The sequence below is a fragment of the Pseudoduganella guangdongensis genome (assembly GCF_009857475.1).
Taxonomy (GTDB): Bacteria; Pseudomonadota; Gammaproteobacteria; order Burkholderiales; family Burkholderiaceae_D; genus Rugamonas; species Rugamonas guangdongensis.
Genome location: NZ_WWCJ01000012.1, coordinates 1 through 165,627 on the forward strand (window position 1 = coordinate 1; position 165,627 = coordinate 165,627).

135 protein-coding genes, 1 pseudogene and 1 riboswitch are annotated in these 165,627 nt (G+C 64.8%); of the genes and pseudogenes, 82 read left to right on the plus strand and 54 right to left on the minus strand.

Annotated elements, in window-relative coordinates; translation table 11 throughout:
• A partial coding sequence (locus tag GTP41_RS17210) for a hypothetical protein (RefSeq protein ID WP_229502930.1) occupies positions 1 to 460 on the plus strand: 460 nt, incomplete at its 5' end.
• Positions 457 to 2,910, plus strand: a complete 2,454-nt coding sequence (lnt, locus tag GTP41_RS17215) for an apolipoprotein N-acyltransferase (RefSeq protein WP_202419777.1) — start codon at positions 457 to 459, stop codon at positions 2,908 to 2,910. The genes GTP41_RS17210 and lnt, both read left to right, overlap by 4 nt.
• A gap of 33 nt (positions 2,911 to 2,943) precedes the next feature.
• Here lnt and GTP41_RS17220 read toward each other — a convergent pair whose 3' ends face one another.
• Genes GTP41_RS17220 through GTP41_RS17245 form a run of 6 tightly spaced genes read right to left on the minus strand, consistent with a single transcriptional unit; the run spans position 2,944 to position 11,975 of the window.
• Entirely contained in the window at positions 2,944 to 3,225 is a 282-nt protein-coding gene (locus tag GTP41_RS17220; RefSeq protein WP_161026813.1) for an acylphosphatase, read from the minus strand.
• Positions 3,204 to 4,130: a diguanylate cyclase gene (locus GTP41_RS17225; RefSeq protein WP_161026814.1), complete on the minus strand. Its 927-nt coding sequence runs from the start codon at positions 4,128 to 4,130 to the stop codon at positions 3,204 to 3,206. The genes GTP41_RS17220 and GTP41_RS17225 overlap by 22 nt, the downstream gene beginning before the upstream one ends.
• Positions 4,127 to 7,600, minus strand: coding sequence for a hybrid sensor histidine kinase/response regulator (locus tag GTP41_RS17230; RefSeq protein WP_229502931.1), 3,474 nt, complete (start codon positions 7,598 to 7,600; stop codon positions 4,127 to 4,129). Before GTP41_RS17230 ends, GTP41_RS17225 begins: the two co-directional genes overlap by 4 nt.
• Positions 7,594 to 8,931: an oxygenase MpaB family protein gene (locus tag GTP41_RS17235; protein WP_161026815.1), complete on the minus strand. Its 1,338-nt coding sequence runs from the start codon at positions 8,929 to 8,931 to the stop codon at positions 7,594 to 7,596. Before GTP41_RS17235 ends, GTP41_RS17230 begins: the two co-directional genes overlap by 7 nt.
• On the minus strand, positions 8,928 to 9,728 hold the full coding sequence (locus GTP41_RS17240) for a carotenoid biosynthesis protein (RefSeq protein ID WP_161026816.1): 801 nt from the start codon (positions 9,726 to 9,728) through the stop codon (positions 8,928 to 8,930). The genes GTP41_RS17235 and GTP41_RS17240 overlap by 4 nt, the downstream gene beginning before the upstream one ends.
• Positions 9,729 to 9,737: 9 nt before the next feature.
• Entirely contained in the window at positions 9,738 to 11,975 is a 2,238-nt protein-coding gene (locus GTP41_RS17245; RefSeq protein WP_161026817.1) for a TonB-dependent receptor, read from the minus strand.
• A 182-nt stretch (positions 11,976 to 12,157) separates the two neighbouring features.
• Between GTP41_RS17245 and GTP41_RS17250 the strand changes: the two genes are divergently transcribed.
• A complete protein-coding gene (locus tag GTP41_RS17250; RefSeq protein WP_161026818.1) occupies positions 12,158 to 12,562 on the plus strand; it encodes a flagellar hook assembly protein FlgD in 405 nt (134 codons plus the stop codon).
• Here the strand turns inward: GTP41_RS17250 and GTP41_RS17255 are convergent.
• Positions 12,546 to 13,346: an isocitrate lyase/PEP mutase family protein gene (locus GTP41_RS17255; protein ID WP_161026819.1), complete on the minus strand. Its 801-nt coding sequence runs from the start codon at positions 13,344 to 13,346 to the stop codon at positions 12,546 to 12,548. The genes GTP41_RS17250 and GTP41_RS17255 overlap by 17 nt on opposite strands.
• Positions 13,347 to 13,446: 100 nt before the next feature.
• Here GTP41_RS17255 and msbA point away from each other — a divergent pair, with 100 nt between their 5' ends.
• Positions 13,447 to 15,267: a lipid A export permease/ATP-binding protein MsbA gene (gene msbA, locus GTP41_RS17260; protein ID WP_161026820.1), complete on the plus strand. Its 1,821-nt coding sequence runs from the start codon at positions 13,447 to 13,449 to the stop codon at positions 15,265 to 15,267.
• A 54-nt stretch (positions 15,268 to 15,321) separates the two neighbouring features.
• Here msbA and GTP41_RS17265 read toward each other — a convergent pair whose 3' ends face one another.
• On the minus strand, positions 15,322 to 15,789 hold the full coding sequence (locus tag GTP41_RS17265; RefSeq protein WP_161026821.1) for a hypothetical protein: 468 nt from the start codon (positions 15,787 to 15,789) through the stop codon (positions 15,322 to 15,324).
• A gap of 127 nt (positions 15,790 to 15,916) precedes the next feature.
• A complete protein-coding gene (locus tag GTP41_RS17270; RefSeq protein WP_229502932.1) occupies positions 15,917 to 16,711 on the minus strand; it encodes a c-type cytochrome in 795 nt (264 codons plus the stop codon).
• 129 nt (positions 16,712 to 16,840) lie between these two features.
• On the opposite strand from GTP41_RS17270, the gene GTP41_RS17275 reads away from it, so the two are divergent.
• From GTP41_RS17275 to GTP41_RS17285, 3 genes are read left to right on the plus strand one after another with little or no spacing between them, the layout of a single operon-like run.
• Entirely contained in the window at positions 16,841 to 17,221 is a 381-nt protein-coding gene (locus GTP41_RS17275) for a c-type cytochrome (protein ID WP_161026822.1), read from the plus strand.
• Positions 17,218 to 18,159, plus strand: coding sequence for a cytochrome c oxidase subunit II (locus GTP41_RS17280; protein ID WP_161026823.1), 942 nt, complete (start codon positions 17,218 to 17,220; stop codon positions 18,157 to 18,159). The genes GTP41_RS17275 and GTP41_RS17280 overlap by 4 nt, the downstream gene beginning before the upstream one ends.
• Entirely contained in the window at positions 18,156 to 20,627 is a 2,472-nt protein-coding gene (locus tag GTP41_RS17285) for a cbb3-type cytochrome c oxidase subunit I (RefSeq protein WP_161026824.1), read from the plus strand. Before GTP41_RS17280 ends, GTP41_RS17285 begins: the two co-directional genes overlap by 4 nt.
• Here the strand turns inward: GTP41_RS17285 and GTP41_RS17290 are convergent.
• Both GTP41_RS17290 and GTP41_RS17295 read right to left on the minus strand, forming a co-directional pair.
• Positions 20,624 to 21,370 carry a DUF481 domain-containing protein gene (locus GTP41_RS17290; protein ID WP_161026825.1) on the minus strand — a complete coding sequence of 249 codons (747 nt, stop codon included), beginning with the start codon at positions 21,368 to 21,370 and terminating at the stop codon, positions 20,624 to 20,626. The two genes, GTP41_RS17285 and GTP41_RS17290, sit on opposite strands and share 4 nt — an antisense overlap.
• Positions 21,371 to 21,382: 12 nt before the next feature.
• A complete protein-coding gene (locus tag GTP41_RS17295; protein WP_161026826.1) occupies positions 21,383 to 21,844 on the minus strand; it encodes an Lrp/AsnC family transcriptional regulator in 462 nt (153 codons plus the stop codon).
• A 96-nt stretch (positions 21,845 to 21,940) separates the two neighbouring features.
• Between GTP41_RS17295 and GTP41_RS17300 the strand changes: the two genes are divergently transcribed.
• Positions 21,941 to 22,192: an ACT domain-containing protein gene (locus GTP41_RS17300; RefSeq protein WP_161026827.1), complete on the plus strand. Its 252-nt coding sequence runs from the start codon at positions 21,941 to 21,943 to the stop codon at positions 22,190 to 22,192.
• Here the strand turns inward: GTP41_RS17300 and GTP41_RS17305 are convergent.
• Genes GTP41_RS17305 through GTP41_RS17315 form a run of 3 tightly spaced genes read right to left on the minus strand, consistent with a single transcriptional unit; the run spans position 22,177 to position 27,660 of the window.
• A complete protein-coding gene (locus tag GTP41_RS17305; RefSeq protein WP_161026828.1) occupies positions 22,177 to 23,508 on the minus strand; it encodes an NCS2 family permease in 1,332 nt (443 codons plus the stop codon). The two genes, GTP41_RS17300 and GTP41_RS17305, sit on opposite strands and share 16 nt — an antisense overlap.
• 4 nt (positions 23,509 to 23,512) lie before the next feature.
• Entirely contained in the window at positions 23,513 to 25,159 is a 1,647-nt protein-coding gene (locus GTP41_RS17310) for a phytase (protein WP_229502933.1), read from the minus strand.
• The gene (locus GTP41_RS17315) at positions 25,159 to 27,660 is read right to left on the minus strand and encodes a TonB-dependent receptor (protein WP_161026829.1); all 2,502 of its coding nucleotides are present in this window, start codon (positions 27,658 to 27,660) and stop codon (positions 25,159 to 25,161) included. The genes GTP41_RS17310 and GTP41_RS17315 overlap by 1 nt, the downstream gene beginning before the upstream one ends.
• Before the next feature lie 168 nt (positions 27,661 to 27,828).
• Here GTP41_RS17315 and GTP41_RS17320 point away from each other — a divergent pair, with 168 nt between their 5' ends.
• Positions 27,829 to 28,740 carry a GGDEF domain-containing protein gene (locus GTP41_RS17320; protein WP_161026830.1) on the plus strand — a complete coding sequence of 304 codons (912 nt, stop codon included), beginning with the start codon at positions 27,829 to 27,831 and terminating at the stop codon, positions 28,738 to 28,740.
• Positions 28,740 to 29,753: a helix-turn-helix domain-containing protein gene (locus GTP41_RS17325; protein WP_161026831.1), complete on the plus strand. Its 1,014-nt coding sequence runs from the start codon at positions 28,740 to 28,742 to the stop codon at positions 29,751 to 29,753. The genes GTP41_RS17320 and GTP41_RS17325 overlap by 1 nt, the downstream gene beginning before the upstream one ends.
• On the opposite strand, the gene GTP41_RS17330 is transcribed toward GTP41_RS17325, so the two are convergent.
• Together GTP41_RS17330 and GTP41_RS17335 are read right to left on the minus strand one after the other, a co-directional pair.
• Entirely contained in the window at positions 29,750 to 30,892 is a 1,143-nt protein-coding gene (locus tag GTP41_RS17330; protein ID WP_161026832.1) for a hypothetical protein, read from the minus strand. The genes GTP41_RS17325 and GTP41_RS17330 overlap by 4 nt on opposite strands.
• Before the next feature lie 160 nt (positions 30,893 to 31,052).
• The gene (locus GTP41_RS17335) at positions 31,053 to 33,428 is read right to left on the minus strand and encodes a sensor domain-containing diguanylate cyclase (protein WP_229502934.1); all 2,376 of its coding nucleotides are present in this window, start codon (positions 33,426 to 33,428) and stop codon (positions 31,053 to 31,055) included.
• A 108-nt stretch (positions 33,429 to 33,536) separates the two neighbouring features.
• On the opposite strand from GTP41_RS17335, the gene GTP41_RS17340 reads away from it, so the two are divergent.
• Positions 33,537 to 34,730, plus strand: coding sequence for a glycosyltransferase family 1 protein (locus tag GTP41_RS17340; RefSeq protein ID WP_161026833.1), 1,194 nt, complete (start codon positions 33,537 to 33,539; stop codon positions 34,728 to 34,730).
• Here the strand turns inward: GTP41_RS17340 and GTP41_RS17345 are convergent.
• A complete protein-coding gene (locus GTP41_RS17345; RefSeq protein WP_161026834.1) occupies positions 34,727 to 34,912 on the minus strand; it encodes a hypothetical protein in 186 nt (61 codons plus the stop codon). The genes GTP41_RS17340 and GTP41_RS17345 overlap by 4 nt on opposite strands.
• Before the next feature lie 184 nt (positions 34,913 to 35,096).
• Here GTP41_RS17345 and GTP41_RS17350 point away from each other — a divergent pair, with 184 nt between their 5' ends.
• The 7 genes from GTP41_RS17350 (at position 35,097) to GTP41_RS17380 (ending at position 47,119) form a co-directional block, all read left to right on the plus strand.
• Positions 35,097 to 36,485: a class I SAM-dependent methyltransferase gene (locus GTP41_RS17350; RefSeq protein ID WP_161026835.1), complete on the plus strand. Its 1,389-nt coding sequence runs from the start codon at positions 35,097 to 35,099 to the stop codon at positions 36,483 to 36,485.
• Positions 36,482 to 37,843, plus strand: coding sequence for a sensor histidine kinase (locus GTP41_RS17355; RefSeq protein ID WP_161026836.1), 1,362 nt, complete (start codon positions 36,482 to 36,484; stop codon positions 37,841 to 37,843). Before GTP41_RS17350 ends, GTP41_RS17355 begins: the two co-directional genes overlap by 4 nt.
• Positions 37,840 to 38,949, plus strand: a complete 1,110-nt coding sequence (locus GTP41_RS17360; RefSeq protein WP_161026837.1) for a hybrid sensor histidine kinase/response regulator — start codon at positions 37,840 to 37,842, stop codon at positions 38,947 to 38,949. Before GTP41_RS17355 ends, GTP41_RS17360 begins: the two co-directional genes overlap by 4 nt.
• A complete protein-coding gene (locus GTP41_RS17365) occupies positions 38,946 to 39,938 on the plus strand; it encodes a response regulator (protein WP_161026838.1) in 993 nt (330 codons plus the stop codon). Before GTP41_RS17360 ends, GTP41_RS17365 begins: the two co-directional genes overlap by 4 nt.
• A 135-nt stretch (positions 39,939 to 40,073) precedes the next feature.
• The gene (locus GTP41_RS17370; protein WP_161026839.1) at positions 40,074 to 44,480 is read left to right on the plus strand and encodes a PAS domain S-box protein; all 4,407 of its coding nucleotides are present in this window, start codon (positions 40,074 to 40,076) and stop codon (positions 44,478 to 44,480) included.
• Positions 44,462 to 45,367, plus strand: a complete 906-nt coding sequence (locus tag GTP41_RS17375; protein ID WP_161026840.1) for a diguanylate cyclase domain-containing protein — start codon at positions 44,462 to 44,464, stop codon at positions 45,365 to 45,367. The genes GTP41_RS17370 and GTP41_RS17375 overlap by 19 nt, the downstream gene beginning before the upstream one ends.
• A gap of 33 nt (positions 45,368 to 45,400) precedes the next feature.
• Complete coding sequence (locus GTP41_RS17380; protein ID WP_161026841.1) at positions 45,401 to 47,119, plus strand: DUF4214 domain-containing protein; 1,719 nt, start codon at positions 45,401 to 45,403, stop codon at positions 47,117 to 47,119.
• On the opposite strand, the gene GTP41_RS17385 is transcribed toward GTP41_RS17380, so the two are convergent.
• Positions 47,097 to 48,059, minus strand: a complete 963-nt coding sequence (locus GTP41_RS17385) for a sensor domain-containing diguanylate cyclase (protein WP_229502943.1) — start codon at positions 48,057 to 48,059, stop codon at positions 47,097 to 47,099. The genes GTP41_RS17380 and GTP41_RS17385 overlap by 23 nt on opposite strands.
• Before the next feature lie 171 nt (positions 48,060 to 48,230).
• Between GTP41_RS17385 and queE the strand changes: the two genes are divergently transcribed.
• From queE to GTP41_RS17415, 6 genes are read left to right on the plus strand one after another with little or no spacing between them, the layout of a single operon-like run.
• Positions 48,231 to 48,863, plus strand: a complete 633-nt coding sequence (queE, locus tag GTP41_RS17390) for a 7-carboxy-7-deazaguanine synthase (RefSeq protein WP_161026843.1) — start codon at positions 48,231 to 48,233, stop codon at positions 48,861 to 48,863.
• A 3-nt stretch (positions 48,864 to 48,866) separates the two neighbouring features.
• The gene (gene queD, locus GTP41_RS17395; protein WP_130312395.1) at positions 48,867 to 49,310 is read left to right on the plus strand and encodes a 6-carboxytetrahydropterin synthase QueD; all 444 of its coding nucleotides are present in this window, start codon (positions 48,867 to 48,869) and stop codon (positions 49,308 to 49,310) included.
• Positions 49,311 to 49,317: 7 nt separating this feature from the next.
• A complete protein-coding gene (gene tadA, locus GTP41_RS17400) occupies positions 49,318 to 49,770 on the plus strand; it encodes a tRNA adenosine(34) deaminase TadA (RefSeq protein ID WP_229502935.1) in 453 nt (150 codons plus the stop codon).
• A 51-nt stretch (positions 49,771 to 49,821) separates the two neighbouring features.
• Positions 49,822 to 50,718 carry an alpha/beta fold hydrolase gene (locus GTP41_RS17405; protein WP_161026845.1) on the plus strand — a complete coding sequence of 299 codons (897 nt, stop codon included), beginning with the start codon at positions 49,822 to 49,824 and terminating at the stop codon, positions 50,716 to 50,718.
• Positions 50,715 to 51,620, plus strand: a complete 906-nt coding sequence (gene ldcA, locus GTP41_RS17410; RefSeq protein WP_161026846.1) for a muramoyltetrapeptide carboxypeptidase — start codon at positions 50,715 to 50,717, stop codon at positions 51,618 to 51,620. The genes GTP41_RS17405 and ldcA overlap by 4 nt, the downstream gene beginning before the upstream one ends.
• Positions 51,617 to 52,966 (plus strand): NAD(P)/FAD-dependent oxidoreductase, encoded by a 1,350-nt coding sequence (locus GTP41_RS17415; RefSeq protein ID WP_161026847.1) that lies wholly within the window; start codon positions 51,617 to 51,619, stop codon positions 52,964 to 52,966. Before ldcA ends, GTP41_RS17415 begins: the two co-directional genes overlap by 4 nt.
• On the opposite strand, the gene GTP41_RS17420 is transcribed toward GTP41_RS17415, so the two are convergent.
• Positions 52,875 to 53,714 (minus strand): sterol desaturase family protein, encoded by an 840-nt coding sequence (locus tag GTP41_RS17420; protein ID WP_161026848.1) that lies wholly within the window; start codon positions 53,712 to 53,714, stop codon positions 52,875 to 52,877. The genes GTP41_RS17415 and GTP41_RS17420 overlap by 92 nt on opposite strands.
• Positions 53,715 to 53,803: 89 nt before the next feature.
• On the opposite strand from GTP41_RS17420, the gene GTP41_RS17425 reads away from it, so the two are divergent.
• From GTP41_RS17425 to GTP41_RS17455, 7 genes are all read left to right on the plus strand, one after another.
• A complete protein-coding gene (locus GTP41_RS17425) occupies positions 53,804 to 55,405 on the plus strand; it encodes an ABC-F family ATPase (RefSeq protein ID WP_161026849.1) in 1,602 nt (533 codons plus the stop codon).
• On the plus strand, positions 55,405 to 56,538 hold the full coding sequence (gene nadA, locus GTP41_RS17430) for a quinolinate synthase NadA (protein WP_161026850.1): 1,134 nt from the start codon (positions 55,405 to 55,407) through the stop codon (positions 56,536 to 56,538). The genes GTP41_RS17425 and nadA overlap by 1 nt, the downstream gene beginning before the upstream one ends.
• Positions 56,535 to 57,401: a carboxylating nicotinate-nucleotide diphosphorylase gene (gene nadC / locus GTP41_RS17435; RefSeq protein WP_161026851.1), complete on the plus strand. Its 867-nt coding sequence runs from the start codon at positions 56,535 to 56,537 to the stop codon at positions 57,399 to 57,401. The genes nadA and nadC overlap by 4 nt, the downstream gene beginning before the upstream one ends.
• A 134-nt stretch (positions 57,402 to 57,535) precedes the next feature.
• A complete protein-coding gene (locus tag GTP41_RS17440; RefSeq protein WP_161026852.1) occupies positions 57,536 to 60,262 on the plus strand; it encodes a DUF4214 domain-containing protein in 2,727 nt (908 codons plus the stop codon).
• A 53-nt stretch (positions 60,263 to 60,315) separates the two neighbouring features.
• Complete coding sequence (locus GTP41_RS27825; protein WP_161026853.1) at positions 60,316 to 63,051, plus strand: DUF4214 domain-containing protein; 2,736 nt, start codon at positions 60,316 to 60,318, stop codon at positions 63,049 to 63,051.
• A gap of 121 nt (positions 63,052 to 63,172) precedes the next feature.
• On the plus strand, positions 63,173 to 63,709 hold the full coding sequence (locus tag GTP41_RS17450; RefSeq protein ID WP_161026854.1) for a hypothetical protein: 537 nt from the start codon (positions 63,173 to 63,175) through the stop codon (positions 63,707 to 63,709).
• Between the two features lie 82 nt (positions 63,710 to 63,791).
• On the plus strand, positions 63,792 to 64,190 hold the full coding sequence (locus tag GTP41_RS17455) for a hypothetical protein (protein WP_161026855.1): 399 nt from the start codon (positions 63,792 to 63,794) through the stop codon (positions 64,188 to 64,190).
• Between the two features lie 217 nt (positions 64,191 to 64,407).
• Here GTP41_RS17455 and GTP41_RS17460 read toward each other — a convergent pair whose 3' ends face one another.
• Positions 64,408 to 66,111, minus strand: coding sequence for an MFS transporter (locus tag GTP41_RS17460; protein ID WP_161026856.1), 1,704 nt, complete (start codon positions 66,109 to 66,111; stop codon positions 64,408 to 64,410).
• Between the two features lie 192 nt (positions 66,112 to 66,303).
• On the opposite strand from GTP41_RS17460, the gene GTP41_RS17465 reads away from it, so the two are divergent.
• From GTP41_RS17465 to GTP41_RS17495, 7 genes are read left to right on the plus strand one after another with little or no spacing between them, the layout of a single operon-like run.
• A complete protein-coding gene (locus GTP41_RS17465; protein ID WP_161026857.1) occupies positions 66,304 to 68,106 on the plus strand; it encodes an acyl-CoA dehydrogenase in 1,803 nt (600 codons plus the stop codon).
• A 10-nt stretch (positions 68,107 to 68,116) separates the two neighbouring features.
• On the plus strand, positions 68,117 to 68,419 hold the full coding sequence (locus tag GTP41_RS17470) for a Dabb family protein (protein WP_161026858.1): 303 nt from the start codon (positions 68,117 to 68,119) through the stop codon (positions 68,417 to 68,419).
• Positions 68,420 to 68,433: 14 nt separating this feature from the next.
• Positions 68,434 to 69,219: an SDR family oxidoreductase gene (locus GTP41_RS17475; protein ID WP_161026859.1), complete on the plus strand. Its 786-nt coding sequence runs from the start codon at positions 68,434 to 68,436 to the stop codon at positions 69,217 to 69,219.
• Positions 69,220 to 69,228: 9 nt separating this feature from the next.
• Positions 69,229 to 70,227: an NADP-dependent oxidoreductase gene (locus tag GTP41_RS17480; RefSeq protein ID WP_161026860.1), complete on the plus strand. Its 999-nt coding sequence runs from the start codon at positions 69,229 to 69,231 to the stop codon at positions 70,225 to 70,227.
• A complete protein-coding gene (locus GTP41_RS17485; RefSeq protein ID WP_161026861.1) occupies positions 70,224 to 71,120 on the plus strand; it encodes an SDR family oxidoreductase in 897 nt (298 codons plus the stop codon). Before GTP41_RS17480 ends, GTP41_RS17485 begins: the two co-directional genes overlap by 4 nt.
• Positions 71,121 to 71,133: 13 nt before the next feature.
• Positions 71,134 to 71,562 (plus strand): GNAT family N-acetyltransferase, encoded by a 429-nt coding sequence (locus tag GTP41_RS17490; protein ID WP_161026862.1) that lies wholly within the window; start codon positions 71,134 to 71,136, stop codon positions 71,560 to 71,562.
• A gap of 3 nt (positions 71,563 to 71,565) precedes the next feature.
• A complete protein-coding gene (locus tag GTP41_RS17495) occupies positions 71,566 to 71,820 on the plus strand; it encodes a hypothetical protein (RefSeq protein ID WP_161026863.1) in 255 nt (84 codons plus the stop codon).
• Positions 71,821 to 71,826: 6 nt separating this feature from the next.
• Here the strand turns inward: GTP41_RS17495 and GTP41_RS17500 are convergent, their stop codons facing one another.
• Genes GTP41_RS17500 through ygfZ form a run of 3 tightly spaced genes read right to left on the minus strand, consistent with a single transcriptional unit; the run spans position 71,827 to position 73,849 of the window.
• Positions 71,827 to 72,558 (minus strand): NRDE family protein, encoded by a 732-nt coding sequence (locus GTP41_RS17500; protein WP_161026864.1) that lies wholly within the window; start codon positions 72,556 to 72,558, stop codon positions 71,827 to 71,829.
• A complete protein-coding gene (locus GTP41_RS17505; RefSeq protein ID WP_161026865.1) occupies positions 72,549 to 72,839 on the minus strand; it encodes a DUF4936 family protein in 291 nt (96 codons plus the stop codon). The genes GTP41_RS17500 and GTP41_RS17505 overlap by 10 nt, the downstream gene beginning before the upstream one ends.
• A gap of 2 nt (positions 72,840 to 72,841) precedes the next feature.
• Positions 72,842 to 73,849, minus strand: a complete 1,008-nt coding sequence (ygfZ, locus tag GTP41_RS17510) for a CAF17-like 4Fe-4S cluster assembly/insertion protein YgfZ (RefSeq protein WP_161026866.1) — start codon at positions 73,847 to 73,849, stop codon at positions 72,842 to 72,844.
• 143 nt (positions 73,850 to 73,992) lie between these two features.
• Between ygfZ and mltG the strand changes: the two genes are divergently transcribed.
• The 11 genes from mltG (at position 73,993) to fusA (ending at position 83,346) form a co-directional block, all read left to right on the plus strand.
• Positions 73,993 to 74,982 (plus strand): endolytic transglycosylase MltG, encoded by a 990-nt coding sequence (mltG, locus tag GTP41_RS17515; protein ID WP_161026867.1) that lies wholly within the window; start codon positions 73,993 to 73,995, stop codon positions 74,980 to 74,982.
• A 2-nt stretch (positions 74,983 to 74,984) separates the two neighbouring features.
• Positions 74,985 to 75,599 (plus strand): dTMP kinase, encoded by a 615-nt coding sequence (gene tmk / locus GTP41_RS17520; protein WP_161026868.1) that lies wholly within the window; start codon positions 74,985 to 74,987, stop codon positions 75,597 to 75,599.
• Positions 75,596 to 76,615 (plus strand): DNA polymerase III subunit delta', encoded by a 1,020-nt coding sequence (locus GTP41_RS17525; protein WP_161026869.1) that lies wholly within the window; start codon positions 75,596 to 75,598, stop codon positions 76,613 to 76,615. The genes tmk and GTP41_RS17525 overlap by 4 nt, the downstream gene beginning before the upstream one ends.
• Positions 76,616 to 76,628: 13 nt before the next feature.
• Positions 76,629 to 77,006: a PilZ domain-containing protein gene (locus tag GTP41_RS17530; protein WP_161026870.1), complete on the plus strand. Its 378-nt coding sequence runs from the start codon at positions 76,629 to 76,631 to the stop codon at positions 77,004 to 77,006.
• Between the two features lie 3 nt (positions 77,007 to 77,009).
• A complete protein-coding gene (locus GTP41_RS17535; RefSeq protein WP_161026871.1) occupies positions 77,010 to 77,516 on the plus strand; it encodes a GNAT family N-acetyltransferase in 507 nt (168 codons plus the stop codon).
• 234 nt (positions 77,517 to 77,750) lie between these two features.
• Positions 77,751 to 78,530 (plus strand): TatD family hydrolase, encoded by a 780-nt coding sequence (locus GTP41_RS17540; protein WP_161026872.1) that lies wholly within the window; start codon positions 77,751 to 77,753, stop codon positions 78,528 to 78,530.
• Positions 78,530 to 79,216, plus strand: a complete 687-nt coding sequence (locus GTP41_RS17545) for an ankyrin repeat domain-containing protein (protein WP_161026873.1) — start codon at positions 78,530 to 78,532, stop codon at positions 79,214 to 79,216. Before GTP41_RS17540 ends, GTP41_RS17545 begins: the two co-directional genes overlap by 1 nt.
• A 98-nt stretch (positions 79,217 to 79,314) precedes the next feature.
• Positions 79,315 to 80,226 (plus strand): class I SAM-dependent methyltransferase, encoded by a 912-nt coding sequence (locus tag GTP41_RS17550; protein WP_161026874.1) that lies wholly within the window; start codon positions 79,315 to 79,317, stop codon positions 80,224 to 80,226.
• A gap of 105 nt (positions 80,227 to 80,331) precedes the next feature.
• Complete coding sequence (locus GTP41_RS17555) at positions 80,332 to 80,529, plus strand: hypothetical protein (protein ID WP_161026875.1); 198 nt, start codon at positions 80,332 to 80,334, stop codon at positions 80,527 to 80,529.
• A 28-nt stretch (positions 80,530 to 80,557) separates the two neighbouring features.
• The gene (locus tag GTP41_RS17560; RefSeq protein WP_161026876.1) at positions 80,558 to 81,148 is read left to right on the plus strand and encodes a flavin reductase family protein; all 591 of its coding nucleotides are present in this window, start codon (positions 80,558 to 80,560) and stop codon (positions 81,146 to 81,148) included.
• A gap of 83 nt (positions 81,149 to 81,231) precedes the next feature.
• Complete coding sequence (gene fusA, locus GTP41_RS17565; protein ID WP_161026877.1) at positions 81,232 to 83,346, plus strand: elongation factor G; 2,115 nt, start codon at positions 81,232 to 81,234, stop codon at positions 83,344 to 83,346.
• Between the two features lie 9 nt (positions 83,347 to 83,355).
• On the opposite strand, the gene GTP41_RS17570 is transcribed toward fusA, so the two are convergent.
• The 3 genes from GTP41_RS17570 to GTP41_RS17580 form a co-directional block, all read right to left on the minus strand.
• On the minus strand, positions 83,356 to 85,605 hold the full coding sequence (locus GTP41_RS17570; protein WP_161026878.1) for a bifunctional diguanylate cyclase/phosphodiesterase: 2,250 nt from the start codon (positions 85,603 to 85,605) through the stop codon (positions 83,356 to 83,358).
• A 4-nt stretch (positions 85,606 to 85,609) separates the two neighbouring features.
• Positions 85,610 to 86,089: a hypothetical protein gene (locus GTP41_RS17575; protein WP_161026879.1), complete on the minus strand. Its 480-nt coding sequence runs from the start codon at positions 86,087 to 86,089 to the stop codon at positions 85,610 to 85,612.
• A 61-nt stretch (positions 86,090 to 86,150) separates the two neighbouring features.
• Complete coding sequence (locus GTP41_RS17580; protein WP_161026880.1) at positions 86,151 to 89,951, minus strand: CHASE domain-containing protein; 3,801 nt, start codon at positions 89,949 to 89,951, stop codon at positions 86,151 to 86,153.
• A 93-nt stretch (positions 89,952 to 90,044) separates the two neighbouring features.
• On the opposite strand from GTP41_RS17580, the gene GTP41_RS17585 reads away from it, so the two are divergent.
• Entirely contained in the window at positions 90,045 to 90,584 is a 540-nt protein-coding gene (locus GTP41_RS17585; protein WP_161026881.1) for a hypothetical protein, read from the plus strand.
• On the opposite strand, the gene GTP41_RS17590 is transcribed toward GTP41_RS17585, so the two are convergent.
• Positions 90,581 to 92,551 (minus strand): peptidase U32 family protein, encoded by a 1,971-nt coding sequence (locus GTP41_RS17590; protein WP_161026882.1) that lies wholly within the window; start codon positions 92,549 to 92,551, stop codon positions 90,581 to 90,583. The genes GTP41_RS17585 and GTP41_RS17590 overlap by 4 nt on opposite strands.
• Before the next feature lie 32 nt (positions 92,552 to 92,583).
• Complete coding sequence (locus GTP41_RS17595; protein ID WP_161026883.1) at positions 92,584 to 93,492, minus strand: LysR substrate-binding domain-containing protein; 909 nt, start codon at positions 93,490 to 93,492, stop codon at positions 92,584 to 92,586.
• Positions 93,493 to 93,592: 100 nt separating this feature from the next.
• Between GTP41_RS17595 and GTP41_RS17600 the strand changes: the two genes are divergently transcribed.
• The 8 genes from GTP41_RS17600 (at position 93,593) to GTP41_RS17635 (ending at position 103,532) form a co-directional block, all read left to right on the plus strand.
• Positions 93,593 to 94,792, plus strand: coding sequence for an MFS transporter (locus GTP41_RS17600; protein WP_161026884.1), 1,200 nt, complete (start codon positions 93,593 to 93,595; stop codon positions 94,790 to 94,792).
• Positions 94,793 to 94,803: 11 nt separating this feature from the next.
• On the plus strand, positions 94,804 to 95,601 hold the full coding sequence (gene dkgB, locus GTP41_RS17605) for a 2,5-didehydrogluconate reductase DkgB (RefSeq protein ID WP_161026885.1): 798 nt from the start codon (positions 94,804 to 94,806) through the stop codon (positions 95,599 to 95,601).
• Between the two features lie 14 nt (positions 95,602 to 95,615).
• A complete protein-coding gene (locus tag GTP41_RS17610) occupies positions 95,616 to 96,716 on the plus strand; it encodes an alkene reductase (protein ID WP_161026886.1) in 1,101 nt (366 codons plus the stop codon).
• Positions 96,717 to 96,774: 58 nt separating this feature from the next.
• Positions 96,775 to 97,113 carry a TFIIB-type zinc ribbon-containing protein gene (locus GTP41_RS17615; protein WP_161026887.1) on the plus strand — a complete coding sequence of 113 codons (339 nt, stop codon included), beginning with the start codon at positions 96,775 to 96,777 and terminating at the stop codon, positions 97,111 to 97,113.
• A gap of 66 nt (positions 97,114 to 97,179) precedes the next feature.
• Positions 97,180 to 97,746, plus strand: coding sequence for a TetR/AcrR family transcriptional regulator (locus GTP41_RS17620; RefSeq protein WP_161026888.1), 567 nt, complete (start codon positions 97,180 to 97,182; stop codon positions 97,744 to 97,746).
• A gap of 74 nt (positions 97,747 to 97,820) precedes the next feature.
• Positions 97,821 to 98,975 carry an efflux RND transporter periplasmic adaptor subunit gene (locus GTP41_RS17625; RefSeq protein WP_161026889.1) on the plus strand — a complete coding sequence of 385 codons (1,155 nt, stop codon included), beginning with the start codon at positions 97,821 to 97,823 and terminating at the stop codon, positions 98,973 to 98,975.
• A gap of 11 nt (positions 98,976 to 98,986) precedes the next feature.
• Positions 98,987 to 102,124: an efflux RND transporter permease subunit gene (locus GTP41_RS17630; RefSeq protein WP_161026890.1), complete on the plus strand. Its 3,138-nt coding sequence runs from the start codon at positions 98,987 to 98,989 to the stop codon at positions 102,122 to 102,124.
• Between the two features lies 1 nt (position 102,125).
• Positions 102,126 to 103,532, plus strand: a complete 1,407-nt coding sequence (locus tag GTP41_RS17635; RefSeq protein ID WP_161026891.1) for an efflux transporter outer membrane subunit — start codon at positions 102,126 to 102,128, stop codon at positions 103,530 to 103,532.
• A gap of 6 nt (positions 103,533 to 103,538) precedes the next feature.
• On the opposite strand, the gene GTP41_RS17640 is transcribed toward GTP41_RS17635, so the two are convergent.
• Positions 103,539 to 105,710 carry a TonB-dependent receptor gene (locus GTP41_RS17640; RefSeq protein ID WP_371867372.1) on the minus strand — a complete coding sequence of 724 codons (2,172 nt, stop codon included), beginning with the start codon at positions 105,708 to 105,710 and terminating at the stop codon, positions 103,539 to 103,541.
• Between the two features lie 103 nt (positions 105,711 to 105,813).
• Entirely contained in the window at positions 105,814 to 106,638 is an 825-nt protein-coding gene (locus GTP41_RS17645) for a substrate-binding periplasmic protein (protein WP_229502937.1), read from the minus strand.
• Between the two features lie 135 nt (positions 106,639 to 106,773).
• On the opposite strand from GTP41_RS17645, the gene GTP41_RS17650 reads away from it, so the two are divergent.
• Positions 106,774 to 108,978, plus strand: a complete 2,205-nt coding sequence (locus GTP41_RS17650) for an OsmC domain/YcaO domain-containing protein (protein WP_161026893.1) — start codon at positions 106,774 to 106,776, stop codon at positions 108,976 to 108,978.
• A 43-nt stretch (positions 108,979 to 109,021) separates the two neighbouring features.
• Here the strand turns inward: GTP41_RS17650 and GTP41_RS17655 are convergent, their stop codons facing one another.
• From GTP41_RS17655 to GTP41_RS17665, 3 genes are all read right to left on the minus strand, one after another.
• Positions 109,022 to 109,960: a hypothetical protein gene (locus GTP41_RS17655; protein WP_161026894.1), complete on the minus strand. Its 939-nt coding sequence runs from the start codon at positions 109,958 to 109,960 to the stop codon at positions 109,022 to 109,024.
• 364 nt (positions 109,961 to 110,324) lie between these two features.
• Positions 110,325 to 110,759, minus strand: a complete 435-nt coding sequence (locus tag GTP41_RS17660; RefSeq protein ID WP_161026895.1) for a nuclear transport factor 2-like protein — start codon at positions 110,757 to 110,759, stop codon at positions 110,325 to 110,327.
• Positions 110,760 to 111,177: 418 nt separating this feature from the next.
• Positions 111,178 to 111,390 carry a cold-shock protein gene (locus tag GTP41_RS17665; RefSeq protein WP_161026896.1) on the minus strand — a complete coding sequence of 71 codons (213 nt, stop codon included), beginning with the start codon at positions 111,388 to 111,390 and terminating at the stop codon, positions 111,178 to 111,180.
• 371 nt (positions 111,391 to 111,761) lie between these two features.
• On the opposite strand from GTP41_RS17665, the pseudogene GTP41_RS27445 reads away from it, so the two are divergent.
• Positions 111,762 to 111,902: pseudogene (locus GTP41_RS27445) on the plus strand (transposase); the annotation flags it as partial.
• A gap of 568 nt (positions 111,903 to 112,470) precedes the next feature.
• Here GTP41_RS27445 and GTP41_RS17675 read toward each other — a convergent pair.
• The gene (locus GTP41_RS17675; RefSeq protein ID WP_161026898.1) at positions 112,471 to 112,899 is read right to left on the minus strand and encodes a hypothetical protein; all 429 of its coding nucleotides are present in this window, start codon (positions 112,897 to 112,899) and stop codon (positions 112,471 to 112,473) included.
• A 407-nt stretch (positions 112,900 to 113,306) separates the two neighbouring features.
• Between GTP41_RS17675 and GTP41_RS17680 the strand changes: the two genes are divergently transcribed.
• Positions 113,307 to 116,474, plus strand: coding sequence for a di-heme oxidoredictase family protein (locus GTP41_RS17680; protein WP_202419780.1), 3,168 nt, complete (start codon positions 113,307 to 113,309; stop codon positions 116,472 to 116,474).
• Between the two features lie 275 nt (positions 116,475 to 116,749).
• Positions 116,750 to 117,256: a hypothetical protein gene (locus GTP41_RS17685; RefSeq protein ID WP_161026899.1), complete on the plus strand. Its 507-nt coding sequence runs from the start codon at positions 116,750 to 116,752 to the stop codon at positions 117,254 to 117,256.
• A gap of 46 nt (positions 117,257 to 117,302) precedes the next feature.
• Here the strand turns inward: GTP41_RS17685 and GTP41_RS17690 are convergent, their stop codons facing one another.
• On the minus strand, positions 117,303 to 118,148 hold the full coding sequence (locus GTP41_RS17690; RefSeq protein ID WP_161026900.1) for a hypothetical protein: 846 nt from the start codon (positions 118,146 to 118,148) through the stop codon (positions 117,303 to 117,305).
• 9 nt (positions 118,149 to 118,157) lie between these two features.
• Positions 118,158 to 118,826: a DUF6345 domain-containing protein gene (locus tag GTP41_RS17695; protein WP_161026901.1), complete on the minus strand. Its 669-nt coding sequence runs from the start codon at positions 118,824 to 118,826 to the stop codon at positions 118,158 to 118,160.
• Positions 118,827 to 119,067: 241 nt separating this feature from the next.
• Between GTP41_RS17695 and GTP41_RS17700 the strand changes: the two genes are divergently transcribed.
• On the plus strand, positions 119,068 to 119,982 hold the full coding sequence (locus GTP41_RS17700; RefSeq protein WP_161026902.1) for an alpha/beta hydrolase: 915 nt from the start codon (positions 119,068 to 119,070) through the stop codon (positions 119,980 to 119,982).
• Positions 119,983 to 120,262: 280 nt separating this feature from the next.
• Here the strand turns inward: GTP41_RS17700 and GTP41_RS17705 are convergent, their stop codons facing one another.
• From GTP41_RS17705 to GTP41_RS17720, 4 genes are all read right to left on the minus strand, one after another.
• On the minus strand, positions 120,263 to 120,472 hold the full coding sequence (locus tag GTP41_RS17705) for a hypothetical protein (RefSeq protein ID WP_161026903.1): 210 nt from the start codon (positions 120,470 to 120,472) through the stop codon (positions 120,263 to 120,265).
• A 17-nt stretch (positions 120,473 to 120,489) separates the two neighbouring features.
• The gene (locus GTP41_RS17710; protein ID WP_161026904.1) at positions 120,490 to 120,993 is read right to left on the minus strand and encodes a hypothetical protein; all 504 of its coding nucleotides are present in this window, start codon (positions 120,991 to 120,993) and stop codon (positions 120,490 to 120,492) included.
• Positions 120,994 to 121,155: 162 nt separating this feature from the next.
• The gene (locus GTP41_RS17715; RefSeq protein WP_161026905.1) at positions 121,156 to 122,394 is read right to left on the minus strand and encodes a PepSY-associated TM helix domain-containing protein; all 1,239 of its coding nucleotides are present in this window, start codon (positions 122,392 to 122,394) and stop codon (positions 121,156 to 121,158) included.
• A gap of 12 nt (positions 122,395 to 122,406) precedes the next feature.
• A complete protein-coding gene (locus GTP41_RS17720) occupies positions 122,407 to 124,539 on the minus strand; it encodes a TonB-dependent siderophore receptor (protein ID WP_229502938.1) in 2,133 nt (710 codons plus the stop codon).
• A gap of 205 nt (positions 124,540 to 124,744) precedes the next feature.
• Between GTP41_RS17720 and GTP41_RS17725 the strand changes: the two genes are divergently transcribed.
• The 4 genes from GTP41_RS17725 to GTP41_RS17740 all read left to right on the plus strand — a co-directional run bounded on the left by GTP41_RS17725 (position 124,745) and on the right by GTP41_RS17740 (position 129,676).
• Complete coding sequence (locus GTP41_RS17725) at positions 124,745 to 125,584, plus strand: universal stress protein (protein ID WP_161026907.1); 840 nt, start codon at positions 124,745 to 124,747, stop codon at positions 125,582 to 125,584.
• A 16-nt stretch (positions 125,585 to 125,600) separates the two neighbouring features.
• Positions 125,601 to 127,211: a PHA/PHB synthase family protein gene (locus GTP41_RS17730; protein ID WP_161026908.1), complete on the plus strand. Its 1,611-nt coding sequence runs from the start codon at positions 125,601 to 125,603 to the stop codon at positions 127,209 to 127,211.
• 131 nt (positions 127,212 to 127,342) lie between these two features.
• Positions 127,343 to 128,443: a rod shape-determining protein RodA gene (gene rodA, locus GTP41_RS17735; RefSeq protein ID WP_161026909.1), complete on the plus strand. Its 1,101-nt coding sequence runs from the start codon at positions 127,343 to 127,345 to the stop codon at positions 128,441 to 128,443.
• 168 nt (positions 128,444 to 128,611) lie between these two features.
• Positions 128,612 to 129,676 carry a M35 family metalloendopeptidase gene (locus tag GTP41_RS17740; RefSeq protein ID WP_161026910.1) on the plus strand — a complete coding sequence of 355 codons (1,065 nt, stop codon included), beginning with the start codon at positions 128,612 to 128,614 and terminating at the stop codon, positions 129,674 to 129,676.
• A 15-nt stretch (positions 129,677 to 129,691) separates the two neighbouring features.
• On the opposite strand, the gene GTP41_RS17745 is transcribed toward GTP41_RS17740, so the two are convergent.
• From GTP41_RS17745 to GTP41_RS17755, 3 genes are all read right to left on the minus strand, one after another.
• Positions 129,692 to 130,147, minus strand: coding sequence for a hypothetical protein (locus GTP41_RS17745; RefSeq protein ID WP_161026911.1), 456 nt, complete (start codon positions 130,145 to 130,147; stop codon positions 129,692 to 129,694).
• Positions 130,144 to 132,399: a PAS domain S-box protein gene (locus GTP41_RS17750; RefSeq protein WP_161026912.1), complete on the minus strand. Its 2,256-nt coding sequence runs from the start codon at positions 132,397 to 132,399 to the stop codon at positions 130,144 to 130,146. The genes GTP41_RS17745 and GTP41_RS17750 overlap by 4 nt, the downstream gene beginning before the upstream one ends.
• A gap of 112 nt (positions 132,400 to 132,511) precedes the next feature.
• Positions 132,512 to 134,668: a hypothetical protein gene (locus tag GTP41_RS17755; protein WP_161026913.1), complete on the minus strand. Its 2,157-nt coding sequence runs from the start codon at positions 134,666 to 134,668 to the stop codon at positions 132,512 to 132,514.
• Positions 134,669 to 134,870: 202 nt separating this feature from the next.
• Between GTP41_RS17755 and GTP41_RS17760 the strand changes: the two genes are divergently transcribed.
• The 6 genes from GTP41_RS17760 to GTP41_RS17785 all read left to right on the plus strand — a co-directional run bounded on the left by GTP41_RS17760 (position 134,871) and on the right by GTP41_RS17785 (position 141,429).
• Complete coding sequence (locus GTP41_RS17760) at positions 134,871 to 135,236, plus strand: hypothetical protein (RefSeq protein ID WP_161026914.1); 366 nt, start codon at positions 134,871 to 134,873, stop codon at positions 135,234 to 135,236.
• Between the two features lie 68 nt (positions 135,237 to 135,304).
• Positions 135,305 to 136,582 carry an alpha/beta hydrolase gene (locus tag GTP41_RS17765; RefSeq protein WP_229502939.1) on the plus strand — a complete coding sequence of 426 codons (1,278 nt, stop codon included), beginning with the start codon at positions 135,305 to 135,307 and terminating at the stop codon, positions 136,580 to 136,582.
• A gap of 18 nt (positions 136,583 to 136,600) precedes the next feature.
• The gene (locus GTP41_RS17770) at positions 136,601 to 136,996 is read left to right on the plus strand and encodes an Hpt domain-containing protein (RefSeq protein ID WP_161026915.1); all 396 of its coding nucleotides are present in this window, start codon (positions 136,601 to 136,603) and stop codon (positions 136,994 to 136,996) included.
• 203 nt (positions 136,997 to 137,199) lie between these two features.
• The gene (locus GTP41_RS17775; RefSeq protein WP_202419781.1) at positions 137,200 to 137,610 is read left to right on the plus strand and encodes an SEL1-like repeat protein; all 411 of its coding nucleotides are present in this window, start codon (positions 137,200 to 137,202) and stop codon (positions 137,608 to 137,610) included.
• Positions 137,611 to 137,705: 95 nt separating this feature from the next.
• Positions 137,706 to 140,447 (plus strand): XrtA/PEP-CTERM system TPR-repeat protein PrsT, encoded by a 2,742-nt coding sequence (gene prsT / locus GTP41_RS17780; protein ID WP_161026916.1) that lies wholly within the window; start codon positions 137,706 to 137,708, stop codon positions 140,445 to 140,447.
• A 97-nt stretch (positions 140,448 to 140,544) separates the two neighbouring features.
• Complete coding sequence (locus GTP41_RS17785; protein WP_161026917.1) at positions 140,545 to 141,429, plus strand: hypothetical protein; 885 nt, start codon at positions 140,545 to 140,547, stop codon at positions 141,427 to 141,429.
• On the opposite strand, the gene GTP41_RS17790 is transcribed toward GTP41_RS17785, so the two are convergent.
• Both GTP41_RS17790 and GTP41_RS17795 read right to left on the minus strand, forming a co-directional pair.
• Positions 141,414 to 143,027 (minus strand): FAD-binding oxidoreductase, encoded by a 1,614-nt coding sequence (locus GTP41_RS17790; protein ID WP_161026918.1) that lies wholly within the window; start codon positions 143,025 to 143,027, stop codon positions 141,414 to 141,416. The genes GTP41_RS17785 and GTP41_RS17790 overlap by 16 nt on opposite strands.
• Before the next feature lie 2 nt (positions 143,028 to 143,029).
• Positions 143,030 to 143,740: an N-acyl amino acid synthase FeeM domain-containing protein gene (locus tag GTP41_RS17795; protein WP_202419782.1), complete on the minus strand. Its 711-nt coding sequence runs from the start codon at positions 143,738 to 143,740 to the stop codon at positions 143,030 to 143,032.
• Between the two features lie 168 nt (positions 143,741 to 143,908).
• On the opposite strand from GTP41_RS17795, the gene GTP41_RS17800 reads away from it, so the two are divergent.
• From GTP41_RS17800 to GTP41_RS17815, 4 genes are all read left to right on the plus strand, one after another.
• Entirely contained in the window at positions 143,909 to 144,841 is a 933-nt protein-coding gene (locus GTP41_RS17800) for an EDSAP-1 family PEP-CTERM protein (protein WP_161026919.1), read from the plus strand.
• A gap of 90 nt (positions 144,842 to 144,931) precedes the next feature.
• Positions 144,932 to 146,470, plus strand: a complete 1,539-nt coding sequence (locus GTP41_RS17805) for an XrtA system polysaccharide chain length determinant (protein WP_229502940.1) — start codon at positions 144,932 to 144,934, stop codon at positions 146,468 to 146,470.
• A gap of 12 nt (positions 146,471 to 146,482) precedes the next feature.
• Complete coding sequence (locus GTP41_RS17810) at positions 146,483 to 147,247, plus strand: XrtA-associated tyrosine autokinase (protein ID WP_161026920.1); 765 nt, start codon at positions 146,483 to 146,485, stop codon at positions 147,245 to 147,247.
• Positions 147,244 to 147,993: a class I SAM-dependent methyltransferase gene (locus GTP41_RS17815; RefSeq protein ID WP_161026921.1), complete on the plus strand. Its 750-nt coding sequence runs from the start codon at positions 147,244 to 147,246 to the stop codon at positions 147,991 to 147,993. Before GTP41_RS17810 ends, GTP41_RS17815 begins: the two co-directional genes overlap by 4 nt.
• Here the strand turns inward: GTP41_RS17815 and GTP41_RS17820 are convergent.
• From GTP41_RS17820 to GTP41_RS17840, 5 genes are read right to left on the minus strand one after another with little or no spacing between them, the layout of a single operon-like run.
• The gene (locus GTP41_RS17820) at positions 147,975 to 149,135 is read right to left on the minus strand and encodes a hypothetical protein (protein WP_161026922.1); all 1,161 of its coding nucleotides are present in this window, start codon (positions 149,133 to 149,135) and stop codon (positions 147,975 to 147,977) included. The genes GTP41_RS17815 and GTP41_RS17820 overlap by 19 nt on opposite strands.
• A 1-nt stretch (position 149,136) precedes the next feature.
• Positions 149,137 to 150,492, minus strand: coding sequence for an MBOAT family O-acyltransferase (locus GTP41_RS17825; RefSeq protein ID WP_161026923.1), 1,356 nt, complete (start codon positions 150,490 to 150,492; stop codon positions 149,137 to 149,139).
• The gene (locus GTP41_RS17830) at positions 150,482 to 151,534 is read right to left on the minus strand and encodes a glycosyltransferase family 4 protein (RefSeq protein WP_161026924.1); all 1,053 of its coding nucleotides are present in this window, start codon (positions 151,532 to 151,534) and stop codon (positions 150,482 to 150,484) included. Before GTP41_RS17830 ends, GTP41_RS17825 begins: the two co-directional genes overlap by 11 nt.
• A gap of 10 nt (positions 151,535 to 151,544) precedes the next feature.
• Entirely contained in the window at positions 151,545 to 152,972 is a 1,428-nt protein-coding gene (locus GTP41_RS17835) for an oligosaccharide flippase family protein (protein WP_161026925.1), read from the minus strand.
• 1 nt (position 152,973) lies between these two features.
• Positions 152,974 to 155,052, minus strand: a complete 2,079-nt coding sequence (locus tag GTP41_RS17840; RefSeq protein ID WP_229502941.1) for a glycosyltransferase — start codon at positions 155,050 to 155,052, stop codon at positions 152,974 to 152,976.
• A 97-nt stretch (positions 155,053 to 155,149) separates the two neighbouring features.
• Here GTP41_RS17840 and GTP41_RS17845 point away from each other — a divergent pair, with 97 nt between their 5' ends.
• The gene (locus GTP41_RS17845; protein ID WP_161026926.1) at positions 155,150 to 155,827 is read left to right on the plus strand and encodes a GNAT family N-acetyltransferase; all 678 of its coding nucleotides are present in this window, start codon (positions 155,150 to 155,152) and stop codon (positions 155,825 to 155,827) included.
• A gap of 13 nt (positions 155,828 to 155,840) precedes the next feature.
• Positions 155,841 to 156,461 (plus strand): tetratricopeptide repeat protein, encoded by a 621-nt coding sequence (locus tag GTP41_RS17850; protein ID WP_161026927.1) that lies wholly within the window; start codon positions 155,841 to 155,843, stop codon positions 156,459 to 156,461.
• On the opposite strand, the gene prsR is transcribed toward GTP41_RS17850, so the two are convergent.
• Positions 156,435 to 157,781: a PEP-CTERM-box response regulator transcription factor gene (gene prsR, locus GTP41_RS17855; RefSeq protein ID WP_161026928.1), complete on the minus strand. Its 1,347-nt coding sequence runs from the start codon at positions 157,779 to 157,781 to the stop codon at positions 156,435 to 156,437. The two genes, GTP41_RS17850 and prsR, sit on opposite strands and share 27 nt — an antisense overlap.
• 102 nt (positions 157,782 to 157,883) lie before the next feature.
• Between prsR and nadB the strand changes: the two genes are divergently transcribed.
• Positions 157,884 to 159,491: an L-aspartate oxidase gene (gene nadB / locus GTP41_RS17860; RefSeq protein ID WP_161026929.1), complete on the plus strand. Its 1,608-nt coding sequence runs from the start codon at positions 157,884 to 157,886 to the stop codon at positions 159,489 to 159,491.
• Positions 159,492 to 159,497: 6 nt separating this feature from the next.
• Here the strand turns inward: nadB and GTP41_RS17865 are convergent, their stop codons facing one another.
• Complete coding sequence (locus GTP41_RS17865) at positions 159,498 to 160,247, minus strand: substrate-binding periplasmic protein (protein ID WP_161026930.1); 750 nt, start codon at positions 160,245 to 160,247, stop codon at positions 159,498 to 159,500.
• Positions 160,248 to 160,336: 89 nt separating this feature from the next.
• Here GTP41_RS17865 and GTP41_RS17870 point away from each other — a divergent pair, with 89 nt between their 5' ends.
• Positions 160,337 to 160,828, plus strand: a complete 492-nt coding sequence (locus GTP41_RS17870) for a GNAT family N-acetyltransferase (RefSeq protein ID WP_308700861.1) — start codon at positions 160,337 to 160,339, stop codon at positions 160,826 to 160,828.
• Here GTP41_RS17870 and GTP41_RS17875 read toward each other — a convergent pair whose 3' ends face one another.
• Together GTP41_RS17875 and GTP41_RS17880 are read right to left on the minus strand one after the other, a co-directional pair.
• Entirely contained in the window at positions 160,829 to 161,086 is a 258-nt protein-coding gene (locus tag GTP41_RS17875) for a hypothetical protein (RefSeq protein WP_161026932.1), read from the minus strand.
• A gap of 81 nt (positions 161,087 to 161,167) precedes the next feature.
• Entirely contained in the window at positions 161,168 to 163,255 is a 2,088-nt protein-coding gene (locus tag GTP41_RS17880; protein ID WP_161026933.1) for a 3-hydroxyacyl-CoA dehydrogenase NAD-binding domain-containing protein, read from the minus strand.
• Between the two features lie 255 nt (positions 163,256 to 163,510).
• Between GTP41_RS17880 and GTP41_RS17885 the strand changes: the two genes are divergently transcribed.
• Positions 163,511 to 165,253 carry a S8 family serine peptidase gene (locus tag GTP41_RS17885; RefSeq protein WP_161026934.1) on the plus strand — a complete coding sequence of 581 codons (1,743 nt, stop codon included), beginning with the start codon at positions 163,511 to 163,513 and terminating at the stop codon, positions 165,251 to 165,253.
• A 218-nt stretch (positions 165,254 to 165,471) separates the two neighbouring features.
• A riboswitch (cyclic di-GMP riboswitch) is annotated at positions 165,472 to 165,558 on the plus strand.
• Positions 165,559 to 165,627: the final 69 nt, after the last annotated feature.

The following is a 165,627-nucleotide window of genomic DNA, read 5'->3' on the forward strand; positions in this document are numbered from 1 at the left end:
GGTGGCCGGCGTGCCGGGCAGCGCTCCGGCGGGCGCTTCCACGCCGCGCGCGGCTCCGCCTGCCGAGGGCGACGCCGACCCCACGCGCGACCTGAGCCACTACGTCATGCGCGGTGAAAAGCCCACCATGGCCGAGGTGATCAAGCGCCTGCACGAAAACGGCGTGCACACCGGCCTGGGCGCCTTCAATCCGCCCGGCACCCGCCCGCCGCTGGTGGGTCTGGCAGTGCCGAAGGATTTTCCGCTGCCGGAAGGCTATGTGCGCCACCACCAGGTCACCGACGATGGCCAGGTGATCGAGCCTGTGCTCATGTTCGCGCCCGGCTTCCAGCTGTATGACGGCGCGCGCCAGGCCATCCCCATGCCGGCCGACCGCGTGGTGCCGCCGGAACTGGCGCCGCCCGGCTTGCCGCTGCGGCGTATCGTCATTCCCCCTCCTGTGGAATCCTCCGGACGATGAAAATACTTGCCTGTATCCTGGCCAGCGCCATCATGGCGGCGGCCTATGCGCGCGGTGGCGCGGGTTGGGTGTTCGGCTTTGTGCTGCTGGCACCCTGGCTGGTGGCGCTGGACGCGCTGCAGCAGCGCCGTTCGCCGCTTGGCACGCTCTTGTGCGCCTGGGCCATGTCGGTGGCGTTCAGCGCCGCCGCCTTTGCCTGGTTCGGCGGCGCACTCGGGCGCTACACGCAGCTGGGCGAGGCGGCGGGCATCGCATTGCTGCTGCTGGCGGCGCCGCTGTTCCAGCCGCAGTTCCTGGCGTACGCGCTGGCGCGCTATTACACGCGGCGCGCGGCGGGCGTGCTGCCGGCGCTGGCGGCGGCGGCGTCCTGGGTGGCGTGCGAGCACTTTGTGCCGCGCATCCTGGGCGACACGCTCGGCTACGGGCTGTATCCATCACCCTTGCTGCGCCAGGCGGCGGACCTGGGCGGCGCGGCCGGATTGACCCTGCTGCTCTTGCTGGCCAATGAAGGCGTGGCGGGCGCGTTCGCGCGCTACCGCAGCGGCTGGCGCGCCATGGCCAGGCCGTTGGCGCTGGCAGCGCTGGTGCCGCTTGGGCTGGCGGCCTACGGCTGGCACGCCTTGTCCGGCGCTGGAAACGGCTCCGGCCCCGGCGCGGCTGCCGCCGGCAAGCCTTTGCGCATGGCCCTGATCCAGGCCAACATCGTCGACTACGAGGCGCAGCGGCAGCAGAAGGGCGCATACGCCTTTGTGCGCGAGCTGCTCGACCAGCATTTTGCGATGAGCCACGACGCCGTCACGCGCCAGCGCGCCGAGGCTTTGCTGTGGACCGAGACCGCCTACCCGACCACCTTCGGCCATCCGAAAAGCGAGGCCGGGGCCGAGTTCGACGCCGAGATCCGGGCCTTTGCCGACGCGGCCGGGGTGCCCCTGGTGTTTGGCACCTATGCGCGCGACGGCGCGGGTGAGTACAATGCGGCGGCCTTCCTGGAGCCCGGACGCGGCCTGGCGGGCTTCTACCGCAAGACGCATCTTTTCCCCCTGACCGAGTACCTGCCGACCTGGCTCGACGGGGCGATGGCGCGCCGCTGGCTGCCGTGGGCCGGCCATTGGCTGCCGGGCAATGGCGCGCGCGTCATGCCGCTGCGCCTGGCCGATGGCCGCGAGATTCCGGTGCTGCCCCTGATTTGCCGCGACGATGTCGATACGGAGCTGGCGATTGCCGGCGCGCGGCAGGGCGCGCAAGTGATCCTGGCCATGTCGAATGATTCCTGGTTCGGCGCCGGCGGGCAGGGGGCCCGGCTGCACCAGGCCGCGGCGGCATTCCGCAGCATCGAGACGCGCTTGCCGCAGTTCCGCGTCACCACCAATGGCTATAGCGCGGCTTACGATGCGTATGGCGAAGTACTGGCGGGGGCGGGGCTTGGCAGCGCCGGGCTGGTGGTGGCCGACCTGCCGCTGCGCCAGCCTGCACCCACGCTCATGGTGCGCTGGGGCGACTGGGTCGGGCTGGCGGCAGCGGCCTTCCTGCTGGTGCTGGCGGCACGCGCGCTGGCGGCAGCCTGGCAGGGGCGGCGCGGCGCGGGTGGGGTGCGCGGCGCCGCGTCGGCGGCGCAGTTCCCGCTGCGCGTCTTTGTGCTGCCGCCGGCGGCCCGCATCGCGGCGGGCACGGCGCGCCTGGTCGCGCGGGCCGGCCTGCTGGCCATGTGCCTGGCCATGCTGCTGAACGACACCCTGCGCAACAACACGCTGGCGCAGCTGCGCCTGATCGCTGTGCTGTTTGTGCTGCCGGAGGCGATTGCCTGGTGCCTGCTGATGGCGTTCTCGGCCCAGGCCTCGCTGGCGAACGGGCGCCTGCTGCTGGCGCGCGGAGCGCAGCGGCTGGAAATCGACCTGGCGCACCTGGCGGCGCTCACGCCGTGGCGCTTGCCGCTGCCCGGGCCGGGCGTGGACCTGCAACTGGCGGGGCAAGGCCGCTGGCGCTACGGCCTGGCCGTGCCGGACGCGGCACGCTTTGCCGCCGCGCTGGGGCAGCGTGCGGCCGTGCGCGGCGCCGATTTGCTCGACGTGTACACGCAGGCGCGCCTGGCGCTGGGCCGCTGGCGCCTGGACCATCCGTTGGCGAAATTCGTGCTGCTGCCGCTGGTGCTCGCGCTGCCGGCCTTCCACCTGCACCAGCGCATCGCCTACGGCAGCGCGTTCGGCGAGTACTACAGCTTTGGACTGCAAGCCTACCTGATGGCGTTTGGCCTGTGGTGGGCCGCGTGGGCGATTGGCGTCATTCTCGGCGCCACGCTGCTGCGCACCGTGATCGAAGGCGGCTCGCTGCTGGCGGCGGCGCTGCGTCCGGGCCAGGCCAGCCAGGTGCGCGGCGGCCTGCAGAATGCGGCCCATGCGGCGCTGTACCTTGGGCTGCCGGCCTGGCTGCTGTGGCGCATACTGGGGGCGTGAGGCGTTGAGCGCGCTGAATGCGCGAAAGGTGCCTTAGGCGGTGGGCCGGATTGCGAATGGCCCGGTGGCCGGCGCCGGCTCCGTCTCGTCCAGCACAGCGACTTGCTTAACACGCGCCGCCGGCGGCCCCTGGTGCGCCCAGGCGATGATGGCCTCAAGGGCGTCGTCGGGGCCGTGCACGCTGGCCTCCACCGCGCCATTGGCGCGGTTGCGCACCCAGCCCGCCAGGCCCAGCGCCGTTGCCCGTTCAGAAAAAGCGTAGCGGTAGCCCACGCCCTGCACCCGGCCTTCGATCAGGAGTCGCTTGGCGCGCATTCCAGCCTCCAGTTCACGCGGTTGCGGCCCGACTCCTTGGCGCGGTACAGCGCCTCGTCGGCCGCGTCGAACAGCGCGGGGGCGTCCTCGGCGCCGCCGGCCGCCATGGTGGCGCCGCCGATGCTCACCGTCAGCACCGGGCTGACGGTTGAACGCTCGTGCGGCACCAGCAGCTGCGCCACCGCCTCGCGCAAGGCCTCGGCCACGAACAGCGCTTGCGCGGCGTCGGTTTCCGGCATCAGCAGCACCAGCTCCTCGCCGCCGTAGCGCGCCGCCAGGTCGCTCGGGCGGCGCATGGCGCTGCGGGCTTCGCGCGCCACGGCCCGCAGCACGCGGTCGCCGGCCGGGTGGCCGTAATGGTCGTTGTACTGCTTGAAGGCGTCGATATCCAGGATGGCGACCGACAGCGCATGCTGGTGGCGCCGCGCGCGCTCCCATTCCACGGCGTAGATGTCGTCGAAACGGCGCCGGTTGGCCAGCTCCGTCAGGCCGTCCATATGGGCCAGGTGCTCCAGCAGGCGGCGCTGGCGCACTACTTGCAGGTGAGTGGCGACGCGCGCCATGACCACGGTGCTGTTGAATGGCTTGGTGATGTAGTCGGCCGCGCCCAGTTTCAGGCCGCGCGCCTCGTCCTCCGGGCGTCCCATGCCGGTGATGAAAATGACTTCGATATGGGCGGTGGCGGGGTCGGCGCGCAGGCGGCGCAGCACTTCGTAGCCGTCCATGTCGGGCAGCATCACGTCCAGCATCACCAGGTCCGGCAGGTGGCGCTGGGCGCGCTCCAGCGCCTGTTCGCCGGATTTGGCCAGCAGCACGACGTGGTCGGGCTTGAGCAGGGTCGCCAGGACCTGGCGGTTGATGCCGTCGTCGTCCGCGATCAGGACCTTTTGCGCTTCCCCGTTCATCGGTCGGTTTCCGTTTCCACCTGCAGCCGGCGCGCCAGCTCGGCCAGCGGCGCCAAAGCCTCATGATATTCGATTTCATCCACCGCGCGCTGCATGCGCGCCACCAGGCCGCCGTGCGGCGAGGCGGCCAGCAGGGCCGCCAGTTCGGTCAGCACATCCTCGGCGCGCGCGTCGTCGGCGCGCAAATGCGATTCCAGCGCGCGCAGCAGGCTGGCCAGGTCCGCCGCGCCGCTGGCGTCGCCGGCGTCGGCGTTGCTGGCGGCAGGCTGCAGGGCGTTGGCGAAGCCGGCCAGGATGTGGGCCAGCACCTGCGCCATCTCGCGCGCCTCGGCCAGGCAGCGCTCGGGACGGCCGTCGCGCACGCCGGCCTCCACGATGTCGGCCAACTGCGCCAGGCCTGGCGCGCCCAGGTAGGTGGCGCTGGACTTCAGGTTATGCGCCAGGCGCTCGACCGGGCCCCAGCTGCCGCCGGCCAGCGCGGCCTCCAGCTGGGCCGGGCCGTCGCCGTACTCGTTGCAGAAGCTGCGCATGCGGCGCGCCAGCACGGACGGCTGGCGGTCGGCGCGCGCCAGGGCGTAGTGCCAGTCGACGCCGGCCAGTGGCGGGTAGGCCAGCGCCGGCGGCGCGCCGGCTGCGCCCGGGGCGGCCGGCGGCGCTTCGGGCAGGGTGCGCCCGACCAGGCGCGCCGGGTCGATCCAGTGCAGCAGGGCGCGGAACAGCAGGTCGGGGTCGATCGGCTTGGTGATATGGCCGTTCATGCCGGCCGCCAGGCTCTTGGCCTCGTCCTCCGGCATGGCGTGCGCGGTCATGGCCAGGATCGGCGGCTGGCGCAGGCCGGGCAGGGCGCGGATCTGGCGCGCGGCAGTCAGGCCGTCCATCTCGTGCATCTGCACGTCCATCAGCACCAGGTCGTAGTCGCCCTGCTGCACCATGCGCAGCGCCTCGCCGCCGTGCAGCGCGACATCGACCTGGATGCGGGCCGTGGCCAGGAAGTCGAGCGCCACTTCGCGGTTGTTGGCGTTGTCCTCCACCAGCAGGACGCGGGCCCCGGCCAGGCGCGCCAGTTCCTCGGCGGCCACGCCGCGCGCGCCTGGCGCGCCGACGGCGGCCGGGCGCGCCAGCTCGGGGCGCAGCACCTGCAGCAGGCTGTGATAGAGCAGGGCCGGGCCGACCGGCTTGGTCAGGAAGCCTTGCAGCGGCAGCTCGCCTTCCTGCTGCAGCACGGTTTCGCGGGTGCAGGCGGTGACCATCAGGATGGCCGGCGGGGCGCTGAAGCGCGGGTCGGCGTGGATGCGGTGGATGGTTTCCACCCCGTCCCAGCCCGGCATCATATAGTCCATCAGCACCACCTGGTAAGGGGCGCCGGCATCGACCGCGCGCGCCAGCATGTTCAGCGACTGCTCGCCGGAACTGGCGCTGTGCGCCGCCACGCCGAAGGAGCCCAGCATCTCGACCAGGGCTTCGCGCGCGCTGGCGCTGTCGTCCACCACCAGCACGCGCGCCTGCTGCAGCGCGCTCGCGGGCAGGGCCACGGTGGCGGCGGCGGCGTCGCCCACGCCCAGCTTGACGGTGAAGCTGAAGCGGCTGCCGACGCCGGGCGTGCTGGTGACCTTGATGCTGCCGCCCATCAGCTCGACCAGCTGGCGCGAAATGCTCAGGCCCAGGCCGGTGCCGCCGTACTTGCGGGTGATCGAGCTGTCGGCCTGGCTGAAGGACTGGAACAGGCGCGCCAGCTGGTCCTCGTCCATGCCGATGCCGGTATCGCTGACGCTGAAGGTGAGCAGCGCGCCGTCGGCGCTGTGCTCGACCAGCTTGACCGCCACCACGATCTCGCCGCGCTCGGTGAACTTGACGGCGTTGCCGGCCAGGTTGATCAAGACCTGGCCCAGGCGCAGCGGGTCGCCCACCAGTTTGTGCGGCACGCCGCGTTCCACGCGGAACACCAGCTCCACCTTGCGCGCGTCGGTCTTGACCGCGGTCAGGGTGGACAGGTGGTCCAGCATTTCGTCCAGGTCGAACGGCACTTTTTCCAGCGCCAGCTTGCCCGCCTCGATCTTGGAAAAATCGAGGATGTCGTTGATCACGCCCAGCAAATGCTCGCCCGCGCCGAGGATCTTGGACAGGTAGTTGCGCTGCTTGGGCGACGGGTCGCTCATCAGGGCGAGGCGGCTCATGCCGATGATGGCGTTCATCGGGGTGCGGATTTCGTGGCTCATATTGGCCAGGAAGTCGGACTTGAGGCGGGTCGCCGCCTCGGCGCGCAGCATGGCGTTCTGCATGGCCTTGGTGCGCAGGCCGAGGATGCGCATGAACACCAGCATGTCGAAGGCATTGCCGAACTGCAGGGCGTGCATGGTCCAGAAATTGGCGGCCAACTTGCCGCTGATAACCTGGCTTAGCACCACCGAGGAGGCGAAGCTGACCGCCCAGCCGACCAGGAAGTAAATGCCGACCGTGTCGCCGCGCCGCGCGCGCAGGAAGGCGCCGGGCAGGCCAAGCAGCATGGGCAGCAGGCCGAGGGTGCTGACAAAGACCACCAGCACTTCCACGCTGAACAGGTCGAAGCTGTAGGCCAGCGCACACAGGGCGGCCAGGGCGGCGCCGCCTTTCATCAGGCGCGAGAAGATGCGGTCGACGCCGGGGCGCGCCAGCGCCTGCTCGACGAACAGGTAGCCGCCGCACGAGGCCATCAGGGCGAACAGGCCGCCGGCGTGCAAGGTCATCCAGACATTGTCGCGCCACAGGTACTGGCTGCCCAAGCCGAAGAACTCGAGCGAGAACAGGGTGGTGCCGGCGATCAGCAAGGCGAACTTGCCGAACAGCGGCTCGCGCAGGTTGACCCACTGCGCCAGGCTATACAGCAGCAGGCACAGGCTCAGGCCCAGCAGCATCCCCTGCAGCATCTGCTCGGCCAGCGCTGCGGCGTGGTAGCGCGCCGGCTTGGAAAAGCGGATCGGCAGGATCATGGAGCCGATGTTCTCGATGCGCAGCAGGACGACGTGCTCCATGCCGGGCTTGAGGCGCAGCGCGGCGGCGGGCGTGCGTCCGCCGCCATCGGGCACCGTGACCGGCTGCAGGTTGCCGCTCACCGTGTGGCTGTGCAGGATGCCGCCGGTGGCGGCGAAGATGTCGGCCCGGTTGATCTGCGAATAGTCGATGTGCAGCATCCATTCGCCGCTGGCCTCGGCCGGCACCGCGACGGGAATGCGCACCCACACCACGGCGTCCTTGTGCACGCCAAGCGTGGCGTAGGCCGACTCCGGCTTGGTGAATTGCGCGCTGGCGGCCAGCGCCTCGGCGGCGCTCAACACTCCGCCCGGGTCCTTCAGGATGGTGACGGCGGGCCAGGCCTCATGCGCGCCGCTGCGCTCGTCCAGCACCAGTGGCGCGGCGGCGTGCGCCGGCGCGCACAGCAGCACTGCCAGCAGGCAGGCCAGGCGCGCCATCCACTGCACCGCGGCGTTCAGCATGGCTGGCCGCCTGGCGCGGCGCGGCGTGCCTTGCGGCCGGCCAGGCGCGCCTCCAGCGCGTTCATCCAGCGCGGCGCCTTGGGGTCGTCGCCCCAGGCGCGCACGGTGTGGCCGACCTGGTTCAGCAGGGCGGGCGGAAGTTTGAGGGGGCGGGTCTGGTTCATCAGGAATTTGACGGTGAACTGGTAGCCGACGATGCGCGTCATCATGCGGCAGATCGAGAAGCCGGGCAAGGCCAGGCGCACCACGCTGTCGATGGCGCGCGCCAGCCCCATGCCGGCGCCGAACAAGGCGCGCGAGAGCAGGTTGACGCGCTGGTCCAGCGCCAGGTCGATGCGCGCCGCGTCGCCGCACAGGTAGCGTGTGAGCAGCACGGGGAATGGTTTCAGGAGCCGCAGCGGGATCTGGTCCTGCATCGCCCGCATCAGGGCCGCACCGAGCGCCGGGCGCGGGTCGGGCAGGAAGGGCGACTGGCGGCCGCGCGCCTGCAGCGCCGCGAAGCTGGCCTCGGCCTGCGCCATGTCGTGCGTCAAGAGGCCGTCCTCGATGCCGAGCACGTGGCCCACCACGTTCCAGGCATGCAGGTAGGCTTCCTCGTCCTGCGGCGCCAGGCCCAGGCCGAGCCGGCGCAGGCCGCGCAGGAAGATGTAGTGGAAGGTGAGCAGGGTGTAGGCCAGCTCCTCCTGGTTGCAGGGCAGGCCGTTGGCGGGCACGTCCCAGCCATGGTTGTACAGGGTGTCGTAGAGGTGGCGGCAGGGCGCGTCCAGCGCCGGCACGGCGGCGCCGGCGGCCTGCGCCGGATTGCCGCGCACGATCAGGTGGCGGATGGTGGCGTGGATCAGGCGCACCTTGAGGATTTGCGCGATGCCGCCGCCTTGCGGGCTGGCCAGGCCGCCCTTCATCATGACCGGGAAGATCATGGCCGCCGTGGAGCGCACGCGGTAGTCGCAGTGCGCTTCCAGCTGGCCGGCCACGTGCAGCACGCCGGCCAGGTCCGGCACCACGTAGCACTCAGGCAGGCTGGCGCAGAACAGCAGGCTGCAGGACAGCATGCTCATGTCGAAGAACAGCTCCTCGGCGCGTTCGATGCGGGCCGCGTCGGCCCATGCCGGCAAGGTGGCAGCGGCAGCCAGGTAGGCCTGCAGCGCGGCAGCGATGGGCGCAGGCGTGCCGTCCGGCGCCTGCCAGCCCTGCACGTCGGCGTTGCTCTGCCACTGCGCCAGCAAGCGGTTGACGAGGGCAATGGCCTCCCACTGGCTGCCGCCGTAGCCGGCCAGGATGGCGGCGATGGTGTCGTCGGCCAGCGGATCGGCGCGCAGGGCGGCGCTCATGCCGCTGCTTTCCAGCGCGACCAGCCGCACAGCGCCGCCAGCAGCGGGATGCCCATGGCGAACAGCGCAATGGTGCGGGTCTCGATCGGGCTGCCCTGCAGCGCCTGAAAGGCCATGCTGCCGCCGTAGATCAACAGCGGCACCGCCGCGTACAGCGGCGAAACCGGTGCGCTGGCGGCGGGCGGCTGGCGCCGCAGCGTGGCGCGAAAGGCGGCGATGATGGCGAAGGAGACGGCCATCCAGCCGACAAAGCCCTGCAGGGTTTCGCCGAACCAGCCGCCGTCGGTTTTGGTCATGATCCAGGCCTTGAGCGTGAACACCATGTACGGGTCGGCGCCCAGGTCGTAGGCGGTGACCAGCATGGCGCCCAGGAAAGACATCACCAGGGTTTGCCGCAGGCCCGGCGCGCCGTCGGTGGGGGCTTGCCAGACGATCAGGTTGGAGATCACGTAGGCCACGTAGCACAGGGCGAACCACATCAGCGGAATGATGAAGGGCACGGCGCCGACGCGCGGGCCGAGCACCTCGGTGTAGGTGTAGGAGCCGAAGAACCAGCCCTGGGTGGCGCCCAGCTGCTCGGCGATCCAGCCCAGCACCACGCCGATGGCGGCGAAGCGCAGCGCGGCGCGCGGGCCCAAGAGGTGGCTGGCACTGGCCAGGCAGCAGCCGAACATCAGCACCGAACTCACCATCAGCAGCGCCGTGGTTTCACCGTAGCTGCGCCAGGCGAGCAGCGCCAGGAAAGCCGCCAGCAGAATGAGGGACAGGCGTGGCACATGGTTCTGCAGCGACTTCATGGTTCTCCTTTAAAAGCGGTAATCCAGGCGGATATCGACCGTCCTTGGCTCGCTCGGCACGGCCATGCCGAAGCTGTCGATGGTGATCGGCTGCACCTTGTTTTCCATATTCTTGACGCGCGCCAGCAGGCTCCAGGCGCCGCCGTCCGGCCGGTAGCCGAGCGTGAAGTCGCTGGCGGTGCGGGCCGGGATGCGGTACTGCAGCAGCTGGTTCGAGACGCTGATGTTATACGCCGCGCTGCGGCGCGCATTGACGCCCGCCAAAAGGGCGGCGCCTGGCAGGCGGAAAGTGTGCTCCCAGCCCAGGTTCAGCACTGAGCGCGGCGCGCGGTCCAGCGGCTGGCCGGCCCAGGACAGCACGCCGTTCGGGCGGTACGACACATAGTGCGCGTCGAGCAGGGTCAGGCCGTAGCTGAAGCGGTCGGCGCTGCCGGCGCGCACCTGGCCGTCCAGCTCCAGGCCCTTGACGCTGGCCGCGCCGGCATTCTGGGTCATGAAACGCGGCGCGCCGGCGACGATGGCCACGCCGGACAGCTGCATATTGGTGTAGTCGTAGTGGAAGACGGCCAGGTTCAGGCTGGCGCGCTTGTCCCAGAAGCGCGCTTTCAGCCCCGCTTCCCAGGATTTCAGCGTCTCGGGCTGGTAGAACAGGGCGCCGGCCGGCACCGCGACGGCGGCCGGGCACGGGAGGCCAAGCGCGCTGGAACCGGCCAGGCAGCCGTCGTTGAAGCCGCCCGACTTGTAGCCGGTGGCCAGGCTGGCATAGGCCATGGCGGCGGGCGCCAGGTCGACTTCCGCGCCCAGCTTCCAGGTGCTCTTGTGGCCCTGCACCGACGCGTTGTTCAGCACTTGCAGGTCGGTGGCCGGGTTGAACACGGGCCCCTGCTGGAAGTTGGTGCTGCCGACGCGCGATTTCCCGTCGCTGGTGTAGCGCGCGCCGGCGGTGGCGCGCAGGGCCGGCGTCAGGCTGTAGGTGAGCTGGCCGAAGGCGGCGCGGCTGCGGGCGATGGTCGGGCCGTGCGGGAACACGTAGTATGGCGGCTGCTTGAGCGCCTGCAGGCCGCGGAAGCCGTATAGCTGGTGCGACTCCTCGCGGAAGTAATACAGGCCGCCTTGCGCCTTGAGGGCGCCACTGCCAGTGCTGGACAGGCGCAGTTCGTGCGAATCCTGGCGCTGGCTGCCCTGGAAGTCCTCATGCACGCCGATCGCCAGCGTGGGCAGCGCGCGGTAGTAGAAGTTGGCGCGGAAATCGTGGTCGGCCTTGCGGTGCGAAGCCAGGTAGTGCAGGGTGGCCGGGCCCAGCTCCCACGCAAGTTCGGCGCCGGCGTTGCGCAGCGTCTTGTGGTTATAGCCCTGCTCCAGGCGGGTGTTGAACGGCTTGAAGCTGTTGGTCAGGTACTGCGCGGTGCTGGCGTCGCGCCACACCGGCTTGCCGCTGGCGACGCCGCTGAAGAAATTGGTGTCGGGGACGATGTTGTCGATATTACCGTCCAGGGTGGCGTGCTCGTAGCGCAGCAGCAGGGAGGCGGCGGGCGCCAGCGCCACTTTGGCGGACAGGCGCGCGGCGCGGTCGTCGCGGTCCTGGCCCAGTTCAAAGCCGGTGCCCTGGCCGTTGCGCAGGTAGCTGTCGTGCTTGTGCAGGGCGACGGCGGCGCGCAGCGCCAGCCAGTCGGTGGCGGGCACGTTCAGCATGCCGCTGGCGATGCGCGCGTTGTAGCTGCCCAACGCCAGGCTGGCGGCGCCTTCCAGCCGTGCCAGCGGCGCGTTGCTGATCACGTTAACCACGCCGGCGGTCGTGTTGCGGCCGTACAGGGTGCCTTGCGGGCCGCGCAGCACTTCGATGCGGTCGACGTCGAGGAAGCTCAGGGTCTGGGCTTGCGGGCGGGCGATATAGATCCCGTCCTGCATGAAGGCGGCCGAAGGGTCGCCTTTCTCGGTGGCGTCGGAATTGGAGACGCCGCGAATGGTGATGCGCAGGCCGTCGGCCGCGCCGTCCAGGTGCACGTTTGGCAGGCGCTTGCCGATGCCGGCCGCGTTGTCGATGCCCAGCTTGGCGAGCTGCTCGCCGTCCAGCACCGACATGGCGACCGGGGTGCGCGATTCGGGCGTGGCGATGCGCTGCGCGGTCACCAGGACTTCGGGCAGTTCGTTGTCGGTGTCGCTTTGCGCAAACACCGGCGCGCAAAGGGCGCTGGCGACGGCGGCCGCCAGCAAAGATGGGCGCAAGCGCGCCCTGTGATTCAACATGATGACTCTTTTGATAACGTTGCTGCGGTAACTTGCAAAGATCAAGAGTCTAACATTTCGTGTCGCTCGGAAATAGGGCGGTGTAGGCTTTCCCCGACACTGACTCCCTACGAACACCGATAGCGGCGCGCGGCGCACGGCGCAATACTGGCGGCATGCTTATCGTAAGGAAGGAGTCGATCATGCTTGTACGCAACTTTACCGTGGCCTGCACCCTGGCCTGCAGCGTGCTGGGCGTGGCCCTGGCGGCCGGCGAACCGCCGTTCGTAACGGGCGGCGTGGGTCTGGAGGAACGCAGCCAGATGCTGGCCAGCAAACCCGATTACAACGTGCGCATGACTTTTGCCACCCGTGGCAGCGGCGAGTACCGTTCGGACGTGCAGGTGGAAATCACCGACCGCGCCGGCGCTACCACGCTGCAGGCGCGCGACGCCGGTCCGCTGATGTTCGTCAACCTGGCGCCGGGACGCTACCGCGTGACCGCCACGGCGGCCGAAGGCCAGGTGCAGCGCCGCGACCTACACGTGCAGGCCGGGCGCAACAAGGATCTGGTCTTCTACTGGAACGAGCCTACGATCGTGCAGTAGACATCAGCGCGTTGAGCGGGCCGTAGGCGAAGGTTTGCTCATCGTCGATGGCACCTGTCTGCTGGAAGCGCTCCATATAGGCGCGCAGCCGGCCCAGCATGGCTTCCGCCGGGGCGGAGCCGGCGCTCAGGCGCCGCACGCCCAGTTCGGCCAGGCGCGCCGGCGGCGCCAGGTTGGGGCGCGCCAGCACATTGAGCGGCAGGCTGCAGCCTTGGACCAGGGCGGCGATCTCGCCTTCATCGGTGACGCCAGGCGCGAACAGGCCGCTGGCGCCGGCTTGCTGGTAAATGGCGGCGCGGCGCAGCGTCTCGGCGACGCGCGCGCCCGGCTCGGCTAGTCCTTTCAGGTATACGTCGCAGCGGGCGTTGATGAACAGGCGCACGCCTGCGGCATCGGCGGCGGCGCGGGCGGCGCTGATCTTGCGCGCCAACAGCTCCGGCGCGGCGCTGCCATCCTCGATATTGATGCCGACCACGCCTGCCTGCAGCAGCTGGGCGACAAACTGGCCCACCACTTCCGGGTCAGCCGAGTAGCCGTCTTCGATATCGACCGTCAACGGCAGGGCGCTGGCGCGCTCGATGTCGCGCACGGTTTCCAGCAGCAGGGCGGTGGGCAGTTGGGAACCGTCGCCATAACCGTGGCCCCAGGCCACGGCGGCGCTGCTGGTGGCGAGGGCTTTGGCGCCGGTGAGGGCGGCGATGCGGGCCGTGCCGCCGTCCCAGCAATTGGCCAGCAGCAGGATGCCTTCCTGGTGCAGGGCATGGAATTGGCTGTCGTTGCGCATATGGTCTTTTCCTTAACATTGAGGAGCAGGCCATTCTGCCACGGTTGCCGCATTCCTGCTTTGGTACAATGCGGGGTTGCCAATGATTCCCATAACGATAGTGCAAAGCCGCCAACTCTACGTCCGCCTGCTGAAAGAATTCCTGCCTTATAAATGGGCGGCCCTGGTGACCCTGCTCGGCGTGGGCGTGGCTTCGCTGACCGATGTGCTGCTGATCCGCCAGTTGCAGAACGTGGTGGACGCGGTGCAGCCGAGCGCCCTGGGCGGCGCGATGCCGCAATCGGCCATGTTAGGCGGCGTGCACGCTGTGCTGGACCGCGTGCTGCCGTCCGATCCCGCCGCGGCGGCGCTGTGGGCGATCCCGGCGCTGATCATGGCGCTGGCAGTGCTGCGCATGGTGAGCACCTTCTGCGGCGATTATGGTTCGGCGTGGCTGACCCAGCGCGTGCAGGCCAATGTGCGCGGACAGATGTTCAACCGCGTGCTGCGCCTGCCGAACCGCTATTTCGACCAGTCGTCCACCGGCACCACCTTGTCGCGCATCGCTTTCGATGCCACGCAGGTGACCCAGGCCGGCTTGAGCGTGCTGACCATCGCCGTGCGCGATTTCGTGGCAGTGGCGGGCTTCCTGACTTCCTTGTTCCAGATCGACTGGAAACTGGCGCTGTTCTGCCTGGCCTTGCTGCCGCTGGTGGCGCTGGTGGTGACGGTGGCGGCGCGCCGCATGCGCCGCCTGAGTTCCAGCGCGCAGCATGCCATGGGCGAGCTGACGCGGGTGCTGGACGAGAGCATCGGCGGTCAGCGTGTGGTGAAGATTTTCGGCGGACAGGCATATGAGCAGAAGCGCTTCGATGAGGTAGTGAACCTGAATCGCCGCCTGGCGGTGAAGCATGCCTCGACTGCGGCGATGAATTCGGGCCTGATCATGCTGATGGTGGGGGCGACGTTGTCGGCGGTGATCTATTACGCTTTGCTGCGGGCGCAGGAGGGGGCGCTGACGCCGGGCGCTTTCGTGGCCTTCATTACCTGCCTGATGGCGATGCAGACGCCAATCAAGAACCTGACCAAGCTGAATGAGCCGCTGCAGCGCGGGCTGGCGGCGGCGGAGTCGGTGTTCGGTTTGATTGATGCCCCGTTGGAGGCGGATACGGGTACGCGCTCGCTGGCGCGCGCCCAGGGCCGCATCGTGCTGGAGGATGTGGGCTTCCGCTATAACCTGGATGATAACGAGGCGGCACCGGCGCTGCGTTCGGTGTCGCTGGATATTCCTGCCGGTGAAACCGTGGCGCTGGTGGGCGGTTCGGGCAGCGGTAAGACGACCTTGGCCAGCTTGCTGCCGCGCTTCTACGATGTGGCCAGCGGTCGCATCCTGCTCGATGGCGTCGACTTGCGCGAGTACCGTTTGCCGGACCTGCGCAGCCAGATTGCGTTGGTGAGCCAGGATGTGGTGCTGTTCAATGACACGCTGGCGGCAAATATCGCTTACGGCGACCCGACGCCGGATCTGGGGCGCGTGGAGGCGGCGGCGCGTGCGGCTTATGCGCACGAGTTCATCATGCGCCAGCCGCAGGGGTACCAGACCGAAGTCGGCGAGAATGGACTGCGTTTGTCCGGCGGCCAGCGTCAGCGCCTCGCGATCGCGCGGGCGTTGTACAAAGATGCGCCGATCCTGATCCTGGACGAGGCGACCAGCGCGCTGGATACGGAGTCGGAACGCCAGGTGCAGGCGGCGCTTGAGAAGCTGATGCAGGGCCGTACCACGGTGGTGATCGCGCACCGCCTCTCCACCATCGAAAACGCCGACCGCATCGTGGTCATGGCGGCGGGCAGCATCGCGGAGCAGGGCACCCACGAGGCGCTCCTCGAAAAAGGCGGCATTTACGCGCGTCTGTATCAGACCCAAAAGCAGTTGGACCAATAAGTGCGAGCACCCCGACATACCTGTCGCGCAAAACGGGGAATCTCTTAAACGCTCTTATTCACTCTTTTTTTCTCTTATTCGGTCTTGTTTGCTCTTGAATACGCGGGTGGTCTTGCGTAGTGTTAAGGCCCGTTTCCACTCATTATCGTTGGGGAAGCGAACCCACACGGTGGTCCAGGCGTTTCGGCAGTTTCCACTCACTGCGTTCACAAACTGGGCTGGCGAAACGCTTTGACCGTCAAAGAGGATATCGCGTCCTTCAACGCGAGCCAGGTAGCTGGTCCGTCGATAGACATTTCGCAGTAGGGTACCGGCGGGCAGAAAAACGTCTTTCCACTGATACCCGTCGATTGTGGTGGCTGAGGCCTTTGCCTTCTTATCGGAAATGCCGGCCATCCATTCGCTGATGACGCGATCGACCACGACGTACATTTCCTCTTCGATCCCATGCTCATACATAAAGTTGCCCAGCGACTGGTAAGTTTCGAGCGATGCGGGCAGGCTGAATAATAAATGGGTCATGGCGACTCTCCCTCTTTCACGTTGGAATGCCGATTTAGACCAATTTAAGAGCGAAATAGTTCAAACAAGAGAAAAAAAGAGTGATTAAGAGCGAATAAGAAATTCCAGGGTTTTCGGGCGTCGCCTCTCAGTGCTCCAAGAGGTAGGCCGCCATATCGCGCGCGTCGCGTTCGCTGACGCCCAGTGGCGGCATGCTGCTACCGGGTTTGACCTCCTGCGGCGCCATGATCCAGCGTATGAGATTTTCCTCGGTGCGCGGCAATTTTCCGGCGATGAAGGCGCGCTGTCCGAGACCATCCAGGTTCGGACCGACAAAGGTTTGTGGCCCCGTCACGCCAGGAAGCAGGTGGCAGGAATGGCAGGCGTACTGCGTCAGCGCCAATCTCCCGCGCGCGCGATTGCCGCCGGTGGGGGCGTTGCTGCCGCTGACGTCCACTGGCTGCGCAGTCGATGGCGGCGCCACCGCGATCTCCTGGTAAGCAGCCGGCGTCATGCCCGGCAGCGCGCCAAGGAAAGCCACGATATCCCAGATCTCCTGTTCCGGCAGGTGAAAGCCCCAAGCCGGCATCCCGCTCATCTTGATCCCCTTGGCGGTAATCCAGTACAGCTCGCGCGGCCTCCAACGGCGCGCCGCATCGGCAAGCGGCCCAGGCACCGGCTGCATGCTTAACCCGATCGCCCCCTGCGCCACACCCGGCCCGCCATGACACTGCTCGCAACTGCGCCGGAACGCCGCCCCCCCGCGCGCAACTGCTTGCGCGGCCGGCTCCGGCGCTTGAATGCCCCTCGCATGGAAGCGCACCGACTGTTGCATGCCCCGTTCCAGCAGTGTATGCACAAACTGGAAATGCGGCCGAACCGCCGACGCGTCATACCACCCGGCCTGCAGCACCAGCGCTGCGCCAAGCAGCGCAACCAGCAAGGCGAGGCACAAGGACGCACCAGCGATGGCAAGAAGGCGACGCACAGTCGGGAAAAGGTTGATGATGTCTGCGGTGGATTATAGGAGCCGGCAGCGGAAAGGCAGGGACGATTCGTGCAGGAAAGCATCATGCACATCCAGCAAATTGCGCTCCACGCGGCAGGCGCCTGCGGCATGCTGCTCCTGTGCGCCTGCCACCCCGCCAAGCCCGCCGCCCCTGCAATCGACGGCGGCAATGCGCGCCAGGGCCAACAACTACTGGCGCAATACCAGTGCGGCAGCTGCCACCGGATTCCCGAAGTGGACGCCGCGCGCGGCAGCGCAGGTCCGTCGCTGGAACGCTTCGCGCTGCGCAGCTACATCGCCGGACGCTGGCCGAACCGGCAAGAGGTGCTGGTGCGCTGGATCGCCGACCCGCAAACCATGGCGCCGGGCAGCCTGATGCCCGATATGGGCGTCTCCGAAAGAGACGCGCGCCATATGGCCGCCTATCTCTACTCGCTGGAATGACGCCGGCACTGCAATCCATCCTGTCGCCCGCCGGCCCTGATGCAGTGGTGCTGGCGCGCCTGGCCTGGTTGCTATTCGGCGCGGGCGCGCTCATCTTCCTGTTGGTGGCGGTGCTTGCCGTCGCCGCCGTGCGCGGACGGCGCGGCAAGTCGTGGTCACGCTGGCTGGTGGTGGGCGGCGGCCTGGTGGTCCCGATACCATTGCTGGCCGCCCTGATGGCGTGGTCCGGCTGGCAGGCCTCGCACCTGGCGTGGCCGTTCTCCGGCGCGGCCCGCATCCACGTCAGCGTCACCGCCCATATGTGGTGGTGGGAGGTGCGCTACCGCGATACGCGCAGCGGTCGCCAGGCGGTGCTCGCGAACGAAATCAGGCTGCCGGCCGGGGAGCGCGTCTACCTGGCGCTGGCCTCCGCCGACGTGTTGCACGCCTTCTGGGTTCCCGCGCTGGGCGGCAAGGTCGACATGGTTCCCGGCCGCTTGCACGGCCTGACACTGCAAGCCGACACACCCGGCCACTACCGCGCCCCATGCGCAGAATACTGCGGCACCCAGCACACCGGCATGGCGCTCGACGTGCTGGTGCAGCCGCCCGCCGCCTTCGACGCCTGGCTCGCGCAGCAAGCCAGCCCCGCCACGCCCGCGCCGCAGGCGGTGGTGAGCGCGACGGTGGCACGCGGCCGGCAAGTCTTCCTGGCCGCGCGCTGCAATGCCTGCCATGCCGTGCGCGGCGTGGCGGAAGGGGCTACGCTCGGCCCCGACCTGACCCATCTCGCCAGCCGCCGCTCCCTGGCCGCCGGCACGCTGCCAATGACCCGCGCCGCCTTGCTCGGCTGGATCGCCAACCCGCAAGCCGCCAAGCCCGGCGCCCGCATGCCGCCCAGCAGCCTGCCGCCGGAGGATCTGCAGGCGCTAGCCGCATGGCTGGAGAGCCTGCGATGAGCACCCCGAACCATCTCCCGCGCCCACCCGGCGAGCTGGATGCGCTGGAGCAGGCCTGGCGCCAACCGCGCGGATGGCGCGCGCTGACCACTGTCAACAACACCCGCATCGGGCGCCTCTATCTGGCTACCGCCTTCGCCTTCTTCCTGTTCGCGGGCGCGCTGGCGCTGGCCATGCGCTGGCAGCTGGCGGTGCCGGCCAGCGACTTCATGCAGCCCGGCACCTACAACCAGTTCTTCACCATGCACGGCACGGTGATGATGTTCCTGTTTGCGATCCCGATGGTGGAAGCCATCGCCGTCTTCCTGTTGCCAGGCATGCTGGGCGCGCGCGACCTGCCGTTCCCGCGCCTGTCGGCCTACGCCTACTGGGCCTACGCCTTCGGCGGCGCCGGCTTCATCGTGACGCTGGCTTTCGGGCTGTCGCCGGACGGCGGCTGGTTCATGTACCCGCCGCTGACCGGCAAGCAGTACTCGCCCGGCCTGGGCGCGGACTTCTGGCTGCTCGGCATCGGCTTCATCGAGATCTCCGCCATCGCCGGCGCGATTGAGCTGATCATCGGCATCCTGTTTACGCGCGCGCCCGGCATGACGCTGGCCCGCATGCCGGTCTATGCCTGGTCGATGCTGGTGGTGGCCCTGATGGTGGTATTCGCCTTCCCGCCGCTGATCGCCGGCACCGCCTTGCTGGAACTGGAGCGCGCCTACGACTGGCCGTTCTTCATCGTGGAGCGCGGCGGCGACCCGCTGCTGTGGCAGCACCTGTTCTGGTTCTTCGGCCACCCCGAGGTGTACATCATCTTCCTGCCCGCCGCCGGCATGGTGTCGGCCATGCTGCCGGCGCTGGTGCAGACGCCGCTGGTGGCGCGGCGCGCCGTCATCGTCTCGCTGGTCGCCGTGGGCGCATTGAGTTTCGCGCTATGGATGCATCATATGTTCACTGCCGGCCTGGGGCAGTTGGAGACCATGCTGGTGTCCGCCGCCAGCATGGCCATCGCCATCCCGACGGCGCTGCAGGTCTTCGCCTGGATCGCCACCATGTGGCGCGGCCGGGTGCAGCTGAACGCGCCGACCTTGTTCATCTTCGGCTTCCTGCTGGTTTTCGTGCTGGGCGGCCTGACGGGCGTCATGGTGGCCGCGGTGCCGTTCGACCTGCAGGCGCACGATACCTACTTCATCGTCGCCCACCTGCATTACGTGCTGGTGGGCGGTCTGGTCTTCCCCATGTTGGCGGCGGCCTACTTCTGGATGCCGCTGTTTAACGGGCACCGCATGTCGGAGCGCGTGGCGTGCTGGGTGTTCGGGCTGGTGTTCACCGGCACCAATGTGGCGTTCTTCCCGATGCACGCCAGCGGCCTGCTCGGCATGCCGCGCCGGGTCTACACCTATAGCGCCGCGATGGGCTGGGACGGCCTGAACCTGGCCAGCACGGTAGGCGCCATGCTGCTGGCGGCGGGCGTGCTGCTGTTCACGTTGGACATGGTGCGCACCTTGTGCCGCCCGCAGCGCGAGCACGGCAACCCATGGCGCAGCAGCGGGCTGGAATGGCTGCCGCAAGGCGAGTACGGCACCCGCAGCCAGCCGGAGGTGCGCTCGGCCGAGCCCTTGTGGCGGCAGGCCGGCCTGGCAGGGGCGGTGGAGGCCGGCCTGCACTGGCTGCCCGGCACCTTTACCGGCCGGCGCGAAACCTTGGTCACCAGCCGGCGCGCCGCCCGACCGGCGCATTTGCTGGTGCTGCCGGGCGATAGCTGGCTGCCGTTCTTGTGTGCGCTCGGCACGGCGGGCTTCTTCCTGCTGCTGACAATGCAGCTGCCGTTGCCGGCATGGCTGTGCGGCGCACTTGCGCTGGCGACGCTGGTGGCCTGGCTGTGGGGCCTGGACCGCCCGCTGCCGCCCGGCTCCCCGCGCGAGGCAATGGCCGGGGACGGCGTGCCGCTGCCAATTGGGGCGAGCGGTTCGGCTTCGCATTCGTGGTGGGCGACGCTGGTACTGGTGGTGGTCGACGGTGCCATCTTTGCTTCCCTGGCTTTCGCGCTGCTGCATATCGGCATGGCGCTGGAAGTATGCCCGCCGCCCGGGGCGCGCTTGCCGCCGGCGCAGGCGGCGTGGCTGGCGGCCGCGTTGCTGGCGGCCAGTTCGGCGTTGGCCTGGTGGGGCGGTCGCCGTCCGCGCCAGGGCTGGCCGCTACTGGCGGCGGGCGCTTGCCTGCTGGCGGCGTTCGCGCTGGACCTGGGCAGCCATTTGGCCGCCGGACTGGCGCCGCAGCGCAATGCCTGGAGCGCTGCGGTGGCGGCCTTGCTGGCGTATGGGGGATTGCACGCGGCGGTGCTGGGGGCGGCGGCGCTGTATGTCGCGGCGCGCGGCGGGCTACGGGCGGCGCGCAGGGCCACGCTGGATAACACCATCCTGCTATGGCACTGCGGCGTGGCGCAGGCGCTGGCCGGCCTGGCCTTGATACGCTGGCTTTAGAAGGAGTACACCAGCGTCAGCGAGGTCTGGGTATCGGTATTCTGCTTGTCGACCGGCACGCTGGTATCGTTCTGCGCGCGGAACGCCGCCTTCATCTGCATCGAGCCGTTGATGCGGGTGCTGAGCGAGGTCTCCGAGGTCGAATGCATATTCCACGAACCGCGTTCCACCGTCAGGGTCTGCGCGAAGGCGGCATTGTCGTTCAGCTTCCAGCGGAAGGCGGCGCGGCCGCGCACGATCATGCCCTGTTCACGCTCGCCGTTGGCGCGCTTGCCGTCGAAGTAGCCCGGACCGAACTCCATGTCCAGCGTCTTGTCGTCCGACTGGAACCAGCGGAAGCCGTGACCGACACCGACGCTCGAGCTGCGGGTGTAGGCGCCGAATTTGTCTTCCGCCATGGAGGCCAGCATGTACAGGGTGGAATTTTCTTCCATCAGCTTGTAGCCCGCCTTCGCGCCCAGCTGGTAGCGCTGGGCGGAACGTGTGTTCACGTCCTGGCCGTCGATGCGGTTACGGTCTTCCTTTAGGTAGCCGTGGCCGGTGTATTCGTTGCTCCACAGCGGGGTGTCCTGCAGGGCTTCGAACTTGCCGGTGACCGACGTGCCCGAGGTGTTGCCGCTGGTGGTGATGGCGCCGATTTCCGCGGCGATGATCCAGTTGCCCGGATGTTCAATGTCTTCGGCTGCCAGGGCGTTGCCGGCAACCAGGCCGGAGGCCAGGAGTAAGGTAGTAAAGTATTTCATAACTAAATTCTATCAGGGCTCGACAGAATGTGCCCGTTTGAGACACCGCAGCACGAATGTGGAGCGGCTGTGGCGGATGCCGGGCAGCTTGTACAGCTTGCGCCGCAAAAACTCCTCATAGCCCGCCGTGCCGGCCACCGCCACCTTGATCAGGTAGTCGTAGTCGCCGGTCAGCAGGTAGGCTTCCATCACTTCCGGCAGCTCGGCCAGCGCCTCGCCGAAGCGGTGCAGCATGTCGTCGTCGTGCCGGTCCAGTGTGACTTCGATGATGACCGTGTCCGGTAAGCCCAGTGCTTGTTGATTTAGCAAGGCGGTGTAGCCTTCGATCACGCCGCGCTCTTCCATGGCGCGCACTCGGTTCCAGCAGGGCGTGGTCGATAGCCCGACCTTTTCCGCCAGCTTGGTGTTGCTTAAACGGCCGTCGCGCCGTAATTCGCGCAGGATTTTCCGGTCTAGTTCGTCGATGTGTTCCATGATTTGCGCTTTAGGAAGAAGATTCTTCTATTCTACATGCAAATCAAGGCAAACTTTGGATGCCTATTCCGGCCAGGTAGCCGGATAATCTCCCTCATGGATACCGAACAAAGAACTTTCCGCCTGCGCCTGGAGCGCACTGCCGCCATGGATGCCGCCGAAGCCGTGCTGGCCACCTTGCGCCGCGGCGGCGTACAACTGCACGCCATGCGCATGGCGCCCGGCGTACATGGCATGAACCTGGACCTGGATGTGGCAGCCGAGGGCGAAGATGCCCTCGTGCTGGCGCGCATGCGCCTGTGTAACCTGATCGGCGTGCTGAAGATACGGGTTCAGGCCCCGATATAGGCGTATTTGAAGCCGAAGGTGAGCGCGATCACCCACACGATCGGCTTGACTTCGCGGAAACGGCCCGTCAGCAGCTTGAGCGCGGCGTAGGTGATGAAGCCGAAGGCGATGCCGTGCGCGATGGAGAAGGTGAAGGGGATCAGCAGGGCGGTGATGGCGGCCGGGATGCTCTCCGTGGTTTCGCCCCATTCGATATCGCCCAGGTCGCGCAGCATCAGGCAGGCCACGTACAGCAGCGCCGGCGCGGTGGCGTAAGCCGGCACCACGCCGGCCAGCGGGGCGATGAACAGGGCCGCCAGGAACAGCAGCGCCACCACCAGTGCGGTCAGGCCGGTGCGCCCGCCCGCCTGCACGCCGGAGGCGCTTTCCAGGTAGGCGGTGGTGCTCGACGTGCCGAGCACGGAACCGGCGACGATGGCGGTGCTGTCGGCCAAGAGGGCCTTGTTCAGGCGCTCCATCTTGCCGCTCACCAGCAGGCCGGCGCGGCCCGCCACGCCCATCAGGGTGCCGGTGGCGTCGAACAGTTCGACCAGGAAGAACACCAGCACCACGTTCAGCACGCCCACGCCCAGCGCGCCCGGCACATCCAGCTTGAACCAGGTCGCGTCCAGCGACGGCGGCGCCGAGAACACGCCTTTGAAGGTGTTCCCGCCAAAGAAGAAGCTGAGCACCGTGACCAGCATGATGCCGATCAGGATGGCGCCTTTGACCTTCAGCCGGTCCAGCGTGACGATCAGCAGGAAGCCGACGATGGCCAGCAGGGCGGGCGCCTTGTGCAGGTCGCCCACGGCCACCATGGTGTTCGGGTTGGCGGTGACGATGCCGGCGCCTTTCAGCGCGATCAGGCCGAGGAATAGCCCGAGCCCGACGGTGATGGAGATCCGCAGCGAACGGGGTATGCCGTTGACAATGGCTTCGCGCAGGCCCAGCACGCTGACCAGCAGGAACAGGCAGCCGGAGATGAAGACGGCGCCCAGCGCCACCGGCCACGCGATGCCCATGCCCAGCACCACGGCGTAGGCGAAGTAGGCGTTCAGGCCCATGCCGGGCGCCATGCCAATCGGGTAATTGGCGTACAGGCCCATGATGATCGTACCGAGCGCAGCGGCCAGGCAGGTGGCGACGAAGACGGCGTCTTTCGGCATGCCCGCATCGCCCAGGATGGCGGGGTTGACGAAGATGATGTAGGCCATGGTGAGGAAGGTGGTGAAGCCTGCCACCACCTCGGTGCGCACATCACTGCCGGCTTCTTTGAGTTTGAATAGTTTTTCTGCAATAGACACGAGAACTCCCCGGATTGTTCTTCCGGGGAGCATACCATCACGGCAAGTCCAGTGCGCGGGCGATGTCGTCCCACGCCACATACTTGAAGTTCTGGGCGCCGTCCGGCAGGCGCTTGTACCCGTCCTGCACCACCAGCATGCCGCGCGCGAAGCGGCCGCCAAGGTTGGCGGCGCTGACATCCAGGCCGTCGGTCTCGGAGGCGCCGTCGATGCCCGCGGCGCTATTGAAACCGATGCGGAAGCTGCCGCGGATGCGGTGCGGCGGTGCGGCGTCGGCCACCAGGTAGCTGTTGCTGCCCTGGCTGGAGACCAGCAGGTAGCTGGCCTGGGCGCCGTGGTACAGCGCCATGCCTTCCACGTCGGCGCGCAGGTGGGCGCCGAGCGGCAGCACCAGGCGCGGTTCGGCCTTGGCTTCGGCGCGCGCGTCCAGGCTCCACACGCCGCGTTTCTCCTCGCCTGCGAACAGGCGGCCGTTGCGGTCGTCCGCTACGCAGCCTTCGGGCTGGCTGCCCAGCTTGAAGCGGCGCACCAGGCTGGCGCTGAAGGCGCCGCCGCCATGCGCGATGCGGTACTGCAGGAAGCTGCCGTCCTTGTCGTTGACGAAGGCTTGCAGGCCGCCGCCGGCCGGCTGGTACAGGCAGATGCCGTAGATGCGCTCCAGCGGGGTGGGGAAGCGTGCCGCCTCCGCCACCGTGCCGGCGCTGTCGATGGTGTACAGCACCAGCGCGTTGTCGTCGCGCTGGGTGGCCATGGCCAGGTCGAAGCGCTGCCCGTCCAGCAGCACGTCCTGGCGCAGGTCGACGTTGTTCAGGCGTCCCGATTCCAGCAGTTGCAGCTCTTTGCCTTGCAGGTCGTACACATGCAAGCCTTGCTTCTTGTTGGTGCCCAGCACGCGGCCCTGGCCGGGACGCTGGCGGTCGGCCCAGATGGCCGGGTCGTCGGCGGCGTCGCCCATGCGCGGCATGGTTTCGGTCTGCACCAGCGGCTGCAGCACGACTGCCGGCGGCAGGTCGCGCCGCAGCGCAATGGTTTGCATGGTCTGGCGTTTGTGGTCGACCAGCGCCACGCCCTGGGCGGCGGGCGCCAACGTTTCCGGCGCCGACACCAGCTTGCCGTAGGGCTTGCGCAGGGCCAGGGCGCGCCGCTCGGGCGCTGCTTCGGCGTCGGCGTTGTAGGCCCAGGCGCCGAAGCCTTCCTCGTTCACCACCAGGGTGGCGCTGGCGTCGTGCACCAGGCAGGCGTTGCTGTGCGGCGGCAGGGCAAGCTTGCGCACCAGCTGCGGCTTGCCGCCCGTCGCTAGCAGCCATTGCTCCGCCTGGCCGTCCTTCCCGACCAGGAAGGCGTGCAGCAGGCCTTGCGCGTCCTGGTGCAGGCAGGCGGCGTCGGGCGCGACGGCGGCGCCGTCGATCACGGCGCGCGCCGCGAGCGTGCCGCCAGCGGCATCGACGCTGACCGCGATGGCGCGTTCGGTGTTGGCGTCCACCACCAGGGCGGTGCCGTCGCGGTAATCCAGGTGGCGGGCGCGCAGCGGCAGGCGGGCGCGCTCGGCACCGTCGGCGCCGCGCAGCAGCAGGCCGCGCTTGTCGGTGGACAGGCTGGCGCCTTGCGGCAGGGCGATCGCTTCAAGTGCCGTTGCCGGCAGGCTGCAGGCCAGCAGCAGGGGGACTATTGACAGGCGCATCATCAGAAGAAGCTCGCTTTCAGGCCCAGTTTATAGGTGCGGCCATATTGTTCATATTGCGCATTGTGCGCTTTGACGCCTTGGTAGACGTAGTATTTTTCATTGTTCACGTTCGCCACGTCGAAGTTCAGCTGCACGGCTTTGCTGATATGCCAGGCCAGCGAGAAGTCGACCTGTTTCTGGGTGTCGACCATGCGGTCCTGGCTGCCGTTCAGGATATCGGCGCCAAGTTCGAGCAGGTAGGGCGACTTGTAGTTCAGGGCGACGCGCGTACTGACCGGGCCGGCCTCGTAGCCGAGCATCAGGTTCATCACGCGGTCGGACTGGCCAGGCATGGCGATGCGGCGCGCCACCATGGCGCCGGCTTTGCTGTCGTAGCGCGCCACGTTGGCGCGCGAATCGGTCAGTGCGCCGTTCACGCCCACCAGCAGGCCGTTGAAAGGCGCGGGCAGCATGCGCAGCGGCTGCTGCCAGGACAGCTCGATGCCCTTGACCTTGGCCATGTCGCCATTGGCGTAAGTGGTGGCGCTGGTGTAGCCGGCCCACTGCCCGCTGCCGGCCAGGTTGGTGGTGTAGGTGAAGTTCTTGATGTCCTTATAGAACAGGTAGGCCGACACGGCGCCGTCGCCGCCGATCATGCGTTCCGCGCCCAGGTCGAAATTGTGCGATTTGAGCGGGGCCAGGTCGGGATTGCCGATGGTGGCTTCGGTGGCGCTGGCCAGGGCGATGCCGGGCGCCAGCTGGCTAAAGTTGGCGCGCACCACGGAATGCGTCCAGGCGGCGCGCAGGCTGGTGTCGCGGTCCACGTCATAGCGCAGTTGCAGCGAAGGCAGCCAGTTGGTGTAGGAGCGCTTGCGCTCGAGCGGGGTGATGCTGCTGCCGCTGGCGCGTACGCCGTGCGCCTCGAACGCGGTGTGTTCGGCGCGTACGCCGGCCAGCAGGCGCCAGTCGTCTTGCGAGACGGTGTTCTGGAAGTAGGCGGCGTCAATATCCTCGTGCAGCGTGAAGTCGTTGATGGCCGATTCCGTCGCCAGGCGCGCGGCGGCGCGGTCGAGGCCCGCCACGCGGGCGCGTATGGCCGCGGGGTCGAGGGCGGCGCCGATGCGGCCGAACGGGTAGTCCAGCTCGTGCCCTTGCACAAAGCCGGCCATCGAGAGCGCGCCGCCGACCGCCTTGGCGCTGTAGCTCCACTGGTTGGTGTCGTTGCTCTTTTCGCGGCGACTGGTCTTGGCGCCGAATTTCATATGCGAGCGCAATTCGCCCAGCGCGAATTCATGCGCCAGGTCCAGGCGCAGGTGGTGTTCGGTGTCTTCCGAGTAGCGCTGTTGCAGGGTGATCGCGTTCAGGCTGTAGCTGGCCGGGTCGTAGGCGCTGGCCGGCGCCTGCAGGGCCGGGCGCTGGCCGTTGGTGAAGCTGATGCCCGGGAAGTTGGCATTGCCGCGGAAACGGCCGTCATTCAGGGCTTCCGGCGTGTCTTCGTCGGCCTTGCTGCGGCCGGCCTGGGCGTCCAACTGCCAGTCGCCGAGCTTTTGCTGGGTGCCCAGCACCAGCGATTGCACTTCCTGCGTGTATTTGCGCTGGCGCAGGCGGCGTTCCAGGCGCGCGCTGGCCGGCGTGCCTTCGGTCAGAGTGCCGCCGCTGACGTTGCTGACGGTGAGGCGGTCGCGCACCTCGTCATCGCTGAAGCGGCTCAGGAAGCTGCGCAGGAACCAGCTGTTGCCGGCTTGCGGGCGGTAGTCGAGGTTGAGGGCGGCGGCGCGCCGTTCGCGCACCGGCAGGTAGTCGCGCAGCTCGACGCCGCCCAGGCGCTCGCCGTCCCAGGCGCCGCCGGTTTCCACGTTGTCGGAGCCGAACTTGCGCTTCTCGCCGCTCAGGCCAAGGGCCACGCCGAACTTGCCGCCGCCAAAGCGGCTGGCCCACAGCAGGCCGGCGTTTGGGCTGTCCTGCTGCGTGTTCTGGTCGCGCGACACGGCGCCGTGCACCGACAGCAGCGAGCCGGGCAGGTCGAAGGCGGACAGCGATTTGACTTCCACCGTGCCGCCCAGCGAGTTGGCGTCCTGCTCCGGCAGCAGGGTTTTGCTCACTTCCAGCGAACGCACCAGGCCCGCCGGCAGCACGTCCAGCGCCACGGCGCGGCGGCTGGCTTCGGGCGAGGGCACCAGTGCGCCGTTGATGGTGACCGCGTTCAGGTCCGGTCCCAGGCCGCGCACGGTGACGTAGCGCCCCTCGCCCTGGTCGCGCTGCACGGAGACGCCCGGCATGCGCGCCAGCGCTTCGGCGGCGTTCTTGTCCGGCAGGTTGCCGATATCGTCGCTGCTGAGCACATTCCGGATGTTGTCGGCCTTGTCCTGGGCGGCAATCGACTTGGCCAGCACGGCGCGCTGGCCGGTGATGACAACGCTGGTGGCGGCCAGGCTGGCGTCGGGGGCGTCGGCAGCCAGGGCGGCGCCGCCATGCGCCAGCGCGAGTGCCGCAGCGGCGAGGGAGGTCAGTTGAGTCTTCATTATTGTGTAGACGGGAGTGGAGGAATGCAGCGCAGTATGGGAACCGTGCATGACAAGCCGGTTACGCCGAGGTGAGCCGAAATGACCCGGCGCGCCCCGGCCCGCGCCGGGGACGCAGGAATCCCGCTGTAACACCACGGTCATAAGCCGCCGCTAAGCTGCCCGGTTATGCTGAACCTTCACCGACACTCCCTTGCCGCGGCCGCCCTGGCCGTGCTGGCCTGCCTGCTGCTGTATGCCGGCGCGGGCACCCCCAAACCCGCAGCCGACTGGCATTGGATGGATATTCTGGCCGAAGGCGGCATGGCGCTGGTCGCCGGCCTGTGGTTCGTGATGACCCTGAGCAGCCGCCCCGGCGGCCTGGTGACGCGCCTGCTGGCTGGCGGCCTGGCCGCCGTCATGCTGGGCTCCTGGGCCGATTGCCTGGATGAGTTCTTCCGCATCGACAAGGGCGCTGCCTGGGACAACTGGCTGGAGGCGCTGCTGCCATTTGGCATGCTGGTGCTGACCGCCGGTATCTATTACTGGCGCCACGAGCAATTCCTGGTCAACGACCATCTAGCCAAGCGTGAACGCCTGTTCCGCCAGCACCGCGCTTTCGACCGCGTTACGCAACTGGCCGACGCGGCCTACCTGCGCCACCAGATCGGCCTGGAGCAAGAACGCGACCCGGGCGGCCAGTGCGCGCTGGTGATGCTCGATATCGACGGCTTCCACCGCATCAACCGCGCGCACGGGCAGCGCGAGGGCGACCGGGTGCTGCAGGCGGTCGGCCACATGCTGCTGCTGAACCTGCGCAATGAGGATTTGCTGTGCCGCTATGCCGGCGACCGTTTCGCCTTGCTGCTGCCGGGCATGGACGACCACGCGGCGCGCCAGCTGGCGCAGCACCTGTGCACGATGGTGGCGATGATGCGCCACCACGGCCCGCACGGCGCGCTGCCGGTCACCCTGCGCTACGCCTGCACGCCCGCGCAAGGGGAGGCCGACAGCCTGCTGGCGCGTGTCTCCGCTGCGCTCGAAGGCGGGGCCATGCCGCGCGCGGCCACGGTCGCGGCGCCGCACGCGGACCCCGCCTGATGCGTTACGCATTGCCCGACGAGGAAACGATCGCCGCCAGTGCGCCTTGGCAAATGCTGGACTACGCACTGCAGGCCGACGCGCTGCCAGCCGCCCTGGCGCGCGGCAGCGGCCTGCCGGGCGACGGTTCGCCGCCCGCGCCCGGCTGGCGCATCAGTCCCGCGCAGCACCTGCAGCTGCTGGCCAATGTGCTGCGTCAGCTGGAGAGCGCCGACACCAGCTTCATGCTCGGCCAGCAGATGCTGCCCGGCGCCGATGCCGCGCTCGCCGCCGCGCTGCGCCATGCCGGCTGCCTGCTGGAGGCGCTGGAAATCCTGTGCGCGCACCCCGGCCGCCTGCTGCCGCTGCTGCGGCCGCGCCTGCACAGTGCGGATGGCCAGGTGGTGCTGTACTGGACCGACAGCCATGGTGCGCCCAGCCTGCGCCCGGCCCTGGTGGAGATGCATATGACTGCGGTGGTGGCGCTGGCGCGCTGGCTGGGCGGCACGCGCCTGGCGTGGAGCTTCTGTTTCAACCGCGCCCGCCCGCGCCATGTGGAACAGCACGAAGTCCATCTCGGCGCGCAATTGCGCTTCGACTGCCAGCTGGACGCCATGCTGCTGGACGCGGCCAGCGCGCGGCAGCCCTGGCCCGGCGCCGATGCCGCCCGCGTCGCCGCCGCACTGGCCGGCGCCAGCGGCCAGCCCGAACCCGCCCCCAGCCTGCTCGACGCGCTGTACGACCATCTGCTGGCGCAAGTGCGCTGCAACCCGACATTGGAAAGCGCCAGCGCCGCCTTTGGCATCAGCCCGGCCACGCTCAAGCGCCACCTGGCACGCTGCGGCACCACCTTCCTCGCTGAACTCGACCAGGTGCGCACCCACGTCGCGCTTTACCTGTTCCGCACCCGGCAAGCCGACAACGACACCGTGGCCGACTACCTTGGCTTCCACGACGCCGCCAACTTTCGCCGCTCCTTCAAGCGCTGGACCGGCCTGACGCCGGCTTTGCTGCGCGCCGAATTGGCTACCTAGCCCAGCGCGAACAGCTGCGAGTACACGCGCGCCGCCATCAATCCGAGCGGCTGGTGGTGCACCGCCGGCCCCATATGCCGCGCCAGCATGGTCATGGCCTGCGCCTTGCTCGCGCAAGCGGCGATCTGCGCTTCCAACAGCCCCAGGTCGCTGGTGATGATTTCCCACGCATGTTCGTCGGGCGGGAAGTCGTGACGCAAAATGCCGCGCGCCGCCACCTCCCCCGCGCCCGGCACGCCGCTAGCGCTGGCGCCGGGTGCCGAGCCCTGTACCGGTGCAACGACCACCGCCATGACTTTACCGTTGTCGACCGCCTCGTCCTGGGCCGCGTCAACGCCCGGCGTGACGGGGACAGTTTGCAGGCCGAGCCGGCCGAGGGCATGCCCGAGCTCCAGCCGTTGCAGGAAATCCGGCCGGTCCGACACACTTCCCAGCATGGTGCGCAGCGCCGTCAGCACCACGCCATCGGGCAACGGGGGCGCCAGCACGATGCCCAGTTCGCCCCACTCGTGCAGGACCGAGGGCTGCGCCGCTGGCTGGTCGGGCACCGCCAGCTGGTAGCCGAGCAGCTCCGGAAAATAGCGCTCGCCGGCGCAGGCCAGCGCCAGGCGGATGGCCGCCTGCACGTAGCTGCCATCCTCCAGCTCCTGCCAGTTGCTGCACGCTTGCGCCGAAAGTGCGTGCTGTACTTGTGCCACATGGTTGGCCGCCGGCACACCCTTGCCCAGGTAGTCCAGGTAGAGCTTCACCAGCGGCATGTAGGTGGGCTGGCGCCAGTGATCCAGCACGCTATGCAGCCAGGCACCCTCCGCCAGCAAGGCCGGCGCCTGGACGCACAGGAAGCGCCGCGCCTGCGCCAGCGTGGCGAAATGGCGGCGCGGCGCGCCTTCCGCGCGGCTGGCAAGGTAGAGGCGGAATTCTTCGGCGCGGCTGCGGGCCCGCAGCTCGTGCCAGTCCTCAAGGCCGGCCAGGCCGCCGCTCCAGGCTGGCGGCAGGGCCGCCGCTTCGGCCAGGCGGCGTTGCAGGTAGGCCACCGCTTCGGCGCGGTTGGGCGCTTCGCGCAATAGCATATACAGTTGCCGCGACGGTCCGCCAGCGCCGGGCTGGCTGTTGCGGCTGAGTGGAGAAGTGGTCAGCATGGCAACTAGTATCCAAGGGCAGTTGTGGGTTTCCTAGCAGAGAGCAACGCGTCCCTGTGTCGGAGCAGTCTTACAAGCTTGTATAGAATTGGCCGCCTTGAAAACTATACAGTATCGCGGCCCATGCTTGACCGGATGTCGATGGATCAGTTGCGTAGTTTCATCGCTGCGTATCCACCGCTTCCGGCAAGCCTTGCCCGCTGTCGATGGTGAAGCCGTTGCGGCCGCGCCGTTTGGTGTCGTACAGGGCCATGTCGGCGCGGCCGATCAGGCCGCCGGCGGTTTCGCTGCCGCCGGCATACAGGGCGATGCCGATGCTGGTGGTGACGCGCAGCGGGGCGCCGAGCACGTGGAAGTCGGGGGCGACGGCGGCCATCACCTTCTCGGCCAGCAGTTGCACCTCGCCGGGGTGGCGGATATTCTCGAAGACGATCACGAACTCGTCGCCCGCCAGGCGCGCCACGGTGTCGGTGGCGCGCACATGGCCAGCCAGGCGCAGGGCGAATTCTTTCAGCACTTCGTCGCCGGCGGCGTGGCCCAGGCTGTCGTTGATGTGCTTGAAGTTGTCGATATCGAGGTAGGCCAGGGCCAGCTGGTATTCCTGGCGCCGCACACGCTCAATCGCCTGGTCCAGCACATCCTCGAACAGGCGCCGGTTGGGGATGCCGGTCAGCGGGTCGCGCCGGGCCTGGCGCAGCAGCTCGGCTTCCACTTCTCGGCTGCGGGTGACGTCGCCCGTCAGGGCATAGACGAAGGGCACGCTGCCGTCCTTGCGCACGTCGGGCACGAACGTGGTTTCCAGCACGCGCAATTCGCCGTGCAGGCGGGCGCTCGATTCGAATTCGGTCACGGTGCCGGCGAAGGCTTGTTCGAGCGCCGGGCGGGCTTCGGCGTAGGCGGCCTGGCCCATGACGCTGGCAATCGGGCGGCCGGGCAGGGTGTCGGGGTCGATATCGAGCCAGCGGCGGTAGGTGGCATTGCCGAACTGTAGGACATGTGCGGGGTCGATGGCGCTGATCATCACAGGCAGGTGGTCGGCGATCAGGCGCAGGCGCTTTTCGCTGGCGGCCTGGGCCAGCTCGGCGGTTTTGCGTTCGGTGATGTCGGTGCACATCAGGTAGAAGCCCTGCACCGTACCGTCGGGCGCGCAGTCGGGGACCAGCTCGGCCATCAAGTGCAGGTAGCGCTCGAGTTCATCGCCGGCGCGTTCGATGTGGATGCGGCGCCCGTCCAGCACCAGGTCGATGCAGTCCTGCCAGCGCGCCAGCATGGCGGGGCCGAAGACTTCGTCGATACGCTTGCCGATCATGGCGCGCGGGTCTTGGCCCAGCAGGAACTGGTAGTGCTCGTTGGTAAAGCGGTAGCGCAGGTCGCGGTCGATATAGGCCACCAGGGCCGGGATGTTGTCGGCAATCACGCGCGCCCGTTTCTCGCTTTCGGCCAGCCGGTCCTGCGCCGCCTGGCGCTCGGCGGTGAGCTCGTAGAGCGCCTCGCTCAGTTCGGCGACCTCGTCGCGGCCGCTGCTGCGCAGCAGGCGGATGTCGCCGCCGCGCGTGCGGATCGCCAGCAGGTTGTTGCGCAATTTCTGCAGTGGCGACAGCAGCACCTTGACCATCCACCAGCTGAGCAGGCCGGCCACGGCGGCGAAACCGCTGGCGGCCAGCACGGCTTGCCGCCGCATCTGGGCCATGGGGGCGAAGGCTTCGTCGGTCGGGTAGCGCACGGCGACGATCCAGTTGGTGGCGTTCAGCCGCTTATAGGAATAGATGCCGTCCACGCCGTCTTTATTGGTGGCTTCCATCCAGCCCTCGAAGCCGTCCAGTGCGCGCTGGGTGCCGAGGTTGAGGCCGGGGCGGGCGTTGATGTGTTCCAGCAGGCGCGCCTTGTTGGGGTGGTTGACCAGGATGCCCTCGGTGGTCATGATGAACATGAATCCCGTCTTGCCAGGCTTCATGGTGTTGAAATGGTGGAAAAAGTCGGAGTTCAACAAGTCGATGCTGCCTACCAGCACGGTCTGCACGTCGCCGCCGCTGTCGATGATGGGGTGGGTCAGTGCTACCACCGGCAGGTTGGAGACGCGGCCGCGCACCGGGGGCGAGATGATGCCGCGCTTTTGCGCCATGGTTTGCTCGAAATAGTTGCGGTCGGCCACATTGGGGTTGGGCTGGCTCGGCGGCCGCAGGCTGGCCAGGTATTGGCCGCTGGCGTCGAAGGCGGCCACGTTGGCGAACTCGGCGGCCGCCGCAGCGTGCCGCTCTATGGCGGCGCGCAGGCCGTCGGCATTACGCTGGCCAGGCGGCACGGCCTCGGCAATCGATGCCAGCAGCAAGCGCTTGGCGGCAAGCTGCTCGTCGATATGGGCGGCGGCCAGGGAAAGCAGGCTGAACTGTTGTTGGCCGATCACGGCCTTCATATCACGTTCCGCCATCGACAGCGCCAGCCAGGTCAGCACCGTGGTGGCGGCCAGCACGAAGGCGATCACCACGCAGGTCATGCGCGCGCGCAAGCTCTGGGGCAGCCATCGGGTTTGGGTCATGGCCTAGTATTGCACACCTGCTTGCCAGTGTGTTCTAAAATCCCATGCGGCTTATTCTCTGGAAATAATGTGAAAAATACAATGGCAGTTAGCCGGGTGCACTGATCCATGGCGCATTTCCACCTGGCTTGGGAGTTGGGCGGTGACGCCGCCCATGCGGGGCGCTTGCGTATCGTGGCGCAGGCTTTGCTGGCGCGCGGCCATGCCGTGAGCCTGTCGGTGCGCGACCTGGTGCTGGCGCGGCGCCTGTTGGGCGATCTGGAGGTGCCCTTGTTGCAGGCGCCGGTGTTGCTGAACGCCGGCGCGCAGAATGCGGCCAGCCTGGCCGAGATCATGTTGGGCGCCGGCTACCAGGAGCCGCAGGCGCTGGATGGCTTGCTGCGCGGCTGGCGCGCGGCGCTCGGCTTGCTGAAGCCGGATGTACTGGTGGCGGAGTTCGCGCCCACGGCCCTGCTGGCGGCGCGTAGCCTGGATCTCCCCGCGGCAGCGCTGGGCGCGGCTTTCACCTTGCCGCCCGCCGGCCAGCCGATTCCCAATTTCCGCCCGTGGGAGCCGGTCGACCTGGCGTGCCTGGCCGCTGCTGAACGGCATGTGCTGAAAGTGATGAATGCCCTGCTGGTACACCATGGCGGCGTGCCCTATGTTTCGGCGGCCGATGCCTTGCTCGGCCAGCAGCACCTGCTGTGCGCCTGGCCGGAGCTGGACCATTACGCGCGGCCGGCTGCCAGCGAGCATTGGCTGGGCCCGGCCTTTGTCACGCCGCCGGGCGCGCCGCCGCAGTGGCCGCCGGGCCAGGGGCACAAGGTGTTTGTTTACCTGCGCCAGGAGCATCCGGCCCATGTGGCGGTGCTGCATGCCCTGGTCATGGAGGGCTGCCGCGTGCTCTGCTACCAGCCGGAAGTGGCGGCGGGCGCGGTGCCGCCGGTGCACGCCACCAGCCTGGCCTGGGCGCGCGGGCCGGTCGACCTGGCTGCCGCGCTGGCCGAGGCGCGCCTGTGCGTGAGCCAGGGCGGGGAGGGGACGGTGACGCATGCCATGCTGGCGGCGGTGCCGATGCTGCTCTTGCCGACCCAGCTGGAGCGCTATCTGCTGGCGCAGCGGCTGGAGGCGGCGGGGATCGCCATCAATGGCGGCCGCTTCCCGGGCGCGGTGGACTGGCGCAGCGTGGTGCGCAGCTTACTGATGGACGGCCGCACCCTGCTGGCGGCGCGCCAGGTGGCCCAGCGTTATGCCGGTTTTTCGCATGCGCAGTTGGCCGAACGCGTGGTGGCCCGGCTGGAAGCCCTGTTGCCGGCGGCCTAGGCGCCGCTGCTTCTGGACGGCGCTTGCTGGCGCTCGCAATACTGGCGCCAGGCCAGTTCTTCCAGCGCGGCGACGGCGTCGTGCAGTCCGTCGAAGCGGGGGTCGGCAAAAGTGCGCAGGAACTGTTCATGGAATGCGGCCCGTTCCATGTCGGCCGGGGTGGGTGTGCGCGACTGATCCATTATGGTCTCCATTACTTGATGGCAGTTTCGCGCAGAACAGTTTTATTGTCGGTGCGGCAGTTCACTTTAGCGCACGCGGCCGCTGGATTCCGGAAAGTTCTGTTCTACCGAATGAAATATTGCGATTTCCTCTACAAGTGCGTACACTCATCTTAATCTACGGCAACCATTTAAGTTCAGCACAGTGTATTCACAGGCGCAAATCGATCCGGTCGTCAGTTTCCTGAACACGCAGGGTGAGGCGGTACGCGGCACCATTGTGAATCTCCAGCGCAAGTCGCTGGTGATGGAAGTCTATAACCCCTACTCCATCGTCCAGGTCAGCGAAGTACTCAGCGAGCTGACCGTGCGCATGGGCACGGCCAGCGCCTATATTGGCAAGGCGGTGGTGATCAGCATGGTCAACACCGGTTTGACGGCGGTGGTGTCGGTGACCCTGATCGATGAGTGGCGCGAACTGAGCGAAGTTGTGATGCGGCCCGGTGCGGTCGGGCGCGAAGCGAGCAAGTTCGTGCTGGACTGGGACGACCGGTTCCGCATCCGGCGCGATTACCAGATCGCCGTGAATGAAACACGCGCCTACCTGACCGAGGTGGCGCGCTGGGTGGAGCAGGTGGACCTGTCCGATTCCCTGCCCAAGGAAGGCGGCCGCCTGCGCGCCGACGTCTTCAGCGAGCTGGCCGAGCCGCTGATCCTGCGCGTGCGCCGCTACTTCGATGAGCTGAACCGCGAGGCCGGGATGGTGGAGCAGGAAGCCTCCGCCGCCCACCGCTCCTTCGCCCAGGGCGCCCTGCACCCGCTGATCCTGCGCGCGCCATTTGTGTTCCGCACCTTCAGCAAACCACTCGGCTATGCCGGCGACTATGAGATGGTGAACCAGATCCTGGGCGATCCGCGCCAGGGCCCAAGCACCTATTTCCAGATCGTCAACGCGGCCTTCTTGCAGACCGCGGTGGCGGTGGCGCACCGCAACCGTATCGACGTGTTGGTGGCCTTCCTGAAGCGCCACGCCGACGAGGCGCGCCGCATCGGCCGCCCGTTCCGCGTGCTGAACGTGGGCTGCGGCCCGGCCCAGGAAATCCAGCGCTTCCTGCGCGAATACGACGAACCGCACTGGCTCTCGTTTGAGCTGGTCGATTTCAGCGATGAGACGCTGGAGTGGACCCGCAAACGCCTGCGCGAACTGAGCGCCGGGCTGGCGCGCCAGCCCGACATCCGCTTCGTGCAGGATTCCGTGCACAACCTGCTGAAGCGCCGCACCGACGGCCCGCAGGTGGGCGGCAATTTCGATGTGGTGTACTGCGCCGGCCTGTTCGACTACCTGTCGGACAAGGTGTGCAGCCGCCTGCTCAGCTACTTCGCCTCCTGCATGCGCAGCGGAGGCCGCCTGCTGGTGACCAATGTCCATATCAGCAATCCGGAGCGTCCCGGCATGGAGCACTTGCTGGAGTGGTACCTGATTTACCGCGACGAGGCGAAGATGGAACAGCTGCTGCCGCCGCAGTCGCGCGACAGGATGACCTATGTCGATCCGACCGGCGTCAATGTGTTCGCCGAAGCGTCCCTGCCATGACCGGCGCCGCCCCCGCAGTGAGCCCGCATCTGTATACCGCTTACGAGAGCGACCTGCGCGCCTACCGCCTGCGCTTTAGCCGCGGCGGCGCGTGGACCGGCATCGCCCTGGTGCTGCTGGGCGTGGGCCTGGATTACAGCCTGTACCCGGCCCACCTGGGCGAGTTCGCGCTGGCGCGCGTGCTGGTGTCGCTCGGCATCCTGGCCATTATCGGCATCATGCGCCAGCCCTGGGGCCAGCGCCACGTGGAAGCCTTGAGTTTCACCTGGCTGATGCTGCCGCAGGCCATGATCGCGTGGATGATCGCTGTCACCGAAGGCGCGCAGTCGATCTACTACGCGGGACTGAACCTGGCGGTGTTCGCCTCGGCCATCGCGTTTGCCTTCCGCATGTGGCAGAACCTGGCGCTTGGTTTGCTGACCTACCTCTTGTATGCCGCGGCCTGCTATAGCCACGCCGGCCAGGCGGCGATGGACAGCGCCTTTGCCGTCAATTCGCTGCTGCTGGCCTTCAGCGCCACCGCCAGCGCGGTCTGCACCTATTACAACGAGCAGGCGCGCTTCAACCTGTTCCAGCTGAAGGCGGAACTGGCCGACAAGAACCGGCAGCTGGAGGCCAATAACCGCAGCCTGGCCGAGATCAAGGGGCAGATGCTGCAGCAGGAGAAGATGGCGGCCCTGGGCACCCTGGCGGCGGGCCTGCTGCACGAGGTGAACAATCCGGTCAACTTCTGCATGATGGCGATCGACGTCGCCATGGAGGAACCGGCCGCCAAGGGCAGCGAGGTGCTGAAGGAGTGCCTGGTGGACGCCAAGCAGGGCATGCAGCGCGTGCAGTACATCGTGTCCGACCTGAAGACTTTTGCTTACCGCAAGTCCGGCAGCGAACACGAGAGCGCGCAGTTCCTGTTCGAGCGCGCGCTGGAGTCCTCGGTGCGCCTGGTGGGGCACGAAATCAAGGGCGTCAAGGTGCAGCGCCACTTGCAGCCGGACACCCTGGTGCGGGGCGACGAGGCGGCCATTATCGGCGTGCTGATCAACCTGTTGAGCAATGCGGCGCTGGCCATGCGCAAGGGCGCGACCACGGCCCCGACCATCGACATCTATGCCGAAGCGCGCGGCGAGCGCCTGAAAATCACGGTGCGCGACAACGGCCCCGGCATCGCGCGCGAGAACATCGGCCGCGTGTTCGAGCCTTTCTTCACCACGCGCGAAGTGGGGCAGGGACTGGGACTGGGTCTGAGCATCTGCTACAGCGTGATTCAGCGCCATGGCGGCCTGTTGGCGGTGGAAAGCGTGCCGGGCGAATGGACGCAGTTTACCTTTGACTTGCCGCGCGTGACCGGGGGCGAGAAATGAGCGAGCGGGCGACCGTCCTGTATGTGGACGACGAGGAAATGGCGCGCAAGTACTTCGCGCGCGCGGTGGAGAGCGAATTCGCGGTGCTGACCGCGCCCGGCGTGGACGAGGCGCTGCAAATCCTGGCCCAGCCCGGCAGCGATATCGACGTGCTGGTGACCGACTACCGCATGCCGGGCCGCGTCGGCGGCGAACTGCTGCGCGAGGTGGAGCGCGACTACCCGCACCTGGTGCGCATCCTGGTCACGGCCTATGCCGACAAGGAAGTGCTGCTGGAAACCATTAACGGCGGCGACATCTTCCGCATCCTGGAAAAGCCGCTCGATACCGGCGTGGTGCGCGACGCGCTGCGCCTGGCCAGCGAGAACGCGCGCGAGCGCGCCATGCGCCGCCAAAGCCTGCTGGCGATCGAGGAAACGGTGGCTTTCCTGGCGCATGAACTGAATACGCCGCTGGCCACGATTGCCAATTTCGCGCGCAATATCCAGCGCCGCGTGAGCCACCAGGCCGAAGATAACGGCCTGCCGCTGAAAGCCGATATCGGCAATGCGGCGGCGCATATGAACGACAATGCGCGCTACTGCCTGGCGGTGCTGTCCTCTTTTGTCGAGTCGGTCAAGCGCGCCAGCGTGGTGCCGGCGGCGCGAGCTGGCGGCGGCACGGCGCGGCAGATGGTGGGTGCGCTGCTCGAGGTATACCCGTTCGCGCCGGGCCAGCGCGACACGGTCCAGCTGGAGGTGCAGGGCGACTTCGCCGTGCGCGCCGCGCCCAATTGCGTGGCGCTGGTGCTGTCCTCCCTGCTGAACAATGCGCTGCGCGCCCTGGACGGCCAGGCCGGCGCGCGCATCAGGATTACCGTGGGCGTGGCAGACCGCCCTTACATCATCGTGGAAGACAATGGGCCCGGCATCGCGCCGGCGCTGCTCAACCGCCTGCTGCTGGACCCGGTGTCCATGCATGGCAGTGAAGGCGGCAGCGGCTGGGGCCTGATCTTCTGCAACCGCGTGATGCAGTCTTTCGGCGGTCACCTGCGGGTGCAGTCCGAACAGGGCTGCTCCACCACCGTCACCATGAATTTCCCGGATTTAGAGAAGGAACGAGCATGATCGAGAACGAAACGGCACGAGCCGCCCCGGCAATCCTCTACGTCGATGACGAGGCGACCGCCCTGAAATACTTCCAGCGCGCGCTCGGTTCGCTGGCGCCCGTGTATGTGGCCGAGTCGGTGGAGGAGGGCAAACGCATGCTCGACCAGCACGCCGACGAGATCGCGGTGCTGGTCTCCGACCAGCGCATGCCGGGCGCCTATGGCAATGAGCTGTTGTTCTACGCGTGGGACCGCTACCCGCACATCGTGCGCATCCTGACCACCGCCTATTCCGAGCTGGAACACACCGTGGACGCGGTGAACCAGGGCCAGATCCACCGCTATATCCAGAAGCCGTGGGATATCGCCGCCTTGCGCATGGAGCTGAAACAGGCCCTGTCCCTGGCCAAGCTGCAGAAGGAGCATTCGCAGCTGCTGCGTGAAAAGCTGCTGGTGCGCCAGAAGCAGGCCGTGGCCAGCCGTATCGGCACCCTGTACACCTTGTCGGCCAGCCTGTCGGGCGAAACCTCCTTCGTGCCGGTTGAGAGCTACCTGGCGGGCGCCCTGAGCGCCGGCATGACGCCGCCGGAACCGGACTGGCTGATGCTGGACCATTCGGACCTGATCAGCTCCGAAGCCTTCCGCAGCGCCGCCTTCGGCCGCGCCGTGCGTGACCACCTGGACGACCTGGAGCAGCGCTATGCCGGTGCCGAAGCGGCGCACGCCTTCGCCCTGCTGGCCGAGACCTTCGGCCCAACCTTCCGCGCCACCGGCCCGGACAGCGCGCAATTCCTGCAGGCGTCGCAGCTGACCGAGTTCCTGGAAACCCCGACCAGCGTCCCGGTTTCCTCGCAGCACGCGTTCTGGCTGGCCTGCCTGCTGTGGATGGGCAAGCGCGGCGCGGCCATGCAAATGAGCAGCGGCGCCAGCGCCGTCGAATGTCGCATGGTGCAGGCCGACAACGCCCTGACACCGTCGCAGCTGGCGGCCTGGGTCGAGCAGTTCTAAGCTGGCGCGCGACCGCCGCCAGGTGCATTAAGCTAGTTAATAATTGGTGGTAAAACTGCCTACAGAAAAAGAGCTTTCGGGCAATATTTCGCTGGGGAGTCGGTTATACTGGTGTATCGGATAACCGGAGCTGCCATGCCAGAGCAAGTGGAGGTCACGCGTACATCGTTACGACACCGCATTGGCCTCGGCTCGCTTCTGTCGCTGCTGCTGGCAGCCAGCTCCCTGCTGCTGACGGCGCTGCTGGTGGTGGTGCTGGGGGTGGTGGTGACCGATGAGCTGAAACGCACCATCGGCCAGGGCCTGGCCCAGCGCGCGCGCCATGCCGCCAGCCAGCTCGACGCCACCATGTTCGAGCGCTACCGCGAAGTCCAGCTGCTGGCGCGGCGCAGCGAATTCACCGCCGCCCAGCACGGCCCGGCGCAACGACGCCGGATCCTCGACGATTTGCAGCGCACCTATCCCCTGTATGCCTGGATCGGCCTGACCGACAACGCCGGCAAGGTCCAGGTCAGCACCGGCGGCCTGCTGGAAGGCGTCGACGTCTCCGCGCGCGACTGGTGGCGCGACGCGCCCAAGGGCGTCTACGTGCACGATGTGCACGCCGCCAAGCTGCTGGCCAAGCTGCTGCCGGCCAGCGGCGGCGCGCCGATGCGTTTTGTCGACCTGGCTTTCCCCTATTACGACGCGGCCGGCAAACAGGCCGGCATCCTGGGCGCGCACCTGAGTTGGAACTGGGCGCGCCAGGTGCAGGACCTGTTCGACCAGAATGCCCAGGGCGCGGCCGCCGACACCCTGATCGTTTCGCGCAGCGGCCAGATCCTGTATGGGCCGGAAGCGCTGCTGGACCAGCCCGCGGCCGCCGCCAGCCTGGCGCTGGCGCGCGAGCAGGCCTCCGGCTTCGTGGAAGAACGCTGGGCCGATGGGCGCCGCTACCTGGTCGGCTACGCCCGCACGCGCGGCTACGACAGCTACCCGGGCCTGGGCTGGGTCATCGTCACGCGGCAGGAAGCCGCGACCGCGTTCGCGCCCGTGCGCCGCCTGCAGCTGACGGTGGCGCTGTCCGGCCTGGCCGTGGCCTTGCTGTTTTCCCTGCTGGGCTGGCGCGCGGCGCGCACCGTCACGCGGCCCCTGCTGCACACGGCGCAGGCGGCGCGCGAGGTGGAGCAGGGCCGTGCCACGGCCTTGCCGCCGGTGCAGGGCAGTTTCAGCGAACTGGAAACGGTGCGCGGCGCCTTCAACGCCATCCTGCAAAGGCTGCAGGGCCAGGAGCAGCAACTGGTGCGCGCCAATGCGCAGCTGGAGCAGCGCGTGGCCGACCGCACGGTGGACCTGGAGCGCACCCTGGCCATTGTCCGTTCCAGCGAGCAGCGCATGCTGACCCTGCTGGAGGCGACGCAGGACGCCTTTATCGCCTTCACCAGCGACGGCCTGGTCACCGACTGGAACCCGCGCGCCGCGCAGGTGTTCGGCTGGCGGCGCGAGGAAGTGCTGGGCAAGCATATCGACCAGCTGCTGCAGGCCGGCGGCAACTTGTGGTGGCTGCTGGGCAGCCGCGAGAACGCGGCGACCGGCGAACGGGTGGCGCTGACCGGCTGGCGCCGCGACGGCGCGCGCTTCGATGCCGAGATGACCCTGGCCCAGCTGGCCGTCGACGGCGTGCAGTCGTTTGCCGCCTTTGTCAGCGATATCTCGCAGCGCCGGCGCACCGAACAGGAGCTGGAAGCGGAACGCCTGCTGCTCTCGACCGTGCTGGAGACCATCGAGGTGGCGGTCATGGCGTGCGGCCCGCAAGGCGAGGCCACGCTGTCGAACCGCGCGGCGCGCGCCCTGCCAGCCGGCGCCGTCCAGCCGGGCGAGGCCTCGCTGCTGCAGCGGGCGCTGCGCGGTGCGCGGGTGCAGGGCGAGGAATTGCTGATCCTGGCGGCCGACGGCAGCGAACGCCATCTGCTGTGCAATGGCAGCGCCTTGACCGGCGCCGACGGCAGCAGGCTGGGCGCGGTGGTGGCCATGGCCGATGTCACGGCGCTGGAGCAGGCCAAGCTGGCGGTGGCGGAGAAGGAGCGCTTCCTGCGCGCGGTGACCGACAACAACCCGGCGGCCATCGGCTATGTCGACCGCGACGAGGTGTACCGCTTCGCCAACCGCAGCTACCAGACCATGATGGGGATCGACCCGGCCGGCATGATTGGCCGCAGCATCGAACAGGTGCTGGGCGGCACGGTGTACGGACAGGTGCGCGGCCATGTGGCGGCGGCCCTGCGCGGCGAGCGCGTGCACTTCGAGGTGGACACCGAGCGCGCTGGCTGGCCGCGCCATTTCATGACCGACTACATCCCCGACCTCGGCGCCCAGGGCGAGGTGCGCGGCTTCCACATCGTCGCGCTGGATATCACGGCGCGCAAGCGGGCCGAATTGCAGCAGGAGGAAGCCAGCCGCGCCAAGAGCGCTTTCCTGGCCAATATGAGCCACGAGATCCGCACGCCGATGAACGCGGTGCTGGGCATTGGCCAGCTGCTGGACCGCACCCAGCTCAACGCCGAGCAGCAGGAGTATGTGCGGCTGATCCGGGCTTCCGGCAGCGCCTTGCTGGCCCTGGTGAACGACATCCTCGACCTGTCCAAGATTGAAGCGGGCAAGCTGGCAGTCGTGGCGGCGCCGTTCCAGCTGGACGAGCTGGCGGAAGCGATTGCCGCCGCCATGCAGTCGGCCAGTGTCGGCAAGCGCCTCGACTTGTTGCTGACGCTGGAAGCGGGCTTGCCGCAAGGCCTGGTGGGCGACCTGCAGCGTCTGCGCCAGGTGGCGCTCAACCTGGTCGGCAATGCCATCAAGTTCACCGCCGAGGGCGAGGTGTGCGTGCACATCGGCGTCAGCGCGCCGGGCAGCAGCATGGAAATCCTGCAGCTGACGGTGCGCGACAGCGGCATCGGCATGAGCGGCGAACAACTGGGCCGCCTGTTCAACCCTTTCGAGCAGGCCGACAGTTCGACCGCGCGCCGCTACGGCGGCACGGGTCTGGGCCTATCGATCACCCGGCAACTGGTGGAGCTGATGGGCGGCACCATCACCGTCAGCAGCGAGGCGGGGCGCGGCAGCGAATTCGTGGTATCGGTGCCTTTGCAACTGGCCATGCGCCAGCGCGCCGCCGACAGCTACGCGCCGCTGCCCAGCCTGCGGGTGCTGCTGGTGGACGACCACGTGCCGACCTTGCGCTACCTGGAAAGCCTGCTGCGGCGCTGGGGCTGCGTGGTCGAGACCCATGCCGCGACGCCGTCCATGGCGGGGCACGAGTGGGATGTGGCGCTGGTCGATTCGGCCCTGCTGGACGCGGAGGGCGCCGCCGCCTATGGCGGCACGGCCCTGGTGGCGCTGAACCGCAGCCTGGACCGCCCGCCGCAGGCGGGCGAGGACGCGGCCCTGGCCAAGCCCCTGCTGCCAGGCGCTCTGCACCTGCTGCTGCAGGGCCTGAGCCAGCAGCGCGCCGCGCCAGTTGCGGCGCCGCTGGCGGTGCCGCAACTGGCGGCCTTGCGCGGCGCGCGCATCCTGCTGGTGGAAGACAATGGCACCAACCAGCTGGTGGCACGCGGTGTGCTGGAACCGGCCGGCATTGCCGTCTCGCTGGCCGAGAATGGGCAGCAGGCGGTGGAGATGGTGCGCGCCCAGCCCACGGCGTTCGACCTGGTGCTGATGGATGTCCAGATGCCGGTCATGGACGGCTTTGAGGCCACCCGCATCCTGCGCGGCAAGCTCGGGCTGCGCATCCCGATCCTGGCCATGAGCGCCGGCGTGCTGGAGACGGAGCAGGCGCGCTGCCTGGAATGCGGCATGAACGGGTTCATCGCCAAGCCGGTCGATTATGCGCAGATGCTGAACACGATTGCCGCCCACCTGGCGGCGCCCGTCCCGCGCGCGGAGGCACCCGCGGCGGCGGAAGCGGCGCTGGAAGCTGCGCCCGACGACCAGCCGGGCATCTTCAGCATCCGCAAGCTGCTGGCGGTGATTGGCAACAGCCCGCAGCGCCAGAACATCGTCTCCCTGGTGGGCCGCGTGGTGCGCCAGTCGCAGGCGGAGTTCGATGCGGCGCGCGCCCATTGGCAAGGCGGCGACTGCGTGGCCGCGGCGGCTGCCTTGCATGCGCTGCGCGGCGGCGTGGGCAGCCTCGGGGCGCGCGACTTTTCCGACGCCACGCTGGACGCCGAAAAAGCCCTGCGCAGCCCCGATCCGGCCAGCGCCGCGCCGCACTTCGAGCATGCGCAGCAGGCGCTGGCCGCCACGCTGGCGGCCGCCGCGCACTGGCTGCAGCTGGAGCAGCCGGGCGCCCCGGCCGTCCAGCAAGACCTGCAGGCGGCCATCCACACCCTGACCGAGATGCTGCGGCGGCAGGACCTGGATGCGCTGAACCAGTTTCGCCAGATGCGCGAGCAGTTGGCCGGTCAGCACGGCACCCAGGCCGCCGCCCAGCTGGAAACCGCCATCGAAGCGCTGGACTTTAGTGCCGCGTTGGAAGTCCTGAGTGAGGAAGCATGGAAAGCACCATCCTGATCATCGACGACAATCCTGAGATCATCCGCCTTTTGAGCGCCATGCTGCGCGACCAGGCCCGCATCCTGTTCGCGACCAGCGGCCTGGCCGGCCTGGAAATCGCCCGTGCCCAGCGCCCGCAACTGATCCTGCTCGATGTCGAGATGAAGAGCATGGACGGTTTCGCCGTCTGCGCCCACATCATGGCCGATCCCGACCTGCGCCATTGCCCGGTCATCTTCGTCACCGCCAGCGCCGCCAGCGACAGCGAGATCGCCTGCCTGGACGCCGGCGCGGTCGATTTCATCACCAAGCCCCTGAATGGCGCCGTGGTCCAGGCGCGCGTGCGCACCCATCTGCGCTTGCAGGCCGCGCTGGCCAGCCTGGAGACCCTGGCCAGCAAGGATGGCCTGACGGGCCTGTACAACCGGCGCGCCTTCGACGAACAGTTCGCGGTGGAGCTGGCGCGCCACCGCCGGCAGCAATCCCCGCTGGGCCTGGCCCTGGTCGATGTCGACCACTTCAAGCTTTACAACGATCATTATGGCCACCAGCTAGGCGATGAGTGCCTGCGCCGTGTGGCCCAGGCCCTGGCCGATTGCGCCCGCCGCCCGGGCGAACTGGTGGCGCGCTACGGCGGCGAGGAGTTCGTGGTACTGCTGCCCAACACCACGGCCGAGGAAGTGCAGCGCTACGGCGAATGGATTTGCCAGCATGTCCGGGACTTGCAGCTGCCGCATGGCGCGTCGCTGGTGGCGCACCACGTCACCATCAGCGCCGGCCTGGCGGCGGCCATCCCCCGGCTGGAGACGACGCCGGGCCAGATGCTGGCAGCGACCGACGCGGCCCTGTATGAGGCCAAACGCGCGGGACGCAACCGTAGCGCCATGGCGGCAAGCTCGTGCTAACATGGTCGGGTTCCTGTTTCTTACATGCGCGCCATGAGTTTCGTAACCGGTAATATTGCAATTGATGCCTTGGTGTACAGCAGCTGGAGCCCAACCGCTGGCACGCCACGCACGCTGAGCTACAGCTTTCTGCTTGCGCCTCCCGGCGACGCCAGCGATGAAGACCGCAGCGGCTTTGCCGCGATGACCACGGCGCAGCGCCAGGGCGTGCGCGATGCGCTCAAATTATGGTCCGATGTGGCCAACCTAACGTTTGTCGAGGTCAACGCCAACGGCTCCCTGCAGTTCGGCACCAACCAGCAGTCCGGCAGCAGCGGCTACGCCTACCTGCCCGAATCCTGGAGCACCGCGGTGGCGATGTACCTGGACGTGGACGCGGGCTATAACCAGGTGTTCACCCCCGGCAGCTACGGGCCAAGCGTGATGCTGCACGAGATAGGGCACATGCTGGGATTGAAGCATCCCGGGAATTACGACAGCAGCGGCGGCGGCGTGGACGGCCCCTATCTGCCGAGCGACAAGGACAATGGCGACTACACGCAGATGTCCTATAACGAGCCGACGGTGCACAGCCTGACCGGGCGCTATGCCGTGACGCCCATGCTGTACGACATCCAAGCCGTGCAGCACCTGTATGGCGCGAATATGTCCTACCGCAGCGGCGACGACGTTTACAGTTTCAGCAATTCGACCACTGCGCGCTGCATCTGGGACGCCGGCGGCAACAACACTTTCGACTTCTCCGCCTGCACCGGATTTGTCACCATCGACCTGCGGGCCGGCGGTTTCAGCGAGACGCAGGCAGGTTACCGCAATATCGGGCTGGCGTACGGCGTGACCGTACAAAACGCGGTGGCCGGCAATGGCGGCTCCCAGGTGTACAGTGGCGCCAGCGGCAGCATGGTCACCGGCGGCGCCGGTTTCGACCGCGTGGTGCTCGGTGCCGGAGACGATATTGTCTCCGGCGGCGGCGGCAGCGACACGGCGGTGTTCAGCGGCACTTTCGCCAGCTACATCGTGCAGCGCCACGCCGGCAGCGTGCTGGTGTTCGGCGAAGGCAATGACCGCCTGGAAGGCGTGGAGATGCTGGCGTTCAGCGACCGCACGGTGGCGGTGGCCGACCTGGCACTGCATACGGCGCCGCAGGGCACCAGCGGCAATGACCGCTTCAGCGCCGGCGTCGGCAACGAGACCTTTGACGGCGGCGCCGGGCGCGACCTGGTGGTGCTGGCTGGCGCACGCGCCAATTACACGGTCAAGGCCACCAGCGGCGGCCATACCGTCACTGACAATAGCGGCAACGGCGGCATCGACCAGCTGCTGAATATCGAGCAGCTGCAATTCGCCGACGCCAGCGTATCGCTCGACATCAGCGGCGCGGCCGGCCAGGCCTACCGCCTGTATCAGGCCGCTTTCAACCGCGCGCCGGATTTGCCCGGCCTGGGCTACTGGATCAATACCCTTGAGCTTGGCTATAGCCTGCACTCGGTGGCTGGGAATTTCCTGACCAGTCCGGAATTCGCGGGTGCGTTCGGCACCTTGAGCAACCGTGATTTCGCCACGCTCCTCTACCACCAGGCCCTGCACCGGGAGCCGGACCTGGAAGGCTTGAACTGGTGGACCGCACGCCTGGACGAGGGCGTGCTGCGCTCCGTGGTGCTGACCGGCTTCTCGGAATCGGCGGAGAACCAGGCGCAGGTGATCGGCTCCATCCAGAACGGCATTACCTTCATTCCATACCCGGCAGGCTGATACGGTTGCGTCCCATATGCTTGGCGCGGTATAGGGCCGCGTCGGCCGTGGTCACCAGCTGCTCCGGCTGGTGCTCGTGCGAGGCGATCGCGGTGGCGGCGCCGATGCTGACCGTGACGAAGCGCTTGGGCGCGCCCTGGTTCGGCAGGCGCAGCGCCTCCACCCGGCAGCGTATGCGCTCGGCCACGATGGCGGCCCCTTTCAGCGACTGGTTGGGCAGGATCACCGCGAACTCCTCGCCGCCGTAACGCGCCACCAGGTCGTTGGCGCGCATTTCGCTGGCCACGGCGCCGGCGATGCGTTTCAGGCACTCGTCGCCGCCGACATGGCCGTAGGCGTCGTTGTATTGTTTGAAGTTGTCGACGTCCACCATCAACAGCGAGAGCGGCTGCTGCTGGCGCAGGGCGCGCTGCCATTCCGCGTGCAGCGTCTGGTCGAAGCAGCGCCGGTTGGCCAGCCCGGTCAGGCCGTCGCGCGTGGCCAGCTGCTCGAGGGCGATCTGGGCCTGCTTTTCCTCGGTCAGGTCGCGCAGGGTTTCCACCACCGCCACCAGGCGACCGTCGCTGTCGTAGATCGGGCTGGCGTCGGCGGCCAGGTAGCGGCGCCCGGCGCTGCGCGGCATCTCGCACCAGTTCTCGGCGCATAGCTGGTCGCCGGCGCCGCCCGGGCGGCGCGCCTGGCCGTCGTACAGGTCGAGGATTTCGCCGGTGCGGCCGGCAATCACCAGGTCGGCCAGGGTGGGGCGCTGCACCGCGTAGAACGCGCACCAGTGGCCACTGGTGCCGAGCAACTCTTCGGCGGCGACCCCGGTCAGGCGCTCACAGGCCCGGTTCCAGATCAGGACCCGGCCCTGGGCGTCCAGCACGAACGTGGGAATGACCAGCATTTCCATCAGCTTCAACGCAAAGCCAGGCGGCTGGTCGGGCGTGGAGGCGTCCATCAAGTGTGGGATCCTGAAGAGACTATTCATTTGGCGGCGGCCTTTATCGTTCACTGCGTCTGGAACTTGATTGTGCCGCCGTCGCCGCCGGCAAATGTTGACCAAGCGCAAACCCGTTTCGTTTTGTGAAAAGCGCTATAATTTAGGGTTGCCGAACACCGGAAGTACCCTGTGACCTATAGCATTAAGGAAATTTTCTACACCCTGCAGGGCGAAGGCGCCCATGCGGGGCGTCCCGCCGTTTTCTGCCGTTTCTCGGGCTGCAACCTGTGGACCGGGCGCGAACAGGACCGCGCCAGCGCGGTTTGCCAGTTCTGCGATACCGACTTTGTCGGTACCGATGGCGAGCGCGGTGGCAAATTTGCCACGCCGCAGGCGCTGGCGCAGGAAATCGACAGCCTGTGGCCGGCCGGCGCCGGGCACAAATACGTGGTATTTACCGGCGGCGAGCCGCTGCTGCAGCTGGACGCGCCGCTGATCGACGCCATGCATGCGGTGGGCTTTACCATCGCCATTGAAACCAATGGCACCATGCAGGTGCCGGCCGGCGTGGACTGGATCTGCGTCAGCCCGAAAATGGGTTCCAAGCTGGTGGTCGGCAAGGGCAATGAACTCAAGGTCGTGATCCCGCAAAAGGACCAGGACCTGGCCGCCTATGAAGGCCTGGATTTCGAGAATTTCTTCGTGCAGCCGATGGATGGCCCGCTGGCGGCCTTCAATACCACGCTGGCGATCGAAACCTGCAAGCGCAACCCGAAATGGAAGCTGAGCTTGCAAACCCATAAACTGTTGAACATCCCATAAGCAATGCTGACTATTACACGCAAGCTGGAATTCGATGCGGGCCATCGCATTCCGGACCACAAGAGCCAGTGCCGCAACCTGCACGGCCACCGCTACACCCTGGAAATCACCCTGACCGGCAAGGTGATCGACGCCGAAGGCAATTCCGACAACGGCATGATCATGGACTTCTCCGATGTGAAGACCATCGCCAAGGAGCACCTGGTCGACGTCTGGGACCACGCCTTCCTGGTGTACGAGAAGGACGCCGCCGTGAAGGACTTCCTGTCCTCGCTGCCAAACCACAAGACCGTGGTGATCGACCGCATTCCGACGGTGGAGAACCTGGCCGCCGTGGCCTGGGATATCCTGAAGGCCGCCTTCAAGGACCGTTACGGCACCGGCCTGCACCTGCACAAGCTGGTGCTGCATGAAACCCCGAACTGCTGGGCCGAAATTGTCGAATGAGCTGTACATGCGCGCCGCGCTGGATGAAGCGCGCCGCGCCTGGGCGGAAGGCGAGGTGCCGGTCGGCGCCGTGGTGGTCAAGGATGGCCAGATCATTGGCCGTGGCTACAACCAGCCGATCGGCCGCCACGATCCCACCGCGCACGCCGAAATCGTGGCCATGCGCGCCGCCGCCGAAGCCCTGGGCAATTACCGCCTGCCGGGCTGCGAGCTGTATGTCACCCTGGAGCCCTGCCTCATGTGCTCCGGCGCCATGATGCATGCGCGCCTGTCGAAGGTCATCTTCGGCGCCACCGACCCCAAGACCGGCGCCTGCGGCTCGGTCGTCAATGTGTTCGACAGCGAACAGTTGAACCACCACGCCGAAGTCACGGGCGGCCTGCTGGCCGACGATTGCGGCCAGGTGCTGAAGGACTTCTTCGCCGAACGCCGCGCTTTGCGCAAAAACAACGTCCCCTGAGGCGGCCCGGATTGCGCGCCACGGCGCGCCGCTGCGGTGCTATGCTGGACCATGGCCAGCGTTGATATAAACGGTATTACGCTTACATACGAGTCCAGCGGCGACCCGCAAGGCCCGGCTGTGCTGCTGAATATGGGCCTGGCGCTGCAGCTGATTTCCTGGCCGCGCGAATTTGTCGACGGCCTGGTGCAACGCGGCTACCACGTGATCCGCTACGACAACCGCGACGCCGGCCTGTCATCCCATTTCGACCACCTCGGCGTGCCCAACCTGTGGCTGGCCTATATGCGCCACCTGTTCGGCTGGCCGCAGCAGGCACCGTACACCCTGAACGACATGGCGGGCGACGCGCTCGGCCTGCTCGACGCGCTGGGCGTGGCGGCGGCGCATATTGTCGGCGTGTCCATGGGCGGCATGGTGGCGCAGATTATGGCGGCGCGCTACCCGGGGCGCACGCTGAGCCTGACCTCCATCATGTCCAGCAGCGGGCGGCCGGGCCTGCCCGGACCCAGCCCGGCGGCGCGCCGCATCCTGCTGCGCCGCACGCCATCCGCCCACCATCGCGGGCGCGTGGTGGAGCAGATGGTGGATACTTTCCGCACCATCGGCAGTCCGGGCTTCCCCATGCCGGACGACTTGCTGCGCCAGATGGCCGGCGAGGCGGTGGCGCGCAACGTCAATGGCAACGGCGTGGTCCGCCAACTGGTCGCCATTGCCGCCTCCGGCGACCGCAGCGCCTTGCTGCGCGAGATCGCCTGCCCGGCGCTGGTGATCCACGGCGACGCCGACCCGCTGGTGCCATGCGCCTGCGGCATCGACACCGCGCGCCAGATCCCGGGCGCACGGCTGGAGGTGATCCAGGGCATGGGGCACGATATGCCGCCCGCCCTGGTAGGGCGCTTGCTTGCCTTGCTGGATCAACACCTGCGCGGTAAGATGGCCGGGTGAAAAATATCGGAATTGCCATTGCCGCACCTGCCGGCTACGCCCAGGATGCCGCCGCGCTGGAACGCGGCATTGCCCGCCTTGAGGCGCAGGGCTGCATCGTCCACAATTATTACGATTCGGCGGCGACTTTCCAGCGCTTTGCCGCCACCGACGACGCGCGCCTGGCGCAACTGCATGCCGCCGCCGCCGATCCGGCCTGCCAGATCGTGGTCATGCTGCGCGGACAGTACGGTGTGAGCCGCATCCTGCCGCGCATCGACTTTCGCAAGATGGCCGACAGTGGCAAACTGTTTGTCGGCTACAGCGACATCACTGCCTTCCACATGGCCCTGTACCAGGCCACGGGCCGCATCAGCTTTGCCGGGCCAATGATGAACAGCGACTTCGCCCGCGAAGAGCACTCTGAATACGCCATGACGCAATTCTGGGACTGCATGCTGGGACCGACCCACTCGGTGCGCGGAGCCGGCGCCGGCAACCCGCTGGTCGAAGTGCACGGCACGCTGTGGGGCGGCAACCTGGCGATGGTCAACCACCTGCTTGGAACGCCATACTGGCCGCATATCGACGACGGCATCCTGTTCCTGGAAGACATCGGCGAGCATCCATACCGGGTAGAACGCATGCTGCTGCAGCTCCATTTTGCCGGTGTGCTGGAGCGCCAGAAGGCAATCGTGCTCGGCGACTTTTCCGGCTACCGCCTGTCGCCAAACGATAACGGCTATGATTTCGACGCGATGCTGGCGTTCATCCGCGCCACCGTGAAGGTGCCGGTGCTGACCGGGCTGCCGTTCGGGCATATGAAAGACCTTTGCACCTTGCCGTTCGGCGCCCAGGCCCACCTGGTGTCCGACGCCGAAGGCTTCGACCTTACTGCCAGCGGCTACCCCACCTTGCCATGAACGGCGCGGAAAGCTACTACCGCGCCACCGCGCCCGGAGAGAGCTATGCCGCGCTGGCCGGCCGCCAGCATGCCCGGATCTGCGTGATTGGCGCCGGTTTCGCCGGCTTGGCCACGGCCATGTCACTGATGGAGCATGGCGAGCGTGACGTGGTGCTGCTGGAGGCCGAGCGGATTGGCCACGGTGCCTCCGGCCGCAACGGCGGTTTCGTCTTCGGCGGCTATTCACTGGACGAACAGGCCCTGCTGGCCACGGTTGGCGCCGAGCAGGGGCGGCGCCTGTACCAGCTTACGCTGGGCGCCGTCGACCAGATCCGCCGCCGCATTGAGCGCTATGGCATCGATTGCGACGCCACGCATGGCGGCATCTACCTGGCCAACTGGTTCGACGACGCGCGCGTGCTGGACCAGCGCCAGCGCTTCATGCGGGAGCAGTTGGGCGTTGAATGGCAGCGCGTGTCGCCCGCTGATTTCGCCGAGCGGGCCCGCAGCGAGCGCTATTTCGGCGCGCTGTACGAGGAGAACGCCTTCCATTTCCACCCACTGAAATACGCGCAGGGGCTGGCGCGCGCTCTGCGCGAAGGCGGCGTGCGGGTCCACGAGGGCAGCCGCGTCAGCGCCATCGCCGCGCAGCCACGCCAGCCTGACACGACCGGCGGCCGGGCGTCTCCCGGCTGGCGGGTATCGACTGCCGGCGGCGAGGTGCTGTGCGATGAGGTGGTGGTTTGCTGCGGCGGCTATATCGAGCGCCTGTATCCCGCGCTGGCCGGCGCCATCCTGCCGATTGCGACCTACGTCATGGTGACGGAGCCGCTGGGCCAGCGCATGCCGCAGGCGTTGGCAACGGATGCCGCCGTTTACGACACACGCTTCGCCTTTGACTACTACCGCCCGTTGCAGGACAGCCGTATGTTGTGGGGCGGACGCATCTCGATCCGCTCGCGCAGCGCGCAAGACGTGGCCCGGCTTTTGTACGCCGACATGTTGAAGGTATACCCGCAACTGGCCGGCACCCGCGTGGATTACGCCTGGAGCGGCCTAATGAGCTACGGCCGCCACAAGATGCCGCAGCTTGGGCGATTGCCGAACGGCGTCTGGTATGGCATGGGTTTCGGCGGCCACGGCGTCGGCCCGACCTCGCTGGCCGGTGACGTGCTATCCGCCGCGCTGATGGGGGAGTTGAGCAAGGTCGAGCAATTCGCGGCCTGGGGCCTGCCGACCACTGGCGGTGCGGCTGGACTGCTGGCGGCGCAGCTCACTTACTGGTATTACGAACTGCGGGATTGGATGAGGGGGCAGGGGCGCTCGCCTCGTCCGCAGGCTGGCGGTAGCGAAATGGCCAACTGAAGGCCTGCCACAAGGTGGTGGGCGCCTGGTCCAGTCCTGTCGGCGGGAACTCTCCCGGCTGCGGCACGTGGTGGGTGCGGAACAGCAGGTCGAAAGCCGGGAAGAGCGACGCGAAGTTGCAGTTATAGTGCTGCGGCAGGGCCGAATGGTGGATGCGGTGGAACTGCGGTGAATTCAGCAGCCACCAGCCGCGCCCGAAACCGAGCCGCAGGTTCATGTGCGGCACGATGTGGTAGAAGCCCAGCACCGCGTACATGCCCAGGATGACGCCCGGCGTCGCAAACAGTAGCCCCGCCAGCAGGTAAATAGTCAATGCCTTGAGCGCCGGCTCCAGCCAGAAGTGGCGCACGACCGTTGAAGCGTTCATGGCCGGATCGCTGTGGTGCAGCGAATGCATGGCCCACAGCCACGCGAACCGGTGCTGCGCCCGGTGGAACAGGTATTCCAGCAGATCGAGCACAAGCAGGTAAGCCAGGAAGGACGGCAGCAGCCGCCAGCCGTCGGCGCGCAGCGAAATCCAGCCGCCGCCGGCCATATTGACCGCCGCCACGGTCAGGCTGCCGAGCGCCATGCTGGTGAGCGGCCCGCTGCTGCCATAGACCAGGAGGTAGGGCAGGTTCAGGCGCGCCGCCGCCAGGGCAGGGCGCTCAACCGGCTTGCGGCGCTCGGCCAGCATGGCCAGCAGCACCAATGCCAGCATGGGCAGGGTGTTGATCGCGATCGAGGTGGCAATATCGACAACTTTCATGCCCGCGCCCCTCCGGCGTCTGCTAGGCGGCCAAGTGGTGGCCGGGGTATAATGTCCGATTCGCTTTCTAACATCTTTTTCAGCACCCGATGCTTTCTACCGCTAACATTACCATGCAGTTCGGCGCCAAGCCGCTGTTCGAGAACATTTCCGTCAAATTCGGCGACGGCAACCGTTATGGCCTGATCGGCGCGAACGGCTGCGGCAAGTCCACCTTCATGAAGATCCTGGGTGGCGATCTCGAACCATCCGCCGGCAACGTCAGCCTGGACGCCAACGAGCGCCTGGGTAAGCTGCGCCAGGATCAGTTCGCGTACGAAGAAATGCGCGTGCTGGACGTGGTCATGATGGGGCACACCGAGATGTGGGAAGCCATGACCAAGCGCGACGCCATCTACGCCAACCCGGAAGCGACCGACGAAGACTATATGGAAGCGGCCGAACTGGAAGGCAAGGTCGCCGAGTACGACGGCTACACCGCTGAATCGCGCGCCGGCGAACTGCTGATGGGCGCCGGCATCGACATCAGCCTGCACCAGGGCCCGATGAGCGCCGTGGCGCCGGGCTGGAAGCTGCGCGTGCTGCTGGCGCAGGCCCTGTTCTCCAACCCGCACATCCTGCTGCTGGACGAACCGACCAATAACCTGGACATCAACACCATCCGCTGGCTGGAAGATACGCTGAACCAGCGCGATTCCACCATGATCATCATTTCCCACGATCGTCACTTCCTGAACCAGGTGTGCACCCACGTGGCCGACATGGATTACGGCACGCTGAAGATCTATCCAGGCAACTACGACGAATACATGCTGGCCTCGACCCAGGCCCGCAACCAGCAGCTGGCCAATAACGCCAAGGCGAAAGAGAAAGTCGCCGAACTGCAGGATTTCGTACGCCGCTTCTCGGCCAACAAGTCCAAGGCCCGCCAGGCTACCTCGCGCGCCAAGATGATCGACAAGATCAAGATCGAAGACATCAAGCCGTCCTCGCGCGCCTACCCGTTCGTGCGCTTCGACGGCGAGAAGAAGCTGCACCGCCTGGCTGTGGAAACCCAGGGCATTTCCAAGACCTACGACCGCACCCTGTTCAAGAATGTGGACCTGATGGTGGAAGCTGGCGAGCGCATTGCGATCATCGGCGCCAACGGCGCCGGCAAGACCACCATGCTGCGCTGCATCGGCGGCAAGGACATCACCGGTCTGGATAGCGACACCGGCCTGGTGAAATGGGCCGAGAACGCGAACGTCGGCTACATGCCGCAGGATCCGACCGAGGAATTCGCAACGGACCTGAACCTGACCGACTGGATGGGTCAGTGGACCAAGGAAGGCGACGACGACCAGGCCGTGCGTTCCTCGCTGGGCCGCCTGCTGTTCGGCGGCGACGAAGTGAAGAAATCGGTCAAGGTCCTGTCGGGCGGCGAAAAAGGTCGTATGATGTACGGCAAGCTGATGTTGGGCCGTCACAATGTCCTGCTGCTGGACGAACCGACCAACCACATGGACATGGAATCGATTGAGTCGCTCAACATCGCCCTGGAAAAGTACGCCGGCACCCTGATCTTTGTGTCGCACGACCGCGAGTTCGTATCCTCGCTGGCCACCCGCATCATCGAGATCAAGGAAAACGAAGTCGTGGACTTCCGTGGCGGCTATGAAGAGTACCTGAAGAGCCAAGGCATCGAGTAATGATCGAGACCCCAATCAAGACTGTCGAGTTCGAGAAACCCATCGAAGGCGGCAGCTGCGTGGCCCATGCATGGGCCCGCACCCCGGCCCCCGTGCCGGCCAACGAAAAAATCCTGCTGAAGGAACGCATCAAGACCCTGCTGCGCGAGCGCGATGCCGTGCTGGTGGCCCACTACTACGTGGACGCCGACCTGCAGGACCTGGCCGAGGAAACCGGCGGCTGCGTGTCGGATTCGCTGGAAATGGCGCGCTTCGGGCGCGACCATCCGGCCAAAACCCTGGTGGTGGCGGGTGTCAAGTTCATGGGCGAGACGTCCAAGATCCTGTCGCCGGAAAAGACCGTGCTGATGCCGGACCTGGACGCGACCTGTTCGCTTGACCTGGGCTGCCCGCCGGAAGACTTTATCGCCTTCTGCGACCAGCACCCGGACCGCACCGTGGTGGTGTATGCCAACACCAGCGCCGCCGTCAAGGCGCGCGCCGACTGGATGGTGACTTCGTCCATCGGCCTGGATATCGTCAAACACCTGCACGAGCAGGGCAAGAAGATCCTGTGGGCGCCTGATAAGCACCTGGGCTCCTACATCCAGAAGCAGACCGGCGCCGACATGTTGCTGTGGCAGGGTTCCTGCCTGGTGCACGACGAATTCAAAGGCGTAGAACTGGACCTGCTGAAGGCCGAGCACCCGAACGCCAAGGTGCTGGTGCACCCAGAGTCGCCAGCCGGCGTGGTGGAGCAAGCCGACGTGGTGGGTTCCACCTCGCAGCTGATCGCCGCCGCCGTCAGCCTGCCGGCCACCGAGTTCATCGTCGCCACCGACAACGGCATCCTGCACAAAATGCGCATGGCAGCGCCCGGCAAGACCTTCATCGAAGCACCAACCGCCGGCAACAGCGCCACGTGCAAGAGCTGCGCGCACTGTCCATGGATGGCGATGAACGGCCTGCGCAACCTGGCGGAGGTGCTGGAGAATATGAACAACGAAATTCATGTCGATCCCGCCGTGGGCAAGGAAGCGCAGCGCTCGATCAACCGCATGCTCGATTTCGCCGCCGCCAAGAAGGCCAAAGTCGCGCCGGGCGCGGACCTGGCCAAGGAAGCGCAGCTGTTCAAAGGGATTGGTCCTGCATGAGTACTTTGAAGAATAAGTTCGCACCGTTCGACGATGCGCTGGCGGGCGCGTATGAGCGCAACTTGCTGGCAGCACTGATGGAAGATATCGGCACCGGCGACCTGACCGGCAAGCTGGTGCCGGAAGAAGGTCGCGCCACCGCGCGCGTGATCGTGCGCGAAGAAGCCGTCCTGTGCGGCGCGCCATGGTTTGAAGGCGTGATGGAAGCGCTGGATCCTGCCATCGAGATCGACTGGCATTACGCCGAGGGCGACCTGATGTCGGCCGATTCGCCGGTCTGCACTATCACCGGCCCGGCACGCGCCATCCTCACCGCCGAACGCTCGGCGCTGAATTTCATGCAGCTGATGTCGGGCGTGGCCACCGCCACCCGTCGTTATGTGGACGTAATTGCCGGCACCACGGCGGCCATCCTCGACACCCGCAAGACCATCCCGGGCATGCGCCTGGCGCAGAAGTATGCGGTGCGCGTGGGCGGTGGGCAGAACCAGCGCCTGGCGCTGTATGACGGCATCCTGATCAAAGAGAACCACATCGCCGCCGCAGGCGGCATCACCGCCGCACTGGCGGCTGCCAAGCGACTCGACGCGAAAGTGTCGATCCAGGTGGAAGTCGAAACCCTGGCGCAGCTGGAAGAGGCCTTGTCATCGGGCGCGGTCTCGATCCTGCTCGATAACTTCGACCTCGATATGATGCGCCAAGCCGTGCAGATTAATGGTGGCCGCGCGCTGCTGGAAGCTTCCGGCGGCGTCAACTTCGACACCGTGCGCGCCATCGCGGAAACGGGTGTCCACCGCATTTCCATCGGCGCCCTGACCAAGGACGTCAAAGCTACCGACTTCTCGCTACGCATCGTCAGCTAAGCCGCCAGCGCCGCGAATCAGGAACGCCGCCTCGTGCGGCGTTTTTTTTTCGTCTGTTGTGATTTTTCGAGAGTAATCTTCGTTACTCTTTGTGTAATATCTCGCACAATTGAAACTTTTAGTTGTCAGCAAAGATGCCGTCCCTAGTTACGTTGATCTCCCGCTCACCCGCCGAAAATGCATCGTATGTCGATGCTGGAGCCAACATCGTGTTGACCTTCAGCGGTCCCGTAAAGGCCGGCACGGGGAAAGTCGAGATCGTAGGTGGATACGGGAGATTTGCGCTGTCCGAGCCGATGAGCAGTGGTTTCATCACGATTAGCGGCAATACTGTGACGATCGATCTACCGCGAGATCTGCCATTTTACTCCCATATAAGGGTTTCGTTCACCGAAAACTGGCTGCTTGATAGCGCTGGCACCAGCGTTAGCGGACCAGGTGACTTTAACTTTTGGACAGGCTTAAGCGCGACTCCCTTGACTATGGAGGGCACTAATGGGGTCGATCGGCTGGTCGGCAGCGAGTTGGTGGATTACTTGGGTGGCCTTGGCGGGAACGATGAAGTCATAGGCAACGGCGGTGACGACGTCTTGGCGGGCGGTGCCGGCGATGATCGAGTTTGGGGCGACGATGGCAATGACTGGGTTTTGGGCGGTGCCGGCAATGATCAGTTGTGGGGCGACTACGGCGATGATGTTTTAGAAGGCGGTTCGGGCGATGATGAGTTGATTGATCTCCACGGCAAGAATACGCTGTATGGCGGCGAAGGTAACGATGCGATCTATGTTTCCGGTGGAGACGACCTGGTTTATGGTGGGTCTGGTGATGACCGGATTCTCGCTTCGGATGGCGACATCGTCTTTGGGGACGAGGGAAACGATAGTTTCAAACTGCAACTGCTGGGTTGGTCTGGCTCTGGCAAGGTCGATGGCGGAGGGGGAGACGACAATTTCGACATCGGGCTGAATAAGACCAAGTCTGGCATGCTCAGCCTGGCTGGGGGCAGCGGGCGAGATACCTATTTGCTCTCGTTGTGGAGGTATGGGGAAGGCACGTATCAGTGCGAGATAACCGACTTCGAAGCGGGCGCCAATGGCGACAAGATCGACCTCACTTCCGTGATCCGGCACATTGAGCTTGAGTATCGATGGCGCGAGGGCAATCCATTTGCCCCGGGTGGCTTCCTCCGCCTGCGAGCGGATGGCAACGATACCGTGCTTATCCTGAAAGGCGATAGCGAAGAGACGTTGTTGCGCTTTAAGAATGTGCCGCTGGGCCAGCTTACTGGAGATAATTTTGTCGGTGGTTTCCGGCCGGACGGCGGCAGTCAGGGTCTAACCTTGCAGGGAACTGGGGGCAATGACGAACTGCATGGCTACGCTGCGGACGACCTATTAATCGGCGAGGATGGTGACGACAAGCTGATTGGCGCTGGCGGCAATGATGTGCTGCGCGGCGGCACCGGCGCCGATACATTGGACGGGGGCGACGGTGACGATGTGCTAGACGGTGGCGCTGGCAACGATAGTTTGAGCGGAGGCTGGGGCAAAAACAGCTTGCGCGGCGGCGAAGGCGATGACCGAATCTGGGCCGGCGGTTCCGATTACACAGCGGAAGGCAATGAAGGCGACGACTTCATCACCGCAGATGGGACTGGGCGCATTTTTGGCGGCGAGGGCAATGATGTGCTGACCTACTTCAATAGCTCCTTGTACGCTGGTACCGTGAATCTGGATGGCGGAGCTGGCGATGACATCATTAACATTAAAAATCATTATGGCCACTTCGGCGCCAGCACAATCACCGCTCGTGGTGGCGTTGGGCGTGACACTTTTAACTTACGTACCGCAACCGATATCACCATTAGCGACTTTACGGCAGGCACAGATGGGGATCTCATCGATGTGATGGATTTGCTGCCCGCCAGCATACAGGTCAATCCTTTTGGCAGTGGTGGCTATCTGCGCCTGCGGCAGGAGGGCATGAACACTGTTCTGGAACTTGATCAGGACGGCGCTGCAGGCACTGCGGCGCACTGGCGCGATCTTATTACATTTAGCAATACCAGCGCCACCGACTTCACGCGCAACAATTTTGTTCCCGGTCTATCGCCCACTGGCGAAAATGAGGGGAAAAGCCTGGTGGGGGGAGACGGGAAGGATGAGCTACGGGGAGGGTTTCTTAATGACACGCTGGACGGCGGAGACGGCGACGACAGGCTGAATGGTGAAGCTGGCCGCGACGTGCTGCACGGTGGCGCGGGCAATGATGTGCTGAACGGTGGCGAGGGTGACGATTGGCTCGGAGGCGGGGCTGGATTTGATGTAGTACAGATGCCAAACACGCGCACCACGGTCAACATCTGGCGCGAAGGCGGCAGCATCAAGATCCAGGACCTTGATGGCAATGGCGGTATCGACACCCTGGACGGTGTCGAGCGTCTGCAATTGCGAGGCTCCACCGTCGCCTTTGATGGCGAAGGTTCGGGCGGCCAGATTTACCGCTTATACCAGGCGGCATTTGACCGTAAGCCGGACATGGTTGGTGCCGGATTCTGGATTCTGCAGGCGGATCGCGGCGTTAGCCTACAGAACATCGCAGAAGGCTTCGTTACCTCGGATGAGTTTAAGCGTCTTTACGGCAGCAATCCTACCAATGGAGAGTTGGTTGACCTCCTGTACCAAAACGTGCAGCACCGGAAGCCAGGCGCCGAGGACCGCGCGTTCTGGATCGACGTTCTGGATCGGAAACTGGCCCCTCTGTCGAGTGTACTTGCGAGCTTCAGTGAGAGCCAGGAAAACGTGGTCAACCTGGCCGCGATCGTTGGCGCGGGCTTTGAGTACATTCCCTGGATGGGCTGAGCCGTCGTGAACATAAATGTAGAGCGCAGCCTTGGGCGGCGCACTTTTTAATTTTGAAGAACCAGAAAAATATGACATCTACCGTTACGCTTATCTCCAGTTCGCCTTCTGTACGTGCCGAAAGCGTTGACGCCAGAAGCAACATCGTCCTGACCTTCAGTGGCCCAGTGAAAGCTGGTGCGGGGAAGTTTGAGATTCTCGACCGATCTGATCGCACGCTGGTGTCCGAACCTATGAGTGGCAGCCACGTGACGATTAGCGGAAATACCGTCACTATCGATCCTCCTCGCGATCTCCCCTATCTCTCTTCCATCAAACTGGTCTTTACGGGGGACTGGCTGCTCGATAGCAGCGGTGCAGCCATTAGCACGCCTTCCGATTTCATATTCTGGACCGGCATGAGCGCGACCGCCTTGGATATGCAAGGCACTGATATGGCTGACATCCTCCATGGCAGCGACCTCGTGGATCGTCTCGATGGTGGCGCAGGGAATGATGAAATTGGAGGCTTCGGCGGAAACGACGTCCTGGCCGGCGGCCTCGGTGATGACTCGGTATGGGGCGGGGACGGTGACGACCTGCTGCTAGGCGGCGATGGGAACGATTTTCTGCAGGGTAACGAAGGCAATGATGTACTGGAGGGCGGGGCCGGTGACGACGAGCTGCGTGATTTCGCAGGCAACGATACGTTGTCGGGTGGTGATGGCAACGATAGGATCTACTCGTGGGGGCCCGGTCGCAGCTTTATCGATGGTGGTCGTGGAGATGATTCGATCATCGCGCGCCAGAGTGACATTGTCGCCGCAGGCGATGGCAACGACATCATCCAGCTGCAACTGCTTAGCGATAGTACAGACGGTCGCGTGGATGGCGGTGCGGGCGACGACCGCTTCGAGATTGGGCTGCTTACAGGTACGTCCGGCTCTATAAACCTGACGGGCGGTAGTGGACGGGATACTTATGTGTTGCAGCTGTCCCGCAATCACGAGGGTGTGGGCGCTGGCCGCGGCGAAATCACCGACTTTGCCGCAGGCGTCCGTGGCGACCAAATCGATCTCGCTCCGCTGATAATCGATTATCAGTATAAGCACGGCTATAACACGGGTAACCCCTTCGCGCCCGGAGGCTTCGTGCGCCTACAATCGGACGGCGCTGACACCCTCCTGCTCCTGCTGGAGGACGGCGAGAGGACGCTGCTGCGCTTGAAGAACGTACAGCCGCAGCAACTCACGGGCGATAATTTTGTCGGCGGTTACCGTCCGGATGGCGGCAGCCAGGGCCTGAGCCTGCAAGGGACGGGCGCTAATGACGTGCTCACGGGTTATGAGGTAGATGACCAGTTGATGGGCGGGCATGGCGACGATGTGCTGGACGGTGCTGGCGGCAATGATGTCCTGCGTGGCGGTGCCGGCGTCGACGAGCTCCTGGGCGGGTATGGCGATGATGTGCTGGATGGCGGTACCGGCAACGATGTGCTACGTGACTATTCGGGCCGAAACACGTTGCGGGGTGGTGCCGGCAATGATTCCCTATCGGTAGGCGGCACCGATTTTGTCGCTGAGGGTGACGACGGCGACGACATCATCTACGCGGGAGGCAATGGCCGTGTATCGGGTGGCAATGGCAATGATGTCTTGCGGGCCGCCGCGGGCGCTATGCTGATCCTGGATGGCGGCAGCGGGAATGACACGATCGATATCACCGGCATCTTCGGCGGCGCGATAGTCACCGCCAGCGGCGGCAGTGGACGCGATGTTTTCAATGTCGGCAACGTGGCGCCGAATAGGGTCACAGTCAGCGATTTCACCACGGGTGCCGGCGGCGACCTGATCGACGTGTCGGGTGTGATGCCCTATAGCCCGAATGGCAATCCGTTCGGCACCGGCCACCTGCGCCTGCGGCAGGAGGGCCTGGACACCATCCTGGAATTCAGCTGGGCTGGTGCGGCGGGGTCTGGTACTGACTGGCGCGACATCGCCACATTCAGCAATACCAACGCCGCCGATTTCACGCGCGACAATTTCCTCCACGGCATCTCGCCAGATGGCGGCAATGAAGGCCCAACCCTGGTAGGCGGCAGTGGCAATGACGAGCTGCGCGGCCAGTTCTTGAACGATCTGCTGGAGGGTAACGACGGTAACGACCAGCTGTATGGCGGCTTCGGTAACGACGTCCTGCGTGGCGGCAATGGTGACGATATGCTCGACGGCGGCGGAGGTGACGACCTGCTTGATGGCGGGGCGGGTTTCGACGTCGTGCAGCTGGCGCGCAAACGGTTTGACTTCAAGATCTGGGTCGAGAACGGCAGTTTCAAGGTGCAGGACTTGCAAGGCTTGAGCGGAACCGACACCTTGCAGGGTATCGAGCGCCTGCAACTGGACGGCACCACGGTCGCCTTCGACGGCAATGGCGTGGGCGGCCAGGTGTACCGCCTGTACCAGGCGGCATTTGATCGCGCGCCAGACCAGGTGGGCATGGGCTTCTGGATCCACCACGCCGACCGTGGCCAGGACCTGGTATCGATTGCCGAAGCTTTCGTGACCTCGGCCGAGTTTAAAACCCTGTACGGTGCCGCGCCGACCAATGCCGAGGTGATCGACCGCTTGTACTACAACGTGCTGCACCGAGCGCCCGACGCCGAAGGTCGCGCATTCTGGCTGGACGTCCTGGACCGCAAACTGGCGCCGCTCTCAAGCGTGCTAGTGGGCTTCAGCGAGAGCAAGGAAAATGTCGCTAATCTTGCCGAGGTCATTGGCAAAGGCTTCGACTATACGACTTGGTACGGCTAAGCGCGGTAGCCTGTTGTGCCCATGCGACAGTGACAAAGTGAGACTATTGGCAGGCGGCAGGGGCCTATAGTTGGTGCAGGGCTGCCGGCCCGGCGGCCCCGTCCATACTGGAGGAGTCGCCATGTCAGACCTACTGCACATCAGCAGCACCCTCGTCCGCATCATCGCGCGCATCAATCCCAAGATCTGGGAAGTGGTGGGCGGCGGTCCACTGGGCAGGCATGCCCAGTTTTCCACCTTTGCCAGCCTGGCGGCGGAGCCCATCCCGGTGCCATGGCGCCAGCAGCCGGCCTGGCTGGTCGAGGGCCAGTTGGCAGCGCTGGCGTTGGGGCAGCGCCAGGTCGACGCCGCCTGTGCTATCCAGGCTCAAGGCGGTGATGTCAAATCCTTCCTGAAAGCCACGCTGGATGACTGGTGCCCAACCGGCCAGCCACCGCGCCTGCCGATCAAATGGCCGAGCGGCATCCGCGAACCACGCCCACCGCGCCCGAATGAGCTGGAGGCGCTGACCATTCCGCTGACCGGCGCGATTGCCATGATCGTCCAGGCCGAGTCGATCGGCGATGAATCGCTCAGCAAGTGGATTGCCGACACCGGTGCGAACCTGCTCGACAAGACTGCCATCTACGCCACAGAACACCTGCGCAGGGAACGCTGACCCGCGTATTGGATCCAGCTCGACATCCCTCTCGCGCTTCGACCCTAAGATGCCGGAAGGCTAAGCAGCGCGGGAGGTCCTCGTGGGCTGGTTCCGTGCAAACATCGTCTTTCCGTTACAGGGACTGTTTTGCGTGTCGCTGGTCTTCTTTTTCCTTCCAATTCCAAAAAGAGTACGGATGCAGCTAAATCCGCTGCGCGCGGTAAAAGATGGGCAACTGTGTTGGCGCGGCCTGACATTCAGCGCCGCAGGACTGTACGAAATGCATGGGCGCAGTGAGCTTCCCTGGTTGTCAGGATTGCTGCTTCTGACTCTCGTCTTGTCGAGCTTGCTTGCGTCGGGCGGGGCACTGCTTCAAACTTCGATGACGATTCACGCGGACGAGAGCTGGCCCAGCATTTCCGGACGCTGCTCGCATCGCCGTAATCATCGCCGCATCGGTGATCTCCTTGGCACTGGCACATTTCAGTGTTTAGTTTAGGGGGAGACGATCATGTTAAGACGATGGTGGCTAAACAGGTTTAAGGATGACGAGGCATTCAAGACAACGCTGAGTATACTTTGCGGCGGCGGTGCTGCGCTGGCCTTAGTAGTGGCCGCGCTACAGCTCGCGTGGGAACACTGGCTGCGGTAGATTGCGTGTACCAAAAAAAAAGCAAGCCGCCAGCTGGCGGCTTTCTGCAAGGCTGGGCGGATGCTTAGTCTTGCGCGTAGATGTTGTTGTCTTTGGTTTCGCGCACGAACAGGGCGCCGATCACCGCGGTCGCCAGGGCGATCACGATCGGGTACCACAGGCCGTAGTAGATGTCGCCTTTGAAGGCCACCAGGGCGAAGGCGGTGGTTGGCAGCAGGCCGCCGAACCAGCCGTTACCGATGTGGTAAGGCAGGGACATCGAAGTGTAGCGGATGCGGGTCGGGAACATCTCGACCAGCATGGCTGCAATCGGGCCGTACACCATGGTCACATACAGCACCAGTACGAACAGGATCAGCACCACCATTGGCTTGTTGATCTGGGCTGGATCGGCCTTGGCTGGATAGCCGGCGGCTTTCACTGCCTCGCCGACCGATTTCTTCAGCTCGCCTTCCTTCTTCTTCGAATCAGCATCGAAGTTCAGGCCGTCCGCCGTCATGTTGGCGTTGAACGATTGCACGACTTTGTCGCCAACCTTGATCGAGGCCACGGTGCCGGCAGGCGCGTCCTGGCGGGTGTAGGCGACGGATGCTTTCGACAGCATCGAGGTGGCGATATCGCACGAGGACGGGAATTTCTTCTCGCCGGTCGCGTTGAACTGGAAGTGGCAGGAATCCGGATCGGCCACCACCACAACAGGCGAGTTCTTGATGGCCGCTTCCAGCTGCGGGTTGCCGTAGTGGGTCAGGGCGCCGAACAGCGGGAAGTAGGTGGCAGCGGCGATCACGCAGCCACCCAGGATGATCCATTTGCGGCCGATCTTGTCCGACAGGCTGCCAAAGAAGATGAAGAACGGGGTCGCCAGGATCAGCGCAGTCGCGATCAGGATGTTCGCCGTGGCGATATCCATCTTCAACGTCTGGATCATGAAGAACAGCGCGTAAAACTGGCCGGTGTACCACACCACCGCCTGGCCCATGGTCAGGCCGACCAGCGCCAGGATCACGATCTTCATGTTCTTCCACTGGCCGAAGGCTTCGCTCAGCGGAGCTTTGGAGGTCTTGCCTTCCGCTTTCATCTTGGCGAAGGCAGGCGACTCATTCATGGACATACGGATCCATACCGAGATGCCGAGCAGGGCCACGGACACCAGGAATGGGATACGCCAGCCCCAGGCTTCAAACTCTTCCAGCGGCATCGACTGGCGCACGCCCAGGATCACCAGCAGCGACAGGAAGAAGCCCAGCGTCGCGGTGGTCTGGATCCAGGCCGTGAACAAGCCGCGCTTGCCGTGCGGCGCGTGTTCCGCCACATAGGTGGCGGCACCGCCGTATTCGCCGCCCAGTGCCAGGCCTTGCAGCAGGCGCAGGATGACCAGGATGATCGGCGCGGCAATGCCGATGCTGGCGTAGTTTGGCAGCAGGCCCACGATGAAGGTGGACAGGCCCATGATCAGGATGGTGACCAGGAAGGTGTACTTACGGCCGATCATGTCGCCCAGGCGGCCGAACACGATGGCGCCGAACGGGCGCACAATGAAGCCGGCGGCAAAGGCCAGCAGCGCGAAAATGAAGGAGGTGGTCGGGTCGCCCACGAAGAACTGTTTGGCAATGATAGATGCCAGCGAACCGTAAAGGTAAAAGTCGTACCATTCAAACACGGTACCCAGCGAGGAGGCGAAGATGACCTTCTTCTCCTCTTTGGTCATGGGGGTGGACTTGCCGTTCCCCACGTTCCGCGCGTCGGCGGTCCCAGAGCTAATTGCCATGATGCTTGTCTCCAATTTAATAGTTAGCGTTCCAAATGCTTCAACGGCAGGATGGAGTTTGGACCAGTATCCTTACGTCATTCTTGCTTGAAACTTACGCAAAACTTACAAATCGCACAATTACGCGAACGACCGTGCTAAAAGCGACGGGCCTGTGCTATGCTGGCCGGAAATACCTACAAAGGAGACCCCATGCTGCTGTCCCGACGCGATGTCGAGTTCATGCTGTATGACTGGCTGCAGGCCGAAACGCTGTGCAATCGGCCGCGCTTCGCCGAGCATAGCCGCGAAACGTTCACCGCTGCCATCGACAGTGCGCAGCAGATTGCGACCGAGCTATTCGCGCCGCACAATAAGTTGAGCGACCAGCAGGAGCCGCATTTCGACGGCGAACGGGTCAGCATGATCCCCGAGGTGCGGCGTGCGCTCGACGCCTTTTCGGCGGCGGGCTTCATGGCCGCCGGCCAGGATTACGCCCTGGGCGGCATGCAGCTGCCGCTGCTGGTGGAAAAGGCGGTCACCGCCTATTTCACGGCGGCCAATATGGCCACCTCCAGCTACGCCTTTCTCACTATCGGCAATGCCAATACGCTGCTGAAATGCGCCTCCAGCGCGCAGGTGGAGCATTTCGTACGGCCCATGCTGGAGGGGCGCTGGTTCGGCACCATGTGCCTGAGCGAGCCGCAAGCCGGCTCCAGCCTGTCCGACATCACTACCCGCGCCGAGCCGGAGCCCGAGGGGGCGGAGCGCTTCCGCCTTACGGGCAACAAGATGTGGATTTCTGCCGGTGAGCACGAACTGGCCGAAAATATCGTGCACCTGGTGCTGGCCAAGATCCCCGGCCCGGACGGCAAGCTGGTGCCGGGCGTGAAGGGCATTTCCCTGTTCATCGTCCCCAAGTTCCTGGAAAACGGCGAGCGCAACGACATCGCGCTGGCGGGCCTGAACCACAAGATGGGCAATCGCGGCACCACCAATTGCCTGCTGAATTTCGGTGAGGGCAAATTCCGCCCGGGCGGCCGTGCCGGCGCGGTCGGCTACCTGGTTGGCCGCCAGGGGCAGGGCCTGGCGAACATGTTCCATATGATGAACGAAGCGCGCATCGGCGTCGGCCTGTGCGCGGCGGTATTGGGCTACACCGGCTACCTGCATGCGCTGGACTACGCGCGCCAGCGTCCGCAAGGCCGCCATCCCGCCGCCAAGGACCCGGCTTCGCCCCAGCTTCCCATCATCGCCCACACCGATGTGCGGCGCATGCTGCTGGCGCAAAAGGCCTACGCGGAAGGCGCGCTCGGCCTGTGCCTGTACAGCGCGCGCCTGGTCGACGACGAACACACCGCCGACAGTGCCGAAGTGCGCCAGCGTGCCGGACGCCTGCTGCAATTCCTGACCCCGATCACCAAATCCTGGCCCTCGCAATGGTGCCTGGAGGCGAATAACCTGGCGATCCAGGTGCACGGCGGTTATGGCTACACGCGGGAATACAATGTCGAACAGTTCTACCGCGATAACCGCCTGAACCAGATCCACGAAGGGACGCATGGCATCCACGGCCTGGACCTGCTGGGGCGTAAAGCTAGCATGAATGACGGCGCGCTGCTGGCCACCATGGCCGAGGAAATCCGCGCCACGGCCGGCGCGGCGCGCGCCAGCCGGGTGGCCCAGCTGGCCGGCCACGCCGACGCGCTGGACGCGGCCTGGGGCCGGGTTGAAGAAGTGACCGCCGCCCTGTATGCTGCCGGCGACCTGAACAAGACGTTGGCCAACGCCACGGCCTACCTGGAAGCGGTCGGGCATGTAGTGCTCGCCTGGATCTGGCTGCAGCAAGCCATGGCGGCCGTCGCCAGCCTGCCGGAAGACGATGATTTCCGGCGCGGCAAGCTGCAGGCCTGCCGCTATTTCTATCAATGGGAGCTGCCCAAGGTCCAGCCGCAGCTGGATTTGCTGGCCAGCCTCGATACCACCACGCTCGACATGCAGGACGCGTGGTTCTGAAGGAAAGTGAATGATCAAGCACATCGTCATGTGGAAGCTGAAAGACCACGCCGAAGGCGCCGACCGCGCCACCAATGCCCGCAAGATGAAGGCGCAACTTGAAGCCTGCGCCGGCATCGTGCCCGGCATCCTCAAGCTGGAAGTCGGGCTGGCCGAACCGGGGCTGGAAGCGACTTATGACGTGGTGCTGTACTCCGAATTCGAGAGCAAGGAGGCGCTTGACGCCTACCAGTCGCACCCGCAGCACGCTGCACTCAAACCATTCTTCGGCGCTGTGCGCGATGCGCGCCAGTGCATGGACTACACCCTCTGAAAGGAAGCCAGGCAATGACCACCACCCTCGATCTCTTCAAACTGCAAGGCAAAACCGCACTGGTCACCGGCGGCTCGCGCGGTCTCGGCCTGCAAATGGCGCTGGCGCTGGGTGAGTTGGGCGCCAAAGTGGTGATCACTTCGCGCAAGCAGGCCGACCTGGACGAGGCGGTGGCCGTGCTGAAGGAGCAGGGCGTGGAGGCCTATGCCATTGCCGCCGACCTGGGCAAGGAAGCCGCCATCGACCCGCTGGTGGACGCCGCGCTGGCGGCCCTGGGCGGGCATATCGACATCCTGGTCAATAACGCCGGCGCCACCTGGGGCGCACCCGCCGAGGAATACCCGCTGGAAGCGTGGGACAAGGTAATGAACCTGAACGTGCGCAGCATCTTCCTGCTGTCGCAGGCGGTCGGCAAGCACTCCATGATCCCGCGCCGTTCGGGCCGCATCATCAATATCGCCTCCATCGCGGGCCTGATGGGCAATGCCCCGGGCACCATGAAGACCATCGCTTACAATACGTCCAAAGCCGCACTGGTCAACTTTACCCGCACCCTGGCGGGCGAATGGGGCGAGTACGGCATCAATGTCAACGCGCTCGCGCCGGGTTTCTTCCCGTCGAAGCTGAGCGCCGGTGTAATCAAGGCCATGGGCGAGGACAAGCTCGCCACGGCCGCCCCGCTGAACCGTCTTGGCGGCGACGAAGACCTGAAAGGCGCAGTCGCGCTGTTCGCCTCTGACGCCGGCCGCCACATTACCGGCCAGGTGCTGGCAGTGGACGGCGGGGTATCTGCAGTATAAGGAGTTTGCATGACCAAGTACCACCGCATCGTGCTGGCATCGCGCCCGCGCGGTGTTGTCGTGCCGGAGAATTTCCGGCTCGAGGAAGTTGCAGTGCCGACGCTGGCCGAGGGCCAGCTCCTGGTGCGCAACCACTATCTCTCGCTTGACCCGTATATGCGCGGCCGCATGAGCGACGCGAAAAGCTACGCCGCGCCGCAAGCGCTGGACCAGACCATGATCGGCGGCACCGTGGGCGAAGTGGTGGAGTCGCGCCACCCCGGCTTCGCCGTGGGCGAGTTCGTGGCCGGCATGTTCGGCTGGGCCGAAATGGGCGTGTCGGACGGCGAAGGCCTGCGCAAGGTCGATCCGGGCCATGCGCCCTTGTCGGCCAACCTGGGCGTGATCGGCATGCCCGGCATGACCGCTTGGTTCGGCATGCACGAGATACTGCGCCCGCGCCTGGGCGAGACCGTGGTGGTATCCGCCGCCAGCGGAGCCGTGGGCAGTGCGGTCGGCCAGCTGGCCAAACTGGCCGGCTGCCGCGCGGTCGGCATCGCGGGCGGCAAAGAGAAGTGCGATTATGTGGTGCGTGAGCTTGGCTTCGACGCCTGTGTCGACTACAAGGCCGGCAACCTGAAGGCCGACCTGGCGGCCGCCACCCCGAACGGCATCGACGCCATATTCGAAAACGTGGGCGGAGAAGTGTTTGACACGGCGCTGGGCCGCACCAATGCCTTCGCGCGTGTTGCGCTGTGCGGCCTGCTGGCGGGTTACACCGGCGCCGAGATCCCGATTCGCAACGCCAAGAAGCTGCTGCTTAACCGCGTCACCTTGCGTGGCTTCATCGTCACGGAGCATATGGATCTGTGGCCGCAGGGCCTGTCCGAGATGGGCCGCCTGGTCGCCGCCGGCAAGCTGAAATACCGTGAAACGATTTCCCAGGGCCTGGCGTCTGCGCCGGAATCCCTTATCGGCCTGCTCCAGGGCCGCAACCTAGGCAAGCAACTAGTAAAGCTGATTCCATGAAAAACTTCGAAGGCAAGGTTGCAGTGATCACCGGTGGCGCGAGCGGTTTTGGCCGCGAATTTGCGCTGAAAGCCCACGCGCTCGGCATGAAGCTGGTGCTGGCGGACGTGCAGCAGGACGCGCTGGACGCCACCCTGGCGGATTTGCGCGCGCAAGGCGGCCAGGCCATCGGGCTGCGCTGCGACGTGCGCCATTCCGCCGAAGTACAGGCGCTGGCCGATGCGGCCATGCGCGAGTTTGGTGCGGTACACCTTGTCTTCAATAATGCCGGCGTCGGTTTCGGCGGCCTGCTGTGGGAAGCCAGCGAGTCGGACTGGGATTGGGTCATGGGCGTGAACGTGACCGGCGTGGCGCACGGCGTGCGCATCTTCACCAGGCTGATGCTGGAATGCGCCAAGCGCGAGCCGGGCTACGAGGGCCACATCGTCAATACCGCCTCCATGGCGGGCGTGCTTTGCCCGCCGGTGATGGGCGTCTACAACGTGTCCAAGCATGCCGTGGTGGCGCTGACGGAAAGCCTGTACCACGACCTGGCGTTGGTGGGCGCGCCGATCCGCGCATCGGTGCTGTGCCCGTACTTCGTCCCGACCGGCATCCACCAGTCGCACCGCAACCGCCCGGAAGACGCGCCAATGGAAGCCAAACCGACCGCCAGCCAGATGGCGGCGCAAGCCATGGTGAGCAAGGCTGTCACCTCCGGCAAGGTCAGCGCGCAGGATGTGGCGCAGCTGACGTTTGCCGCCATCGCGGAGGACAAGTTCTACATCTTCACCCACCCGCAAGCGTTGGACGGCGTGGCGCTGCGGGCGCGCGACATGGTGGCGCAGGCCAACCCGGCCGATCCTTATACCGCCACGCCGCAAGTGCGCGACGCCCTGCGCGCCATGTTGTGAGAGAATGCGCGGCATGACGACGACACTCCGCTTTGGCGACTGGGCCACCCTGCAGGCCGACGCGAAACCGATCCGTATGGAAGTCTTCGTGCAGGAGCAGAACGTGCCGGCCGACCTGGAAATGGACGAGCGCGACGCGGGCTGCCTGCATGCGGTCGCCTACGATAGCGCCGGCCAGCCGCTTGGCACCGGGCGCCTGCTGCCGGACGGGCATATCGGCCGCATGGCCGTGCTGCGCAGCGCGCGCGGCACCGGCGTAGGCGGCGCGATCCTGCAAGGCTTGATGGCCAAGGCGCGCGAGCGCGGCGACCAGCGCGTTGTACTGAGCGCCCAGACCCATGCCGCGGAGTTTTACCTTGCCCATGGTTTCGCCATGGCGGGCGACGTCTTCCTTGAGGCGGGGATCGCCCACATCGAAATGACTTACGAATTCCAGGAGTAGAACATGAAACGTACGATCGTAGCGCTGGGTGTTTGCGCAGTCTTTGGCGCAGGCTTCCTGTTTGGTTCCATCAGCCCGATGCAAGTGGCGCAGGCGCAGGTCAATGGCGGCGCGGTGTGGCCGGCAGCGGCCGCCGCCCCGGTGGGCGCCAACGGCGCCACCCACTTCTACGCCATCGACACCGGCACCCGCACCCTGATTTCCTGTTCGCGCCAGGGCAAGGAAAAACCTTCCTGCGTGCGCGAGCAACTGCCGTAAGCAGGCTTACCGCACCTGCACCTCGTGCAGCTCGGCCGGGGCGTCGGCATACAGCTTGACCACCGTGGAGCTGCGGGTGCCGTAGTTCGGCGACTCGATCTTCACGGCTGACAGCAGGCGTTCCAGTTCCAGCGGCACGCCGGTTTCCGGCAGGCGCATGTCCGGCGCGCGCGTCGTGTCGGACAACATCTCAAAGTAGGCATCCTCCGGCGCGCCCAGGCACAGCAGGCTGGCGAATTGCGCCTTGGTTTTCAGCACTTTCGGCCAGGCCGAGTCGAGCAGGGCGTTGGACAGGCCGTAAATGCCCGCCTCCAGCGGCTTGCCATTGCGCGGGTCGTCGCCGCCTTTGTTGGAATACCAGAGCAGTTCCTTGCCGTCGCACAGCACCAGGTTGAAGCCGTTGTATTCCTGCGCGCGAGGCGCGACCTGCGCCACATACTCCTGCGCGCTCATGGCCCCGGCCAGGAAATCCGCCACCAACTGGCCGCGCGAGGGCGCCAGAGGGTTGTGCTCCTGCGGCTTGCGCACATTGGTGATCGCGGCGAAGCGCGACGGGCCGGGGCGCGTGATGCCCATCCAGCTGCCGCCGGCTTTCAGGTCGCGGCCGGCATAGATGTGCGGCGCTTCCGCCCACGGTGCGGCGGGCGTGGCGGCGCGATCATAGAATTCATCGCGGTTGGCAGCGGCAATCAGCGGCACGCCGGGGACAACCTGCCAGGCAAAGACGATCAGGCACATGGCGGCAAGTCCTCAAAAAGTTCAACATGGCGCGGTCCCGCGATCCAGCGCGCCAGCCCGGCTTGCGCCACCGCCGCGTCCAGCGCCGGGGCAAACGCTGCCGGCGTCACGCCCGGATAGACCTCCATCCAGGTTTGCGCGCCATCGGCCCCGGACGGCCGGCGCTTGAGCTGCGGCGCCACGCCATGGGCGCCGGCCAGCGCTGCCTGCATGGCGATAACCGCCGCCTGCAGGTCCGCCGCTGCGGCGTCCTGCACCTTGTAATACACGTAGAAGTCCATGCTCAAACGTCGAGTTTATCCAGCACGTAGGGCAGGGGCTTGAATTGCAAGGCCGGGCCGGTGGCGGAGCCAAAGCGCACATCACCCGCTTCCAGCGCCTCCAGCTTCATTTCCACCAACGCATCCACGCCGCCGGCGCCGTTCGGCGCTGTATTCACCACCATGCCGCAAGGCTGTTCCGGGTCGGCCGGCGAGAATACCTCCGCCCCCGGTACAGCGGCGGCATCGGCGATCGACGCCAGCGCCGTGCGGCGTTTCAGTTTGCCCAGGTACTGGCTGCGCGCCACGATTTCCTGGCCTGGATAGCAACCCTTCTTGAAGTTCACGCCGCCCAGCAGCTCGAAGTTCACCATCTGCGGCACGAACTGCTCCTGCGTGCCGGCACCGACCTGCGGCACCCCCGCATGGATCTCGGACAGGCGCCAGGCCTGGTTGCCGCCGACCAGCAGGCGGTCCTTCAGCACCGGCGCCACAGTGGATGCGGTCTCGGGCGAGGCCAGCCACAGATAGCGCGGGGCGCCGAAAGCGTCCGCCACGCGCAGCACGGTGCCGAGCGGGTGGTCGATCTTGCTGAACGGCTTGGCCGGCAGCACGTCGAACCAGGTCTGCAGCACCGCTTCGGCCTCGCCGCCGCCAACGGCCAGGGTGACGAACTGCTCGGTGGCGTCGGCCGGCTTGGTCTTGGCGCGCAGGATGAACATTTGCAAACGCTTCTGGATGGCCGGCTGGATCGCGCGCGGCAGCTGCAGGAAGATCGACTCCTCGCTGCGCCACATCAGGAAGGACGCCAGCATGCGCCCCTTCGGCGAGCAATAGCCGGCCAGGCGCACGTCGCCCAGGCCCAGGTGTTCCACATCATTGGTCAACTGGTTGTGCAGGAAACTTGCCGATTCCTCGCCGGTGAAGGCGATCAGGCCCTGGTCGGTGACCGGGGCGACGAAACCGGTGGCCAGCTGCGTCGTGGTCAGCGTTTCTTGTTCCTGTGTTAAAAGTTGATTCCAGTTATTCATAAATTCCCATATCCTGACGATGAAGCATTATCATTACGGGCTTCATTATAGTGATCCCGCGAAATTTGCGCCGGGGGCCTGGAAAACACTGTTGTCCAGGCTGAATCTGGTTCAAGATGGGGTAATAGAACGGGCATTCGGAAATGGCTCTCATAAGAAAAACGATCGCACTGGGTTTGCTGGCCGCCGCCGTGGCCGTGGGTAGCTTTGCCTGGTGGGCGGGACAGCCCGTTATCGGCGAGGAGCCGGCTATTGAATTCACCATCAACAAGGGCAGCGGCGCCAGTGCCGCCGGCCAGCAGATGGTGGCCGCCGGCGTGCCGATCCAGCCGCTCATGTTCAACCTGCTGGCCCGCGTGTCCGGCAAGAGCGGCCAGCTCAAGGCCGGCACCTACGAATTGAAGCCGGGCACCACGCCGCTGCGCCTGATCGACCAGCTGGTACGCGGCGAATTCGCCCAGGAATCGCTGACCATCATTGAAGGCTGGACTTTCCGCCAGATGCGCCAGGCGATTGCCGCCCATAAGGGACTTAAGCACGATACCGTGGAGCTGAGCGACCGCGAGCTGATGGCGCGCATCAATCCCGACTTCAAGGAGCCGGAAGGCCTGTTCTTTCCGGATACTTATCTCTTTGCCAAGGGTTCCAGCGAGCTGGCGATCTTCCGCCAGGCGCACAGCATGCTGATGAAACGCCTGGGCGAAGCCTGGGAGCAGCGCACGCCCGACCTGCCGTACAAGTCGCCCTATGAGGCGCTGACCATGGCCTCCATCGTGGAAAAGGAAACCGGCCAGAAGTCCGAGCGCAATATGATTGCCGCCGTCTTCGTGAACCGCCTCAAGCTGGGCATGATGCTGCAGACCGACCCGACCGTCATCTACGGCATCGGCCCCAAGTTCGACGGCAATATCCGCAAGAAGGACCTGGAAACCGACACCCCCTACAATACCTATACGCGGACCGGCCTGCCGCCGACCCCGATTTCGCTGCCCGGCCTTGGTTCGCTGATGGCGGCGCTGGCACCGGCCAAGTCCAGCGCGCTGTATTTTGTGGCGCGCGGTAATGGCACCAGCCAGTTTTCCGACAACCTGACCGACCACAACCGGGCGGTCAACCAGTATCAACGACAATAAAAATGACACAGCGCGGTAAATTCATCACCTTCGAGGGCATCGACGGTGCCGGCAAATCCACCCATATCCAGTTCGTCGGCGAACTCGTCAAGGCGCGCGGCCTGGAGCTGGTGAGCTCGCGCGAGCCGGGCGGCACGCCGCTGGGCGAGAAGCTGCGCGAGCTGTGGCTGCACGAAGCCATGCACGTGGAAACGGAAACCCTGCTGGTCTTCGCCAGCCGCCGCGAACACGTGGCGCAAGTGATCGAGCCGGGCCTGGCGCGCGGCGCCTGGGTCATTTCCGACCGTTTCACCGACGCCAGCTTCGCCTACCAGGGCGGCGGCCGCGGCCTGAGCCGCGAGAAACTGGAGACCCTGGCGCACTGGGTGCACCCCGGCCTGGAGCCGGACCTCACCATCCTGTTCGACGTGCCGCTGGAAGTGGCGCGCGCCCGCCTGGACGCCACGCGCGACCTGGACCGCTTTGAGCGGGAGAAGGCGGATTTCTTCATGGCCACCCGCAACGAGTACCTGCGCCGCGCCGCCGAGGCGCCACAGCGCTTCCGCGTGATCGACTCCACCCGCAGCATTGCCGACATCCAGGCCGAACTGGCCCGGATCGTGGGGGCGCTCGAATGAGCGGACACATTTATCCATGGCAGCAGGGCGCCTGGCCGCAGTTGCAGGCGCTGCGCCAGCGCATGCCGCACGCCATCCTGTTCCATGGCGCGGCCGGCATCGGCAAGGCTGATTTCATCGAGCAGTTCGCCCAGGCGCTGCTGTGCGAAAACGCGCGCCCGGATGGCCACGCTTGCGGCGAATGCCCGAGCTGCGGCTGGTTCCTGCAGCAAAGCCACCCGGACTACCGCCGCGTGCGCCCGGAAGCCATGGAAGACGAGCCGAGCGAGGGCGAGGAGGGCGAAGACAAGAAAGCCGCCAAGAAAGCTCCCTCCAAGGAAATCAAGATCGAACAAATCCGCGCCTTGTCGGATTTCATGAACATTTCCACCCACCGCCAGGGCCTGCGCGTGGTGGTGCTGTATCCGGCCGAAGCGTTGAACATGCCGGCCTCGAACGCCTTGCTGAAAACGCTGGAAGAACCGCCGCCGGGTACGGTTTTTTTGCTGTCCTCGAACGGACTGGACCGCGTGCTGCCGACCATTCTTTCGCGTTGCCGCAAGTTTGCCATGCCGATGCCGACCCACGCCGAGGCCCTGGCCTGGCTCAAGGAGCAAGGCGTACCGGACGCCGACAGCTGGCTGCGCGAGCAGGGCGGCTCGCCGCTGGCCGCCGCCGCCGCGTCGGAGACCGGCAACCGGGAGGAATTGGACGCTTTGCTGCAGTACCTGGCCCGTCCCAGCGTCGAAGGCGCGTTGAAAACCGCCGATAAATTGCAGAAAGTACCGTTGACCGCCTTGGTATCGTGGCAACAGCGCTGGCTTTATGACCTTTTTTCCTACAAACTTGCAGGAAACATCCGTTATTATCCCCGTTACCAGCGCGAGCTGGCCGGACTGGCGGACAAGGTGAATATCAGCCGCCTGATGGGGGCGATCAAGGGCGCCAACGAAAGGCGCGCCACCTCCGACCATCCGCTGTCCCCGAAACTGTTTATTGAAGATATGCTTCTTGACTACACTGCTTGCTGTAGCTGAAGAAAGGAATTGAATGAGCGCAAGCCCAACCGATCCAAACACTGTACCTCTGAACCGGCCGACGGTACTGTCGCTGGCCATCAAGGAAAAGGCGGCCCTGTATGCGGCCTATATGCCATTCCTGAAGCACGGCGGCATGTTCGTGCCGACCCAGAAGCCGTACAAGATTGGTGACGAAATCTATCTGCTGCTGACGCTGATGGACGATCCGAACAAGTACGCCATCGCTGGCAAGGTGGTCTGGATCACGCCTGCCGGCGCGGCCAACAACAAGACGCAGGGTATCGGCGTGCACTTCCCGGACGACGAGACGGGGACCCGTACCCGCCTGCGCATTGAAGAAATCCTGGGCGCAGCTTTGCGCTCGTCCCGTGCCACCCACACCCTGTAACGCATGACGAAGTTCCGCCACCGTATTGCCACGCTTGACGACCTGCCGACCATCGTCGCCATCTACAACAGCACCATCGCATCGCGGGAAGTGACGGCCGATACCGAACCGGTCACGGTCGAATCACGCCTGCCGTGGTTCCACGAGCACCAGCCCGCGCGGCGGCCGCTGTGGGTGGTCGAACAGGCGGAGCGCGACGGCATCATCGGCTGGATCTCGTACTCGAATTTCTATGGCCGCCCGGCATACTCCGGCACGGCGGAAGTGTCGATCTATATCGACGAGGCCTGGCGCGGCAAAGGCGTAGGTCGGTATGCCTTGCAGGAGGCGCTGGACTTTGCGCCGCAGGTGAATGTGCACACGGTGCTGGGGTTCATCTTTGGCCACAATACGCCATCGCTGGCGCTGTTTGAGAAGTTCGGTTTCGAGACCTGGGCAAAGCTGCCGCGTGTCGCCAACCTGGACGGCATTGAACGCGACCTGATCATCCTCGGCAAGCGCGTGGCCTGAGCGCGCCAGGCTGTTAAAGGACGCCCGCCCTCCGCGCTACCATTCCGAGTACCAGGGCCAGGATTGCCAACAAGGCGCTAAACATCCAGCGAAATTCTCGCTGGCGTTCCCTCCTGTATGTGGCTTCTGCCACTTTGGCCGAGCAGCCTTGTGGAGGCTTTGATATTCGACAGGCTGGGCGGGGAAAAGTTCCGCGCTTTTGAGCGCTGGCGGGATTTTCGATAAAATGCCGGGATGTTTATCGATTCCCACTGCCATATCGACTTCCCGGACCTGGCTGTCCGGATGCCTGAAATCCTCGCCAAGATGGCGGAAAACAAGGTCAGCCACGCCCTGTGCGTGTCGGTCGACCTGCCGGACTTCCCGCGCGTGCTGGCGCTGGCCGAGCAGTATCCGCATATCTTTGCTTCTGTCGGCGTGCACCCCGACTATGAAGACACCCCCGAGCCAAGCGTGGAACAACTGGTCGAACTGGCGCAACACCCGAAGATCGTCGCCATCGGCGAAACCGGCCTCGACTACTACCGCCTGGAAGGCGACCTGGAGTGGCAGCGCGAGCGCTTCCGCACCCACATCCGCGCCTCGCGCGAATGCCGCAAGCCGCTGATCATCCACACCCGTTCCGCTTCGGAAGACACCATCCGCATCATGCGCGAAGAGGGCGCCGGCACCGACAAGGGCGGTGTAGCCGGCGTCATGCACTGCTTCACCGAATCGCTGGACGTGGCGCGCGCCTCGATGGAGCAGGGCTTCTACATTTCCTTCTCCGGCATCGTCACTTTCAAGAGCGCGAAAGAACTGCAAGCCGTGGCGCTCGAAGTGCCGCTCGAGCGCATGCTGATCGAGACCGATTCCCCCTACCTGGCGCCGGTGCCGTATCGCGGCAAAACCAACGAGCCGGGCTATGTAGCGCACGTCGCCGAGTTCATCGCCAAGCTGAAAGGCGTGCCGGTGGAGAAAGTGGCGGAACAAACCTCGGCCAACTTCTTCGAACTATTCAAGGCCGCCGCCTGATGCCAGCACACCGCCGCGCCGCCCTCCAGCGCTGCGCGGCGCTCGCGCTGCTGGCCCTGGCCGCGCCATGGACGCCTGCGCGGGCCGACAGCCCGACAGCCGAGGAGGACGCCGTCCGCTACTTCCTCGCCATCCAGCTGGACGATGACCGTACCGTACGCGCTGTGCTCGCACGCGGCCTGGACCCAAACACCAGCGATCCCGAGCGCGGTGAAAGCGGCCTGATCATCGCCATGCGCTACGACGCCATGAAGGTGGCCCAGCTCCTGCTCACGCAGCCGGCATTGCGGGTGGACCAAGCCGCCCCCAACGGCAACACCGCCCTCATGATGGCGGCTTTCCAAAAGAATAAGCCCGCCGTGCTGGCGCTGCTGGCAAAAGGCGCACAGATCAACCGCCCCGGCTGGACCGCGCTGCACTATGCCGCCGCAGCGGGTGCCCTCGACATCATGCAGCTCCTGCTGGAGCGGCACGCCTATCTCGACGCCGAATCGCCCAGCGGCATGACGCCCCTCATGCTGGCCGCGCGGGAGGGCATGGAAGACGCCGTGCAGCTGCTGCTGCAGGCAGGGGCCGACGCCAGCCTGAAAGACCGCGCCTGGGGCATGGATGCGGCCGGTTTCGCCACCCGCGCCGACAAGCCCTGGATCGCGCAGGCCATCCAGCGCCACCTCGGCAAGAAATAGGGCGGTATTTCCACTTCATATCGTGCATTTGGCCGGGGGCGGCCTGGGCGACAATCCAAACGTCGAAAACCCACCGCGCGCCCGTCGCGCCGCCCGCCATGCTGAACGAACGCGAAATCGAGAGCTGCTACCTTGGCCAGTTCATCCCCGTCCATTACCACCACAACATGCTGATGGACGCCAACCGCATGCACAACTTCAAGGCGGCCATCGATTACGCCGTCAAGCCGGGCATGAAGGTACTGGAGCTGGGCGGCGGCACCGGCGTGCTCTCTTTCTTCGCGGCGCAGAAGGCCAGCAAGGTCTATTGCGTCGAATTTAACCCGGACATGGTGCAGGAAGCGCGTAAGTTTCTATCAATCAACAAGAACGGCGAGCGGGTGGAAGTGATCCACGCCGACGCCTTCGAATACCTGCCGCCCGAGCCGGTCGATGTTGTGATCTGCGAGATGATCCACGTCGCCATGCTGCGCGAGAAGCAGGTCGAGGTCATCGAACATTTCAAACAGCGCTACCTGGAACGTTTCGGCGGCCCGCTGCCGGTGTTCATGCCGGAAGCGGTGCTGATGGCGGTGCAGCCGGTGCAGCAGGAGTACGATTTCGACGGCTTCCATGCTCCGATCGTGCAATTCCAGCAGCCCGGCCAGCTCCAGAACGGCACCAGCGAGCTGGCGCAGCCGCAAGTCTATTCGCTGATCGATTTCACCCAGCCCAACGAAATGCTGTACCGCTGGGAGGGCCAGTTCGTGGCCGAGCGCGATGGCCAGTTGAACGCGCTGCGCTTCATCACCAAGAATATCCTGGCGGTGGTGCCTGAGCGCAACAGCACCATCGACTGGCTCAACCACTACATGACCCTGCCGCTCACCGAGCCGATGCCGGTGCGCGCCGGTGAAACCATCCAGGTCGCCTTTGCTTACCGCGCCGGGGGCCAGATCCAGTCGCTGCAGGCCGCGATGCGCGCGGTGGTGCAGAGGCAAACCGCAGCCTTGCCAGCCTTCGCAGCTTGAGCCGGATTTTTCACCATCCATCGGCCCATTCTGCAGTTGGTCGCATGTCCGTTGTCCGGGCCGGACGTCCGCTATAAAGTTGCCTCAACTCTAATGGAGGTGAGGATGTTCGGCTTCATTCTTTGGTTGTTCCTGCTGTTCCTGTGCTGGCCGCTGGCCCTGCTGGCACTGGTCCTGTACCCCGTCGTCTGGCTGCTGATGCTGCCGTTCCGCCTGCTCGGCATTGGTGTGGAAGCGGTGTTCGAACTGCTGCGCGCCATCGTCATGCTACCGGCCCGCGTGCTTGGCGGTTCCCCGCGATAAGCCGGGCATATCGCGCTAGAATGCGCGGATGAACCATACGCTCCCTCACTTTCAGCCGGTTGAGCTCAAGCACGCCAGCCGGCTTATCAACCACGGCCCGACCGTCCTCGTCACCAGCGCCCATGGCGGGCGCCGCAATATCATGGCCGCCGCCTGGTCCATGCCGGTCGAGTTCACGCCGCCACGCATCGCCATCGTCATCGACAAAAGCACCTTCACGCGCGAGCTGATCGCGGCCAGCGGCGTGTTCGGCGTCTGCCTTCCCGGCGCGGCGGCGGCTGACCTCACCTATGCCGTTGGCACGGCAAGCGGCCGCGAGCAGGACAAGTTCCAGCGCTTCGGCCTGCAGGCGTTCGCGGGCAGCACCACCGGCGTGCCCTTGCTGGCAAATGGCTGCGTGGCCTGGCTGGAGTGTCGACTGATCCCTGAAAAGCACACGGAAGACGCTTACGACACCTGTTTTGCCGAAGTCGTGGGCGCAGCGGCGGATGCGCGCGTTTTTGCGAATGGGCACTGGGACTTCCATGAAGGCAATGCCGCGCTGCATACCCTGCACCATGTTGGGGCGGGCAACTTCGCCGTCGCCAGCAGTCTGTTGAAGGCCAAGCCGCTCCCTTGAATTCTTGTTGAGTCGCCCAATCTTCCCTTTCCTGTTACTGATAGAATCGAAGATGCCCGCAAGGCATCGTTAAGGAGATTGTGATGAGCCGCAAGACACCTATCGAGCGTTACCGCAATATTGGCATCAGCGCCCACATCGACGCTGGCAAGACCACGACGACGGAGCGCATCCTCTTCTACACCGGGGTCAACCACAAGCTGGGTGAGGTGCACAATGGCGCCGCGACCATGGACTGGATGGAGCAGGAACAGGAGCGCGGCATCACCATCACTTCGGCCGCGACCACCGCCTTCTGGAAAGGCATGGCCGGCAATTTCGCCGAGCACCGCATCAACATCATCGACACGCCGGGCCACGTCGACTTCACGATCGAAGTCGAACGCTCGATGCGCGTGCTCGATGGCGCGGTCATGGTGTATGACTCGGTGGGTGGCGTGCAGCCGCAGTCGGAAACCGTCTGGCGCCAGGCCAACAAGTACAAGGTGCCGCGCCTGGCCTTCGTCAACAAGATGGACCGCATTGGCGCCGACTTCTTCCGCGTCCAGCAGCAGATCAAGGATCGCCTGAAGGGCACCGCCGTGCCGATCCAGATCCCGATCGGCGCCGAGGAGGACTTCCACGGCGTGGTCGACCTGGTCAAGATGCGCGCCATCATGTGGGACGACGAGACGCTGGGCGTCAAGTTCACTTACGAGGACATTCCCGCCAACCTGAAAGAGCTGGCGCAGAAATGGCACGAACATATGGTGGAGGCGGCCGCCGAGGCCTCGCCCGAGCTGACCGAAAAGTACCTGAATGGCGAAACCCTGAGCGAGGACGAGATCAAGGCCGCGCTGCGCGCGCGTACCATCCGCAACGAGATCGTGCCGATGCTGGCCGGCAGCGCCTTCAAGAACCGCGGCGTGCAGGCCATGCTGGACGCGGTGATCGAGTACCTGCCATCGCCGGTCGATGTGCCGGCGATTGCCGGCCATGACGAGGACGACAAAGAGATCGAGCGCCATCCGTCCGATGACGAACCGTTCTCCGCGCTGGCCTTCAAGATCATGACCGACCCCTTCGTGGGCCAGCTGACGTTCTTCCGCGTCTACTCGGGCATCGTGAATTCGGGCGACACCGTGTACAACCCGACCAAGTCGCAGAAGGAACGCCTGGGCCGCATCCTGCAGATGCATGCCAACGAACGCAAGGAGATCAAGGAAGTGTTCGCGGGCGATATCGCGGCGGCGGTCGGGCTGAAAAACGTGACCACCGGCGATACCCTGAGCGCGCCGGAGCACGTCATCATCCTGGAAAAGATGATCTTCCCCGAGCCGGTCATTTCGCAGGCGGTGGAACCGAAGACCAAGGCCGACCAGGAGAAGATGGCGATTGCCCTGAACCGCCTGGCGCAGGAGGACCCGTCCTTCCGCGTCCACACGGACGAGGAATCGGGCCAGACCATCATGTCCGGCATGGGCGAGCTGCACCTGGAAATCCTGGTGGACCGCATGCGGCGCGAGTTCAGCGTCGAGACGTCGGTCGGCAAGCCGCAGGTGGCGTACCGCGAGACCATCCAGAAAGCTGTCAGCGATATCGAAGGCAAGTTCATCAAACAGTCAGGCGGCAAGGGCCAGTACGGCCATGTGGTGCTGAAGCTGGAACCGATGGAAGCCGGCAAGGGCTTTGAGTTCGTGGATGCGATCAAGGGCGGTGTGGTGCCGCGCGAGTTCATCCCGGCGGTGGAGAAGGGCATCCGCGAGACGCTGAATGCCGGCGTGCTGGCGGGTTATCCGGTGGTCGACGTGCGCGCCACGCTGACCTTCGGCTCCTACCACGACGTGGACTCGAACGAGAACGCCTTCCGCATGGCCGGTTCGATGGCCTTCAAGGAAGGTATGCGCAAGGCTGACGCGCAGTTGCTGGAGCCGATGATGCACGTCGAGGTGGAGACGCCGGAGGAGTTCATGGGCAATGTGATGGGCGACCTGACTTCGCGGCGCGGCATGGTGCAGGGCATGGACGAGATTCCGGGCGGCGGCGGCAAGCAGATCAAAGCGCTGGTGCCGCTGGCGGAGATGTTCGGCTATTCCACCTCGCTGCGTTCGCTGACGCAGGGCAGGGCGACTTACACCATGGAGTTCCAGCACTACGCTGCGGTGCCGAAGCATATCCTCGACCAGGTGGCGACGGCGCGCACCAGCGGCCGCCACTAAGTCTGGTCGTTAGGCGGTCTCGAGCAAGGCGGCGAATTCTTCCGCCGGGACAGGGTGGCCATACAGGTAGCCCTGTCCCTGCTCGCAGCGCAGCAGCTTGAGCAGATTGGCTTCTTCTTCCGTCTCGATGCCTTCCGCCACCACCTTCAGGTGCAGGTTGTGCGCCAGCGATACCACGGTACTGACCAGGCCCATATAGCCGGCATCGTGCGTCATGCGGGTGACGAAGGAGCGGTCGATCTTCATCACATCCACCGGCAGGCTGACCAAGTAGGACAGCGAGGAGTAGCCGGTGCCGAAATCGTCAATCGCCACCGGCACCTGCAAGGCGCGCACCTTGCTCAGGATTTCCACCACGCGGTCGTGGTCCGACACCAGCGAGCTTTCCGTGATTTCAATCGACAGCGGTTGGTTGTCGGCGCCCGCCGTCTGCAGCGCGTGTTCGATATCGCTGAACAGGGAATCGCAGCGGAACTGGGCCGGCGCCACATTGACCGCGATCTGCGGCGGGAGCAGTCCGGCGTCGTGCCAGCTGCGCCAGTCCTGCATGGCGCGCTGCATGACCTGGCGGCCGACGGCAATCACCAGGCCGGTGCGCTCCAGCGCCGGCACGAACTCGGACGGCGGAATCAGGCCGCGCTGCGGATGGCGCCAGCGCACCAGGGCTTCCGCGCCCGTCAGCTTGCCGGTGCACAGGTCGATCTTCGGTTGGTAGAAGTTGACGAACTCCTGGCGCTCCAGCGCCTCGCGCAATTCCACCTCCAGGCTGATCTGGCGCGCCACCACGCGGTCGGCGGCGCGGTCGTACTGGCCGAAGCGCAGGTCCAGGTCGCGCGCTGCGGCCAGCGCATCCCAGGCTTTGACCAGCAGTTCGTCGGCCGTGGTGCCGTCATCCGGCAGGGCGGCGGCGCCGGCATTGATGGTGCACCAGATCTTGTGTTCCTTGACCTGATAGGCGCCCTGCAGCATCGGCACCGCCGTTTCCTGGATAAATTCGGCGGCGGTCTGGGGGCCGTGAGCCGGCAGGAAAACCGCGAAGCGGCCCACGCCGACATGGGCCAGCAGCATGCAATCGGCCACCACCGAGCGCAGGCGCTGCGCGATGGTGCGCATCAGGCCCACGGCGGCGGCGTTGCCGTAGGCGGAGCTGATCTCGTCGAAGCGGTTGATATTCAGCAGCAGCACGGTACCGCGCGCATCGGAAGCGGCCAGCGCTGCGATTTCTTCTTCGAACTGCAGGCGGCTCGGCAGGCCGGACAGCACATTGGTGCGCGCCAGCCGGTGCATTTCTTGCGCATTGACCAGGCGCTCAATGCCGTAGCTCAGTTCATTACTGAGTTCGCCGGCGCGTTCGCGGTAGAAGGCGTCGAAATGCTGTTCACGGCGCGAATACAAGGTGGCCACGCCCCAGGCCTGGTTGTTGACGAACAGCGGCACCGCCATGCAGGACGCAATGTCGTGCCCTTTGCGCGAGCCGGACTGCACGCGCCCGGTCGCCAGCACGTGCAGCGCCAGGTCGTTGGCCATCCAGGCTGGCGCTTCCTCTCCCGGCTTCCAGTGGCGCTCCTGGCCTTCGCGGCTGGCGGAAGCGAACAGCTGCAGCGCGCCAGTCTCGGTCTTGTAACTGATGGCGGCGCAATCGAGCCCTGCCTGGTGCGCCGTAAGGCGGCAGGCATCCAGGCACAGCTGCTCCAGGGTGCGCGAACGCGGGATCAGGGCGCTCAGACGCGACAGCAGCACGTAGAAATTGTCGTGCCGGATCAGGGCGCGTTCCTTCTCCACCTCGGTGGTGACGTCGATCGCAGAGCCGCCGGTGAACGATTCGCCGTTCACATTGATCGGGAACTTATGCACCAGCCAGTGGCGTTTGCCGTCAGCGGTGGTTTCCATGGTCTTGGTGACGTCTGGATTCTCCGGGCCAGGGCTGGCCCGGTGATGCAGGCTATTGCCCATCACATAGTCGCCGCTGGCGTCCCTGATCCACAGCGGGGCGGGCGCGTGCTCGGCAAACCCGGCCAGAAAGCTGTTGCTGCGCGCCAGGTTGTGGCGCAGCGCTTCCTGGGCGCGCGCGCTGTGCGCGAGATCGGCCAGCGCGGCCTTTTGCTCGGCGCTGGCGCCGGGCGGCAGGTAGCCAGCCAGGGCGTCATCATCCACCAGCGCCGAAGCTGGGACATCCCGCCCGCAAATAAAGCGGGCCAGGCGCTGCAGCTCGGCCATAGGGCCGGCTTGCAATTGATCGATGGATGCGCGCTGGTTCATACGGTTAATTCAACTTGAACTTGAGCTGCACGGAAAAAGCGCCGTGCAGACGCTCCTTGTATGTCGGTACGATAGCAAAATTGACGCCCACGCGTTGGTACTCCAGGCTGACTACCGGTATTGCGGCCAGGAACCAGCCACCATTGCGCATCTTGGGGTAGCCGTCGAAGCCACCCACCACCGCGCCGAGCCGCAGCGGGCCGACCGACCACGGCTGGTAATAGATGCCGGCATAGTTCGACATCTGGCGGTCGCTGTTGTGGAAGCGACCGGCAGTTACGGCGGCAACGGTGGAGAAGCGGTATTCCGCGCCAATCCCTGGGTTGGTGTCGTCGAATCCTTTATCTCGCTGGAAATGGTAGGAGTAAAAGCCGGGGTTGACCCATAGCTCCGACAGCGGCTTGTGTTCGATTGTTGCAAAGGTGTCGGCCAGGGCCGGGAACGAGAGGGCGGCCAGGACCGCCCCAAGCAAATGCTTCTTCATCTATATCCACAAATATAATGACTACTTGTTAATTATAGCTGTTGTGGCAATTAGAGAGATTTCAATTGCGCTCACCGGCGCCTACGAACTGCAAGATTGTTGTAATTAAGTCATCCCCGTCGACCGGTTTGGCGACAAAGCCGTTCATTCCCGCCGCATCGCACTCGGCCCGCTCGGCCAGGGTGACGCCCGCGCTCATGGCCAGCACCGGCAAATCCAGGCCCAGCTCCTGGCGGATGCGCTGGGTGGCGGCAAAGCCATCCATGACCGGCATCTGCACATCCATCAGGACCAGGTCGACCGCGTCACGACCGGTGCGCAGGAATTCCACGGCCTGTTCGCCGTTTTCGGTAATGTGGACGCGGGCGCCGACCGCTTCCAGCATGCTGCGCGCCACCAGCTGGTTCAAGGGATTGTCTTCGGCCAGCAGGATGGACAGGCCCGCGAGCGCCTTGGTACCCGTGCTGAATGCACCGCTGCCGGGGGCGCCGTCGGTCGCGCGCTGCGGGACGGGCGCGCGCGCCGGCGCCTGCTCCGCCAGTGCGTGGAAGATCGCCGAGCGGGTCAGGGGGCGCAGCAGCTCGGGATCATGGTCCGGCGCCGGGTTGGCCTGCTCCAGCCGGCTGCGCACGCAGATGCGGTGCGGCAGCTCCGCCTGGCGCGCGGCCTGGGCCAGGCTGCTGTCGTACACCAGCAGGTCATAGCGCTGCGCCAGCAGGGCTGCGCGCATGCTGTCGGCGCTATCGACGGTATCGCAGCGCCATCCCCAGCGCTTGGCCAGCTGAACCATGTCATCGTGCAGGCCCGACGCCGGATCGGCGTAGAGCACGCGCCAGTTGCTGCGCCCGGCGTCCATGGCATAGGGATCGGGCAAGCGGCCCTCGCGCAGCGGCATCAGGAACGTAAAGGTGGTGCCGCGCCCCGGCGTGCTGGCCACTTCGATGGTGCCGCCCATGATGTGGGCCAGACGCTGCGAGATGGCGAGACCCAGGCCGGTGCCGCCGTAACGGCGCGCCATGGACGCGTCGGCCTGGCTGAAGGGGGTGAACAAGCGCTGCAGCTGCTCGGCGCTGATGCCGATGCCGGTATCGCTGATCGCCCAGCGCAGCGTACCGGCTTGCCCCGGCGCGCGGCTGGCATGCACGCTGACCATGCCTTTCTCGGTGAATTTGAGGGCATTGCTGACCAGGTTGAGCAGCACTTGCTGCATGCGCTGCACGTCGCCGTGCAGGGACAGGGGCACATCGGCTTCCACGTTCAGCGAGAGCGCCAGGCCTTTCTCGGCAGCGGTCATGGCCATCACGGCGGCCAGCGCGCTCAAGACGTCGTCCACCAGGAAATCGTCTTCGGCCAGCTCCAGCTTATTGGCTTCGATCTTGGAGAAATCAAGCACGTCGTTCAGCAGGGCCAGCAGCGAACGCCCGGCGCCGGACACCATGTCCAGGTACTGGCGCTGCTCGGCGTTGAGCGGGGTGCGTCCCAGGATCTGGCTGACGCCAAGCACCGCGTTCATCGGCGTGCGCAGCTCGTGGCTGATGTTGGCGACGAAGGCGCTCTTGGCGGCGCTGGCGGCTTCGGCCTGGGTCTTGGCGTTGTTCAGCTCCTTCTCGGCCGCCTTTTCCGCCGTGACATCGCGCAGGATCATGGCGTAGCCGATGCAGCGCTGATGGTCGTCGCGCACGGGGTAGAGCTGGGTCAGGGCCAGGAAGGTGCTGTCGTCGGCGCGCCGGCGCAAGGCGGTGGCTTCATCCTGGCCGTGTTCCAGCGCCAGCGCCATGCTGGTCACCGCGTCGCCCTCGGCCAGCAAGCGCTGCAAGGGCTGGCCGACGATGGCTTCGCTGCGGTAACCGAACAGCTTCTCGGCGCCGTCGTTCCAGGTGGTGATGATGCCGTTGGGGTCGAGCAGGACGATGGCGTGGTTGCGAATATGCGAGGTCAGCAGCTTGAAGCGCGCTTCCGATTCCTCCAGGCTGGCGGTCTGCTGCTCCAGCTGCTTGGCCGACTGGTCCTTGGCGCGCAGGGCGGCGATGCGCTCATGCACCAGGTTGCGCGCGGCGCCGAAGAAGAGCAGGCTGAGCAAGGTGCCCATCACCAGCACCAGGAAGGACTTGCCCTGGTCCACGCTGGCGTCGAACACCGCCGTGGGGCGGATGCTCAGGGCCCAGGACTGGCCGTTGTCGCCCACCGCCACCTGCTGCAAGCTGTGCAGGCGGGTAAAGCTCTGGCCGTCGCCGGACCGGGCGCTGGTGTACATCAATTGGCCGCGCGCGTCCTGGAAGTGGATATCGAGCCGCACGTCGCGCAGGCCGGCGCTGAATATTCCGTTCATCAGGTCGCCCATGCGGAAAGGGCTGTACACGAAGCCGCGCAATTCGCGCTGGCCGCCGGCATTGTTGCGGTAGACGGGATGGAACACCAGGAACCCGACCTGTTTCGGGCCGCTGATCTCCTGCACCAGGGTGATCGGCCCGCTGGCGGTGAGCTTGCCGTTTTGCATGGCCGCCACCATGGCCTCGCGCCGCGTCGGTTCCGACATCATGTCGTAGCCGATGGCAAACAGGTTGCGCGGCGAGCGCGGCTCCAGGAACATGATGGCGGCATAGAGTTCGCGCTCGCCTTCCGGCCAGATCTTGAGTTGCTCGCGCAGGGCGCCGACCGCGCCGCGCGGCGCGAAGCGGGCAAAGCCGATGCCGAGCACGCCGGGGTACTGCGTTTCCAGGTTCATGCCGGATACGAAGCGTTGCCACTCGTCGCGCTCGACAACGGCCGACGCATCGAACAGCGCGTTGCCGGCACGCAGCAGTGATTCATAGGATTCCATGCGGATACGGATGGTTTCGCGCACATTGTCGGCGGCGCGCTGGAAGCGTTCGCGGGTGCGCGCTTCGGTGTCGTAGGTAATCCAGCCCCAGGCCGAGACGGTGATGGCCATGCAGGCCAGCAGGGTCAGGATCGGTGTCCAGATATAGGTTTCCGATAGGCTCGGGTCTTCCTCGGTGGCCAGCACCCATGCCAGGATGCTGCTGATCGCCAGGAAGGTGCAGAGCGACAGCAGGGAGTGGTGCAGCACGCCGGAAACGAAGGGGCCGTGGTCCTGCACCGTGGCGGGAATGGCAATGCCGGTGATGATGGCGAGCGCGATCCGAATCGTCGAGCGCCAGCGGTTCACCGCCGCCAGGCCGAGGAACATCAGCAAGGCATACGGCAGGAATTGGGTGGCCGCATGGCGCGAATCGCTCAGGAAGACGGTCAGCGTGGCTGCCAGCAGGATGGCCAGGAAGACAAGTTGGCCGGGCTTGAAGCGGGGCCAGCCCGGACGGTCCGGGATCGCCATGACCATGGGCGCCAGCAGGAGCAGGGCCAGGAAGTCGCCGGTCCACCAGGTGGCAAGCACCTGCCAGGTCAGCTCGGGCGGGATGATGCCGGACAGGCGTAGCGCCAGCACGCCGGTGATGGCGGACACCATGGCGGCGACAGCAATGGCGCTGCCGAATTTGTAGACTTCGCGCTGGGTTTGCAGGCCAAGCCGTTCAATGCCGAGCCGGCGCAGCAGCCAGTGCGCGACCAGTGCTTCGGCAGCGTTGCCAAGCGCAATCACCAGCGACACCGTCAGCAGGATTGGCAGCGAGGCGGCCTGGTTGTTGACGAAAACGGCCAGGTTGGCGAAGAAGGCGCCGGCCAGGATGGCGGGCCACAAGTGGCGCCCGAAACGCAGCAGCAGGATCAGCGCAAAGCCCGAGGGTGGCCAGACCGGGCTGGCATTGCTTTGCGCCAGCGCGAGCATCAGGCCAAGGCGCGCCAGCAGGTAGTACGCCCCCGCAGCAAGCAGCAAGGCCATGAGCGTACGAAGGCGAATGGGCATGTTTGAGCGGGCTGGTCGTAGGTGCTGCATTTATATCACGAAGGCGGGCGCCGCTGAAATGATGTTGTAATAATTGCCGACTAGCATCACGGAATGCATTTGACTCCGGAAAATCGAACTCGTTTGCGCGCCACCGTGTTCGGCAAGACCGAGGCCGGCCGCGCGGAAGTTGCGCAGCGCAACGCCGGCCTGACCGCGCGCCAGCGCTCGGTGCTGATCCTGCTCGACGGCCAGCGCGCGCTGGGCGAGATCGATACCTGGCTAGGCGAAGACGAGATGCTGGAGTCGGTCGAGGCGCTGCTGCGCAAAGGGCTGGCGGGCATTGCCTCGGCGCCGCCAGCCGTGGCCCGTCCCGCGCCGCCGGAGCCTGCACCGGAGGCGGTCCCTATGGCGCCGCTGGCGGCGCCGCCCGCCTCGCCGACCCTGTCGGCCGCGCGCGAGTTGATGGCTGCGGCCGCGCGCAAGCACCTTGGCTTGCTGGCGGCGGACCTGGTGCGCCGCATTGAGCAGGCAAAGGATGAAGGCCAGTTGGCCGGCATTATCGGCCTGTGGCACGTCTCGCTGAGGGAATCGAAAACCGGCAAGCCCTGCGCCGAGGGCTTGCTGGAGGAAGCGCGCGCCTTGCTCGCTTAGTTCTGCGGGCGCTTGCGGTGGAAGGTCAGCGGGCTGTATGGCACCGCCGAAGGAGGAGGGGAGTTCAGGATACCCGGCTTCATCGCCCCCATCACATGCATCTCGCACGGTTTGCAGTCAAAGCGCAGGTTGTAGGTATGGTCGCCGCTGACCAGGGTCATTGGCTCCGCCTTCACCTGACCCTGCACGCCTTGCACGCCCTTGGCCTGTTTCGGGCACAGGTTGAACGAGAAGCGCAGGCAGTGCTTGGTGATCATCAGCGAGACCTCGCCCGGCTCCTCGTGCGCCTCATACGCCGCATCGATCAGCTGCACGCCGTGCTTGAAGTAGAATTCGCGCGCCTTCTCGTTGTAGACGTTGGCCAGGTAGCTCAGCTGGGTGTCCGGATAGACCGCGCGCGGCTCGGCCGGCGCCTTGCGTTGCGGGCGCTGCCATGCCGCCAGGCGCGCCGCCTCGTGCGCCGCCACCGCATCGCGGCGCAGGGCGTTGATGACCGACGAAGGCACGAACCAGGGCTGGGAGAGTTTCAGTTCCACATGGTCCGCCACAAACATGGTATTGCCCATCTTGGCCAGGCTGGCGCGCAGGCCGCTCTCCGCTTGCTCCGCGTTCTGTGCCGGCTGCAGCTCAATCGCCGCCTCGGCCTGCGAGACGATGCCGTCCTCGTCCACGATAGACAGGCGCAGGCCGCTCGCCGTTTCCGACAGCGTCAGCTGCAGGCCCACATGGCGCTCGGAGGACTTCTTGTGCAGCGCCGCTTCCCACTGGTGGTCGCGGTTGCGCATGATGACGGTGCCGACTTTCAGGCCCGGCAGCGTTGCCAGCGGCTCGTTCGGGAAGACGCGCCAGCGCTGGCCGTCTTCCGTATCGCCCAGCTTCTCGGCCTTGTTGGCCTGGATGCCGACCGTGGTGCGCTTGTTCATGTAGTTCAGGCCATCGCCATTCGCCATCGGCGCATTGGTCACCACGTCGATATGATCGCCGCCGATGCGCACCACCGCGCCCAATTCCACGCCCACATATTTCGGCGAATCGAAGGCGCCGATATCGTCCTTGCGGCCGGTGGCGAAGTAGTCGGTGTGGCCACGGTGGAAGGTCTTGTCCACGTCCGGCGTGAACAGCACGCGGGTGCGGCCGCTGCCGGCGCGCGCAAACTCCGGGCGACGCTCCAGCAGCTCGTCCAGCAGCAGGCGGTAGTTGGCCGTGATGTTCTTCACATAGCCCATGTCTTTGTAGCGGCCTTCGATCTTGAAGGAGCGGATGCCCGCATCGACCAACGCTTCCAGGTTAGCGCTCTGGTCGTTGTCCTTCATCGACAGCAGGTGCTTTTCGAAGGCAACGACGCGGCCCTGGTTATCGTTCAAGGTGTAGGGCAGGCGGCAGGCCTGCGAGCAATCGCCGCGATTGGCGCTGCGGCCGGTGTCGGCGTGCGAAATAAAGCACTGGCCGGAGAATGCCACGCACAGCGCGCCGTGTACGAAGTATTCGAGCGGGGTATCGACTTCGGCGCGGATCTGCTTGATTTTGTCCAGGGTCAGTTCGCGTGCCAGCACCAGCTGCGAGAAGCCGACATCGCCCAGGAACTTTGCCTTTTCAACCGTGCGGATATCGCACTGGGTCGATGCGTGCAGCTGGATCGGCGGCAGGTCCATTTCCAGCAGGCCCATGTCCTGGATGATGAGAGCATCGACGCCGGCTTCGTACAGCTGCCAGATCTGCTTGCGCGCGAGTTCGAGTTCCGAATCGTGCATGATCGTGTTCATGGTCACGAAGATGCGCGAGCGGTAGCGGTGGGCGAATTCCACCAGCGCGGAAATATCCTCGATAGGATTGCTGGCATTGTGGCGCGCGCCGAAGGCGGGGCCGCCGATATAGACGGCGTCCGCACCGTGCAGGATGGCCTCGCGGCCGATTTCCGCGGTTTTGGCTGGCGCCAGCAGTTCGAGCTCGTGGTCAAGCAAAGACATTCTCAATAACCCTACAGTTGCAAGGGTAGATATTATACCGGCTCGTCGAAGCCGCGATCACCCAGTTTTTCCTTAACGTGCTCCACAAACGACGCAATCCGGGCCGAAAGTGCCGTGTTGCGGTAATAGACGGCATTGATCGGTTGCCGAACCTCCAATGTTTCCGCCGCCAGCACCTGGCGCAACCGGCCCGCAGCGCGGTCGGGATTGGCCAGAAAGTCGTTCAGGCAAACGATGCCGGCCCCGTGCAACGCCAGGTGCAGCAGGGTTTCGCCGCTGGATGTGAAGATATTCGGCGTAATGTGGACAGGCTGGCCGTCAGCGTCCAGCAGCGGCCATTCGTTCAGCGATTCGGGCTGGTTGAAGCCGAGCAGGGTGTGGTTGGCCAGGTCCGCCACGCTGGCGGGCGTGCCGTGGCGTGCCAGATAAGCAGGGCTGGCCAGGATGCGCAGGCGTCCGCTGCCGATCGGCGTGGCGTGCAGGGTTGAATCGCGCAAGCGGCCGATGCGGAAGGCGACGTCGGTGCGCTTTTCCAGCAGGTCGGTGATGCCTTCGTGGCTGTTCAGTTCCAGCTCGACGCGCGGATAGCGCTCGCGGTAGCCGTTCACCAGCGGCACCAGCACATGCAGCATGAAGGGCGTGGACGCGTCGATGCGCAGGCGGCCGGCCGGGCCCTGGCGCCGCAAAGACATCTTTTCCTCCGTCTCCTCCACCTTGGCGACGATGCCGCGCGCGCATTCCAGGAAGGCCTTTCCTTCTTCGGTGAGTTCCAGGCGGCGCGTGGTGCGGCGCACCAGGGTGGTCTCCAGTTTTTCCTCCAGCCGGGTCAGGGTGCGGCTGGTGGCGGAAACGGTCAGGCCCAGGCGTTCGGCAGCGGCGCTGATGGAACCAGTGGCAGTTATGGCAATGAATGCCTGCATTTCGTCGAGGGTGGTCTTCATATATTTGATTCTAAATCAAATATCTTTCGCGGAAATCAGGCTTTTTCATCAAGAGTGGCCCCGGTACAGTGGCAACCAATCTCAACCGATGGAGAACACCATGCCTCTTGCCCTACTTGCCTTGACGATCGCGGCCTTCGCGATCGGGACTACGGAATTCGTCATCGTCGGGCTGATCCCGACCATCGCCACCGATCTTGGCGTGACCTTGCCTTCGGCCGGCCTGCTGGTCAGCCTGTACGCGCTGGCAGTCGCCATCGGCGCGCCGGTGCTGACTGCGCTCACCGGCAAAGTGCCGCGCCGTCCGTTGCTGGTCGGGCTGATGCTGCTGTTTACCGCCGGGAATATCGCCGCCTGGCTGGCACCGGGCTATGGTTCGCTGATCGTGGCGCGCGTGCTGACCGGACTGGCGCACGGCGTGTTCTTCTCGGTCGGCTCGGTGATCGCCACGGGCCTGGTGAGCAAGGAGAAGGCTGCCAGCGCCATCGCCACCATGTTTGGCGGCATGACCGTCGCCTTCGTCACCGGCATTCCGCTTGGTACCTGGATTGGCCAGAATTTCGGCTGGCGCGCCACTTTCCTGGTGGTGGCGGGTTTCGGACTGGTGGCACTGATCGGCGCCTTGCTGTTCGTCCCGCGCGATATCAAGAACGCCCCGCCGGCGCCGCTGCTGCGCCAGGCGCGCGTGCTGATGCAACCGCGCCTGCTGCTGGTCTACGCCATGACGGCGGTGGGCTATGGCGGTTCGCTGATCGCCTTCACTTTCCTGGCGCCGATCCTGCAGGACGTTTCCGGCTTCCAGCCGAGCGCGGTCAGCGTGGTGTTGCTGGCGTATGGGCTTTCGGTCGCTGTTGGTAACGTATGGGGCGGCAAGCTGGCGGATAAGGAAGGTCCGATCCGCGCGTTGAAGAAGGTCTTCCTGGGTCTGGCTGTCGTACTGGTGGTGTTGAGCTTTACCGCGCCGCATCCGGTGCTGGTGGTGCTGACCGTGCTGGCCTGGGGCGCGTTCGCCTTCGGCAGCGTACCGGCCCTGCAGTCCTATGTCGTGCAGCAGGCGCACAAGGTCGCGCCGGACGCGGTGGAGGTCGCGGCCGGCTTCAATATCTCCGCATTCAATGTCGGCATCGCCATTGGCGCATCGGTCGGCGGCCTGGTGGTGAGCCGCTTTGGCCTGATCCATACGCCGTGGATCGCCGGCGTCGTCACCCTGGCCGCCGTCGGCATTACCGCCCTGAGCGGCCGCATCGACCAGCGCCACGATGCTATCGGCGCGGGCGCCTCCGAAAAACTCGCAGCATAAAGGAAAACTCAATGACTATCCCAGCTATCGGCGCAGGCACCTTCCGCCTGCAAGGTCAGGCCGCTTTCGACTCCGTGCGCAATGCACTGGAAGCGGGCTACCGCGCCATCGACACCGCCCAAATTTACGGCAACGAAGCCGAAGTAGGCCAGGCAGTCGCCCAATCCGGCGTCGCGCGTAAAGACCTGTTCCTGACTACCAAGGTCTGGAACGAGAACTTCGTTAAGGACCGCTTCATCGCCAGCCTGGAGGAAAGCCTGGAAAAACTCGGCACCGATTACGTGGACCTGGCCCTGATCCACTGGCCACTAAGCCCCGTGCCGGTTGAGGAATACATGGTGGCACTGGCCGAGGCGCGTGAGCGCGGCCTGGCGCGCCGCATCGGCATCTCCAACTTCAACATCGAGTACACGAAACGCGCCATTGCCGTTGTCGGCGCAGCGCAAATCGCCACCAACCAGATCGAACTGAGCCCGCACCTGCAGAACCGCAAGCTGGTGGAGTTCCTGCAAGGGCAGGGCATTCACGTGACCTCGTATATGACGCTGGGTTACGGCAAAGTGCTGGCGGACCCGGTGATCGGCGCCATTGCAGCCCGCCACCGTGCAACACCGGCGCAAGTGGCGCTGGCCTGGGCCATGCAGCTTGGCTACTCGGTCATCCCATCGTCCACCAAGCGCGAAAACCTGGCCAGCAACCTGCTCGCCACCGGCCTGCAGCTCGGTGCCGAAGATATGGCGCAGATTGCCGCGCTGGAGCGCAACGGCCGCCTCGTCAACCCCGAAGGCCTCGCCCCGGCTTGGGACTAATTCAGGAGAAAACCATGCAAGATCCATTGTTCCAAAGCTTGCGCCTCGGCGCGCTCGAACTGCCAAACCGCATCGTGATGCCGCCGATGACCCGTTCCCGCAGCACCCAGCCGGGTGATGTGCCGAATGAGTTGATGGCCGAGTACTACGCACAGCGCGCCAGCGCAGGCCTGATCGTCAGCGAGGGCACCTATATCTCGCCAATGGCGAAAGGCTATGCGGGCACGCCCGGCATCCACACAGAAGCGCAGATCGCCGGCTGGCGTAAAGTGACCGACGCCGTGCATGCCGCCGGTGGCCGCATCTTCGCCCAGTTGTGGCATGTGGGCCGCCTGAGCCACAGCAGCCTGCTGGGCGGCGCGGCGCCGGTATCGTCCTCGGCCATCCAGGCCGAAGGCGTGCGCGTGTTCATCGAAGGCGAGGGCGGTATGCCCGGTTTCGCGCAAGCCTCGCTGCCGCGTGCGCTCGATACCCACGAGATTGCCGGCATTGTCGAGCAGTATGCGCAAGCTGCGCGTAACGCGATGGCCGCCGGGTTCGACGGCGTCGAGCTGCACGGCGCCAACGGCTACCTGGTGAACCAGTTCCTGGATTCCTTCGCCAACGATCGCAAGGACCAATACGGTGGCTCGCTGGAAAATCGCCTGCGCTTCCTGGGCGAAGTGGCGCGCGCCCTGGTTGCGGCCACCGGAGACGCCAGCCGCGTCGGCATCCGCCTGGCGCCGCTGACCACCCTGAACGGTTGTGTCGATGCGAATCCGGAGGAAACCTACACCGCCGCCGCCGCAAGGCTGGCGGAGATCGGCGTCGGCTACATCCATATCGCGGAAGCAGATTGGGACGACGCGCCGCTAATGCCGGTCGCCTTTAAAAGAGCCCTGCGCGCCGCCTTCCCGGGCGCCATGATCTATGCCGGCAAGTACACCGCCGAACGTGCCCGCGCCGCGCTGGAGGAAGGTTGGGCCGACCTGATCGCCATCGGCCGTCCCTTTGTCGCCAATCCGGACTTGCCGGCACGCCTGCGCGTTGGCGCGCCGCTCAATGAGCATGACCGCGACACGCTGTTCGGTGGCGGGGCGCGCGGATTGACGGACTATCCGCCGCTGGCGGCTTAAGAACCGCCTAAGGCTGACAGCCTAGCATCGTGGCACCGCGTTAATTAAGGAGTATGCAATGGATTGCCCCGTCTGCAAGAATGTCAGCCTGGTGATGAGTGAGCGCCAGGGTATCGAGATCGACTATTGCCCGAACTGCCGCGGCGTGTGGCTGGACCGCGGCGAGCTCGATAAAATCATCGAACGCTCTATGCAAGGCACCCCGGTCGCTGCCGCCGCGCCAGCGCCGGCCGCGACCCAGTTCGGCCACCAGCCGCAACGCGCGCCAGATCCGCGTTACCAGCAACCCGACCCGCGCTACCAGCAGCATGGCAGCTATAGCCACGGGCACGGCGCCTACCCGCACCATAAAAAGAAGAAGGAAGGCTTCCTGAGCGATCTGTTCGACTTCGATTAATTCGTTTGCAATCCCGCGCCGGCTCGAATATAATGAGTGAGTACTCCGTTATTTATTGAGCTGAACATGGCGCGTCCGAAGAGCGAAGAGAAGAGGTTGCATTTGATGCTGGCTGCGGCGGAAGCCGTGGCCGAGCGTGGTGTTGGCGCACCGACGGCGCTGATCGCCAAGCTAGCGGGGGTAGCGGAGGGCACTCTTTTCCGCTATTTCCCAACCAAAGAAGCGCTACTTAACGAAACCTACCTGTATATCTGCGAACTGGGTTGGGCCTCCGCCAACGAGTCCTTCGACCTGTCGCGCCCCCTGATCGAGCGCGCCCGCCACCTGTGGGACATGCATGTCGACTGGTGCCTGGCCAATCCCGTGTGGGACAGGGCGCTGTCCCAACTGGCCGTCACCGAGATCCTGACCAAGGAGACCCGCGCTGCGGAAGCCGCCATGTTCCCCGACGTTGGGCTGATGGAGCAGGTCAGTGCCGGCGAAGTGCTGGCTGGCCACCCCACGGAATACGCGGACGCCCTGTTCCTGGCAGTCGCCAACGCCACCATCGAATTCGCCCGGCGCGAGCCGGAACGCGTGGAGGCCTACAAGGCCAGCGGTTTCGCCGCCTTCCGCCGTATGTTCCTCGACTGAGATTTTGTGCAATACCCAAGAACCATCCGTTTCCCCATACTCGTTAAATGAGTGATTACTCGCGTGAGCCAATTATGAAAAAAGACTTCGTTTTCCTCGCATGTGCGGCGACCCTGATCGCCGGATGCGGGTCCCAACAGGAGGCGCCGGTCAATGCGCCTCCACCGCAGGTGGGCGTGCATACCGTGCAGACGCGCGCCTTGCCGCTGAACATTACGCTGCCGGGCCGTACTTCGGCCTTTATGGTGGCGGAGGTGCGGCCGCAGGTCGGCGGCCTGCTGCAAAAGCGCTTGTTCACGGAGGGTGCTGAAGTCAAAGCCGGCACCCCGCTGTACCAGATCGACCCCGCCACCTTCCATGCGGCGCACAACTCCGCCAAGGCGGCCCTGGTGCGCGCTGAAGCCAACCTGCTGGCCGCAGCGCCCAAGGCGGCGCGCTACAAAGAGTTGCTGCAAATTGAAGGCGTGAGCCGCCAAGACTACGACGATGCAGTGGCGGCCGAGGCGCAGGCCCGTGCCGACGTTGAATCGGCCAAAGCGGCGCTGGCAACCGCCCGAATCAACCTTGATTACACCCGGGTGGAAGCCCCGATCTCCGGCCGCATCAGCCGCTCCAGCGTAACACCTGGTGCTTTGCTGACGGCAGGGCAGGAGCTTGCGCTGGCCACCGTGCAGCAACTGGACCCGATCTATGTCGATGTCACGCAGTCCGGCGAAGAGTTGCTGCGCCTGAAAAAGCTGGTCGCGTCGGGTGCGTTGAAGCAGGAAGGCGGCCAGGCACGCGTGGTCGTCAAGCTGGCCGACGGCTCGACCTACCCGCACGAAGGCAAGCTGCAGTTCTCCGGCTCCAGCGTCGATCCGGGCACCGGCAATGTGATGCTGCGCGCCATCGTACCAAATCCGAAACACGACCTTCTGCCCGGTATGTTCGTGCGCGCTGTGGTGGAAAACGGCGTCGACGAAAACGCCATCGCCGTGCCGCAGCAAGGTGTGACACGCAACGCAAAAGGCGAGGCGACCGCACTGGTACTGAACCCGAATGGCATCGTCGAGCAGCGCGTGCTGGTAACCACCGGAACGCTGGGTGACCAGTGGCTCGTCAAATCCGGCCTGGCTGCCGGCGAACGCCTGATCGTGGAAGGGCTGCAGAAAGTGCAACCGGGCCAGGCTGCGGTATTCGCACCTGCCAAGACTTCGGTCGCGCTTAAACCAGCGCCTGCCGCACAGTAAGGAGCGGCGACATGGCAAAGTTCTTTATCCAACGAACGATCTTCGCGTGGGTGCTGGCGATCGTCACCATGGTGGCGGGCCTGCTGGCGATCCGCACATTACCGGTCGCGCAGTACCCCGACATTGCGCCGCCGACCATCCAGATCACCGGCATGTATCCCGGGGCTTCCGCCAAAACGGTGGAGGATTCGGTCACCCAGGTCATCGAGCAGAAGATGAAGGGGATCGACGGCCTGCGCTACATTTCGTCGACCTCGGACACCACCGGCGGCCTCTCCATCACGCTGACCTTCAAGAGCGGCACCAACGCCGATATCGCGCAGGTGCAGGTGCAGAACAAGTTGTCGCTGGCGACGCCGCTGCTGCCGCAGGAAGTCACGCAGCAAGGCCTGGTCGTTTCGAAAGCGACCAACAGCTTCCTGCTGATCCTGGGCTTCGTGTCGGAGAACGGCAGCATGAGCAACGCCGACCTGGATGACTATATCGCGTCCACGGTTGTGGAACCGCTATCGCGGGTGGAAGGCGTGGGCGAGATCCAGCATTTCGGCACGCAGTATGCAATGCGCATCTGGCTTGACCCCGCCAAGCTGGAAGGCTACCAGCTGACGCCGACCGACGTGATCGGCGCGATCAAGGCGCAAAATACCGAGGTCTCCGCCGGTGAACTGGGCGGCGCGCCTGCCGTTCGCGGCCAACGCCTGAACGCCGCCGTCACCGCACAAAGCAGGCTGAAGACCCCGGAGCAGTTCGGCGCGATCCTGCTGAAAACGCTGGGCAACGGTGCCACCGTCTACCTGCGCGATGTGGCCCGCATCGAGCTGGGCGGCGAGAATTATGCCAGCGTGGTGCGCTTCAATGGCAAGCCGGCCGCGGGTATTGCGGTCAAGCTGGCGACTGGCGCCAACGCCCTGAAAACCGCCGATGGCGTAAAAGCCAGCCTGGCCGAGTTGCAGAAGTTCTTCCCGAACGGGATGAAGGCCGTGACCGCGTTCGATACGACGCCCTTCGTGGAACTGTCGATCAAGGAAGTGGTAAAGACGCTGGCCGAGGCGATTGTGCTGGTGTTCCTCGTGATGTACCTGTTCCTGCAAAACATTCGCGCCACCCTGATCCCGACCATGGCAGTGCCGGTGGTGCTGCTGGGAACCTTCGGCGTACTGGCGATGATGGGCTACTCCATCAACACACTGACCATGTTTGCGCTGGTGCTGGCCATTGGCCTGCTGGTGGACGACGCCATCGTTGTGGTGGAAAACGTGGAACGCGTGATGACGGAGGAGGGCTTGTCGCCGAAAGAAGCAACCCTCAAGTCGATGGGCCAGATCTCCGGCGCGCTGGTTGGCATCGGCCTGGTGATTTCCGCTGTGTTTGTGCCTATGGCCTTCATGAGCGGCTCGACCGGCGTGATCTACCGCCAGTTCTCGGTGACGATCGTATCTGCCATGGTGCTGTCGGTACTGGTGGCGATGGTGTTCACCCCAGCCCTGTGCGCGACCTTCCTGAAACCGGGTTCGCACGCGCCGCAGATGGGCTTCTTTGCCTGGTTTAACCGCAAGTTCGAGAGCGGCAGCATAAAGTACCAGGGCGTGGTCGGAAAGCTGATCCAGCGCCGCGGCCGCTCCATGCTGGTGTATGGCGCCATGCTCGGCGTGCTGGCCTTCTCGTACATGCGCCTGCCGTCCGCTTTTCTGCCGGAAGAAGACCAGGGCGTGCTGTTCTCGGCGATCCAGCTGCCGTCCGGCGCCACCCAGGAACGCACCGTGCAGACGATCGCGGAAGTGGAGAACTACTTCTTTACCAAAGAGAAGAACAATGTGGAATCGGTGCTGTCGGTCGCAGGCTTCTCCTTCGCGGGCAATGGCCAGAACAACGGCATGGCCTTCGTCAAACTGAAGGACTGGAAAGAGCGCCCGGGACTGGACAACCATTCCGGCTATATCGGCTGGCGCGCGATGGAAGCGTTGATGCAGATGCGCGACGGCATGGTGTTCACCTTTGCGCCGCCGGCAGTGATGGAGCTCGGGAATGCCGGCGGTTTTGACCTGCAACTGATCGACCGCGCCAACATCGGCCACGACAAGATGATGGCGGCGCGCGACCAGTTGCTGGAAATGGCCGGGAAAAATCAGAAGCTGGTGGGCGTGCGCCCGAACGGCCAGGAAGACACGCCGCAGTACCGCCTGGAAATCGACCAGCAAAAGGCCGTAGCCCTGGGCCTGGACATTTCCGAGGTCAACCAGGTGCTGTCGGTTGGCTGGGGCTCGGCCTACGTCAACGACTTCATCGACCGTGGCCGCGTGAAGAAAGTGTTCCTGCAAGGCGAGGCCGAGTCGCGCATGCTGCCGGAAGATGTGCAGAAATGGTCGGTACGGAACAAGGATGGCCAGATGGTACCGTTCTCCGCCTTTGCTAGCGGCGCGTGGGTGACGGCGTCGCCGCGCCTGGAGCGCTTCAACGGTAGCTCTTCGCTGAATATCCAGGGCATGGCCGCGCCGGGCGTCAGCTCCGGCGACGCGATGGCGGAGATGGAGCAGATGATCGCCAAACTGCCGGCCGGTATCGGCTACGAATGGTCTGGCCTGTCGCAGGAGGAACGCGATTCCGGCGCCCAGACGCCCATGCTGTACACGCTGTCGTTCCTGATTGTCTTCCTCTGCCTGGCGGCCTTGTACGAAAGCTGGTCGGTGCCGTTCTCCGTGATGCTGGTGGTGCCGCTGGGCGTGATCGGCGCGGTGCTGGCGACCATGGGCGTCGGTCTGGCCAACGACATTTACTTCAAGGTTGGCTTGTTGACGGTGGTGGGGCTTTCCGCCAAGAACGCGATTCTGATCGTGGAGTTCGCGAAAGAGCTGCAGGACTCGGGCAAGGACCTGCGCGAAGCAACGCTGGAAGCAGTGAAGATGCGCCTGCGCCCGATCCTGATGACGTCGATCGCATTTGGACTGGGCGTGCTGCCGCTGGTGATGGCCTCCGGCGCCGGTTCCGGCGCGCAGACGGCAATCGGTTTCGGCGTACTGGGCGGCATGCTCAGTGCGACTTTCCTTGGGATTTTCTTTGTGCCGGTGTTCTTTGTGCTGGTGCGGGGCTGGTTTGCCGCGCCGCGCATCGATTCGACCGCACGCAATGATGCGATTACGGAAGCAATCTGACATGAACAAGTCACTCATCACCCTTTCGCTGGCCGCGCTGCTGGCCGGCTGCAGCCTGGCACCAGCGTACCAGCGGCCTGAGCCTCCGGTAGCTGCCGCCTGGCCACAGGGCGAGGCCTATAAGCCGGCGCGCAGCACCGAGAACCGGTCCGCGCCCGATATCGCCTGGCGCGAATTCATCGGCAACGAACAGTTGGCGCAACTGGTGCAACTGGCGCTGGACAATAACCGCGACCTGCGCATCTCGATCCTCAATATTGAGAAGGCTCGTGCCCAGTACGGCGTGGCGCGCGCCGACCAGCTGCCGCACCTGAACGCCGCCGTCAGCCAGAATGCGCAGCGCGTTCCCGGCAATCTGTCGCCTGGCGGCCAGGCCACCATTTCGCGCCAGTACAACGGGGGACTGCTGCTGCCAGCGTTTGAATTGGACTTCTTCGGGCGCGTAAAGAATCTGTCGCAATCCGCGCTGCAGCAGTACCTGGCAACCGGCGAAGCACGCCGCGCCCAGCAAATCAGCCTGGTGGCCGAGATTGCCAATGCGTGGCTGGCCCTGGCCGCCGACCAGGAACGCATGCGCCTCGCCGAAGACACGCTGAAAAGCCAGCAAATCACCTATGAACTGGCAAAGCGCCGCTTTGACGCCGGCGCCACCTCTGGTCTGGACATGTACGAAGCCCAGACCAGCGCAGAAGCGGGCCGCAATGACGTGGCGATCTTCCGCGCCCAGGTCGCCGCCGACGAGAACGCCCTGGCCCTGCTGGTGGGCGCCGCTGTACCGCGCGAACTGATGCCGCATGGTTCGCTGGAAACGGTCACCCGCCTGGCGGAGCTGCCGGCAGGCTTGCCGGCCGACGTGCTGCTGCGCCGGCCCGACGTCCTGGAAGCAGAGCGCCTTCTGCAGTCGGCGAATGCCGATATCGGCGTGGCGCGGGCCGCCTTCTTTCCGAGCATCTCGCTGACCGCTTCCGCCGGTAGCGCGGGCAAGGAGCTCTCGGGACTCTTCAAGGCGGGTAGTGGCGCCTGGAGCTTTGCACCGCAGGTGAACCTGCCGATCTTCGCCGGTGGCGCCAACCGCGCCAACCTCGATATGGCAAAGAGCGACCGCGATATCGCCGTAGCCCGCTACGAAAAATCCATCCAGTCGGCGTTCCGCGAAGTGGCCGATGCACTGGCCCTGAACGGGACGCTGGACGAGCGGCTGGCAGCGCAAGCTGCCTTGTCGACGGCAGCGCAAAAGAGCTTCCGCATCCACGAAGCGCGCTACCAGAAGGGCAGCGAGTCCTACCTGAATGCCCTGGTGTCGCAACGTGAGCTGTACGCGGCGCAGCAAAACCTGATCACGACGCGCCTGGCGAAGGCAAGCAACCAGGTGACGCTGTACCGGGTGCTGGGCGGAGGCTGGCGATAGGGTGGTTCAAAATGGCACCTCCAGCCTGATGCCAACCGTGCGCGGTCGGTTGATCGCCACGCGCCGCGTGTTGGGCAAGTCCGCCGAGATCGCGACTGGCAAGCCGGTCTGGCCAATCTTGTCCAGCAAGTTCTCGGCAAAGAAGGTGGCGCGCCAGGGCGGCGTTTTACCCTCCGGCTGCCAGCCGAACTGGAAGTTCACTTCCGCAAAGCCGCCGCGCCGGTAGAACGGGCTGCTGCGGTCGTACAAGGAATTGGCGCTGCCGGTGTAATTGGCACCGAGCCGGCCAAAACCGCTATACGCGCCGCCCCAGCGCCAGTTGTACTCCACCGCCGCAGCGCCGCTCCAGCGCGGCACGTCCAGCAGCCGGTCGCCCTTTATGGCGCCGGTTCCTGGCACGTCGTTCTTCAGCGTGGCGCTGGTAAGGCCCGCATTCAGGCGCAGCGTCAGGCCAGGGGAGGGCTGGTAGCTCGCTTCCAGCTCCGCCCCTTTGCTGCGCGCCGAGCCAAAGTTGGCGGTGATATTAAAGCCGCACTGCAGCACGATCTGCTGCTGGACCTTGTTCCAGTCGATGCTGTACACGGAGGCGTTCAACGTCAGGCGCCGCGCCAGCCATTGCGACTTGATGCCGGCCTCGTAGTTCCAAAGCGTGTCTGCCGCAAACTTGCGCAAGGCGTCGTCGCTCAGGCCCAGGCCGGCAACCTCGTTGGCACATAGCGCCGCCGGCGCCGGGTTGTTGGGCCCACCCTGGCGGTAGCCCTTGGACGCCGTCGCATACAGCATGAGGTCCTGGTTGGCCTGCCATGAAAGGTTGAAGCGCGGCGTATAGCCGCTGTCGCTGGAATCACCCAACACTGCGGAAGGCCCGCCATTGAACAGTCCATCCCCTTGCTGGGCGAAGCCCTGGCGGATACGGAAAGCCCGGAGCCCGGCCCGCGCCGTCCACCCTGGCGAGAGCTGATACGAGGCTTCGCCAAACAGGGCGGTTTCCCGCACCGTCGCCTGCCGGCCGCCGGTAAAGAAACTGTCGAAATTCGTGCCGAAACGCTGGTTGTAGCCTGCCGTAACCGGAATTTCAGACGCCAGAGGCGCATCCACGTGCCGATAAAACGCGCCGCCAATCAACTGCAACGGCCCCTTGAAGTCAGATAGCAGCCGCACTTCCTGCGTGATCTCGCGGTTGATGTATTCCCCGCGCATGAGTACCGGATAGACCGATGTCTGCGGCGCCGGCGAAAGGAAGAAGTACAGCACCTTCGATGCATCCTCCGTGACCGACACGCGCCGGTCGTAATACGACGTGGACGAAACCAGCTCAAAGTTGCCGAGACTCTTGTTGACCGTCAGGTTGCCGAGCGCAGACTTTTGCACGCTCGGCTCTGGCAGGAGCCGCGTCTGGAGTAGGGCATTGAAACTGCCCGGCGGCACATCCACCTGGAACGGAGCGCCCAACCGCATGTGCTGATAGTAAAGGGAGCCGTTCACCGCCAGCCCATCGCCCAGGTTAAGGCGCAGGCTCACGCGCAGGCCCCTGGTGGTCTCGGTATTTCCATTCCTTTCCTGCCGCCCGCCCGGCCCCACCGCCAGGATGTCGTCCGGCGCAATCGGATAGCGGTCAATATAGCCAGCCGCATGCCGCAGGAACAGGCCAAGCCGCAAGGCCGCATTGGCGCCGTCGCCTAGCGGCACGTTCAGCATGGCGTTGCCTTCCTTATTCCAGCCGCCGCCCGTGGTATGTGACAGGCTGGCGTTTGCGCGTCCGCTGAACTGGCGCAGGTCCGGAAGTGAACTGACGTATTTAATGGTGCCGCCCATGGAACTGGAGCCGTACAAGGTACCTTGCGGTCCGCGTAGCACCTCGACTCGCGCGATATCGAAAAGGCCAGGATCGATCAAACCGCGCAAAGATAACAGCGAAGCGTTGCTCGACGCCGTGATTGGGGTGTCGTCCAGGTAGTAGCCAACCGTTCCCGCCGTACCGGCGACAGATGAAACGCCGCGCACGATCAGGATGTTCTGCCCCGGACCCGAGGACACAACAGCCAGCCCCGGCGTCTCGCGCGCCAGGTCGGCCAGGCGTTCAATCCCCATGCGTTCCAGGTCTCGCTGCTCCAGCGCGGTCACGCTCAGGGGAACGCTTTGCAGTGCTTCGGCGCGCTTCTGCGCCGTCACATGCACCTGTTCCAATGGCGCTTCCTGCGCCGATGCAACCTCACTTGAGGCTGCAGCCAGGGCGAACGTAAGCAATGAGGCAGGGCGCATGACGGCTCTCCCGGAGGCGCTACTGTTGTTTGCGTTTGTTATGGTTCTGCTGTGCCGCTGCGACCAGGGCCTTGCGTGTCTCACCAACTATGCGTGCCAGTTGCCCACTGTCGCTGATCTGCTTATAGCCTTGGTCGAAGCGCTCCAACAGCTCCGCCGCATTCGGCAGGTCGCGCCGCAGCACCAGATAGGTGGGAATCAGCGCAATCGGCCGCGCCTGAAAAGCAATCTGCGCCTGCTCGGCCGGCTTCAGTGACTGCAGGAGCAGCATCTGTCCGGCTTCCTCCTCCATCGGGAAGAGGTCGATCCGCCCCAGCAGCAGCTTGCGCATATTATTCTGGTCGCTGGCCGCCTCCTGCACCTTTAGCTTGCGCTGTGCCTGCAAAAGCGAAAAATCATCCGAATAGTGATTGCCCAAGGTGGTGCCGATCTGGTAGCGTCCAAGATCCGCCAGGTTCTCCCAGGGTATCTCCATATCGCGCCGATGGAAAAACACCATGCGGAAAGTGAAAATGGATGATTTGGAATAATGCAGCTTGCGGTCGCGTTCGGGAGAATGCGCCCAGCCATAGGCGCCGTCATACAAGCCGACCATGACGCCGGTGATTACCCGGTTGTTGCTCGACAGCGATTCGATCTCCACCTCCACATTGGCAGCCTTGAACGCCTCGCGCACGATGCGGGTCAGCAGGCCGCCATAGGGCAGCGACTGGCTCATGAAAGGAGGGTACTCGTGCGCGGTCAGTTTTATCTTGAGGGGCGAATCCGTCTCACCGGCGCGGACGCTCGTCGCTACGGCCAATGCAGCAAGCAGCACCAGCAAACGCCCGAAAAGCATACGCATAGGTACCAACCGGAAAGGGAGATTTTCTTCATAGTATGACCAAATACCCCTCCCGGCAACAAGCTTTGCTGCGCGGCCCTAAAGCACGGATAATAGCGGCCAGATCAATTTTTAAGCATTTATTGGAATACTTGTATGGAAATTAAAGTCAACTTCCTCGACAAGCTTCGCCTGGAAGCCAAGTTCGACGACTTCACGGTGATTGCCGACCAGCCAATCCGCTATAAGGGTGATGGCTCGGCGCCCGGCCCGTTCGATTATTTCTTGGCATCTTCCGCCCTGTGCGCAGCCTATTTCGTGAAGTTGTATTGCAATACTCGCAATATTCCAACCGAAAATATCCGCCTGTCGCAGAACAATATTGTCGATCCAGAAAACCGCTATAAGCAGATTTTCAAGATCCAGGTCGAACTGCCAGAAGATATTTCCGAAAAGGACCGCCAGGGCATTCTGCGCTCGATCGAACGCTGCACGGTGAAAAAAGTGGTGCAGGATGGCCCCGACTTCATCATTGAAGAAGTGGAAAACCTGGACGCCGACGCACAGGCCCTGTTGACCCTGAACCCGGACCCGCAAGCCGCGACCTACATTCCCGGCAAAGACCTGCCGCTGGAACAGACCATCGCCAATATGTCGGGCGTGCTGGCCGACCTGGGCATCAAGATCGAGATCGCCTCGTGGCGCAATATCGTTCCGAACGTCTGGTCGCTGCATATCCGCGACGCGCACTCGCCAATGTGCTTCACCAACGGTAAGGGCGCGACCAAGGAAAGCGCGCTCGCGTCCGCACTGGGCGAATACATCGAACGCATCAACTGCAACCACTTTTACGCCGGCGAATACTGGGGCGAGGGAATCGCCAACGCGCCGTTCGTGCACTATCCGGACGAGCGCTGGTTCAAGCCCGGCAAGAAGGGCGCGCTGCCGAAGGAAATCCTCGATGATTACAGCCGCGCGGTTTACGACCCGGATGGCGAACTGCGTGGCTCGCACCTGATCGACACCAACTCCGGCAATGCAGAGCGCGGCATCTGCTCGCTGCCGTTCGTGCGCCAGTCTGACGGCGAAACCGTGTATTTCCCTTCCAACCTGGTCGAGAACCTGTTCGTCAGCAACGGCATGAGCGCCGGCAATACGCTGGCCGAAGCGCAGGTGCAGTGCCTGTCCGAGATCTTTGAAAGGGCGGTCAAACGCGAGATCCTGGAGAACGAATATGCACTGCCGGACGTGCCTCAGGAAGTGATCGACAAGTACCCTGGCATCGTGGCCGGCATCAAAGGCCTGGAAGAGCAGGGCTTCCCGGTACTGGTGAAAGACGCATCGCTGGGCGGTAAGTACCCGCTGATGTGCGTGACCCTGATGAACCCTCGCACCGGCGGCGTATTCGCTTCGTTTGGCGCCCACCCAAGCTTTGAAGTCGCACTGGAGCGCAGCCTGACCGAACTGCTGCAAGGCCGCAGTTTCGAAGGTCTGAACGACCTGCCGCCACCGACCTTCACCAGCAACGCCGTAACGGAGCCATACAACTTCGTCGAACACTTTATCGATTCCAGCGGCATCGTCTCGTGGCGCTTCTTCAGTGCCAAGTCCAACTTCGAATTTGTCGAATGGGACTTCTCCGGCCAGGGTGAAAACTCGAATGTGCAGGAAGCGGAAGCGTTGTTCGGCATCCTCAAAGAGCTGGGCAAGGAATCGTACATGGCCGTCTACAACGACCTGGGCGCGACCGCATGCCGCATCCTGGTACCCGGCTACTCCGAGATCTACCCGGTTGAAGACCTGATCTGGGACAACACCAATAAGGCTTTGCTGTTCCGCGAAGATATCCTGAACCTGCACACCCTGGACGACGACCGTCTGGACGACCTGCTGGAACGCCTGGAGAACAGTGAGCTGGACGAATACGGCGATATCGCAACCTTGATCGGCATCGAGTTCGACGAGAATACGGTATGGGGCCAATTGACGGTGCTCGAACTGCGCCTGTTGATCAACCTGGCGCTGAACGAGTACGAAGCAGCCCACGAACTGATCGGCGCCTTCCTGCAGTACAACGACAACACCGTTGAACGGCGCCTGTTCTACCAGGCACTGGATGCCGTGCTGTCGGTGGCGCTGGATGGCGAGCTGGAGATCGAAGACTTTGAAGTCAGCTTCCGCCGCATGTTCGGCAATGAGCGCATGGATGCCGCGCTGGGTTCGGTCAATGGCAGCGTGCGCTTCTACGGCTTGACGCCAACCAGCCTGAAGCTGGAAGGACTGGATCGCCACCACCGCAAAATCGACAGCTACCGCAAACTGCACGCGGCGCGCGCAAAAGCGGCTGCCGCTCGAAGCTGATGCTCTGTAGGCCGGGCCCGCCGCTGCGGCCCCGGCCGATCAATCAGATAGTCTGGAAGTTCCAGAGGCTGGACTCCAGGCTGTCGGCATTGACTTCTTTCGCAAGGATCTTGGTGCTATTGCCCGCGTGGTTATTCTCGCGCACCATGGCCGCAGTGTCGGTGACGTAAATGCTGAACCGGCCGCTTGCATCACGCGCGACTTTAAACGTCTGCCCCGTGCTCCTAAAGGCCGACGACGTTATCGGGAATCCATCGAGTCGATCTTTGGCCGGATTGAAATCGAATGTCGCATAGGTATTGAGCTTGGTGTTGCGCAGTTTGAAAAGGTCGTGGCCATCCTTGTCGGTGCCAGCCGGCATTAGATGCCAGGTCCTGGCGGGCGCATCACTGTTCCAGATTTGAATGCGTGAGCCATCGTTCTTGGAACTGTCCTCAACTTCCCAGTACTGGCCTTTATCCGTCGGGACCACGATGTGTATGTCGCGCTCCAGGATTGTGGTGATATCTGCTTTACGTACAAATACTGGCTTCCCAGGCTGGGGCGTCGGCTTTGGCTCGGGAACGGTGTTGTAGATCTCAAAACGGCCACCGCCTAAAAACAGGTCGAGCCCGACGCCGCCGCCGTTGAACCACAGAACCGGCTGCGCATGTTCGTCGTAGCCGACGAAGTTTGTGTAGGCAGGACCAAGTGCGACAGTGAAAAGCGAGCAGCTACCCGTATACCCGCGCTTGTTGATGCGCTTAGCGATGGTCAACTTACCGCCGACAATCTCAATCCCCGCGACCAGCCCACCGATCAGGCCATGCACGTAATAGGTGGCCTTATCTAGACCCGTGTAAATTGAGTACAAGCCGCCACCAGCTTCGAGGGCGGCGAACGCCGCTCCCATTGACACGTAATCGTCGGGCGCAGATGACATCAAGGCTTCAACCCGATTCACTTCAGCGCTTACTTTCGCTACATGATTTTGCAAACTCATCTCCTCACTCCTTTGGTTAGGTAATGCAGTGGACGATCGCGGCGCACGTACGAATGCTGGAGTCTAGGAATAGAATGCAAGATTAGCAAGTTAGCAAATGGAAGCGTTGCGTAAGCATCAAGCGCGCGATGGCAAACAACCAAGGCTGCCAAGGGTGCAGGTGAGGGTGGTTTCGAGCGGTGTGTGAGGTTCGGCCCCGAGCAGGACGCACAACTGCTGGCTCTCCATCCTGACCGCGCATCGGCGCGCGCTGGATTGCGCGGCGTAAAGCAAAAACGCCGGCCAGCACGGCTCACCGTTTCCGCTCTCGTGTCACAGCCATCAGGCCATCCAACTTTGTTACCGCTGTAGGCGATCTGAGCCGCTACTTCCAATATTCAGTAATCTTCGAAATCTTTTCACCCTTGAATTCGAACACGGCGAGATGGTTTTTTCCGGTTTTGGTTTCACGCCGGACCACAGCGGCAGCATTCAAGCCGGGAATTACACTCACCAGCTGGTAGCGAGGCTCCGCAAGTTGGTACCGTCCTGCCTTAAGATTGCGCACCGAATTGCCGTACAGGAGCTCTCGGGTGTAGGTGCCGCCGTATACCTCATGAACATATACAAAATCATCTGTGTACATGGCAAAGATCGCGTCAACATCCTCGACTTTGGAACCATTCATCATCATGCGGTTCGATGCTTCAGTTGCAGAGCCGACTAAGGACTTGATCTTCTCTTCAGGCAGGCTGGCGACATCGTTCGCCAGGCTGGCGGTGGACAGCAGTAAGCCAAACACGAGTGCAGCAAGTTTCATTTCGAACTCCTTGGCAAAAGAGTTAGTAATTTAGCATAACTTGGGGCGCGTCAAAGCCGTTTGGCTGCCTATAGGTTTCACCACACCTGACTAAATCAGTCAGGCAGATGTAAAAAAGCCCGCACGAGGCGGGCTTATCTAATCAATATGACGCATTCACTAATCACCCCGGCTATCTGCTGGGTGTCATCAGGTACCTGCAACCCGCGCTATCTGCCCGGTGTTGCCGGCTAATGCAAGCCATTGTCCCGCTAAACCATTTTCTCCAGACCCTGACTATCTGCCAGGTGTCCGTAGCCGGTTAGAGGGGGACGGTGCTGCAAGGCGCATCGCTATGCGCCCCTCAACTGTGTGCAGCACGTCTTCAACGTTGAAGACGCTTCGCGCGCGGCTACGCCGGGCGCTGGCACAGGTACGATCAGGACAGAACCTGAATGTTGCCAGCCTTTTCGCCTTTAGGACCAACGCTGCGCTCAAACGAGACGCGCTGGTTTTCGGCAAGGCTCTTGAAGCCGGTCGATTGGATATCGCCGAAATGGGCGAACAAATCGGCGCCGCCTGCATCGGGCGTAATAAAGCCGAAGCCTTTAGCGTCGTTGAACCATTTAACGATACCAGTTTGAATACTCATGATCTTTTCCTTCAACTAAAATAATAGGCAACTTTGCCATAAGGGCACTTGAAACCAAGAATTAAAACCGAAGGAAAAAAAACTGGACGACCGGGAAAGACAGCCATGCGGAATTGGGACCAACAAGATTACGACTTGATGCAAGTACGAGATGCAATATACGCGGCTTTCCCGATATCACCTAGCTTTAATTTTATTTTCTGACAAATGCGTTTTCAGTTGTGGCAGTGAAGTCCCTGGCTGCTCTAGGGCACCAAACCCCGAAAGCCAGGCGCCTATGCTGGATCTGGATGGCACTGAAGTATGGTCGGACCTGATTTCGACCAGCACCGACGAGGTCATGGACGAAGCGAGGCGTCTACTTGGTGCTGGAGGTCCGCGCCGATGGCCGCACGGAAGGGCTTGGCCAATGGATCGAACAAACCGAAGGTGCCAAGTTCCGGCTGAACGTCTTCTACGAGCTGCGCAACCGTGGACTGGAAGACGGTCTGGTCGCCGTAAACGGCCTGCGCGACCGAGCTGTGAACGCCGACACGGCAGCGGCGTTAGACACGTTTGCGCAAGACCGTAACGAGCGCATCGTTCAAGGCTCTCCACCAGGCTAAGGCTGTTGTATTAGATTTTCCAGTTTTCGCAACAACGAGCAAACTTACTGAGTTCGCATAATCTATATTATGTCAAATGAGATCTTTGAGCCAGCTGCGCTAGATATCAACTTGTGAACCAGAACTCTTTACCACCATCGGCTCCTTACAATGACCCGATACTATTTCTCAAGTTCTTTAGCGGCGAGCCGGTCTAAAAACCTTCCGAAGGTAACGAGCCTGCCGGTACGGGGCTTTACGAGCGGATGGGACATCCTTCCGGAACTCCCGTGCAAAGCTCCGCCTCGCACTCCCGTTGCGGGGCGACGGAGTGTCTTGCCCTTATGGCCCGGGAACAGTGCGCACGCTGGAGAAGTTCCGTGCTCTGAGTGGCATGGACTACCTCAACAAATCGGTGGTGGGTCCGTACCCGCAGGGCGTCCTGCATCCAAAAGGCGCAACTACTGCGACAATCGATTAGGCTTTGGCGCCCCGCTTACTTTTTTACACCGCCATAAATATGTTCATGGGTCGCCTTAACGTCCCACGGTGCTTTATCGAAGTTAACGACAACGTCCATTCGGACTGCCCCACGTTTCGGGGGATAGCCGGGGCGTCCGAGATCGTATGTGTACACACCGGCATAGGTACATATATCTTCCGGCGGCTGGGCGCAATCAAGACCAGCATCGGCTAATACGGAGCGGACGTCCGAGCCATTTGGGTAGCGTGACCGGAAATCGTCAAGAAAGGCTTGCACCTTCGCCCTGCTCCATTCGTCGCGCCATAAGCCAGCGTGGGTTTGCAGTTGAGTTGCGAGAGGACTGTTTCCCAGGCCCGCAAAGTTGAAATTGATACTTTGAGCTGAGGCCGCTGACGAGGCTATGGCTGAGGTAAGAATGAAGGATGTGAAAAGTTGCTTCATTTCGCCCCGCCATACTCAGTAGGAGCTACCACTTGAACGGCGGCTAGCTCAACAAGCGAGACAGAGTCATCCGCAATACACAGTACCAGCATTGCGCCTGGTTCGATCATTGCCATTCTTACCGCTCCATTTCTAACGCCATCTCCAGTCAGTAATGCGCAAGTTGCCGATCGAATCTTACGTCGAGATTGCTAAAACATCAACTTCAATATTTCGTTTAATCTCATTTTCTTTCCTTTTCATTTGCAATCTGGAGCTTTCGCAACAGTACGAAAGAAGCCAGCTAAACAACGCACGTTTTTAGCTAAACAACAGTCTGGCCGCGTGTGCACGCTTGACTTACCTAAGCGCCTGAACAATATTGCTAACTGGCAATACGAAAGCAAATTAACTAGGGAGGTTTCATTTTGAAGAAGAGACAACTGATCCTGGGCCTGCCTCTCGCCCTGTCCGCCCTGCTCACAGCTTGCGGCGGCGGCACTCCAGCCAGCGATTCCAGCGCGCCGCGCTCCGGGCTGAGGACCTTAGGCGGGGCTACGCAGGTATCCGAGATTGCATTGACACCAGTGGCTGCGACAACGTCCTCTGCCGAGCGCGGCGACCTGGGAGCCTCTGCGGCTATCGATGGCAATGAGTCCACGCGTTGGAGCAGCGGATTCTCGGACGACCAGTTCTTGACGCTGGATTTTGGCGCCTCGGTCGCCATTAACCATGTGCGCATCATCTGGGAAAACGCCCACGCCACGGAGTATGAGTTGCAGGTGTCGGACGATAACCGCAACTGGTCCACCATCAAATCGGTCCAGAACAGCCAGGGTGGCACGGAAGACTGGAATGGCCTGTCCGGCGTTGGTCGCTACCTGCGCATGAAAGGGCTGAAACGCTCGAGCCAGTACGGCTATTCGATCTTTGAGATCCAGGCATTCTCCGGCGAGCAGGCCTCCCCTCCGCCGCCACAGGAACCCATTCCCCAGCCAAGTGGGCCGAGCACCGTCCTGAAGCCGGTGGCCGCAACTTCATCGCCGGTCGAAAACGCAGGGCTGTCCGCCGCAGCGGCGATTGATGGCCTTGCGAATACGCGCTGGGCGAGCGCACGCGACAACGGCGCCTGGATTCAGTTCGACTTTGGCGCCAAGACGTCTATCGGCTATATGAAGCTGGTCTGGGAGAACGCGTACGGCAAGCAGTACGCGTTGATGGCATCGGACGATGGCCAGGCGTGGACGCAGGTGCGTCTGGTCAATAATGGCCGAGGCGGCACCGAGGAATTCTTCAACCTCGGGATCAGCGCCCGCTACATCCGCATGCAAGGCATCGAGCGCGCGACGCAGTACGGTTATTCGCTATTCGAGGCTGAGTTCAAATCGCCGGGGAGCGACAATACCATTGCACCGGGGGGCACCTCCGCCTTCGCTTTCCCCGCCAACGGCGACGGCTTGCTGCCATTGCCTTCGAGCGCAGCCCCGCAAGAATCGCTGCAATTCACCCTGCCGGATGGCACGCTGGTCACCCGCTTTGGTGCGCGCGGCTTTGCGCGGCACGGTCGCGAGCGCGGGGAAGATTGGAATGAAATTGGCTACGGGCCGAATGAAACCGTCGATCCGGCGACCGGCCAACCGGTCGACAAGGGGCCGGGCAATTACCTGACCTTTGTCCCGCAATACTTCAAGAACCGCACCTGGGGCGTCGAGATCATCGATAACAGCCGCGTGCCGGGCGTGACGAAGCCGACCCTGGTGGTGAACCAGTACACCACCGTCGATTTCCTGTCGGGTGGCATCGCCTTCTTCAGGGCCATCGACCGGCCGGGTGTCACCGGCTACGGTTGGATGGCGCCCGGGCAGTTGGTGGACGGCTCTATCAAGGTTTGCAAACCCACTGCCTATCCTGCGGCCGGCCAGTTGGCTGCGCCGGGCGGCATCAACGGCGGGTGTACTTTGCTGGTCAAGCAGTACCCCGGCATGAGCGGGCTCGATGCCAACGGTTTCCCGAACGGTACGCATATTCCGTCTCGGCCCTTGGTCGTAGGTGATGTGATCGAAGTCTCGCCGTCCATGTTCTCCACCACTGAATCCATGCTCGCTAAAGGCGATAGCGGCGGCATCCGTTACTACTCGCAAGAATGGACGTATGTGGTTGGTGATGGCCTGCGCCCATGGTATGGCGTGCAACCGCGCCTGAATTCGGTGCCGCTGCCGGCGGAGACGCTGTCGGGCGGCTTGGGTTCGGTGTCTTACAACTACTCGGACAACGGCTTGTTTATGTTCCAGCAGCCGCACAACAATATCGGCATGCAGAACATGCAGCGCTTCGTTGAAGGTCGGCGCTTATTGCATACCAACTTCACCACCGGCGCCCATAATGAATCCGGCAACGACCGCTACGAGCCTGCGATCGGCTTGCAGGGCCAACGCTTCAACCAATCCGCCTGCATCGCCTGCCACGTCAACAATGGCCGCAGTCCGGCACCGATTGCCGTCAACCAGCGCCTGGACAATATGTCCGTGCGCGTGGCCGTGACCGCAGCGGATGGAGCCCAATCGCCGCATCCACTGTATGGCAGCACCGTGCAGATGAACGCCGTTTCGGCTAACGGAACGCCGCAGAACTGGGGCCTGGGTGTGCGTGTCGGCGGTTTCGAAACGCGCAGCGTCAAGCTGGCCGATGGCAGCAGCGTAGAGCTGCGCAAGCCAACCCTGGCTTTTGAGGGCGTCGTGCCGGACATGGTTTCGCTGCGCGCCGCTCAACCGATGCTGGGCACAGGCTTGCTGGAAGCCGTTCCTGAAGCGGACATCCTGGCGCGGGTCCGCACCACACCGGACGAAGATGGCGTGAAAGGCAGCGCCAACTTCGTCTTCGATCCGGAAAGCGGCGCTGTGCGCCTGGGCCGCTTCGGCTGGAAGGCCTCGAAGGCCAGCCTGCGCCACCAGGCAGCGGCGGCCCTGCTGCAGGATATGGCGGTTACTTCACCCGTCTACCCGAACCGCAACTGCGCCAGCGACCCGGTCGGATGCAAGAGCGCCCCAGCCCAACGCGGCGTCAGCGAGCCGGAGCTGCAGCTGATCTCGCAGTACCTGGCACTGGTCGCGGTCCCGGCCCAACGCAGCTTGCCGAGTGGCTTCCCGAAAGGTGTCGCACCGCTGGATGAACATCGTGTCGATCCACAGCAAATCAGTGTTGGCAGCAAGCTGTTCCAGGCGATGCGCTGCTCGGCATGCCATACGGTCGAGATGAAAACCGGCCCGGGACACCTGCTGGCGGAACTGCGCAACCAGACCATCCGCCCTTACTCCGACTTGCTGCTGCACGATATGGGCAGTGAGCTGGCCGACAAGGTGGTGGAAGGCCAGGCCAAGGGCAATATGTGGCGTACCGCGCCGCTGTGGGGTATCGGCTACACCGAGAAGGTGATGGGCAACAGCGCCCAGGTCGGCTACCTGCACGATGGCCGTGCACGCAACCTGACCGAAGCGGTGATGTGGCACGGCGGCGAAGCAAGCCGCTCGCGCGATCGCTTTGCCGCATTGCCAAAGTCCGACCGCGAAGCACTGCTGGCGTTCCTGCGGTCCTTGTAAGCGGGCCCGCATCCGCAGATAATGGACAGCACCAAGCGGTACTGTCCATCTTCCCGAGGGAGCGGAACACCATGCCGAAACCAGTCCCAGTGCCCCGGCCGGCGTCGCTGCGTCCAGCAACGCCGGCCGTTCCTCCTGTCTACCATCCTCGCGCGGCGCTTCCGGTCCAGGCCAAACTAGCGCCTAGTCCGCCAAGGCCGCAACCGTCGGTCCCGCAAGCTTTCAAACCACAAGCGCGAGCCGCTGCGGTTCCGCTGCCAGCGGGCCCGTCGGTCATGATCCAGCGGGCCGAGACCGTACCGAAATCGATTGGGTATTCGTCGATCGCCCTGCACTACTCAGCAGAGCAGATTGCGCTGGCAGCCCAGCAGACAGGCCACGATACAGGCTACACCGGGCATCAATCCGGTGGCCCGGGTGATGGCATGAACAGCGGCACTGTCAAAGCGAATAAGGATATCGTCGAGCAGCTCAAAAAGAACGTTGCCAAGGAAAAGCACGACAAGAAGAAGGGGCCGGTTAAGCAGGAATCGGCGAAGTCCGCCCGCTGGCGTGCCATCAATAAGGGAAAACTGTTGATGACGGACGCATTAAAACCAAATTCCATTGGCTGGGCCGCTTCCTTGGCGAAAGGGGCGCGCGACTACCAGCTCTACCTCACCACACGCACGCCGCCCGGCACGCCGCCCGACGACCAGCTGACCCCAGAAGATGTCGAGGACTGCACCGATTACTGGGATCGAATGCAGGAAGCAGAACAGGTCATGGAGTACGACCAGTAAATCCGTCGTGTAACCCACTTGCTGCGCATTCGATCCGCTTGGCGGTTTAGTATGCCGGAACTGCGCGCAACGGCGCCACCCGTGCCCTGCCCTTGGCCGCGATGGCCACCGCCGGCACATAGCGCATGAAGTCGTAGCGTGGCAGTGCAGGCGTCGATACCGTGCCTGATATGGCGAACACCGGCACCAGCAAGCCTTGTACTTCGCGTGGCGGCAGTGCGTAGAAGCCCAGCTGGCAGTCGTGGAACTGAACCGATGCTTCGCCCGGGCAAAGCTGCGCAAAGCTTTCATCACGCATCAGGATGTCCGCCAGGTGGTCGGGTGAAATGGTCCGCGCTTCGCCAGCCACATCCACTTCACGCCAGAAGCGCAGCATTTCATCGACGCGGCCGCCCTCGCCGACCGTTGCCTGGATCTTTGCGCCCGGACCGAAAAATGGCAAACCACCTTCCTTGAAGCGCATGTTCACCTGGCGCGCGATCGGCCAGACGGATTCTTCTTTCTCGTTGGCCTTGCGGATGCAAAGCTCCAGGTCGGTGACGGAGTGCACGGCGGCCGCGCCATGCATCAAGTCGAACTCGCGCAGCCTGGCCGTGGCATACTCCACGGCTTCCTTCTCGTCCGGCAGGCGCGGCTGGAATTCCGCCTCACCTTTCTGGCCAGCGCGCGCCGCCCAGCGCACCGAACCGGTGGCGACGAAGTACTCGAGCACGGAGTGGTCGTCGCTGGCGATGATGCGGGCGCCCATGTCCTGGGGTTTGGCGCGAACACCAAAGCGTTCTCCCAGTTTGGCGGCAATGCTGCAGGCAGAACCTTCAATACGGCGCGGTTGCAGCAAGGTCACTGGCTGCGGCGCAGGCATTTTGGGGAACGTAAACAGTTCGTAGTTCATGGCAATCTCCTAGCAGGCGCCGCGCAGGTAAAAATAGGTGGTGGGCGTATCCGGATCGGACGAGACAAAGCCCTTCCCATGCCAGTGGTCTTCGTACGTATTGGTGCCGGCGGCATCGGCCCGCAGGTAGGCCCAGCGGCAGTCCGATCCCTCCGTCTCCTGGGCAGCGGCGATCCACGCGTCGCGCACGCGCCAACCGTGGTTCAGGTGGTCGGCGAAATAGCGGCCGCGGTTGGTTTCATCGTGGCAGATGGTGTCAAACCCCAGCATGTAGTGCAAACCTTTGAACGACGGCCCCCAGCGGTCGAACACCCCGGCCCGTTCCAGCACCTGGCAGGCGTGGAAGGCGATCCATTCCAGGTCGATATCGCCCAGCCGCACTTCGCCCGGCGTGGCCTGGCCGCTATCGATGGTGGTACCGAAGAGCGGCCCCTGCTGGTTGCCATGGCCGGCGAAGAAGGCAATGTCGACGTTGTCCACCCAGCTGCTGTCGCCACCGGATAAGGGGCTGCCGGCGCCCTGCTGCTCAAAATCGCGGTCCCATGCGAGGTTGTCGCCCCAGGCAAACTGGCGAACCGCATGCAGCGTGTTGTAGAAGCCCTCAGCGGCGGCCCTTGTGTTGGACACGTCCGCCGCGCGGCCGTTGTACTTCAAGACCCATTCAATGCCCATTCCCATGATCGTTCTCCATCATTGTCATCAGCGATTTTCCCGCGCCGGTTGGCGGTGGGGATGGGATGAACTATAGGCGTGCAGGCGCTTCGCTTTATCCGTGCTGGTACCTAACTTTGCGGTGGGGGACCACCCATAATACGGGCGTGGCCGGCAGTGTTGTTGCGGTAGGGAAGCATTGCTTATAAAATGAGAATCATTCCCATTTAGATTTGATTCGTTCACGATGAACAGCAAGCGCCACGACATGCACCAATACACTGCCGCGCGCCGCGCATTGATGGCCAGCGCTGCCGGCTTGCTGGCCTGCGTCAGCCTGCCAGCGTTCGCTGGGCAAGCTTGGCAAACTGCGGTGATGCCGCAGGCTAAACAGTTGGATGTGACGTCGCGCCATACGGGACAACGCTATCGCATCTTCATCAGCGTGCCTGAAACGCAGGCCCCGGCGGCAGGCCATCCGGTGCTCTACCTCCTCGATGGCAATGCCACTTTTCCCAGCGCCGCGCTGATGGCCCGCACCGTGGCGCGGCGCAGCAAGGCTACGGGCCAGAATGCCCCGGTTATCGTCGGTATCGGCTACGCCAGCGGTGATGACTACGATAGTGCAGCGCGCAGCCGGGACTACACTCCGCCGGCCGGCGACAAGACTGGCAAAGGCGAAGGTGGCGCCGACCTGTTCCTGGACTTTCTCGAACAGGAGCTGAAACCGATCGTCCTCGCCGTGGCGCCGCTTGACCTGCAACGGCAGGCGCTGTTCGGCCATTCTTACGGCGGCCTGCTCACCTTGCACGCTCTGTTCACCCGTCCCGCAGCCTTCCAGGCATACATCGCGGCCAGCCCCTCAATCTGGTATGCCGAACAGCATGTGCTAGGTGAAGTGAAGAACCTCGCCGCGCCTCGTACAGCGCGCCCTAAGGTATTGCTGACGGTCGGTGCGCTGGAACAATCGGCAGCGCCGCCATCCGCCCGTGAAAGCGAGCGCAGTGCCGCACTGGCGAGGCGGCGTATGGTCGACCAGGCCCGCGACCTGGCCGCTCAGCTTGCTGTGAACAAGGATGGTTTCGGCCTGGAGCGGGTGCGCTTTGTCGAACTGGCGCACGAAAACCATGGCTCGGCCATGTTCCCTGCCCTCGCGCGCGGGATGGAATTCTTCCTTGAATAGGCCGGTGCTCAAAGTAGGTTAAGTCGCGCTGCGAGCCATTGATTGACCACCTCACGCCCAAGGTTAAGTTGCTGCCGTACTTCAAGCGGCACGCCATCCTTGTGCGCATAACGCAGCCCGGAATTCGATTGCACCTTTCTCTTGTGGAGCCGGCCATAGACCGCCGCCCCCACCATCGTTTTGCTGAGGTCGCCGACCTGGGGCAGGTTTTTCGTTGGCCGGACCGGCCTTGCCTCGGACGGTATGGAGTCGGGCGCCTCCTGCGGCGTATAGCTTGCGGTTACAGCCAGGGGCGATGCCCAGAAGGCATCCTCAAGGCCCGGCGACCGCTCGCTGAGGCGTACTGGAAGCCGCTGCGGACATGGTAGGCCACGAGCTCCTCGTGGCGCTGGGTCAATTGTTCGAAGTGCACCGGCGCCAGCAGCAGGCCGTCGTGCCAGAGAATGCCTTCCGAAGGAATCGCTACCCGGTCGTTGCTGCTTGCTCTCATGCCGCTAAGTCTCCGAATCAAGTTGATTTGTTCAGGCCAGGCTGCTGCAGTGCATCGGTGGCGGCGAGCGCGGCGCGCCAGCCTTCGCGTCCTATCTGGATCTGCCCGCCATCGCGCCAGGGCTCGATGCGCGCACGGCGTTCGCCATCCGCCAGGCCGGCGAAGACGAAGACGGCCAGCGCGCGCTGGCCGTCGAACATGGATGGTGGCAGGGTGAGTTCAGTGGCGGGGGGGAATTCGCAGCGGAAGACGCGCAAGGCGCCGGGGAAGCTGGCGAGCAGCAAAGGGCCGTGCGGAAACCATTTGCTGTCGGGCGCCATCAGGCGCTGCTCCAGCGCGGCGTCGGCCACCAGGACGATATCGAGGGTGACCGGGCTGTTGCGGTTGGCGTCGGCGCTGGCCTGCACTTGCACCTCACCCATTTTGAGCTTGGGTGGGCCGCCGAACAAGCCCTGGTACAGGCTACAGCCCGACAATGCGATGGCGCAAGCCAGGGCCGGTCCCGCAGTACGGAAACACATTCGCATCGCGCGCATAGTCGGTTGTATGAGGAGGCAATGCGGCGCTCCGGGGAGCGAAATCAACGTTGCCTCATTGAAAAGGTTGGGCTATTTTGCGCCCAATTTTTCACCCGAAATCTCGCACAATGTCACTGCTGAGCCAAATATGGCGAACGTCCAACACTATCGAAAGAGAAGGCGGTTGGCGCTTGCCATGTGCACCCTGGCGGAACGCTTGCGCCACCACAGGATCACGCCGGTGACGCTCAGCATCGCCACCACGATGCCCATGACCGAGATCAGGATACGGCCTGGAATGCCGAGAATGCGGCCTGAGTGCAGCGGGAACTGGGCTTGCACGAAGATGTCGGCGGCCGTGCCTTTCCATGGCAGGCGTTCGCCCAGCACGCTGCCATCGCTACCGTCAAAATAGAGCACGGCCGGGCCAACGCCGCCGGTGCCGTGGTCGTTCCCGGGCTGGAAGAAGCTGACGCCGTAGATGCCGAAGTCCTGCGAGTAGAACACGCTGCCGGCCGGGTCGGTCCAGTCGCGCGTGGCGGCTTCGGCGCGGGCGCGGTTCAGGATGTCGTCGTAGCCGATGCGTGCTGCAATCGGCTTGTGCAGCGGCGCCGGGGCGCGGGTTTCGAACGGCGTCGGCGTGACGTCGGACACCGTGGTCATGATCGGGTAGAAGATCTCGCGGTAGAAGTTTAGCGAGAAGGCGGTGAAGGCCAGGATGAACAGCAGGATCCAGGTCCACAGGCTGAACGCGCGGTGCAGGTCGAAATTGAGCTTGGCGCCGCCGCCGCCCCAGCGTACTTTCCATGCCGGTTTCCAGCGCTGCATCCAGCCGCGCGCGCCGCCGCTGCGGGCGCGCACGGGTAAGGTCAGGTAGAAGCCGACAAAGCTGTCCACCACCCAGATCATGGCGATCACGCCCATGAGCCAGACGCCCCAGCGGTCGATGCCCCACATTTCCGGTATGTGCAGCGAGTAGTGCAGGCGGTAGAGGAAGGAGACGAAGGTCTCCTTCGTAATGGGCCAGACGGCGCCCCACTCCCGCTTGCCCAACTCGGCGCCGCTGACCGGGTCGACAAAGACCTGGTTGAAGCCCGGTTCGGCGAGCTTGCCGGTGGCCGGGTCTACTTTGGGCGAGACGCCAAAGTGCAGCGTCTCGCCCTGCCCTGCGTGCAAGGGAACGAAGGATACGCCCACCTGCGGGTAGCGCCGCTCCAGTTCGCGCGCCAGGACGAGCGAGGATTGCGCCTGGCCCGGCGTATGCGACTCCATCAGGTGCGGGTTAAGCACATCGTCCAGCTCGTGGTCCCACGAGATGATGGCGCCTGTCACGCCGCTGACGAACAGGAAGGCCGCCGTGGTCAGGCCGAGGTAGCGGTGAACTAAAGTCCAGAATGCACGCATGGCAGGCCCCGGTCAGAAGCGGTACTTCAGGCTGGCGGAAACGCTGCGCGGGGCTGCGTAGGTAATCGCGCCATAGGCCGAGAACATGCCGAAGTGCTGTTTGTCGAACAGATTGTTGACATTCAGCTGGGCCGACAGGTGCTGGTTGATGTCGTAGCGTGCCATCAGGTTCACCAGGGCGAACGCGTCCTGCTCGATACGGCCATTGGTGTTGGCCGGCGCGGCCGGGTCCAGCGTGTAGGTGCGGCCTTCCCAGTTCACGCCACCGCCCACCGTCAATGCATCCAGGCGGTAGGTGGTGAAGACGCGGAACAGCTTGCGCGGGTAGACGGTGTTGATCTCGCTGCCATTGGCTTCCTTGCCGCTGAACTGCGAGTAGCCTGCGGTGGCATTCCAGCCGCGCGCCAGTTCGCCGGAGACTTCGAACTCAAAGCCGTCGGTCTTGGCGCCCTTGGCTGCGCGGTAGTAGGCTTCCGGCGCCAGCGGACCGTCACCGTCGCGGTCCACCAGGTCCACTTCCTGCGCCAGGTTGTCCTGCTTGATCTTGAAGACGGCGAAGGAAGCGTTCAGGCGGCCGTCGAAGAACTCGCCTTTCACACCCGCTTCGGTGCTCTTGCCCACAATCGGATCGAGCATGGCGCCGGCCTTGTCGCGGCGGTTCTGCATCTGGAAGATGTCGGTGTAGCTGACATAGGTCGAGAGGTTCTCGTTGATGTCGTAGACCAGGCCTGCATATGGCGTCAGCTCATGGTCGTACTTCATGCGGTATGGCGGAACCCAGGCGCTGGTACCGGATTTGTCGTAGTTGGTGACGCGCGCGCCGATGATGGCTTTCAGCGGGTCGCTGAGCGAGAAGCGCGCAACGCCGTACACGGCGTCCTGCTTGGTGACGTTCGCTTCATAGAAGGCCAGCGGGCCCCACACCGGCTCCGGGTACTTGGTGCCGTCCCAGTTGTTGAAGTCCCCGACGGGCGGATAGGCGCTGCCATAGTCGGCGGCGCGGCTTTGGGTATGGAACTTCTGCTTGGAGTGCGCGTAGCCGATGGCTGCTTCGTGCTTGCGGCCGGCCAGCTCGAACGGTCCGCTGGCGTGCAGGCTGAAGTCGTCCTGCTTGGTGCTGACCTTGTAGGAGCCGGCGAAAGCGGCCATGCCGAGGCCCGTCACCCGGTCCGGCAGGCCGGACAGGTAGAGCAGCGCGGAATCGGCTTTGCGGTCGCCGCGCGAGTAGCTGGCGCGCAGCTTCCAGCCGTTGTCGAAGCCGTGCTCCAGGTTGGCAAAGGCGTTTTCATACTCGGTTTCCCAGCGCGTCCAGTCGGCGGAGGATGTCTTGGAGACGTCCCAGCCCGGCTTGCTGCCGTCGGTGTACCAGGCCGGCAGGCCGCCCCACATCGGGCCTTTCGGGTCGTCTTTCTGGCGGCTCAACCCGGCGGACAGGACGGTGCGCGGCGCCAGGTCCGCTTCCACGGTGGCGTAGTAGGTGTTGCTCTTGTTTTCGCGCAGCTTGCTCCAACTGTCGCTGCGCTGCACTTCGCCGATGACGCGCGCGCGCACGGTGCCGGCGGCATTCAGGCCGGTCGAGACATCGACCTGGGCGCGCCGCTCGTTCCAGCGGCCGATGCCGATTTCGGCGGAGCCGGTCAGGTCTTTGCTGGTGGCGCGTTTGCGTACCAGGTTGATGGCGGCGGACGGGTTGCCGGCGCCGGTCATCAGACCGGTGGCGCCGCGCACCACTTCCACCCGCTCATACAGGGCCAGGCTGCCAATCACTTCGCCCGAACTCCATGCCTGTTCCCAGCTGGTCGGCACGCCGTCGATCTGCAGGTTGTCGATATCGAAGCCGCGCGCGGTAAAGCCGGCGCGGTGGGTTTCGTACTGGTTGACCGAGACGCCGGTGACATTGTTGACCACATCGGTCACAGTCTGCAGGCCCTGGTCTTCAATGCGCTGCTGGGTGATCACGGATACCGACTGCGGCGTATCGCGCAGGGAAATGCTGAGCGGCGTCGCGGTGCGGCCCTTGTCGACGGTGTAGGACGTTTCGTCCAGTTTCTGCGCCGTGACCTGGATCTGCGGCAGCACGGCGCTGTCTTGGGCGACAACGGCCAGGGGGAACGCCATGGCAACCAGGGCGGCTATTTGTTTCATTTTCATCTGAACCTCAACCAGTTCTTCTTTATTGCTTTTGTGAATGGCTGGCGTACAGATGGCTGGCTCCCGTTTCAAAACCCATAGATGATAACGATTCTCATTCAAAAGTCAAATCCGTCCCGCTTGATCCAGGTCATGCACACGGCTTGCGCAGCGCCCTAGACTTTCTTTATTCCTTTTTCGCTAACAATCGGAGGCAGCCATGGCATACAAGACTATCGTGGTACACGTGAACAGTTCGGCGGATACGGCGCGCCGTGTGCGCCTGGCGGCGCAACTGGCCGCGTTGTTCCGGGGGCGGCTGGTGGGGGCGGCCATGACCGGCGTTTCACGCTACCTGACCATGGACTACGCCACGTCGATGGGCGTCAGCATGGCGGCCGAGTGCATGGACGAAGCGCGCAAGCAGGCGCGCGCCGCCCTGCAGGAGTTCGAGCGCCAATGCGGTACGCTCGATGTCGCCTCTTTTGAGTCGCGTCTGATCGACGACCAGGCCGGCGATGGCCTGGTCCTGCAGTCGCGCTATGCCGACCTGCTGGTGCTGGGCCAGGCCAATCCCGATGAGGCCATGGCCCCGTTGGCGCAGGAGACGCCCGAGTTCCTCGCCACCAACAGCGCGCGTCCCGTGCTGGTGCTGCCATATGCCGGGCATTTCGAAGCCCCGTTCCGGCGCGTGCTGGTGGCATGGGATGGCAGCATGGAAGCGACGCGTGCGGTGACTGCCGCCCTGCCGCTCATGCAGGCTGCCGGCAAGGTGTCGCTGGTGGTGTTCAACGCCGGCCGCCAACCGGACGCGCACGGCGCCGAGCCCGGGGCGGACATGGCCCTGTACCTGGCGCGGCATGGCATCGAGGTGGAAGTATCGGCGCAGGTCACCGATATCGAGATCGGCTCCGCCCTGCTGTCCCATGCCGCCGACGTGGATGCCGATTTGCTGGTGATGGGCTGCTATAGCCATAGCCGCTTCCGCGAAATCATGCTGGGCGGCGCGACCCGCACCATCCTGCAGAGCATGACGCTGCCGGTCCTCATGGCGCACTAGGGCTATACTGGTCTGTATGCCGAACCCCTTCGTTCAAGTCGCGGCCGCATGGCTGGCGCACCCTGTGGAGCTGGCCCGGGCGTGGCAGGAACTTGCCACCGTAAGCTGGGCCACCGGCATGCCCTCGCCCCTCGCCGAGGCGGCGGAGGGCGATGACCGTTTCGCGGACGAAGCCTGGCGCGTTCATCCCTTCTTCCACGGCTTGATGCAGCAATACCTCGGCCTCACGCGCACGCTGGAGCGCCAGATCTACGACACGCCCGGCGCTGACGAACGGGCCGCCCGCAACGCCGCTTTCTGGTTGCGCCACTGGTGCAATGCGTTCGCGCCCAGCAATTTCCTGCCCACCAACCCGGTGGCGCTGCGGCGTGCCTTTGAGAGCGGCGGCGCCAGCCTGCGGGCCGGGTACCAGGAGTGGCTGCGCGACCTGCTGGCGGGCGACCTGCGCATGGTCGACCGCACGCGCTTTGAGCTGGGGCGCGACCTGGCGGCAACGCCCGGCCGCGTGGTGCTGCGCAATGCCATGATGGAGCTGATCCAGTACACGCCGCTCAACGCGCAGGTGCATGCGGTGCCGCTGGTGCTGGTGCCGCCGTGGATCAACAAGTACTACATCCTCGACCTCACGCAGCAGCAAAGCATGGTGCGCCACCTGGTCGCGCAGGGCTTCGACGTATTCGTGGTCAGCTGGAAGAATCCGGGCAGCGCAATGGCCGGGCTGTCGTTCGAGGACCACCTGTTTGACGGCATCCTGGCAGCGCTCGAGGCGGCGCGCGCGATCGCCGGCGTGCCGCAGGTGCATGCGGTGGGCTATTGCATCGGCGGCACGGCGCTGGCGACCCTGATGGCATGGCTGAACCGGCGCTACCCGCCAGGACGGGAGCTTCCCGTCGCGCACTGGACCCTGCTGGCCACACTCACCGATTTCGCCAGGCCGGGCGATATTGCCAGTTTCATCAGCGAAGAAAGCGTGGCCTGGCTGGAAGAGCTGATGGCGCGCCAGGGCTTCCTCGATGCGCAACAGATCGGCTGGAGCTTCCGCATGCTGCGCCCGAACACCCAGGTCTGGCGCTATGTGGTGCATAAATACCTGCTGGGCGAAGCGACGCCCGCCATGGCGCCGCTGGCGTGGAATGCCGACGGCACGCGCCAGCCGCGCGCCACGCACGCCTTCTGCCTGCGCGAGCTGTACCTGGCCAACAAACTGGCGCGGCCCGACGCGCTGGAGCTACGCGGCCAGCCCATCGACCTTGGCCGCATCCGGCAAGAGCTGTACGCGGTGGGCGCGCTGGCCGACCATATCACCCCCTGGCGCAGCACGTACTGCAGCGCGGCCCTGGTGGGGGCGCCGGTGCGCTATGTGCTCACGGCCTCCGGCCACATCCTCGGCATCATCAATCCGCCGGGCAGCAGCGCAAAGCAGCAATACTGGGCCGGGCCGCTGCTGCGCGACGCCAGCGCCAAAGAATGGCTGGCCACGCGCGAGCCGGTGGCAGGCTCGTGGTGGGAGGACTGGTGCACCTGGCTGGCGCAGCGCTGCGGCGCGCTGCGCGTGCCGGCTGCGCAGGCCCATCCGGACTATCCCTGGTTAGGCGACGCCCCCGGAATCTACGTGCGGGAAAGCTAGGCCAGGCCTTATAATTTCGGCATGAACGCCGAACAAAAACAATTCCGCCGCCGCCTGGCCCTGCTGGCCGCCATTACCCTGATCGGATTTGCCGTCCTTGCCGGGCGCATGATCTGGCTGCAGGCGTTCCAATGACCCTGCATACCCCGTCCTGGCGCCGCCTGCGGCCGGTGCTGGCGGTGGACGCGCCTTTGGCGGCCATTGTCGGCATCCTGGTCTGCACCGGCTTGTTCACGCTGTATTCCGCCTCGGCTGATTTCCCCGGCCGCTTTGAACTCCAGCTGCGCAATGTGCTGATGGCCGTGGGGCTGATGTGGGCTGCGTCGAACGTCCCGCAGCAAGTGCTGATGCGCCACGCGGCAGCGCTGTATGCGCTGGGCGTGGCCTTGCTGGTGGCGGTGTTCCTGTTCGGCGTAACGAAGAAGGGTTCGACGCGCTGGTTGAATCTCGGGCACGATTTCCAGCCTTCCGAAATGATGAAGATCGCCATGCCTTTGATGCTGGCGTGGTATTTCCATCGTTATGACGGCGTGCAAGGCTGGCGGCGTTTCGCGGTGGCGGCGCTGCTGCTGGCCATTCCGGTCGGCCTGATCGCCAAGCAGCCCGACTTCGGCACGGCTATGCTGGTGCTGTCGGCCGGCTTCTACGTCATCGTGCTGGCGGGCCTGTCGTGGAAGGCGCTGGCAGCGCTGGCGGCCAGCGCCCTGGCGGCGGCGCCGCTGGTCTGGCATATGCTGCACGACTTCCAGCGCCAACGCGTGCTGACCTTCCTCGACCCCGGCGCGGACCCGATGGGCAAAGGCTTCCAGATCAACCAGGCCATGACCGCCATCGGCTCGGGCGGCATGACGGGGCGCGGCTGGATGGACGGCACCCAGGGCCATCTGGGTTTCATCCCCGAGCGCTCGACTGACTTTATCTTCTCCGTCTTTGCCGAGGAGTTCGGCCTGGTGGGCGGTGTTGTCCTGCTGCTGATGTATGCCTTGCTGGTGGTGCGCGGGCTGCAGATTGCCGCCGGCGCGCCGACCCCGTTCTCGCGCCTGCTGGGCGGTGCGATCACGATGATCTTCTTCACCTATGCCTTCATCAATATCGGCATGGTCAGCGGCGTGGTGCCGGTGGTCGGCGTGCCGCTGCCGTTCTTCAGCTACGGCGGCACGGCGCTGGCCACCCTCGGCCTCGGTTGCGGCATCCTGATGAGCATTCGGCGCAGTTACAATTGTCCCAAATGAGACAAGCGTGGCAAGCTTGTCCAAGGCTTAACGTTATTGTTGTTGAAATGGCGACAGGCTCGCGCCGCCGTGCCGAATTTGATTGAAGTGCCCATCCGTCCGCAGCAAGATTGACCCAGGGGTTGCTGCAAGGCCCTTCACAACATCAATCAATGGACGGAGAGACGAATGAACTGGAAACACCTTGGCGGCTTCGCACTGGCAGCATCCTTCAGCTTTGGCGCCTATGCGGCGGACGGCCTGAAGGCCAGCATCAGCATCGACAAGCGCGCCCTGGGCCCGCAAGATGACGTGGTGGTGCATGTAACCCTCACCAACACGTCGGCGGTGCCGCAGTATGTGCTGAAATGGCACACCCCATTTGGCGATATCGAAGAATCCCTGTTTGACGTGACCCGCGACGGCGCCAAAGTGCCGTACGAGGGCATGCACGTCAAGCGTGCCGCGCCGACCCCGGCCGACTACTACGTGATCCAGCCCGGCAAATCGCACAAGGTGACGGTTGAACTGTCGCAGATGTATAACATGAGCATCTCGGGCGACTACTCGATCCGCTATAGCACCAAGTCGGCCAAGCTGTTCAGCAATGTCGACCCGGCCGGCAAGGCGATCGACAAAAAACAGGCCGATACCCTGCAATCGGACGCGCTGAACGTGTCGATCGAAGGCACCCTGCCGCGCGGCAGCGTAGCCAAAGCGGCGGCGGCGCCGGTGGCGGCGGCCGCCGGCCTGGCCTTCAGCAAGTGCACCACCTCCCAGCAGTCCACCATCACCAGCGCCATCTCCACCGCGCAAAGCATGGCGAACAACAGCAACACCTACTTGGGTGGCAATAATGCCGGTCCGCGCTACACCAAGTGGTTCGGCGCTTATGACGCGGGCCGCTACGCCACCGTGAAGGCGCACTTCGCGGCGATCAAGTCCGCTTTCGACACCAAGCCGATCACGGTCGATTGCGGTTGCAAGAAGACCTATTACGCCTATGTGTATCCGACCCAGCCTTACACCATCTACGTCTGCAAGGCGTTCTGGAGCGCGCCAATGTCCGGCACCGATTCCAAGGGCGGCACCCTGGTGCACGAGATGAGCCACTTCAACGTCGTCGCCGGCACCGACGACCACGCCTATGGCCAGTCGGCTGCCGCCAGCCTGGCGATCAGCAATCCTGCCCAGGCGGTTGACAACGCCGACTCGCACGAATATTTTGGCGAGAACACCCCTGCCCTGCAGTAAGCAGCGGCGCGCCGCTCACCTGCCGGTATGCTCAAAGCGTACCGGCCCCACGGTGAGCGGCACTTCCTTCCCATCCCGCAGATAGTGGCCGCAATAGCTGATCGTGTAAGCGTGGCGCCCCGGTTTGAAGGCATAGGCGCGCCCGAGGTCGATGGCGTTCCTGCGTTTGGCGCCGGGCGCCATGGCGAGATAGTCTTCCTCCGTCAGCGGCCCGCGCTTGACCATGATGCCCTGGTATTCCAGCGGCTGGCCGCTGGCCGCATCGTGCAGTTCAAACAGTTTGCCGTACATTTCTTCTTCATCGGCCAGCGCGTGCAGCACCTTGAGCGTCTGCGCCGAGTGGTTGGCCAGCGCGATATGCACCACCGGACGGCCATCCTGGCTCTTGACGGAAAGTTTGAGTTCCAGCACTGGCGCTTCCCCCGCATGGACGGTGCCCACAATGAGCAAGGCGGCAACAATAGTCTTCATTCTCTTTTTTGTTCCAGCGTTTCGCCCACCACTTGCAGGAACTCGGTGATATCGAGGGGCTTGGTCAGGTAGCGCACGAAGCCTGCTTGCAGCGCCGCTTCCACGTCGAGCGGCATGGCGTTGGCGGACAAGGCGATGATGGGAATGTCGCGCGTGGCCGGGTCCTGGCGCAGGCGGCGCTGGGCTTCCCGCCCGCTGATGCCGGGCAGGTTCATGTCCATCAGGATCGCATCGGGCAGGAAGTCGCGCGCCATGGCGACGCCGCTGTTGCCATCCGTGGCGGAGAGCAGTTCCAGGTCAAGGTGCAGCTTGACGATCTCCTGCACCAGGCGCAGGTTGGCCGGGTTGTCTTCCACGTAAAGCAGGACCGGCTTGTTGCGCTGGCTGGCCGCGGTGGCCGGCGCCGGCGTGTTGTCGCGCACAGGCAAGGCGGGCAGCACCTGCGGTTCGGCCGCTTCCATCCCGACCGTAAAAGTACTGCCGTGGCCGACGGCACTGGAGACGGCGATGGTCGCGTTCATCAGGTCGGCCAGGCGCCGGCTCAGCACCAGGCCAATGCCGCTGCCCTCTTCCGCGCCGCCCTCCTGTCCCAGGCGGTTAAAGGGCTGGAACAGTCCGGACATCTGCTCCGGGCTCAGGCCGGGGCCGTCGTCTTTCACGGCCAGCCAGGTGCGGCCGGGATCGCCTTGGCCGACGTCGACCCAGACCTGGCCGCCCTTGCGGTTGTACTTCACCGCATTCGACAAGAGGTTGAGCACGATCTGGCGCAGGCGGATGCGGTCGGCCCGGACATGCAGCCCCTTGGGCGGGGCCAGGTGGACCTGCACCGAGCGCGCTTCGGCCATGGCTTCAATCATCTGGATCGCTTCGTGCAGCAAGTCGTCCAGCGCCACCGGCTCCAGCGAGAGCGTGACGGCGCCGACCTCGATCTTGGCCAAGTCCAGGGTTTCATTAATCAAGTGCAGCAGGTGCTGGCCGGCTTGGACGATATTGCCGGCGAAGCCGTAGCGCTGGGCCGTGGTGAGCGGCAGCTTCTGGTTGTGCAGCAGCTGGCCGAAACCGAGGATGGCATTCAGCGGCGTGCGCAGCTCGTGCGACATGCTGGCCAGGAAACGGTCCTTGGCCTTGCTGGCCTGCTCCAGCTCCAGCTTCTGTTCCAGCAGCTTGCGTTCGATCTGGCGCCGCCCGGTGATGTCGCGGATGGCGCTGGAAACGAGCAGCTCATCTTCCGTCTTCAAGGGGCTCAGGCTGATCTCGACCGGGAACTCGGTGCCGTCGCGCCGCATGGCGTACAGTTCGGTGCCCGCGCCCATGGCGCGCGGCTGGGCCTTGTCGAAGAAGCTGCCGCGCGCGGCCGGGTGGCGGCCGGCAAAACGCGCCGGGATCAGGATCTCGATCGGCTTGCCGAGCAATTCCTGGCGCTGGTAGCCGAACACTTGCTCCGTCTGCGAATTGACCAGCACGATCTCGCCGCGCGTGTTGACGATGACCATCGGGTCGGGCGCCGACTCCAGCAAGCCGCGAAACTTCTGCTCCGCCTTTTTGCGCTCGCCGATATCGCGGATGGCGCTCATGACAATCGCGCCTTCCTCCATCTGGATCATGCTGAGGCTGATCTCCACCGGGAACTCGAGCCCGTCCTTGCGCAGGCCGTACAGCTCCAGGCCGGCGCCCATGGTCCGCGTGCGCGGCTGCACGAAATACTGCGCGCGGTGCGCCACATGGCCGCCGCGGAAACGCTGGGGCAGCAGTATTTCCACCGGTTTGCCCAGGAGTTCGCGCGGCGCAAAACCAAACAGGCGTTCCGCCTGGCTGTTGACCAGCACGATGCGCCCGGTGGAATTGGCCATGACGATCGCATCCGGCATCGACTCCAGCAGGCCGCGGTAGCGCGACTCGACATTGCGCGCATCGCGCAGCGCCTTGGCGTCGGTGATGTCGTTCTGGCTGTGGATGATGTACTCGATGCCGCCCTGCGCCGTGTACACCGCTTTGCAGGCGGCGCCCACGTACACGGCCTGGCCGTCCTTGCGCCGGCGCAGGTATTCAAAATCGGCGCCGAACTCCTGCTTCACCGGGTGGCCCGGCATGCCGATCAGCTCGCCCAGTTTGTTGCCGCGCGCCTCGTCGCCGCTATAGCCATAAATCTCGGTGGCGCCCTTGGTCCAGAACAGGACTGTGTCGTGCGCGTCGGTGGCGATGATGCCGCCGGGTGCTTCTTCCAGTATGAACTTGCCCAGGTCAGTTGGCATGGCTTGATCTTATTGTGGATTTAGCGCAAGGTCATTGTAAGCGAATTCAAAAGAAAAAAAACCGCCTCCCTTTGCAGGCGAGGCGGCTGGTCGCATAAGGGTGCGCTAGTGATTACCAGGAGGCTTTCAAGGTGTAAGTACCACTGGTGGACCCGGTGCCGCCGCTGTAGTAGTACACCCTGGCGTACCACGTTACCGCAGTCGAGCCCGTATTGGCGCGCGATACGCTGTCCACCTGGCCGGTGCCCTTGGTGCTCGACGCCAGTTCGGTGCCGGTGCTGCTGTAGAGCTTGAGGTCGTAGTCCGCGGACGCATTCGGGGTCAGCACGGCGCTCAGGGTCTTACCAGCCGGTACCGTGATGGCGATGTAGTCGGAATCGGTGCTCGACCCCATATTGCCGTTTACCGTGGTGCCGCTTTGGGTGACCGGGTTGGCGGTGGCGATGGTGTTGTTGCTTTCCGTCTCGTTGATGGTCGGGCCGACGATCACGGTGCTCAGGATGTTCTGCGCCTCGAACTTGGCCTGGAAGGTGTTGGCGTAGCTCAGGTCGGCCGGGAACAGGGTCTTGGCGGCGTTGACGATGGCGGTCGCCATGGCCGGCATCTTGATGTTGGAACCGAGGCCGAAGTGCGCTTCCAGGATGATCTTGTCGATGTTGGCGCGCGGCTTGCCGGCGGCGATCAGGGACACCATGGACTGGTACAGCGGCGCCGACCACAGTTCGTCGGAGGAGAAGGTGACGCCGTTCTCGGTCACCGACTGGTGTGCGCCATAAGTCTTGCTGCTGTTGTACTTTGCATCGGTACGATTCAGCATGCGGCCGGCCCAGCACGAACCGTGGCCGTCCCAGCTGAAGGCCCACTCCGGATGGAAGGTCTTGCCGTTCGGGGTGCTGTAGGAATAGGAAGCGGCCCAGTAGTCGCCGAAGCCTTCGCCCATGGCGCCGGTGTCGCCGCCGCTCCAGTTGACGTTGATATTGCGCTGGATGCCGTGGCCGTACTCGTGCAGGATGACGTCGGCGTCTTCGCTGTCATTGACGCAGCCATGGCCGAAGGCCAGGTAGTCGGTGGCGCCGCCGTAGCTGTAGTGCGAGTTGTCGTCGCCGTTCAGGCCGTCGGTGTCGACGTCGAAGGAGCGTTCGATGATGCCCTTGCTGCCGGTGAAGCCGAGCGACTGGATGTAGCGCTGGTTCTGGTCGATGTGGAAGTAGACATTGGTGTCGTCGAAGGCGTTGTTGCCGCGCTTGGCGGTCCAGACACCGTTGCTGGTGGTGCTTGGCGCGGTGGCCGGGGCTTCGATGTTCTTGATGTTGACGTACGGGCCGGTCAGCTTGTAGACGCCGGCGGTGACGGTCAGGTCGCGCAGGGTCTTGTTCGAGTAGGCGGCGTCGAAGGCGCTGGCGGACGAGGTATCGGTCAGCGATTCGGTCGCCAGGGCGGTGCGTGGGTCAGGGTCGAAGGCGTAGCCCGAACCGTTGATGCCGGACGCCGCCACGGCAGCGGCCGCCACCGTGCCGCTCTGGTCCAGGTTCCGGCCGCCGGTGCCGGCCGCCGCCTTGCCCGCGTCTTGGGCCGCCTTGATCGCGGCCCTCATGTCGAGGGCCTGGCCCGGCGCGCTCTGGCGTGCTTCGATGGAGCGTTCGCCGCCCTTGTTGGTCCGCGGCAGCGAGGTGGTGTAGGAGTCGATCAGCTCGCCACTATGGGCGTTCAGGTACTGCACGAAGCCGCCGGTCGGCATTTCCGCTTCGATGTTGACCTTGCGCGCCAGCTGCACGCCGTCCTTGGTCGGCACCCAGACCAGGGTGGTGGACGGCACGCTGACCAGGTTGTGCTGGACCTTCATGTTCTTCCAGCCCTTGTCGAGGGCGGCGTCTTCGCTGATCTGGCCTTTGTTGTAGAGCTGGTTGACAGCGTCGGCGTCCACCTTGGCCGAGATGTGGCGGCTCTCGTTGAAGATCTTCTGCAGGTCGCCGTTGTGGCCGATCGATACGACGATCTCGGCACGGTCCACCGGCAGGCCGCGCAGCATCTGCTGGAAGTGGTAGTGCTTGCCGGTCAGCGATTCCTTGACCGCCACCAGTTGCAGGTTGTCGAGCTTGGCAGGCAGGCCGAAACGCGCGGCGTTCGCCTTCAGTGCCGCTTGCGCGGAACTGGCCTTGGTGTTGCTGAAAATGGTCAGGTTGTCGACGGTCTTTTCACCGGCCTGGGCCAGGCTGGCGCAGGCCAGCATGACCATGGAAGCAAGGGTGGTACGAGTGGTGTAGCGCATGTTTTTTTGTCTCTCCTGAAGCGGTTATCGATGTATTTTTTACTTGCACGCGGCTGCCCCGCCGGGCCTGGTACTGATGGGCGTGGGGCCGAGTATAACTATGAAAACTTCGTTGATTTAATTGGAACCTTGACTTAAATTGCAAAAATGTCGTATTTGCACGCAGTCAAGACCGCACGCGCAACGTTAGAGGGAGGCCTCTGTGAAATTTAACGGTTTGTTAATATTTTCGTGCTGCTGCCTGGCCCTGCCGGCGCGCGCGATACCGGATGTGGAGCCGGACGTGACGGCCCAGGTGGCGGACGTGCTGGAAGGCCTGGCCAATGGCACGCCCAGCCCGGAACGCTTCACCGAGAAAGGCGCCAGCTACCTGGCCGTGCCCGGACTGTCGGCCGCGCTGCGCGGCTGCAGCCGACCGCTCAAGCTGGAACTGCTCTCGCGCAATGTGAACGGTGAAGACCGCTTGTACGTTTACCGCGCCCACTGTCAGCCCACGGCACTGCGTATTGCCATCGACTTCAACAAGGCGGCCCGTATCAACCGGCTCGAAATGGCGCCCGAACGCTAGATGCACGCAGCACTGGACTTGCTCAATTGTGTGTGGTCAGATATGCATTAATCAGCCAGGAGAAGAGCATGGACGTCATTACGACAGCGGTGACGGCAGGTGCCGGCGAAGGCGGCATCAGCGCTGCCTATCAAATGCTGAAGTCGCGCCTGGCGAAGCAAGCGCCGTCCGTTGCCGATGCCATTGCCGATGTTGAGGAAGACCCGGGCTCGCGCTCGCGCCAGTTCGCCTTGTCCGACGCCCTGGCGGCGGCGGGGCTGGCCGGCGACCGCTACCTGCGCGCGGCGGCGCGCAATTTCATTGACGAGGTGGAGCGGCGCCGTGCCGCGCGCGCGCCGGCGGCCGCCATGGCCGGCCAGCCCGACACTGCCGTCATGCGCGTGTTCTTCGCCACCAACCGCGAGCTGAGCGGCGACCGCCACCCTGCCCGCCTGTTCGGCAACATGCGCGGCACCTTGCGCTATGGCAGCTGCGAGGTCAGCATCCCGCGCGACCACCGCATGGGCGAGCTCGAGTGCCCTTCCCTGCTGCGCCTGGAACTGCGCCAGGATCCGGATCAGCACGTGGTGCTGATGTCGGCCGAGACGGCTGAGCGCGACGCTTTTATGGAGAGGCTGAAGCAAGCCATCGCCCTGCATGGCAGCCGCAGCGCCCTGCTGTTCATCCACGGCTACCGCACCACCTTCGAGGATGCGGCGCGGCGCACGGGCCAGCTGGCGTATGATCTCGGGTTTCCCGGCGCGCCGGTTTTTTTCAGCTGGCCCTCGCAAGGCAAGCTTTCAGGTTATATAGTGGATGAAGCCAATGTGGAATGGGCCCAGGCCGACCTGGCGGCGTTCCTGGCCGATTTTCTGCAGCAATCGGATGCGGAGCATGTCTACCTGCTGGCGCACAGCATGGGTAGCCGCGCCATGGCCAGGGCAACGGCCAGCGTGATCGCGGCGCGGCCTGAACTGGCCGGGCGCATTCGCGAAGTGATCCTGGCGGCGCCGGATATCGATGCCGAGGTGTTCCGCCACCAGTTGTTGCCGGCGCTGGCGGGCAGGCCCACGCCACTGACGCTGTACGCATCATCCGGCGACAGCGCCCTGCGCGCGTCCAAGGCCATTCATGGTTATGCACGCGCCGGGGAAAGCGGCCCCGGCCTGGTGGTGGCACCAGGTGTCGAAACGATTGACGCCAGCGCGGTCGATACGGGCTTCATCCGTCACGCGTATTTTGCGGAAAAGCGCACGGCATTGAGCGATATGTATTACCTGATCCAGAAACATGCCCGGGCGGCCGAGCGCTTCGGCCTGCAGGCGGTGGACAGCGCGCTGGGACGCTATTGGACGTTCCGCGAATAAAACAAGGAGACGAACCTTATGAGTTACGCAAGTGCGCCCGATGAGGCGGTTTTTTGCGTGGACAAGCTGCTGGAGTATATGGGACGCGACGAAAAGGCCCTCGACACGGTGGTCAAGATCGTACGCGATGGAATCGGGCCGGGCGTGGAACCCTTGAATATGGCAGGCGAGGCGATCCGCGACGGCAAAATCATGGAAGCGCGCCGCATCCTGCACAATTTGCGCGGCTCGGTCGGCAACCTGGGGGCGAAACGCTTTGTGGCCGCCTCGCTGGCCCTTGAATTGGCCCTGCAAGAGGGCCGCATCGTCGAAATTCCCCTTTTGTTCACTGCGCTGGAAGGTGAACTGAAGCTGGTGCTGGACCATGCCGGTGCCTGGTTGGATCAGATTAGCGGCCGCGCAGAGGCACGCTAACGATTGGTTACATCTGTTACCCCGTTGGTTTTGATGCAGCGCAATACCCGCGTGCTATGATCGGCCACACTTAGGCATTTGGCAGCATTGCATGGCGTGCGCCTGGCCTGCTCAGGAATCCCTAGAATCTGAATAGCCAGTCGCGGATTTGATTTTGGGCAACTGATTGATATAATGCCATCCTTCGGGAAAAACAAGAATATATGGAAATTTTTAACAAGGCGGGAGTGATTGTGACGTCCACCCTGGTCATGGTCGGCATGTTGATTGCCTGCCAAGCCAAGGAAGATGTCGAGCCGCCTGCCCCCGTGATCGAAGCCGTGGCGAAAAAGCTGGGCGAACACGGCGGTGCGGCTGCCGAGCGCCGCCTGCGTGAATGGTCCGAGCAAGGTTCGATCGTGGCAGCCCGCGAACTGGGCCTGCTCTACAGCCAGAATGCCAGCAAGCACCCGGAAGCCATTCGCCTGCTGGAGAAGGCAGCGCGCGCGGGCGATGCGGTGTCGGCCGATTTCCTGGCCAGCCGCTACCGCGCCAACTCCACCGTTTCCAATAGCACCGCCGGCGGCACCTGGCCGCTGTACCTGCACGTGGCCACCCCGGGCCAGACCAAGTAAATCCCGTCCCCGATCGCGCGTTTTCTTGAGCGCGATCAACAAGTCCCGCCGCCACCTCCCTACGCTGGAAGCTTTACCAGTCTTGGGAGATTGCCATGTCTCACAGAATTACTTGCGCGGCCGCCCTCACCCTGGTCGCGCTGGTCGCGTGCCAGCGCATGCAACCGTCGGAGGACTTGCTGCGCGACGCGCGCCAGGCGCATGGCCGCGGTGAAGACCGCGCGGCAGTGATCCACCTGAAAAATTTGCTGCAGCATGAGCCCGGGCATGGTGCGGCGCGCCGCCTGCTGGGCGAACTGCATCTGGCGCAAGGCGACCCCAGTGCGGCCGAAAAGGAACTGCGGCGCGCGCTGGCACTGGGCCAGCCGCGTCCCGAAGTACTGCCCTTGCTGGTGCGTGCCCTGCTGGCCCAGGCGGCGCACCAGGGGCTGCTCAATGAACTGCAAGCCGAAAGCGCGACGCCCGCCGTGCTGGCCTGGCGCGGCCACGCCCAGTTGGGGCTCGGCAAGCTGGACGATGCCGGCCAGCTTTACGCCCAGGCCCTGCACCAGCAAGCCGGCCTGGGCGAAGCCCACCTGGGTCAGGCCCGCCTGGCCTTGCGGCGCAGCGATGCCGGCGGCGCCTACGACATCGTCGAACGCGCGCTGGCGGCCAACCCGCACGACGTGGACGCCCTACGTTTCAAGGGCGACCTGCTGCGCTCGCGCGGCAAGCCCGATGTCGCGCTGGCGGCCTATCAAGCGATCCTGGCCCATGACCCGAACAATGTGCAGGCGCATGCCGATATCGCGGCGACCCAGCTCCAGCTGGGCAAGCCGGACCTGGCACGCCAGCAACTGGCGGCCGCGCGCAAGCTGCAGCCAGGCAGCCTGGTGGTGTTGTACACCCAGGCCCTGCTCGACTTTGCGGAAGGCAAACACAAGGCCGCGCTGGAGCAGGTGCAGCTGGTGCTGCGCGCCGCGCCGGGCCATATGCCCAGCTACCTGCTGGCGGCGACAATCGAACTGGCGACCGGCACCGTGGGCCAGGCGCGCGCCCATATCCAGCACTATCGGCAAACCTTGCCCAACGAAGCCTACGCCCTCCGCCTGCAAGCCCAGTGCGACCTGCGCGACGGCAAACCGCAGGATGCCCTCGACTTGCTGGAGCCAGCCCTGGCGGCCGGTTCGCAGGACGTCGACCTGTTGGCGCTGGCGGGCGAAGCGGCGATGCGCCTTGGCAAACATGAAAAGGCCGGGCGCTGGTTCGGCCAGGCCAGCAGCCTGGCGCCCGAGTCGAGCCTGCTGAATGCCGCCAGCGGGGTGAGCCTGCTGAACCAGGGCCAGCATGGGCGCGCCGTCGAGGCGCTGGAGCTGGCGGCACGCAAAGATGGCGCGGCATCCCGCGCCGGCGCCCTGCTGGTCATGACCCACCTGCGCAGCCGCAACTTTGCCCAGGCCATGGCGCAGATACGCGGCATGGAAGCGCAGGGCGACAACCCGGCCGTGCAGAACCTCAAAGGCGGCGTGCTCCTGGTCAGCGGCGACCTGGCTGGGGCGCGCCAGGCCTTCAGCCGCGCGCTGGCCATCGATCCGGGCCACGCGCCCGCCCTCGACAACCTGGTGGAGCTGGACCTGATGGAGAAGAAAGTGCCGCAGGCGCGCCAGCGCTACCAGGAGGCCCTGGCACGCCACGGCACCAGCCTGCCGCTCATGATGGCGCTGGCGCGCCTGGAGGCGCGCGTGGGCAATACACCCGCGGCACTGGCGGTGCTGGAGCGTGCCAGCAGCGCCCATCCCGACGCCCTGGCACCGGCCCAGGCCCTGGCCGCGCTCTACCTGCGCAACGGCGAAACGGCCAAGGCACTGGTGCTGGCGCAGCGCATGCAAGGCAGCCAGCCCAACCAGGTGGCGGCGCTGGACTTGCTGGCCCAGGCAGCGGCGGCCGCCGGCAAGCACGCATTGACACTGGATGCCCTGCAGAAGCTGGCTGTCCTGCAAGCTGCCAACGCCGACCTGCAACTGCGTATCGCGCGCACCCATATGGTCTTGCAGCAAAAACCGGCCGCCCTGCAGGCCGCGCGCAAAGCCATCGCAGTCGCCCCCAACCGCGAGGATGCCTTGGCCCTCGCCAGCGCGCTGCTGATCGATGGCCGCAACTTTGACGATGCGCGCAAACTGGCGCGTTTGGCCCAGCAGCGGCAGCCGGCTGCGGCCATCGGTTTCAAGCTGGAGGGCGACGCCCTGCTTGAGGAAGGAAAATTCGAGGCCGCCGTAGCCGTGTATGAACGCGGGCTGGACTTGCAGCGCAGCGGGCCCATGCTGATTGCCTTGCACCGCGCCCTGCATGCAGCGGGCAGGAAAGAGGAGGCGCAGCGCCGCATGCACGAATGGCTGGCGCGGCAGCCGGCAGACCAGCCGACACGCCTCTACTATGCCAGCCATTTGCTGCAGGAGCGTGACCATGCCGCAGCGCGGCGCGAGTACGAAGTGCTGCTCGAACGCGATCCCGACAATGTGCTGGCCTTGAACGACCTGGCCTGGGCACTGCTGCAGCTGAAAGACCCGGCGGCGCTCAAGCCGGCGGAACGGGCCTACAAGCTGGCCCCGGCCAACCCGGCCGTGGCGGACACCCTGGCCTGGATCCTGACCGAAAGCGGCAAGCCGGCGCGCGCCGTGCCGCTACTGAAAAAAGCACTGGAAACCGCGCCGACATCGGCCGATATCCGCCTGCATTACGCCCACGCCCTGTTCCGCAGCGGCGACAAGCGCGGCGCGCGCCAGCAGTGCGAACAACTGCTCGCGCTGCCGGGTTTTGCCCATCGCGCCGAGGTCGAAGGCTTGCTGGCGCGGCTATAAGGCGTCGGCGGCTTTTACGGCAACACCGTGCCAGCCCGGAAGTGCGGGCTGGCGCGTTCCTTGCAGCATGGCTCACAACCAACCACAGGAGCATGCCATGCCTATCAAACGCCAACACCTTGCCGCTGCGCTCATGGCCTCGCTGGCCCTGGGCGCAGCGGCCCGCGCCACGCCCGTCGCCCCTTTCGTCCTGCAGACGCCGGGCATGGTGGAAGTCAAGTACAGCGGCTACCTGGCACGCAGCAGCGACAATGGGAGCGGCCTGCGCGAGGCCAGTTTTGCGGTCGGCTATATGACCAGCATCCACGAAATGGGCAATCCGTCCAACCAGCTCTGGCACACTGGCAAGGACAACCAGAGCATCTCCTTCATGATGTACGGCGCCGGTGATTACTCGGTCATCCCCGGCAGCGGCCCATTCGGCAACCAGGTCATGAGCGCCGGCTGCACCAACGCGGCCTTTGGCTGCGACGGCAAGATCCACCTCGATCTCTACCTGGACAAGCTGGCCGGCGGCACCAACCCGGGCTTTGGCCTGGGCGGCATCAAGGCCTCGCAGCGGCAAGGCTTCAGCAGCATGGGCGCGATGACGGATGGCGACCTGCTGATGCGCTGGGAATTTGTCCCCGGCCTGCTGCCGCCGACCGCCACCGCCAGCGGGCCGGGGATCACGCTCTACCAGCATTTGAACGGCACCACCTCGCCATCCTCCGGCTACGGCAGCTACCTGGCGCGCTGCGTAGGCGGCGCGGCGTGCGCCTATTTCAGCAGCGGGTCGCAGCAGGGCGGCGCCGACTTCTACGGCACCAACACCATGACGCAGCTGCTGGCTGCGTCGGTGTTTGCCCAGAACGGCTGGATCACCCGCCTGTCGGACCCGGTGATCGCCCAGGTGACGCTGGATCAACCGTCGGGCGCCTGGCTGCTGCCGCTCGGGCTGGCCGCCCTGTTGGCCATGCGCCGCCGTCAGCGCGGCGCATAGCGCCCGGGCGCGATGATGCGCTGTGGGTCCAGCGCGGCCTTGATGCGCGCCACCGTTTGCCAATAGCTGTCGAGGCCGTCGTCCAGCGCGGCCACCGACTGAGGGGGGACGCGGTAAGGGATGTAGCCCTCCGCCAGCAAACGCTGGAAGGCCGCGTCATAGCAGGCGTGCGCCCGTTCGGTCTCGCCCGCATCCTCCCGGTCGAAACACACGGTCAGCACGCCGCCCAGCGCGCGCTCGTTGATCATGCTGTAGGTGGCGAACAGGTCGAAGCGGTGCGCCGCGAACAGCGTTTGCACCAGGCCATGCACTTTCAGCAGTTCGCTGCCGCGCAAGGGTAGCACGGGTGCCAGCCACATCATGCCGCAACCGTCGCGCGCCGGATTGGCGCCCTGTGGGAAGCCGGGCGGCCAGCCGCCGCGCCGGCGCCAGTAGGCGCCGGCCAGGAAGCGCCCATCCGGCACCCCGCGGTTCATGTTCAGCAGCGAGCGGCCCAGCTCGACCTGGGCCGCCAGGCGGCGCCCCAGGCGCCCCGGCCCTAATAGCCGCGCGGCGGCGGCGCCCAGGGCCAGCGCCCGGTCGTCGATGAAACGCAGGCGTGCCAGCTTGCCGAGCGCGCGCCGCAGCGCCCGGCGCGCGTCGGCGATCTGCGCCGGCCGGCCATACAGCGCGGCCGACACCGTCCACGCGCCGATCCCAGCGCCGCCACACAGGCGCGCGCGCAGGTGCGGCGGCAAGGGCGGCCCCTGCGGCACTTCGGCGGCGGGGAACACCATGCCGCCCGAGAGCACGCGCAGGTCGTTCCCGATATGCACCACGCTGCGCAAGGTGCCGTCCAGGCGCAGCGGACGCAAGGCATCCACCATCGGCGCGATCGCGTCAAAGCTGCCGACAGTGGCGACCAGGTGGCTGACCATTGCGGTCTGCGGCATCAGCCAGAAGCCGAGGCTGGTGACGATGCCGAAATTCGATTGCGTGAACAAGCCATCGAGCCAGGGGCCGACGCCATAGGGATACAGATGGGCGGCACGGGCGCCGCTGAAATGGCCGAAGCCGGTATGCAGGGTTTCGCCGTCGGCCAGCACAATGCGCATGCCGGCCATGTGCAGCATGCGGTTGCCATAGGGAGTGTGGCCGAAGCCGCGCTCCAGGATATTGCCGACCAGGCTGGTGTCCGGCCCGGCGCCGGTGCAATCCATCCACAGCGGCGCCCCGTGCTCGACCAGGTAGGCCGCCAGCTGCGCCTGGGTCACGCCCGGCTCAAGCACGGTGTACGCCAGCTCGCTGTCCAGGTGCAGGATGCGCTGCATGCCGCCCAGGTCGACAATCACCTGCCCTGGGCCCGGCGGGCAGGCGTCGCCATAGCCCCAGTTGCGCCCCGTGCTCAGCGGATAGAGCGGAATGCCGGACCTGGCGGCGATGCGCACCACCGCCACCACTTCCTCATGGGTCAGGGGGTGCAGCACCGCCAGCGGCATGACCGGCCGGGCCGACGTGCTGGCGGCGTACGGCGCCAGCTCTTGCGGCGCGTTCAGGACCCGGGCGGCGCCCAACAGGCCGCGCCAGTCCGCCAAGGCTTGCGTGATCGCGGCGCCCATCGTCAGTTCCTCCCCTCACGCAGGCGCACGGTGATACCGGCTTCGTCCGCCGGCGAGAAAAAATAGGGATAGAAGGAGCGTTCGCTGGCCGCGTCCATGCGCCCGCCGAACTTCTCGATCTGCTCGCGCATATGGTCCAGGTCCAGGCGCAGCAGCACGGCCGGCGCGCCCACCCGGTTGCAATGGCGTTCCGGCGCCAGGGTGTGGAAACCCAGCATGCGCCGGTAGAACATGACATGGCGCGGATTGACTTCAATCACATAGTCGGTGGCGCCGTGCAGGTTATGGGCGTACACGTAGGAAATGTGGATCAGGGCGGCAAACACGCGCATATTGACATTGCGGTCGATCGCGAGCCGGGCCGGTTCGCACAGGCGCCGCCCTTGCTGGCGCAGGCCACTCAGGATGTCGGCAAAATTCTCATCGGCGGGCAAGCCGATCTGCGGGTCGTCCAGGCACAGTGACATAGTACCAACCGTCTCGCCCTTGTTGTCGGCTGCCAGCGTGATGCGGTTGGGCAAATGCGGCGCGTGCGGATCGACTTCGTAGCCGCGCCAGCCATACATCTTTTGCAGCAGGACGCTGGCGGCCTCGCGCTGGCCGGATGAATTGGCCAGGCGGATGTGGAACAGCTGTTCATCCAGCGGCTGCACCGACTGCTGGTCCGAAGCACTCTCCTCAATCAACAAGGAAACAATTGCGTTTGGGTCCACGATGTGTCCTCCTCTGGGAATTAGGCTTGGACACGACAAGAGCGGCAAGGTTCCGCCCGCGTCGGATTTCTTTTCATGGGGTGGCTGGGCCGGGGCAGGACGGCATGGCATGGATGCTGCTGGTAGGGCTATGCCGGCAAACTCGCCGCTTTCCCCGGAGATTCCGCCATGAAAACATTCTGCAAGCAGTGGTTGGCAACAGCAGCCGTAGTGGCTGCCAGCTTTGCCAGCGTTCCCGCCCAGGCATCGACCTTCGCCTCGGCCATCCTCGACATCAACAACTTCCGTCTGCTGCATTCGGGCGGCACGGCCTACAGCACGACCGACTTCACCGTGCTGACCGGCACCAACGATGCGCATGCCACCGCTTCGCTGAACGGGGTCTTCGCCAACGGCGCGCAGTCGTTCGGCATCCTGAGCGGCCTGCAACCGAACGTACCGCACCAATGCGTCGGCGCCCCCTGCCCAGCGCTGCCGGAGAATAACTTCCTGCCCTTCCCCAGCCCGCCACCCGTGCCCGGCACGTTCGGCTATGCCGACCAGGACCTGACCGGCGCCGCCATCACCATCGGTGCCACGCCGGCCGGCGCCCACGCGCGCACCCGCGCCGACGCCTCCACCGCGCAAAACGCGATTGCTTCCGGCAATTCCTCGGTCGGCACCTCGACCACCTTTGCCTTCACCCTGGGCGCCTCCGATACCATGACCATCTCGTTCGACGGCACCCCGTTCAGCCAGGCCTTCGTGTCGGTCGGCGCGGGCGCGACCTCGAATGCCAACGCCCGTCTCTCGTGGTCGATCAACATCATTGACCTGGCCAGCAACTCCTCCGTCTTCAGTTACTCCCCGCCGGAACTCAACGGGCTGAGCGCAGTCAGCCGCACCGACGGCGGCCCTGGCCTGACCACCTACGATCCCGGCACCGCAGCCTTCCTGGCCGTAACGCCGCTGCTGCTGGCCGGTACCACCTACCAGATCACGATCGAACACAATACGCTGGCCAACGCCTTGCAGCAGGAACTGCCGGAACCGGGGTCGAAGGCCGCGCTGGCGATCGGCATGCTGGCCATGTCGCTGGCCATGCGCCGTCGCCAAACTTGACACGCGTTGTTGACGGGCCTCAAAGGTCGGGCGGGTTGGCCGGGCGAGCCGGAGACCCGCCCATATAATCAAAGCTCCAGGCCCGACCACATGGAGCATCTGCGCATGGAGCACTTCTACAGCCAACTGCTATCGAGCCTGAAAGGCATTTGGAAGCACCGTTGGGCGGGGTTCTGCACCGCCTGGTGCCTGGTGCTGGTTGGCTGGGCCAATGTCTACTGGATGCCCGACGAGTACCAGTCGTCGGCACGCGTCTATGTCGATACGCAAAGTGTGCTCAAGCCGCTGATGGTGGGCATGACCAGCGTGCCCAATGTGGCGCAGCAAGTCTCCATCATGAGCCGCACCCTGCTCAGCCGGCCCAACCTGGAGCGCGTGCTGCGCATGGTGGACCTGGATGTGAAGGCGGTTACGCCGCGCGAAGTCGATGCCCAGGTAAACGAGCTGCTGAAAGCGATTCGCATCCAGGGCACGGGCACATACGACATCTACACCATCACCTACAACAACGCCGATCCGCGCCAGGTGCGCGATGTGGTGCAAGCCCTGCTCGCCATATTTGTGGAAGGCAGCTTCAAGGGCAAAAAGGGCGACTCGGAAAAGGCGGTCCAGTTCATCGACGAGCAAGTGCGCGGCTACGAGGAAAAATTGTCGAGTGCAGAAAACGCGGTCAAGGAGTTTCGCCTCAAACACAATTTCCTCTTGCCGCGCGAGGGCCAGGACTACGGCAGCAAGCTGCTGCAAGCCAGCGAAGCGCTCGGCAATGCGCAGCTGGAACTGGCCGAGGCCGAGCAGGCCCGCAAGGCACTGGAAGCCCAGTTTGGCGGCGATGAGCCGGTGCTGGTGGCCGGTGTGGCGCCGGGCGGGCAATCCGAACTCGACAGCCGCATCAGCACCTTGAACAAAAGCCTGGACGCGCTGCGCTTGCAGTACACCGACCAGCACCCCGACGTCATCTCCACCGTGCGCCTGATCGGCCAGCTGGAAGAGAAGCGCCGCCTGGAACGCCAGAAGCAATCCGCGTCGGGCGACGCGGCACAGCAATACAGCCCGTTGTTCCAACAGATGAAGGTGGCGCTGGCCGAGGCGGAAGCCCGGGTCGCGGCCTTGCACGCCCGCGTCGATGCGCTGCGCGAGCGCCAGACCCGGCTGCAGGAACAGCGACTCGCCGTGCCGGAACTGGAGTCGCAGCTGGGCCAGCTGACGCGCGACTACCAGGTGAACAAGGAGAACTACGAAAAGCTGGTGGGCCGGCGCGAGGCCGCAAAGCTGTCGGGGGAACTGACTACCACCACCGAGATGATGAGCTTCAAGATCATCGACCCACCCACCCTGCCGCAGCGACCGATCGGCCCCAATCGCGCGCTGTACTACAGCGCTGTGCTGGCACTTGGCCTGCTGGGCGGCTGTGCGGCGGCGCTGGGCCTGGCGCAGTTGCGTCCCACCTACCTCAGCGCAGCGGAACTGCGCGCCGGCACCGGCCTGCGCGTGCTGGGCACGATCGCGATGAACTGGACCGATGAGGAAAAGCGCAAACTTTGGCGCGACAGGCTGGGTTTCGGCGCCGGCAGCGTCGGCCTGCTCCTGTGCTATGGCGGTGTGATGGCCTACACCTTGTTGTTCAGCTGATAGGAGGGAACCATGCAACTGCCGCCCAGCCTGCTGGAAATGGCGCCGCCAATCGAGAAGGGATTTGCCGACATCAACCTGGTACGCTTGCGCCAGCGCGGTATGGTGACGCACGAGAGCGGCCGCACCCCGGTGGCGGAGGATTTCCGCATCATCAAGCGCCATTTGCTGAACGACGCGCGCGCCAGCGGCGCGAAAGCGATCCCGAATGGCAACCTGATCGTGGTGACCAGTGCCCTGCCCGGCGAAGGCAAGACCTTCTGCGCCATCAACCTGGCCATGAGCATTTCCATGGAAAAGGATGCGCGCGCCTTGCTGGTCGATGCCGATGTGGCCCGGCCATCCGTGCTGAAGGTGCTCGGGGTGCAAGCCGAACGCGGCCTGATGGATGTGCTGCTGGACGGCAGCGTGGACTTGTCGGATGTCATCTTGCGCACCAACGTGCCGTCGCTGACCTTGCTGCCGGCGGGGCCGGCCAGCCGCCATGCGACCGAGCTGCTGGCCAGCCGCAATATGAGTCGTCTGCTGGAAGAACTGGCCAACCGCTATCCGGACCGCATCATCATCTTCGACTCCCCGCCCCTGCTGCTGACCACCGAGGCCAGCGTGCTGGTATCGCAGATGGGGCAGTTGGTGATGGTGGTGGAAGCCGAGACCACCACCCAGGCTGCCGTGCGCGATGCCCTGGCCCGTATCGAGCATTGCCGCAATGTGAACCTGGTCTACAACAAGTCGCGCGCCTTCAGCGGCGCCGAGTACTACGGCTACTACGAATGATGGAGACCCTTGCCATTGCGGCGTTGCTGTTCCTGTGCGCCTATATCCTGCACAAGGTCCGGCATATGCACTTGCTGGTGCACGCCTTGCGGGACGATACACGGCACGGCCACACCACCCTGTTCCGCCAGCTGGAAGCGCTGCAGGGCCTGTACATCAGCCTGGGGCTGCGGCGCGCCTTGCCGCTGACGCGCGGCTGGGCCGCTTCGCCTGACTTCCTGCAGGAGCTGGCCGCGCACGCGCTGGACGAAAAGCCGCGCTGCGTGGTCGAATGCAGCAGCGGAATCTCCACCCTGGTACTGGCGCGCTGCATGCAATTGAACGGCGGCGGCATGGTGTACAGCCTGGAGCATGATCCCGTCTATGCCCGCCGCACGCGGCGCCAGCTGGAACTGCACGGCCTGGGCGCCTGGGCGACGGTGCTCGATGCGCCATTGACCCTGCAGGCATTCGGCGGCGCCACGCAGGTCTGGTACGACAGCGCCAAGCTGCCCGCCGATGCGGCAATCGATATGATCGTGATCGACGGGCCGCCGCAAGCGGTGGCGGACGCGGCGCGCTATCCGGCGGGCCCGGTACTGTTCCCGCGCATGGCACCTGGCGCCAAGGTGTTCCTGGACGATGCGGAGCGCCCCGGCGAGCAGGCCGCGCTGGAACGCTGGGCCAGGGAATTCCCGGACCTGGAGATCGAGGCCTTGCCCTGTGAGAAAGGCGCGGCGGCCCTGCGCTACCGGCCCGCCGCGTGAAGGCGCGCGATGCGCTCGACTTCTCCGGCTTCGTAGGGTTGCGCCGCCACGTAGGCCGCGCGCGCAGTACGCAGCCCAGCAATGCGGGCGCTGATGGTTTCCGGGAGCAGCTCGCTGCCGAAACCATCGTCGCCTGCGGGGCCGCCAGCCAGGCGCGCCAGGATGGCATCGCCCACCGACTCGCGATAGTGCGAGGTCTCCCAGTAATTGCGCATATCCGAGCGGTCGCCTGCGCGCGGGACAGCTTCGCTGGTGACGCTGTTGAAACCTGAGAAGTCATAAATGCGCACGTCGCAACCGGCGGTGCGCAACTGCTGCCCCATGCCCGCCAACCCCTCCAGCCAGGCTTCGTACCGGGCTCCCTTGCCGGCACGGTACAGGGCATCAATTGTCATCGCATGTGTCGGATTGACGTACAGCCGCCATTGAAGGCCGCAGGCGCCGCGGATGGTATCGCCCAGTGCCGGCAGTGCCCTGTCGGACGGTCCCTCGCCGCGCAGGAATTCGCGGGTACGCGCGCCGACCACCGCGCCCGTACCACCCCAGCCAGCAATGCGATGCCGCATGCAGGCGCCGTCGCGCTGGCCGTACCTGGCCAGGCTGGCATGGCACACGGATTCCGCCCGCCCGCGCAGTATCGCCAGCGACTCCGCTGTCATATCCATGCTGACCGCACGCTGCAAATCAAGCAGGGCGCGACGGGCCAGGTAGTGTTCATCGCGCGCCAGCAAACCGGGTTCCAGCTCGCTATTGCCCTGGCTTAGGGTGAAGGACGGCGCATCCAGGCCCCAGATGACCCCGCGCAACGGGGCTGCCTGGCGCGCATGGCCCAGCATGCGTATCGCGTCGCCCAGCGTGGCGCCAGACAGGGCAGCATTGAACACCCGCGCCGGCCCGCCGGCGGGCACGGCCAGTCCCAGTTCGGTACGCGAGTTGCCGAGGTAGATGGTGTCGGGCCGGTAGACCGCGATGGCATAGGTTTTCCCCCAGGCGTTCAGCCTTTCCACCGGCTGGCGCAGGCGCTGCACCTGCGGCGACTCCCATTGATGGATGAGAAAGGGATCGACCGCGTAGTTGATTCCGGCCACTCCTGCCACCAGTAGCGAGGGGAAGCCTGCGGCTATGGCGAGATAGGTCTTCATGTCAGAATTGGAAATAGAGGAATTCGGTCGGTCGATTCATGCTGAAAATACAGGCAAGGAGCAAGGCCGCCACGCTGCTTGCATGCGGCAGCGATGCGCTCCAGCGCCGCTCCATCAACTGGCGTGTATTCGGCGCAAACCAGGCCAGCACGGCGGCGGCGAACAGGAGCGGCAGGCCGATTCCCCCACCGTCCACCCATTGCAGTCCAGGCCCGCCCAGGCCACGCGGCAGACCCAGGCCGTGGAATCCCGCCATGCCCGCCCAGATCTCCAGCGCCGCCGCCATGTCCGGCGCACGGAATGGCACCCAGGCCAGCAACACCGCGAGGAAGGTCAAGGGGCGATCCCACCAGCGCGCCGCCCCTGCCGAGAATTGCTGGTGCACGACCAGGAACAAGCCATGCAGGCCACCCCATACAAGGAACGTCCAGCCGGCGCCGTGCCAGGCGCCGCCCAGCACCATGGTCAGCATCAGGTTGCGGTGGCGCGCCCAGGGCCCATGCCGGTTGCCGCCAAGCGGGATGTACAGGTAGTCGCGCAGGAAGCGCGACAGCGTCATATGCCAACGCCGCCAGAAGTCGGCGATATTGCGCGCCTGGTAGGGTGAGTTGAAGTTCTCCGGCAAGCGCACGCCAAACAGCAGGGACAGGCCGATGGCCATGTCCGAATAGCCGGAAAAATCGAAGTACAGCTGCATGCTGTAGGCCATGGTGCCGATCCACGCGTCCAGCAACCGGGGCGCGGCGCCGGCCGAGAAGACCGGATTGGCCAAAGGCGCCAGGTTGTCGGCGATGAGGACTTTCTTCGCCAGGCCAATGGCAAAGATGGTCAAGCCAGCGGCAAGATCCTCCGCGCGCAAGCCTTGCCCGTTGCGGAACTGCGGCATCATCTGCGCGTGATGCAGTACCGGCCCGGCAACCAGATGCGGAAAGTAGCTGACGAAGAGCACATATGGCCCGAAATGCGGCTCGTGTGCCTTCCCGTGCCAGCAATCGACCAGGAAGGCGATCTGCGTGAAGGTGAAGAAGGAGATGCCGATGGGTAGCGGCAGCCCGGGGTCGATGCCGAACAGGAAAGCCGCGTACTTGAACCAGACCAGCAGGCCGAGATTGATCGCCAGCGCACCGTAAAAGACCAGGCGCCGCAGCATGCCTCCCTGCCTGCACATGGCCCGCCCGGCGGTGAAGTTCAGGCAAATGGAGATCAGCAGGAGCGGCAGGAACCGCCAGTCCCACCAGGCATAGAAGAACAGCGAGCATATCGCCAGCCACATGACGCCATGGCGCCGCAATAGTTGGTAGCCCGCCAGGGCCAATGGCAGGAACAGGAAGATGAATGCGAAAGAATTAAACAGCACCGTGCGCCTCCGGTACGAGTTCGCGATAGCAGTCGGCCACCTGGGCCGCCACCCTCTGCCAGGTGAACGCTTCCACCAACGCTTGTACACTTGCGCGCTGCGGCGGGCGGCTCGCCAGCGCCACCATGGCTTCGCGCAGGCCCGCAGCGTCATTCCACGCCACTTTGCGCAGTATCTGCTCCGCGCCGTCGATATGCAATGCGCTATCCTGGGTCATGACGACCGGCGTGCCAGCCGCCAGCGCTTCCAGCACCGAAAGCGGGAAGATCTCGCCGCGGCTGGGCAAGGCGACCACCGAGGCGGCGGCAAAGGCGCTCGCAAGCAAGGGATCATGGTGCTCCAGCGCGCCCATCCAGCGCACCCAGGGCGACTTCAGCACGTTTTGCAGGTAGGCGTGGTCCTCGCGCGCCACGGGTCCGATCAGGACCAGCGGCAGTTCGCTGCCCGCGAGCGCGTGCGCCAGCCCCAGCTGGTTCTTATACGGCGAGATGGCACCCACACACAGCGCGAAGGGTCCGACAATCCCCGTGCGGTGGCGGAACTGCTCCGGCTGCGCGGTAAAGAACTGGCGGCTGACGCCGTTCGGGAAAATCCGGATCTTGGCGCGGTCGGTGAGAAAGCCGCTGACTATCGCTTCGCGTTCGGCTTCGCCCAGCGCGATCACCAGGTCGGCCAATTGCAGCGCGCGTTTGGTCTGCGCATAGCTGGTCTGCAAACTGTACGACGAAATGCGCCCCGCCAGCCGGTCCGCCACACGGGCGCGCAGGCCGGCACTGCGGTTCCAGCTTGGCGCTACCAGCGGCGACAGCACCACTGGCAGGCCAAGGTCCGCCGCCGATTCGACCAACCGGACATTGCCGTTGAAGGCCGAAAAAACGTGGATCAGGTCAAACTCCGCAAGCTGCTGGCGCGATGGATCGACCAGTTCTGCGGACATGCACGGGTCCAGGTGGTTCAGCGCCGCGATGGTCTCGCGCACCTGGACTTGCAGGCCGCCCTCGCGCTGGAACAGCATAGGATAGGACAGGATACCGACGCGCATAACACCTCCTTCACCTCTGCAGAACAGTACGGCGCAGGAAAACCGCCAGCGGATGCTGCTGCAGCCAAAGCGCAAGGCCCCAGCCAACGGCTGCAGCGGCGCCACCGGAAAGCAACATGGTCTGGCCACCGCCGTCGCCACCGGCCAGCAAGTAGGCCGCGGTTGCCGGCAGCATGGCCGCCACTGCGACAATGGCGCTCTTCTGCATTGGCCGCAGCAGCAGCGCCGCATGCACCCCATACAACCGCCGCAGCACGCGCAGTACCAGCCAGCTGCGCCAGAGCAGGCTCAGCGCCACTGCGGCAGCCATCCAATGCAGGCCTGCCAATCCAGCGGGTGCTAGCATGAGCAGGCGGCCGCCCACCGCCATGGCGTCCAGCCGCGCCTGCGTTCCGATATGGCCCGTAGCCAGCAGCAGGTAACGCACCATGCTGAACATGCTATACAAGGCCGCCGCGCCGCACATGATGCGGATCAAGGGAACGCTGCCTTGCCACTGCGGCCCGTAAAGCAAGTGCACCAATGGTGGTGCGAACAAGCCCGCCAATAGGAAGAATGGCCAGGACAGCACGGTGATGCAGGCCGCTGCGTCAAGATAGGTCTGCACCGGGTCGCCACCTTCGCGCGCCGTTCGTGCAAACAGGGGAAATACGACCGGCGACACGGCGCTGGTGATGGCCTGGTTGAACAAGGACAGCACCGATTGCGCCTTGCCCAAGACAGCCACTTCCTCCGCGCCCAGCAGCTTGCCGGCCACCAGGTCGGGCGCCACCACGCCCACTTCGTCAATGGCGTTGCCGGTGACGGCCAGCCCGCCCGGCCGCACCAGCGCCCGCGCACCGCGCAGCGCCGGGCGCCAGACCATTCCGCTCGGACGCAGGATGATGGCGGCGGCGCAACCCGCGGCAGTGGCGGCAAAGCTGCCCCACGCCAGCGCGCATGGTCCAAGTCCCGCCACGGCCAGGCCGACGGTGGCGGCGAACTGGGTCAGGCCATAGCAGGCGCTGATGCGAAACAGGGCCGCCGCGCGCATTTCCCTGCGCAGCAAGGAGGTAACCTGCGCCGAGAACGGCACCAGCAGGAAGTTCAGGGCCAGGATGCGCAGCACCTCGGCCAGCACCGGCTGGCGGTAGAAGCGGGCCAGCGGCGCCGCGAGTAGCGCCATGAACAAGGCAAGCGCCCAACCGGTGCCAATGGAGAGTGTGAGCAAGGCGCGCTGCTCCTGCTGGCCCATGACCGGCTGCAGCACGAGCAACTGCCCGGTGCCCAGGTCGCGGAAGACCTGCGCCAAGCTGGCCAGCACGGCTGCAATCGCGTATACGCCCAGCTCCGCCGGCGACAAAATGCGCGCCAGAAGCATGGAGCTGGCCAGGGCCAGCAGCACCAGCAGGTACTTCTCGGCGAAGCCGTATGCGAAGTTGCGGGCCAGGCCGGCCATGTCAGACCAAGCCGCTATAAAAAGCTTCGACCTGCGCGCTGACCACCGGCACCGCGTAGCGGGACTCCACCTCCGCCCTGCCCCGCAAGCCCATCTCGGTGCGCCGCTCCTGGTCGTCCAGCAGTTCCGTAATGGCGCGGATGGCGGCCTCCATATCGCCCGGTGGAAGCAGCATGCCGCCGGCGCTATCCTGCAGGATGTCTTCGCTGCCCGGCACGCGGGTCGCCAGCGCCGGCACGCCGCAGGCCATCGCTTCGATGGTGGCGATGCCGAAGCCCTCGCGGCGGCTGACCAGCAAATGCAGGTCCATCGCCGGGATAACGCTTTCGACCTGGGCCTGGTATCCGGTAAAAATCACCCGCCGCGATAGACGCTGGCGTTTGGCCATGTCGCGCAGCGTCGTTTCCATGGGGCCGGTGCCAACCAGCAGCAGCTTCAGGCGCGGCCGCAATGGCGCCATCTGGGCGAAGATCGACAGCAGCACGTCGGGCCGCTTTTGGTCCGACAGGCGCGCCACGCACCCGATCACTTCATCGGTGTCCGCGATCCCCCATTGCCGGCGCGCTGCGGCACGCCGGCGGACGGATGGGTGAAAACGGCGCGTATCGACGCAGTTGGGAATCACCGCAAGCCGCGCCTCGCTCGGCAGCCATTGCTGGTAGAGCGCAAGGAAGCGCTTCATGGCCGAATCGGAGACGCCATAGACACCCTTCACATTGGCCATGGCGCGTTGCAGCAGTTGGCGTTGCCAGTCATTGAACTCGACCGGCGGAAAGGCGTTATGGACGCTGATTACTGCCGGAACGCCGCAACGCTGCGCCAGCCACAAGGCGCTGGCGCCATACAGTGTCCAGCAGAAGGCGATATGCACCAGGTCCGCCTTTTGCCGCCGCAGCGCCGGCGCCGCGAAGGCGAGCGCGCGCAGCCGGTTGGTGCGGCGCCATGGCCACTCCTCCAGCAACGGCGGCACGCTCAGTTCCGCCACCTCCACGCATTCGTCCTGCGCTGACTGGCGCCAGCGCTCGTCGCCGCTGAAGCGCGGCGCGGCCAGCACGCAGTCATAGCCCTGGCGCTTCAGGAAGCGCGCCTCATCCAGCATGCGCAGCTCCATGCCTCCCAGCTCGCCCGAATAACTGGTGATCAGGATGCGCGGCGGCGAAGGCCGTCGTGCGGCGGCCGCCTCGCGGAGATAGCCGCCCAGGTAGGCCAGCTCCCATCGTTTCTGGAAGGCGCGCTCCGGCTGGCGCAGCATGATCGCCGAGCCTAGCCCCAGCAACTCCTCAAGATACTTGCGCAGCATCCAGCGTGGTGCGCCGAACAATTCGGGAAACTGACCCGGCTTGGCCAGGCGGCAGGCGCCGCGCCCATACCGCCGGGCGCGCCCGATGATCCAGGCGGCCTCCAGTTGCGCGGGACGGATATGGTGCGCCACACGGGCCGACGGGCAAAACCAGGACTGGAACCCGGCCCCGTCGAGCAGGCGCGTAAAACTCACTTCGCCGCCCATCGCGTAGTCGCCGCAGGCCGGCCCCATGGTTTCGTCAAAGCGGAAACCCTGGCGGAATACCTCGCCGCGCACGGCCATGTTGGCGCCCCACACCAGGCCCGGATACACCGGCCCCTCCGGCAAGCCGGGATCGGTCAGGCCATACGTCAGGCCGCATGGAACGAGCCGCAACAGCCACGCGGGCGGCACCTGGCCCCAGTCGGGAACGATGCTGCCGCCGAAGATGGCGTACTCCTTTCTCGCGCTGGCAACTGCGGCGTAACGCAGGAGCCAGTCGGGGTCGGGTGTGGCGTCATCGTCGGTGAACACGAACAGACGGGTTTCGGCACCCGCCAGCGCCAGTTCCAGCCCATGGTTCAAGGCTGCGTTCTTGCCGCGCCGGGGTTCATAGGCGTAGTGCAGCGGCAGCTTGCCGGCATAGGACATCAGCAATTCGCGCGTGCCGTCGTCGCTGCCATTGTCCACCACCAGCAGGCGCCAGCCCTCCTCCGGACTATGCAGTTGGGTATAGGCGTCGAGTACTTTCGGCAGGGTCTGGACGCCGTTGAATGTGGCCATCAGCACGGTGAGCATGATTTCCTCCTTGGAAGATCCAGTCTATGCAAGCCCGCAGCACCAGCGCTTGCGCTAACGCAAAGAGGTAGCGCGGAGGCTTTGCTGTAATGGCACTATGCTGACGCGTTATATCCGATCGTTCGCCGAACTGGGCGCCGCCAATGCCGCCTGGTACCTGCTCGCGCGTTGCCTGCAGCTCGTTGGCTGCCGCATGCAGCGCTACCTGTTTGTGGCGCAGCGGGTGGCGCAGCAGGCGATGCGGCCGGGCGCCGGCAGCATCGTGGTGCGCGGCCTGATGCAGCTGGACCAGTTCCCGCCCGCCTATCCGCGTCCATTGCACGTGGTGGCGGCACGCTTCCGGCAAGGCGGGTGCAGCATCGCGGCCTGGAAAGGCGCCGACCTGGCTGGCATCCTGTGGTTCCAGATGGGCGCTTACCAGGAAGATGAGGTGAGAGCGCGCTACTGCCTGCCCTCGCCGGCGTCATGCTGGGACTACGACGTATTCGTGCAACCAGACCTGCGCCTGGGTACCGCCTTCTGCCGCCTGTGGGATGAGGCCCACCAGCGCATGCGCGCGCGCGGCTTCCAGTGGACGTGCAGCCGTATCTCCGCCTTCAATCCGGCCTCGCTGCGCGCCCATCGCCGCATCGGCACCGTGATGCTGGGGAGCGCCAATTTCTTCATCATCGGGCGCTGGCAGCTGATGCTGGCAAGCCGCCCGCCCTATGTCCACCTGTCCGGCGGCGCCATGTCGTGCCCCAAGCTGGTGTTCGATACCGCCACATTGAAGTAAGGGGAAAGCGATAATGGCCGGCTACCTGATCCTGCTTGCCGCGCTGGCGGCCGATTGCGCGCCGTACGTCAAAGGCGCCACCGGAGGCGACTATTACAATCCGGAGCAGGCGCAAGGGCTGGCACTGGTCGAGGCCTATCATTTCGGGCCGGTGGTGGAGGGCTTGCAGCGCGGGCAATCAGCCTCCCTGGGCAGCGATATTGCCTACACGCTGGAGCACTTCCCCAACCACCCGCGCGCACTGTCGGCCCTGGCGCGGCTGGCGCAGCGCCTGCGCAAGGAGCAAGTCCCAGCAACGCGCTTCTCGGTGGAATGCTACTTCCAGCGCGCGATCGCCTTCGTGCCGGAGGACGGCGCGGCGCGCGCGTTGTACGGGGCCTACCTGCTGTCGCTGCGGCGCGACAAGGAGGCGATTGAGCAGCTCGAATCCGCCGTGGCATTGCAGCCGGCTCACGCGGCCGCCTGGTATAACCTGGGCCTGGCCAGGGCGCGCCAGAAGTCCTACCCGGCGGCGCTCGAAGCGGCGCACAAGGCTTACGGCATGGGGTTTCCCCTGCCGGGCCTGCGCCAGCGGTTGAAAGCCGCGCAGGCGTGGCGCGAGCCGGAATTACTTGATCCCGTGGTGACTCATTAGGTCGTACAGGGTTGGGCGGCTGACACCCAATAGCTCGGAAGCACGGGCGATGTTGCCGCCGGTGCGCGCCAGCGCCTTGACCATGACCCGGTACTCGGCGGCGTTGCGCGCTTCGCGCAGGTCGATGCTTTCCGCCTGGGGCGCGCCGGGCGGCAGGCCCAGGTCCTCCAGCGTAATATGCGGGCCGTCGCTCATGATCACGGCACGTTTCACGCAGTTCTCGATCTCGCGCACATTGCCCGGCCAGCCATAGGTTTCAATGGCCAGCAAGGCATCGGGATGGAATTGCAGGCCGGGCCGGCCTTCGGCTTGCAGGAAGCGGTGGCGGAAGTGTTGCGCCAGCAGCACAGCATCGCCAACCCGCTCGCGCAGCGGCGGCACCACCAGCACGATCTCGCTCAGGCGGTAGAACAGATCCTCGCGGAAGCGCCCTTCATCCACCATCGCCTTCAGGTTGCGGTGCGTGGCGCAGACGATGCGCACATCGACCGCGATTTCGCTGCGGCCGCCGAGCCGCTCGATCACCCGCTCCTGCAGGAAACGCAGCATCTTGGCCTGCAGGGGCAAAGCCATGTCGCCGATCTCGTCGAGGAAGAAGGTGCCGCCGGCCGCCAGCTCGATCTTGCCCAGCGTCTGCCGTTCCGCGCCGGTGAAGGCGCCCTTCTCGTAGCCAAACAGCTCGCTCTCGAGCAGGTGTTCAGGTATCGCCGCGCAGTTGATGGCTACCAGGCGCCGGTCGTGGCGCGTGCTGAGCTGGTGCAAGCCGCGCGCCAGCAGCTCCTTGCCGCAGCCGGAAGCCCCCATCAGCATCACGGTGGCCGAACTCGGCGCCACCTTTTCTATGCTGCGGCACACGCGCAGCATGCCGGGATCGCGCGTCACCAGCCCCGCCAGCGGAGAATCGCACTCCGTCTGCAGCATGCGGCGGTTCTCCTGTTGCACGCCGTGCAGGAAGAAGGCGCGATCCACCATCAGGCGCAGCATGTCGCCGTCCAGGGGCTTCTGGTGGAAGTCGTAGGCGCCAAGCGCCATCGCTTTCAGCACGTTCTCGCGGTCCTGGTTGCCGGACAGGACGATCACCTTGGTGTCGGCGGCGATAGTCAACATCTGCTGGAGCAGGAGCAAGCCTTCGCTGGCGCTATCGGGCTCGGGCGGCAGGCCCAGGTCCATGGTGACCACGGCCGGCTGGTGGCGGCGCAACTGGCCGAGGGCGGCGTCGCGATTCCCCGCAAACACCACCTCGTACGCGTCCAGGGCCCACCGCAATTGCTTCTGCAGGCCGAGGTCGTCCTCCACCACGAGCAGTTTTTTCTTGGTCATGGCCCCATCATGCAGCATGCCGGCAGTGGGGCTTTTGAGGCAACGCAACGGCAAATAGTTTATATTGTTGGCTATCTCGCGAAAAAGACAGCCCGAAACCCCATGAAATTCGATGTAGCGATCGTCGGCAGCGGCCTGGCCGGCCTCTCCGTAGCACTGCACCTGGCGGAAAGCCGCAAAGTAGCCATTATCTCCAAACGCGCATTGCTCGATGGCGCCAGTAACTGGGCCCAGGGCGGCATTGCGGCCGTCCTGGACTCCGGCGACAGCCATGCGCAGCATATTTCCGACACCCTGGTTGCCGGCGGCGGCCTGTGCGACGAAGGCGCCACCCGCTTTATCGTGGAACACGGACGGGAAGCCATTGAATGGCTGATCGGTCTCGGTGTGCCGTTCACCCGCGACGCAAGCGCAGAACTTGGCTTCCACCTGACGCGTGAAGGCGGCCATAGCCAACGCCGCATCATCCATGCGGCTGACGCCACCGGCCACGCGGTGCAAGTGACCCTGGAGCAGAAGGTGCGCGCGCACCCGAATATCACCCTGTTCGAGCACCATTGCGCGATCGACGTGATCACCACCGACAAGCTGGGCCCGCGCCCCGCCAATGCCCAACCGCGCTGCCATGGCCTGTACGTGCAGGACGTGAATTCCGGCGAGGTGCACACCATGGCCGCCGAGCATACGGTGATGGCCACCGGCGGCGCCGGCAAGGTCTACCTGTACACCACCAATCCCGACACGGCCAGCGGCGACGGCATCGCCATGGCCTGGCGTGCCGGCTGCCGCGTCTCGAACATGGAGTTCATCCAGTTCCACCCGACCTGCCTGTACCACCCGTATGCCAAATCCTTCCTGATTACGGAAGCGATCCGCGGTGAAGGCGGCCTGCTCAAACTGCCGCCGGAGGCCGGCGCCTCGGCCGGCCAGCGCTTCATGCTGGCGCACGACGAGCGCGCCGAGTTGGCGCCGCGCGACGTGGTGGCGCGCGCCATCGACTTCGAGATCAAGAAGCGCGGCCTGGACTATGTGCACCTCGATATCAGCCACAAGCCGGCTGATTTCCTGATTTCGCACTTCCCGACCATTTATGCGCGCTGCCTGGAACTGGGCATCGACATCACCAAGCAGCCCATCCCTATCGTGCCGGCGGCGCACTACACCTGCGGCGGCGTGGTAACCGACCTGTTCGGCCGCACCGACCTGCCCGGCCTGTACGCGGTCGGCGAGACGGCCTGCACCGGCCTGCACGGCGCCAACCGACTGGCCTCCAATTCGCTGCTGGAATGCGTGGTGATCGGACGCGCCTGCGCCCAGGACATCCTGGCGCAAGACAAGGAAGGCACGCCTTTCCTGCCGGATTGGGATGAGAGCCGCGTCACCGACGCCGACGAAGAAGTCGTCATCGCCCATAACTGGGACGAGCTGCGCCGCTTCATGTGGAATTACGTGGGCATTGTACGCACCACCAAACGCCTGGAACGCGCCCAGCACCGCCTTGCCCTGCTGAAGGAGGAGATCGACGAGTACTACCGCCACTTCCGCATCACCAGCGACTTGCTGGAGCTGCGCAACCTGGTGGAGGTCGCTTCGCTGATCGTCAACAGCGCGTTGCAGCGGCGCGAAAGCCGCGGCCTGCATTTCAGCCGGGACTACCCGGCTACGCTGCCCAAAGCCCTGCCGACGGTACTGACACCCGAGCGCCGTTAAAGCCCGCTATTGCGGCGGCACGTTGACTTCGTGCCGCTGCCCCAGGCGTTTGAGCTCCCCGCTCTCCACCATGCGCTGAAATTCAGCATCGAACTCCTTGCGCAGCGCGTCCGACGCGTGGCGCTTGGGGAAGCCGAAATAGCCATCCTGCACCTCGATCACCTGCGGCAACATGGTCAATTGGCCTGCAAAACCGAGCCGCCCCAGGACCGGTTCCGTGTTGCGGCGGTTGCTGGCGAACATTTGCGCATGCTGCGCCGCCAGCATCTTCAAACCGCTGTCCACACTGTTGACGATATCAAGCCGAAGTTGCGGGCGAGCCTTGTCAAAAGCCGCGCCGTAGGCCCAGCCATTCACTATCGCGATGCGCCGCCCCGTCAAGGCGTTGTAATCCCCATTCCATTCCGCGCCGGAGCCTTTGCGGACGTAGAAGACCATCTGATCCTGGTAGAACGGCAATTTGGAGAAGGCCATGATTTGCTGGCGTTCGAAGGTCTTGTAGGGGCCGACCAGAATGTCGGCCTTGCCTTGCGCCACCAGGGCTTGGGCGCGGGCCCAGGGATACAGTTCGAAAATGGCGCGGTGGCCAAGGCGTTGCGCGATCAGGCGCACGATTTCCGGACCGAAGCCGACGATCTCGCCTTCCTGGCCGCGCTCATAGACACGTTCGAAGTGGGTGCCGATCACCAGCAGGTCGCGGGCGGCGGCTGGCAGGCAGCAAAGCAAGGCGAAGACGGCGGCAGAGAAATGGCGCATGATTCCTCCCTATGTCCGCCCCATGATACCATTTCCTAATGCCAAATCCAGCCATCTTACGCCCTGCCCGGCTGGCCGATTCTGCGGCCTTGGAAGACCTGATCCGCCGATCCGGCATCGCGCTGAGCAAAGGTTTCTATACGGAGGAGCAAGCCGCAGCCGTCACGCGGTATGTGTTTGGCGTGGACACGCAGCTGGTGGAGGATGGCACGTATTTCGTGCTGGAGCGGGAAGGACTGCTGCTCGCTTGCGGCGGGTGGAGCAAACGTGCCGCGCTGTTCGGTGGCGACCGGCACAAGTCCGGGCCGGACCCTTTGCTGGACCCGGCAACCCAGCCTGCGCGCATCCGTGCCTTCTTTGTCGACCCAGCCGTGCCGCGCCAGGGTCTGGGGCGACGCTTGATGGAGCACTGCGAGCAGGAGGCGGCACAGGCCGGTTTCACGACCCTGGAACTGGCCGCCACCCTGCCGGGCGTACCGCTTTACCGCGCCTGCGGCTTCGAGCTGGTTGAGGATTTCGCGCTGGACTTACCCGGCCCCGTTTCAATCCCCCTGTCGCGCATGCGCAAGCACCTCGCCTGATCAGCGTCCGCCCGAAGAAGGCAGCGAGAGGTTGGACGACGGACGGCCGGCGCGCTCCACTGCTTCGCGGTCGGCGACGGCCACGTTCTCCGTCGAGCGCTTGCGGCGCAGGTGCGAACCAGTGACCTCTTCGCGCTCTTCAGTTTGGGCCAGTCTTTGCTGGGTTGCTTTGGCCTGGCTTGGATCGTTGCTTGCTGGATCGGAGGCGCAACCAGCAAAAAGCAAACACAGGCTGACTGCGGTCAAGGCTTTGATCATTGTCTTAATCCCAACGGTTGAAAGGAATGCTGAGAATAGCATAGGATAGGTAATAACATTGTAATAATGTTTATCTTCCTATTAACTATTAAAGCCTCTACCTTCGGCGGCCAAGCGCGTGAGCAAAGGCGCCGGTCGCCACGCCTCGCCATGCCGCCCAGCGGCAAATGCCGCCATGGAACGCAGCACATTGGTCAAGCCCACCGTGTCCGCATAAAACATCGGGCCGCCCCGATGCAGCGGGAATCCGTAGCCGGTCAGGTAGACCATATCGATATCGGAAGCGCGCAGGGCGATGCCCTCCTCCAGGATCAGTGCACCTTCGTTGACCAGTGCGAAGACCAAGCGCTCAACAATTTCCTGCTCGCTGACCGCGCGCCGGGCAAGGCCCAGGGCAGCCGCATGTTGCGCGATCATCTCGTTCACCAGCGCGCTCGGGTGGGCTGTGCGGTCGCCTTCCTTGTAGTCATACCATCCTGCCATGGTTTTCTGCCCAAAGCGGCCCATTTCGCACAGCAAATCGGCGGTCTTTGAGTACACTACTTCCGGCTTCTCGACATAGCGGCGCTTGCGGATATACCAGCCGATATCGTTGCCCGCCAGGTCGCTCATGCGGAATGGCCCCATCGGGAAACCGAAATTCTCAATCGCCTTATCGACCTGCTCCGGCGTTGCCCCCTCCTCCAGCAGGAAGCCAGCCTGGCGGAAGTACTGTTCAATCATGCGGTTGCCGATAAAGCCATCGCAGACGCCCGACACCACGCCGGTCTTCTTCAGCTTCTTCGCCAGGGCCATGGTGGTCGCCAGCACGTCTTTGCCGGTTTCCTTGCCGCGCACAATTTCCAGCAGTTTCATCACATTGGCCGGGCTGAAAAAGTGCATGCCCACCACGTCTTGCGGACGTTTGGTAAAGGCGGCAATCTTGTCCAGGTCCAGGGTCGAGGTGTTGGAGGCCAGGATTGCACCGGGCTTCATGACCGCGTCCAGCTGGCGGAACACGGCCTCCTTCACGGCCAGGTCCTCGAACACGGCCTCGATCACGATGTCCGCATCGGCAATCGCGCTGTAGTCAAGCGTGCCGCTGACCAGGGCCAGGCGCTGCTCGAATTTGTCCTGTGTCAGCTTGCCCTTTTTCAGGGCGTTCTCGTAGTTCTTGCGGATGGTGGCCAGCCCTTTGTCCAGGGCCTCCTGCTTTGTCTCCAGCAGTAGCACCGGAATGCCGGCGTTGGCAAAATTCATGGCAATGCCGCCGCCCATGGTGCCGGCGCCGATAACGGCGGCTTTGGCGATGGTGCGGGTCGGCGTATCCGCCGGCACGTCAGGGATCTTGCTGGCGGCGCGTTCGGAGATGAAGGCGTGGCGCAGCGATTTGCACTCGGTGGTCTGCATCAGGTGCAGGAAGCGCTCGCGTTCGAATTTCAGGCCATCCTCAAACGCCATCGTGACGGAGGCCGCCACCGTTTCCAGGCATTCCAGCGGCGCCGGGAATGGGCCGGACGCCGCCTTCACGCTGGCGCGGCTTTGCTGCAGGAAGGCTTCATGCCCTGGAAATTCGACTTTGCGGTCGCGCACTTTCGGCAGCGGCCGCGCATCCGCGACAGAGGCGGCAAAGTTGCATGCTTCGGCCAGCAAATCAGCGCCCGCCGGCAGCAGTTTGTCAAACAAAGCTGTCCCAGCCAGCATTTCGGACATGACCGGCGTGCCCGTGACGACCATGTTCAGCGCCATTTCCAGGCCCAGCACGCGCGGCAGGCGCTGTGTGCCGCCAGCCCCCGGCAGCAGGCCGAGTTTCACTTCCGGCAATGCGATCTGGGCGCCCAGCAAAGCCACGCGGTAATGGCAACCCAGTGCCAGTTCCAGTCCCCCACCCATCGCTACCGAATGGATCGCTGCCACCACCGGTTTGCTGCAACCTTCCACGGCGTTGATCAGGGTGTGCAGGGTCGGTTCAGTCAACGCTTTCGCCGACCCGAATTCCTTGATATCGGCACCGCCCGAAAACGCCTTGCCGGCGCCGGTCAGGACAACAGCCTTCACCGCATTGTCCGCCTCTGCGCGCCGAATGCCTTCAATGGCGGCAGTGCGGGTGGCCAAGCCAAGCCCGTTCACTGGGGGGTTATTCAGGGTAATAACCGCAATGGAACCTTGGACTGCGTAATCTGCACTCATGAGTTGTCTCTTCCTTTTAATGTGGTCGGCAGGCACTTTGACAGGATTATATTTGAGTTTCCTCAAATTAATCGAGGAGCCGGCCCCGAATTACTGCAAGCACTTGATTTCAATCAGGAATCCTATCGGGCATAAATGAACGTCAACTCCGTTTTCATTATGTCCAGACATATTCACCACAGCTGCACGAAACTCCGGAAATCCGCTTGATGGCCAGAAATACACGGCCTAAGATCTTCGCAGGAGGGCAAAACCATGAAGAATAGCATTGTGTTATCGGTCTTCATCGCCAGCCTCGCCACGCCGGCATTTGCTGCCGGGCAGGAGCTGTATGCTCCGGGGCGTATCCTGGTCGAACCGCGTGCCGGACTTGCGCTCGACGGTATGTCCAGGATGCTCCAGGTCCACGGCGGCAACAAAGCCCGCAAGCTGGGCCAGAGCAATATCCATATCATTGAACTCCCCAGAGGTTCCGAGCGCGCCATGGTGAATAAGCTCAGGAACAACCCCCACTTCAAGTACGCTGAACTGGACCGCGCGGTGCCGGTGGTTTTGACCGCCAACGACCCCTATCTGGGCAGCGAATGGCATATCAACAAAATTGGCGCCCCAGCCGCCTGGGATAGCACGCAGGGCGCTGGCGTCACGATTGCGATCCTGGATTCAGGCGTCGATGCAGCCCAACCCGACCTCGTCGCCAACCTTGTGCCCGGCTATAACAGCTACGACAACAACACCAACACCGCCGATATCTGCGGCCACGGCACCAAAGTGGCTGGCGCGGCGGCGGCGGCAACCAATAATGGCCTGGGCGTCGCCGGTGTGGCCGGGCAAGCCAGGATCATGCCGATCCGGATTGCCTTCCTGAACAGTGGCGCCTGCTACGCCTACTTTTCCACCATGGCCAGCGGCCTGACCTGGGCCGCAGACCATGGCGCCAAAGTTGCCAATATCAGTTATGCCAGCGTGCCCAGCAGCTTTGCAGTGCAAAGTGCCGCCAACTACTTGCGCAGCAAAGGCGGGCTGCTCTTTGTTTCTGCCGGCAACTACAATCGCGACGAAGGTTTCACGCCCACCAACAGCATGATTGCCGTCTCGGCAACCACCTCGACCGACGCACGCGCCAGCTTTTCCAGCTATGGCGCCTTCGTCGGCCTGGCTGCGCCCGGCGCCAACATCTACACCACCGTCAAAGGCGGCGGCTACGGCGGCGTGAACGGCACGTCCTTCTCCAGCCCGATCACGGCGGCCGTGGCGGCGCTCGTGATGGCGGCCAACACGACACTGAATCCGGACCAGGTGCAGAACATCCTGTTCAGCACAGCGGTGGATCTGGGTACGCCCGGGCGTGACATCTATTTCGGCTACGGCCGTGTGAATGCCGCGGCTGCTGTCGCGGCGGCCCTGGCGTTGCCGCCACCAGACACCACCGCGCCAACTGCGACCGTGGCCAGCCCGCTCGCCAACAGTACGGTGTCAGGCCTGGTGCCGGTGAGCGTGACCGCCGGCGATAATGTGGCGGTGACGCGGGTCGACCTGAAAGTCAACAACACCGTGGTCGCCTCCGACATTAGCGGCCCTTTTGGATTCATCTGGGATTCGAATGGCGTGGCGAATGGCATGAACAGCTTGGTTGCCATCGCCTATGACGCGGCCGGCAACGCCAGCACATCCAACGCGGTCGCGGTAAACGTCGCCAACACAGTCACCAGGCCGCTGGCCGACACCGTCCCGCCAGTCGTGGCGATTGCCAACCCCTCCCCTGGCGCAGTGAATGGCATGGTCAGCATCGCCGTGAATGCATCGGACGATAGCGGCGCCGCCGGCATCTCGCTCAGCCTGTACATAGATGGCCAGTTGAAAGCATCCGGCAGCGGCTCGACCCTTTCATTCAATTGGAACTCGCGCAAGGATGCGCCGGGCAGTCACACCCTTCAGGCGGTAGCGCGCGACCAAGCCGGGAATACGGCCAGCAACACGGTCCAAGTTAATCGTTGAGTTAATATCGTTTCGCTTATGGCCCGAGCAACCCGGGCCTTTTTTTATTTAAACTCAATATTCTTTTTCCGAAATAGACGATACCTCCAGATAATATTCAAGTCATTGAATTAACGAAGGTTTCTTTTATTTCAGACTTAATTTCCACAGGCCAAAAAAGTTTTTCGAATAGTGCTTGCCATCATGCAAGTTACTGATTAAGATTCCCTACAGCAAGATCTGAAACAGGGCAAACCATCCGAAAGGGTGGGACGCAAAGTCAACGGTCTAAAGGGCTTCGGCCCCATGACGGCAGGACTGCCAGACAAAAGCTTCCCGGGAGGGCCGTGCGCCCTGTTGCCGGATGCAGTCTTCTACCGGCCTCGGCCGGCAGG

Excerpts from the sequence above, each read along its gene's own strand:
- GTP41_RS17835 (WP_161026925.1), bottom strand. The coding sequence starts at position 152,972 with ATGGCCGGCCTGGCCCGCAACTTCGCATACGGCTTCGCCGAGAAGTAC.
- GTP41_RS17405 (WP_161026845.1), top strand. The coding sequence starts at position 49,822 with ATGGCCAGCGTTGATATAAACGGTATTACGCTTACATACGAGTCCAGC.
- GTP41_RS17700 (WP_161026902.1), top strand. The coding sequence starts at position 119,068 with ATGCACCAATACACTGCCGCGCGCCGCGCATTGATGGCCAGCGCTGCC.
- GTP41_RS17665 (WP_161026896.1), bottom strand. The coding sequence starts at position 111,390 with ATGAGTATTCAAACTGGTATCGTTAAATGGTTCAACGACGCTAAAGGC.
- GTP41_RS17295 (WP_161026826.1), bottom strand. The coding sequence starts at position 21,844 with ATGGAACACATCGACGAACTAGACCGGAAAATCCTGCGCGAATTACGG.
- nadB (WP_161026929.1), top strand. The coding sequence starts at position 157,884 with ATGAAATTCGATGTAGCGATCGTCGGCAGCGGCCTGGCCGGCCTCTCC.
- rodA (WP_161026909.1), top strand. The coding sequence starts at position 127,343 with ATGACCCTGCATACCCCGTCCTGGCGCCGCCTGCGGCCGGTGCTGGCG.
- GTP41_RS17440 (WP_161026852.1), top strand. The coding sequence starts at position 57,536 with ATGCCGTCCCTAGTTACGTTGATCTCCCGCTCACCCGCCGAAAATGCA.
- GTP41_RS17240 (WP_161026816.1), bottom strand. The coding sequence starts at position 9,728 with ATGAAGTCGCTGCAGAACCATGTGCCACGCCTGTCCCTCATTCTGCTG.
- GTP41_RS17785 (WP_161026917.1), top strand. The coding sequence starts at position 140,545 with ATGCCTATCAAACGCCAACACCTTGCCGCTGCGCTCATGGCCTCGCTG.
- GTP41_RS17275 (WP_161026822.1), top strand. The coding sequence starts at position 16,841 with ATGCACATCCAGCAAATTGCGCTCCACGCGGCAGGCGCCTGCGGCATG.
- prsR (WP_161026928.1), bottom strand. The coding sequence starts at position 157,781 with ATGACCAAGAAAAAACTGCTCGTGGTGGAGGACGACCTCGGCCTGCAG.
- GTP41_RS17380 (WP_161026841.1), top strand. The coding sequence starts at position 45,401 with ATGAGTTTCGTAACCGGTAATATTGCAATTGATGCCTTGGTGTACAGC.
- GTP41_RS17840 (WP_229502941.1), bottom strand. The coding sequence starts at position 155,052 with ATGCTCACCGTGCTGATGGCCACATTCAACGGCGTCCAGACCCTGCCG.
- GTP41_RS17635 (WP_161026891.1), top strand. The coding sequence starts at position 102,126 with ATGAACAAGTCACTCATCACCCTTTCGCTGGCCGCGCTGCTGGCCGGC.
- GTP41_RS17615 (WP_161026887.1), top strand. The coding sequence starts at position 96,775 with ATGGATTGCCCCGTCTGCAAGAATGTCAGCCTGGTGATGAGTGAGCGC.
- GTP41_RS17790 (WP_161026918.1), bottom strand. The coding sequence starts at position 143,027 with ATGGGCGCCGCGATCACGCAAGCCTTGGCGGACTGGCGCGGCCTGTTG.
- mltG (WP_161026867.1), top strand. The coding sequence starts at position 73,993 with ATGGCTCTCATAAGAAAAACGATCGCACTGGGTTTGCTGGCCGCCGCC.
- GTP41_RS17675 (WP_161026898.1), bottom strand. The coding sequence starts at position 112,899 with ATGAAGCAACTTTTCACATCCTTCATTCTTACCTCAGCCATAGCCTCG.
- GTP41_RS17720 (WP_229502938.1), bottom strand. The coding sequence starts at position 124,539 with ATGAAACAAATAGCCGCCCTGGTTGCCATGGCGTTCCCCCTGGCCGTT.
- GTP41_RS17245 (WP_161026817.1), bottom strand. The coding sequence starts at position 11,975 with ATGTTGAATCACAGGGCGCGCTTGCGCCCATCTTTGCTGGCGGCCGCC.
- GTP41_RS17580 (WP_161026880.1), bottom strand. The coding sequence starts at position 89,951 with ATGCCCATTCGCCTTCGTACGCTCATGGCCTTGCTGCTTGCTGCGGGG.
- GTP41_RS17765 (WP_229502939.1), top strand. The coding sequence starts at position 135,305 with ATGGACGTCATTACGACAGCGGTGACGGCAGGTGCCGGCGAAGGCGGC.
- GTP41_RS17695 (WP_161026901.1), bottom strand. The coding sequence starts at position 118,826 with ATGGGAATGGGCATTGAATGGGTCTTGAAGTACAACGGCCGCGCGGCG.
- GTP41_RS17715 (WP_161026905.1), bottom strand. The coding sequence starts at position 122,394 with ATGCGTGCATTCTGGACTTTAGTTCACCGCTACCTCGGCCTGACCACG.
- GTP41_RS17740 (WP_161026910.1), top strand. The coding sequence starts at position 128,612 with ATGAACTGGAAACACCTTGGCGGCTTCGCACTGGCAGCATCCTTCAGC.
- GTP41_RS17305 (WP_161026828.1), bottom strand. The coding sequence starts at position 23,508 with ATGCTCCCCGGAAGAACAATCCGGGGAGTTCTCGTGTCTATTGCAGAA.
- GTP41_RS17595 (WP_161026883.1), bottom strand. The coding sequence starts at position 93,492 with ATGAAGACCACCCTCGACGAAATGCAGGCATTCATTGCCATAACTGCC.
- GTP41_RS17875 (WP_161026932.1), bottom strand. The coding sequence starts at position 161,086 with ATGATCAAAGCCTTGACCGCAGTCAGCCTGTGTTTGCTTTTTGCTGGT.
- GTP41_RS17330 (WP_161026832.1), bottom strand. The coding sequence starts at position 30,892 with ATGCTGACCACTTCTCCACTCAGCCGCAACAGCCAGCCCGGCGCTGGC.
- ygfZ (WP_161026866.1), bottom strand. The coding sequence starts at position 73,849 with ATGAATAACTGGAATCAACTTTTAACACAGGAACAAGAAACGCTGACC.
- queD (WP_130312395.1), top strand. The coding sequence starts at position 48,867 with ATGCTGACTATTACACGCAAGCTGGAATTCGATGCGGGCCATCGCATT.
- GTP41_RS17620 (WP_161026888.1), top strand. The coding sequence starts at position 97,180 with ATGGCGCGTCCGAAGAGCGAAGAGAAGAGGTTGCATTTGATGCTGGCT.
- GTP41_RS17645 (WP_229502937.1), bottom strand. The coding sequence starts at position 106,638 with ATGCGTATGCTTTTCGGGCGTTTGCTGGTGCTGCTTGCTGCATTGGCC.
- GTP41_RS17480 (WP_161026860.1), top strand. The coding sequence starts at position 69,229 with ATGACCAAGTACCACCGCATCGTGCTGGCATCGCGCCCGCGCGGTGTT.
- GTP41_RS17805 (WP_229502940.1), top strand. The coding sequence starts at position 144,932 with ATGGAGCATCTGCGCATGGAGCACTTCTACAGCCAACTGCTATCGAGC.
- GTP41_RS17815 (WP_161026921.1), top strand. The coding sequence starts at position 147,244 with ATGATGGAGACCCTTGCCATTGCGGCGTTGCTGTTCCTGTGCGCCTAT.
- GTP41_RS17460 (WP_161026856.1), bottom strand. The coding sequence starts at position 66,111 with ATGGCAATTAGCTCTGGGACCGCCGACGCGCGGAACGTGGGGAACGGC.
- GTP41_RS17545 (WP_161026873.1), top strand. The coding sequence starts at position 78,530 with ATGCCAGCACACCGCCGCGCCGCCCTCCAGCGCTGCGCGGCGCTCGCG.
- GTP41_RS17280 (WP_161026823.1), top strand. The coding sequence starts at position 17,218 with ATGACGCCGGCACTGCAATCCATCCTGTCGCCCGCCGGCCCTGATGCA.
- GTP41_RS17310 (WP_229502933.1), bottom strand. The coding sequence starts at position 25,159 with ATGATGCGCCTGTCAATAGTCCCCCTGCTGCTGGCCTGCAGCCTGCCG.
- nadA (WP_161026850.1), top strand. The coding sequence starts at position 55,405 with ATGATCGAGACCCCAATCAAGACTGTCGAGTTCGAGAAACCCATCGAA.
- GTP41_RS17290 (WP_161026825.1), bottom strand. The coding sequence starts at position 21,370 with ATGAAATACTTTACTACCTTACTCCTGGCCTCCGGCCTGGTTGCCGGC.
- GTP41_RS17450 (WP_161026854.1), top strand. The coding sequence starts at position 63,173 with ATGTCAGACCTACTGCACATCAGCAGCACCCTCGTCCGCATCATCGCG.
- GTP41_RS17325 (WP_161026831.1), top strand. The coding sequence starts at position 28,740 with ATGCGTTACGCATTGCCCGACGAGGAAACGATCGCCGCCAGTGCGCCT.
- GTP41_RS17220 (WP_161026813.1), bottom strand. The coding sequence starts at position 3,225 with ATGCGCGCCAAGCGACTCCTGATCGAAGGCCGGGTGCAGGGCGTGGGC.
- GTP41_RS17820 (WP_161026922.1), bottom strand. The coding sequence starts at position 149,135 with ATGAAGACCTATCTCGCCATAGCCGCAGGCTTCCCCTCGCTACTGGTG.
- GTP41_RS17590 (WP_161026882.1), bottom strand. The coding sequence starts at position 92,551 with ATGTCTTTGCTTGACCACGAGCTCGAACTGCTGGCGCCAGCCAAAACC.
- GTP41_RS17850 (WP_161026927.1), top strand. The coding sequence starts at position 155,841 with ATGGCCGGCTACCTGATCCTGCTTGCCGCGCTGGCGGCCGATTGCGCG.
- GTP41_RS17560 (WP_161026876.1), top strand. The coding sequence starts at position 80,558 with ATGAACCATACGCTCCCTCACTTTCAGCCGGTTGAGCTCAAGCACGCC.
- GTP41_RS17315 (WP_161026829.1), bottom strand. The coding sequence starts at position 27,660 with ATGAAGACTCAACTGACCTCCCTCGCCGCTGCGGCACTCGCGCTGGCG.
- GTP41_RS17255 (WP_161026819.1), bottom strand. The coding sequence starts at position 13,346 with ATGCGCAACGACAGCCAATTCCATGCCCTGCACCAGGAAGGCATCCTG.
- GTP41_RS17250 (WP_161026818.1), top strand. The coding sequence starts at position 12,158 with ATGCTTGTACGCAACTTTACCGTGGCCTGCACCCTGGCCTGCAGCGTG.
- GTP41_RS17540 (WP_161026872.1), top strand. The coding sequence starts at position 77,751 with ATGTTTATCGATTCCCACTGCCATATCGACTTCCCGGACCTGGCTGTC.
- GTP41_RS17265 (WP_161026821.1), bottom strand. The coding sequence starts at position 15,789 with ATGACCCATTTATTATTCAGCCTGCCCGCATCGCTCGAAACTTACCAG.
- GTP41_RS17485 (WP_161026861.1), top strand. The coding sequence starts at position 70,224 with ATGAAAAACTTCGAAGGCAAGGTTGCAGTGATCACCGGTGGCGCGAGC.
- lnt (WP_202419777.1), top strand. The coding sequence starts at position 457 with ATGAAAATACTTGCCTGTATCCTGGCCAGCGCCATCATGGCGGCGGCC.
- GTP41_RS17575 (WP_161026879.1), bottom strand. The coding sequence starts at position 86,089 with ATGAAGAAGCATTTGCTTGGGGCGGTCCTGGCCGCCCTCTCGTTCCCG.
- GTP41_RS17660 (WP_161026895.1), bottom strand. The coding sequence starts at position 110,759 with ATGAAACTTGCTGCACTCGTGTTTGGCTTACTGCTGTCCACCGCCAGC.
- GTP41_RS17630 (WP_161026890.1), top strand. The coding sequence starts at position 98,987 with ATGGCAAAGTTCTTTATCCAACGAACGATCTTCGCGTGGGTGCTGGCG.
- GTP41_RS17340 (WP_161026833.1), top strand. The coding sequence starts at position 33,537 with ATGGCGCATTTCCACCTGGCTTGGGAGTTGGGCGGTGACGCCGCCCAT.
- nadC (WP_161026851.1), top strand. The coding sequence starts at position 56,535 with ATGAGTACTTTGAAGAATAAGTTCGCACCGTTCGACGATGCGCTGGCG.
- prsT (WP_161026916.1), top strand. The coding sequence starts at position 137,706 with ATGTCTCACAGAATTACTTGCGCGGCCGCCCTCACCCTGGTCGCGCTG.
- GTP41_RS17285 (WP_161026824.1), top strand. The coding sequence starts at position 18,156 with ATGAGCACCCCGAACCATCTCCCGCGCCCACCCGGCGAGCTGGATGCG.
- GTP41_RS17320 (WP_161026830.1), top strand. The coding sequence starts at position 27,829 with ATGCTGAACCTTCACCGACACTCCCTTGCCGCGGCCGCCCTGGCCGTG.
- GTP41_RS17730 (WP_161026908.1), top strand. The coding sequence starts at position 125,601 with ATGCCGAACCCCTTCGTTCAAGTCGCGGCCGCATGGCTGGCGCACCCT.
- GTP41_RS17830 (WP_161026924.1), bottom strand. The coding sequence starts at position 151,534 with ATGCGCGTCGGTATCCTGTCCTATCCTATGCTGTTCCAGCGCGAGGGC.
- tmk (WP_161026868.1), top strand. The coding sequence starts at position 74,985 with ATGACACAGCGCGGTAAATTCATCACCTTCGAGGGCATCGACGGTGCC.
- GTP41_RS17650 (WP_161026893.1), top strand. The coding sequence starts at position 106,774 with ATGGAAATTAAAGTCAACTTCCTCGACAAGCTTCGCCTGGAAGCCAAG.
- GTP41_RS17745 (WP_161026911.1), bottom strand. The coding sequence starts at position 130,147 with ATGAAGACTATTGTTGCCGCCTTGCTCATTGTGGGCACCGTCCATGCG.
- GTP41_RS17505 (WP_161026865.1), bottom strand. The coding sequence starts at position 72,839 with ATGGACTTCTACGTGTATTACAAGGTGCAGGACGCCGCAGCGGCGGAC.
- GTP41_RS17865 (WP_161026930.1), bottom strand. The coding sequence starts at position 160,247 with ATGCGCCATTTCTCTGCCGCCGTCTTCGCCTTGCTTTGCTGCCTGCCA.
- GTP41_RS17755 (WP_161026913.1), bottom strand. The coding sequence starts at position 134,668 with ATGCGCTACACCACTCGTACCACCCTTGCTTCCATGGTCATGCTGGCC.
- GTP41_RS17690 (WP_161026900.1), bottom strand. The coding sequence starts at position 118,148 with ATGAACTACGAACTGTTTACGTTCCCCAAAATGCCTGCGCCGCAGCCA.
- GTP41_RS17495 (WP_161026863.1), top strand. The coding sequence starts at position 71,566 with ATGAAACGTACGATCGTAGCGCTGGGTGTTTGCGCAGTCTTTGGCGCA.
- GTP41_RS17880 (WP_161026933.1), bottom strand. The coding sequence starts at position 163,255 with ATGAGTGCAGATTACGCAGTCCAAGGTTCCATTGCGGTTATTACCCTG.
- GTP41_RS17475 (WP_161026859.1), top strand. The coding sequence starts at position 68,434 with ATGACCACCACCCTCGATCTCTTCAAACTGCAAGGCAAAACCGCACTG.
- GTP41_RS17525 (WP_161026869.1), top strand. The coding sequence starts at position 75,596 with ATGAGCGGACACATTTATCCATGGCAGCAGGGCGCCTGGCCGCAGTTG.
- GTP41_RS17705 (WP_161026903.1), bottom strand. The coding sequence starts at position 120,472 with ATGAGAGCAAGCAGCAACGACCGGGTAGCGATTCCTTCGGAAGGCATT.
- GTP41_RS17750 (WP_161026912.1), bottom strand. The coding sequence starts at position 132,399 with ATGCCAACTGACCTGGGCAAGTTCATACTGGAAGAAGCACCCGGCGGC.
- GTP41_RS17725 (WP_161026907.1), top strand. The coding sequence starts at position 124,745 with ATGGCATACAAGACTATCGTGGTACACGTGAACAGTTCGGCGGATACG.
- GTP41_RS17365 (WP_161026838.1), top strand. The coding sequence starts at position 38,946 with ATGATCGAGAACGAAACGGCACGAGCCGCCCCGGCAATCCTCTACGTC.
- GTP41_RS17625 (WP_161026889.1), top strand. The coding sequence starts at position 97,821 with ATGAAAAAAGACTTCGTTTTCCTCGCATGTGCGGCGACCCTGATCGCC.
- GTP41_RS17570 (WP_161026878.1), bottom strand. The coding sequence starts at position 85,605 with ATGAACCAGCGCGCATCCATCGATCAATTGCAAGCCGGCCCTATGGCC.
- GTP41_RS17685 (WP_161026899.1), top strand. The coding sequence starts at position 116,750 with ATGATCCAGCGGGCCGAGACCGTACCGAAATCGATTGGGTATTCGTCG.
- GTP41_RS17800 (WP_161026919.1), top strand. The coding sequence starts at position 143,909 with ATGAAAACATTCTGCAAGCAGTGGTTGGCAACAGCAGCCGTAGTGGCT.
- GTP41_RS17500 (WP_161026864.1), bottom strand. The coding sequence starts at position 72,558 with ATGTGCCTGATCGTCTTTGCCTGGCAGGTTGTCCCCGGCGTGCCGCTG.
- GTP41_RS17335 (WP_229502934.1), bottom strand. The coding sequence starts at position 33,428 with ATGACCCAAACCCGATGGCTGCCCCAGAGCTTGCGCGCGCGCATGACC.
- GTP41_RS17885 (WP_161026934.1), top strand. The coding sequence starts at position 163,511 with ATGAAGAATAGCATTGTGTTATCGGTCTTCATCGCCAGCCTCGCCACG.
- fusA (WP_161026877.1), top strand. The coding sequence starts at position 81,232 with ATGAGCCGCAAGACACCTATCGAGCGTTACCGCAATATTGGCATCAGC.
- GTP41_RS17425 (WP_161026849.1), top strand. The coding sequence starts at position 53,804 with ATGCTTTCTACCGCTAACATTACCATGCAGTTCGGCGCCAAGCCGCTG.
- GTP41_RS17420 (WP_161026848.1), bottom strand. The coding sequence starts at position 53,714 with ATGAAAGTTGTCGATATTGCCACCTCGATCGCGATCAACACCCTGCCC.
- GTP41_RS17775 (WP_202419781.1), top strand. The coding sequence starts at position 137,200 with ATGGAAATTTTTAACAAGGCGGGAGTGATTGTGACGTCCACCCTGGTC.
- GTP41_RS17370 (WP_161026839.1), top strand. The coding sequence starts at position 40,074 with ATGCCAGAGCAAGTGGAGGTCACGCGTACATCGTTACGACACCGCATT.
- GTP41_RS17585 (WP_161026881.1), top strand. The coding sequence starts at position 90,045 with ATGCATTTGACTCCGGAAAATCGAACTCGTTTGCGCGCCACCGTGTTC.
- dkgB (WP_161026885.1), top strand. The coding sequence starts at position 94,804 with ATGACTATCCCAGCTATCGGCGCAGGCACCTTCCGCCTGCAAGGTCAG.
- GTP41_RS17355 (WP_161026836.1), top strand. The coding sequence starts at position 36,482 with ATGACCGGCGCCGCCCCCGCAGTGAGCCCGCATCTGTATACCGCTTAC.
- GTP41_RS17810 (WP_161026920.1), top strand. The coding sequence starts at position 146,483 with ATGCAACTGCCGCCCAGCCTGCTGGAAATGGCGCCGCCAATCGAGAAG.
- GTP41_RS17610 (WP_161026886.1), top strand. The coding sequence starts at position 95,616 with ATGCAAGATCCATTGTTCCAAAGCTTGCGCCTCGGCGCGCTCGAACTG.
- GTP41_RS17465 (WP_161026857.1), top strand. The coding sequence starts at position 66,304 with ATGCTGCTGTCCCGACGCGATGTCGAGTTCATGCTGTATGACTGGCTG.
- GTP41_RS17490 (WP_161026862.1), top strand. The coding sequence starts at position 71,134 with ATGACGACGACACTCCGCTTTGGCGACTGGGCCACCCTGCAGGCCGAC.
- GTP41_RS17710 (WP_161026904.1), bottom strand. The coding sequence starts at position 120,993 with ATGTGTTTCCGTACTGCGGGACCGGCCCTGGCTTGCGCCATCGCATTG.
- GTP41_RS17655 (WP_161026894.1), bottom strand. The coding sequence starts at position 109,960 with ATGAGTTTGCAAAATCATGTAGCGAAAGTAAGCGCTGAAGTGAATCGG.
- GTP41_RS17385 (WP_229502943.1), bottom strand. The coding sequence starts at position 48,059 with ATGGACGCCTCCACGCCCGACCAGCCGCCTGGCTTTGCGTTGAAGCTG.
- GTP41_RS17555 (WP_161026875.1), top strand. The coding sequence starts at position 80,332 with ATGTTCGGCTTCATTCTTTGGTTGTTCCTGCTGTTCCTGTGCTGGCCG.
- GTP41_RS17360 (WP_161026837.1), top strand. The coding sequence starts at position 37,840 with ATGAGCGAGCGGGCGACCGTCCTGTATGTGGACGACGAGGAAATGGCG.
- GTP41_RS17530 (WP_161026870.1), top strand. The coding sequence starts at position 76,629 with ATGAGCGCAAGCCCAACCGATCCAAACACTGTACCTCTGAACCGGCCG.
- GTP41_RS17535 (WP_161026871.1), top strand. The coding sequence starts at position 77,010 with ATGACGAAGTTCCGCCACCGTATTGCCACGCTTGACGACCTGCCGACC.
- GTP41_RS17550 (WP_161026874.1), top strand. The coding sequence starts at position 79,315 with ATGCTGAACGAACGCGAAATCGAGAGCTGCTACCTTGGCCAGTTCATC.
- GTP41_RS17230 (WP_229502931.1), bottom strand. The coding sequence starts at position 7,600 with ATGCTGAACGCCGCGGTGCAGTGGATGGCGCGCCTGGCCTGCCTGCTG.
- GTP41_RS17415 (WP_161026847.1), top strand. The coding sequence starts at position 51,617 with ATGAACGGCGCGGAAAGCTACTACCGCGCCACCGCGCCCGGAGAGAGC.
- tadA (WP_229502935.1), top strand. The coding sequence starts at position 49,318 with ATGCGCGCCGCGCTGGATGAAGCGCGCCGCGCCTGGGCGGAAGGCGAG.
- GTP41_RS17470 (WP_161026858.1), top strand. The coding sequence starts at position 68,117 with ATGATCAAGCACATCGTCATGTGGAAGCTGAAAGACCACGCCGAAGGC.
- GTP41_RS17235 (WP_161026815.1), bottom strand. The coding sequence starts at position 8,931 with ATGAGCGCCGCCCTGCGCGCCGATCCGCTGGCCGACGACACCATCGCC.
- GTP41_RS17770 (WP_161026915.1), top strand. The coding sequence starts at position 136,601 with ATGAGTTACGCAAGTGCGCCCGATGAGGCGGTTTTTTGCGTGGACAAG.
- GTP41_RS17845 (WP_161026926.1), top strand. The coding sequence starts at position 155,150 with ATGCTGACGCGTTATATCCGATCGTTCGCCGAACTGGGCGCCGCCAAT.
- GTP41_RS17345 (WP_161026834.1), bottom strand. The coding sequence starts at position 34,912 with ATGGATCAGTCGCGCACACCCACCCCGGCCGACATGGAACGGGCCGCA.
- GTP41_RS17600 (WP_161026884.1), top strand. The coding sequence starts at position 93,593 with ATGCCTCTTGCCCTACTTGCCTTGACGATCGCGGCCTTCGCGATCGGG.
- GTP41_RS17225 (WP_161026814.1), bottom strand. The coding sequence starts at position 4,130 with ATGAACGGGGAAGCGCAAAAGGTCCTGATCGCGGACGACGACGGCATC.
- GTP41_RS17375 (WP_161026840.1), top strand. The coding sequence starts at position 44,462 with ATGGAAAGCACCATCCTGATCATCGACGACAATCCTGAGATCATCCGC.
- GTP41_RS17300 (WP_161026827.1), top strand. The coding sequence starts at position 21,941 with ATGGATACCGAACAAAGAACTTTCCGCCTGCGCCTGGAGCGCACTGCC.